A 230,686-nucleotide genomic window follows, 5' to 3' on the forward strand; every position below is an offset into this window, starting at 1 on the left:
CGCGACGGCTGCACTGAGCCTGCAACGCGGCGCGCCGGGCAGCCATGCTCGCAGTGATACGGGACTGAGCTCCAGCGTGAGAGGGCCGCGATAGCTGAGCGCGGCGAGTGTTGTTAGCGCGTCATCGATCGCTAGTATTCCGGATCCCGGCAGTGCGTGATCGCGAAACAATCCGTTCAGCAACCCACCGCGAAATCGGCGCGGGTGCGCGTCGCTGAGATGGACGTTGATGAGTTGAGGACGCGCCGCCTGAATTGCTGATGCAAGATCCAACCCGAAGCTCGCCGCGTGCGCGAGATCGAGGCAAACGCGCATGCCCCATTCGCCAGCGATGGCTGTCAGCCGGCCTATATCGTCCAACCACTGCGCCGGAGTCCCGTCCCAGTTTTCCGCGCGATTCTCAAGCGCAAGATCAAGGCTCGGGCGTTCTCGCTCGCGAGTCTTGACAATCGCATCGAGCCACCACTCGACGGAGCCGGCGCTCCCCGCATGATCGGTCGGCGGGTGAAGCACGATTGCGCGGCAGCCATCGATGGCTGCCGCGGTCCGGATGGATGCGACGTCCGCCGCGAGCTTCTGGTCCAGGGACTCGTGACGAAGTGAGAGGATGGCGTGTGTCGTCAGCACCGCGACACCAGTTCGGGCGGCAATCGCGGAGATGGATTCGCCTCCGATAGAAATAAGCCGGCGCGATAGCAACACCTCGACGTGCGATACGCCTGCGTCCCGGGCGATCGCGAGGGTGCGATCGAACGGGTAGAACGGAAGAGCCCCGACGGCGATTGAGAGTTCCATCTGTGTGGCTGCCTGATCTGGTGCTGGCGGGCGGAGCGACCTCACGTGCCGGCAGTGTAACACCGGCTGAGTTGAGTTACGGGGCTGACTTGAAGAGTCCCACGATTGCACGCTCTACCGCCACCTCGACGGCGCTGGAGATGGCGACTACGCGTTGTGGAGCAACATCGGCACGGGCGGGCGCCGCGACGAAGAACGTATCTCCATCGAAGAGCGTGTGAGCCGGCACCACACACCGAGCAAGCGCATCGTGGGCGGCGATTGCGGACCGGGCGAGCGTCAACTGATCCACCGGCTCGCCGATCAGGATCGCGCCGATCGTCGTGTTTTCGCCCTCGCGGCCGGCCGCTCCACCCGCGATCGCGGCAGCACGGCCGGGACGGGCGCTGACGGCGATCCCGTCGAGCCGGCTCAACAACTCTCCGTTTGTGGGATCAACGATATCGCCGGCTGCATTAAGCACAACGATCGCTACGATCTGTGTTTCGCCAACAGACGCAACACCCACTCCGAGGCCGCCCGCCTGGGTCGGCTGCGCGCCGAGCTTGGCGACCGTCGCCCCCGCTCCGGCCCCGATCTTCCCGGACTCAGGGAGGTCGCTGGATGCCGCAAGACAGGCGGCATACCCATCGTCAGCGGTCGGGCTACGGTGGATTCCATTTGCGAGATCGAAGATGACCGCGCCGGTGACGATCGGGACCGGTCCTGCTGATGTCGGGACGCCCTCTCCGCCTTCCTGGAGATAGCGCATAACGCCGTCGGCCGCGGCCAACCCGAACGCGCTTCCGCCAGTCAGCAAGATTGCATTCGCGCTGCCCACTAGTCGGCCGGGTCCGAGGAGGTCCGTCTCCCGCGTGCCTGGCGCTCCCCCGCGGACATCCGCCCAGGCCGGCGCGAGACGATCCAGGAGGATCACCGTGCAGCCAGTGCGGTCTTCGTTCCAGGTCGTGTGGCCGATTCGGAACCACGCGGCGAAATCTCTAGACATTGATTCTCATCCCTGCCGACGCTGCGATCACTGGGCCATGAAACTGGGTGCTGGCGCGCGCTACGACCGTCGCGGAGTCGCGTTCTGACCAGAGGTGTGTCACAACGAGCGTGCCAACGCTGGCCATTCTGGCAAGCCGGCCGGCATCCTCAGGCGTCAGGTGGCCGCGGTCCTGGCGCGGTGTCTCGCCGTGGTCGTCGAGTGTCGCCTCGACGATGGCGATATCTGCGCCGCGAAAGAGGTCGATCAGCGGTTCGACGACGCCTGCATCGGCCGAGTAAACGATGACACGGCGTGTGTCACGATGGGTTACGCGCGCCGCAAAACACGGGACATAATGTTGAGTCTCGACAAATCGAATGCTGAACGATCCCACATTGATATCACTGCTCGAACCGTACTCGTGGATACGGAAGACACCCTCCCAGAATGCCCTGGGATCGTCATCTGCGTCGATCAGCGCCGCCGCCAGCTCATCGAGGCGTCGGGATATTCCCGGCGGGACATAGAGAGGTATCGGCCTGGGCAGGGAGCCTGGACCGTAAACCAGCCCGTACCGGTACGGAACAATGTCAAGCACATGATCCGAGTGCCAGTGGGACAGGATGATCGCATCGATATCGTGATAGTCCGTTTCCGCTCGGAGTGTCGACATCGTATCTGGGCCGCAGTCCAACAGGAGCGTTGTCTCGCCATCATCGACGAGATAGGACGAGCAACCCTGCCCCGGATTTGGCCATGCTGCCGCACCTCCCAGCACCGTCAGACCCAGGCTCACTGGTCGAGAGTCTCCGATACTTGCTCGACGGTCAGCGATTCGAGATGAACCACATCGTTGACGACGTGAGCGATCGATCCACTGGATGCCAACTCGACATGGGTGATGCTGCAGTTTTCCACCGTGAGCGTCCGCCAGTCATCCGGGGTGCGCCCGAGTAGTTGCGAGACAGCCGACCTGATGACGCCTCCGTGAGCGACGACAACAATGCGCTGCCCCTGATTCGCTGTCGCAATCAGATCAAGTGTCATCCGGATACGTTGGTGGAACACGGCCAGTGACTCCCCGCCGGGAAATACGACGTTGGATTCGTCTGGATTCTGGATCTGGGCGGCGAGCTCTGGCCAGCGTTCGATGATTGTCGCCATCGTGTGATTCTCGGCTATACCGAAATTCATCTCCTGCAGGCCGGGGTCGAGCACTGGCTGGAGGCCGATGCTCCGCGAAATGGCCTGGGCTGTGAAAAGCGCGCGTTGGAGGGGGCTGGAATAGAGGGAAGTCAGATCGGCAAGCTGGCCGATACGCTCGGCAACAAGCTCGGCCTGGCGCAAGCCGCGCCGATTCAGCGGCGTGTCAGTTGCGCCGTCAAAGAGCCGGGCAACATTCGAGTCGGTCTGGCCGTGGCGAACGAGGAAGATTTCGGTGTGTCGAATCGTCATGATGAGATCTCTGCTCCGTTTGTGCTCGTGTCGAATGCGCCGAGAAAAAGCGGCGCCGAAGGACAGCAGTGTACAAGCACGCAATCTGCGCACCGAGGACGACGCGCGGTGCAGGTTTCCCGGCCGTGGCGAATCATCAGCAGATGTGCGTCGTGTGCCATCCCAGGAGGCAATTGCGCTTCGAGTATTGCGTGCGCCCGTTCGGCAGATGTGCCCGGCGGGAGCAGGTGCAGTCGTGCTGCGACCCGATGGACATGGGTGTCGACTGGCATCGCGTCTCGACCCAGGTTGAACATCAGGACGCAGGACGCCGTCTTCGGCCCGACCCCGTTGAGGGCCATCAACCAGTCGCGTGCCTCCTCGATCTCCATTGCGCCGAGGAACGACAGATCGTAGCCGCCGGTGCGGTCACGGATCGCGCGGAGGACTGCCTGAATACGTGGGGCTTTGCGGTCGGCCAGGCCACCACTACGGATTGCGTCGGCGACCTCGCTGACCGGAGCGTCGATCACCGCATCCCAGTCAGGGAAGCGCTGCTTCATTGACCGGAACGAGCGCTCGGTGTTGATATCAGACGTGTTCTGCGACAGGATCGTCGCAATAAGACCGTCGATCGGCGGTTCCGGATCTCCGCGGTCGGGAGTTCCGTAGCAAGCCCGCAACGCTTCGACGACCTCGACGATCGGTGGCCCGTCCCCTGTGGCGTCCTCAGCTGTCCAATTAGCGCTCATCAGAAATATTCTAATCGCGATCCCCCAGCATGGCCAACTCTAACGCGCCTTGACGGACTAGCCAGCGAATCCGTATCATTCTTCGGATACGCTTGTGTCGGTGGCGTACGTACGAAAGAATATGCTGGTTGCACGTGCCTGAACCCGACAACACACGATATCGAACTCGGGGCCTCCGCCTTCAGCGGAGGCTTTTTTCTTATCTGGGAGCCGAATGACTACGATGCTAATTCGAGGTGGAAGAGTAATCGATCCTGCCAACGGGCTTGACTCCAGACTTGATGTCAGGGTCTCCGACGGCAAGATCTTCGCGATTGCCGCCGGCCTCGAGCCGATCGCTCGCGAGGTCGTGATTGACGCAGACGGGTGCCTCGTGACGCCAGGGTGGATCGACGCCCATGTCCATCTACGCGATCCGGGACCGACCTACAAGGAGGATCTCGTCACCGGCGCTGCGGCGGCTGCGGCGGGCGGGTTCACCCGCGTCTGCTGCATGCCGAACACGTCTCCGTCACTCGACACGCCCGAGCGGATCGCAGATATCGTCGAACGCGGCCGGCAGACCGGGATACACATCCATCCGATCGGCGCGATCTCAGTCGGTCGCGAAGGTGGCGTGCTCGCGCCGCTTCGGGAGATGGCTGCCGCCGGCGCTATCGGCTTCTCTGACGACGGCGACAGTGCCGGATCCGAAGATGTCATGCGCGAGGCACTACGGTTGACCTCGGAACTGAACCTACCGATCATGGTCCACTGCGAGGATCCCGAACTGGCTCGCGGCGGCTCGATGCATCGTGGCGCTGTCTCCGAGGAACTGGGTGACCCTGGTATTCCCGCCGAGGCCGAGGAGTCGTATATCGAGCGAGACCTTCGATTGGCGGAGGAGACTGGTGGCTGGCTACACGTCCTGCATGTCTCGACGGTCCGCGGGATAGAGCTTATCCAGGCGGCACGCGCGCGAGGCGTGCGAGTGACCGCAGAAGTGATGCCCCATCACCTGTTGATGACTGACGAATGGGTCGCTGGTCGGCGACGTTTCGCGGGCGAGCTTGAGCCGGTCGGATCCGGGCCGTCGCCCGATTCAAGCGCGAAGGTCAACCCGCCGTTGCGACCGGAGTCGGACGCGCTGGGTCTGATCCAGGCACTCCGCCGAGGGGCCTTCGACTTTGTCGCCACAGACCACGCTCCACACGCCGAGCGCGATAAGCCGGCAAGCTTGTCGAGCGCAGCGTTCGGGATGACAGCGCTGGAGTTAGCCCTGCCAACGATGGCGCGACTGGTCGAACGAGGCGATCTGGATTGGCCACGTGTCGTCGAGCTTCTGACGGCTGCTCCCGCACGGACACTCGGCCTTCCCGGCGGCGCGCTGGGCGTTGGTGATCCGGCGGACATCACCGTTATCGATCCTCGGCGCGAATGGGTCGCGAGCGAGGAGACGTTGCGTTCGCGCAGCAAGAACACGCCGCTGTTGGGAACGATCCTGCGCGGCAGGGCTCTACTCACGATCTGCGATGGGGAGGTGCGCCACGATGCGCGTGCATAAGGGGGATGCCGCGGTCATCCTTGAGGATGGCCGGGTCTTCTGGGGAGAATCCTTCGGCGCCGAGCGGGACGCCGAAGGCGAAGTCGTCTTTACTACCTCGATGACAGGCTATCAGGAGGTTGCCACCGATCCGTCGTTTCGTGGCCAGATCGTTTGCATGACCTATCCCATCATCGGCAACTACGGCGTGACGGCCGCTGACGATCAATCTCGCCAGCCCTGGATCAGCGGCATGATCGTTCGCAACTACACCGACTGGCCCAGTAACTGGCGGTCTGAAGGGACGCTGGCGGAGTATTTCAAGCTCCATGACATACCCGCAATCTCCGGCGTCGACACACGCGCGCTGACCCGCCATATCCGGCGGCAGGGCGCGATGCGAGCGTTGCTGGTAGCGCGAACAGGTGACCGCACACTCGACGAGCTGAAGGCGCGCGCACGGTTGGCCTGGACCCCGGCTGACACTAATGTCGTTGCAGACGTGACCACCCGGGAGCAACGCGACATCGGGCGCGGCGATCTGCACGTCGTGCTGATCGATTGTGGGGTCAAGCAGAACATCCTCGAGTCGCTGGAGCGTCGCGGCGTTCGCGTCACCGTCGTGCCGTTCGACACGCCCTACGATGATATTGCCGCGCTGCAGCCGGACGGAGTTCTTACGTCACCCGGGCCGGGTGACCCGGAACAGGCAACGCCGGCCGCCGACACCGTTCGCGCGCTGATCGAAGCGGGCATCCCCTATCTCGGGGTCTGCCTCGGCCACCAGTTGCTGGCCCACGCAATCGGAGCGACGACGAGCAAGCTGAAGTACGGTCATCACGGCGGTAATCATCCGGTGCTGGATCTTTCCAGCGGCCGGGTGCACATCACCGCGCAGAATCACGGATATCAAGTCGACGCAGACAGCATCCCAACGAGCGAGGGTTGGTCTGTGTCCCAGATCAACCTCAACGATCGCTCAGTCGAGGGACTGGCACACGAGACACTGCCCATATTCAGTATCCAGTACCACCCCGAGGGCGCTCCCGGTCCACAGGATACCCAGTACGTATTCGATCAGTTTGTCACGCTTCTCCGTGCTGGGAAGCGCCAGAGCGAAGGGGTGACTGCGTGACCGACCGGATCAAGCGAGTCCTCGTTATTGGGTCCGGCCCGATCGTCATCGGGCAAGCTGCCGAGTTCGACTACGCCGGCACGCAAGCCTGTCGCGCGCTCCGTGAGGAGGGCATCGAGACGATTCTCGTCAACTCCAATCCGGCGACGATCATGACCGATGAAGACGTTGCCGACGTTGTCTACATCGAGCCACTCATCCCCGAGGTGTTGCGGCGCATCATTATCCGCGAGCGCCCCGATGGGCTCCTTCCGACACTCGGCGGTCAGACCGGATTGAATCTTGCTGTTCAGCTCGCGGATCTCGGCATCCTCGATCAGTACAACGTCAAGCTGCTCGGGACACCACTCTCCGCGATTCAGCAGGCCGAGGATCGCGAGCTCTTCAAACAGTTGCTAGAGGATATCGGTGAGCCGGTGATGGAGAGCGTCATCGTGCACACCGTTCCCGAAGCATGCGCATTCGCCGAGATTGCCGACTTCCCGTTGATCATCCGGCCGGCGTACACCCTGGGCGGCACGGGTGGTGGGATCGCGTACACCATGTCCGAGCTAGAGGAGATCGCGCGGAGCGGCATCGCAGCCAGCCCGATTCACCAGGTGCTCATCGAACGCTCACTGCTCGGCTGGAAAGAGATCGAATACGAGGTGATCCGCGACGGGGCGGACAACGCCATCACCGTCTGCAATATGGAGAATCTCGACCCGATGGGCGTTCACACCGGCGACTCGATCGTCGTTGCGCCGAGCCAGACGCTCTCCGATCGTGAGTTCCAGATGCTTCGTGCGTCCGCCCTCAAGATCATTCGGGCGCTCGGCATCGAGGGCGGCTGTAATGTCCAGTACGCGCTCGACCCAGATTCATTTGCGTACCAGGTGATCGAGGTCAATCCCCGTGTAAGTCGCTCGTCTGCGCTGGCGTCGAAGGCAACCGGTTACCCGATTGCGCGGGTCGCGGCCAAAATTGCGATCGGCAAGCGGCTCGACGAGATCCCGAATACTGTCACGCAACAGACAACAGCGGCGTTCGAGCCTGCGCTCGACTATTGTGTCGTCAAGATCCCGCGCTGGCCATTCGACAAGTTTCGCCGCGCAGATCGCTCACTCGGCACGCAGATGAAGGCGACAGGCGAGGTGATGGCGATCGATCGCTCGTTTGCGGCGGCGCTGCAAAAGGCGGCACGGTCGCTCGAAAGTGATGCCCCAGACCTGCTCTGGGAGAACTCAGCATGGACTGACCACAGCACGCTTCTCGCCGCCATCCAGCAGCCGAATGATGAACGGCTCTGGGCACTGGCGACCGCATTGCGACGAGGAGTCGCCGAAGCGGAGATTGTCGCGCTGTCGTCGATTGACCCATGGTTCGTCCATGAGCTGGCGCGGATCGTTGAGATGGAGCGACGCATCGGACAGGCTCCATTGACCGACGACCTGCTCTGGGAAGCGAAACGCTTCGGGTTCTCAGACGAGCAGATCAGCGCGATCAACGGGACGCCGGAAACGGATATCCGCGATCGACGCTACGCGGCAGGAATCACGCCAGTCTATAAGATGGTCGACACATGCGCCGCGGAGTTCGAGGCCGCGACGCCGTATTACTACAGCACGTACGAGGAAGAGGATGAAGCCCCGCCAATTGCTGCCGCCAAAGCGGTCGTCATTGGCTCAGGGCCGATTCGAATCGGTCAGGGGATCGAGTTCGACTACTGCAGCGTTCAGGCAGCCCAGTCGCTGCGGCACGCCGGCACCGCCGCGATCATGATCAACTCCAATCCTGAGACAGTCTCGACGGATTTCGATACCTCCGACCGGCTGTACTTCGAGTCGTTGGATCGCGAATCGGTTGGTGAAGTGCTACGTCACGAAGGCTGTGAGGATCTGACGACCGTGCCGGTCATCCTCCAGTTCGGTGGGCAGACGGCAATCAACCTGGCGACCCCGCTGACCGACCGGGGCGTGCCAATTCTCGGCTCCAGTGTCGATACGATCGACCTGGCCGAGAATCGAGAGCGGTTCGAGGCGTTCCTGACGCGGATTGGTATTCCCCAACCGCCTGGCACCGCAGTGATGACGCTCGATGCGGCGATCGACGTCGCCGATCGACTCGGCTACCCGGTCCTCGTTCGGCCGTCATACGTGCTCGGCGGACGCGCGATGGAAGTCGTGCATTCGGCCGATTACCTGGCTCGGTACCTTGCGACGAGCGTCGATTTCCAGAGTGGCCACCCGATTCTTATCGACCGCTATCTCGAGGGCAAGGAGGTCGAGGTCGACGCGATCTGTGACGGCGTCGATGTGCTGGTCCCCGGCATCATGGAGCATATCGAGCGCGCTGGCGTCCACTCGGGCGATTCATACGCGGTCTATCCCGGCGTGAATCTCTATCCCAGTGAGGTGGAGCGTCTCGTCGAATACACCACACGGATTGCGCTCGAGCTCGGCGTCATCGGTCTTGTGAACATTCAGTATGTGATTCACGCGGGTCGTCTCTATGTTCTGGAGGTCAACCCTCGTGGAAGCCGGACGGTGCCATTCCTTTCGAAGGCGACCGGCGTCCCGATCATCGAGATTGCGACGCGAGCAATGCTCGGTATTTCATTACGCGAGCAAGGCTATTCCGGTGGACTCTGGCCGCGCCAGCCACTCGTTGCCGTCAAGGCGCCCGTGTTCTCGATGGCGAAGCTTCGCGGCGTCGAGGTCAATCTCGGCCCGGAGATGAAATCGACAGGCGAAGCGATGGGAATTGACCGCGACTTTTCGTCCGCGTTCTACAAGGCGATGCTTGCATCCGGCCTGGCACTTAAGCCACGTGAGGCGGTGTTAGTCAGCGTCGCGGATCGGGACAAGGCCGATACGATCGAGATGCTCGAACGGCTCACCCGGATGGGTTGCCAACTCTATGCGACAGAAGGCACCGCCGTGATGATTGAGCGATATGGGATGCCCGTCCAGATGGTGACGAAGCGTATCGGTCGGGGCCGGCCAGATATGCTCGATGTCATCCTCGACGGCACGGTGCAGGGAGTCATCAATACCCCCGGCCCGGCGAATAGCGAGGTGCTGGACGGGTTCCAGATCCGGCGCGCGGCAGTCGAACGAGGCATCCCGTGTATCACGTCGATCGACACAGCGCGGGCTGTCGTCAACGCAATGGAGCGCGCAACCGGCGCCTACACCATCCAGCCGCTCCCGACGTATCGCCAGCGGGTAACCGTCGGCTATTGAGTGTCGACTCGCGATGAGTGAGATGAGGGCCAGGTGAGTGGTGGGTTTCTTGACCAGCTGCGGGCAATCGGCGCGCTGAAGAGTGGCCACTTTCTGCTGGCGTCTGGACGTCATAGCGGTGAGTATGTCGAGAAGTTCGATCTGTTACGAAACCCTCGGGCGACTGAATCTGCCTGCCACGAGCTTGTCATAAAGCTGGGTGCGGGCGCCGATGTGGATCTCGTCGTCGGCCCGACTACCGGCGGCATCCTCCTCGCGTTCGAGATCGGCCGGCAGTTGGGCCTGCCTGCCGCGTATGCCGAACGCGCAACGGAGGGATCCAACGAGCGGGCGTTCAAGCGTGGAACGACGATCGCGCCCGGAACGCGGGTGCTGCTGGTCGACGATATTCTGACGACTGGTGGTTCGATCCGTGAGACGCTGATCGCGCTGGGACAGGTCGAAGCGGATGTCCGGGCAATTGCGGTCCTCGTGGATCGCTCGGGCGGCGCGGTCTCGTTCAGCGCGCCGCTCGTTCCGCTCGCGTCCTTATCGATCGAGACCTGGCCGGCGGGGGATTGTCCGTTGTGTCAATCAGGCCAGCCGCTGACGAAGCCCGGCTCTACCGCGAGCTCCAGCCAGGACTAGGGTGCCACGTCGTCGCGCGACTCGCGTGCGTGCGCTAGTCTGCGGCGAAGATCCGACAGCTGATCGATACGTCGCTCAATCTGGTCGAGGTCGTCACTCCGATGATGGGCGACATACTCGTCGCGCAATTCGATGATCATCTGAGCGAGGCGAGCGATAACTCTGACTAGTTGGCCCGGATCCTCGTCGGCGTCGTGGGTGCTAAGCTCTGACATCGGCGCATTTCCTCAATCAGCATCGACGGATAATCGCGCCGCGAGCGAGTCGAGACGCTTGACCAGTTCGGCCTCGTCGATGATCTCGACGCCGTACTCGCGGGCCTTGTCCGCCTTACTGCCAGCGTCCTGGCCGGCCACGACCAGGTTCGTCTTACGAGACACCGACGACGAGATCCGCGCGCCCAGCTGTTTCAGCCGTTCCTCTGCCTCAGCTCGCGTCATCGACTCCAATCGACCGGTGAGCACGACCGCCAGCCCCTGCCACTCGGACTCCTGCGGCGGTTCTCTGCCTTCTTGCTCGACGGTCAGGCCTACCGCGGTTAGCGAGGCGATCAGTGCTGCGTTGCGCGGTTCGGCGAACCAGTCGTGGATCGACTGGGCGACGACCGGTCCGACGCCGGGGACGGCGGACAGTTGATCCAGACCAGCACCAGCGATTGACGCCATCGAGCCGAAGTGATCGGCGAGCAGCTGAGCGTTACGCTCTCCGACATGCCGGATGCCGAGCGCGAACAGAACGCGGGAGAGCGACTGGTTCTTGCTTGTCTCGATCGATCGCTGGAGTCGTTCGACGCTCTTCTCACCCATTCCCTCCATGAGGAGGATCGCATCCCAGTCGAGATGGTAGATGTCAGCCAGGTTACGAATAAGGCCAGCATCGACGAAGCGCGCCGCCAGCTTGGCGCCGAGCCCGTCGATATCCATCGCCCCGCGCGACACGAAATGCGCGACGCTTTCCCGGAGCTGGGCGGGGCAGCCGGATGTATTGACACAGTAGGACATCGCCTCACCCTCGACGCGCTCGATTGTTGAGCCACAGACAGGGCAGGTGGTCGGCCAGCTGAATTCGACTTCGTCGCCGTCCCGTGCGGACTCGACGACGCTCAGAATCTTGGGAATGACGTCCCCAGCGCGCTGGACGATGACCGTGTCGCCTATCTTCACTCCCAGCCGGCGAATCTCATCCTCGTTGTGCAACGTGGCGCGGCTGACCGTGACTCCGCCGATCTGGACCGGGCGAAGATGCGCGAGAGGGTTGAGGCTGCCGGTTCTCCCGACGTTGATCTCGATGCCCTCCAGGATAGTCGTTGCTTGCATCGCAGGGAACTTGTAGGCGATCGCCCAGCGCGGTTCCCGTGCGACGGCGCCTATTTCATCGTAGAGGCGGGTGTCATCGACTTTGACGACGACACCGTCGATGTCGAAGTCCAGGTCTGCCCGGCGCTCATGCCACCACCCGCACCGTTGCCAGATCTCGTCGATCGATGCGCAGATGGTGTAGTCGGGGCTTGTCGTCAGTCCGTAGGTTCCCAGGAGCGCGAGGATCTCGGAATGGAGATCTGGCAGCCTGTTCGCGGACGTGACGCCCGAATAGACGAACAGACGTAATGGTCGGGTCGCCGTGACGCGGGGGTCGAGCTGACGGAGCGCGCCCGACGCGGCGTTCCGCGGGTTGGCGAATGGGGCGTCGCCACGCGCGACACGTTCCACATTCATCGCCTCGAACTCGCTACGGCGCATGTAGATCTCGCCCCGAACTTCCAGCACGTCGGGCGCGCCGCCGATGTTCATCAGTTGAGTCGGGATGTCGCGGATCGTGCGCATGTTGGCGGTGACATCTTCACCGACGAACCCATCGCCGCGCGTGGATCCGCGTTGAAGCCGGCCATTTCGGTAGAGCAGACTGCTTGCGACACCGTCGAATTTGGCCTCGACGACGAAGTCGAGACGCTCTCGACCGGAGAGCCGGTATACCTGCTGCACCCAGCGCTCGAGATCCTCTCGATTGAACACGTTGCCCAACGACAGCATCGGTATTTCGTGAGTGACCTGGGAAAACCCGTCGGCTGGGCCTGTGCCGATCTGTTGCGTTGGTGAGTCAGCCGTGACGAGTTCCGGGTGATTCGTTTCCAGAGACCGGAGCTCGTGAAACAGTGCGTCCCATTCCGCGTCGCTGACCGTGGGTTGCTGGAGAGTGTAGTACTCGTGGTTGTAGCGACGGATGAGCTCCCGAAGCTCCTCAACACGTCGCTGAGTCCCGGCGTCGTCCATCGTTGAGGATCCCTCTCCCCGCGAGCGAGAAGGCGTCAGGTCGTGCGTCAAGTCGAACGCCGCCGCAGTATAGCACGGGTTGTCCGTACACTTGTTCTAGTCGTATACTGCGTTGACCGTGACTTTGCGTCATCACGGGGGAGCCGATGATTCCGCACACTGACCCGGTCGAGCCAACCCAGTCGGCAGCCTATCCCCACCTCGTCGATCGAGCCGTCGCCTGTATCGAGGAGCACGGCGGGGTGATCGACGAGATCCTGTTGATCGCTCGTGTGTTCGGCAATGCCACGAACATCACGCTCTGGCGACCGCTCCTGCGAGAGATCCTGGAGGATCATCCCGCGGTTCGGCTTCGCCCGGATGGACACTGGACGACTCGATCGACACAGAAGATGGCAGCGGTTCCAGCTGAGTTTGTCGTCGTCGATGTCGAGACGACCGGGCTGAAGCCGGCCCAGCAGCGGATCATCGAGGTTGGACTCATTCGTGTCTCTCCGCACGGCGCTCCGTTTCGTTGGTCGTCCCTCGTCAATCCCGAACGACGGATACCGGACTACATCCGGTCGCTGACAGGGATCGACGATCAACTGGTCGCAGGCGCGCCCGACTTTCGCTCGATTGCCCCGACGATCGTGGAGATCGTTGGCGACTTGCCCCTGGTTGGACACAACGTTGAGTTCGACATCGGATTCCTCAACGCCGAGTTGGCAAGGGCGGGACTCCCGAAGCTGATCAACCAGAGCATCGATACACTCGCGCTCGCGGCAACGCTCGCTCCTGAAACCCGCCGGCTGAATCTCGGAGATGTCGCCCGGTCCCTGGGGATTCCTGCGAAAGAGTCCCACCGGTCCTCCAACGACGCTACGACCACGCTGGAGGTGTTTGGCGCGTTGCTCGGCCGGGCGCAGAAGCACGGGTTGGTGACGCTGGAGGATCTAACGCGTCTGAACCAGACTCGCCGCGCCCCTGTCCCGGTTCATAACGCGGTTGGTCGGGGCCGCTCGATTCTGGATACTTCCCATCTTGCGTCCATCCCCCATGCTCCAGGTGTCTATATCATGCGCGATGCCGCTGACTCGGTGATCTACATCGGCAAGGCGCGTGACCTGCGCAAGCGAGTGGCGAGCTACTACTCCCAGCCATTGGGGTACACGCGAAAGATGGACGGGTTGCTCCAGACGCTTGCGACGATCGACATCGAAGTCGTTGGATGCGAGCTCGAGGCGCTCCTCCTCGAGTCGCAACTGATCCGACGATATCGGCCGCGGTACAACACGGTCCAGCGTAACGTCGAACAATACGTCTACGTGAAAGTTGATGTCTCAAATCCGTGGCCACGCGTCGTCGTTGCGAAAGACCGGTCAGACGATGGCGCCACGTACTTCGGGCCGTTTCGCGCCGCGTCGAGCGCGCGTAAGGCCGTCGAGCTCGTGAATGATGTGCTCCCGCTGCGAACGTGCCGTCGCTCGTTTGCTGACAAGCGCTCATATGGGTCACCGTGCCTGGAGTTGAGCCTGCATCGTTGTCTCGGCCCGTGCATGGGCATGGCGGATCCCGAACAGTACCGCGAGAGCGTGAATGACGTGCTCGCGTTCTTCCGGGGGGACGAGAGCCGGTTGATCGCGCGTCTCCATGCCCGCCTCGAGGAGACCGTCGAGACGCTGGATTTCGAGCGAGCGGCTCGGCTCCGCGATCGCATACGACAGGTCGATACGCTGGCGCGCGAGCAGCGCGGGCTGGCTGTCGCTACCGCCTGTCCCCGAGCATTGCTCGTTGTTCCTGGTGTAGAAACGGGGACTCGCGGAATCTGGTATCTGTTGAACGGACGACGTTGGGCGCAGTTGACTGTTCCGGACGACATTCCGCTGGACATACTGGTTGAACGACTCAGCCAGGTTCACCGACGCGCGCAACTCGCGGCGAAGAGGTTTCGGCCAGATCATCACGCTGTCGACGAGATGGCGATCCTCGCCCGTTGGCTACGACGCGCTCCAGGCCACCCGGCCTATCTTCCGGTCGACGATGACTCACTCGCCACAGCCTGCCGCCAGGCGATGCAGGTGGATCTGACGGCTCCATTTGGTGAGGGGTTGGTTGCACCAGAGACTGACGACACAGACGGTTCCGAGTACGATAGGACAGACGACGAGTGTACGGACATCCATGTGGTGCGCGAGGGGTGAGATGACGAACGGCTCCGGTAATCGGACGTTGATACTTGATGAAGTGGCCGCGCTGGTGAGGGAATGCACGCTCTGTGAGCTGTGTCGCGGCAGAACGAACGCCGTCCCGGGCCACGGATCGCCAGACGCGGAGATGATGTTTATCGGTGAGGCGCCAGGCTGGAACGAAGACAAGCAGGGCATCCCGTTCATCGGGGCTGCCGGCCAGTTTCTCAACGAGCTCCTTGCCGCGATCAACCTTGACCGCGAGACAGTGTTCATTACCAACGTCGTCAAGTGCCGGCCGCCAGGAAACCGCGACCCACTTCCCGACGAGATTGCCGCGTGCTACCCGTACCTGGAGACGCAGATCCGAGCCATCGACCCGCTTCTGATCGTGACGCTAGGGCGTTACTCGATGGCTCGCTGGTTTCCCAACGAGCGCATATCGCGTATCCATGGCGAACCGCGGCGCGTCGATGATCGGGTGATCGTCCCGATGTACCATCCTGCGGCGGCGCTGCACCAGGGTTCGCTCAGAGCCACGATTCAGGCGGACTTCGAGCGCCTGCCGATCATCCTGGCACAGGCCAGAGAGGATCGCGCCAAGATCGAGAACGTTCCGCCACAGATCAATCAGGCACGGCTATTTTGAAGCACTCCGGGTCGGTTGCTTGACCCGCGTCCCGGCAACTCGTAAAGTGTACGTACACTAGTGCAATGATGAGGGCGAGACGATGGCAGCGCGGGCGAACATGAAAATGAACAAGGCACGTGATGCTGCGTCGGAGGAAACCGCCCGAGGCAAGATCGTCGAGTTTCCACCCGACCGCCCGGCGTCGGCTGCGACGGACGAGCGAGCGCCGAGAATCTCCGTCGCGCCTCGTCTGCGTGATGAGCTTCTCGCGTTTGGCGTGTTCACGGTGGCGGTTGTGGCCGCGTTGCCGATCGTTGGGCTGGCCGGCCACAGCGCGCTGTCGCTGGCAGGCGACTTCTTCGGGCTGGTGCTTGGCAAAGCGGCGATTGCAGTGCCATTCGGGCTATCCATTATCGCCGTCGAGCTGTGGCGGGCTGGTGAAGCTGCCCAACGCACGCGACGAATCGTCGGAGGCGCGACAACACTGCTTGCGATCGTTGGCCTGCTGGGCCTCAACGGACGCAATAACGACGTCGAAGCCGCCGGTGGCTATATCGGGCTCGGTGTCGCGCGTGGGTTGATGGCCGTTGTCGGCGAAGTCGGCGCGGCAGTGGTTCTCCTTGCGGTCGGCGTCGTCGGAGTCTTCCTCGTTACTGGCTATGACACTCGAGAGATCGTTGATTCATGGCGCAGGGTTCGACCGCGCTCTCGCGCCAGCAAGGAGACGCCCGAACCGGAATGGGCGGTTGAGACCGAGTCTCTCGGCGCGCTCGCCACTGAAGCCTACGCTGTCGCGGAGCCGACCGAGGCACTTGATGTAACGCCGCCACGGATCACACCGGTAGCCCCTGCCAAGCCGGTTATTAACCGGCCGAAGTTGGAGCGCGCGCCGAGCGCTTCGTCAGTCCTACCTCCGGCTGACGAAGAGAGCGCGCCGCCGGCGCATCGTGGCGTCTGGAATCTCCCATCGATTGATCTGTTGAAGATCTATGAAAGCATCGAGCCAGACGGGCCGGAGCTTGAGGCTAAGGCGCGTCGTATCGAGAAGACCCTCGCGTCGTTCAAGGTTGATGCGACCGTTCGTGAGATCTTTCCAGGGCCGGCGGTGACGCTGTTTACCCTCGAGCCAGGCTCAGGCGTAAAGGTGCGGCGGATCACGGAACTGCAAAATGACCTTGCATTGGCTCTCGCGGCAATGTCATTGCGCATCGAAGCTCCGGTGCCCGGTATGGCCCGGGTGGGTCTCGAGATCCCGAATGGCAGTATTTCCACTGTCGGACTTCGCGAGGTGCTTGACTCGGCGACATTCGGAAAGAGTAAGGCCAAGATCCCGCTCCCGCTGGGCCGCGACGTCAACGGGCGCTGTGTTATCGGTGACCTGACGCGGATGCCGCACCTGCTGATTGCTGGCGCGACCGGTTCGGGAAAGAGCGTCTGCATCAACAGCATCATCGCGACTTTCCTGCTCACGAAGTCGCCTGATGATCTCAAGATGATCATGATCGATCCGAAGATGGTCGAGCTCTCAGGGTACGAGGGTGTGCCACACCTCAAGGCGCCGGTCATTACGGAGATGGACAAGGTCGTCCCCGCGCTGCGCGCAGTGCTTCGCGAGATGGAGCGCCGTTACCAGACGTTCTCGCGACTCGGCGTTCGCAATATCGACGGCTACGAGCTGCGCCGGTCGACTGACCCGACGATGGAGAAGCTTCCATACCTCGTTGTGATCATCGATGAGCTCGCTGACCTTATGATGACAACGCCCGACGAGGTCGAGACGCTACTTGTGCGGTTGGCTCAAATGGCCAGAGCCACGGGGATCCACCTGTTGATCGCGACCCAGCGGCCTTCAGTGGATGTGCTTACCGGACTCATCAAGGCCAACGTCCCGGCCCGGATCGCATTTGCCGTGTCGTCGCAGATCGATAGTCGCGTCATCCTGGACATGCCCGGAGCCGAACGGCTTCTCGGCCGTGGCGACATGCTTTTCATGCCGGCCGACGCGGCAAAGCCACATCGAGTTCAAGGGTCGTTCGTCGATGACCAGGAGCTGCAGGCGCTCGTGAAGCACTGGAAGCTGCTGTCGCCCGAGATGCAGTACGAGCAAGAGTGGGTGCAGCTTCCGACGGAGGACGACGATGAGGATGCGACCGAGGATCCTCTGTTCGAGCAGGCACTATCGATTGTGAAGCAACAGGGAACGGCGTCTGCGTCAATGCTCCAGCGTCGACTACGCATCGGCTACAACCGCGCCGCGAGGCTGATCGAGGCGATGGAGGACGAGGGCTACATCGGCCCGGCAGACGGTTCCCGTGGTCGGACCGTGCTCATCTCTGATGACTGGGATGAAGCGTAATCGGCGGATGAGCGCGGAATGTATACTTTCTGGTGTCGATTTCAGCTCCCCGGAGGCTAGCATTTGCGCTCGACACGCATCACCGTTGAACCCGTCGCCCGACTGATTGACGAGCTCGGCCGCCTGCCTGGCGTCGGACCCAAGTCAGCATCGAGGATGGCCTACTTCCTGCTTCGCGCACCCCGAGAGCAGGCATTGGCGCTTGCTGAAGCCGTCATCGAGGTAAAGGATCGGATCATCCTCTGCTCGCGGTGCTTCAACATCACGGAAGAAGATCCGTGCGCCGTCTGCCAGGATACAACCCGGGATCAGCGCGTGATCTGTGTTGTCGAGGAGCCACTTGATGTTCTCGCCCTCGATCGAACCGGCGAGTATCGCGGTCTGTATCACGTTCTTCATGGCGCTATCTCGCCAGTCGATGGTATCGGGCCAGACAAGCTTCGAATCCGGGAGCTCGTCGAGCGCGTCGAGCGCGAGCGTCCCGCGGAGGTGATCCTGGCGATGAACCCGAACATCGAGGGCGACGCTACCGCAATGTATATCGCGCGCCAGCTTGTTTCTACTGGTATCACGATCAGCCGGCCGGCAAGCGGGCTCCCGGTCGGCGGTGATCTCGAGTACGCCGATGAGATCACGCTCGGACGCGCTCTGACAGGTCGACGCGTACTCTGAGATCGCCCGAAGCGCCCGTCGATGAATCGAGGGAATTCGGCACCGTGGCAACCCTCGTCGCCCGCCCGCTATTAGCCCGCGATCTGCCCGCATTGCGGCACGCTCGCCAGCGCGTTGCTATCCTCGACTGGGATACGCGGCGTGAGTGCGATGGCCCGCGCGTGGCCCAGCACGCGTTCGCGGCTATCGCGCCAGGCTACACCCGCGAGCGCGTGTACGTCGCGCTGATCGACGGGGAACTGTGTGCGGCATTGTCCATGCGTTCGCAAGAGATCACGCATCACTGGGATGTCGCGATTCTGGCTGCTGGGTCGCCGCGCCTCGATGCCGAGGACACGGTTGTTCTGGAGCTCTGGACAGCGCTCCTGGAGTATGGGATAGCCGCGTCCGGCGCGCTGGGCGGACGGCGGATCTTCGCCGCTGCCGAGGCTGACTCGATCGCGTATCAGAGCCTTCGAGCGGTCGGGTTCGAGCCGTATACCCGCCAGACGATGCTTCGCGCGGTGGATATCGGTGACCATGCCGCGCCACCCGTGGGGATGCGGAGCCAGGAGCCCAGCGATGTGTGGTCGATCCAGCATCTGTATCATCACGTCACTCCCCGACCGGTGCAGTTCGCCGAAGCACTGACGAGCGCCGCATGGGAAATCCACCCGCAGACGATACTTGGTTGGCTCTTGCAGGATCGACAGAGACAATACCAGTCGGTCCTGGAAACGGTGGATGGCATCGTCGCATACTCCAGGATTACCCGGCGTCATCGCTGCGCGCGGATAGAGTTGCTCGTCGATCCGTGCGCGCTGGACGCCGCTCCGGCGTTCGTAGCTGCAACCGTTGCGGAATCCGGGGCGCATGGCTGCTCGGTCGAGATAATCATTCCAGAATACCGCGCGGATCTCGCCTGGAAGGTCGAGGGGATCGGATTCGACGCTGTCGCCGACCGTATCGCGTTGGTCCGTCACACAACCGCCCCAGCCACGGTTCGCGAGCGTTTTGCGGCGCCGGCTGAAGGTGAGCGTGCGCCGAAAGGGGTTCCATCGTACTTCTGTAGCCGGGGTGGCTCGACATGTGGCGCCGTCGTTTCGGCGCGCGATGCCCAGCGAATGGAGCGGTGATGAAAGTGACTTCACCTCAGGCGGTGTCGATGCTTGGCGGGCAGCAAGCCCCCGCGGTGCAAGAAATCGCGATCACCGATAATCTGGATAATTTGCTTGCTGCCCTGCCGGCGCAAATTGCCGAGAGTACACGTGGCGCGATCGCCGAGCGCTCTGATGATGGCCTGATCGAGATCGTCCTCGATCTCGGTCGACGTCCAGAGGCACGGTTTCAGCATAGTAGCGTCTATCTGACCGAAGATGAGACGAGCCGGGACGATCTCTCGCGTGTCGCTGAGCGGATCGGTCGCTTCGGGGAAGACAATCGCGCGGGGATCGAGCGCACGCTGCACCGTATCTCGGCGATCCGAAACCGAAGCGGTGACATCGTTGGTCTGACCTGCCGTGTCGGACGAGCCGTCTACGGCACGATCGGCATCATCAGCGACCTCGTCGAGTCAGGCGAGAGCATCCTGCTCCTTGGCCGGCCCGGGGTCGGGAAAACGACGATGTTGCGCGAGGTTGCCCGCGTGCTGGCAGACGACCTCGAGAAGCGGGTTGTTATCGTCGACACGAGCAATGAGATCGCCGGAGACGGGGACATCCCGCATCCGTCGATCGGCCGGGCCCGACGAATGCAGGTGCCAACCCCAGCGATGCAACACCACGTCATGATCGAGGCGGTAGAGAACCATATGCCCGAGGTTGTCGTCATCGATGAGATTGGAACTGAGCTGGAGGCGGCCGCGGCTCGAACGATCGCCGAGCGGGGAGTCCAGCTGATCGGTACTGCCCACGGCAACACACTCGAGAATCTGATGGTGAACCCGACGCTTTCAGATCTCATTGGCGGTATCCAGTCGGTCACGCTCAGCGACGAAGAGGCTCGCCGGCGAGGAACACAGAAGTCGATCCTGGAGCGTAAGGCTCCGCCGACATTCGCGGTGATGGTCGAGATTCGCGAGCGTGATAAGGTCGCGGTGGTTCGTGACGTTGCAACCGCTGTCGACGCGATGCTTCGCAACCGGCACCAGCGAGTCGAGCTCCGCGAACGTCTGTCGACCGGCGAGATCATCATCACCGATGACAGTTCAGCGCCGGATGACCGGCCTCATCGGACAGACGATCATCGTTCGTCACGACGAAACGACGATGCGCCCAAGGAGGCGCGGCCCGAGTTCGAGGACGTGCTCGAGACAGCGGCGTCCGCCAACCCGTTGGCGCGAGGACGCGGAACCGCGGCGAGGCCGGTTCGAATCTTCCCGTTCGGTGTGAGCCGCAACCGGCTCGAGCAGGCACTGACCGCGATGTCGTTACCTGCTCAGATCGTCCGGGAGGTATACGACGCGGACATGGTGCTGACGCTGAAGAACTACTACCGGCAGCGTCCGCAGCAGCTCCGCGATGCTGAGACGCGGGGAATCGCCATCTATGTCCTGCGGTCGAACACCGTTGTCCAGATGCTCAACGTATTTCGTGACCTCGTTCGTGAAGCCAACCCGGACGTTACGCCTGGCGAAATCGGCCAGCGCGCCATCGCCCCCGGTGATCCGATCGAATCGGCGATGTTCGAGGCGGAGGGCGCTATCAACGCCATCCTGGACGGCGCGCCTCCGATGGAGCTGCGCCCTCAGGCGCCGTATATTCGTCGACTTCAGCATCAGTTGGCCGACCGTTACAACCTCGGGTCGCGCAGTCGCGGGCGCGAACCAAACCGACATGTGGAGATTTTCCGCGATGGGTTCCACGATTGAGCCTGTTCGTGACGTTTGAGGGCACCGAGGGTTCGGGAAAGTCGACACAGGTTCGGCTGCTAAGCCAGAGGCTTCGCGATCTGGGATACGATGTGGTTGCGACACGCGAGCCTGGTGGTACCTCACTCGGCGAGGCGGTTCGTGAGATCGTCCTTGGCTCGAATATCGAGGTTAGCGCGGAGGCCGAAGCGTATCTGATGACTGCGGCGCGCGCAGAGCATGTCAGGCAGGTGATACGGCCGGCGTTGGCGAGGGGCGCGATCGTGCTCTGCGATCGATTTGTCGACTCGACGCTTGCCTATCAGGGCGCCGGCCGAGGTCTGCCGACCGATGAGTTGCGGCGCATTCAGATGCTTGCAGTGGGCGCCAGCTGGCCAGACATGACCGTGCTGCTCGATCTCCATCCGGATGCCGGCCTGGCCAGGCGTCGATCTGGCGGCGACTCCAATCGAATCGACGATGAAGAATTGGAATTCCACCAACGTGTTGCCGACTGGTTTCGGGAAGAGGCAGCACGAAACCCGACGCGCTGGGTTGTCATCGATGGACAGCCCAACACCATCATGGTTCATGAGGCAGTCCTGAATTGTGTGATGTCGAGACTATGTCCGGGCGAACGACCCCGGCTGTGAAGCGAGAAGATATGAAGCTGGTATTCGCCGTAGTCCAGGGTAAGGACGCCGACAACCTGCGGTCGGCGCTACTGGATGGTGGCTACCGCACGACGCAGATCAATAGCGCTGGCGGCTTCCTGCGGGAGAACAATGCCACCTTCCTCGTTGGTGTCGATGATGAATACGTTGGTGACGTTCTGCGCATCATCAAGCGGACGTGTTACACCCGCACACAATACGTCAACCCATTGATGCCGATCATGGAGCCGGGCGAGTTCTATGTGCCGACACCCGTGGAGGTTCAGGTCGGTGGGGCGGCAGTATTCATTTGTGGTGTCGATCGCTTTGAGCGGATCATGCCGTGACGATCGGTTGATAGAGTCAGGAGCTATCCCGTTTGGAAGCGCTGATCGCACGCATTCTTCAGATATTCCTCGCCCTCACCGGCGCCTACTCGCTGGCGCTCTGGTTCGCGTTGGTGGTCTGGACGTATCGGGACATCACGACGCGCAGCGCCAACGCCGTCACCCACATCTTCTCGACGCTCGTTGTCGTGCTGTTCTGGATTCCAGGCGTCGTTATCTACCTGTTGTTGCGTCCGCGGGAGACTCTGGAGGCAGCGTTCCAGCGCACCGTCGAGGAGGAGTACCTTCTCCAGGATCTGGACGATATCCAGACGTGCCCGTTCTGTAACCGGGCCGTGCAGGATGATTTCCTCTATTGCCCCCATTGTCGGAGCCGACTGCGCTCGGAATGCCCCGGCTGTCATCGGCTCGTCGATCTTCGCTGGCAGGCCTGCCCGTATTGCGCCACGGACCTGACAGGTGTCCAGCCGTCGGTAACGCAGATTCGTGTCCACACCGACAGCCGACAATCTGTGGCCGGGGGCGCCCAGCCGGTCGACAATTACCGCTCGGGCCAGCGTCAGCCGGCGAGCGACACCACAGTTGACGCCAGCGAGAGCAACGTCACTCCGCGGATTGTCACTCCTCGTGTCGCACATGACCCAGGCTCGGCACCGCGCCAGGCCGGATCAGATAGTTGAACTTGCTCTGAAATGCCGCGTAGAAGTTCATCTGTTCGGTCATGATCAGCCTGAACCGATGCGGACTGTGCGTCACGCGCACCAGTTCGCCGCAGGCGAGCGGCCGCGTGATCTGGCCGTCGAGGATCAAGTGGGCCTCGCGCTCGCTGCTCATAACCATCTCGATTCGGCTATCCTCCGGGACGACAAGCGTGGAGCGAATCGGGGAGTGTGGTGAGATCGGCGTGATCGCGAACCCGCTGACACCGGCCGTCAGGATCGGCCCGCCAGCAGCCATACAATATGCCGTGCTGCCCTGGGGGGACGCGACAATCATTCCGTCGCCCGGATACGTATTGACATAACGGCCGTCAACGTAGAGCTCGATGTCGACCATCTGGATGCCGCTGCGGACCACGACATCGTTGATAGCCCAACCCACATCGACTACTTCGTCGTTCGATCCGACGCGCGCATCGAGCGTCGGGCCGTCCTGGATATCAAAGTCGCCGTTCACGATTTCGTTCAGTACTTCTGGCCACTGCAATTGCTCGGTCATCGCAAGGAAGCCGACTTTGCCGAAGTTGATGCCGAGAAGCGGCATTCCGGGGTAATTGTGCGCCATCCGCATCATCAGCCCGTCGCCCCCCAGCGCGACGAGCGCATCGGCCGGCTCGCCGCGACGGATCGACGCCTCATCGATAGTCGCGTAGCCACGCGCATGAAGCCAGGCGTGAATCTGCGGCGCCAGCGCGTGTGAGTCAGCTTTGCCGCGGGCGGGGACGATTGCAAAGATCTCTGGTGGTGTGTGCTGTGGCATTACGAGACCGTCGCGACAACTTCGACGCCATTCAGCGCCATCGAATGAAGAAAGACGGCGTGCAACAGGTCACCATCGTGTGGCTCGGCGCCGACCTCCAGCGCGCGATCGACTGGCATGTCGTAGGTCTGGACGCAATCGACCGGAATGATGATCCGTTGCTCACGATGCTCGGAAAGCCCTCGGAGCTTCAGCGCCATGGCTGCCTGATAGACGCAAAGGTCGGTGCAGTCGCCTACGATGATCCATGTGGTGAATGGTCCGTGTGTGCGTTCCCAGTCGATCCACCCCGGCGCGATCGTGCTCGATATGCTGTTCTTCTCGACAATATTGAACGAGTCAGAGAACGGCAGTGCGCGTAATTCCGGCGCGGTTTCGGATTCCTCGGTCCCGGCCACGCAGTGCGGTGGATAGAAGGCAAACTCCTGAGCATCCGACAGGTGAGTGTCCTGAGTGAGCACGATCGCGTTGACTCCCGCATCGTGCGCCGCTGTCATCAGCTTGGCGACTGGCTGGAGTAGTGCTGCCACGCGGGGGCTGGAGAGCGCGCCATGGTGGCAGAACCCGACGATCAAATCGACCGACACGATGGCAACCCGCTCTGGTCCACCCGCGCTGGTGATGATTTCAGTCAGTGCTGCGGATGGCAGCTGATGCAGCCATCCTTCGATGTAGTTCAGATATGGTGTCGCCCGTTCGGCGAGCATCGTGCCCTCAGCCATTGCCATTGGATACTCCGCTTCCAATCATTGTCGACACCTCGTGATTCTCAGACAGAGAGCGCAACGGATTCAACGTGTAGAGTAGATTGGAACAGCGCCAGAACTGGTGCCCGCCACGGCGCCGCTTCGTGGCGGTAAGGCCGATCCGATCCGGGGCTGCTGCGGGTTGGTGTTGTAGCCCGATGTTCACCGACGTTGATCTCTCTCGTACTGTGTTCCGCGCGCAGTATAGGGAATCGGCATTTCCGCCGCCATTCCCGGCTTGCTGAGGATGTCATCAATGGTCGATCCGAGATCACCAATGGAAACACCCGAGCCCGAAGGTCGCCAGAGACTGTATCGCGTGCGGGGCATTGTCCTGCGTCGACGCGACCTGGGGGAGGCGGACAGGATCGTCACTTTGCTCACGGCTGAGCGTGGGAAGTTGCGCCTGGTCGCCAAAGGATCGCGTCGGACGAGCAGCAAGCTTGCCGGCCATCTTGAGCCATTCTGCGCGACACGGCTATTGGTCGCGCGGACGCGAGGGCTCGACATCATCTCCCAGGCAGAAATGCTCGAGTCGTTTTCACGCCTGCGCGAACGCGAGTCGGCCATCGCGATCGCAGGGTATCTCGCCGAGCTAGTCGATGCGTTGGTTCCCGAGGATGAGCGCCACGAGGCGGTCTACGATCTGCTCTTTGCCGCATATCAGCTGATCAACGACGGTGGCGACGAACGGCTCGTGAGTCACATCGGTGAGATGGGGTTGATGCGTGTCCTGGGTTATCGTCCGGAATTAAGTCGATGTATCGTCTGTGGGCGCGATATCGAGGCAGAGATCAACGGGTTCAGCGTCGAGGGTGGTGTCGTCTGCCCGAATTGTCTCGTTGGGCGTCCCGACGCCAGACCAATCTCCGTGAACGCGCTGAAGATGCTGCGCCTGATCGATCGGGGGGAGATTCAGCGCCTGTTGTCATTGCGCATTCCGGCAGACGTAGCGACGGAGGTTGGCGATCACCTGGCGCGGTACATTACCCGGCAGGCTGGCCGCGACTCCGCCGCCCGTCGTGTTGTCGCCGAGTTGCGCTTAGAATAGTTGTCGTCACTGGGGCGTCGTAGCTGGGGTGGATGTCCACCAATCGGAGGCAGTCGGTGTCGTACCTCGATAAGCTACTCGGGCAAGATGAATCGATCCTGTTGGTCGCTCACCGGCATATCAGCTTTCTGATCGTCCACATGCTGCCTACCGCGCTTGTCACGATTCTCCTCTGGGTCGGCGCAGGGCTCGTCCAGTCTCGGGTGGATCGTCTTGAGCCGTGGCTGGCACTGGCGATCGTTGGAGTCTCGATCGTGACGCTCACAATGACCGTCTCCCGCTTCCTCACCTGGCAGCGTGAGGAGTATGTGATCACGAATTACCGCATCCTGCAGATCGAGGGAGTCTTTACAAAACGGACTCTCGATTCGGCGCTCGAGAAGGTGAACGACGTGTTGATGACGCAGTCGGTTCTGGGCCGGTTGTTTGGTTACGGAAACATCGACATTCTCACCGGCGCCGAACGCGGTATCAACAACCTCACCGGAATCTCCGGCCCGTTTGAATTCAAGCGCACGTTGATGAACGCCAAGATGCAGCTCAGCGATATCGGCGAAGGTGACCGGCGACCGGTGGTCAGCGACCACGCCCGGCTGGTGACGGCGCTAACTGACCTGCGCGCTGCGGGCGTCATCTCGCCGGAAGAGTTTGAGGAGCAGCACCAGCGGCTTGTCCAGGAGTAACACACGACCCTCGCGACATTGACACCCCGGCAGTCGATGCGATCAGGCGTGCTGCTCGCCGATCCGGGTCATGAGCCGGTCGCGGTCTTTCTTCGACGGGATAGCGCGCTGGCAACGAATGCTGCGGGAAGAGCGACAATGCGCTCGCGGCGGCCACGCTTCCGGGCCGGCCTTGCGCTCGAGTCTGATGCGTCGGGCAGGTGGTGGATCGGAACAGGCGTGCGTCGTTCGTCGGGGGATGCCGTGATCGCAGGTCCGAACATCGCCTCCAACTGATCGCCCTCAACAGTCTCAACCTCAAGGAGTGTGATTGCGAGACGCTCAAGGTCCGCGCGATGCTCGGTGAGAATATCGAGCGCCAGCGCGTGGGCTGCGTCTACGATCGCTCTCGCTTCGCTTTCGGCGGCAAATGCCGTGCGCTGAGAAAAGCCCCCGGTGCGTGCACCGTCCTCGCCGGCCGAGAGCAGCCCGAAGGTCTGGCCCATGCCGTATCGAGACACCATCGAGATTGTGATTGACGAGATCTGCTCCAGGTCGTTGGACGAGCCGGTCGTCACATCGCCGAAGACAATCTCCTCCGCTGCGTAGCCGCCGAGCAACGCGGCAAGTCGATCGGTCAATTGCTGGCGGGTCCAGAGTCCACGATCCTGGTCGGGGACGATCATCGTATAGCCGCCAGCCCTTCCCCGCGAGACGATCGAGACTTTCCGAACCGGGTCTGCGTCTGGAAGGTAATGTGCTACGAGCGCATGACCGGCCTCGTGATAGGCGATAACCCTGCGCTCATGGTCAGTGAAGCGCGACGACTTTCGCGCCGCCCCTGCGATTGTCCGGTCGACGGCTTCCAGGAGGACATCCATCGCGATTGTGTCCGCGTCTCGCCGCGCACTGAGGATGGCTGCCTCGTTCATGACATTGGCCAGGTCGGCCCCGGACAGGCCAGTTGTTCGGGCGGCTAGCTCGCCCAGATTGACGCCCGTTGCCAACGGCTTTCCACGGCCGTGAACCTCGAGTATTGCGGTCCGAGCAGCACGGTCGGGAAGATCGACGTGGATGCGGCGGTCGAAACGCCCTGGTCGCAACAGAGCCGAATCGAGAATGTCCGCGCGGTTGGTCGCCGCGATGACAACGACCGTTGTCCGCTGGTCGAAGCCATCCATTTCGACCAGGATCTGGTTCAGTGTCTGGTCGTATTCGGTCGAGTTCTCGGCGCGTCCGCGCTTACGTCCGATTGAATCGATTTCGTCGATGAAGATGATCGCCGGCGCGGCTTCGCGGGCTTTGCGGAAGAGATCGCGGACGCGGGAAGCGCCGACACCGACATATAGCTCGACAAACTCCGAGCCGCTCACTGAGAAGAACGACGCTTTCGCTTCGCCCGCGACTGCGCGAGCCAGCAGCGTCTTGCCTGTCCCGGGCGGGCCGACGAGCAGCGCGCCACGCGGTATTCGCGCGCCGAGCTTGTGATATCGCTCTGGTTCGCGGAGGAAGTCGATGATGTCGGCAAGTTCCTCCTTGACCTCCTCAGAGCCGGCCACGTCGGACAATAGCACTGTTCGATCGCCCGGTCGGATCGGGTCGAAGTCGCCCCGCCGTTGGCCCCGCCGACCAATCCCGGACTGTGATCGACGGAGGAGCAGGAAGAGACCGCCGATCACACCAGCGAGCAACAGAAACTTGAGCGCGGGGGCGAAGCGGTCAGCAGCGGACGCGCCCTGAACGTCGATCGTCGGCCACTTCTCAAGAGGGATTCCCGACTGTTCGAAAAGCTGAGTCAAGGATGTGCCGGACGGAATCCGTACTTCCTTCGGGATGATGCTCGAGTCGACGTACTTGACCGTCGCGGTCTGGCCACCGTCGTTTTCCACGATCGACTTGATGCTGCCGGATTTCACATCCTGGAGGAACGTCACAACATCGACTGTCGGTGGAGACGTGCTCTGCAGGCTCACTGTAAGGACGATAGCAACGATCATGACAACGAGCAGGGAGGCTACGACGAACTTCGCGTTGGGGATCTTCATGCACACCTCGCCAGGGACACAGGAGACCTGGATAGAGTCTCCCATCGGGGCGCCGTCGTTACTAGCAACCCGGATGGGAACGATTGCGTTATCCCTATGCTACCGTGACGGGTCGTTCGCTCGCCATACCCACGGCGGAATTCACCATCACGGTTGTGTCTCGGAAGCGAGCGCGTGGGCGGTGCGTCAGTGGAGGACGACTACTTCCCCGTCGGTAAGGCCCGACACTACTTCGACGTTACCCTGACTGCGATATCCGAGAATCACCTCCCGATCAGTATTGCCCTGCGGTGTTCTGACTGTGACAAATGAACGATCGCCGACGGTCTTCAGCGCCCGCTGGGGGATCAGGAGCACGTTCTGGCGCGATGCAGTAACGATCGTTACGTCGGCATTCATTCCGGGCCTGATGTCGAGATCTGGCTGAGCTTCATAGTCGACGGTCGTCGCAAAGACAGTTGCTCCGCCCTGGACGCGCGCCTGTGGAGCGGTTGTGCGCACAACACCTTGCAACTCCCGTTCGGGATAGGCGTCCAGTCGGAACGTGACAGTCGCGCCGATGACGACGTTCGGCAGATCCAGCTCATCGACGTCAGCGACGAGCTGCATGTCCTTCGGCGCGGCGATGCGTGCCAGCGGTTGGGACTGCGAGACGGAGTCTCCGACCTTGATCGGCAGGTCGATCACCGTGCCCGTTGCCGGCGCGACGACGACAGTGTTGTCGAGTCCGCGTTGCGCCCTGTCCAGGGCTCGCTGCGCGCCGTCAACGCGTTGCGCCGCGCTGAGTGTCTCGAGCCGGAGTCCGTTGTCGTCGGGGCTGGCATTCGACCGTCCTTCGGCTATCTGGAGCGCGTATTCGGCCTGTGTCAGCGTTGTCCTCGCTGTGTCGAGCCCGTCCTCGAATGACGTGCGGTCGAGAATCACGAGGATGTCGCCCGACTCAACTCCGTCGCCGGCGGCAACGCCGAGTGTCTGGACTACGCCAGGCACGGTAGATCGCACGACTGTCGCGCCGTTGGCCTGAATCGTTCCGACGGTCTGGATCGTTACATCGATCGATCCGCGACTGACCACAGTCGTCTCGACCGCTGGACTCCGTTCTGTCCACCAGCCGATCCCGGCTGCCACGAGCACGACCACGAGCGCCAGCGCCAGCACGCGTTTACTCATAGCGCAGCACCTGGATCGGACGAATGCGCGACGCGATGATGCCTGGCGCCGTCGAGATTGCGGCGACGGCCAGCAGCGCCACCACGAACGTCAGCCCGATCGTCTGGAATGACAAGTGAAAGGAGAGAGCGAAGAGCTCGCGGCTTGTGAGCGCGACAAGGACCAGCGCAAGCGGATACCCCGCCAGAATGCCGAGCACCAGGCCGAACGTGGCAAGCATGATTCCTTCGCTGACCAGCACTGTCACCACCTGGCGAGTCCCGGCGCCAACGGCGCGGAGGATCCCGAACTCTCGCCGCCGCTCGGCGATGCTGATCAACAATGCGTTAGCAATGCCTGCCATACCAACGATGGCGACGACGATGACCATCGCATTCAGCATCAGTGTCAGGATGCCGATCGCCTGACTTGAGCTGCGCTGGTCGGAATAGGCGGCATAGGTTACCGGGCCGTACTCCCTGGCGCGCTCTTCGATCGCGGACAATGCCTGGTCGATCTCGGCTGGCTCCTTCGTGGTTAGCGTGAACGCGAACATGTCGGCTCGGTTGCCCAGCCCGATTAGACGGTTCAGATCGGCAGTCTGCATGAAGACCTTTCCGGTCGTAGTGCTTCCAAGATATGTGCTGGCGTCGTCGACGATCCCGACGATCTGAACGGTCTCTCGGCGCTTTCCAATGTCGAGCTCTCGCACATCGCCGACACGAGCATCGATTTCGTTCGCCAGATTACTCGACACGACGACTGCCGTCGGGTTGGCCGGGCGGATCCATGCGCCCGAAACCAGCCGGTACGCATACAGAGGATGCCCGGCCGGCATCCCCCAGATATCCGTCCGGACAGCGCCGAACGCGCCTGTTGCACTCGTCCATGCCTCGGCATGAAGAATCCACGGATCCTGCTCCAGGTCGCGAGCGTAACTCAGATTGACAGGATGCTGGAAGCTGATCCATCCGTCGGCGCCATACAGCGAATACAGATCGTCTACCGTCGCCGAGACCGAGCGACTCAGCGCCTGAGTGCCGATGAACGCGGCGACCGCGACGGCGACGACACCAATCGTCGCGCCAGCGCGACCCGGCCGCCGAAGCGCGTTTCTCACGCCGATCGCGACGCTCGTGCTGGCGCGCGCGACCGGCGCGGTGAGGCGGACAACGAGCGGATGGCCGGCCTCACTTCGGACGCCGACGCTACGAAGCAGTGACGCTGGGCGAGTCCTGCTGTATAGCAACGCGGGAACAAGCGTCGCGCTAACCGTCACCAGTGTCCCGACCAGTAACGCAAGCATGATCTCCCGACCGGAGACACGAAACGGCGGCTGCTGGAGGCCGGTCAAATTGGTCAGGTAGGTGGTAATCCACCGGCCAATGATCGATCCAGCTACCCAGCCAACGAGAGTGCCTGCGAAACCGATGCCAGTTGCGTACGCGAGATAGGTGATGATGATCTGGTTGCGTCGCGCTCCGAGGCTCTTGAGGATACCGATCTGATTTCGTTCTTCGCCCATGACCGCTGCGATCGTGTTCGCGACGAGCACGGCAGATAGAGCCGCGCCGAGCCACGAGAAGACACGGAGCAGCAGCAGCAGTGTCCCGAGCTCACGCGAGCCGACAAAATCGTTCGGGTCGCGGACGTTGAATCCGAATGCCTGCGCTCCGCGTTTGGACAGCAGCCGCGACAGATCTTCCGCTGTTTGTGACGCCCGCTGTTGGTCGACGACGCGGACGAGCAGGAAGTTGTCGCCCGTCCGGCCGGTCATCTCGCGGACTGTCGTTGCCTGGGTGTACGCTGTCGCACGATTCAGCAGCCCCGCTCCAAGTTGCGCCGGGGAGCGAGTGAAGCCAACAACAGTCAGATAGATGATCGGCTCGTTCGGGGCGTCGCGGATGGCGACGACATCGCCGATGGCGAGCGCCGAAAGATCGCGGGCACTCTCGTCAAATGCGATCTCGCCTCTCTCAGGCCATCTCCCGCGGACGAGCGTCACGACGTTTAGCTGCATTGCCTCGAATGAGTCGATGCCAACCAATCGGACGTTGACCCAACCCGATCCGGCGTCGAAACGTGTGAACGTCACGGCCCTGGTGTCGGCGGCCGCGACATTCGGCTGACGCTCGATCAAGTGTCGAGTCGTCGGGCTGATGTCGGAGGTAAACGTGGCCAGATCGGCCTGCTGGCTGCCCGCGTAGGTCAGCCGCTGCGCGTCGACCATTGCGTGAGTTGCGACCGAGATCGCGACGACTCCTGCGACGCCAAACACGACACCCAGTACAGTCAGCGAGTTTCGTAATGGGCGACGGCGCAGGTCGCGCCGGATCTTGACCAGTAGCGACCGCACGCTAGCCAGCCTGTCCGGCGGGCGACGAGGCCATGCGCGGCGTGCCGAATTGCGTAGCCCGCCCGTCACGCATGGTGATCGTTCGAGTAGCGCGATCGGCGACGGCTGAGTCGTGCGTGACCATCACAATTGTCGTTCCGGATTGCCAGACATCCTCCAGCAGATCGACAATTCGCGCTCCGGTCGTTGAATCGAGGTTGCCGGTCGGCTCATCGGCGAGGAGCAGGCTCGGTTCGTTCGCGAGCGCCCTCGCAATAGCTGCGCGTTGCTGTTCGCCTCCGGATAGTTCGGAGGGTAGATTCAGCGCCAGTTGTGAGATACCCACTTGCTCGAGCAGAGCCATCGCGCGATCGCGACGCCCTCGCCCCAATCCAGCGAGATCCATTGGCAACATGACGTTTTCGACGACATTGAGTGTTGGCATGAGCTGAAAGAACTGAAAAACGATGCCGACCTCTCGGCCCCGCCAGGATGCGAGCTGATTTTCACTTAACCCGTTTAGCAACCGCCCTGCCACCCAGACGTCACCAGCGTCGGCACTGTCAATTCCCGCGATGATATTGAGCAGCGTCGACTTTCCGGAGCCAGACGGACCGACGATGGCGACCCAGTCGCCGGAGGCGATCTCGATAGAGACGTTGTCCAGCGCGAGGAACTCGCGTCGACCGGAGAAGTATCGTTTGGTGACCCCGTCCAGCCGTGCGACTGGCGCGTCAATTTGGAGGTTGTGCGCTGTCGCGTGATGCATGACCGCCTGTACTTTCGGCTCGGTTCACGACTGAGGCCGGCGTCGGTAGAACGCCGGCCTCAGTATAGGCACGACACAGTCAGAGAGGAGAATCGTACTCTCGGTCAGCGCTGTGTTGGCGTCGGCAGGAGGTTCAGCGTCGCGAGGATCTCCCGAAGTCGGGCTCGACTCTCTGCCGTCAATGGCAGGGCTGGCTGACGGGCGCTCGAGATTGGGGCTACGCCGGCCATTGCCATTGCATCCTTGATGACGGTGTGAAACGAGCCGTTGACTTGATAGACGTCGAGAAGGCCGAGTAGCGCCGGGAGTTGATCCAACGCGGCCTTGTAGTCGCCGGCCTTAAACGCCTCGAAGACGCGGACGTGCCGATCGGGACTGAAATTCGCGGTTGCCGGAACCGAGCCATCCCCGCCCATCTCCAGGAGCGCGAGCAGGTATCCGTCGCTGCCGGTCAGGACAGAGAACTCAGGATTGATCGCCTTGACGACGTCGATTCGTCGACGAAGGTGTTCCAGGCTATCGAGCGAATCCTTGACCCCAGCGATGTTGCCGTGTTCTTTCACCAACTCGGCGAGCGTCTCACTGGCGATGTTGTAGTTGCTGTAGGCGGGGAAGTTGTAGACGATGACCGGAATATCCACTGCGTTGGCTACCGACGACAGGTGGGCAATGACCTCACGTTCCGAGAGCGTCCAGAAATAGGGCGTGATGATCGCGATTGCATCCGCGCCAATTCCCTGTGCGTGGCGGCTGAGCCGGACAGTCTCGCGCGTGGAGGGTGTGCCAGTTCCGAGGATGACCGGCACGCGACCGCGAACGTGTTGCACGACCTCGACGGCATGCTGCTCGCGCTCCTTGAGGGTCATGTGCATGAACTCGCCGGTGGTCCCGAGCACATACAGGCCATGGACGCCAGAATCGATAAGAAAGTCGATGTGCGTTCGGTTCGTCCCGGAATCGAGAGACCCGTCGTCCTTGAAAAAAGTGACCGTCGGCGGATAGATGCCTCGAAACATCACGGCTCCCCAACTCGATGCTCGAATTGTCTACACCTGGTGAAGTGGGAAGAGTGTAGCATGATGTCTCTCAGGATCGTATCGGCGGCTCACCATCACCATAGTGGGTAAGCAGGTCGGGCCGGCGTTTCCGGGTGATCTCGACCGACTGCCGGTGGCGCCAGGCTGCGATCTCGGCATGATGCCCGCTCAGTAGCACGTCTGGCACTTCCCAGCCACGGAATGTGGCGGGGCGAGTGTACTGCGGGTATTCCAGGAGGCCGGCCGAGAATGATTCCTCTTCGAGAGACGCCGCGTCGATGACGCCGGGGATCAGTCGGGCGACGACATCGATGATGACCGCCGCTGCCAGTTCGCCACCAGTAAGAACGTAGTCTCCGATTGATAGTTCGCGGGTGACAAGATGATCCCGGACTCGCTGGTCGACCCCCTCGTATCGGCCACAGATGAGCGCGACCCGGGGCAATTGCGCCAGTTCGCGAGCAATCGACTGGCTGAACTGTTCTCCGGACGGGGACATCAGGATGATCGGCGTTGTCGACAGCGCCGGCCCGAGCGCGGTCTCGATCGCGTCGAACAGCGGGGGCGCGGCCATGACCATCCCTGCGCCGCCGCCGTACGGCGTGTCGTCAACGGAGCGGTGCCGGCCGACACCATGCTCGCGAATGTCGTGCAGGGCGATATCGAGCAGCCCACGATCGATCGCTCGATGAACGATCGACTCATCCAACGGCCCACGAAACATCCCGGTGAAGATGGTGAAAACGTCGAATCTCATCGATCGCCGCTGTCAAATCGTTCGAGGAGCACGGGAGCGAGGCCCTCGATCGTTGTGACGCAGAGGTCCGCTTCGTCGCCGCGACCCTCGTGGTGACCAGTGTCAAACCAGACGGTGTGCATTCCTGCGGCCCGGGCCCCGAGGACGTCGAAGCGGTATGAGTCGCCGACGTGGACGCTTCGGTCTGGCTTGCTGCCGAGCTGCGCGAGCGTGTAGTAGTAGAGTTCCGGGCGTGTCTTGTAGTATCCGGCGCTGGCCGAGGTGACAATGACCTGGAATGCGTCTGCCAGCCCGAACTTCTCCAACGACCAGACCAGGAACGGATGATAGACCGCGCTGGAAATGACCCCGAGCCGCAGCCCCTGGTCCGCCAACCGATGAACGGTCTCGATCGCGCCAGTGACTGGCTCAGATGTGACCAGTGCGCTGCGCATCACCTCCGCAATGCCACGCTCAACCGTTGGTCGGTCGATACTGATCTCAAGCTCTTGAAGCACCTGCATCGCGCAGGTGACGGCATCCTGTTCGTTACCATGGTGAATAATCTCAAGTCGAAGGGCGCGATAACGTTCGATCGCTTTCGCTTCGATTGTGGGATCGTCGATGTTGCCATGCCAGCGCAGGAGCGCCGGCACGAGACGGCGGATCTCAAGCTGAAACCAGTCGTCGCACCAGGCGAGGGTGTTGTGAAAATCGAATGTTACGGTATCGATCGTCAATGGACTGCCGACCTCCTCTGCACGGGTCGCCGGTCTTCGCACGATCATCGTACCGGATCGGCGCGGGGGAAGGGTCACAAGGGCGAATGAATCACGGGACTGTTCGGAGTGTCGTTGTTACCGGCGGCGCGGGCTTCATTGGGAGCACATTCGCGCGGCTATTGCTCACCCTTGGTTATGAGCGAGTGCGCGTCTTCGACAAGCTCACCTATGCCGGGAACCTGGCCAATGTCGCTGACCTCGTCAGCGCGCCGGGATTCTCGTTCGTCGAAGGGGACATCTGCAACCCCGAAGACGTCGATAAAGCCATAGCGGGCTTCGAGGCCATCGTCAATTTCGCGGCAGAGACACACGTCGATCGATCACTCCTCGATCCCGGTGGGTTCATCCGGACGGACGTGCACGGAGTCTGGGTCCTGCTGGAGGGAGTCCGCCGGCATGGGCTGACGCGCATGGTTCACGTGAGCACAGACGAGGTCTACGGTGTGAGGGACAGTGGATCGTTCTGCGAAGACGACCCACTCAACCCGCGCAACCCATACTCCGCGAGCAAAGCTGGCGGCGAGATGATGGTGAAGGCATACGCTGCCACCTACGGTGTCCCGGCTGTCATTTCGCGAGGCTCCAACACGTATGGCCCGTATCAGTATCCCGAGAAGTTCATCTCACTGGCGACGACAAATGTCTTGCTTGGCGAGCCGATCCCCGTCTATGGCGATGGCCGGCAGGTGCGCGACTGGATCCATGCCCAGGATCACGCAGCCGGGATCGAGGTACTGCTTCGCCACGGCCAACCGGGCGAGGCATACAATCTGGGCGGAGGCAACGAGCGCGAGAATATACGGATCGCGGAGATCATCCTCGATGAGCTCGATGCCCCGAGCGAGCTGCTCCACTTCGTCACCGACCGGCAGGGCCACGATCGGCGATATTCGCTGGACTCCTCGAAGGCCCGTTCGCTCGGATGGCAACCGGAGGTCGACTTCGAATCCGGATTGCGGGAGACAATTCGCTGGTACCGTGACAACCGGGCGTGGTGGGAGCAGCTTCGCTCGGATGAGTTCGACGAGTACTATCAGGCAAATTACGCTGCGCGACAGAGGCTGGGGTAGAGCGTGCTCACTGTCGATGTCGGTATTGCAAAGACGCACAAGTACGCCTCGCGTGATAGCGGGGATACGGTGGAGACGGTCGAGCGGCCCACTGGGGGTCTGTCGGTCGTCATCGCCGACGGTCAGGGTTCCGGGTTCGCCGCGAAGACGCTGAGCATGATGGTGTCGAGCAAAGCCGTCGCGTTGCTGAAGGACGGCATCCGAGATGGCGCCGTCGCGCGGGGAGTACATGATTCCTTGCTCGCCTATCGGCACGGAAAGGTGTCGGCGACACTCGACCTCCTGTCGGTGGATCTGGCGTCACGGACTGTGTTGCTGACGCGCAACAGTCACGTGCCGTACATCGTCGTTGATAGCGACGGGGCAGTTCTTCGGCAGAGTGAGACGACTCCGATTGGCGTCTATCGCCACACCCGGCCGACCGTCCATCAGCATCCGATTAGCGCGGGGCTTTACGTGGTCGTGTTCACCGATGGTGTTTCCAATGCTGGCCGGCGAGCTGGTTGCCCGTTGGAGCCGCTCGAGGCGCTAACCATGGGCGGATCGGCAAGCGACATCGCCGAGGGTTTGCTGGCGGCCGCGATCGACGCAGATCAGGGCCGGCCCGGCGATGACATGGCCGTCGTTGCGCTCGCCATCAACGCTGCCGAAGATGTCCAGCCGATTCGGACGATGCGTGTCACCTGGCCGATTCCGGAGTGACGAGATGAATACGCAGCGGATAGCAGTCGTCGGGCATTGCGCATCGGGCAAGAGCACTCTCGCCAGCGGCCTTCGCGGCCGGGGATTTGACGCATGGGCTGTCGCACAGGAGCACTCTGCGATCGCCAATCTGTGGCGCCACCAGTCCCCCGACACACTGATCTATCTCGATGTCAGCCTGGAATCGATCCGGGAACGTCGCGATGATCCAAACTGGCCCGGATGGCTCTACGACCTTCAGTCCGGGCGGCTCGCCAGCGCCCGCGAGCATGCCAACCTCATCGTTCCGACGGATTCTCTGTCTGCGGGTGGCGTGCTCTCACGCGTTCTGGCGAAATTCGCTGTCTGACCGAGCGCAGACATCGTGGTTGTTACACTGTACCGTGAGCGTAGGAAACAGGAAGACGGGGTCGAGACTGGCGCGGACGATGCGACACCACATCAGACTGGTCTTGCTCGCGGCCATGATCCTGCTGGTCGCCGGCTGTGGCGCGTCCGCTGATCTGGCAGCTCCCGCGCCGACAGCATCTGGCGCGAACGAGCAATCAGCCCTGACCCAGTCGCTGACGATCGTCGGTGGGGGGGCGTTTCCGATCACGCTCGATCCGGCGATCCTGCGCGATGCCGAATCATCATTCCTGTCGCGACAGATCTTTCGTGGCCTGATGCGGCTCGACAATGACCTGATTGTGGCGCCGGGCATCGCGGCGGCAGTCGAGGCGCGACCGGACGGTTTGCTCTACACGTTCACGCTGCGCGAAGACGCCACGTTCCATGACGGCTCGGCGATCGACGCGAACTCCATCAAGCGGTCATTCGAGCGTGCTGCCGACCCGGCACTGGCCGGCGGGGACGATAGCGCGCTTCCGGCGAGGATCTACTTCAGCGATATAGCGGGCATTGACGACTATTTTGCTGGCCGGTCCAATTCGATTTCCGGTATCCGCGTCGTCGATCCCCGGACGGTTGAGTTCACGCTTTCACGACCGGCCGCGAACTTCCTCTACAAGCTCACCGGTAGCCCCGCCGCGATCATCGACGTGGACCACGCCGTTGGATCGGACTGGTGGAAGACGGCGAACGGAAGCGGACCGTTCAGAATCTCCGAGGTCTCGGCACAGCGGATCGTGCTGACTGGATTCGACGGATTCTATGCCGGCGCGCCCCAGTTGAGACGCATCACCGTTCTCTTCGGAAGCGCCGCTGCCCAGCCCCTCAACCTCTACGAAGCTGGCGAGATTGATATGACGGATGTGCCATTGGGCGCACTGGACCGTGTACTGTCACCGGCAGATCCGCTCTACCCGGAGCTGCAGTCGGAACCGCAATTGTCCACGTCGTTCATTGTGCTGAACCCGGCAGTTGAGCCGTTCGACGACCCGATGCTCCGAAAGGCCGTTGCGCAAGCGTTCGACCGAACGAAGGTGACGCGCGTCATGTTGGAGGATCGTGTTCGTGTCGCGGATGGCCTCGTGCCGCCGGGCATTCTCGATCGTCAGTGGCCGGCCACACCTGTGCCATATGACCTCGCAGCTGCGCATGTTGATCTTGAGTCCGCGTCGCCCCACGAGATCCGCCCGGCGTTTTATGGGAGTGGCGTGTCTGTCGCACTCGCCGAGGTGCTTGGCCGTGACCTGAGCCTGGAGAGCGAGGCGATTGCGCTGGAATGGAGCGACTTCTCTAACGCTCTGATCGGACGGAGGCTGCCGGCGTTTTCGCTATCCTGGATCGCGGATTACCCGGATCCGGCGAATTTTCTCGAGGCGTTGTTCCACTCGCGTAGCCCCGACAACTACTCGGGTTACTCGAACCCGGAGGTCGACAGCCTGCTCGACAAGGCGGCGGTGGAGCAGGATCCCGATCGTCGCGCCCAACTCTATTTGCAGGCGCAACAACAGATCATCGACGACGGCGTCCTGATTCCGCTATTCCACGACATCGCCTACACCCTCGTGAAGCCGTATGTCCACGGACTGACGTTGACTCCGCTTGGGATCATTAGCCTGGAGAGCGTCTGGATCGGTGAGCACTGAGTGACACATCATCTCGGGGAGCCGCAGATCGTTCTGGGGGATGAGATTGCCGTATTGACCCCCGACGTTGTCGGCCGCCTGCGACTCCCGTGGGACGCGCGGTTCACGCTCCGGGAGTTGGCTGATATTGCGAACGCCCGCCCCAGCCTCTCGGTCTGGAATCAGAGGACGGGCGAGTTCCTCATTGGCAGCCAGTGGCGACGGCGTCGGGAGATTGCCGGTATCGTCGAGCTGTATGCGAGTGGTGGCGCCGTCGACCTCATCGACGGGTTCTGTGCGCTTGCCGGCCGTCAGGGAATGACGCTTGCAGTCGCTTCGGAACAGCTGGAGCGTCGGCACGGTGGCTTCTACGTACAGGCGCGACTTGAGCCGATCGAGGACATCGTTATCTACGAGCTCACGCACATCCGGTCGAAGGCGCAAAGGAGCGGTGGGCTGACATTTATGTCGGTCGACATGAACGATGCGGCGCGAGTCGAGGAGCTGATCCAACTGGACCACGCGGCGTTTCCGTGGCTCTGGTGGAACAGCGACGAGGAGTTCGCAGAGTACGCGGCCGCGCCCGGTGTTCGTATCGATGTCGCGCTTGACGAGGGTGGTCGCGCCATTGCCTATGTTGGCATCACGCGGTTTCGCAGTTGGGGCCACCTCGATCGAATCGCCGTCGACCCATCGATACAGGGGCAAGGTCTGGGACGCAAGGCGCTGGATTACGCTGTGTCGTCGCTGGCGGCGGCCGGCGCGAGCCGCGTCGGGCTGAGCACGCAGGCGCGCAACACGCGGAGCCGCTCACTCTACGAATCATACGGATTTCGCAGGAGCGCCTCGCGCGACTATCGGATCTATGGCCGGCTGCTGGACAATACGCACCGGCTCGAAGAGCTTGTGAGATAGGGAGCCATTGATGGGTAGCAGATACGGGAGAGTGTTTCAGATCACGACGTGGGGTGAGTCACATGGGCCGGCGCTCGGCGCCGTGATTGATGGCTGCCCGGCTGGACTCAAGATCACCGAAGATCTGATCCAGCACGACCTCGATCGGAGGCGGGTTGGCCAGTCCAAGGTGACCTCACCGCGCAACGAGCGTGACCGGGTCCAGATTCTCTCCGGCGTCTTCGAGGGGCGGACAACCGGCGCGCCGATCTCTCTGATCACGTTTAACAAGGATTCCGATTCAACCAAGTACGACATCATTCGCGACAGATATCGACCAGGGCATGCCGACTACACATACACGATGAAATACGGGCTTCGTGACCACCGCGGCGGCGGTCGTTCGAGCGCCCGCGAGACGTGGGGCCGCGTGGCGTCTGGAGCGATCGCGCGGGAACTCCTACGGCTCTCGGGAATCGATGTCTATGCGCACACACTCCAGATTGGTGATGTTGTGACGTCATCGTTCGACCGCGCGCAGATTGACCGCAATCTCGTTCGCGCCGCGGATGCAGAGGCCGCCGAGCGCATGGTCGCCGCAATCGATCAGATCAAGCTGGAGAAGGATAGCCTCGGCGGTATCGTCGAGGTGCGAGCCGACAACGTTCCTCCGGGCCTGGGCGAACCGACGGCCGAGAAGCTCGACGCGCTACTGGGCCAGGCGATGCTCGGCATCCCAGCGACGAAAGGCGTCGAGATCGGCAGCGGGTTTGCCGCTGCCAGCATGCGCGGATCCCAGCACAACGATGCGTTCGTCGTCGACGAACATGGCCGCATTCGCACACGGACGAATAATCACGGCGGCACCCTCGGCGGTATCTCATCTGGCGAACAGATCGTGGTGCGGGTTGCGATCAAGCCCACCTCGTCGATCAGCCGGGATCAGGACACTGTCGACCTCAACGGCCGGCCGCAGACGATCCTCGTTGAAGGTCGCCACGATCCGTGCGTTGTCCCGCGTGCTGTGCCGGTGGTCGAGGCGATGATGTGCCTGGTGCTGGCTGACCTGCTGCTGCTCAACCGGATGAGCCGCTCGTCGTGGGAGGCGTCGTAGCGCCTCAGTGTATTCCTGCTCCAAGGAGCGGGAACAACAGCCGCCAATAGCCAGGGACGGTCTTCGCCACGCACCCCGGATCGGCGATCGACATCCCTGGCGTCCTGGTGGCCATGATTGCGAAGCTCATCGCCATCCGGTGATCGTCGTATGTCTGGATCGTGGCCGGCCTCGGCTTGCCTGGGTATATCGTCAATCCGTCGGCTCGTTCCTCCACCTGGATTCCCGCGCGCGAGAGCTCCGTGGCGATGGCTGCGATTCGATCTGTTTCCTTCAGGCGGATGTGGGCCACGTTGCGTATCGTCGTTGGCTCGTTGGCGAATGGCGCAACCGCGGCGAGTGTCTGAACAGTGTCCGAGATCGCATTCATGTCGACATCGATGCCCCGCAGACTCGACGGGCCGAAAACGGTGATGGAGTCCGCATTTCGTTCGACCCGGCAACCCATCGTCTCCAGCACATCGACGAACTTGAGGTCGCCCTGGGCCGATGTCGGTGGAAGATGCTCGACAGTCATTTCACCGCCGGTAACTGCTGCCAGCGCAAAGAAATAGCTGGCGGCGGAGGCATCCGGCTCGATGTCGTAGACTCGCCCGACATAACGCTGGCCCGGCTCAACCGAGAGACGGTGGTAGTTCTCGTGGCGCAGCTCCACGCCGAACGCCCGCATCGTGTCCGCTGTCATGTCGATATATGGCTTTGAGACCAGGTCACCGGTCACGATGACGTCGAGCGGGGCGTTGGCGTAGGGAAGCACCATCGCCAACGCGCTGAAATACTGGCTGGAAAGATCTCCGCGCATCGCGATGGCGCCGCCCGGTAGTCCGTTGGCGTCGATCTCAACTGGCGGGCAGCCGTCGCCTGCCTCAGACTGAATCGCGACACCGAGCGTGGCTAGCCCGTCGATCAACGGCGCCAGCGGGCGCTTGCGCATCCGTGCGGTTCCATCGAGCCGAATGCGTGCATGAGCTAACGCGGCGATCGTGGTCAGGAAGCGCATCGACGTGCCAGAGTTCCCGAGGAACAGATTCGCCTCCGTTGCGGGCACATGACCATCAGTCCCGATGACCTCGATCTCGCCTGCCTCCCAGTCGGTCGTGATCGTGATGCCGAGCGCGCGGAGTGCGTCGACCATGTAGTGCGTGTCGTCGGACTCGAGCGCGCCGCGGAGCAACGATGTCCCCTCGGCGAGCGCGGCGATCGGAAGGGCACGGTTGGTGTAGCTCTTCGATCCAGGCAGGACGACAGACCCTTGAATCGTGCGGGCCGTCGGGATCGGGAGCGGATCGGGCAGCGCGCTTGTCGTCTCCATCGTCAGGTGAACTTCAGGTCCCACGAGTATGGAATCTCCGGGGAATCCCAGTCGACGCGATATTCGTCGGGGTCGGCGGGATCGTATTGCGTTGTCGGGAAGTTGACCAGGTAGCACGGCGTCACCCCGACGTTCTTGAAGCCGTGCAGGACGCCAATCGGGATCTTGACCACGATCCGATTGTCGTCCCCGATGAAGAACTCGTTCACGACCCCGTAGGTCGGCGACCCATCGCGCATGTCGTAGAGTGGCACCTTGATCATGCCCGAGATGCAGGTGAAGTAGTCAGTCTGCTTCTTGTGATAGTGCCAGCCACGGATTACGCCCGGATAGGAGACGGAGAAATAGCACTGGCCGAACCCTTCGAAAAAGGGGTCGTCGCGTCGGATAAGCTCGGTCAGCTGCCCACGTTCGTCAGCGTGCGTGACGAGCCGCTTGATCTCGACTCCATCGATCAACTGCGTCGCCATCGGCTGGCGTGTCCTTTCACCCTGGTGTCAGCGGACCGTCGTTCCAGGTCGCCAACGCGATCATGCGTTCCGATTCCGAACGGTATGGCTCCAGATCATACGATCCGTAGAGTCCAATCATCTCCCAACCGGCGCGATGGAGGAGATGCTCCAGCTCCCAGCGATAAATGTAGCGAGTCGCGTATTCATCGACTACTCGGGTTAGCGCGCCACTCCCAGGTTCGACGGTGTCGAACAGGACCGTCGTAGTGATCGTCTGACTGGCGAAATCATGTGTTCTCGTCACCCATTTGTCGAGGCGTCGGCCATCGGATAGCGTGCCGCTAAACTCCAGAAGAACGCGTCCATCCAGACTGGACAGATAGTGTGGGTCGGGCGCCATGAGGTCGAGCAGCAGGAGCCCGCCATCGATGACGATCGAACGAACAGCGCGGAGCGCAGCAATCTGAGCGTCGGCATCGGCGAGGTGCAGGAACGTGTTGATTGCACAGAATGCTAGCCAGTACTTTGGAACAGGTAGAAGGCCGGGCTTCAGATCCTCCATGCTGGCTTCGACCAGCGCCGTGCTGGAAGAGAGCCGACGTCGGGCACGCGCGAGCATGGCCGGGGAGGGATCGATGCCGGCCAGCGGTAACCCAAGCTCCTCCAATGAGCGCAGCACTCGACCGCTTCCGCACCCCAGCTCCAGCACAGGGCCGTTTGCTTCGGTGGCGAACTGTCGATAGAGATCGAAGTCGTCCTCATACCGATCGTATTCGAGATCGTAGTACTCAGCGAATCTGGCATATGCATCGTTCGTTCGCGACATGCGACCGATTGTACGTCGGATTCACCGCCGGTTGCCCGGATGCCATATGCTGGCGCATGCTATAACCAGCGCCGCCGGATCTCCGGCCTGCCGTTGATGACTGGAGCTGTGACGCCATGTGCGCGAAGACGAAAGCGAAGCCTGCCTCGACGCCTTCGGGTGGGGAGAAGGTCGTGACCGTCAATCGTAAGGCGTTTCACGACTACTTCATCGAAGAGGACATGGAAACAGGGATTCAGCTGACTGGCACGGAGATCAAGTCGATCCGCGATGGACGGGTCAATCTCCGCGACGGCTATGCGCGAATCCAGAACGGCGAGGTCTGGTTGCACGGGATGCACATCTCACCGTACGAGCACTCCGGAGCATATTTCCAGCACGATCCGCTGCGCCCCAAGAAGCTGCTGTTGCACCGTAAGCAGATTGACTACCTGCAGAAGCAGACTGAGACGGCCGGCTACACGCTCATTCCGCTGCGGCTCGTGTTGCGCCGCGGACGGGCCAAGATCGACCTCGGGCTTGCGCGCGGCAAGCGCGACTTCGACAAGCGCCAGGCGTTGGCCGAGCGCGACGCGAAGCGGCAGATCGATCAGGCCTTGCGTCGGCGCGACTAAAGGTGTAAGATGCGATCCGCACGTTACGGGGATGTCTGGTTTCGACAGGGTCGTAAGTGCGGAGATTGCAGGTCGAGGTTGCCCGAGGCCTCGTTAAAACGGGCAAAAACATTAAATGGCGAGCATCAGCTTGCTTTCGCTGCCTAGTTAACTAGGACGCGACGTTCGCCCGAACCGCAGCCTGGCCGGTTCGGAGCCGAGCGCCACTAAGCCGGGCTGCCGCGGTTCCGATCGCTGGATGAGACCGCGAAAGACTTTCTGGCAAGCCCGGTGTGACGCTGTCGGCGGTGGCTCACCTGGGCGAACAAATCACCGACTAAACCTGTAGGATATCTTCGGCTGAAAGCTCTGGACGGGGGTTCGATTCCCCCCATCTCCACGAGTGCGTGAAGGCCCCGACCTCATTGGTCGGGGCCTTCGCTATTCTTCCAGAGACACGATCCTGGACGATCATCATCGGGAATGAGAAACGACACACTGCGCCGCCGCAAGATAGCCGGCTGGAGGTGACGAATCAATGAGTACTGGACGCCTCGAAGCATTCAGTGATGGCGTCCTCGCCATCATCATCACGATCATGGTGTTGGCCCTGAAAGTCCCGGACGGGCACGATCTTGCCGCGCTTCGGGACACGACCGGGACCGCGCTTCTGTCCTACATTCTGAGCTTCACCTATGTCGGGATTTACTGGAACAACCATCACCACCTGTTCCAGGCGACGGATCGGATCACCGGCGGCGTGCTCTGGGCGAACCTGCATCTCTTGTTCTGGCTGTCGCTCCTCCCGTTCACCACCGAGTGGATGGCAGAGAGTGGCTTCGAGCGAACTCCGGTGATGATCTACGGGGTGAACCTGATGCTGGCCGCCATCGCATATGCCGTGCTGCAGTCGGGGATCACACGAGGAGAGGGATCGGATTCTCGACTCCAGCGAGCGCTGGGTCGCGATTTCAAGGGCACGGCGTCGCGGGTTCTGTACATCCTCGGGCTGGCGGCTGCCGCGCTGAATCCAGATGGCTCTCGCGTCGGTGTTGGGCTGGCCATCGGATGCTTCGTTCTCGTTGCGGCGATGTGGCTGGTCCCCGATCGCCGCCTCGAGCGAGTGTTCGACTGAGTCGAGATAACCGGCCGGTCGGCGTCGATCCTGATTCAGTCGAGGGTCGGATCAGTCAATATCGCCGCCAGGAGGTCGGCGTTGATGCTGCCGCCGGAGACGATGCAGACAGCGCGGCCGCGTTTCGCGGGGTCGGCGGCGAGCGCAGCCGCGACCGTTAGACCGCCGGCCGGCTCGGCAACCAGCTTGTTTCGTAACGCCAGGCGCTTGACGGCTGCTTTCGCGTCGCGATCGGAGACGAGCACCGTCTCATCGACGACTTCTCTCAGAGTCTCGAACACATCAGGTAGCACGAGCGGCACGGCCACGCCGTCGCAGATCGTCTGACACTCAACAGTCATCGGCTTCCCGGCCTCCAGGCTCCGAGTGAATGCGCAGCAGCCTTCCGGCTCAACTCCGACGACCCGGATCTCCGGTCGCAGCGCCTTGATTGCCGAGCCGACACCGCCGATCAACCCGCCGCCACCGATCGGAACATAGACGCTATCGACGTCCGGCATATCTTCGACGATCTCTAGCCCGATCGTTGCCGAGCCTGCCATCTCGCGCCATGGGTGAATGAAGGTGTACGGTTCGTCGTGCCAGCCTTCTTCGGCCATGAACCGGAATACCTCGGCGCCAGGCACAAGCACCGGGTCTCCGCCGTACGCTTCCATTGCTCGCACCTTCGACTCTGGCGCGGTTTCTGGCATCAGGCTGCGGGCGGTAACGCCGAAGTAGCGCGCTACCCAGGCAAGTGCCTGGGCGGTATTCCCCGCGCTGGTCGTCGACAATCCACGGGAACGTTCCTCGGCGGTCTTTGCGGCGACGGCATTGAACACCGTCCGCAACTTGAATGAGCCAACTGGTTGCAAGATCTCTGGCTTGAGGAAGATGCCGGACGGCTCGCCGTAGGAATGCAACGGAACGAGTGGCGTGCGGACAATGACGCCATCCAGCCGCGCCGCAGCGGCGCGGATTTCGTCGAGAGTGGGACGGATGCTCACGATCGACCTCCCTGAATTCCGCGAACTAGTTGGCGACGGCCGTCGCTGCGTGATCAAGCGCCAACCGGATGATCTCAAAATCGTCATCGCCGATTTTGTGGATGTTGCCCTGGAACGCGAGCGTCCAGTTCGCCTCTGGCCACTTGGCGACATGAGCCATTTGCCGGGCGATCGGTTCGGCTTCCACGAATTCCTGCTTGTCGAGCACGACGACAGGCTCGATGTGGAACCGCCAGGGGTAGTCCTCGGCGTCGCGCTTCGGATCCTTGCTCTTCCAGATGAGCGTATGATCCTCAAAGTACTCGGACGTGACGGTTGCGTAACCGGCGAACGCCTTGAGGCCGGTGATGTACCAGATGATTCGATCGCCGGGCTTCATCGTTTCGGCCTTCTTTCGGTGGCGACTCTTGAGTCCCTGGACGCTGAAGCCGAGTGCGCGGGTGGCCTCGAAATTGTCGGGGGATCCGACGACGATCCAGTTCGTATGGGTTGACATATTCGTATTCCTGACCCTATATCTACCGCGAAGCCGATGGTTCGGCTGTAGCACGCCTGATCGGTGTACGTTCATTCTAACGACTTGTAACCCGAAGTGGGAGGTTTCGTGATCACGGCTGAGGAACGAGCGGAGCTCATTCGGGCGCTCTCCGGCGTTGTCGGCGACGCGCACGTCGTGTCTGACCCTGCCGGCCTGTCGGTTTACCAGTACGACGCCTCGGATGAGGCGATCGCCGGAATCCATCAGCCGCTGGTAGCGGTTCTTCCGGCGACCGCCGAAGAGGTGCGCGACGTGGCCAGGGTCGCTGTCGCTTGTGGTTTGCCGATCGTCGCCCGAGGAGCGGGGACGGGGCTGGCCGGCGGCGCCATCGCCTCTCGTGGCGGCGTGATGATCGTCTTGACGCGGATGACGGACATCATCGAGGTGAATGAGACCGATCGCTACGCGATTGTCGAGCCCGGGCTGATCAACCTCGATCTCTCGACCTCGATTGCCGACCGAGGCTACTTCTTCGCGCCAGATCCGGCCAGTCAACGCGCCTGCTCAATTGGTGGCAATGTCGCCAATAACTCGGGCGGACCACATTGTTTGAAGTACGGCGTCACCAGTAACCATATCCTCGGCCTCGAGGTCGTGCTCCCCGACGGAAGTCTTACCTGGGTTGGCGGCCCATCGGCCGAGACATCCGGCTACGATTTGACCGGGGCGCTTGTCGGCTCGGAGGGGACGCTCGGCGTCATCACCAAAGCAATGGTTCGTCTCACGCGCACGCCGGAAACGGTGTCGGTCCTGCTGGCGTCGTTCCCTTCGATGGAGTCCGCCTCGCGGGCGGTCACAGCGATCATTGCTGACGGTATCCTGCCGGCCTCGCTTGAGATGATGGATGCCCTGACGATCACTGCCGTCGAGGCAGCGTTCAGCTGCGGCTATCCTCTTGATGCGGCGGCAGTCCTGCTCATTGAGCTTGATGGGTTGACCGAGACGGTTGCAGAGCATCGCGACGCGGTAGCCCGTTTGTGTAGTCAGCACGACGCCCAGCAGGTGCGTGTCGCAACAACGAAAGCAGAGCAGGATCTGCTCTGGCTGGGCCGGAAGGCAGCCTTTGGCACATTGGGCCGCCTCGCGCCGAACTACTATCTGCAGGATACGGTTGTGCCCAGGACGAAGCTGCCGGCGGCGCTCGATTTCATCGGCTATCTCAGCCGAAATTTTGACATCCAGATCGCCAATGTCTTCCATGCAGGAGATGGCAATCTGCACCCGCTGATGCTCTTCGATCGGTATCGACCGGGACAGATCCAACGTGTGCTGGAGGCGGGCGACGCCTTGCTGGCGCATTGCATCGACGCAGGTGGGTCCGTGAGTGGCGAGCATGGGATCGGGATGGAGAAGAAGGACGCACTCTCGCTGGTCTTTACGACCAACGACCTGGCAGCAATGGCCGGCCTCAAACGATCGTTCGATCCTCGCGAGCTGTTCAATCCCGACAAGGTTTTCCCGACCGCGTTTTCCTGTGGTGAGCTGACCAACCTGAAGCAACAGGCGCTGGAAGTGGACGGCATGTATGTCGTCTGATGGTGTGGCCGACTCGGTCACGATTGATGGGGTGCTGGTAGGCGATGTCCGGATCCCGGAATCGACCGCTGAGCTCAGTGACGTTCTTCGTGAGGTGACAGCCGACGGATTGCACTCGGCGATCGTTGGGGGCGGCACCCGACTCGCCTTCGGCAATCTCGGTGGGCCATTCGATGTCGCAATTTCGATGAGGAAGCTCAATCGCGTCATCGCTTACGAGCCGGATAACATGACGATGGCAGTTGAGCCGGGTTGCACGATCGCTCAGATCCACGATGTGCTGGCGGCGGAGCGTCAGTCGATGGCGCTCGATGCCGCGCGTCCCGAACGCTCGACGATCGGTGGAGCGTATTGCGCCGGGATGAGCGGGCCGCGCCGACTCGGGGGCGGATCGCTGAAAGATTGGGTGATTGGTGTCGAGGTGGCCGGGCCGGACGGAACCGTCGCGAAGGCCGGCGGGATGGTCGTCAAGAATGTCACCGGCTTCGACATGATGCACCTGCACTACGGTGCGCTCGGCGCGTTCGGAGTCGTCACCCGCCTCAACCTGAAGGTATTCCCGGCAGCTTCCGCGAGTCGCTCGATCGAGTTGCGCTATGCATCTGCGGCGACGGCGCATAGCGCCGCGGTCGCGCTGCTGAGGTCACAGCTCCTGCCAGCGTCGGTCCTGTGCTGGAACGATGGCGATAGCTGGTGTGTCAGCGTTCGGTGCGACGCTCCCGAAGGGGCGATTGATCGACTCGCGAATCGAATGCTGGGGCTTGCTACTGATGCAGCGACAGCCGAGACTGCTGTCGCGGTGTCAGACGGTTCGGTTGCGTTGCAGCCGTTCACCTCCCTCGTCGAGCTGACGAGTGGCGATATCATCGTCCGACTTCCGCTGGTTGCCTCGCGGCAGACACCGGTGATTCACGAGCTTGCTGACGCGGGCTGGAGAGTGTGCGCGGACCTCGGCTCGGGGCTCGTGTACGCGCGGCGGCCCGCGGGCGCTGGGGTTGAGGATATGCGCCCCGAGCTCGCCGGAGCGGCGACCTGGCTGGCGCTGCCGGCCAGCCTCAAGACGGGGAGAGACGTCTTTGGCCCGACACCCGAAGCAGTCGGGCCGATCTTGCAGCGACTGAAGAACAGCTTTGATCCCGATCGGCGGATCAACTCCGGCCGGTTCGTGCTTGGTCTCTAAGGTGATGGGGTGGTGCTCCTGTGGTGAGTGAGGCAATTGGCGGCCAGTTCGCGCGCGCTGCGGCTGAGCCTGAACGGCTTTCGGGATTCTCGGGTCCCGATGCGCCGCCAGTGGATGTAATGCGCGCGTGCGTTCATTGCGGCTTCTGCCTCCCGGCTTGCCCTACCTACCGGCTGACGCTTCGGGAGCGTTCATCACCGCGCGGGCGGATTGCGCTGATCAAGTCAGTCCACGAGGGCCGTCTCAGCATCACGGATGAGACGTTTCTGGAGGAGATGTCGTTCTGCTTGAACTGTCGCGCCTGTGAGGCGGCCTGCCCATCAGGGGTGAGGTATGGTGAGTTGGTCGAGACAGCCAGGGCACAGATCGAACAGGTCACGCGGCACTCGCCGCAGATCTCGCTGGCACGAACCGCAGCATTCCGCGGCGCATTCGGCAGCACACGGCGGTTCCGCGCGCTGTCCTCCACCCTGCGGCTCTACCAGCGGAGCGGCGCACAGAATGTAGCCCGCAAGTCCGGTGTTCTGAAGCTGATGGGCCTCCAGGAACAGGAGGCGCTACTTCCGCAGATGGCGGATCGTTTTGTCGTGCCTGGGCAGGAGTACTGGCCGGCCCACGGTACTCGTCGTGGAACCGTGGCGCTATTGGCCGGCTGTGTCATGAGCACCGCCTATGCCGAGGTGGATCGTGCGACGGCGCGGGTGCTTGCGCGAAACGGCTACGACGTTGTCGTTCCAGTCGGACAGGGATGTTGTGGCGCGTTGTCGGTTCACTCTGGCGATATGGACGGTGGCCGGCGGCTGGCGCGGGCAAACATCGAGGCGTTTGACAATCCGCAATTTGACGCAGTCATCGTCAACGCTGCTGGCTGTGGGGCGGCGATGAAGGAGTACGGTTTCCTGTTGCGCAACGACCCTGCCTACGCCGAGCGCGCGAAGCGCTTCAGCGAACGAGTCAAGGACGCAACCGAGTTCCTCGCTCAGTCTGGCCTGTCGGCCGAACCGGGGCCACTCAAGATGACCGTAACCTACCAGGATCCGTGCCATCTTGCCCATGCCCAGCGCATTACCCGTGAACCTCGTCAGCTTCTTGCCTCAATACCGGGCCTGACTCTCGTGGAGATGCCGGAGTCGACGATGTGCTGTGGCAGCGCGGGCATCTACAACCTGCTTCAGCCGGAGACGTCGGCAACCCTGCTGGCGCGCAAGCTCGACAATGCCGGGAAGACCGGCGCTGCGACGATCGTATCGGCGAACCCTGGCTGCATGATGCAGATCGCGGCCGGCCTGCGCCAGCAGGGTGTCGACGTCGAGGTGATCCACATCATGTCTTTGCTCGACCGCGCCTACGCCGCGAATGACGGCCCGATCAGCGCGTGATCGGGATATCCTGGCCTGCGGCTGGAAAGCGAATCGTCGCGACCGCGCCGCCTTCCGGACGGTTGCCGATGGCGAACGTCCCCTTGAGATCAGCCGTCGTCAGCGTGCGCGTAATCCGCAGGCCGAGGCTACTATCGCGTTCGAGGTTGAAGCCCTCCGCCAGTCCGCAGCCATCGTCTTCGATTCGGAGCTCGACCAGGTCGCCGTCGCGGCGCGGGACGACGCGGATCCGTCCGACCTGACAGTCGCTCATCCCGTGCTCGATCGCGTTCGTCACGCATTCGTTCACGAGCAACGCCAGGATAGTTGCTTGTCGTGAAGTCGCCGCGACATCGCTCGGCACAATCTCGAACTCGACGCGCTTGCCCGGCGGCACGACGTTGATCGATGCCTCATCGACGACGTGCTTCACAATCGACGTCACCGTTGCCGACGTGAGGTTCTCGGCCGAAAGCAGATTGTGGACGGCGGCGATCGACTGGACCCGAGCGACTGCTTCCTGAAGCGTTGCGCGATGCGCAGGATGCGAGGCGTGGCGCGCCTGCATTGAGAGGAGCGCTGCGACGGTCTGCAAGTTGTTACGCACACGATGGTGCATCTCCTGGAGCAGAGTTGAGGCCCGCGCGAACCCGCTGTTCGCCTCCTCGTAGAGTTCTGCGTTCTCCAGCGCCAACGCCGCGGCATCGGCAAACGCCTGGAACAGGCTCAACTTCTCCTCTACGTGATTTTCGTCGAGGCGCGTTCGGACGAGCACGGTGCCCAGCAGACGATGTGCCGTCATCAGCGGCGCGCCGAGCACGATGGAGTCCGGACCGGTTGTGACAGCCATGGCGCTACGATTGGTCTCCACCCGCTCGCGAATGGCTGGTGGGAACACCTCGTCGGGATCATCAACTCCGGTTGCAGCGAGGCGTCCCCCATCCGAACTGCCGGACGATGGGGCATCGAAGATCGCCGCTGCATCACCTCGCGCGATGGACGCTGCGTGAGCGGCAATCAGCGGATGGAGCTCGTCCGGGCGTCGCGCGACCGCCAGGCTTCGGCTGACTGCCTGCAACGCATTGAGCTCTGAGATTCGACGATGCAGCGCGTCGTCGGTCTGGCTGTAGAGGCGAGCATTCTCGATCGCAATCGCGAGCTCACCGCCGGCCGTTTCGAGGAACGTCAGCTCGTCCTGGTCGAACGTGCGCTGGTCCACCGACTGGATGTTCATCACGCCAATGAGCCGCTCTGGTTCCCGTAGAAACAGGGGAATGGAGACTTGCGTTGTGTATCGCTCCTCTCCGACTAGCGGGTAGGTGAAGAAGGCGGGATGTGACGGCGCGTCCTCGACCATCTGAGTGACCCGGGTGCTTGCGGCAAGTCCGGTGATCCCTGCATCGGAGCGAATCGCGATCCGACCGATGGCGTCGGGGTTCAGCCCTTTCGTCGCCCGCAGAATCAGCGCCTGTGTGTGCTCGTCGTAGAGGAAGACCGAGCAGGCTTCACCGTCGATCGTTTCCGCAACGGCCTCGACTATTGTCGCGAGAACATCATCGAGCCGCAGGCTCGACGTGGCTGCGCGATTGATACGGTGCAGGGCCGCGAGCCGCGCGACATGGCTCGAGAGCCGGCCGGGCTTGCGTTGAGTCAAACCACGGGTGCGGACGATCTGGTCGACATACCCTCGGACGATCGACCCCAGCGCTTCGGCGCTCAGCACCGCCAACACATCGGGGGCATTCTGCTCGAGGAGCTCGAAGGTCTCCTCGATCGTCAGATCGGAGGTAGCGCACGACTCGCCAAGCCGGTAGGCCGTGCGCTTGGAGGTCGATCCGTTTGCTGCGGGATCGAGATGGACATCGTCCAGAAACTGCTGTAGCGCCTCAAGTGGCGGGACTTCGATATCGGCCATGGCCGCCATTCCTGCTCGGTCACGGATACCGTCAAACCCAATGATACAATTCGGCGCGTACGGACACTGTGTCGGGCCGGAGGAGCCATGGATTCTGGCAGCCGCGACGACCTCGGCGTCGTGACCGAGGGTAGTTTCAGTGCGGGCCTGACTGTCCGGCTGAACGGCGGTTCGGCTGAAGATCTGCAGGTTGGCAGTTTCGTCGTTCTCGAAGGAGAGCGCGATCGCTATTTCAGCCTCGTAAATGATCTGCAGTTGCGAATGACTGACCCTGGTGTTGCTGCCGACCCGCCCGTTGAAAGCGAGTTCATCCGCGAATCGCTCCGCGGTATCCACACGTTTACTGCCGCAACGGTCCGACCCAGCCTCGTTGTCGAAGGCAAGGATGACGTACTGGGAGCAGGGCCTCGCGCGGTCCGGACCATTCCGTCGCACTTCGCCCGAATGCGCCGCGCCCGCGCGGAAGACTTCGATGTTGTCTTCGGGCAGGAGGGGGACGAACGATTCTCGGTCGGTTCGCCGATCGCGATGGATGACGCGAAAGTCACAATCGACCTCCGAAAGCTAATTGAGCGACCGAGCGGCATCTTCGGCCAGACTGGCACCGGCAAGAGCGTCCTGACGCGCCTGATCCTCTTCGGCCTGATCCGGGCCAATATCTCGTCTGCTCTGATCTTCGACATGCATGATGAGTACGCAGATGAGCGCCGGGACAAGCCCGGCATACCCGGCCTGCGCGATCTCTTCGACTCGACGCAGGTGAAGGTCTACAGCCTCGATCGCAGTAGCCCACGAGTCGATTACCACATCCAGATCGGCATGAATCACATCGAGCCAGAGGATATCGAGCTATTGCGCGACGAGCTCGACCTCACTGATACCTTCAGCGCCACGACGTTCCTGTTGAAAAAGGCGTTCGGGAAGCGATGGCTCTCCACCCTCCTCGGGATGGACGGAGAGGGAGCGAAGGCGTTTGTCGCACAGACTGGAGCCCACGAAGGCGCGGTAGATGCGCTACGACGAAAGCTGCTGTATCTCCCGGAACGGGACTACATCGTCAATGACGCAACCGCCGATCCAGTTCGCGACATTGTCCAGCATCTTCGGGCTGGCCGGCACGTCGTGATCCAGTTTGGTGGCTACGACAGCCTGCGGGACTACATGCTCGTAACGAATCTGCTGACGCGTCGGATACACAGCGAGTACCGCGAGGATGCCAACCGGTCCCGAGCGATGCAAACTCCCGATTCCTCTCGTCCGCTCGTCGTTGTGCTGGAAGAAGCCCACAAGTTTCTGAGCCCGTCGGCGGCTCGGCAGTCGATCTTCGGCACGATTGCTCGCGAGATGCGCAAGTTCAATGTGTCGCTCATGGTCGTCGATCAGCGCCCGAGTCAGATCGACTCCGAGGTGATGTCGCAACTTGCGACTCGTGTCAGTGGATTGTTGACCGACGAGCAGGACATCGCCGCTGTCCTGAGTGGCACTGGCGATCGGGCCGGCTTGCGCTCGATGCTCGCCAGTCTCGAGCCGTCTCAACAGTGCCTCGTCGTCGGCCATGCGATTCCGATGCCAATGATCGTTCGCACGAGAGAATATGGACGCGCGCTGCGCGATGATTCCATCCGCAGGACGCGGCCAGACCCGCGGCTGGGGATGGAAGTATTGACGGGTGGGCGACCGAGGAGGTCTGAATAATTCGTGCGATTGATTCATTTCTCCGACCTCCATCTGGGCGTCGACAACCACGGCGCGCTCGACCCCGAGACCGGCCTCTCGACCCGAGTTCTTGATTTCCTGCGGGTATTCGATCTGATCCTGGATCGAGCGATTGCCGATCGAGTCGACGCGGTGCTGTTCACGGGTGATGCGTTCAAGAATCGCGACCCTAGTCCGACCTTGCAGCGCGAGTTCGCCCGCCGAGTCCTGCGACTTTCGCAGGCTGATATCCCGATCGTGATCCTGGTCGGCAACCACGATCTGCCCAATGTTGCGAGTCGAGCGACCCCGGTCGAGATCTACGGCGTGCTCGAGATTCAGGGTGTCTACGTCAGCCGATCGATCGAACGGCTCAACGTAGCCACTCGCTCCGGGCCACTGCAGATCGTCACGCTCCCCTGGATTCCTCGATCGGGCCTGCTGGGTGTGCGGGAGTATCGGGAGTTGGATGATCTGGCGCTGGATCGAGAGACCCAGCAACTCGTGTCCGAGGCGATCGCGGATAAGCTCCGCGGGATCGACCCGACGCAACCCTCGGTCCTGATGGCGCATGTCAGCATACAAGGCGCGTCGCTGGGGCAGGAGCAGTCGATCATGCTCGGCAAGGACATTACGGTTGGACGTGACGACGTCCATGCCCGCTCGTTCGACTACGTCGCATTGGGGCATATCCATAAGCACCAGGTGATTGGCACGCATCCGCCGGTGGTCTATGCGGGGAGTCCGGAGAGGATTGACTTCGGCGAGGAACGCGAGCCGAAAGGGTATGTCATCGTCGATATTGAAAACGGCTCGGACGGGCGAGAGACGCAGTTCGAGTTTGTGGAGCTGCCGGCCCGCCGGTTTCGCACGCTCCGCATCGAGGCGCGCGGTGACACGCCGGACGCTCAAGTCACCCGTGAGATCGAAAGGGCCGGCCGTGATATCCGGGATGCGATCGTCCGTTGCCTCATCGAGGTCGACACTGGACGCGAGCGCGGGGTCGTCGTCGCAGATGTCCGCAAGGCGTTGCTCGCGGCTGGGGCATCGCACGTTGCCCACGTCGTGGTCGAGAGTGAGACCACTGCGCGCGCGCGTGTCGCTGTGAGCGACGAGGTGGCTCGTGACGCCGCGCAGATGCTCGAACGGTGGGTCGAGCAGAAGCAGTATGATGCGCGACTGACAGAACGAGTGTTGGCCAGGGGTCGCGAGATGATCGCGCGACGGCGACAAGATGAATCAGGGGAGGCTGACTAACGTGGTTGACGTGAGCAAGGTCGAGGGCCGGCTATCGAACCGGCGAAAGCTCGAGGAGATGTCCTGGCCGCAGGTGAGGGCTGCAATCGACGCCGGTCAGCGGACGCTTGTTGCGGCGGCCGGCTCGATGGAGCAGCATGGCCCGCACCTGCCGATGCAGACCGACACGCTGCTGGGCTCGTTCCTGGCGGAGGCGGTTGTCGAACGACTGCCCGGTGCGCTTCAGGGGCCGACGATTCCGTTCGGTGTCTCGGAACATCACATGCCCTTTGCTGGAACGATCACACTCGATAAGGAGCTATTCAAGAGCGTCGTTCGGCAGTATGTCGCGAGCCTCGCGTCGCACGGTTTCGAGACGATCGTGATCGTTCCGAGCCATGGTGGCAATTTCGCGCCCCTGAACGAGCTGCTTGCGGAGACGGGTGGTGTCGTGAATGGCGCGCGCTTCCTCGCCTATACCGATCTGAACGAGTTCATCCGACCGATGTTCGAGGTGGCAGCGAAGGATGGCGTCACCGCCGCCGAGGCAGGGGCGCATGCCGGCGAGGCGGAGACGTCGATGGTGCTCGCGGCAAACGGCGCTCTGGTCGAGATGGATTACGCCGAGGAAGGGTATGTCGGCGACTTCGGCCCTGCGGCGCAGAAGGTGATTTTCGAGCAGGGAATGGTTGCGCTGACGAGCAATGGCATCCTCGGCGACGCGCGGCCGGCGACCGCCGAGCGAGGATTCGCCTATCGCGAGCGGATGGCTGACATGCTGGCAGACTGGATCCGCGAGCGGTTGCCGTAACTACCGTGAACGACGACGGCCGGGCGCAGCACGCGCCCGGCCGTTTGCGTCCTGCCGATCCTAGAGGTGTCGGTCGAACCAGCCGACGATGTGCTCGAGTCGCTCGATCCGGTGCTTCGGCTTACCTGTCCGTGAGAGGTTGTGGTTTTCGTTCGGGAATCGGACGAACTCCACCTCACGACCGAGCTTCTTCAGCGAGATGAAGACCTGCTCGCCTTGCTCGATCGGGCAACGATAGTCCTCTTCGGAGTGCACGATCAGCAGCGGCGTCGTCATATCCTTGACGTAGGTGATCGGCGAGTACTTCATAAGCCGCTCGCGCTCTTCCCACGGCGTCCCGCCGAACTCGTACTCACCGAAAGTGAAGCCGATGTCGCTGGTGCCGTAGAACGAGTACAGGTTCGACACACAACGTTGAGTTACGGCTGCCTTGAACCGATCGCTGTGCCCGATAACCCAGAGTGTCATGTAGCCGCCGTATGAACCACCGGTGACGCCCAGCCGATTCTCGTCGACATAACCCTGCGCAATCGCCCAGTCGACGGCCGCCATCACGTCGGGCATGTCCTTCTCGCCCCACGCCATGTGGGTATAGGTCGTGAAGTCCTCCCCGTAGCCGGAGGAGCCGCGCGGGTTTGTGTAGACAACAACGTAGCCGCGTGCCGCCATCAGCTGGAACTCGTGCATCATCGCGTTCGCGTACATGCCATGAGGCCCGCCGTGGATCTGAAGGATCATCGGATACTTCCGGCCCGGCTCAAATCCCACGGGCTTCATGATCCAGCCGTGAATATCGGCGCCGTCCGGTGATTTGACCCAGAACTCTTCGGGCGTCGAGAGAGTTACGCCGCCGAGGAAGTCGCTGTTCAGATCGGTGAGTTGCCGCTCGTTCTTGCCATCCGAATCTGCCACAAACAGATCGCCCGGGTTCGTCGCTGCACCGGAGACATACGCAATCTGGCCACCGTCGGACGAGAGCGAAAATCCCGATACCCGGCGGTCTCCGCTCGTCAGTTGCTTCGGCGTTCCGCCGCCGGCCGCCACGCTGTAGATATGGGTCGAGCCGTTGCGGCTGATCAGCACGTAAATGCTCGCGCCGTCGGGGGACCAGAGTGGCCTGGTTGCTGACGAGGCATAGACGTCGCTCATCGCCGAGTCGCCAATCGAGCGATCGTGCGTCTCGGTCAGCGGCGCCGGGTCGCCACCCGCGGCGCCGACGACCCATAGATCATTGTCCAACGCACCGCCGGCGGTGGCGTGCCAGTTGCCCACGAACGCGAGTTGCGACCCATCGGGCGACCAGCTCGGCGAGCCAAACGAAGAGCTGTCCCCGCCGATGATGCAGCGTTCCTCCTTGCCGTGAGCATGGATTGCCCACAACTCGGAGGCGGTATTCATCTCCCGATCGTCCGTCCTGTTGGTGACGAAGGCGATCTCCTGACCGTTCGGTGACCAGATCGGGTCGGTGTCGTCGATGTCAGCGTCGGTCAGTCGGTGAGGGTCGCCGCCGAAGGCCGGCACGAGCCACAGGTGCCTGGGCTTGAAATCGAGAAAGCCCTCTCCATCCGCCTTGTAGCGGATCTTCTTGATGTGCTTGACGTCGGACTTCTCGGCGTCGTCCTTCTTGTCCGCATCCTCCGAGGGGAGATCGGTCGTCTTCGACACCGCAACGAAGCTCTGCCCATCCGGCGACCAGGCAAAACCGCCGATGCCGTCGCTCAGCGTCGAAACCTGCCAGGCTTCGCCGCCATCGACGCGCAACAACCACAGCTGCGGCTTCTCGCTGCGATTGGACAGGAACGCGATGTGCTTCCCGTCCGGGGACCAACGTGGCGTGCCATCCTTGGCATCTGCGTGAGTCAGCCGCCGCGTTCGAGAGCCGTCGACCGAGGCCACATAGATCGACGAGCGATAGTCGTTCTTCTCGCGCTCGATCGTCGTAACGGCGTATGCGACCTGTTTATTGTCCGGTGAGAACTGCGCCTCCGAAATCAGCTTGAAATGATAGATGTCATCCGATGTGATTCTGTGAGACCCGGTGTCCGCCATGCGTTGCGACTCCTCCCTCCGTGTTATCAACCGGGGGGTATCGTAGCACGCCTCGTCCGACTACTCGTCGTCACCGATCCCGCGCATCGCTCGGGATATCCGGCGCAGGTCTTCGAGGATCAACCGTCGGGAGCGCTGATACTCCGGGCTGTCTACGAGCCCAGCCGTGTGCGCAGCTTCTAGCCCGCGCAATTCCTCGGTGAGGGCTGCGCGGCGCGCTTCGAGCGTGTCTGCGAGAGCAGGCGCGACGGTGACGATTCGCGGCGCTGAAAGCCGGCGACTCCTGACGACCCACCCGGCTACGCCAGTTGCCAGGAGCAAGGCGACGATAGCAATCAAGGCCGGCTCGATCGTGCTGAGAGCTCGATTGGCGGAGGTTGCGGTGGGCAGGTCGAGAAAGCGCAGTGAGAGCACATTCCCTTTCTGAAGCATCCCGGTGGACCAGACGTGGTATTGCTGGCTGCCGATCGAGATGATGCCTCCGTCGAGCAGGGGTTTTGTGTCACTTACGACACGCGCGCCTTTCCCGTCCTCGCCGGCCGGCACGAGGATGCGGACATCCTGGGTCGGGTAGTCGGTGGTGACTGAGAATTCGAACGTCGATCCGGAATATGGAAGGACATAGCCCAGCGACGCCGGGTTGGCCGCCCCTGGGCGAAGTGGCGACGTCGCGTAGACGGTCGAGCCTTCGAGGCTCGGAGTGCCGAAGTCGAAACCGGCTCGCGGTCCAACTTCCGCCGCATTCGGTGGAACACTGAATCGAAGTGTCCTCCCTTCGTCGCCAGCGATGACGGTCTTGTTGCCGGCGTTGTCGAACGAGAACACATCGACGATCGAGGCCGCGCCTGTCTCGCGATCGACTGCATTCAGGATGAGGCCGCGCGACGACAGAGAGACTGCCGATTGGTCCGGCGTGGTCTCATAAACGGAGATATCCGCCGTTTGTTCCGGCGACGAGCTGATCTGAACCATTCCCGAAGAATAGAGAACACCCTGAAAGGTCACTGATACCGCGTAGACCAGCCCGGTGCTGGTGTCGAGACCGTCGAAGCTGTAGCGGCCATCGCCTGTGGTGATTGTTGTCAGGTCGACGCTCTGTGGCATCACACCACCTTCGGGCTTCTTATCAAAGCGAGATACGGTGACGGTTGAGCCAGATACCGGTTGGCCGCTCGTGCCGTTGGTGACCGTCCCGCTGATACGCCCATTGGTGTCTGCCGCGACAGAGAACGGGAGCAGCGCGCTGATGATCGCAAGCAGCGCAAGCGCAAAGAGAGCTCGTTTCACTGGGGAATCGCCTCTGGTGTCTATTCGTCGGTTCATCGGTCTGATTGTACCGCCCGGACCGCGGGCAGATCTGTCTGCCCGAACCGGATCGGATGCTATACTTCCGGCGGTCGTGCTAGGTGGGGAACTAGCGGTGCCCTGTACCCGCAATCCGCTCTAGCGGGACGGAAGTCCCTCTCGAGGCCCGACCCTGTAGGACTGCTCGAGTAAGTGGTGATGAAGGCCGGGTCCCGCGCGGCGCGGACCCGCGAACCGGGTCAGGTCCGGAAGGAAGCAGCCCTAAGTGGTTTCCCGTGGGTGACGCGGGGACGCCCTGCCGGAGCTAACTACTTGTAGCAAGCTGGAGGATCGCGGTCGGAAGAGGGTGCACGGCCATTCTTCTGACCCAGACGCGAACGCCGCCGGACGAAAGTCCGGCAGCGTCTCGTGTGTTCGTGTCCAAGCGTGGGTTGTCAGCGCGCGGATTTCCCCCGGGACCGGTCTCGGCTTGAGCCGTGGGCCGGAATGTACTGCTTCTTCGCCTGATGCTGAGAGTGGGCGGCGAGTTGTGCTGGCATGACCTGGCGGACATAATACGCAAAATAGGCGAGCACACCGATCAACAGGAGCATCGATAGATACAACCAGATGCGGCGCTCGAGGCTGAGAAACTGGAACTGCATAACTCGAACCCCGAAGAAGAACAGCCCCACCCCAGTCACCCACATGAGGATCTCGGATCCTTTGCGGATTGCTTCGCGCCGGATACGATCGGAGCGAAAGCGACGAGGCGCATCATAGTAGGCGAATGCGCTGAGCAGAAACAGGCCGGCGAAAACGATGAGATAGGTGATTGACAGCGGCCCGAACACCGGCGTATCGCGGGTCGATGCAGTCAGATAATCCCAATCAAGCGGATTGGTCATCGGTTGATCCTCCAGGGCGATAACGGGTCACGCGCGGGAGTATACACAGCGCCCGGGACGGCGGACCGTCCCGGGCGTGTAAAGGTCGGGTTATTCCCCGGTCAGCAGCGTGCGCTTGACCTGCTCAATCGCTTGCGTCACCTTGATCCCTCGTGGGCAGGCATCAGTGCAATTGAAGATCGTCCGGCAGCGCCAGACACCGGAGCGTTCATTTAGCATCTTGAGTCGCTCCGGGCCGCCCTGGTCGCGGCTGTCGTAAATGAAGCGATGGCCCTGAACGATCGTCGCCGGCCCCACGTATTCCTCGTTCGTCCAGACAATCGGACACGATGTCGTGCAACAGGCACAGAGAATGCACTTTGTCGTGTCGTCAAAGCGTTCGCGATCCTCGGCCGATTGGAGTCGCTCTCGCCCGACCGGGGGAGCGTCGTGGTTGATGAGAAACGGCTTGATGCGCTTGTAGCTATCGAAGAACGGCTCCATATCCACGACGAGATCTTTGATGACATCGAAGCCAATGATCGGCTCGACCGTGATCGTTGATCCGACATCCTTGATCAGAAGCTTGCAGGCAAGCCGATTTCGACCGTTGATCCTCATCGCGTCCGAGCCGCAAACGCCGTGCGCGCACGATCTCCGATAAGTGAGAGTGCCGTCGATGTGCCACTTGATCGTGTTGAGGGCATCAAGAACCCGGTCGGATGGCTCTTGCTCGACTGTATACGATTCGTAGTGCGGCTTGGTGTCCATTTCCGGGTTGAACCGGAGCACCTTGACCGTGACCTGCATTAGTACTTCCGTTCCTTCGGCTCGAAGCGGGTCAGGACGACCGGCTTGTACCGCAGTTGCAACCCGCCGGACGTCCGGTAGGCGAGCGTGTGCTTCAGCCAGTTGGTGTCGTCCCGATCGGGAAAATCTTCGCGCATATGGGCTCCGCGACTCTCCTCGCGTGTGACGGCGCCAGCGACGAGCGCTTCGGAGCAGTCCAGTAGGTACCCAAGCTCGAGCGCCTCGAGAAGATCCATATTGAAGACGCTGCCCTTGTCGTTGATCGCGACATGGTGGTAGCGATCCTTCAGGTCATGCACGATCTGCTGGATCTCGCGAAGTCCCTCACCGGTGCGGAACACGCTGGCTTTGTCCATCATCTCAGTTTGAAGTGTCTGACGGATGTCGGCTACATTCTCGCCGGTTGTTCGTTCCATCAGGTTGGATACTTCGGCCCGGCCCCGGTACTCGGGTTCCGGCGGAAGTGGCGCCAGGTCGTTCTCGGCAATGTACTGGAGCGCGTGCTTCCCCGCCCGCCGGCCAAACACAACGAGATCGACCAGTGAATTGGTGCCCAGTCGGTTTGCGCCGTGAACCGAGACACACGCCACCTCACCGGCAGCGTAAAGCCCGGGGAGAGCCGTGCCGGTATCGTCGATCGTCACCCGACCTTCGACATCGGTGGGCAGGCCACCCATCGCATAGTGCGCGGTAGGCTGAATCGGAATCGGCACGTTGTGCGGGTCAAGCCCCAGATAGGTCTCGACAAAATCCGTGATGTCCGGCAGCTTCTCCTCGAGCGCGCCGGGCGGGAGATGTGTCAAGTCGAGCGTGACATAGTCCTTGTTCGGGCCGCCGCCGCGGCCCTCGCGGATCTCCTGCCAGATGAAGCGTGACACCATGTCCCGTGGGGCCAGGTCCTTGAGCGTTGGGGCGTAGCGTTCCATGAAGCGTTCGCCATTGACATTGCGAAGGATTCCGCCCTCACCGCGGGCCCCCTCGGTGAGCAGGATCCCCTTCCGGTAAATACCGGTCGGATGGAATTGATAGAACTCCATGTCCTCAAGAGGGATGCCCCGGCGGAACGCGATCGCCATGCCGTCCCCGGTCGCGGCCATTGCGTTCGACGTTACCTGAAATGCCCGGCCGTATCCGCCCGTCGCCATGATAATCGTCTTGGCGTGGAAGACGTGAATCTCGCCAGTCAGAACCTCAAGCGCGATGATCCCGTTGCAGATCCCGTCGTCGGTCATGATGAGATCCAGCATGTGGAACTCGTCGAAGAACTCGACGTCGTGCTTGATGCAGTTCTGATAGAGCGTGTACAGAATCATGTGGCCTGTGCGGTCCGCCGAGTAGCAGGCGCGCCGAACCGGGCCCTCGCCGAAGTTTCGGGTGTGACCGCCGAACCGTCGCTGGTCGATCTTGCCTTCCGGGGTGCGGTTAAACGGCAACCCCATATGTTCCATCTCGATGACCGCGTCGATTGCCTCGCGGGAGAGGACCTCGGCCGCATCCTGGTCGACGAGGTAATCGCCACCCTTGACCGTGTCGAACATGTGCCAGACCCAGTGGTCTTCCTCGACATTGCCGAGCGCCGCCGCGATCCCGCCCTGCGCGGCTCCTGTGTGGGATCGCGGTGGGTAGAGCTTCGAAATCACGGCCGACTTGCATTTTCCCGCGAGTTGGACAGCAGCCATCAGACCGGCGCCGCCAGCGCCGATGATCAGCGCGTCGTAACGGTGGTACATCACCTATCTCCCTGCCTGGGCCGCCTGGAAAGCCTGCGGATTGAACGTCACAATTGCGAGACCGCCGAGGATGAGGAACACCACCGCGATCACTGCCAACGTCGTATGCGCGGCGATCCGCCACCCTGGCGTACGGATATAGTCCTCGATGCTGACCCGACCGCCGTTGATCCCGTGTAACAACGCCAACGCCAACAGAAGAAAGTCGAACACTCGCCAGAACGGCGAACCCCAGCGATCTGCAACGAACTCGAAGTCAATTTTGTCGACCGTGTTCACGACATGCATGATCACGACATGCAAAATCGCCAGAATGACCAGCAGCAGGCCACTGACGCGGAAGAAGAACCAGGAGAACAGCTCAATACCGTTCGCCTCGACCGGTTTCGCCCGGCCACCACCACGACTGAGCATCGCTCGTCTGTCCTCTCCAGAATCAGCTGAACAGCGGCCGGGTCATCAGGATGGCGGTAGGGATGAACGTGACCAGGAAGACAACGATCGTTCCATACCAGAGTTGGTGCTGGATGAGTGATGCGCGATCCCAGAAGTCGATCAGGATAATACGGATGCCATTGAATGCGTGGTAGTACAGGGCGCCGACCAGCAACACTTCCATAAGCCTGAAGCCGAGCGAATGATAGATGAACAGCAAAGAATTGAACTCGGCCGGCCCGTAGCTGATGACGAAGATGTCGGCAATATGGACAAGGAGAAAGAGGAGTACGCCAAGCCCGGTTAGTCGATGAAGCGCCCACGCGATCATGCCTCGGTCGCCACGGTAGATCCGCTGCATCTGCCACCTTCCTCAGCATCGCTACTTCCGACGCGAGCGCACGAGTCGAGCTGCATGGATGTTGAGGCGATTGCCCGGCTGTATGCTCACCTGCGGGTGTCACTGTACGGACCCTGTCGCGTGCTGTCAAGGATACCGCAGACGGTCGGAATTTTTCGCGCGCCAGCGCGTAATGTTTTCGGATCGTGCTATACTGCCGTCACACTTGGATAACCGCAAGCCGGTTTCCATCGCGCCCCCTGCCCCGGATTTTCGTCCGATTCAACCACCTCAGGAAGCCAGGGAGGATCATTGCCGCCGAGTCAGCGTCAGGTGGATCAGGCGCGTTCCGCTGCTGCGAAACAGGCCCTGTTCGTCGCCGACCTCACGATGCGAATCTGTGCGATTCCAGCGCCAACGGGTCAGGAGCTGGAACGCGGTCGGTTCGTGGCGGGGCTGCTGCACGATATTGGATACCCAGCCGAGATTGACGAGATCGGGAATGTCTACGCCCGACGGGGAACTCGGGGTGGACCGGTATTGATGCTCGTGGCGCATACCGACACTGTGTTCCCGGCTGGAGTGCCGATCACGGTCTCGCAAGAACCCGGGCGGCTTCGCGGTCCTGGAATTGGCGACAACAGCCTCGGCGTCGCCGCGGTGGTTGGAGCGTTGAAGGCGCTCGATGATCTCCGGGTCGAAACCGAGCACGACATCCTGGCGGTCGCGACCGTTGGCGAGGAGGGGCTCGGCAACCTTCGTGGTGTGCGCGAGGCGGTTCGGAGATACCAGGATCAGTTGGCCGGCGTGATCGCAGTGGAAGGTCACAACGTCGGGCGTATCACGCACGGCGCTGTCGGCTCGGTGCGCTGGAAGGTAACGGTTCGCGGTCCCGGCGGGCATTCCTGGGGCGCGTTCGGAAAGCCCAGCGCGATCCATGGCCTGGGTCGGATTATCGCGGCCATCGATGAGCTCGAGGTTTCGTCGTCACCGAAGACGACCTACAATGTTGGCGTCATCGAGGGCGGAACGTCGGTCAACACGATTGCGGCGAGTGCGTCGGCGGTGATTGACATGCGATCGGTGGATTCCGTGGCGCTGCGTCATCTTGTCGATCGGATCGGAAACATCGCAACATCGGCTGCTGGCGATGGCCTCGGAGTCGACATCGAGGTGCTTGGGGAACGGCCGGCCGGCGAGATTCCAATCGAGCACCCGTTTGTTCAGCGCTCGGGCGACGTGCTCAGCGCCCTCGGCATGGAGCCGATCTTCGAGGCGTCAAGCACGGATGCCAATATCCCGATCAGCCTCGGGATTCCGGCGGTTTGCGTCGGCATCTCGCGCGGAACTGGCGGGCATACGGTCAACGAGACTATCGACGTTGAGCCAATCGCGACCGGGCTCGCACAGCTCGTCCTCCTCGCAGCCGGCTCTGGCGCTACGACGAAATCTGGGTAACGTATTGATGAGGGATGTCTGCGTCGCGCTCGATATTGAGGCGACGGGCATGGACCCGAGCCGCGATGAGGTCATCGAGATCGGCGCGATCAAGTTCCGTGGCGCTAGAGTGATCGACCGCTTCGAGACACTCGTTCGACCATCCAGACCGGTTTCGTTGAGCATTCAGTCACTGACCGGGCTAGCAAACGACGATCTTCGAGCGGCCCCGCTATTCCCGCTTATCGCTCCTCGTCTTCGGGATTTTGTCAGCCAGGCGCCGATCGTTGGCCAGTCGGTTGGCATGGATCTCGACATGCTGACAGCCAGCGGGCTGCGCTTTGACAACACCCGGTACGACACATTCGAGCTGGCTACGATCATGTTGCCCGAGCTCCCTGCCTACAACCTCGCGACGGTCGCCGCCGCGCTCGGGGTTGATGTGCCGAACACACATCGCGCTGTGGCCGACGCTGAAACGACGATGGCGGTCTTCAATCGTCTCGCAGAGCGGGCGGATCTGTTCGACGACGCGACACTCGAGCGCTTGATCTCGGTCACTACATCGACTGGGACGCACGTCGGTCGCTTCTTTGCCTCGATCCTTCGCGAACGACGGCAGGAGGTTGTCGATCTGGGTGGCTCGTCGATCGGCGCGCAACTCATGGCGCAATTGGCCGGCGCAGGAACCGCGAGCTCCGAGGCGATGTTCCTTATGCCGCGTGAACGCCCGGAACGGCTCGAGCCAACTGGCAGTGATGTGCCCATTTCCCCGGACGTGCTCGACGCCGCCATGGCCATCGACGGGCCGGTGGCGCGAACTATCTCCGGATATGAGCTTCGTCCGCAGCAGACGCAGATGATGCATGCCGTAGCAACAAACCTCAACCAAGGGGGCGCGTTGCTCGTCGAGGCTGGCACTGGCACCGGGAAGTCGCTTGGCTACCTCCTCCCGGCAGCGCTCCATGCGGTCGAGCGGGGCGACCGAGTCGTGATCTCGACGGCCACCATCGCGCTGCAGGATCAGCTCATGAAGAAGGATCTCCCAGCGCTACTCGCGGCCGCAGAACAATCTGGTCCGGGCGACGATGAACTGGGCAAGCTACGAGATCTCCGGGTGGCAGTGCTCAAGGGGCGCGCGAATTATCTCTGTCTCCGGCGCTGGTTTCTGGCTCAGCGTGAGGCGCCGACATCGGAGCCGCAAGCCCAACTCTATGCCAAAGTCATTGCCTGGCTCCAGCAGACCGACACTGGTGACTCTGCTGAGCTGCACCTGTCACCGGACCAGCGTCCATACTGGAAGCGGCTGGCCGAGGAGGAAGGCTCCTGCATTCCGGGGCAGTGCGTGTTCCATCGGCGAAACCAGTGCTTCCTCTTCCGCGCCCGTCAGTCCGCCGAAGCGGCGCACGTTGTCATCGTCAACCACTCCCTGCTGCTCTCCGATATGTTGGCACGGCACTCGGTGATTCCGCCGTTTCGGAACCTCATTATTGACGAAGCCCATCACCTCGAGGCTGAAGCGACGTCCCAGGTCGGCCACTCGCTTTCGCGATCTAACGCGCTCGATCTGATTCACCGTGTTGTCACCGAATCGGAGCCGGTTGGCGTCGGTGGGACGCTGGGCCTTGCGTTTCGCGCAATCGCGGGAAGTCCTCTCGAACAAGCGCGAGCACAGGCCGGCCCGCTACAGGAACAGCTGGCGGCCGGCCTCGCTGCCGCGAAGGAATGTCTCTCTCGTGTCGATGGCTTTTTCGGCGCGCTCGGTGAGTTCATGGACCGATCTGAGCACGAGGCTACCGGCTACGATCGACAGACTCGAATTACCGGGTCGGCTCGTCGCGATCCCGGCTGGTCGCAACTGGAGATCGAATGGGACGATCTCGGCGCGCCACTCGGCCGTCTGTTTGAGGCCATGCGGCACTTTGACCGCGTGCTCGATCTCATCCCTGATGAGGATATGACGACACGCCCGGAGATTCGAACTGAGCTCGAACTCCTTCAGGAGGAACTGGATCTCTTTCGGATGCGAATGGCCGAGTTCGTTTCCAGCCCGAATCCAGACACGATCTACTGGCTTAGCCGACGCCCAGCTACTGATGAGACAACTGCCCACACCGCGCCGCTGCATGTCGGTGAGATCCTCAATGATCAGTTGTTTCATCGCTGCGACAGTGTGACACTGACCTCCGCGACTCTGACGACCGATGGCTCATTCGACTACATCCGCGACCGCCTCTCGCTCGATCACGCGGATGAGCTTCGTGTCCCGTCGCCATTCGACTACGAACGATCTGTGCTACTGGCGCTTGTCGAAGATGTGCCGGAGCCGGGTGAGGCTGGCCACCAGAAGCGCCTCCAGGAAGCGGTCGTGCGCCTGACTCAGGCAACCGAGGGACGAGCGATGGTGCTGTTCACCTCGCATAGCGCGCTGCAGACGACCTATCGGGCGATCAAGCGCCAGCTGGAAGCGCAGAATATTCTGGTTCTCGGCCAGCGCATCGACGGTTCACCGCGGCAGTTGATCGAACGGTTGAGGGCGAACCCCCGCACCGTGCTTCTGGGCACCAACTCATTTTGGGAAGGGGTCGATATCGTCGGGAGTGCGCTGAGCCTGCTCGTGATCAGCAAGCTGCCATTTCCGGTGCCGTCGGACCCCGTCTTCGCGGCTCGCAGCGAACTGCTTGACGATCCGTTTGGCCACTACGCTGTTCCGCAGTCGATCTTAAGGTTCAAGCAAGGATTCGGGCGACTGATCCGCAGCGCCGATGACCGGGGCGTGTGTGTTGTTCTCGATCGCCGCATCGTTACCCGCCGTTACGGAGACGCGTTTGTAAACTCACTGCCCACTTGCAGGATCGAGCACGGGTCAACCGATGACGTCGTGCAGGCCATTAGTGCGTTTCTCGAGGACACGGACGCGGAGGCGCGACGTGCGTTTCCGTTCTGACGAAGGGAGATACTCGGGATGAGCGAGTCACTCGTGATGCAGCCGGATCGAAACCTGGCTCTCGAGCTGGCGAGAGCGACCGAATCAGCCGCGCTCGCTGCCGCACGCTGGATGGGGCGCGGCAGCAAGGAGTCCGCCGATCAGGCTGCGGTTGATGCATTGAGGACAACCCTCCACCGGATCGAGATGGATGGCATCGTCGTGATCGGTGAAGGCGAGAAGGACGAAGCGCCGATGCTCTTCATCGGCGAGAATGTCGGATCGGGGAGCGAGCCGCGGGTCGATATCGCTGTTGACCCGATTGACGGGACCCGACTGCTTTCGAACGGAATGCCGAACGCGCTAGCGGTCGTCGCGTTGTCGGAGCGCGGGACGATGCATTACCCGCCTCAGATCGCCTATATGGAAAAGATCGCCACTGGGCCAGAGGCGGCCCATGTGATCGATATCGAGGTCTCGGTTACTGAGAACTTGCGCCGGGTTGCCGAAGCGAAGCAAATGGCAGTTCGGGACCTGACAGTCGTGATTCTCGATCGTCCGCGTCATGCATCCATTATTGACGAGGTTCGCGCGGCCGGCGCTCGAATCAAGCTGATCATGGATGGGGATGTCGCTGGAGCGATCATGGCTGCCTTGCCGGGAACTGGTGTCGATCTTCTGGTGGGAATCGGTGGCGCGTCAGAGGGGACGATCTCGGTTTGCGCCCTCAAGTGCATCGGTGGCAACATGCAGTGCCGTATCTGGCCGCGCAACGAAGACGAATGGCGAATCGTCCGCGAGCAGAACCTGGACACGACGAAGGTCTTCGGAATGGATGATCTCGTATCTTCGGATAATGTCTTCTTTTCGGCGACCGGAATCACCGATGGTGAGCTGCTCCAGGGCGTCCACTACACGGGACGCGGCGCGACGACAGAGTCACTCGTAATGCGTTCGCGATCAGGCACGATCCGACGCATTGCGGCATCGCATCGGCTCGACAAGCTTGAGCAGATCTCGGTCACTGAGTATTAGGGTTCTGGGAATTCGCATATTTGACGTGGCGCTGAAGTATTGATATAGTGCGGTATGGTACGCTACGCGTCGTGCCTGCCTCGGGCTTGTTTCAGCGCCACAATCCCATCACAATGCAGCAGTCATCACAAACGAGCCCTTCCGCACGTCTATCCTGACTCTCTCGTCTCGAATATCGCCGAGACGCCTCCCGTTGAGATTGGTTTGATGATTTGCCCGTCTCAGGGCCGCATGCGCCGCGATGGCGCGAACGTAAACGGTGAATCATGTCCCAGGAAACCAGCACTGACGTCGTCGACGAAGCGATTGAGGACGTCGAAAAGCCGAAGCCGCGTCGCGCGCCAAGGCGAAAACCAGCCAAGGTCGAAGTTGAAGCCGAGACTCCGGTCGATGAGGCTACGACGGCAGAGATATCTGTCGAAGTCGCGCCTCAACCTCCTACGGAGGTCGTGGAGGCGCCAAGTCCAGATGTGCCGGCGGCGCCGGCCGTGGTTGCCGGCACGGACACGGCGGTTACGGTGTCTGTTGAGCCCCCTGCCGAAGCGGATACTTCCACCGTGGTCGAGCAACAGGATAGCCAGATCCAGGATCGCGGGCGTCAGCCTGCGCCAGTCCGCCAGCAGCGTCCGGTGCGGCGCGAGCGCTTCGATGGCCGGCGAGGAGCGCCGGACGGCTCCGATGGGGATCGTGCGCCGCATGACGGTCAGCGAAATAACGGTCGCAATCGCGGGCAATATCGCGAACGTGATGCCGATCTCGTTCAGCGTGACAGCTTGACGATCAACATCATCGAACTGATGCAGAAGGAGCTCCCCGAGCTTCAGGAGATGGCCCGGTCGATGGAGGTGCAGAACCCCCAGCGATACAAGAAGGCCGACCTGATGAATCGCATCCTTCAGGCGCAGACCGAGACGGCTGGCTTTAAATGGGGCGAAGGCGTCCTTGATGTCATCGAAGATGGCTTCGGGTTTCTGCGTGGTGAGCGCTACCTGCCGGGTCCCGATGATATCTACGTTTCCCAGTCGCAGATTCGTCGATTTGGCTTGCGCACCGGTGACAAGGTCGCGGGTCAGATCCGGCCACCGAAGGACAACGAGAAGTTTCACTCGTTGCTACGTGTCGAAGCAGTCAATGGGCTCGATCCCGAGACGGCGCGACGTCGGCCAAACTTCGACGGATTGACGCCGATTTTTCCGTTGGAGCTCATCGATCTCGAAACACAACCCCACATCCTTTCGACGCGACTCGTAAACCTCGTCGCACCCATCGGCCGTGGCCAACGCGGTCTGATTGTCTCCCCGCCGAAGGCAGGAAAGACGATCATTCTGAAGGCGATCGCCAATGGAATTACGACAAATTGCGAGGATATGCACCTGATCGTCTGCCTGATCGGCGAGCGACCAGAAGAAGTCACCGACATGAAACGGTCGGTGGATGGCGAGGTCGTCTCGTCGACGTTCGACGAGCCGGTCGAGGATCACACCAAGGTCGCCGAGATGGTTCTGGAGCGAGCGAAGCGGTTGGTCGAGGGCGGACGCGATGTCGTAATTCTGCTCGATTCGATTACACGCCTTGCGCGAGCGTATAACCTGGCAGTGCCGCCGAGTGGGCGCACACTGTCCGGCGGCATCGACCCGATCGCGCTCTACCCTCCCAAGCGTTTTTTTGGCGCGGCACGCAATATCGAGGGCGGCGGAAGCCTGACGATCATCGCAACCTGCCTCGTCGACACCGGTTCCCGCATGGATGACGTCATCTATGAAGAGTTCAAGGGCACCGGCAATATGGAGCTTCACCTGGATCGCAAGCTGGCCGAGCGGCGCATCTATCCGGCAATCGATGTCCAACGCTCCGGCACGCGGCGTGAAGACCTGCTGCTCGATGAGAATGCGCTCCGACAGGTCTACACGATGCGCCGGATGGTCTCGATGCTTGGTGGCACCGAGGGCACCGAACTCGTCATCGGGCGGCTGGCAAAGACGGAGAACAACGCGGAGTTTCTCGTCACCCTCACCAAAGACATCTAGCTCGAACACGTGACACAACAACGGGCGGCCGGTCAGGCCGCCCGTTGTTTGCTTGAACGCCTGAGACACTGGGCGTTATCGTGAGCGGTAACCATCCTCGGCAAAGAACCGGGCGATTTCGTCGACCGCGAAGGTCGGAAGAGGCAAGCGTCGCCCCGACGTTGTGAGCCAGTGGCCGGGCGTTGCGGTCAGCGTGCCGATTCTTGCTCCAGGTATCCCTGCGTCGTTGATGGCCTGGACGGCGCGTGCCGCGTCGGAACCGGCGACAACCGCCAGCATCGCGCCGCTCGCGATGAGGCCCAGTGGGTCGATGCCGAGCGCTACGCAGATTTCGCGGGTCTCGGGCAATACATGGATGGCGTCGCCATCGATGTCCACGCCCAGTCCGGTAGCTTCGCCCAGCTCAGCGAGCGCCGTCGCTAACCCACCTTCGGTCGGGTCGTGGAGACCACGGACGGTGACGCCGGCGGATTGCAGCGCTCGCGCGGCGGGAATTACGGAGATTCCGGGGCTAATCAGCAGGCCGGCTGCCGCCGAGATCGTTCTCGCTGTGACCAGTCCGGAGAGCTTTGCGAATGCTTCACGGGCCAGAATCGCGGTGCCTTCGATCGCGATCCCAGAGGCGAGAATGATGGCATCTCCCGACTCCGAACGCGATAGATCGTACAACGCGTCTGGCTCACAGGTCCCGATCATCTGGCCGACAAGGATCAACCGGTCCAGCCCGATCGTGATCTCGGTGTGGCCGCCGACGAGGGTGACACCAATTTCGGAAGCAGCCCGCGAAAGAGACGCGAATGATTGCTCGACTAGCGCCGGGGTGGTGTGCTTCTCGGGAAATAGTGCTGTGACGAGAATCCAGCGAGGAGTCGCGCCCATACAGGTGATGTCGTTTGCATTGACGTTGATCAGATAGCGGCCGGCGTCTTCGGTTGCAAAGGTGATTGGGTCAGTCTTGATGACGAGCGCGGTCTCATCTACCCGAATCGCCGCAGCATCGCGCCCGATCCCAGGTCCGATTATCACTGCCGGGTCAGATGTTGCGTAGCGGTCGAGGAGATCCCGCAGGAGCGGGCCGGGTAGCTTGCCCGGTGGCAGCAGCCTATCGTGAGTTGCCAACGTAGAGTCCCATCGTCTCGGCAGCGCGAATCATCTCGTGGTCGTCGGGGACGCGGCGTGGGCCAATTGCGACGCTCGAAAGCGGTGTCTGCTTGACGCTGCTGCCCTCGATCCCGACCATCACTCCGTCGGCGCCATCGTGGATAGCATGAATCGCCGCCGATCCGAGTTGTGTCGCCAGCAGTCGGTCGAAGACGACTGGTGATCCACCACGCTGGATATGGCCAAGGACGAGCCCGCGAACGTCCCGGCTGGTGTGCTGCTGCAAGGCGTTGGCCAATGACGCGCAGACTCCACCGAGCTTCCAGTGGTGCGCGCCGCCATGTTGCTCACGATAGACAGTTTCACCGGACGGAGCCGCGGAACCCTCGGCGATGACACCGATCGTGAAGTGGCTGCCTCGTGCTTCGCGCTGGCGAACCTTGTCCAGAATCTGCTCGATCGAATAGGCGCGCTCAGGAATGAGGATGATATCAGCGCCACCAGCGATGCCGGCAAATAGCGCTACCCATCCGGCGCTGCGCCCCATCACCTCAAGTAGCACGATCCGGTGATGCGACTCGGCCGTTGTGTGGAGTTTGTCAAGCGCATCGGTAACTGTTGTGATGCAGGTCTGGAACCCGATCGCGTAGTCAGTGCCATGGACATCGTTGTCAATCGTCTTGGGGATGCCGACGACAGGGATGCGACCTTTCGCGAACTGGTGGGTCAGGAGCATCGTGCCGTCGCCGCCGACGACGATCAGCGCCTCGGCGCCGACCTTCTCCAGCGTCGCGAACGCCTCGCTACTGCGATCCCGTGGCTCTGTCTCACCGGGGCCGGTATAGTCAGTCGGGTCGGTTCGGTTGGAGGAGCCGAGGATAGTCCCTCCGATGCGCAGAATGCCGCGCGTGTCGTTGATGTCCAACTCACGATAGCGGCCCTCAATCAGCCCCTCGTAGCCGTCCTCAATGCCAATGACACGGTCGCCGTATTCATGCCGGGCGATCCTCACAACGGTGCGGATGGCGGCATTGAGCCCGGGGCAGTCCCCACCGCCGGTCATCAATGCGATCGTTTTCCTCATGCGTTCCTGATACCTTCGCGTGGCTGCGACCGGGTTCTCTGGCAGATCGTGGTTGCTATACTGATGCGCTGGCGTGACTGCGAGACCGGCATCCGAATGTCAATAGTACATGACGGAAACGGACACTTTTCCCGGCAAAGGCCGGCCAACACGATGAGGCAGAGAATGCAGGAAAGCGGAGCGTCCCAGAATCGCGGTTTCGTTGAGGAGCTGATCGACCAGGAGGATGATTTCGACCGCTGGTACGTCGATGTCGTCAAGCGTTCGGAGTTGGCCGACGATGCCCCCGTTCGGGGATGCAAGGTTGTGCGACCGTATGGTTTCGCCCTCTGGGAGAATTTTCAGGCCGCGCTGGACCGACGCTTCAAGGCGACGGGGGTGCAGAACGCCTATTTCCCGATGCTTATCCCCCAACACATGATGGAACGCGAGGCCGATCATGTCGAAGGATTTGCGCCAGAGGTCGCCTGGGTCACGCGAGGTGGCAAGAACGAGCTCGAGGAGCCGTTGGCGATTCGGCCGACCTCCGAGGCGATGATCTGCACGAAGCTCGGTGAGTGGATTCAGTCGTATCGCGACCTGCCGATGTTGGTCAATCAGTGGTGTTCGGTTCTACGCTGGGAGAATCGCCCGCGGGCGTTCCTCCGAACCAGCGAATTTCTCTGGCAGGAGGGACATACCGCTCACGCCACCGCAACCGAGGCGGAGAATCGGGCGATGATGATGCTCGACATCTACCGCGAATTCATCGAGACGGAGCTTGCGATACCGGTCATCCCCGGCGTGAAGAGCGAGAGCGAGAAGTTCGCCGGGGCTGTCCGCACCTACACTGTCGAGGCGATGATGGGTGGCAAGCATTGGGCGTTGCAATCCGGCACCTCACACTATCTCGGTGACAACTTCTCGAAAGCGTTCGGTATCGAGTTCCTTGATTCCGACGGCGAGCGCAAGTTCGCTCACGGCACCAGCTGGGGTCTCAGTCAGCGAACGATCGGCGCAGTGGTGATGGTCCATGGCGACGATGCCGGCCTGAAGCTGCCACCACGTGTTGCGCCGATCCAGGCCGTGATCGTGCCGATCTGGCGCAAGGATGCGGAACGTGATGCCGTCGAGGAACATGTGACTCGTGTCGTGGCTGCGCTGGACGGTGTGCGAACATTCGTCGATCGGCGTGACGACAAGACGCCGGGGTGGAAGTTCAATGAGTGGGAGCTTCGTGGCGTGCCTCTGCGGGTTGAGGTTGGTCCGCGGGATGTTCAAAACGGCAATGCTGTCGTGGTTCGGCGGGACACGCGCGAAAAGCAGGTCGTCTCCCTCGAATTGCTGGGCGACGTAGTCCCCAGTCTGTTGGAGACAATTCAAGCCGACTTGTACGCGGCGGCGCTCAAGCGTCAGACCGAGCGGACGGTCGAGGTCATGTCACTCAGCGAACTGTATGAACGGGCCGCGACGAATGCCGGTTTTTCGGTTGCTGCCTGGTGTGGCGACGAGGCTTGCGAAGCGACAATCAAGGAAGCGTCGAAGGCCACGATCCGTTGCCTGCCGTTGGACCAGCCGGCCGAGATCGGCCAATGCATTGTCTGCGGCCGGCCGGGCAAAGCCCAAGCCATTTTCGCCCGCGCGTATTGATCAGCTCGAGTTGACAGAATGACAGTGCGTTCGGCGCACTACGACTCTTCGTCCTCGAGAAGATCCATCAGGTCGTCGTCATCGCCAAGCAGCAATCGCGTGTAGGGGTTCGCCTCGGCGCGATAGGTGACGGCTTCTTCGCGCAACCTGCTCGATGAAGCGTCGATGCTGCTGACCCGCAGCTCAGCGGCATCGAGCATCTGGCTACATGAGGCTGCCAGCCGGACCGCCTCCTCGTAGGCGTCAATGGCGTCGGAGAGTGTCAGGTTCTCCTCCTCCAGCCGCCGCACCGCTTGTTGTAGCTGGTCCAGCCGTGCTTCGAACTCGCGCACAGGCGCGATAGCCCGGTCGTCGTCGATCATTCTTGCTCCTGTCGTACCGTCGCTCGAGCTCGGCCATCCTGAAATGCGATCTCAACCTGTGCCGCCTCGATCGCGCCGCTCGCCGTGGTCACCCGCCGTTCCTCGCCCGCTGTGCGCGTCGATACGATCGCGTAGCCGCGGCGCATGATTGAGCGTGGGTCGAGCAGCGCGGCGGTCGTGTCGAGGCTAGCAACCTCTCGGCGGAAGGCGGAGAGCAGGCGAGGCACGATTCTATGTGCGTCGCCGATGGTGTTGTCGACTTGTTGTCTGGCACGGTCGATCGAACGCATCGGACTTCGATGGTGAGTTGCGGTCAACCCGCGTTGGACCTGCTCTCGATCGGCGCGGATCACTTCACGAACAGACGATTGCGCCTGGGTGAGGGCGAACCCGAGTCGTACCACGATCTCCGCCGAGTCTGGCACGCATAGTTCAGCGGCGGCGCTCGGAGTCGGAGCCCGCAGGTCAGCGACAAGGTCCGTGATGCACGTGTCGGTTTCGTGGCCAACGGCGCTGACAACCGGCGCACGAGTGGTAAAGATTGCGCGCGCCAGTCCCTCGTCGTTGAATGCCGCGAGATCCTCGGCTGAACCTCCGCCTCGCCCGATGATGATGACGTCGCAGCGATTCGTATCATCGAGCGCGCGAAGGCTCCGCGTGAGCTCGGCCGGAGCATCAGGCCCCTGGACGATGCTGGGCGCGAGAATCAGCTCAACAATGGGAAACCGCCGAGTGACAACGTTCTGGATATCGTGCCAGACGGCGCCCTGTGCCGAGGTGACGACACCGATCGTCGCTGGCATCTTCGGAATCGGTCGTTTGCGCTCGACATTGAAGAGGCCTTCTGCCTCGAGTCTGCGCCGGGTCTCCTCGAACTGTAGTTGTAGAACGCCGACGCCGACCGGCGCGACGTTATCCACCATCAGCTGATATTGCCCGCGGGCCTCGTAGATGGTGATGCGACCGTGGGCGAGAACCTCTTCGCCGACTCGCGGCATCGCCAGAACACTGCGCTGGGTTCCGCGGAACAGGACACAGCTGATCTGAATCTCGTCCGCGCTGAGGTTGAAGTAGACATGCCCAGCGGCCGAGCGGGTCATGGTCGTGACCTCACCGCGAATCCACACATCGGTGAGAACCGGGTCGAACTCGATGAGATCCTTCAGGTAGGCAGTAGCTTCGGCAACCGTCAGGATCCGCACGCTGCCCGTCTCAGACGCCGTCGGGACGGATCTTAACGAGAGGACTCCCGTATTCAACTGCCTGCGCGTTGCCCGCTATGACCTCGATGACCGTTCCCGCCCGATCAGCGGCGATCTCATTCATGATCTTCATCGCCTCGATGATCCCGATCGTCTGGCCCTCCTCAACCCTGTCGCCTGACTGGACGAAGGGCGGCTCGTTGGGAGCAGACGCGACGTAGAACGTCCCGATCATCGGCGCGGTGATCGTGTGGTGCTCATCCGGGTTCGGCTGCATGTGTTCAGCGTGGGAGATATCGACAATCTGCTGCGTGAGATTGCCCGGCACTCTCGCGCTTTTCACCTGTCCCGCTCGCAACTTGAGACGCAGGTCTCGGTAATCGAGATCGAGCCGCTGGATATTGCCGGATCGCATCATTCCGATGAGTGACTGGACGAGAGTTGCCAAGTCATCTGAACCCAACGTTTCATCATGGCCGTTGTGTTGAGTCTCGCTGTCATCGTTCATGCAGCTGCTCTCCTACGTGACGCGTTCGAGATACTCGCCGGTGCGGGTGTCAATCTTCAGTGTATCGCCCTCGTTAATAAAGAGTGGAACATTCACAACGACGCCGGTCTCGAGGGTGGCTGGCTTGTTGCCGCCCGTTGCGGTATCCCCACGAAATCCCGGATCGGTCTGAGTGACGACCAGCTCGACGGTGATCGGCATCTCGATGTCGATTGCCTCTTCCTGGTACGTCATAAGATCGATCGTGTCCTGTTCCTTGAGATAGTTGACTGCGTCGCCCAGCGTTTCCTTTGTGAGCGAGAGCTGCTCGAAGCTGTCGAGATCCATGAAGATGTACGTGTCGTCTTCCAGATACAGATATTGCACACGTTGCCGCTCGAGACGGACGAGTGGGAAGCGGCTCCCCGCCTGAAATGTCTGCTGCGTCGTAGAGCCCGTCCGCAGATTCCGCATCGTCAGCCGGACGAACGCGCTGCCACGACCCTGCTTCACGTGTTGGTAATCGATGATTCGCTGCAATGTTCCGTCGTGCTCGATGATGAGTCCCTTGCGGAGGTCACCGGTATCGATCATCGTGGTCGATCTCCTGACTAGCGATCTGGGATCGCCATCTTCGACGCCGAGGTCAGGACCTCGACCCCGTCTTCGGTAAGGAGCACAACGTCCTCGACGCGGACGCCGCCCCATTCGGGCAGATAGACTCCTGGTTCGATGGTGATGACGTTGCCGGCCCGCAGGGTGTCGGTTGAATCGCGGCTGGCCGACGGCGCCTCGTGGACGCGCACTCCGACTCCATGGCCGAGACCATGGCTGAATGCATCGCCGAACCCTCGGCTAGCGATGTAATCGCGAGCTGCCGCATCCATCTCCTTGCCCGTCATCCCGACATGGATGCGTTCGATCACTTCCTCTACCGCACGCGCAACGATCGGGTAGACCTCCCGAAGTCGCTCGTTCGGTTCACCCACCCAGACCGTCCGGGTTAGATCAGCACAGTAACCCATGTACCGTGCTCCCATGTCGATGACAATTGGCTCGCCATCGCGGATGACACGGTTCCCGGGCTCGTGATGTGGACGCGCGGCGTTGGTTCCGGCGGCGACGATAGTAGGGAACGACGGACCTTCGGCACCCAGCTCGACGAACGCAACATGGATCTTCCAGGCGATTTCGTGCTCGGTTTGTCCAGCCTTGATCGTCGACGCAACGCGGTCAAACGCTTCGTTGGTGATCTCGAACGCCTTGCGCAGCAGCTCGATCTCTCCCGCGGACTTCACTGCCCGATACGCCTCGACTAATCCGTCCGCCTCGATCCACTCTACGTCGTGGGTCGCCGCAGAGAGCTGCTCGCTGATTCCGCGAAAAACGCCCTCAAGCATTGCCTGGCTTTCATAACCAATGCGTCTGGCGCCGGAGTTCTGGATGACTTCGGCGTCGGCGCGAGACCAGCCACCCTCACGCTGGACGACCCGGACGTGGGGCGCCTGAGCCTGAGCCTGGGTCACGTTCACCGAGCCGGTGACGAGCACAGCCTCACCAGGGGTCACAAGGAGGTGACCGGAGGACTCATTCGGCGCGGTGTCTTCCCCGGTGAATCCGGTCAGGTAAACCCTGTTTGACGGATGGGTGATCAGTATCCCGTCGAGTCCGCGGTTCGCGAGCTCTTCTCGCACCGCGTCGATCCGATGGCTGGCGTCATTCATCCGTTGGTTCTCCCTCTGCGTCGATAGCATCCATCAGGTAGCGAAGCGATAGCTCGTAGCCAGCGGAGCCCAATCCGGCAATCGTCCCACCCGCGACGGCCGAGATCACTGAATGATGCCGGAACGGCTCGCGCGCGGCGATATTCGACAGATGCACCTCGATAGCCGGGGAGGGAACCGCCGCGATCGCGTCTCGCAGCGCAATACTGTAATGCGTCAGCGCACCCGGGTTGATGATAATACCAGAGGCAACCCATCCATACCGTTGAATCTGATCCACCAGCGCGCCTTCATAATTTGACTGACTGATGACGATCTCGAATCCGCGGGCGCTTGCGAGATCCGTCAGGCGTTGGTCGATCTCATCGAGGGTCGTCGAGCCATAGATTCCCGGTTCGCGCCGGCCAAGGAGATTGAGGTTAGGCCCATGTAGAACCAGGATGAGCCGGCGTCGGACGATCGAGTCGCTCATCGAACCCATCCTCGTTGACGTAACATCTCGTTGCCAAGCAGCCCCAGCAACACTTCGTCCTTTGTGCCGGCGTATTCCGGGTGATACTCGAATCTGGCACGCTCGAAATACTGGACGACATATGTCTTGCCGTCCTCAGGATTTCGCTCGCGCATGGTCTCGCTGATTGGAAAGCCAAACGACATCAGCCCGCCATTACTCCGCCAGTAGGAAACAAACTCGGCGCCCATGTTATGGCCAGTCTCCGGAAAATACGTTAGCCCCGGCTTTGCCACGGTAGCGGACGCCCAGGGGTCGATATCCCGCCGCGCAAGCGCCCAGCGACCCATGTGTCCGAGCAACACCTCGAACTCGGTGCCGGCGAACTCCGGGTGATACTCAAATCGCGCGCGCTCGAAATACTGCACGGAGTAGCGCTTGCCAACAAGCGGATCGTACTCGGTGAATTCTTCCGTCTTTGGATAGCCAAACCGGGCCAGCCCGCCGTTCTCTCGCCAATAGGCGAGGAACCCGTAGGCGAGGCTGTGCCCGGTCTCTGAGAAATAGATGCGATTGGCGGTATCGGGGAATGGCGAGATACGGGCGGCCGGGGTTGCCAGGCTGTTGACGACATACCAACTGGCTGGATCCTCGTGGCCGAGCCGCCATGTTGCAAACCCGGCAATTTCTTTGTCGAGCACGAGATTGATCTTCGCCTCGAAGCTGGCTGCGTTCTCGTACCAGACCATGTGCTCGTCGCCGCTGTCGTCACGATACCGAATCCAGGGTGCTTCCTGCTTGTTGTCGTAGCCACTTTCCGCGCCGTCTCGTAAAGCGATCTGGGAGGCTCGCGGGAAGCTGACTGATTTGGCGGGTGGCCCCTTGGTCGTATTCCAGTCATAGCCGTAGAACGGAATCCCGAGCAGAATCCGATTGTCCGGCATTTGCTTCTTCGCATAGGTCACAACATCTCGAACCCACCAGATCGGCGCGACGGGCGCCGGGTCAGGCCGGCCTGCGTATCCCCAGTCATAGGCCATGATCGCGACGTAGTCATTGACGGCCGCCAGCGCCTTGTAGTCGTAGACACCACCCCACACTGAGGGGGCATCGCTTGTTCTAGCGATGACGGCCTGGCTCACGATCCAGCCGCGTGGTTTGAATGACAAGTTCAGCCGGCGCATGAAATCGGTTAGCGCATCCCGATCAGTCTGATTGAGCGCCTCGAAGTCGATGTGAATGCCGTCGTACCCATTTGTGGCAACGACGTCGGCGAGCGCGGCGACGATCGCGTCACGCTTGCCCGCCGTGTCAATCTGCTTGGAGAACTCGTCCCAACGAGCCTCGTTCTGAATGAGCGGCACGATCTTCTTGCCGTGCGCCTGCACGAACGCGGTCACGGCCGGCTCCGAGAAATCCTTGATCGAGCCGTTGGGAGTCAGATGATAGAAATACGGCGACACGACATCGATCTGCTCGATGTTCTGCTCGAGCGATGCTCGGGATGTCGGGTCGTTTCCGACGTAATATGCCCATTTCGTGACATCGCGCGCTCTCGCGACGTTTTGGTCACGGCTCGTGGCGACCAGACTGGCGGCGATTCCGAGCAGGAGGACAGTCGCGATGACTGCGGCAAGTCGGTCTCTCGTTCGGCGCTTCAGCTTCATCCTGCCGTCGCCGTCTCACCTTGAACGGCCGAGATATATACCCACATCGGGAACGCCGTCCCGTCATCTGACACTGCCGTGCCGTTGAACACCATGATCGGCATCAGGAATTCGCCGTTGTTACCTGCGCCAACCGAATAGGCAATCCCGATGCTTTCGACGGTGAACGTCGCGGTGACAGCGCCCGAGCCGGGAACACCGCTCATGTCAGCTTCAATCGCCCCATGTCCGGCGAGAACCTGGTTCCAGACTTCGGAAAGCGAGCGCATGCCGTATTCGGATGCGATGTAATCCGCGGGCCATTGGATGTTCGCTTCCCGGACTACGCCGTTTCCGGTGACGGTTATCGCCGCGGATGGGGACGCCGCCAGCAGAGGCGCAGGGTTGGATGGCTGTACGAGGACGACCGCCAGGTCCGAGCCGTCGTTTCTTCCGATGATGTGTCCTCCGCCAACACCAGAGCTGACCAATCCACTCGACGATAGCCAGCTTTCCGCTGCCGCGATCAAGGTTGCGTCATTGGCCAGCGCCGCCGAGGCTGTCGAGGAGTCACTGTACTGGATGACGCGCGACCGGACCGACAGCGATTTGCCAGAACCAGATACATGGAATGCGCCGTTCCCGGAGCTTTGAACCTCTCCGGATACGCCGAGCTGCGCGGCCATTGCCGATACGTCATCGACAGTGTAGTCAGGCCAGATGAACTTGAAGACCGTTCCGGTCTCCGGCGCGGAGACGGACGACTTGTCAAGGACGTACGTCAGTGAGAGCCGCCGGGATAGTCCGCCACTGACGATCTGGGCCGGCGGCAATGCGCCAAAGTCGCCGATAAGCGGAACCACCGTTGGTTCGGGCGCCGAAGGCTCCGTTGCCGGTTCCTGAGTCGGTTCGGCGGTTTCTTCGGTCGGGTCAGGTGATGCCGTGTCGGTTGGTTTCGCGCTCTGGTCGTTCGAGGCTGGTGTCCCCACCTTCGCCGTCGACGTGGCGCCAGCGATGGCTACCTGGGGAGTCGTCGGGTTCAGCGACGCGGTCGGGCTGCCGCCGATCTGGCGGAGCGACGCCGACGTCGATGGATCCGATGCCTGAGATGGCGCGTCGTTGCCTCGCCCGGTCAACAACATGACGCCAACGAATGTGAAGGCCGCGACAAAGAAGAGAATAGCGATCAACGCATTACGTTGCGACGCGTCGCGGGTCGCCCGGCCCGGCTCTTGCCGGCGGGCGTCATACGTGCGGCGATCTCGCAACCCGATCTTTCCTTTCCCACCCGCCCTCGCGGGTGCTCTCCCGGCATACATGCCTCGAGAGAGTCAGACTGGACGCGATTCGAAAGCCTACACCACTTCCTGGATGCGGCGCAGATGGACAATCTGATCGCGTAGGAGAGCCGCCCGTTCGTACTCGAGCGCCTTGGCTGCGGTTTTCATCTGTCGTTCGAGATCGCCGATCAGTCGCGCCAGCTCATCTGGCGGAATCATTGCGACTTCACCATCGGGAGCATCGGCGTCGTAAGGTGTCGTGTCTTCCGCCGCCATCCTCACGCGGTCGGTCAGATCGCGAATCTCCTTCACGATCGATCGCGGGGTGATGCCATGCGATTCGTTGTGGGCCATCTGCCTCTCACGTCGACGATACGTCTCCTCAATTGCGCGGCGCATCGACTGCGTGATCGTATCGGCATACATGATTGCCATGCCCTCGACGTGTCGGGCGGCGCGTCCGGTTGTCTGGATGAGCGAGCCGTAGGACCGCAGATACCCTTCCTTGTCCGCATCCAGGATGGCAACGAGGGAGACTTCGGGTAGATCCAGACCCTCGCGAAGCAGGTTGATTCCGACGACGACGTCATAGATGCCTAGCCGCAGGTCGCGGAGAATCTCGATGCGCTCCAGCGTCTCGATTTCCGAATGCAGATAGTGGGTTCGAATGCCCATCTCCTTGAGATAGTCGGACAGGTCCTCCGCCATTTTCTTGGTGAGTGTTGTTACCAGGATGCGCTCGCCGCGGGCGACGCGCTCGTTGATCTCGTGTATCAGGTCGTCGATCTGTCCCTTGGTAGGACGCACGGAGATCTGCGGATCGACGAGCCCAGTAGGACGAATGATCTGCTCGACGATCTGCTCCGAGTGTTCCATCTCGAACGGCCCCGGCGTTGCTGACACATGAACGATCTGGTGGACGTTCTCGAGGAACTCATCGAAGGTCAACGGTCGGTTATCGCGGGCAGAGGGGAGCCGGAAGCCATGCTCGATCAGCACATCCTTCCGCGCCTTATCGCCGTGGTACATACCCCGCACCTGCGGGAGGGAGATATGTGATTCGTCGACAAAGAGCAGGAAGTCGGCGGGGAAGTAGTCCAGCAGCGTCCAGGGCTTCTGGCCCGGCTGTCGCCGGCCGAGGTGCATCGAATAATTCTCGACCCCCGCGCAATAGCCGGCCTGCTGAAGCATCTCGACGTCGTACATCGTCCGCTGGCTGAGGCGCGCGGCCTCAAGGATCTTGCCCTCACGATTGAGCTCGGTGAGCCGATGATGGAGCTCGTCAACGATATCGACGATCGCGACCTTCAGCTTTTCGTCAGTCGTCACGAAATGCTTGGCCGGGTAGATGTCGGCCTCGTCGCGTTCGGCCAGGATTTCGCCGGTCAGTGGATCCAGCTCAACGATACGGTCGATCTCGTCCCCGAAGAACTCAACCCGGACGGCAAGCTCGTCGTAGACCGGATAGATCTCCAGCGTGTCACCGCGGACGCGGAACGTGCCACGGACGAGTGTCATGTCATTGCGGTCGTACTGCACGTCGATGAGGTGGCGCAGAACCCGATCGCGGCGGACCGCCTGGCCGCGTTTGAGGCTGACGACCTGCTCCTCATAGTCCGACGGTGAACCAAGACCGTAGATGCAAGACACCGAGGCGACGATGATCACATCGCTTCGCGACCGCAACGCCCGTGTGGCGGCGTGGCGAAGCTTGTCGATCTCATCGTTGATCTGGGCGTCCTTTTCGATGTAGGTGTCAGATCTCGCGATATACGCCTCTGGTTGATAGTAGTCGTAGTAGGAAACGAAGTATTCGACTGCGTTGTCGGGGAAGAACTCCTTGAACTCGCTGTAGAGCTGGGCTGCGAGGGTCTTGTTATGAGCAAGGACGAGCGTCGGCTTCTGGACGCGCTGGATCACGTTTGCCATCGTGAATGTCTTGCCAGAGCCGGTGACTCCGAGCAGCGTCTGCTGAGCCATTCCCGCCTCAACTCCGCGGGCAAGCTCGTCGATGGCTTGTGGCTGGTCGCCAGTTGGCTGCAGATCGGAGACGATGCGAAATGCTGGCATCAGACGTCGCTCCATTCTGGAGGGATGAAGAAGCCGGCCCCGAGGCTGGCCGGCAGGAACCGTCGAATTATGCCATACCCCGGACGTGTTCCCGTGCGGATGCGGGCATCCGACGCCGGCATGAATCCCGATCTGACGGGTGAATTCAGCGTACGGCTACCTCCGATGCATCTCCACCTCAGCGGCGCACGCGATGGATCCAGTCCCGGAGTCGCCCGCCCATCGAGCTTCCGTCATCCGGTGTGAAGCTGATATCTCGTCCTCTCCAGGTCCTGGGCCCATCGATCGAGCTGGCAGTGGCGCTAGGCCGGCCACGCCTGAAGAACAAGATGATCAGACACCCAAGCGACAGCACAGTCGCGATAACCTGGATGATGCCACTCGACATCAGCGCGACGAACGCGAAGACGACGACGAGACCCAGGTTCATGCTGGGGGATACCCGAGACAGGCTCGGTAGTTGGAATCGCCGACGGGTTGGGCCAGACGACGTCGGATGGACGACCCGCAGGTGGGGATACCTGGGCTTCGGCGCGTCGTTCTCCATCTGGTCGAGGATCTCAATAATCTCTTCCTCGACCCTCGTGTACTTCTTGTCAGGCATGGCGGCCTCCTCCGCGATGCGGTGTGGGCATGGATGGGAGAGCGAGGGCTCCACGCGAATCCGCGAGATTCTGACCGGAACGGCGGGTGGCAGTAGCTCAGAATAGCCTACGCGCGAAAGCACGGCGATGGCTCGTTAGTGTACGACACTCGCGGCATCGCGAATGGCGTGTTTCGCGAACTCCGCGGCTCGGTCTTTGACCGATGGTAGACTTCGACGTTCAGCTCCTGTGCCGGCCGCTCGAAGCGATTGGCCGCCGGCGACTACCTCACGATGCCTTGACACTGGATGAGACGATGATTCGATATACCGTTGCCGATGACAATGGGACCGTGAGCTTCCTCGGCCCCGCCCATGTGATGAAGATGCTTGTGGCTGCATGCGCGCGCGGCGCGGCAACCCTCGACGACTTGCTCGATCTCAGCGTGCGATACGACGATCAGTTTTCTCGGAATGTTCTGGACGGCCTCGCGATCTTCGACGAGCACAATTCTCGAGAAAATACCAGCCAGATCGAGGCGGTCTTTGCTAGCCAGCCGCCGATTGAGTGGCCCCCTTTTCGAGTGTTCAACGATGTGACCCGGCGGGCGAGCACCCAGCCGGGTCATACTGGAACGATCGTGTTCAACCTGCGTTTCAAACGAATCGTGCAGGTACAGAATAGTTATGCCGAAATTCTGCGCCGAGATCGGGGCCGTATTCGGGAGGGTGGCCGGCCCACCCGGATGCTGTACTACTACGATCTACCGTCGGAATGGTCGCTCGTGCCCTGAGCCTCTATTCGCGGTCTTTTCGCGGAGCAGGCTTCTGACGGTCGCCTGGCGAATCTACTCGCGGCTTCCGACGGAACATCCCGCCGAATAGCATCTGGGACATCTGATCGCTCATCGACGCGCGTGTCATCTCGTCCTGCGTCTGTTGCACGAGTTGGCCCTCGCGACGCTCGGTTGTTGCCCAGTCGGCCCTGGCGTCCCGAGCTTCGGTGAAGTGTGCGAGCAGTGTCTCATCGGTCTCGTCCGTTGCCGCTGCAATCAGAGACCGTTCGTGTTCCAGCTCTTCAATAGCAGTGTCAAGCCAGCGCAAGATCGCGCCACGGTTCGTTGCGCAGATATCGCGGTGCATCTCCGGGCTGCCGGCCGCGAGGCGGGACGCATCCCGGAACCCTCCGGCGCTGAGGTGCTTCATGTCCCGCCAGCCGGTGTCGCGGCTGACCGACCGCATGAGCGCGACAGAGAGCAGGAACGGCAGGTGGCTGATCCCCGCGACGTACGCATCGTGCTCGATGGCGTCGATGAAGAGCGGCTCGGCGCCGAGAGCATTGACCATACCGAGGACTGTCTGAACCGCGGTCTCGTCGGCCTGGACACTCGGCACAACACACCAGGTCGCGTCCTTGAACAGAGCAGCGTCTGCGCCCTCGACGCTCTGGGTCTTGCCCGCCATCGGATGGCCCCCGATGAAGCTGACGTTCTCCGGCAGCGTCGTTCTCGCCCAATCCATGACCTCTGCCTTGGTCGAGGTCGTGTCGGTGACGACTGCGCCGTCCTTCAGATGCGGGGCGATCGACTCCATCACTCCCCGAACCGTCAGCGGCGGCACGGCTAGCACAATGAGATCGGCGCCCTGGACGGCGCGCGTCAGGTCCCATTCGGTGTTATCGACGGCCTTGAGCTTCTTACTGTAATTCTGGTGCTCGAGGTCGAGGTCAAAACCCGTGATTGAAAGAACTGCCGAACGGTTACCGTCCTTCGTCGCCCAGCGGCTCAAACCGAGGCCGATCGACGAACCGATTAATCCGAGACCAATAATCGTCACCTTTTGCATGGTGTTCCCTTCAAGCTGTCGATGGGGCGCCGGGTAATTAAGGGCTCACTGTGGCGCGAAAAGTATAGCAAACCACCCCCAATGCTCTGGCGAAACTCATGGTGTCGGTGACGGAGTAGCGGGAACGATCGTCGGGGAGCCAGCCGGAGGGGTGATCGTGCCGGATGTCGTGAAGTCGCTCAGCAACGGGTCGATACGAATGAACAGCACGATGAACGTCACGATCAGAATGACGATGGCGATGGCAAGGGTGGCCGCCACCGCACTTTCGCGTCGTGAAGATCCGCTTCTGGTCATTGCTGCGCCATCGTCTCTGGAGAATAGCTCTGCCAGTTGGCATTCCGCGGCTCGTTCGGGTTCGTGGCCGAAAGGATAGCAGTGACGAGCGAAGCATTCGTGACTCGTTTGCTACACTGGCCTACGTTGCTCGCGCGTAAGCGCGAGGTGCGTCGGCGCGCCGCGCTGCGAGAAAAGGACAAACGAGATGACTGATTTCCGGAACTACATCAATGGCCGGTGGGTCGATGCGAAGGGCGGCGGCGCGATTGAGCGCGCGAACCCGGCGACTGGAGCGATGATCGGCAGCTTTCCGAAGAGCGGGCGCGACGACGTGGTCGCAGCTGTCGAGGCGGCTAACGCTGCGTTCGACACGTGGAGGCGATATCCCGCGCCGAAACGCGGTGAGATCCTGTATCGAGTTGGTCAGCTGATGATGGACCGCAAGGAACAGCTCGGCCGCGAGATGACCGAAGAGATGGGGAAGGTTCTCACCGAGGCCAAGGGTGATGTCCAGGAGGGCATCGACATGGCGTTCTACATGGGCGGCGAAGGACGACGGATGTTCGGTCAGACCGTGCCGGCCGAGCTGCCAAACAAGTGGGCGATGTCTGTCCGGAAGCCGCTCGGGGTCGTCGCTGCGATCACGCCCTGGAACTTCCCAATGGCGATCCCGACCTGGAAGATCATGCCCGCTCTCGTCGCTGGGAACACCGTTGTCCTGAAGCCCGCGTCCTACACGCCCCGGATGGCGGTGCGGCTGGTCGAGATCTTCGAGGAAGCTGGCCTTCCGAAGGGGGTGCTGAACCTCGTGATCGGCAGCGGCCAGGAGGCGGGCGAGGTTCTGCTGGAGCACCCTGATGTCGCTTTGATCTCATTTACCGGGTCGAACGAAACAGGCACGCATATCAACGTCGAGGCGGCAAGGTCGCTCAAGCGCGTGTCGCTCGAGCTGGGTGGCAAGAACGCGATCATCGTCATGGATGACGCCGACGTCGACCTGGCCGTTGAAGGCATCGTCTGGAGCGCGTTTGGCACCTCCGGCCAACGATGCACTGCCGCCAGTCGGGTGATTGCGGACCGCAAGGTTGCGGACGAGGTTACCCAGAAGATCGCGGACCGCGCAGAGGCGATGCGGCTCGGGGACGGTCTGGACGCATCGACCGATATTGGGCCAGTCGTCAGTAAGTCGCAGCTCGAACGGATTCAGTCCTACATCGTCATCGGCAAGGAAGAGGGCGCTGAACTGGCCGTCGGCGGCCGAATCGCCGACTGGGATGACCTCTCGAAGGGTCACTTCCACCAGCCGACTGTCTTCGGTAACGTCAAGCCGGACATGCGGATTGCCCAGGAGGAGATCTTCGGGCCGGTGACGGCAGTGATCCCGGTCGACGGTCTGGACGAGGCCATCCGGGTGGCCAACAACGTGAAGTACGGCCTCTCAGCCTCGATCTACACGCAGGACGTGAACCGCGCGTTCCATGCGATGCAAGAGCTCTACACCGGCATTTGCTACATCAATGCCGGCACGATTGGCGCGGAAATTCAGTTGCCGTTTGGCGGCACCAAGGCGACCGGTAACGGTCATCGTGAGGCCGGCCAGGCAGCGATGGATGTCGTGACCGAATGGCAGGCGATCTACGTCGACTACAGCGGCCGGCTGCAGCGCGCGCAGATCGACGAGGTTCCCAGCGCTGACGCATCCTAGACACAATAGAGATCGACGCGGGGCCGGCTAGCCGGCCCCGTTCTTCATGCCTCGTGCGCGGAAACGTGGACGCCGCCGGGCCAGACCTTCTTCTCAACCATCGCGCAGTGATGATGGATGACCTGCAGGCCGAGCTCCGTCGCATAGGCGATCAGCTCTTCGCTCTCGGCGCCCGGTTGCAGCCAGAAGATCGGGATTCCAAGCTCGGCGGCCTCGATTGCGACTCGTCGTCCAACCCATGACGGGACGACGACATCGACGACATCGGGCTTCTCCGGCAGATCCTTCAGCGTCGGGTAGATTGGGTCGCCATCGACGCTTTCGGCATTGGGGTTCACACCGTACACGGTGTAGCCGGCCTGCTTCAGGTTTCGGTAGATTCGGTTTCCGAACTTCTCGGTGTTCTCAGATGCGCCGACAATAGCCCAGATCTTGTGGTTGATGGCCTCGTCGATGATTCCGCGCATTGGCCGTTGCTCTGCCATGAGTCCTCCCATCGCGCGCCGGTTGCAAACGGCATCGCTCTTCTCTTCGAAACAATAAGAACGGCCGGGCATTCCGCCCGACCGTTTCATCATGCGGGAAGGGAGGGATTCGAACCCTCGGTGGACTTATAAGGCCCACAACCGCTTAGCAGGCGGCCCCATTCGACCACTCTGGCACCTTCCCTTACAGGGCAGTTCAGCGCAGAAAGTGCATCGACATGGGTCAATAACACCATGTGTTCGACGCTGAATGCCGGGCGCAAGTATAGCAGAGGCCGGTCAACCGTTTCCGAGACCCATGCTGCCGATCTGGATCGGATGCGTGTATAACCGAAGATCATAGGGCCGCTCGAAGCAGCGGTGGCTGGCAGGCTGGAGGAACGGCAGTTGAGTGGATCGCCCGCGCGACAGACGGGCTGGGGGGTTGAACGCCGCGCAGCGTTGCTGGGAGGCGTCCGTCCTTTTGACGAACTCTCGGAAGAGACACTCCTGTCGATTGCGGGACGTAGTCGCGTTCGATCGATCGAACGTGGTTCGATCATCTTCGTTGAAGGACAACCCGCCGATGCGGTTCACGTGCTTGCCGAGGGCGAGGTGCGTGTCATTCGCGAAACCGATGATGGACGTGAGGTCATCCTCCGTTTGATCCGGCCGGGCGAGATGTTCGGTGGCGCAGGTGGTTGGGGTGTCGACAACTACCCGGCGACGACGATGGCTGCGGAAACCTCGGTCGTTCTCGTGTTGCCGGCGATTGAATTCCAATCGCTGATTCGAGAATTCCCCGATTTTGCGATCTCGGTAATCAGAGAGCTCGGGTCTCGACTTCGTGACGCTGAATCACGCATCCAGGAATTGCAGACCGAGCGCGTCGAGCGGCGCATTGCCCGGATGTTGCTCCGGCTGGCAAACCGCACGGGGACGCGCACGGCCGTCGGCATCGAGATCGACGTCACTCTCTCGCGTCAGGCGATTGCTGACCTCTGTGGAACAACGCTCAGTACCGCAAGTCGCGTGCTGAGCGCGTGGGATCGACAAGGCATTCTGATCGCCGCGCGTGAGCGTGTCATCATCCTCCGCCCTCATGATCTTGTCGCAATCGCTGAAGATATCGCCGACACCACCAATTGACCCGGCGTCTTTGCGCTGGCGCAAAGACGCGCTCTTCTACGTCTGGCATATGTTGGTGAAGCGTGCCGGACGGCGTCGATGGCAAGGACAAGCCATGATGGTTGAAGAGATCATCTCTACTGACACCAACCTCGATGATCTAGTGACCAGGTATCCACAAACGGTGCCGGTGTTCCTTCGCCACAGGATGTTGTGCTTCGGGTGTGATCTGGCGCGATTCGAGAGTATCGGCGACGCTTGCCGGATTTACGGCGAGCCCGTGGAGAGACTGCTCGAGGAGCTCATCGAGGCGATTCGGACGGATGATCCGTCACCGACCGCGCTTTGACGGGATTGGGTCAGGAGGAGAGCGTGCTGTCCGCGCTGATGGACGAGGACATGATCCTCACGATTCTCAAGGAAGTGTATGACCCCGAGCTCGGGATCAATGTCATCGATCTCGGTCTGGTTTACGGCGTCGAGATCGTCGACAACGGCGTTATTGTCACGATGACGCTGACGACTCCCGGCTGCCCACTTCACGACGTTCTGACCGAGGCGGTCGACTGGGCCGTCCGTACCCACATTCCGGGTGTAGCGACAGTGGATGTAAATCTGGTCTGGTCGCCCCCGTGGTCGCCAGACATGATCACGGAAGACGGCAAGCGCGAATTGGGGTGGTGGTGATGGCGCTCATTCAGCGACGCCGGTCACGCGGCCAGGCCGGGGACGAGACAATCGACGCGGACTGGAAGATCAGCGAGGTGCTTCGCGTCTATCCGCAACTTCTCGAGGTGCTGATCGACACAGCTCCTGCCTTCAGCAAGCTGCGAAACCCGGCCCTACGTCGGGTTCAATCACGCCTGGTCACGGTCGCGCAGGCCGCCCAGATCGCTGGACTCGAGCCAGATGCGCTCGTCCAACGGCTCAATGCCGCAGTCGATAGCGACGCTGTCTCGCCGGCCACGGTCTCGGCTAGCCAGCCGGCTGAACGTGTCCCCGGGGAACGACCGGCCTGGCTTGACGCCGCCGATATGGCGCTCGAGCTGGACGTTCGTTCGTTTCAGGATCGCGGCGAGGAGCCGTTCGGCGCGATTATGGGCGCCGCGCGCGACACGCCAGAGGGTTCTATGTTCTTGCTACGAAACACGTTTGAGCCGGTCCCCTTGTACGACGTGCTGGCTATGCGCGGCTTCGAGCACTGGACGTCGATGGATGCGGCAGATGACTGGCGCATCTGGTTCTTCAACTCGGGTGAATCACGCGCTCCCGTGCCGAAGGAGAAGGCCGCTCCCGCGCAACCTCAACCGGCTGACACGGATTGGTCGCGTCCAGACGCAGTCGTTACGATCGACGTGAGCGAGCTGGTGCCACCCGAGCCGATGATTAAGATCCTCGAGGCGCTTGAGTCACTGCCAGACGGTTCGTCGCTGCTGGTTCAGCATGTTCGCCGGCCGATGCACCTGTACCCGCAACTCGACGCAATGGGATATCGTCACGACACGCACGAGCTGGCGCAAGATCGTATCGAGGTGCTCATCCAGAAGCCGCCATTTGGTGAGGCAGCGGAGTGAAGCCACCGGCCGCGCCGCCACGGATGGGCGGTGGGATCAGTTCGGCGAACGCTCCCGATCTCGACATTCCGGCGCGTTTCATGGTGCTGGCCATGATCGGGATACTGGTGTCCGCGGCGATCGGTCCGTGGGCCTACCCATTACTGCTGAAATCGTTCTATACACCGAAGCTACTCGCATTCGTTCACCTCAACACATTGGGAATCATCGCTCCGCTGATCGTCGGCGCCAGCTACCAGCTCGTCCCGGTTGTGCTCCAGCAGCCGTTGGCCGTCCCGCGGCTGGCGCGATTTTCGTTCTGGGTCTATCTCACAGGGATTTTGCTGTTCCTGCCATCACTCGTTACAACATGGCAGCCCGGTCTCACAGTTGGCGGGGCACTCACGTTTACTGCGCTTGTCATGTACGCAGCGATCGTCTGGGGCACGCTTGCGGAAGCGCCGGAACGTGGAGTCGTCCGCTGGCATGTCGTCGCGGCGCTGACTGGGTTGCCGCTTGGCGTGCTGGCCGGCCTCTTGCTGGCGCTCAACAAAACGACCGGCTTTCTCGAAGGTTCGGGGCTATCGCTGCTAGCGGCCCACGCAACGCTCATGATCGTCTGCTGGATCGCACCTCTTCTGTTTGGCGTCGCATATCGGTTAGTCGGGATGTTCACGCTGACCGAGGATCGGCTTTGGCACCGGGTTGCATGGGCCGAGCTTGGCTGCACCGTGGCTGGCGGGTGGCTTCTGGCAGGCGCGTTGCTGCTCTACCGAGAACGCGCAATTCTGGTGGTTGCAGCTGCGATTATTCTTGCCGGCCAGATTCTCTTCACCGTTCAACTCGCCCATCTGTACCAATCCCGCCGGCGCAAGGTGATCGATGTCCATATCCCGTTCGCGCTGACCGCCGCGTCGATGGGTGTCGTGGCGGCGACAGCGCTCACGATCGGGATGGTCCGGGAGGCTGGACCGACGTCCGGACTCTGGGTCGCCTCCGTATGGCTTGCCCTGGCCGGATTGGCGATCAGCGCCATCCAGGGCTTCTTCTATAAGATCGCAACGTTCCTTGTCTGGCTTAATCGGTATGCGCCGGTCGCCGGCCGAATGAGAGTGCCACGGCTGGAGGAGCTCTATAGCCTCAGGCTCGCCCGTATCGGGTGGGTCGCCTGGCTCTCGGCGCTGCTGGCGACGATTGCCAGTCTGCTCTGGCAGGAACCAGCGATGGCCACTATCGGTGGCGTGCTTGCCACCGTCGGACTTGGCTGTTTCCTGGGGAACGTTGTGCGGATCGCCAGCCACTGGCAATCCGGAATGTCGACGCGCGTATTGGGGCGATTTCGCCGGGCTCGGCGGGACGCTGTAGGAGAAAGGGCTGTGCATGTCGGCACAGGCGAGTGAGACCGTTACGATCGATGTCCGTGGCATGGTGCCACGTGAGCGTCATCCGCTGATCTTCTCGAAGATCGATGGCCTTGCCGCGGGAGAAACGCTGCGGCTGATCAATGACCACGATCCCAAGCCGCTCTACTATCAGTTGATGGCCGAGCGTCCTGGCGCGATTGGCTGGGAGTACCTCGAAGAGGGTCCTGAAGTCTGGCAGGTCAGGATGACGAAGCAGTAGCGAACATCGGTGCTGCAGCACAACGCCCCGGCCACAATGGCCGGGGCGTTGTTGTATCGGCGGAGAGGGAGGGATTCGAACCCCCGGGGCTCATCACCCAACTGTTTTCAAGACAGCCGCCTTAAACCACTCGGCCACCTCTCCAGATGGCGCCAGCGCAATCAGTGTCGCGCGTGCGCCATGGTGATTCTACACCGGCCCGATCTGCTGCTGGCCACCGAGATAGGGTCGTAGCACCGTCGGGATGGTGATCGAGCCATCCTCGTTCTGGTAGTTCTCGATGACTGCGATCATGGTGCGCGGCATACCGAGCCCCGAGCCGTTCAGAGTATGGACGAACTGCGGGCGTTGACCCTCGTCGGGCCGGAACCGAATGTTCGATCGCCGCGCCTGGAAGTCGCGGAAGTTCGAGCACGACGACACCTCGAGCCATTCATCGACTCCCGGCGCCCAGGCCTCAAGATCAATCTTTCGCGAGGCCACGAATGAGAGGTCGCCGGTGCAGATCTCCAGCGTGCGATACGGGAGTTCCAGCCGCTCGAGCGTCTCGGCGGCGTCGTGGATGAGGCGCATGTGCTCCTCGGACGAGTCCTCCGGTCGGACGAACTTCACCAGCTCGACCTTGTCGAACTGGAAGAGCCGCTTGATGCCACGGACGTCGCGGCCGGCGCTCGCCTTCTCGTTACGGAAGCAGGCCGAGTAGGCGGTGTGATTGATCGGCAGTTGCGAGCCGTCGAGAATCTCGTCCCGGTACATGTTCGTCACCGGGACCTCGGCGGTCGGGATCATCCAGAGATCCTCGGCCTCGTCGCGGAAGAGGGTATCGGCGAACTTCGGCAGGTTGCCGGTGCCGACCATCGCCTCGCGCCGGACGAGGTAGGGCGGGTAGACCTCCTCGTAGCCTTGCTCGCGGTGCAGGTCGAGCATCCAGGTGATCAGTGCCCGCTGGAGGCGCGCGCCATCACCGCGGAGGAAGTTGAAGCGCGATCCTGATACCTTCACTCCTCGCTCGAAGTCGATGATCCCCAACTGCTCACCGATTTCCCAGTGCGGTCGCGGCTGGAAGTCGAACGTGCGGGGTGTTCCCCAGGTGCTGGTGATGACGTTATCTGTCTCATCCTTGCCAACTGGCACCTCTGGGCCGGGTAGATTTGGGACCAGTAACTGGAGGTGCTGCTGCTCAGCGTCGAGGGCGTTGACCTTGTTGTTCAACTCGGCGATCTCGTCACCCAGCCGGCGCATTTCGGCGATATGCGCGTCGCGCTCTGCGCCGGCCGGCACCTTGCCGGTCTTGCGCGAGCCCTCGTTGAGTTGCGCTCGCATGCCCTCGACCTCGGTGAGGGTTGCGCGGCGCTGTTCGTCGATCGCCAGAATCTCGTCAATCGGCGCAGTCGTCTGCAGCTTCGCGATCTGTTCCTTAACGTAGTCGGGCCTCTCCCGGATCAGCCGTATGTCCAACATCTGTTGTCTCCGTTTCGCGTGGCGTCGAAAGTCATCGTGTTCTGCGCCTCGCGCGACTGCAGGCCAGCCCGCCACGAGTGCCAGATCGCGGGTATGCGACACGATTGATGAATGCAGCATGGTCACCGGCTGGTTGGCCTGAGACCACTTCGTTCGACCGCTGATGAATCATTGTGACATATCGCCTCTCATCAGTTTCGAGGTGACAACGAAAGACGCCCCACGATGTAGGACGTCCCGAGCAGCCGACCCGAATGGGTTGCTGGCTGCTCAATCGCTTGCACGACTGTGGAGATGGCCGATCGCGATTGATTCAAAGTCCGGAATGAACCTCAGCCACGAATCCGACACTACCGCGCTCATTCGGCGCTGAATCGTGTAGTACCGGCCGGCCTTCGGCTCGAACGGAAGGCGCGACAACCGCATCTTCGAGTCGGTCAGCAACTTCCCCCCCTTGCGGTGGTTGCAACTGCGGCAAGCCGACACCAGATTCTCCCAACTGTGCACGCCGCCACGGGAACGAGGGATGATGTGGTCGATGGTCAGGTCAGCGGTGCGGCTGCCGCAGTACTGGCAGGTGTAGTTGTCACGAATGAAGATTTCCCGCCGAGTTAACTTCACTCGTGGATGTGGCCGGCGAATGAGATGACTCAGCCTGATCACGGACGGCGCTTCGATCGTGCTCGACGCAGTGATGATACGAACCTGGTAGACATCGAGCACCTCAGCCTTGTCGTGGATGATCAGGCCGATTGCGCGGCGCATGTTGCAGACGTTCAAGGGTTCATAGTTCTGATTGAGAACCAGAACCATCTGCCGTGTGGCGATCGGTTGGAGAGGCTCCGTGGGTTGATTCATCAGTCGATGTGCTTCCAGGCCGCTCTCGCACGGAGCGTGCATACAGGCCCAGGGGACGAATTCGCACTCCGTGATCATAGCAACGCCAGCAGCCATCGCGCAAGCGTCTACAGGCTATACGGACGCAGCGTCCGGACACTTCCGGCGGCCCAATTCTTCACACTCCCGGATTCAGTCGGCTGCGAGCGCTGGCTCCGCATGCAGCACCCGTAGCGCCTGGCCAGTGTATGACGCCTCGACCTCGGCGATCGCTTCCGGCGTGCCAGCGGCGATGATCTCTCCACCGCGATGGCCGCCTTCGGGGCCAAGGTCGATGATCCAGTCTGCCGACTTGATGACATCGAGATTGTGCTCGATCACCAGGATCGTGTTTCCCGCGTCAGCAAGGCGCTGGAGCACACCGAGTAGCCGCTCGATGTCAGCAAAGTGGAGGCCGGTCGTTGGTTCGTCGAGGATATAGAGCGTCTTGCCAGTCGCCCGCCGGGATAGCTCGGTTGCAAGCTTCACTCGCTGCGCTTCGCCGCCGGAGAGCTGCGTGGCCGGCTGGCCGAGATGGATATACCCGAGGCCGACATCGAAGAGGGTCTGCATCTTGTTGCGGACCTTTGGGATATTCTCGAAAAACTCCAGCGATTCCTCGACAGTCATGTCGAGCACATCGGCAATGCTCTTGCCCTTGTATTCGATCTCGAGCGCCTCGCGATTGTATCGCTTCCCATGGCAGACCTCGCACGGAACATAGACGTCGGGAAGGAACTGCATCTCGATCTTGACGATTCCATCCCCGGAGCACGCCTCGCAGCGCCCGCCCTTGACGTTGAACGAAAAGCGGCCGGCCTTGTAGCCGCGTGTCTTCGCCTCGGGCATCGCCGCGAACAGCTCGCGAATGTGGGTAAACACGCCAGTGTAGGTGGCCGGGTTGGAGCGTGGCGTGCGACCGATCGGGCTCTGGTCGATGTCGATGACTTTGTCGATGTGCTCAACCCCGTCGAGCCGGTCGAACGCGCCGGGTCGATCGTGCGCGCGATAGAGAATCTGGGCAAGCCGACGATAGAGCGTGTCACTGATCAGTGTGCTCTTGCCAGAACCCGAAACGCCGGTTACGCAGATGAACGTCCCTAGCGGGAACTCAGCGGTGACATTCTTCAGATTGTTCGCTCTCGCCCCGGCCAGCACGAGTCGGGCTCCGTTGCCGGCGCGCCGTGTCGTCGGGACAGGAATCACCCGCCGGCCACTCAGGTAGTCGCCAGTGATCGAGCTCAAGTCGGCGATGATGTCGTCGAACGTACCCTCAGCGACTATGTGCCCACCGTGTTCGCCGGCGCCGGGGCCGATGTCGATGATCCAGTCCGCCGCTCGCATCGTCTCCTCATCGTGCTCGACGACCAGCAGCGTGTTGCCGATATCGCGGAGTTGGGTCAACGTATGGATCAAACGCGCGTTATCACGATGATGCAGACCGATCGACGGCTCGTCCAGCACATACATCACGCCCATGAGCCGGCTGCCGATCTGTGTTGCGAGCCGGATTCGCTGCGCCTCGCCACCGGAGAGACTCGCGGCCGCACGGTCCAGGGTGAGATAGTCGAGGCCAACATCAACCAGAAACCCGAGCCGTTCGCGAATCTCCTTGAGCACCTGTCGGGCGATGAGCATCTCCCGGTCAGAGAGCGCGCCGGACTGCAGGCGCTGGACAAAATCGAGCGATTGCTGGATCGAGTTCCGGGCGATGTCGACGATCGAGTGACCATCCACTGTGACCGCAATGACTTCGGGCCGGAGGCGCGCGCCCTTACAGGTCGGACATGGGCGCGACGCCATGTACTGCTCCATGTCCTGCCGGATGTAATCGGATGTCGTCTGCCGTAACCGCCGCTCGAGGTAGGGGATCACGCCCTCGTACTTGACGGTGTACTGTCTGCGCCGGCCACTGCGTGCCGTGTAACGCACCGTCAGCGTTGGGTGGCCGTCCCCGTGGAGGACGAGCTTGCGCTGTTCGGGGGTGAGGTCGCGGAACGGGATGTCCATCGGGATATCCTGCGTCTCGGCAAGGGCCGCAACCATCGCTTCATACCAGGCGTTCGCATCGCGTCCCGGTCGTGACCAGGGCGAGATGGCGCCATCGGCCAGCGTCAGGTCCGGATCCGAGACTACGAGATCCTCGTCGAATTCCATCGCAATGCCGAGCCCTGTGCAGGTCGGGCAGGCTCCATGTGGGCTGTTGAACGAGAACGAGCGCGGCTCGATGTCACCGATCGAGACACCACAGACCGGGCAGGCGAAATGCTCCGAGAACGGCAGTTCCTGTCCATCGATGATCTGAATCGTGACATTGCCGTTGCCGAGCCGCAGTGCCGTCTCAAGGGAATCGATCAGGCGAATGCGCAGCGCGTGCAGATCCTCATCCGACTCGTGGCGCACGACAAGGCGGTCGACTACCACCTCGATCGTGTGCTTCTTGTACTTGGCCATCGGGATCGTCTCGTCCAGTTCGCGTATCTCGCCATCGACGCGGACGCGAACGAACCCACCCTTCCGGATCTGGTCGAGGACGTTCTGGTGCTCGCCTTTGCGATCGCGGATCACTGGACCAAGGACGAGGATGCGCGAACCTTCTGGAAGAGCGAGGATCGTCTCCGCCATCTGTTGAACAGACTGCTGGCTGATCTCGCGCCCGCACTTCGGACAATGGGGGTGACCGATACGCGCGTACAGTAGCCGCAGGTGGTCGTAGATCTCAGTGACGGTCCCGACGGTCGAGCGAGGATTACGGCTTGCGCCCTTCTGGTCGATCGAGATTGCTGGGGAGAGGCCGTCGATCTGGTCGACATCTGGCTTCTCCATTTGCCCGAGGAACTGCCGGGCATAGGCCGATAGTGACTCGACATATCGACGCTGTCCTTCGGCGTAGATAGTGTCGAACGCGAGCGATGACTTCCCCGAGCCGGAAAGGCCGGTCAGAACGACCAGCTTGTCCCGAGGGATCTCAACGTCTATGTTCTTCAGATTGTGCTCGCGGGCGCCTCGAACGACGATCTTATCTATCGGCATCTGGACTCCGGTGTCGCTGCGCGGGTGGTCGGCTGTTGACTGGCACTATCGATCGTGCGTAGAACATTCATTCGTATTCCCGAATTGTAGCAGCCCCCGAACACGTTCGGAACGCACCGGACGAAACGTTCGTTGACATGCAGTCACGATACACGAAATGGCTGCGGATTCCCTGTCCGCGCTGGTATCCTATGAAGCAACTGAGAACCGCCAAAGGACGGGAGGAGTAGGTCCTCCGCGGCGGCCAGAGAGGCGAGGCCCGAGGCTGCAAGCCTCGCCACGCAGGCGCGGCTGAAGTCGCCCGTTCGGTCGAGCGCTGAGGTGTCGATCGACACGCCAGGCTCTCGCGGGTTCGCCCGTTATCGCGCACGAGCGCGACGGCCCAGCCGTCGAAGCAAGGTGGAACCGCGGGTGAGCCCGTCCTTGGCAGGACGGGTTTTCTGTTTCTGATTGAGCATGAGCGCCACTGCCGGCCGGCTTCTGGCAGATCAAAGGAGAACGAGTATGACGACGCAGCCCGGGGTCGCGTCCGGCGCGGATGAGCTGGGTAAGGCCTACGATCCAGGCGCCACAGAACGCGGCTGGTACGAGTTCTGGCACTCTCGCGGTTACTTCAAGCCAGTCGATCGTGGCCGCGGTCCATACGTCGTTATCATGCCGCCACCCAACGTCACTGGTGAGCTGCATATGGGGCACGCGCTGTTTTCGGCGGTCGAGGATCTGATGATCCGGTATCACCGGATGCTCGGCTTCGCCGCGCTCTGGCTGCCAGGCGCAGACCATGCTGGTATTGCGGGGCAGTGGGTCGTCGAGAAGGAGCTCGCGAAGGAGGGATTGACACGCCATGATCTCGGGCGCGAGCAGTTCCTCAGCCGCGTCTGGGACTGGATGGAGTCGTACCAGGAGCGAATCAAGGGTCAACTCCAGTCGCTCGGCGCGTCGTGCGACTGGTCGCGATATGTCTTCACGATGGATCCTGGCCCCGCCCACGCAGTTCGCGTGGCATTCAAGCATCTGTATGACAAGGGCCTGATTTATCGCGGGGAGCGTCTGATCTCCTGGTGTCCACGTTGCATGACGGCGCTTTCCGACCTCGAGGTCGTTCATGAAGATGTCTCGTCGTTTCTCTGGCATCTGCGCTACCCACTGGCCGATGGGAGTGGCGTTATCGAGGTTGCGACGACCCGGCCCGAGACGATGCTGGGGGACACCGCGGTCGCGGTCCACCCAGACGACGAACGGTATCGCGCGCTGATCGGCCATGAGGTCATCCTTCCGATCCTCAACCGTCGGATTCCCGTCGTCGCCGATGAGGCTGTCGACCGTGCATTTGGCAGCGGCGCAGTCAAAGTGACTCCGGCTCACGATCCGAATGATTTCGAGATTGGCCGGCGACACAACCTGCCGATGGTGAATGTCATGAATCTCGACGGCACGATGAATGACGAGGCCGGGCCGTTTGCAGGGTTGTCAATCGCCGAAGCACGCGAGCAGGTCGTTGCGCGACTGGAACAGGATGGAGCGCTAGCCCGCGTCGAGCCGCACGAGCATTCGGTGGGGCATTGTGACCGTTGTGGGTCAGTTGTCGAGCCGCTCATCTCGAAGCAGTGGTTCGTCCAGATGGCGCCACTGGCGAAGCCGGCGATAGAAGTCGTGAAGGACGGCCAGATCCGATTCTATCCATCGCGATTTTCCACCGTGTATCTGAGCTGGATGGAGAACATCCACGATTGGTGCATCTCGCGGCAACTCTGGTGGGGCCACCGGATTCCGATCTGGTACTGCCGCGACTGTGGAGAAATGACGGCAACCGACCAGGAGCGCCTCGGGAGCTGCGACGCATGCGGGTCGCGCAATATCGAGCAGGATCCTGACGTGCTCGATACCTGGTTTTCGTCCGGCCTCTGGACCTTCTCGACGCTTGGCTGGCCGGAAGAGACGCCGGACCTGCGCATGTACTACCCCGGTCATTTGATGGAGACTGGCTACGACATCATCTTCCACTGGGTGGCGAGGATGATCTTCTTCGGCATCGAGCTCATGGGCGCGCCTCCGTTCAAGGATGTCTATCTTCACGGAACCGTCCGCGATCAGCACGGCCAGCGCATGAGCAAGACCAAAGGCAACGTGCTCGATCCGACGACAATCAGCGCGGAGTATGGGACCGACGCGCTACGGTTCGCGCTTCTCACAGCATCGGGTCCAGGCAGCGACCTGAAGCTGTCCACCGAACGCGTCGAAGCCATGCGTAATTTCGCCAACAAGCTGTTCAACGCGACTCGCTTTTCGTTGCGAGCGATCGAAAGCGCACAGATCGTGCGGGACGACGACGGCGCTCCTGCTCGCCCTGTTGACGAAGCACTCTCGATCCCGGATCGGTGGATTCTCAGCCGGCTCGCCTCCACGATCGAAGATGTCACCCGGTTGATGGACGGGTATCAACTGCACGAGGCCGGCCGGGCGCTGTATGAATTTATCTGGTCGGAGTTCTGCGACTGGTATATCGAGGCAGTGAAAGTGCGGCTCTACGCCGAACCGATGGATCCTGTTGTGCCCCAGACGCTCGCCTATGTGCTCGAGAGGACGCTTCGGCTGCTGCACCCGTTCATGCCGTTTGTGACCGAAGAGCTTTGGCAGCAACTTCCGCATTCCGGGGATGCGCTGATCGTAGCCGCATTCCCGGAGGCGGGGGAGTCGTTTCCAGAGGCCGTCGCCAGCTTCGAGCTGCTTCGTGAAGCCACCCGGGAGATCCGGAATGCTCGCAGCGAACATGGGGTCGATCCGGGTCGTCGGATCAGCGCGGTCATCTATCCTGGCCAGGCGCGGGCGACGTTCGAAGAGCTGGCGGGCGAGCTGCAGTCTCTCGCCCGGATCGATCGCGATACCTGGGAGGTTCGCGACGGCGAGCCGGAGTCTCCTGCGACGAGCACTGTGATCGTCGTCGGCGGGTCGACGATCTACCTACCACTGGCTGGGATGGTTGACCTTGCCGCGGAACAGGCGAGAATCGAACGGGAGATCGCAGAAGTCGAGGCAGAAATCGCTCGAGTTGATGCGATGCTCGCCAATGAGCAGTTCGTAGCCAAGGCGCCGGAGAAGGTCGTCGGAGCTCAGCGCGAGCGTCGAGCGGCGGCAGCGGAACGTCAGGACTTGCTGCGCAGGAGCCTGACTGAGCTTGGTTGATGCATCTGACGCTCTGCCCGCCGACTGGTTCATGGCCGATGTCGTCGGTGTTGCTCGTGGGCTCGTCGGACGATGGTTGATGGTTGACGTAACGACGCGGGCGTTGATTCTTGAGACCGAGGCGTACGGTGGGGCGGAAGACCTTGCCTCGCATGCAGCTTTCCGACCGGGTGGGCGCGCGGCAGTTATGACAGATCATGGCGGGACCGTCTATGTCTATGCGGCGTATGGCATGTATCCCTGCTTCAACATCGTCACCGGCGCTCGGGGGTCGGCGTCGGCGGTGCTGCTTCGCGGCGTGCTCTTGCCAGATCAACAACGACACGTGTCCGGGCCGGGACGAACAGCCCGGGCGCTGGATATCGTGCTGGCCGACCATGGTGAGCGAATTCCTGGCCCTCGCTTTTCGATCAGCACCGAACGCGTGCCTTGTGTCATCCAGCAGACAACGCGAGTGGGAATCCGGCGGGGAGTTGAGACGCCGTGGCGGTTTGCTGGCCGGCCACTCGTGAGGGATCACTGATGGGCATTCAACGGCTGCCGGAAGAGATGATCGGGCGCATCGCCGCCGGCGAGGTGATCGAACGCCCGGCGGCGGCGGTGAAGGAGCTCATCGAGAATGCGCTTGATGCTGGCGCTACCGCAATCGATGTGGCGATCAGCGAGGGTGGAGTCGCGTTCATCGATGTCCGGGACGACGGGGCCGGCATGTCTGACAAGGACTTGCTGCTGGCTGTCGAGCGCCACGCGACATCGAAGATCACCTCGATCGACGATCTGATGTCATTGAAGACGCTAGGCTTTCGTGGCGAGGCGCTCGCGTCGATGGCCGCTGTCAGCGACCTCACCATCCGCACCCTCGATGGCGCCAGCGGCGAGGGATGGTCCAGGCGTGTGAAGTTCGGCGTCGGCGGCCCGGTCGAGCGCATCGCCTGGGCCAGTGGCGCAGCAATTTCCGCGCGGAGCCTGTTCGAGAATGTTCCGGCGCGTCGCAAATTCCTCCGCCAGCCGCAGACAGAGGCGTCCTACGTGACGCGCGTCGTGAGCGCATATGCGCTTGCCTACCCCGGTGTCGCGTTCACGCTGGAGATTGACGGCCGGCGGACGATGACGACCGACGGGCGTGGCGATCAGATCGCGGCAGCCGTCGGTGTCTGGGGTGATGAAGTTGCCGCTGCGCTTGTGCCGCTGCGCACTCCAGATGACATGCCGGAGGGATACGACGTTGGTGGCCTGGTGTCACTCCCGCATCTCGATCGAGCGACCAGACAGGCCCAGCACCTGTTCGCGCAGGGGAGACTCGTGGCGAGCCGTCAACTCGGAACCGCATTCGAGCAGGCGTACCAGACGCTGCTGATGGTTGGCCGCCATCCGGTTGGCTGCATCCGGCTGACCGTGCCGCCCGATCGTATCGACGTCAACGTTCATCCGACGAAGGCAGAGGTTCGGTTTGCCGACGAGCGGCTTGTCTTTTCGCTCGTCCAGCGCGCCGTTCGCGAGGCGATTGTCGCAATGGCGCCTCCGCCGGCCGTCCCCACGGTCGTCGCGTCGCCGCTCAGCGACTGGGCGGTCCAGCGACGCTTCGCGCTGGCGCACCCCGACCGCCACCCATCGCTGGCGTCATTGACCGACACGCTTTCTTCGGGAACCAGCGAGTCGCTCGCGCCGGAGCCAGCGGCGGAACACCGGCTGCCAGTTCTTCGCGTCCTTGGCCAGATCGCGTCGACGTTCATCATCGCCGAGGGACCGGACGGTATGTATATGATCGACCAGCATGCCGCCCACGAGCGGATCATGTATGAGCGGTTGATGGCGGACTACGTCGCCCGTTCGCCAGACCGCCAACTTCTGCTGGAGCCGGCTACGGTCGATCTGGCGGCGCCAGCCTGGGAGATGTATCGCAATTGCCGCGACGACCTGGTGGCGCTTGGCTTCGACCTCGAGGAATTCGGCGGCACGGCGATTCTCGTCCGGGCTGTGCCGGCCAAGCTGCGTGTCCGACACCCGGCTCGAATGATTGAGACGATACTTGAAGAGCTGGTGGCTGGTGGACGAGGGGAGTCACGTCTGGAGTCCCTCGCCATCAGTGCGGCCTGTCACGCTTCGATCCGCGCGAACCAGCCGCTTTCATTGCTGGAGATGCGGGAGCTCGTCGTTCAGCTCGAACGATGCTCCTCGCCGCTTGCGTGCGGCCATGGCCGGCCGACGATGTTGAGGATGACCTCGGAAGAGCTGGAAAAGCAGTTCTCACGCCGATGAACGGAGGAGCGCGTGCTCGGATTGGTGACCATCGGCCAAGCGCCACGGGATGATGTCACAGCGTCAATGTTCGGCGATGCTCGGCCCATGCTGATCGAAGCCGGCGCTCTCGACGGCCTCGACAACGAGACGATCGAGTCGCTGAGACCGACTCGTGGAGACCACGTCCTGGTCACGCGTTTAGTGGATGGACGGGAGGCGGTGGTCGGCAAGGAGCGGCTACTGCCGTATGTGCAGTCTGCGATCGACCGCGTGGTAGACCTTGGCGCGTCGATTGTCTGTGTTCTCTGCACCGGCGCCTTCCCGGAGCTTCGCTGCCCAACGCTGCTTATCTTCCCCGACCGGATCCTGTCCGGTGTGTGTGACGCGTTCCTTACCAATGGCACGCTGGGAGTGTTGATGCCGCATCCCGATCAACACGAGTCAATGGTTGCGAAGTGGTCGACCGATGGTCGGGCGGTCGTGACCGCCAGTGTTTCGCCATACGCAGGAGCCCGCGCGGTAGGCGAGTCGATGCGGCAGCTCGCTGCGGCTGGCGCACATGCGATCGTCATGGATTGCATGGGATTTGATCGTCAGATGCTGGCCGATGCGCGCCGGTCCGTCTCGACGCCGGTGATTCTGGCCAACGGGCTTGTCGGCGCGATTCTCAGCGAGCTCGTCGGGGACCCGACGAGCGATCAGGGTCGTGCGGTCGTGTCGTAGCGCCCGCGAAGCGCATTGACGCGGACACGGACAACGTCGAGAAACATCAGCGCCGAGTCCTGGATCGGTCTTACCTTGCTTCCCGGCACGTGCTCCCAGTAGACGGGAACTGTTGCGATTCGATAGCCCAATCGTCGCGCGATGAACAGCACCTCGACATCGAAACCGCTGACGCGCGGGCCGCGGATCTCACCAGGGTCGTGGAGTTGCGTTCTCGCGAAGATCTTTCGGGCAGCGTCTGCGCGGAAGGCCTTGAAGCCGCATTGCGTGTCGCTGATGCCCGGTACGGCCAGAGCCTGAACGACGAAATTGAAGACACGTCCCATGAAGTGCCGGTAGGCGGGCTCGCCAACGCGGCGCGCCCCGATTCCCTCGCGCGAACCGATCGCGACCCCAGCCCCTCGGCGGAGCTCATCGAGCAGCAGCGGCGCAAACCTCATCGGCGTCGACAAGTCGGCGTCCGTGAACAGGACATAATCGGCAGTCGCGCTGAGGATGCCGTCGCGGACTGCGTACGCCTTGCCGCGATGGGGCAGGGATAAGACAACCAGGTCGGCGGACGAGGGAGTGAAGCGGCGCGCGATCTCGGCAGTTCTGTCGGTGCTGCCGTCGTCGGCGACAATGATTTCGGCCACAATTCGCTCGTCTACGAGGTAGCGATCGATCGCGGCCAGTGTCGCTGGCAGCCGCTGTTCTTCGTTGAAGGCCGGGATCACGATCGTGAGCTCGGGCCGTTGCGCTTCGATCACTGTCTCCCGATGCCCGTCAACCGGCTGTCCCGTCTCGTGTCTGCGAACTCCGGCTGCAAAGTGTAGCAGCGGCCGGCAGCCCCGGGCTCAATCGGCTGTCGGACAGCAGTGCGCGGAGGCGTTGCCGCTCCCCATCGCTCACAAGCGGGCGGCGGCGCCAGTCGCCTGCTGCGAGCGCGAGTCCGGCCAGAGTGCCGCGTAGTGCCGCGCGGGCTGCCGGTTCCCGCGCGTGCCGGAGATCACGGGCGAACCTGCCGAAGTGATACGCGATGACCCGCTGCCGATCGGGCAGCACTCCCCGCGGGATCGAGCGGGCAATGACAAGCCAGAGATTGCGCGCGACGTAGTAGCTTGCCAGCTTGCCACCAGCCGTCGCGGACAGCGCGTGGTAAACGACAGCGTCTGGACAGTACACGCACTCCCACTTCTGTCGCCAAAGACGCCAGGCAAGATCGACATCTTCGCAGTACATGAACAGTCGCTCGTCGAATATCTCGCCGCCGCCCCGATCGACAGTGGCGAGCGCCGCCCTCCGATAGAGCGCGGCGCCACCACAGGCGCTGAAGACATGCTTCTGTTGATCGTACTGGCCGGCATCGAACATCCAGACGCCTCGGTTGCCCGGCATCCCTCGGACGGAATAGTAATCTCCCGCGGAGTGTAATCGAGTGCGATCGCTCATCAACCGCATTTTTGACGCGACGCTGCCGGCTCGGGGATGCTCGTCGGCGCATCGAACGAGCGAGGCGAGCCAGTCCGGCTCGACCTCGGTGTCGTTGTTGAGTAGCACGACATATTCACCAGCGCCGCGGGCAATGGCTGCATTCAGGCCCCGAGTCAGACCAACATTCTGCTCGAACCGGATGATCTGCCCACGCTGCGCTGCCCGAGCGACCACCGGCGCGATCGGCTCGGTCGACCCATCGTCAACGACCCAGAGCTGGTAGTCGGTGAACGTCGACGCGCGGAGGCTCCGTAGACACGCGCGCAGCAGGTCAGTGCCATTGAAAGTAGGCACGATCAGATCGACTCGTGTCATTCGCTGAGGCAGCGTTGTAGCGCGTCGCGCCAATCGGGCAACGTGACACCGAGTGGCGGCAGCGCGAGTGATGCCAGCGCTCCATTCGTAGGGGGATTCGCGGCACGCCGGTAATCTGCGCCGGGTATTGGCCGGATCTCTGTACCCGCTCCAACCAGGCCGGCGATGGCAACGGCCCACTCATGCCACGATGCGACGCCGGCGTTTACTGCGTGGTACGTGCCACCTGGCCCGCGAGTGACAATCGCCTCGATCGCGAGGGCGAGGTCGTCGACGAAGGTCGGGTTGCCTCGTTGATCTTCGACGACGGTCAGATAGTCTCGCTCAGCCATGAGCCTGCGCATCGTCGATACGAAGTTGCGTCCCGTGCGACCGTAGAGCCATGCTGTCCGCACGACGTAGCACTCGGCCGTGGCGCGCGCTTCAATCTCCCCAGCCAGCTTGGACGCGCCGTAGACACTGATCGGCCCGGTGGAGTCGAACTCGTGGTACGAGTCAGGTTTCCGACCATCGAAGACATAGTTTGTTGAGATGTAGGCGAGCGATGCGCCACACGCGGTGGCGGCGCGGGCAACGTGTCGTGTGCCGATCGCGTTGACTCGGTAGGCCCAGTCGGGTTCGACCTCGCACCGGTCGACATCGGTCGCTGCCGCGGCGTGAACGACGATCCGCGGCTGAATCGCGGCGATGGCGTCGCGGACGGCCGGCCATGACGCCAGGTCCAACGACTGTCCGCCGAGCGGCACGACATCCCAACGATCGGCCCAGAGGCGCACGATCGACTCCCCGAGCTGACCGGTGCTGCCGGTGACGGCGACCCTGTCCTTCTTCACAACTGTCCTCCAACTGGCCCGACCGGCCAGGTACCGATGATACAATGCGGGGAAAACTGTACGTACACAGTGGGGAGGCTCAATGACCCTGCGCGCCTACGTCCATCCGACCTGAACGAGCTGCAAGCGAGCCGAGGAGTTCCTCGGCGAAGCGCATCTGGATTTTGATCGGCGTGATTTCTTTCGCGATCGCCTTACCGTTGAGGAGCTCGGCGGGCTGCTCGCTGCTGCCAGCGCTGAACCGATGGACATACTTTCGAGGCGCTCACGTGTCTATCAGGCCAGGCGCGATGAGATCGACGCGATGACCGGCGGAGAGTTGCTCGACGAGATGATCCGCGAACCGACGTTGATCCGCCGCCCGCTCATTCTCGATGGTAACCGGCTGATCATGGGCTTTGACAAGAAGGCGTTGGCGGCGATCGCTGCTAATGAGACAGAAGCAGGATAGGTGACGATGTTGCGACTAGGCGCCCACATGTCGATTGTTGGCGGATTCGACAAGGCGGTCGAACGCGCGAAATCCGTCGATTCTGAAGCGTTGCAGATATTTACCAAGAATCAGAACCAGTGGCGGGCAAGGCCGATCGCCGATGATGAAGTGACCCGTTTCAAGGCAGCACTCCAGGAGCATGACATCCACCCGGTAGTCGCTCATGATTCATATCTCATTAATCTGGCATCCCCGAAGGATGAGCTCTGGGAGAAGTCGATCGCAGCGTTTTGCGTGGAGCTCGAGCGCTGTGAGCTGCTCGGCATTCCATTTCTGGTCACCCACCCCGGATCACACACGGGTAGCGGAACCGATGCGGGCATTCTGCGAGTCATTGAGGCACTCGACCGTGTCCATGCCGATCTTCCGGAACTGACCACCGTGACCCTTCTGGAGACCACGGCAGGCCAGGGGTCGAATCTCGGCTCGACCTTCGAGGAGCTGCAGGCGATGCTCGCCGGTATCAAGCATCCGGAGCGGGTCGCGGTTTGCTTCGACACGTGTCACGTCTACGTCGCCGGATACGACATCGTCTCTCCTGAAGCCTACGCCGCAACGATGGACACCTTCGATCGGCTCATCGGCATCGAAAAGATCGAAGCGTTCCACTTCAACGATGCCAAGCAGTCACTCGGGTCGAAGAAGGATCGACACGACTTGATCGGGCAGGGCAGCATCGGTATCGGCGGGTTCTGGAATTTCATGAACGACGACAGGTTGAGCGGTAAGCCCGCGTTGCTGGAAACCGAGAAGGGCGACGACCTCGCGGAAGACCGCGAGGCCATCACATTGCTGCGCGCGCAGCAGGGCGCGGCATATCCGACCGCGACTACGACAACCGATTGACCACCAGCAGCCGTGTCTCGGTCATATCGTCGATCGCGTATCGGATGCCTTCTCTACTGAGGCCCGAATCCTTGACGCCGCCGTATGGCATGTGGTCGATCCGGTAGACCGGGACATCGTTGAGGATGACGCCTCCAACGTCCAATCGGTCGAATGCCTGAAATGCGTGCTCGATGTTGTTCGTGAAGACGCCGGCCTGTAGCCCGAAGACGGAGTCGTTTGCCGCAGCGAGCGCGGCTTCGAAGCTTTCGACCGGGAACACGGTGACGATCGGCGCGAACGCCTCGCGCGAACACACGAACGAATCCGGGGACGCGTTGACGATCACCGTCGGCTCGTAGAAGCGGCCGCTCGCCTTGCCACCGGTCAGAAGCGTGGCGCCTTCGGCAACCGCCGCGCGGACCCACTCGTCGACCCGGCTTGCCGCCTTCGCGTCGATCATCGGCCCCAGCTCGGTGTCCGGGTCGAGCGGATCGCCGGTCTTGATTGTCCCGACCGCGGCAACAAGCTGCTCGCAGAACGCATCGTAACTGTCGCGATGGACGTAGACGCGCTGGACGGAAATACAGACCTGGCCGGCATAGGCAAACGCTCCAGCGCGCACTCGCTGGGCTGCCAGACCGATATCGGCATCTGCGTCGATGATCACGCCGGCGTTTCCACCCAGCTCGAGCACGACCTTCTTCTTGCCCGCTCGCTGCTTCATCTCCCAGCCAACGTCCGGTGAGCCGGTGAATGACAGCAGCTTGAAACGTTCGTCGGTCACGAGCCGGTCACCCGTCTGGCGATCCATTGGCATGATCGAGACAGCTCCTTTCGGGAGCCCGACTTCATCGATCATCTCGGCGAACGTTAGCATTGTCAGTGGATCGTGCGTGGGTGGCTTGAGGACGACCGAGTTGCCCGACGCGATGGCTGGCGCGACCTTGTGTAGCGCCAGGTTCAACGGAAAGTTAAACGGCGAGATCGCCGCGATAGGGCCGATCGGAACCTTCCTCGTGATGCCGAACCGCCCCTTTGACGACGGCAGTAGATCCAGTGGGATCATCTCACCGCCGATCCGCTTGGCCTCCTCCGCGGCAACCCGGATAGTGAACACTCCTCGCATCACCTCGACCCGAGCGTCGCGCAAAGGCTTGGCTGCCTCCTGTGCGAGGAGACGAGCAACCTCTTCACCACGTTCTTCGAGGGAGTCGGCAAGCTTGTCGAGCGCGGCTGCCCGCTCGTAAAGCGGCATGACGCGCATGATCTCGAACGCGTCCTCGGCGGCACGGATGGCGTCCTCGACGTCATCCTCCGTCGCAAACGATGTTGTGCCGACGATCTCATCGTTCCACGGATTGCGAATCTCGAGCGGACGATCGCTCGACCTCCACTCTCCGGCGCAGTAGTACGGATATTGCTTCGCCACTTCGAGGCTCCTCTCTTCTGTTTGCCAGTCTACACGCCATCGAGGGCGCGTCGGGGAGTACCCGCGCGCCCTCGATTCAACTGTTCGATCCGTGAACTAGTTCTTCGAGAACTTCGGGCTGTCCGCCCCCCACCAGGTCTCGTTCTGCGCGCCGAACGCAGATAGCTCGGTCTTGGTATAGATCAGACCGTCGCGATCCATTACCGACCGCTCGTACGCGCCGCTCATCGTGATCGCGTCGACCGGACATACCTGCGCGCAAAAGCCGCAGAACAGGCAGCGACCCGAACGAAGGATGAATTCGCCCAACTCCCGGTCGCCTTCTTCGGATGGAACGACATGCATTTCAAGACACGAGGTCGGGCAGATCCGCGCGCATAGTCCGCAGGCGACGCAGAGCGCCTCCCCTGTTTCGGGGTCGGCTCGTAACGACGGCAGCCCGCGGAAGCGTGGTGGCATCGGCCGCTTCTCGTCGGGATAGAAGAACGTCACTGACTTACGCGGCAGTCGTCTCAAGGTGACTGCGAAGCCCTTGAACTCGTCAAACATACGCGAAGGCTCTCTTTCTGCCCCGTCCGGGTTCTACCTAGTCAGCGACGATCCGGATGGCGTCTGCTACCAGACCCTGGCCAATAGATAGCCGGACTGTCCCTTCCGCGCCGAAACCTGACACTGGCCACTGCATTCCGTTGCGCTCCAGGCGCGGGAATGAGACACCAGCGTACCCGGGAACGATTGCCGAGATCTCGTCCATGATGACGGCGGTGTTGAGGTATCCGAAGTGATAGCCCAGCCGCTGCGCGATTTCTGACACGTAATAGGTGGTTGGGTGCGAATCGCCAGGCGCCGACACCGCGAAGCGTAGCCGCTGAACGGTTCGGTCGAGGTTTGTGAACGAGCCGTCCTTCTCCAGGAACATTGCCGCCGGCAGGACGATGTCCGCGCGCCGAGTCAGCTCGCTGTCGAAACAGTCCTCGACAATCAGAAGCTCGAGCTTGTCGAGCGCGGCCAGTAGCTCGGCATCGAGTGGCTTGTTCCACTTATGCGATTGCGCTGAGATGTACATCGCGCGCACCTGGCCGGCCTCGATGGCTGCGGCGAGCCCGCCGATTCCGACGCCCGGATCGGACGGGAGGTCTAGCAGTGGAGCGAAGCCATTCTCGGACGCAAGCGAAGTGGCCCATCGGTCGCGCCAGATTTCCGCGAGCGCGTCGCGGGCTGTCGCGTCGCTAACCAGCTCTCCACCCGGCAGAATCGCCGGATGGCAGCCGACATCGAACGAGCCCTGCATATTCGCATTGCCGCGGCCAGCCAACACGCCGCCGCCCGGCCGGCCGACGTTGCCGGTCAGCACAGCGAGGTTATGAGCCGCGATCGCGATAGCGCCTGCATCGCCGGAGTCGCGGCTTGCGGCGGTGTGCCAGATCGTGCTCGAGGGATATTCTGTTCGTCCGTCCCGTTTCCCGACTCCGCCGGTTGCGTAGAGGACGGCGCATGTCCGAAGGAATTCCGTCGAGACGCCGGCCGTCGCGGCAACCTTGTCGATGTCGATGCCATCGACCGCGCCACGCAGCGTTTCCATGTCTGCGCCCGGCGCTGCCAGGCCCTCGGCAATGATGATCTTTGCCATTGCGTTCAGGACATCGGCTTCGCTGCCGGCCGGGGCAGGGATCCAGTGGTCAGACCGATCGCACATGTACGAGTGCTCGGGCCGGACAACGACCATCTTCACTTCGCGATAGCGCAGTGCCCAGAAGAGCCAATACGAAGCAATCGGCTCGGTTACTCCGATATCCGGCCCGACGACCAGCACCATGTTCGAGTCAGTTCGCATCTCCTGCATGCCCGCCGGCGATGCTGCTATGCCAAACGAATCGACCAGGGCCTGCTCGACCGATGCCTGGCTTCGGGTCATCAACCGATCGACATTGTTCGACCCCATCACCGCGCGGCTGAACTGCTGCAGCGAGTAGTTCTCTTCGTTGGTGTTGTCCGGGGAGACAAGCGCCGCGAACGCCGGCCCCTGGTAATGCTTGAGCTTCTCTGCCGCCGTGTTCAGCGCCTCGTCGAGCTCGACCTCAATGTATTCGCCGCTTTCGCGGATCAGCGGGTATCGGAGCCGCAGGGGATCCTGGACGTGCTCGTGCCCCCATTTGCCTCGCTCGCAGGTATAGCCCTCGTTGACGCCGCGGTTCCAGAGATGCGTTACACGTCGCACCAGACCACGGTTGTGCTCGACATTCAGCGTGCAGCCGACGTCGCAGAAGCCGCAGACCGTCTCGACCGCGTCCAACTCCCACGGGTGGTGGCCGAAATGGCGATCGGTGAGCGCGCCAACCGGGCAGACCGCGATGCACATCCCGCAGTTGGTGCAGGCTGTCTCGCGAAGATCAGCGCCATAGGAGGTCGTAACCTCGGCCTCCAGCCCCCGTCCCGCGATGGTAATTGCGGTGACACCGATCATCTCATCGCAAACACGCGTGCAGCGGGAGCAGATGATACAGCGATCCCACTTGTAATCGATCGTCTCGCGAAGATGGCGATAGGGCTGGGCGATCTTCGGACGCAGGTAGGGGCTGTCATGGACGTTATGGAGATACGTGTTGTCCTGGAGATAACACTCTCCCGACTTGTCGCAGGTCGGGCAGTCCAGCGCGTGGTCGATCAGATACATATGGAGGACGAACTGACGCGACTCGATTACCGCGGGTGAATGGGTGGAAACCTCCATGCCATCACGAACGGGAGTCGCGCATGACTGGATCAGCCCGCCCCGGGGACCCAGGATCTCGACCGTGCACAACTGACACGAGCCCCAGGGTCGGAGAAGGGGCTGGTAGCACAGGTTCGGCAACTCAATGCCGGCAGCATCTGCGGCCAACAGGATGTAGGTCCCCGCTGGAACCGTAACCTCCTGCCCATCGATCGTGCAGGTGACGAGCTTCGTGTCGGACTTCACCACCATATCTGGCTGCCCCGTCTCCTCAAGGTCCGGCCAACCGCGCCGTTCTGGCGCTGTCGTTTCGTGATCCGGGCTTTCCGAGTCCGTCGATATGTTTCGGCGCAAGAGAAAATGCTGACGACCCCACACACCAGCCCGGCGCACCCGTCGAACGGGTGCTCTATCCGAGTCGATTCTAGCATGGCTAGCGGGCAGCCTCACAAAATCGACGCTCCGGACTCTGAGAACTCACCCCGCGAATCACATCGTCCGCTGGTGAACAGGGAGTAAACGCCATCATGCTATACTCGACCGGCATTTTCGCTGGCTGAATACCATCGTCTTCGGGGAGGTCGCGTGGAGTTCGAAACGGTCATCGGACTTGAAGTTCACGTCCAGCTATCGACTCGAAGCAAGATGTTTTGCGGATGCTCTGCAGAGTACGCGAGCGCCCCGCCCAACACGCACGTCTGTCCGATTTGCCTGGGGTTGCCCGGTGTGTTGCCGGTCATCAACCGTGACGCGGTCCGCAAGACGGTCATGACCGGTCTGGCACTCGGCGCGGAGATCCCACCGTTCAACAAGTTCGATCGGAAGAATTACATCTACCCGGACCTCATGAAGGGGTATCAGGTCTCACAGTATGATCTCCCGATGGCGGTGGGTGGATACCTGGATATCGCGGTTGATGGATCCACCCGGCGGATTGGCATCACGCGCGTCCATCTTGAAGAAGACACGGCTCGTCTGACACACACCGCCGGCCATGCCGGCGATTACAGCCTCGTCGATGTCAATCGTTCCGGCGTACCGCTCATGGAGATCGTCACCGAGCCGGATCTGCGTTCTCCGCAGGAGGCGCGGGAGCTGCTGATTGAGCTTCGACGCATGCTCCGCTACATCGACGCGTCGACTGCGAACATGGAAGAGGGCCAGTTTCGTTGCGATGCGAACATCTCGCAACGGTCGGTTGATGGTGCCATCGTCGGCGCCAAGGTCGAGATAAAGAACATGAACTCGTTTCGGGCCGTCGAACGGGCGCTGATATTCGAAACCGAACGTCAGCGAGCTGCGCTTCGAGCGGGAGAGACGATTGTCCAGGAGACCCGGGGTTGGTCAGATGCCGACGGAGTGACGCTGGGGCAGCGGTCCAAGGAATTCGCGCACGATTATCGTTATTTCCCCGAGCCGGACCTGCCGCCACTGGAGATTAGCCGGGAGCTGGTCGCGGAGATTACCACCGCGATGCCGGAGTTGCCGTGGACGCGTGTGTCACGGTTCGAGGCAACCTATGGACTGTCTCACCAGGAGAGCGCACTGCTGACCGACGAGGCTGCGGTCGCGAATTATTACGAGCGATCCGTGAGCGCCGCTGGGGGCCACTACCGAGATGTCGCCAACTGGCTGGTTGGAGATGTGTTCGCGATTGCTCGGGCACGCGGAGGATTCGATCTCGTCAGGATCACGCCAGAGCAGCTTGCCGATATCGTCACGATGGTTCGGTCTGGAGATATCAACGCGCAGGCGGGCAAAGAAGTCCTCGGGGTGGTTGACGAGACCGGTCAATCACCGAAGGATGTCGTCGATCAGCGTGGTCTCCGCCAGGTGTCTGATGTGGATCTCGTAGCCAATGCGGTCGCCGAGATCATCGCGGCGAACCCGTCAGCCGTCGAAGATTACCGCTCCGGGAAGCAGGCGGCGCTTGGCTTTCTGATCGGGCAGGTCATGAAGGCAATGCGCGGAACGGGCAACCCGGCGGTCGTCAGGCAAGAGATAAGCAGACGTCTGAACGAGGACGCTCAGTGACCGATGGGGCCAGGCCCGGCTCTCCGGGCATTCTCGGTGAAGTCCGGCAGAACTGGCGCGATAGACCGCCCCTGACGTAGTGAGGAACGGACGGCGGCGCCGCCCGATGGGAAGATCGGTGGTGCGGGTATGGCTTTCACGACTAGCATCCGTTCTCACGAGCCCAGCCTGTTCGAGATGGCGGTCGACCGGTTCTCGGAGGCGGCGGATGTCATCGGTCTTGATGATGATATGCGGCGGATCCTCAGCTACTGTCGTCGCGAGCTTACCGTGCACTTCCCTGTCGAGATGGATGGTGGCTCGGTGCGTGTATTCACCGGCCACCGCGTCCACCACAACCCTGGGCCGGGCCCGACGAAGGGTGGCATTCGCTACCATCCAAACCTGACGCTGGATGAAGTCAAGGCGCTGGCGATGTGGATGACCTGGAAGTGCGCCGTTGTCGGCTTGCCATATGGCGGCGCAACAGGCGGCGTTGCTTGCAACCCCAGGTCGATGTCCCAACATGAGCTTCAGCGTCTGACGCGTCGATTCACCACCGAGATCTCCCTGCTGCTCGGTTCGAATCGAGATATCCCGGCCCCCGACCTCAACACTGGCTCGCAGACGATGGCCTGGATGATGGACACCCTTTCTATGCACCATGGGTATTCGATGCCCGGAGTGACGACGGGGAATCCTCTGAGCCTCGGCGGCATCGAGGCGAGGACCTACGCGACCGCCCTTGGCGTTGCAATGACGATCCGCCAGGCAACGAGTCGACTGGATATGCGCCTCGATGGCTCGTCCGCAATCGTTCAGGGATTCGGCAACGTTGGATCGTCGCTAGCTGTTCTGCTCGACGAGATGGGCGTACGCGTTGCTGGCGTCTCTGATTCGTCGGGGGCCATCTACCAGCCCACCGGCCTGGATATGCTGCGCGTGAAAGCGCACAAGGCACGAACCGGTTCGGTGGTCGGATATGATGGGGCCGAGACACTGACGAATGACGAGCTCCTGACGCAACCATGCGACATTCTGGCGCCTGCGTCGGTCGTGGAAGCAATCACCGAACGGAACGCCGATGACATCAGGACGCGTCTCGTCGTTGAAGCGGCAAATGGATCGACGAATCCAGAAGCCGACCTGATTCTTCATAACCGTGGGATCGTCGTGGTGCCGGATATCCTTGCCACCGCCGGCGGCGTGGTTGCTTCGTACTTCGAGTGGGTTCAGGCAATCCAGGCGTTTCCCTGGACCGAGACGGAGATTCACGAGCGGCTCAACCGAATCATGATGCATGCGTTCGCCGCAGTTGCCGAGACGGCCGAGAACTACAACGTCCAGTTCAGGACGGCCGCGCTCTGCCTGGCCATCCAGCGCGTCAGCGGATTCGCGCGCGATCGTGGGATCTATCCATAGCCGCCTGAGATACGAGCCTGCGCGGCCCGCATCCCCGTCTCCGAGCTGTGGAGGTGGCCACGGCTACTCTCCGACGAGCAGCTCCCGGAGCTCCTGCTCTGACTCGCGTCGGGCAATCGCGATGATCTCGTCGCTCGCCTGAATGCTGGTCGTGCCAGTGGGGATCACGATCTTACCGCCCCGCAGAATCGCGATGATCGAGGTGTTTTCCGGCAGATCGATCTCAGCGAGCGTTCGGTTCGTGATCGGTGAGGATGGGGACACGCTGGCTTCGACAAGCGTTACATGCGCATGTCGAAGCGCGAGAAGGTGCACAAAATGTAGGCCAGGAATTTGCTGCTCGATCAGGCTGAGAATGACGTTCGTCGGGCTCACTGTGACGTCAATGCCGAGCAGCCGGAATAGCTCTTCGTTCTTCGGGTTGTTGACCCGAGCGATAGTGCGCCCAACGTTGAAGCGATGTTTCGCCATCTGACAAATGACGAGGTTGTCTTCGTCGTCTCCAGTCACCGCGATGATCACGTCGGCCCGTCCCGCACCCGCGGCGGCGAGTGTCGCGGCTTCGGCGCCGTCGCCATTCATCACGACTGCCCCAAAACGCTCCGTGTATGTCTCGACCTTGGCCGGATTCTTTTCGATCAGCAAAACCTCATACCCCTCGTGGACGAGTGTCTTGGTGAGGTAATAGCCAACCTTCCCGCCGCCAACAATAATCAGATACACAGAGAACTCTCTTTCGTCCGCTTGTGCAGGAAACGCTAGCTCGTCGACAACGAATCGAGCAGCAATGATGCAATGGTCGTCGTCGGACAGACGGTGTAGATCCCCATCCGCCGATAGGTCTCGGCGCGGACAGGATCATAGACGCGAGCGGCGACCTGAGGTGTCTGGAATCGTTTCTGGGCGAGCTGGGCGGCCATCAGATTCGTGTTGTCGCCATTGGTCACCGCAAAGAAGGCATCAGCCTCCTCGATACCCGCAAGCTTGAGAACATCCTCGTCGACACCCGTCCCAACGACCGCCGTGCCGCTGAACTCCGGGGAGAGTCGTCGAAGCGCGGCGCTCTGGATATCCACGACGGAGACCCGATGGCCGGCCTGGTCGAGCGTCCCGGCCAATCGCGCGCCGACCCGCCCGCAACCAACGATCACGATATTCATAGTCGTTCCCATTCTACCGGTGCGCGCTCACAGATCCGTCGCCTCACGGGTCAGAATGACCTCACACGACGCGGACCGCAGGACATATTGCGCAGTCTCGCCCATCGTTGGCTGCCCACGATAGTCGACAAGCTTGCAGGCCATGACGATCACATCGCAGTTCCGTTCGATCGCCTCATCGACGATGGCTGCGCCAGCGGTGCGCGCCTGAAGCAACTCCGGAAACACTCGGTGGATCTTCGGCTCTGCCTGTCCTCGAGCATATCGTTCGGCTTCGGCCAGACAAGCCTCACCATGGGCAACTTCCTGTGGCATGTCGGCATCGAGCGGAAGCGACTGCTTGACCTCCACAACGTACACGAGCACGACTTCGCTGTTTCGTTTCGCTGCGAGGATGCTCGCCAGGTCGAGAACTCGTCGATCCCCGGGTCCACCCGTAATTGGGACGAGAATGCGTCGGTACTGCACCCAAACCCCCCGCAAAGATGCGCGTTGGTCGAATACCCCCTCGACCGCGCTCTATCATACGCCCGATGACAAGCGCGCAATAAGCGGCGAGGGAAGCCCTGCCGATCGCATTGCCGCCTGAGTCCGCTCAATATCGTAGCGAACGCGACGAAACACCACTCGTTGCTCGATTGGCTCAAAAAGCGCGAACGCCGCCTTCGGATTTCCGTCCCGCGGTTGACCGACGGAGCCGGGGTTCACGATGAATCGTTCCCCGGCTAGATCGAGAGTATCGCCATCCTGAGGCAGTGCCGGAGCAATGCCGTTGCTGGCCATTGCTTCTGTGATGAACAGCTGCAAATGGGTGTGGCCAAGGAAGCAGACGGACTCATCGAACGCTTTGAAACCCGCATTCGCGATTCTCGCTGAGTAGACATATTCCCATAATGGATGACGAGGGCTTCCATGAACGCACAGGCAATCGCGAATAGACACGCTGGAAGGCAAGCCGGCCAGGAATACTCGCTGTTCGCTGGTCAACTGGTCGGCAGTCCAGAGCGTCGCGGCACGCGCGATCGAGTTGAACTCGTCAAGGGAAAGGAGCGCTGTTGCCGCGGCGTCGTGGTTGCCGAGGAGCATGACTTCCGGGCGGAGGCCGACGATCCGGTCGATGCAATCGCCAGGAAACGGTCCATACCCGACGGTGTCTCCGAGGTTCCAGACGGCATCGACCGGGCCGGCCGCGACGAGAACTGCGTCCAGTGCGGCCAGATTCGCGTGAATGTCGGAAACGACTAGTATCGTCATCGAGTCTGTCGCCATCTCAGGATGAGACGATGGACGCATCGCCGGATGAGGGTCTGGGTGCAGACCGAAGATAGATGAGCAGCACGCCGACATCGGCTGGCGTGACCCCTGCGATCCTGCTGGCCTGTCCAATGGTCGACGGTCGCACAAGCTGCAGTCTCTCGCGTGCCTCGTTTCTCAACCCGGGGATGCGCTCGTAGGCACACGTGGCCGGGATGGCCTGATGTTCCATCGACTTTGTGCGCTCGACCTGTTCGCGCTCCTTCTCCACATATGCGCCGTAGCGCAGGTCGGTCTCAATGCGCCGGATCGTCTCGTCTCCAGGCGGCGTGGTTGGTATCAGGTCCGGTCGGAGGCGCGCTATCGCGATGAGGAGCGCCTGCAGATTGGAATCTGGACGCCGCGCGTAGTCGGCTGCGGTCATGCTCCGACTTGCAGGAGGAAGGCCAACCGCCGCCAGCGCTGCCGTGACGATGTCGTTGGGAGTCAGATAGACCTGAGTCAGCGCGGAGATCAGCGCATCACGCTGGAGGCGTTCCTGCTCGATTTCGCGAAGTCGACCATCGTTGATCAGCCCGGCGGTGTGGGCAATTGACCCGAGCCGTTCGTCCGCTGTGTCGGATCTGAGGAGTATTCGATGCTCGGCTCGAGATGTCAGCATCCGGTATGGCTCGACAAAGTCCTGCGTGGAGAGATCGTCGGCCATCACCCCGATATAGGCTTCATCCCGGCCCAGCGTCAACGGTTCGATCCCGCCTACGTAGCGCGCCGCGTTCAGGCCGGCGATCAGCCCCTGGCCGGCTGCCTCCTCGTAGCCCGAGGTTCCGTTCACCTGGCCGGCAAGAAACAGGCCATCCACGCGCTTGGACGCGAACCAGGGTGTTAGCTCCGTCGGCTCGATTGCGTCGTACTCAACGGCATATCCGAAGCGGGTGATTCGCGCGTTGCGGAGCGCCGGGATCGTGCGCAGGAACGCAAGCTGGACATCATGAGGCAGGCTGGTGTTCGCGCCCTGAACGTAGACTTCAGTCGTGCGCCACCCCTCGGGCTCAAGGAACAGCCCATGACTCTGCTTCTCGCGAAAGCGCATGACCTTATCCTCGATCGACGGACAATACCGAGTTCCAACCCCTTGAATCGTTCCGTTGAACATTGGCGATCTGTCGACGTTCCTGGCGACAAGGTCATGACCGTCCATGTTTGTCTGGACGAGGTAGCAGGAGAGCTGCTGGCGCCAGCCATTGGTTCGGCCCGGGTAGATCGGGAGAGGCGGCAGCTCGAGTCGCTCGATTCGCCCAGCGCGACCGGAGCGCGAGAACCAGAGCGGGCTCTCGGCGCCAGCTTGCTCTTCGGTCAGGTTGAAGTCGATCGTTCGCGCGTCTACTCTGGGCGGCGTCCCGGTCTTGAGACGGCGCAAGCGAATTCCGACATCTCCGATTGAGAGCGCCAGGTCGCTGGTTGCGGAGTCGCCGGCCCGTCCGCCCGACGAGCGCCACTCCCCAGCGATCAGATTGCCACGCAGGAACGTGCCAGCAGTAATCACGACCGAACCACAACGGTACTCGTTGCCGAAATCCGTGATCACCGCGCTCACGGATGGCTGCCCACCGTTGGCTTGCAACTCGATTGCGCGAGCCGATTCCTGGCGGAGATCGACTCCCGGCTGCGTCTCGAGGGCTTCCTTCATTGCCATCGAATAGAGCGTCTTGTCGGCCTGCGCTCGAAGTGCCTGAACGGCCGGCCCACGCGATGCGTTGAGCACCCGAACTTGCAGAGCCGTCCGGTCGATCGCTTCTGCCATCGCGCCGCCGAGCGCATCGATTTCGGCGACAATGTGACCTTTCGCAGGCCCGCCGATTGAAGGATTGCAGGGCATGAAGCCGATGCGGTCGAGGTTCGGGGTCAACACCAGAACCGACGCGCCAACCCGTGCGGCCGCTAACGCAGCCTCGCAGCCAGCGTGGCCAGCGCCAATCACCACGACATCGTAGGTTGCGGTACAGGATAGAGTCATTGCAGGTGCCATATCTATGGTGAAGTATAGGATCTGGACACCGTAACCGGCAATGCAGGGGGAGACCCCTGGGGGCTGTGGCGCGCGAAATGGTCAGTTGAGGAGGTACAGGCTCGTGAGCTTTATGCGGGGTGTGGTTGAAAGTGCCATCAAGAACATGTCACCCGAGGAGCGCGACCAGGCGCTCAACGCGGTGATGCAGCAGGTGGTGTCGTCGATGTCGACCGAGGAGCGCAAGGCGGCTCTCGCCGATATCGTAACGCTGCTCGCGAGTGATCTGAGCGCCGAAGATCGGGTCGGGATCATTCGCTCGATAGAGGGTTGATGCTGATTAGGAGGACACAGGATGGATCGATCGACACGAGGAACACTGGAGGTTGTCGGGATCGCCACTGCAGCCGCGGCTGCCATCGGGGGTATCGTCGTGGCGCTGAGTCGAGCGCAGTCAGCGCAGCACGTCGATGGTGAGCCTCCGAACGCAGTGGCGTCGGTCCCGCCTGTGACGTCGAACGGTGGCGATCGAGATTCTGATGCGATGGCGACGGCGATGGGTTCGCTGGCGGAGGTGTATCCGGAGATTCTCGATAGCATCAGAAATCTGTTGACGAATGCCGGAGAAGCTGCCCGGCCAGCGGTGGACCGCGCTGCCACTTCGTTTCCATCGGCGACTGACGTCAGGGCAACAGGCGCATCAGCCATCAGCAAGCTGCAACACGCGGCTCTCGACACGATTGTCCCTGCTATGAGTGAGGTGTTCCAGTCGGCCCGGGGGCGACTGGAGTTGGACCATGAGCCAGCCGAGCCGGCCGAGTCAGCTCGAGCCGGCCGTCGGCGTCGTGAGCGCAACAGACGCGGCCGCGCGACGAGCGATCGATCGAACGTCTCAGTCCGCCCACGCTGCCCTCGCGGCATCGGGGAATGTTGCGAGGGAGTCGGCAGCCGCCGCACTCTGGCTCACGCTCGCCAGCGCATTGGTGTTCTTTCTGATTCTGAGCGATCAGCAACGCGAGAAGGTTACGGCAGCCATCGGGTCGGCGGTTGAACAGGCCCAACTGCTTATTCGTGACTTCAAGGGGTATGAAGACGAATACTAGGCTAACGCCACGGAGAACGTGAGACACCGCGGGAACATCCCCGCGGTGTCTCACGCTGGTGTCAGGTTGATTGTCAGCCGACGCGTTGGGCGGCTGGCGCTCCGTGGCAGTTCTTGAACTTCTTTCCACTGCCACACCAGCACGGGTCGTTGCGGCCGATCTTCTGTCGCTTCTTGGCGGCTGGCGCGTTGCCCTCGATCGGCTGGTTTGTGGTGAGGTTTCGGGGCTGCGCCAGGACCGGCGCACGCTGAATGTTGGCGAAAAGGATCTTGTGTCCTGTGTCGTAGTCGATGTTAGCCAGGAGCTGCTCGAACATCTCGAACCCCTCCGTCTTGTAGGCTACCAGCGGGTCCTTCTGTGCATACGCCTGAAGACCGATGCCTTGGCGCATGTCGTCCATAATCGTGAGATGCTCGCGCCAGAGCTTGTCGATCACTGATAGCATGACCGCTCGCTCCAGATATCGCGTCATCTCTTCGCCGGTCTCGCGCTCTTTCGCGTCGTAGTGCGCGAGCGCGTCGTCGATGAGCTTCTCCTCGATCGCGTCAGTTGACAGCCCGGAGATATCTTGTGACCTGAGCGTTGACATCGGAACGATCGCCCGATAGGCGCGAATGATCTGGTTGTCGTCGATGTCATCGCCAGCGCTGTGGGCTGCTATGGCGACTCCGATCTGGCCCTCAATGATCTCCAGCATCCGCTCGTGGAGATTCTCACCCTCAAGGATGCGTCGACGGATGGCGTAGATTACTTCGCGGTGCTTGTTCATGACGTCGTCGTATTCGACAACGTGCTTCCGAAGGTCGAAGTTGTGACCTTCGACCTTCGTCTGGGCGTTCTCGATCGATTTCGAGATCATGTTGTGCTCGATCGGCTGATCGTCTTCGAGTCCCAGACGATCCATGAGCCCCGAGATGCGGTCAGAACCGAATCGCTTCATCAACTCGTCTTCGAGCGACAGGAAGAAGCGGCTGGATCCCGGATCCCCCTGGCGACCGGCACGTCCGCGGAGCTGGTTGTCGATTCGGCGGGATTCATGGCGCTCCGTGCCGATGATGTGAAGACCCCCGTTATCGGCAACGCCCGTCCCGAGCTTGATGTCGGTGCCGCGGCCGGCCATGTTCGTTGCGATGGTGACCATGCCCGGCAGACCAGCGTCCGTGACGATCTCTGCCTCGCGCTCGTGCTGCTTGGCGTTGAGCACCGAGTGCGGGACACCGTCTCGCATCAACATCTCCGACAACAGCTCCGACTTCTCGATCGAAGTCGTGCCGACCAGAACCGGCCGGCCGTGCTCGTGCATGTCCTTGATCTCGCGGACGACAGCTCCGAACTTGCCCAATTCCGTCTTGAACACCTGATCTGCCTGGTCGTCGCGAACCATTTCCTGGTGCGTCGGGATTACGACGACGTCCAGTCCGTAGATCATGTGGAACTCTTCGTCCTCCGTCTCCGCGGTGCCGGTCATTCCTGCCAGCTTGTCGTAGAGCCGAAAGTAGTTCTGGAAGGTGATGGTCGCCTCAGTGACGTTCTCGCGCTGAACCCGGACGTTTTCCTTGGCCTCGATGGCCTGATGGAGTCCCTCGGAGTAGCGCCGGCCGAGCATCTTTCGCCCGGTGAACTCATCGACGATGACAACCTCGCCATCCTCGATGATGTAGTCCTTGTCGCGATGGAAGAGTGCCTGCGCCTTCAGAGCCTGCTCAAGGTAGTGGGTGAAGTCCTGGTATCGGTCGTCGTAGATGCTTTCGCCCTCGGGGATTTCAAGCAACTGCTCGACCTTGTCGATGCCGTCCTCGTTCAGGGAAACGGTGCGGCGCTTCAGGTCGACCTCGTAGTGGCGTTCGTTGCGAAGTTGTCGGACGATCTGGGAAAACTGGGCGTATCGGTCGACTGACTCGTCGCCTGGCCCCGAAATGATCAATGGCGTCCGCGCCTCGTCGATGAGGATATTGTCAACCTCATCGACGATGGCATAGTGCAGCGCTCGCTGGACACAGTAGCGCAGGTCTGGCGCCATATTGTCGCGCAGATAGTCGAAGCCAAATTCGTTATTGGTGCCATAGGTGATATCGCAGCCATACGCTTCGGTGCGCTCAACTGGCCGAAGGCGCTGCAACCGCTCGTCTTCGTTGACATATTCAGGGTCGTACACGAATGCCTCGTCATGCTGGATGCAACCAACAGACAGCCCGAGCGCGTGGTAGATCTGCCCCATCCATTGCGTGTCGCGCTTGGCCAGGTAGTCGTTCGGCGTGATGAGATGACTACCCTTCCCATCGAGGGCATTCAGCGCTAGCGCGAGAGTCGCGGTGAGCGTCTTGCCTTCGCCTGTGCGCATCTCGGCGATTTTCCCCTGATGGAGCACCGCGCCACCCATCAACTGGACATCGAAATGGCGCTGACCGAGAGTTCGTTGGGCGGCTTCCCGGGTTGCTGCAAACGACTCGGGCAGCAGGTCGTCCAGTGTTGCGCCGTCTGCGAGTTGCTCGCGCAGCCGTGTTGAGACCTCGGCCAGCGCGATGTCGTCCATTGCGCGATACTCATCTTCGAGTGCGTTGACCTCGTCCGCGATGGCGCGAAGAGGGCTGAGTGTCTTCTGACTTGAGGGACCGAAGACCTTCTTGAGCAGGGATTTCATGTGGCTATTCTCCGACGGCTATGGCGGATTCATGGAAGGTGTGCCGGCATCGCTGCCGGCTGTCCGGCGAGGCGCCTGTTCCAGGGGAGCTGGGCAGCGCGCGCCGAGGCAACCTTGTTATTTTACTATAACCATACTGGCCGACAGCGGTTATTGCTCCGATCTGAAGGGAGCCGATGATGTCCGCGAACTACCTCGATCGACCCGAGCTGGCGACGTACCTGCGATACGACGAGCTCGCCGCATTGCTTCGCCAGTGGGAGCGCGACTTTCCGCGATGGATATCCGTGTCGATCATCGGCCAGTCTGCGGAGGGTCGGGACTTGCTGCTGGCCACCGTTGGGGATCGGGACTCCGGTAGATATGGCGGGGTCGATCGGCGGCCAGCGATCTGGGTGGATGCGAACCACCATGCTGGTGAGGTCATCGGTTCTGCGGTGGCGCTTGGGACGATCTGGTCGCTGATTAAGCGCGCGGAGGGTGGCGACGATCTGCTGGCTGAGACGACCTGGTACGTCCAGCCACGCATCGCGCCGGATGGCGTCGAGGTGTATCTGTCGACTCCCTATCGGCTTCGGTCGGCGGCAATCGACTATCCGGCAGGTGACCCTCAACCGGGCCTGCACCTGGCCGACATCGACGGAGACGGCGAGATTGTCCAGATGCGTGTCCAGGATGATTGCGGGGACTGGCGCGTCTCGGATCTGGACCCACGCCTCATGGTTCGCCGTCTGGACAGTGACGATCCGGACATCGTCTACTACCGGCTGTATCCGGAGTCGACGATGGTCGGCACGTCTTCGCCCGCCAAGGTGGCAACGGCGCGTTGGGGTCTTGATTTCAACCGGTCGTATCCGCACAACTGGCAGCCTGACTATCGACAATCTGGAGCAGGGCCGTACCCGCTCTATCCACCGGAGACGCGAGCAAACGTCGACTGGATCGTGAGCCATCCGAATATCGGCCTCATCGTCTCGTACCACACGTTCGGCGGCTTTGCGTTCCGCTTGCCGTCCAGCGCGCCGGCCTCGTCCTACCGGCACGGCGACTTGTCTGGCGACTATGCGGTCCTCTGTTGTCGTTTCACTGAGTTCACCGGAGGCCCAACGATCCAGTCGTATGATGAGGAAACTGCTACGGCTCGTTATGGGTCGCTCATGGACTGGGCCTACAATCAGCATGGGCTCTACGGCTGGGTTCCCGAGCTTTGGGATGTCTGGCTCGCGGCCGGCATCGACCGGCGCGATGACGCCGAGCAGTTTCATGCGTCCCATGGTGAAGAGGAGCAGGCAGCGCTACTTGCCTGGAATGACGCCGAGCTTGACGGGGCAGGGTTCGTCGAGTGGCATCCGTTCGACCATCCCGCGCTGGGCAAGGTCGAGATCGGCGGATGGACGTATAAGTACACGCATCAGAATCCACCCGGTGTCTTTGTTCCGAGGATCGCCGAGTCACACATCCAGTGGACCGATCATCTCGCGACGACGCTTCCTCGGCTCGACATCTCTGATGTAGTCGTCGAACCGATCGGTGACAGCTTCTGGCGAGTGAGTGTCGAGGTGACAAACCGGTCGTTCTTGCCGACCAATATCTCCCAGCAAGCGATCGACGTGAGGCGCGCCGATCCGGTCACGGTCGAGCTCCGGCTGGACGAGGGCGTCCTGGTCGATAGCCCGCGGCGGATCGTCGGTCATCTGGCCGGCCGTGGAGCCGGCGCTCCGCGCCCCTGGGAGGAGCCACGGCCGGCGGCGAATGTTGCGCGCGTGTCGTGGATTGTCCGAGGCGCGCCGGCCGGCCGAGTGATGGCGTGGTCGAACAAGACCGGGACCGTGGAGGAAAAGATCGATGCGCCAGAGCAATCTGTTTGACGAAGCCGCCGAACCGGAACGGGCGAAGCCGCTTGACGCAGATCCGAGCTTCCCGAGCCGGGTCTATCGACTTGCGCTGCTCATCCCACCGGGCAAGGTGACGACATATGGGACGATAGCCGCCGTGCTTGGCGACCGACGCGGAGCACGCATGGTCGGCTGGGCGATGTCAAACTGCCCTCCCGAGGTATCGGATGTGGCCCACCGCGTTGTCAATCGGTACGGTGAGCTTTCGGGCGGTTGGGCCTGGGGACATCCTGACGTGATGAAACAACTGCTCGTCGACGAAGGGGTGACCTTTGTCGACGAGTATCGTGTGAACCTCGACAAACATCTCTGGATCCCGCCGATGGAAGAGGAGATCGAACCGCCAGACTGGTAAGAAGCGAATGCTATACTCGCGCCGACGGAGAGGAGAGCTTCGATGAATGCGCGAGACGGACTCGAGCGCATCCGCGAGCGGCTCATAGCGAACGCCGCCGACCCGGATACGCTTTCCCTGCTCGACACGATGATCAGCCGCGCCTCCGCTCCCGGAGCTGAGCGAGCGCAGGCAACCCAGTCGCAACTCGTCCGGATGCTCGTCCGGTCGCCGGTCGCGACCAACAATTTCCACGTCTATAACGATCTGGTGCGGCTCGAGGCAGAAGTCAACGAAGTGGCTGCGCAGCGTGCTGCCGCCGCGGAGGCCGAGGCGGACAAGCCGGTGCCGAAGAGCAAGAAGTATTACAAGCAGCTCAAGGAGCGCGAGAAGCGCGAGGCGTAACATCCCCTCGCGCGTCAAGGGAAGGTCATGTATGGCTGCAACCCATGGCGACCAGATCGTGGCCGCAGCGACTGCGCGCGTCGATGCCACGCTTGGGTTACTACGCGCGCTCGTCGAGCTGGAATCACCGTCCAATGAGAAAGTTGCGGTCGACCGCCTGATCGATTGGCTCCAGACGGAGATTCAGAACCGTGGCGGTCAGGTGGAACGACTTCCGCAGGAGCAATGGGGAGATCTGCTCGTTGCCCGGTTCGCCGGCACGGGCGATGCGCCGATTCAGGTGATGACCCACATCGACACCGTCTGGCCCCTGGGCGCCATCGAGCGTCTGCCGTGGCGGGAAGACGGAGACAGGATTCACGGGCCCGGGATTTACGACATGAAAGCATCCGTCGCGATGATGCTGACGGCGCTCGACATTCTCGCCGATACAGGGCTGGATCACCGGCAGATCGTCTGGACCGTCAACACGGAGGAGGAGGTTGGTTCGCCGGTCTCACGATCGGTGCTGGAGCGTGTCGCGCGCGAGGCTTGTTGTGTGCTCTGTCTTGAGCCTCCTGTTCCGCCGGATGGCTCACTCAAGACAGAACGCAAAGGCGTCGGCATGTTCGAGATGGAAATCGAAGGACGTGCGTCCCACGCCGGCGCGGATCACCAATCTGGTGTTAGCGCCAACGAAGAGCTTGCGCGCCAGATTCAACGCCTCCACGCGCTCACGGACTATTCGAAGGGAACAACCGTCAACGTCGGCGTCGTCGCTGGCGGATCCAAGCGCAATGTTGTCGCTGCCTCGGCGCGCGCCGAGATCGACCTGCGCGTGACCTCGATGTCCGAAGCCGAACGGATCGTCCCATTGATTCTGGATTCGACGTCGCTCGTTCACGGCACGACGGTCCGTATCACTGGCGAGATCAATCGACCTCCGATGGAGCGTACCCCGTCCATCGTCGCTGCGTTCGAGAGCGCGCGCGAGATCGGTCGTTCGGTGGGCCAGGTGTTGACTGAGGCTTCGACCGGCGGTGCATCCGATGGCAATTTCACCGCCGCGATTGGCGCGACGACGCTCGACGGCCTCGGCTGTCCGGGCGATGGTGGCCATGCGGACAGCGAGCACATCCTCCGCTCAGCCGTCGGGCCGCGGACGGCGCTCATCACTGCGCTTCTCGCCGGCCTCTGAGCGGGGCTGCCGCTTGCCGGCATCGCGAATATTGCCAAGAGAGGAAGAGGACCGTGACAGTAGCACCCGATCAGTATCTGGAGCGCCTCCCGCGAGTGCTCGGTCGTTATTCACCCGTGATTGTCGATCACGGTGAAGGCTCGTACATATGGGGACACGACGGTCGACGATATCTCGACTTCACCACCGGGATTGGCGTGACCAATACGGGGCATTGTCATCCTGCAGTCGTCAAGGCGATTCAGGATCAGGCAGCGAAGATCATTCACGCACAGGCCAATATTCTGATTCATGAGCCGATGATCGAGCTCATGGACGAGTTGACCTCGACGATGCCAGACAAGCTGAACGCTGTCTTCTTCGCCAATAGTGGCGCCGAAGCGATTGAGGCGGCGGTGAAGCTCGCGAAGATCGCGACCGGCCGGCCGGCCATTGTGGCCTTCCGCGGTGCTTTTCATGGACGCACCCACCTTGCGATGTCGCTGACGACCTCGCGCGTCAAGGTTCGCGGTCATTATGAGCCGCTGCTGCCGTCGATCTACCACACGCCGTTCCCGTATCCGTTCCGCAACCCATACGCTACCGACCCGTCGGACGCCTGCATCACCGAGCTTGAGCGCCTGTTCGAGACGGTTGTCATGCCCGACGATGTCGCGGCGATCATCGTCGAGCCGATTCAGGGAGAAGGCGGCTATATCGTTCCTCCGGATGACTTCCTGGGTCGGGTTCGCGAGATCTGCGACCGACACGGCATCCTGTTGATCGCCGACGAAATCCAGACCGGAGTGGGGCGAACCGGGCGCTGGTGGGCGTTTGAGCACTCGAATTTCGTCCCGGACATCGTCGCCGTCGCCAAAGGTATTGCCAGCGGGATGCCGATGAGCGCGATCGTCGCGCCGCAAGAGATCATGGATGCATGGGCGCCGGGATCCCACGGCGGCACCTACGGCGGAAATGCGGTGACGTGTGCTGCTGGCGTCGCGACGTTCCGTGCGATTCGCGACGAAGGAATGATCGCCAACGCGGTGACGATGGGTCAGCGGATGATGGACGGGCTTGATCGGATCGCCGAGCGCAATCCGCTGATTGGCGATGTTCGCGGCAAGGGGCTCATGGTTGCCGCGGAGTTTGTCACACCGTCGGGGAAACCGAACCCCGGCGCTGTCGCCAGCGTTGTTGCGCGAAGCATCGACGATGGCGTGTTGCTGTTGACGGCAGGGACGTGGGATCAGGCGATTCGAATCATCCCGCCGCTCAACGTCAGTGCCGATGAGATCGACGAGTTTCTCACGGTATTCGAGGCAGCGGCTGACGCCGCGCGATAATCAGACCAACCAGGCTAACCGATGCGGCCGGCGTTTATCGCCGGCCGTTCTTGTGCTGCCATCGCTCAGGATGCGTCCGAAACCTCGCCCGGGCAGCAGAGATTCTCCCGCTCTCCCTCGGAAAGCCGCTCGTATAGATTCAGCATCGCCGGGCCAACCGCGTGCCACGAGAAGCGAATGGCAGCCTGACGCGCGCCGACCTGGAGCGATGACCGCAGCCCCGGATCACGAATGACGCGCGACATTGCAGACGCGAACATCCGGGGTTGTTCGGACGGGACGAGGATGCCGCTCCGTCCGTCCTCGACCGTAAACTTCAGCCCGCCAGCGCGTGACGCGACCACTGGCAGCCCGCAGGCCATCGCCTCGACCGCCACTAATCCGAACGACTCGTAGCGTGACGGCACGGCAGCGACTGTTGCCGCGGCGTAATAGTCGGGCAGGATCTCCTGGGGCGCTGAGCCGCGAAACAGCACGTCGTCGCGTATCCCGAGTACTTCCGCCCGGTGGATGACCGCCGAGAGATCGGGGTCAGGTCGCCCGTCGATCAGCGTTCCGCCGATGAAGATGAGCTTGGGGGGCAGATCAGGCCACGGCTCTGCGCGTAGTGATGCAAACGCATCAAGCAGCGTATCAATACCCTTCATCGGGTCAATCCGGCCGACGAAGAGCACGAGTGGATTTGCCGGAAGATCGAGCCGAGCCCGGGCATGGTGTGCATCACCGGGGTGAAAGCGCGTCAGGTCAACACCCGGCGGGATGATGCAGATTCTGGAATTGACCCCACCCATTCGCCAGACCATTTCGGCCCGTTCATCCGGGTTTGGCGCAATGACATAGTCGATCACATCGAGCAATCGGCGCTCCACCTGGCTCCGAACGTCCGATTCAGCGACGCCGTTCTGGTAGACGGCATTCTTCAGCCGGGCGAGAGTGTGAAACGTGTGGACCGTTGGCGCATTCCAGTAGCGTTGCAACAGATGCGATGCCCACCCGGAGAGCCAGTAGTGGCTATGGACGATGTCGTATCGAGTCCCGGCGCGAAGTGAGTACAACGCACACTGCGTCGCAAATTCGGGCAGCACACAGAACACGTCGTCCTTGGTCATTGGCTCTGGCGGGCCGGCGTCGATTGTTACGACTCGAACCCGGTCGGCAATCTGGACGATCTCCGGCGTGACCGGGTCCGACCGTCGGGTGAACAGGTCAACCTCGACGCCTTCGCGACCCAGCTCGTAGGCCAACTCCCTGACGTGCACGTTCATGCCACCAGCGTCCTTGCTGCCGAGCGTCGCCACTGGTGACGTATGAACGCTGAGCATCGCAACCCGTTCGATTGCCGCGTGTTGCCCGATCGTCGTCATTGGCACATGACTCCGCGGGGTAGTGGTGAACCAGCTCATGCGATCCTCATTGCACGATTGAGGCCGCCGGGACGCCGCGATGTGCGCGTTGGAACGCACAAAAAAAGGACAGCCCGGATGGGCCGTCCTGATTGGTGTCTCAGCAGGCTGCTGTGGCCGATTGCGCTCGACGATGCGAAGCGCTGAATCCAGGTACGGAACCAGGCCGGGCGGGAGGCTCCATATCGGGTGGGCATGGTCATGGTCGTTGGCGCCGACGCTGTCATCATTCTCCGATCAGGAACCGCGCATTTACGGATCACTGAAGGACGCCGTTTCGCGCTCCAAGACGTGTAACCATGACCGATCCTGGCATATTCCCGCGCGATCGTCAGGCGAGCTCTGGTTCGAGCACGCCCAACTTGCCATCATGCCGGCGATACAGCACGCTCATCCGGTTTGTGTCAGGGTTGAAGAAGACGAAGAAGGTGTGACCCAGTAGCTCCATTTGCTCGATCGCCTCGGCAGTGTCCATCGGGAGGATGTTGAATCGCTTGGTGCGGACAATCTGGCCAAGCTCCTCATCCTCGTCGCCATCCACTGCTGGTTCAGTCAACAACAGGTCCGGGTTCATCTGGTCGGCGGCGAACTCTCCGAGTCCGATCGCGGCGCGTCGGTCGCGTCGAGTACGACGATCATGGAATCGGCGGATCTGACGAGCCATCTTGTCGGTGACGAGATCAACCGCAGTGGTGATATCGGTGTTTCGTTCCTCGGCGCGAAGGATCGCGTGCTTCGTCGCGATGGTGAACTGCGCGACGAACCGCTGAGTAGGATTGTGGTGAGGCTCTTCGCGCAACTCGAGCTTCGCGTCTGTGATGCGCTCGTTGATCCGATCGAGCTTCCCGACGCGCTTATCGATATATTCGCGCGCGCCGTCAGTCAACGTGATGTTGTGAGTCTTGACCTGAACTTCCACAGTAACTCCTCCTCGTCGCACGGTGGCGGTCCAGCGCTGCGTTGCGCCTGGACGAAACGGCGCCCGCGGAGGGATTCGAACCCCCGGCACAGGGCTTAGGACGCCCCTGCTCTATCCCCTGAGCTACGCGGGCCTGATCGAGCCGGTCCGACCTTCCGTCGGGGATGCCACCTGACGGACTCTACAACGACGGATCTGCGTGTCTCCGGTTGGCCCGGACCTGAATCTTACCGCGTTTAGCGCGCGGACGAGCCGATTCCGACCCGTTAGCATAGCGCTCCCGATTGCCATCAGGAACAGGGATTGATAGGATTGTCCGGTCATCGGGGAGTGGCGCAGCCCGGTTAGCGCGCCGCGTTCGGGACGCGGAGGCCGGAGGTTCAAATCCTCTCTCCCCGACCACGAGGATGCGAGGAGCGGTCGTCCGCTCCTCGTTGCGTATCCGGCGCTCGTGCGCCGGGACATTGGAGGAATCGATGACCGAGCAGCGCGATCGGCTGTTGCGCGGTCTGCCGGCCGTTCACGTCATGATGGACGACGAACGTATCCAACGCGCGTCCGCCGGCGCGAATCCTGCCATTGTCCGCGACGTGATCCGGGAATGTCTCGATGCTGCTCGTGCTCGCATCCTGTCCGACAGCCTAGACCAGCAGCCAGCTCTGGTCGAGCAGATCATTCATCAACTTGACCTTCTGCTCGGTTCTCGACCCACATCGGTGATCAATGGCACGGGTGTGATCGTCCAGACGAATCTGGGCCGAGCGCCCGTGTCTGCGTCGGCGGCGCAGGAGATGGCGAAGGCTGCCGCGTCGTATGTTGCGCTGGAGACGGACCTGGAAAGCGGCCAGCGCGGTGGGCGCGGCCGTGAAGTTGAATCGCTGCTGCGCGCACTCACGGGCGCCGAACGGGCGCTCGTTGTGAACAACAACGCGGCTGCGGTGATGCTCGTGCTGGCTTCGCTATCGGCAGGCCGTGGCGTAATTGTCTCGCGTGGCGAAGCGGTCGAAATTGGTGGCGGGTTCAGGGTTCCCGATGTTCTGCGGCAGAGCGGCGCACGCCTCGTTGAGGTCGGCACAACGAATCGCACCTACGCGCGAGATTACTCGGAGGCGATAGACGACGACACCGCGGCGATCCTTCGGGTCCACGCGAGCAACTTCGAGATCATTGGCTTCACTGCTCGGCCGGAGCTGGATGATCTGGTCGCATTGTGCCGCGAGAGAAATGTGCTCCTGATCGAGGACGTTGGCAGCGGCTGCCTGCTTGATACGCACCCGTTCGGCCTGGCGCACGAGCCGACTCTCGGAGAGAGTATCCGAGCCGGCGTGGATATTGTCTGCGCGTCCGGCGACAAGCTACTCGGCGGGCCTCAGGCGGGGATCATTCTCGGTCGCGCAGCGGTGGTTGATCAGGTTGCGCGCCATCCCCTGGCGCGTGCTCTCCGCGCCGATAAGACCTGCCTGGCGGGACTGGCGGCCACGTTGCGGCACTACATCCGTGATGAGGCGACCGATGAGATCCCGGTCTGGTGGGCTATTTCAAGGACACCCGAATGGCTGGAACGCCGGGCGCGCAGGTGGTCGCAGGCGCTTGGCGATTGCGCAGAGGTCGTGCGCACCGATGCGGTTGTTGGCGGTGGTTCATTGCCTGGAAAGTTGTTGCCGTCATTTGGCATCGCGATCTCGGCGGGCAGCTTGAACGTTCAGCAGCTCGCGCAGCGTCTTAGGATCGGGGATCAACCTGTCGTGCCACGCGTTGTTGACGAGCGGCTGATCATCGACGCACGGACTGTGCTGGCGGATCAGGAGGAGGCACTGATCGACGCCCTCCGAGCCGCGCTCACGATATAGCCGGATCAAGACCGGGGGTTGATTAGCGAATCACTGGCTGGTCGCTTCGAAGATCCCTGAAATAGGGGCTTTCGTCGGGCGCAAGGTTCGGCATTGTTGTGGTGAGATCGGTGATCTGACGTGTGCACGCTTCGACAGCCGCGGTATCCCCTGATCTCTTCGCGTCGGCGAGATCGACCCGGAGTTGCCGGAGTCGGTCGTCATTACGAGCCTTCGCGAGCCGGCGGATCGCGTTCGGAATCTCCTTGGCGGACGGGCGTGGAGGCTCGCCGGTCTCCGTCGTCAACGAGGTTTGCAGGTCACGCGCATAATCCGCGAGCTCATCAGGTAGCGCCTGCATTGCCACATCGAAGTTACCCTGCGCAATCGCCAATTGCTCGAGAATGACGCGGTGGCGAGCATCGATCACGTCCTCGCGGCGAAGGTGCGACAGGCCCTCAACACCTGCCATCGGGTAGTTGAGAATAACCTCGACAACAAAACGCTCGGGATCGACTGCGAGGGGCCGATCGATCGTCAACCCGTCACGCCGCGATGCCTGGGGCTGGTGAACTCGTGTGGCCGGCGGCGACACGTTTCGTCGGAGTGACCGGCGCACCTCCTCTGGCCCATCCGGTCCGTAGCCAAGCAGCCGAGCAGTGAGGTCCACATAGAATGTGAGCACCTCGGCGTCGCCGATCTCCAGCAGAATCGGAACCGCGATATCCCGCAGTGCGTTCGCTCGCGCGTTCGGCGATCGATCGATATCCGCCAGTGCGTGGGTCAGATAGTATTCGACCAGTGGAACCGAGCTCTTCAGCGCCTCGGGCCACGCATCTGGATGAGCCCGGATGAACTCATCTGGGTCCTTACCCTCGGGCAGCACGACGATGCGAATCTCTGCGCCGAGCGTGCGCTCGAAGCGAATCATTCGGTTGGCGCTGACCTCTACCCGGGAATCATCGACGAACGATTCGCGCATGGAATCAATCCCGCGCAGTGTCGCCATCTGACCTGCTGTGTCCGAATCCAGCGCGAGGTAGACGCGATCGAGGTAGCGTCGAATCGAAGCGACCTGGTTCGGCGTTATCGCGGTTCCCATCGACGCGACGACATTCTCGTAGCCGCACTGGTGCGCCGCGATCGCGTCCATGTATCCCTCGACGATCACCATGCTGCGCTCGCGTCTGATCGTGTCGTACGCCTTATCGAGACCGTAGAGGATGGATCGCTTGTCAAAAATCGGAGTCTGTGGCGAATTGAGGTACTTCGGCTTCTCATCTCCGAGCGCCCGCGCGCCGAAGCCGACCACTCGACCATCACGGTTACGGATCGGAAACGTCAGTCGATTACGGAATCGATCGTAAGTCCTGCCCGTATTCTCATTCTTTGTGAGTAGACCAGCAGCAAGCATGTCCTGCTCGTCAATCTCACGGGCCAGGAAGTGCGACTTCAGGGCGTCGAATGAGTCGGGCGCGAAGCCGAGCCCGAATCGATCGGCGGTCGGACGATCGACTCCTCGCTGCTCGAGCACCGCGCGGGCTGATGACCCGGCTGGGGATGTCCACAGGAGGTTCGTGAAGTAGGATGCGGCCCGTTCATTCAGCTCGATCAGGCGCGCTCGTTCCCGGTCGATCTCCGGGTCGCGACGTTGTGGGCGTTGGCTCTCCAGCTCGACTCCCGCACGTGCGGCGAGGAGCTTCAGCGTGTCACTGAAGTCGAGATTCTCGGTATCCATGATGAACGAGAACGCGTCGCCGCTCTTTCCACAGCCGAAGCAGTGATACGACTGGGATTCGGGGTAGACGACGAAGGAGGGCGTTTTCTCCTCGTGAAATGGACACAACCCTTTGAGATTCCGGCCGGCCTGGCGCAGTCGCACCTTTGCGCCGATCAGATCGACGATATCCGTGCGCTCCCGAACAGCCTCGATAGCAACACCAGCCATGGGCTACAACTCCTCGGCTTCTGGGAGTAACAAAGTCATCCAGGCGTGAAGCGCGTAACGGTCGGTCATCCCCGAGATCACGTCAGCGGCACGGCGTTCAGCCGTTTCGTCGCCACGTGACGGCGCGATTCTCGCCGGTATCTCCGGCTCGTTGGCGACATAATACGCGAACAACTCCTCGACCACAGTCTCGGCGTGGCGTGTCGTTGCCTGGAGGTTGACCGGGTGATAGACGCGCTCGAAGAGAAATGCGCGCATGATGTCCGCGGCCTCGAGCACAGGAGCGCTCATGGTGATCACTCGTCTGCCATCCACCGGTGAACTCAGCGCAGGGAGCGAGGCGGCCACGACATCACGGACGAGCGAATCGATGCGTTGACTGTGTGATACGCCGAGTGATTGTGCAACAGAGGAGGGGAGGTCATCGGCGGCGATGAGTCCTGCGCGAACCGCGTCGTCGAAGTCGTGGTTGATATAGGCAATGCCGTCGGCGATCTTGACGACCTGAGCTTCGGCAGTGGCTGGCGTGCCGGCCATTTCCCCGGCAATGCCTTCTTCCGGTTTCGAGTGCCTCAGGATGCCGTCGCGTGTTTCATCGGTGAGATTGAGGCCGAGACCATCCTTTTCCAGCAGATCGACGACTCGAAGGCTCTGCTCATTGTGACGGAACCCTGGATAGACCCGGGCGAGCGCCCGTTCGCCAGCGTGGCCGAATGGAGTATGACCGAGGTCATGGCCGAGCCCGATCGCCTCGGTCAGATCCTCGTTCAGGTCAAGGGCGCGCGCGATCGTCCGCGCGATCTGTGTCACCTCCAGCGTGTGCGTCATTCGCGTCCGGACATGGTCGCCATCAGGCGACAGGAACACCTGTGTCTTGTGCTTCAGGCGGCGGAACGCCTTCGAGTGGAGAATGCGGTCACGGTCGCGCTGGAATGCGGTTCGCAAGTCTGACTCGTCCTCGGGGCTGCGGCGAGTTGCGTGTTTCGCCATCGCCGCAGCCGGCGCGAGCCATTCTCGTTCTCGTTCCTCGATTCGCTGGCGTACGTTCATGGCATGACCGTCCGTTATCATCGTCGGAATCTAGTGTACGTACAGTCATGCCATTCGTCTACGGGACTACTTATCGCGCTCGGTGTCTCCAAGCGCGGCCTGCGCTGCCGCGAGACGGGCGACGGGGACTCGGAACGGGGAGCACGAGACGTAGTTCAGCCCCGCCTGATGGCAGAATCGGACACTCGCTGGGTCTCCTCCGTGTTCTCCGCAAATGCCGAGCTTGATATCAGGCCGAGTCGAGCGGCCTCGCTCCGTGGCGATCTCGATCAACTCTCCAACGCCGACCTGATCCAGCGTAACGAACGGATCGACAGGCAGAATGCCATTCTCGACATACATCGGCAGGAACCGGCCGGCGTCATCACGGCTGAGGCCAAACGTCGTCTGCGTAAGATCATTGGTGCCGAACGAGAAGAATTCCGCCTGTTCCGCAATCTGAGCCGCAGTCAGCGCGGCGCGAGGAAGCTCGATCATCGTGCCAACTGAATAATCGACGACCACGCCATGCTCGGCGAAGACCTGCTTAGCGACCGTGTCAACAACCTCACGCTGGCGACGGAGTTCCTCGACATCAGCCACAAGGGGAATCATGATCTCCGGATGAACGACGACGCCATCCTGGACGCAACGAGCAGCGGCGTTGAAGATCGCTCGCGCTTGCATCGCGGTGATCTCCGGATACGAAATCCCAAGGCGGCACCCGCGATGGCCGAGCATCGGGTTTGCCTCGCGGAGCGCGGCAGTCTTGTTTTGTACCTGCTCGACTGTCATGCCTGTTGCGTGCGCAAGCGTTTCAATGTCGTGTTCGGTATGTGGCAGGAACTCGTGAAGCGGAGGATCGAGCGTTCGGATCGTGACCGGGAAGCCGTCCATGACGCGGAAGATGCCCTCGAAGTCCTCCTGCTGCATTGGCAGCAACCGATCGAGCGCCACGCTTCGCTCGGCGGAATTGGCGGCCATGATCATCTCCCGCATTGCCTGAATGCGGTCGCCTTCGAAGAACATGTGCTCCGTTCGGCACAACCCGATTCCCTCCGCGCCGAGTTCACGCGCCTTCGCGGCGTCGGCGGGAGTATCGGCATTCGCCCGGATCCCGAGGCGCCGGTCATTGTCGGCCCAGCCGAGAAGCGTCGCGACGCTGCCGCCGACGTTCGGTTCGATCGTCGGCACCTCGCCGAGCATCACCCTGCCAGAAGCGCCGTCGATCGTGATGAAGTCGCCCTCGTGAAGCGTCTGACCGCCGACCTTGACCGTGCCCGCCCGATAGTCGATATCGAGCGCGCCACAGCCAGCCACACAGGGCTTGCCCATGCCACGCGCTACGACCGCCGCGTGCGATGTCATACCGCCACGAGCGGTGAGAACCGCCTGTGCCGCAACCATCCCGTGGAAGTCCTCGGGAGATGTCTCGATGCGAACCAGAATCACTCGTTCGCCGTCGTCACCGAGGCGCTTGGCGTCGTCTGCATCGAATACGATCTTACCCGTAGCTGCGCCGGGACTGGCCGGCAGACCGACCGCCAGCACCTCGGGGTGATAGGCCGGGTCGATCATTGGATGCAGCAGCTGGTCGAGCTGTGATGGCTCCACCCGCTGAATCGCTTCCTCTTTCGAGATCAACTCTTCGCCGACCATTGCGACGGCGATGTTGACCGCCGCCTGGCCGGTTCGCTTGCCAGTTCGGGTTTGCAGCATGAAGAGTCGCCCGTTCTGGATCGTGAACTCCACATCCTGCATCTCGCGGTAATGCCGCTCGAGCAAGGCGGTAATGTCCTGAAATGACGACCAGGCGACGGCAAACGCGGGAAGCGCTGCCATTTCGGAGATTGGCTGTGGAGTTCGAACCCCGGCGACGACATCTTCGCCCTGTGCGTTCACCAGAAACTCGCCGAAGATGCCATCCTCGCCTGTGGCCGGATTGCGGGTGAAGGCAACGCCTGTCGCGCTGTCCTGGCCCAGATTGCCAAACACCATCGCTTGTATGTTGACGGCAGTTCCGAGATCATGTGGGATCTGATTCTGGTTGCGATAGTTGATCGCGCGGCGGTTGTTCCACGAGCCGAAGACGGCCTCGATCGACCCGCGCAGTTGATCCCACGGATCCTGCGGGAACTCACGCCCGGTATCGCGGAGCACGATCCTTTTGAACTCAATGACCAGCTCGGATAGCGCAATGGCCGACAGCTCGTAGTCCAGCCGTACCCGTTCTCGACGCTTCAGTGCGTCGATCGCGTCTTCGAAGTGGTCGCTTTCGACGTTCATCACGACTTTGGCATACATCTGAATCAGCCGTCGGTAGCAGTCCCAGGCGAATCGTTCGTCGGCACTGGCCGCCAGGCCGGCCACCGTCTGATCGTTCAGACCCAGATTGAGGATGGTGTCCATCATGCCAGGCATCGAGAACTTGGCGCCCGAACGGACCGAGACCAGGAGTGGATTGGTCAGATCACCCAGCTTTCGATCGAGCTGCGCTTCGATCGACGCCACGCCGTCGACGACCTCGGCCCAGAGCCCATCCGGAAGTGCTCCGTCGGTTGCCAGATAGGCTCGGCAGGCATCGGTGGTGACGGTGAATCCTGGAGGAACGGGCAGCCCCAGGTGGGTCATTTCGGCGAGGTTGGCGCCCTTGCCACCGAGAAGATCCTTGTTCGCGCCATCGCCCTGGTCGAATGCCGATACCCATTGAGCCATCTGCTGCCTCCGTTATTCCTGGTCGATCGTAAGGTTTGCAAGACTCCCGATCAGCCGCTTCTCCCCATACCGCTTGAACTCGACCGTAATCTCCTGGTCGCCACCGCGGTCGGTAGCGCTTGTCACAATCCCGTCGCCGAACTTCACATGGAAGACGCGCTGGCCGGCCACTACGCGGATCGAGGCTGGCGCTGGAATCGCGTCTGGAACCAGCAGCTTGCGCGTCGTCGCCCGCGCAGGCTCGTGGCTCCGACTGCCAGCAGCCAACGAGCTGGCTGGGATTGATGACAGAAATGACGATGGCGCAGAAGGTTCAACGCCACCAAATCGCGACCTCCGAAAGGCGTGGCTGATATAGAGCCTCTCCTTAGCTCGTGTGATGCCGACATAGAACAGCCGACGTTCTTCCTCCAGCATGGCCGGATTCTCGGTAATCGACCGCTGGTGCGGAATCAATCCTTCCTCGACGCCGGTGAGGAAGATGACTGGAAACTCCAACCCCTTGACGGCATGCAAGGTGATCAAAGTCACCTTCTCGCGCACCTCCTCGATGGTGTCGGCGTCGCTGACGAGCGCAACCTCAGTGAGGAAGATGGCAAGCCGTTCTTCTGGCGCCTCGTCATCGAACCGTTCGAGGTTCGCGCGAAGCTGCTGGAGATTTTCCCAGCGAGCCATCGCTTCGTCGTCACCTGCGGTGAAGTATCCCGCGTATCCCGTCTCCTCGATGGCACGATCGAACAGCTCCGACAACGGCATCGTGGGCTCGAGTTCGCGCAACGAACCGACCCTCTCGCGCATCCCGATCAGCAGCTTGACCGCGCGTGAGGCGAGCGCAGGGCCGCCGGCATCGCCAACAGCGTCGAGAGCCGCCCCGGAGCCCAGGTCGTGCGAACGAGCCCACCCCTCAAGATCGCTGAGCGTCTTGGCCCCGATCCCTGCGCCAAGTGGATATTCCGCTACGACGCGCTGGAAGGCCGCGAAGTCGTCCGGGTTAGCGATCAATCTCAAGAGCGCGAGGGCGTCCTTGATCTCCTTTCGCTCGTAGAACCGCACTCCACCGATCAGCTGGTACGGGATTGACGCGCGGATGAGCGCTTCCTCGATCGGCCGGCTCTGCCAGTTGGTGCGATACAGCACAGCGATGTCGCTGCCTGTGTATTGGCCGCGCTCGGTGAGACTCTGAATCTCCTCGACGACATAGCGCGCTTCCTGTGCCTCGTCGAAGCACTCACGCAGGACGATCTTCTCCCCGGCTTGATTCGACGTCCGAAGCTTGCGGTCGATGCGCTGAACGTTTTCGCGAATGACACCGTCGGCGGCGCTCAGAATCTCCGGTGTCGAGCGGTAGTTTTCCTCGAGGTGGATCTCGACAGCGTCAGGGAAGTCCTCTTTGAACGTCAGGATATTGCGGATGTCCGCGGCTCGCCAGCCGTAGATCGACTGGTCGGGATCGCCGACAACGCAGATGTTGCGATGCTCGGCTGCTAACTCTTTGACCAGCAAGTACTGGATACGGTTGGTGTCCTGGTATTCATCGACCAGGACGTAGTGATATCGATTGCGAAGCGCCGCAAGCGCCTCTGGCGACTCGTACAACAGCCGTAAGGCTGTGGTCAGCAGGTCGTCGAAATCCAGCGCCTGTCGCCGCCGCAGTGTCTGCTGGTAGACGGGGTAGACGCGAGCAACAACTTCCTCGAAGTAGCTCTCGACTGAATCTGTGAACTCTGTCGGGCCGATATTGAGGCTCTTCGCGCGCGAGATCATGCTGAGAATTGCGCGCGGGGAGAAGTGCTTCGGGCTGATATCCAGCTGGTCCATCGCCGATTTCACGGCGCCCATCTGATCACCGTCGTCGTAGATGACGAACCGGGGATCGACGCCGATGAGATGGCCGTATTGTCGGAGCACGCGAGCGCAAAAGCCGTGGAACGTGCCGAGCATGACCCAACGAGCGCGGTCGCCCACGAGATGCTCGACGCGCTCTCGCATCTCGCGCGCCGCCTTGTTGGTGAATGTAACAGCAAGGATGTTCCACGGCGCGACGCCGTGACCCTGGATCAGGTTCGCGATCCGGACCGTCAGCACTCGCGTCTTGCCGCTCCCCGGGCCTGCGACGATGAGGACCGGACCGTCGGTCGTTGTTACCGCCGCTCGTTGCTCGGCGTTAAGATCCTGCAACAGCGTCGACCCCGCGGTGTCCTGGGCGCCAAGCATTGAATCCCCGTTCGATCGCATTCTGTTTGGAGCCGTGGCCGGACGATCCCCGGCAACGAGTGCTGATTGTACCCGACTGTCTGTGTGGACCCTGTGGTTGTTGCGATTGAAATTGGGTTGATATGCTTACAGCCGTTGACCGAGCCGGTGTAGCTCAGCGGCAGAGCAGGGGACTCATAAGCCCTTGGTCGCAGGTTCGATTCCCGCCACCGGCACCAACCCACCGATCCCGACAATCGCGCCGAATGGCGCGATTGTCGTTCCCCGCAACCGAGGTGACCGTGAGCGACTACTCGATTGCCAATCTGAACGCGAGTCGTTTTGCCCACGATCTCGCGGTGACGAATCTGCAATGGGACCAGCCCGTAGCGATTGCCTGCTCGGGCGGCGTCGATTCAACCGCGCTATTGCTCCTGTCCGTGTTGGCCCGTCCGGAACACGTTGCTCCGTTCGTCGTGGTTCATGTTAATCATCTGATGCGGTCGGGGTCTGAGGCCGATGCGTTGCTTGTCGCTGGGCTGTGCGCCTCGTTGGAGGCGCCGTTTGTGTACGCCACGGTCGATGCCGACTGGCAGATCGGAGATCATGTCGCGGAGCATCGTCTCCGGAGCGCCCGATTCGAAGCGCTTGGGCGTATCACCAGCGTGCTGGGAATAGACACGATTGTCACTGCGCACACGATGGACGACCAGGTTGAGACGATCCTCATGCGTCTGTTCGGCGGCGCGGCTCCCTCGGGCGCGAGCGGCATGCGGCCCGAGGTGACGATAGGGACCGCGGCCGGCCCGCTGCGCGTGCTTCGACCGCTGCTCGGCGTCACCCGTCGCGAGCTTGTCGAGATCCTCGATCTGGCGCAAATTGTCCCGACGATCGACCCAAGTAATTCGGATATTCGGTATCGACGGAACGCGCTCCGCAGCTCGATCATTCCGTCGCTACGCGACATCTTCCCGGGGTTCCCAGCGACGTTTTTGCGATCGATTGAGCTCGCCAGGCTCGACGCTGAGGTGGTGGACTCGCTCGCGATAGCTGAGCTCGGCCGGTTGATCATCGAGACGGATCATGGGGTGGCGATCGTCCGCGCGTCGTTTCGTGCGTTACCACGCGCCGTAGCGACGCGAATCGTCATCGCAGTGGCCTGCCGTGTTTCCGTGGCGATGGACGGCGACTCGCGTGAGTTGACGACGGAACGCATCACCGCAGTGGTGGAGGCGGCCGGCGGGAGGACCGGATCGTTGATCCAGTTACCCTATGGCGTGGATGTCCGCATCGATCGTGAAGTTCTCGTATTCATGCCGCGAAGCGCAGGAGATGTCGAATGGTAGACGACTCGAATCTCATGGCAGGAATATCCCGCGAGCTGGTGTCCGAGGATCAGATCCGGCAGCGGGTTACCGAGCTTGGCGCGGAGCTCGCCGAGATCTACCGTGGCCGGCGGCCACTGCTCGTCGGCGTCCTTACCGGCGCGTTCGTCTTCATGGCGGATCTCTGTCGCGCGATGCAGATTCCGCTCGACGTTGAGTTCATGGCCGTGTCAAGCTATGGCGAGTCGACACAGACGAGCGGCGTCGTGAAGATCCTGAAGGATCTGGATAGCCCGATCGAAGGTCGGGACCTCCTGATTGTCGAGGACATTATCGATAGCGGGCTGACACTCGCCTATCTTCTCGACGTGCTGGAACGCCGCGGCCCCCGCGATATCAAGGTCGTTGCCTTATTGATGAAGGACCGCGAATATCTGGCGAGCGTGCGAGTGGATTATTGCGGCTTCACGATTCCCGACGAGTTTGTCGTCGGTTACGGACTTGATGTCGCCAACCGGTATCGCAACCTGAGCTTCGTCGGCGTCTACGGCGAATCGGTGAACGCCGAAAAGTAGGGCAATTTCATCCTGCTATAATCCAGTTACGCTGTTTCGCTCGCGCGCTGGCTGTGCTTCAACGGCTCCGGATTATAGAGCGGAACGCTATCAGAGGACACTCCATGACCGACAATAAATGGCTCCGAAACGGCTTTGTCTGGATCATCCTGATCATAGCGGTAATCGCGCTCTGGTTCATGGTGACCAGTGGCGGAGAACGGACTCAATCGCGGGATCTAAGCAGCATTGCGGCGGATATTCGATCGGGCCAGGTGGCACGGTTGGAGCAGTCCGAAGATTCCAGCAAGGTGATGGTCTTTTACAAGGGCTCTGACCAGGTCGAGACGTTCCGCCTGCCCCCGAACGTCAACATCTACGATGCGCTATTGCAGTACGGCGTTGAGCCGAGCGATGTCGACATCAACATCAAAGCGGCCAGCCAATGGGGGAACTGGCTCGGATTGTTGACCTTCATCCTTCCGACAGTAATTCTGATCGGGATCGTCGTTTTCATGATGCGGCAGGCGCAGGGCAGCAATAGCCAGGCTATGTCATTCGGTAAGAGCCGGGCGCGAATGTTCACTGGCAACAAGCCGACGGTGACATTCGCTGACGTCGCCGGCGTCAACGAAGCCAAGGAGGAGCTCGTCGAGGTCGTCGAGTTCCTGAAGTATCCCGAGAAGTTCTCGGCGCTTGGCGCCCGTATTCCACGTGGAGTCTTGCTCGTTGGCCCGCCGGGCACCGGGAAGACACTGCTGTCCCGCGCGGTGGCCGGCGAGGCTGGCGTGCCGTTCTTCAGCATCTCCGGGTCGGAGTTCGTCGAGATGTTCGTCGGCGTTGGCGCATCCCGCGTTCGTGACCTCTTCGATCAGGCGAAGCGCAACGCTCCGTGCATCGTCTTTGTCGACGAGATCGACGCGGTTGGTCGCCAGCGAGGGGCTGGTCTGGGTGGCAGCCACGATGAGCGCGAGCAGACACTGAATCAGATCCTGGTCGAGATGGATGGCTTCGACAGTGCGACCAACGTCATCGTGATCGCGGCAACGAACCGGCCCGATGTCCTCGATCCTGCGCTACTTCGTCCCGGGCGCTTTGACCGTCAGGTGATCCTTGATCGACCCGATATCGCCGGCCGGCTCGCTGTCCTTGAGGTGCATTCCCGCGGGAAGCCGTTCGAGGACGATATCGCGCTGGAGGATCTGGCTCGTCAGACGCCGGGCTTCTCCGGCGCGGATCTGGAGAACCTCGTCAATGAATCGGCGATCCTCGCGGCGCGACGAAACAAGAAAACGATCGGACGCAGTGAGCTGGCCGAGGCGATCGATCGCGTCGTTGCTGGTCCACAGCGGAAGAGTCGTGTGATCAGCGAGCGCGAGAAGCTCATGACTGCCTACCACGAAGCAGGGCATGCGCTCGTGGCGCGGATGCTTCCATATGCGGATCCGGTGCGGAAGGTCTCGATCGTTGCCCGCGGGATGATGGGTGGCTACACGAGCGTTGTCCCTGACGAGGATCGGTTCTTCTGGACCAAACGCCAGTTTGAGGACATGCTGGCCTACATCATGGGCGGTCGTGTTGCCGAGGAGATCATCTTCAACGAAATGTCGACTGGCGCTTCCAACGACATCGAACGCGCGACCGGGCTAGCCCGGAAGATGGTGACTGAGTACGGGATGAGCCCGACACTCGGCCCACTCGCGTTCGGGAAGAAAGAGGAGCTGGTTTTCCTCGGACGTGAGATCAACGAGCAACGCAACTACTCCGATGAGGTCGCGTTTCAGATTGACCAGGAGATCCGCCAACTCATCAATAATGCATATGCACAGGCCCACCAGGTGCTGAGCGACCACCGTGCCAACCTTGAGGCGATTGCGATGTTGCTGATGGAGAACGAGACAGTGGATGCCGAGCAGCTCGAAGCGCTGTTCGACTCACCGAAGCCACAACCGACACTCCACGGACCATCAAATCTGCCGGCGCCAGTCACGGGCGCTGAGTGGACAGAGCGGCGGGAACCGGATCCGGCCCCGCGTCTTCGTCCCCAGCCGGCATCTGGTTAGTCTCGAATCTCAAAAACAGCGACGGCGGCCGAAGTCGGCCGCCGTCGTTGCGTTCATGGGGTGGAGGCGAGGGGATTCGAACCCCTGACCTCTACAGTGCGATTGTAGCGCTCTCCCAGCTGAGCTACGCCCCCACGAGCCGCGCGAGAATCGCGCGACACGGAACTATACCATGCACCCTCACCGGCAACGAAAGCTCTGGGCCGATATCCAGACCGAATTCCAGTCGCGAGATCGTCGATACGTCGACTGAATACCACGCTGCTAAAACCACTCCGGCGCCGGCCGCGGTCTTCAAAGAAAAGCCCACCTCGGGCGGGGCTTCGGGGATGATCGTGATACGAGGGGGAGCGGGTGATGGGATTCGAACCCACGACATTCTGCTTGGGAAGCAGACACTCTGCCAACTGAGTTACACCCGCGTGTCGAAACTGACGGTCATTTTACACAGAGAGCGGAGACGCCACAATCTCGAAATCCTGTCACTCATGCTCAGCGGGTTCGCTCGGCCATGAGCTGGCCGAGCAAGCGGAATCCGTCTGCTACGATAGCCAACGGGCTTCGCGCACTATGAACTGGAGAGATCGAATGAGCATGGGCAACCAGACTGACAGTATCGCGAGCACGCTAATTGGCGTCGTTTGTTCGAACTGCGGGCGGCGATACGACGCGGATACGATTCTGACTGTCTGTGACGATTGCGGCAAGGTTCTGTTGGCCGAGTACGATCTTGAACGTGCGAGCCAGCTGATGACGCCGGACGCGCTTGCAGGGCGTGACTGGAATCTCTGGCGCTACGCTGAGATCATGCCCGTCCGCGATGCCGCTCATCGGCTCACGCTTGCCGAGGGAGGCACGCCGCTCCTCAGGGTTGATCGCTGGGCGCGCGGAATCGGTTTGTCGAATGTGTTGGTCAAGGATGAGGGCCGGAATCCTACTGGCTCGTTCAAGGCGCGCGGGCTTGGCGCTGCGGTGTCGCGGGCGCGGGAGCTTGGAGTGACGGCGATCGCGCTTCCTTCGGCCGGCAACGCGGCTGCCGCCGCGAGCGCGTATGCGTCTCGGGGTGGGATGAGCGTGACCGTTTTCATGCCCCAGGATGCGCCGGAGATCTTCAAGGCGGAGTGCCGCGCGCTCGGCGCGCGCGTCTATCTCGTCGATGGCCTCATCAATGATGCCGGCAAGATCGTGCGTGAGAATGGCGCTGCGCGCGGCTGGTTCGATGTCTCGACCCTCAAGGAGCCATACCGGGCTGAGGGCAAGAAGACGATGGGTATTGAGCTTGCTGAGCAGCTCGGCTGGCAAGTGCCAGACGCGATCATCTACCCGACCGGTGGTGGCACAGGGATCGTTGGCATGTGGAAAGGTTTCGCGGAACTGGAGCGGATGGGACTCATCGGGTCTGCGCGCCCGCGAATGATCGTCGTTCAATCGGAGGGATGTGCCCCGATCGTTCGCGCTTTCGAGCGCGGGGATCGGCACGCGCCGCTCTGGGAGGGCGCTGACACGATCGCGCCAGGTATCCGGGTGCCTGTCGCCATCGGCGACTACCTGATCCTCGATGCTGTGCGGGAGAGCGGCGGGACGGCAATTGCGGTGAGCGACGCTGAGCTGGAGGCCGCGATGCGGTCCGTTTCAGCCAACGAAGGGCTGTTCGTCTCACCAGAGTCTGGCGCGGCCTTCGCGGCCGCTGCACAGCTCCGCGAGACTGGACAGCTGGCCGAATCGGATCGAGTGGTGGTGTATGCCACTGGCTCGGGGTTGCTGCACACCGACCTGATCGGCGGGGACTATCCAGTCCTCGACCCGAATGATCCGGATATCGGACTGGTCATCGATTCAGCATATGGGCAATTGTAGGCTGGCATTCGGGACAGAATGTCGTCGAACGCTGGTCGACGGAGATACGCGCGAGCGGGGCGCCGCATCGTGAGCAAGGGCTGCCGGCCGGCTTTCCGTACACGTGAAGACGATGCTGGTTCGTGCCCGGCTCGCCGAGCCCCGAGCGATAATCGCGCAGCGTGGTGCCGTGGCCGGCGATGGCGGTCGACAGCACATCGACGATTGCGGTCCGCAGTTCTGCCACCTCCGATTCACCAAGGGTGTTGGCCGGACGGAGCGGGTGCAGCCTGGCTGCGAACAGAGCCTCGTCCACATAGATATTGCCAAGGCCTGCGATCAGGTGTTGATCGAGTAGTAGTGACTTGAGACGCCGTTCCCTGCGTAAGATTATGGCGAGCGCGGCGGTTGTGAATCCTGCATCGAGCGGCTCAATCCCGAGTGTCGTGTCAAGGCTCGCACTGGTCTCGCGAGTATAGAGCGAAATCCGCCCGAACTTCCGTGTATCGTAGAAAAGTAGCTCAGCACAGGGCGACAAACCGAATATGGCGCGAAGATACGGTTCCCGTTCGGTGGCGCGTGGCAGAATGCCGGCATCGCGATATAGAAGCTCTCCCGTCATTCGGAGATGAATCGTGATCAGATCTCCAGAATCCAGCTCTAGCACGACGAGCTTTCCGCGCCGGCGCACGCCAGCGATGGTCGTGCCGATCATGGAATGTCGAGCATCGGTTAGCGCGGGAAAAGCCAGTGTCCGAGCCCACAACAGCTCGAACGACTGGATTCGTTTCCCGGTGAGAAGCGGCTCGAGCGTCCGGCGGATTGTCTCGACCTCGGGGAGCTCGGGCATAACGGCATCCCACTTTCGTCAGTTGTCGTTCGGTTCGACGGGTCGGTAATGGAGGCGGTTGTGTTGGTTGATCCAGATTGCATCTTCTGTCGTATCGTTTGCGGCGACATCCCCAGCGCGCAGGTATATGAGGATGAAGAGTTCGTTGCGTTTCGCGACATAGCCCCGGCCGCGCCGGTGCATATTCTGATCGTACCGCGACAGCACGTAGCATCGATCGATGATCTGGGTCCGAGTGATGCCGCGTTCGTTGGCCGGCTTGTACTGGTGGCGGCCCAGATCGCTCGTGACGAGGGCATCGCCGGCGATGGCTATCGCCTGGGGACGAATGTTGGAAAGCTGGGCGGCCAGTCCGTCTTCCATCTCCACTTTCATTTGCTCGGTGGTCGCCAGATGGGACAGTTCTGATTCTCGCGTACGTACGCAGCCAGCCATCGATTGTCGGTTGACGGCGGATGTCTTGAGCCGATATACTGGCCCGATCATTTGCCAACCCGTTGTGCCAGGTGCGTATGTCGCAGTTCGGTAGCGGCGTTGTGGCGAGGGGTATGAGATCCATGAGCCTGGCAGAACAGCTGGTTAGCGACTTGCGGACGGCGATGATCGCGGGTGATACGGTGCGCCGGGATGTTATCCGCTTTCTTCGGGCATCCATTACCAACGCTGAAATTGAACTGCATCGCGCGTTGACCGACGAAGAGATCCTGGGCGTCATCCGCGGTCAGATCAAGCAGCGACGAGACTCAATTGAGTTGTTTCGGAAGGGCGGGCGCGAGGATCTGGCCGAGTCTGAAACCGCCCAGATCGGCATCCTTCAGGATTACCTTCCAAGCCAGATGGACGAAGCCAGCGCGCGCGAAATCGTGGCCCGTGTTGCGAGTGAGCTGGGGGTTCATGGCCCTCGCGACATGGGACGGCTGATGCCAGAGTTGATGAAGGCGACTGCGGGCCGAGTCGAGGGGCGTACCTTGTCGATGCTGGCCCGGGAGGAGCTCGACAGGCGGTCGGCCGGCGCGTAGATAGGTTCCTTCGGGATCGGCGCGAGAGTCGGAGGCACGATGCCCCTTCGCTGGATATATCGGCACGCTAACGCAACCGAGACATCCTGGCGAGACCTGACGCGACTCCTGTTGTTCAGTGTTTCGCTCCTGGCGCTGTCGGTGGTCAGTGTGGCCATTGACTGGCGTCCGAATGACGCGACGCTGCAGACCGGCAGCATCGCCGATCGCACGATCAAAGCCCCTGAGAGCCTGTCGTTCACGAGCGCGCTTCGAACTGCTGAGCGTCGCAAAGAGGCGTATGACGATCAGCGTAACGTCATCACTGTCCATGATGAAAACGTACGCACCGAACAGTTGGCTGCCTTGCGGCAGTTCCTCGATGCCGCCGACGAGTTGCGCGTCAAGCGTGACGTGTCGCGCGAAGAGGCCGCTGCGGATCTTCAGGCGAAGTTGGGAGACCTCCCCGTAGCAGACGCGACCCGCATCCTCGGACTTTCCAGCGCCAGTTGGGAGCGCGTTCGAGCTGAGAGTATCCGCCTTGTTGGCCTGACCCTCGCCGACCCTATTAAGCAGGATGAGGTGCGCCCTCGCAAGGACAGCCTGGCTGATCGGCTGGCGCCGCAACTGTCGTCGGAAGAGCAGTCGCTGGTGCTTGCGATTTCCCGGCCATTCATCCGCGCGAATGTGCACATCGACGACGATCGCACGCACGCGAACCGTGAAGCCGCCGCGTCCGCCGTGGAGCCAGTAACAGTCAATGTCCTTGCCGGCCAGGCCATCGTTCGTGATGGCGACATCGTGTCAGCCTACGACATCGAGAAGCTCGAGAAGTTCGGGCTACTGAACCGAGCGATCGATCTCTCGACTCGGCTCGGGCGCTCAGCCCTCATGGTAATACTGACGATGGTGACAATTGGCTACCTCTTGAGATTCCAGCCGCAACTCTGGCGAGGAAGACAACTGCTCCTCTTATCGATCGTCATGCTGATGCCGATGATGGTTGCCCGGTTGGTGCTCCCGCATGCGAACATCCAGTACATATTTCCGATCGCAGCGTCGGCGATGCTTCTTGCCATGCTGCTGGATTACCAGATCGCGCTGACGATCGGCACTTTGCTGTCGTTCTACGTTGCCATCATCGCTGATATGTCGATGGAACTGATCTTTCTCTATGCTGTCGCGTCGGTTGCGGGGGTGCTGGTCGTCTGGAACGCCGAACGAACCATCAGGTTCGTTTGGGCAGGTGTTGCAGTCTCCGCTTCGATGTTCGTGGTCGCGCTCGCCTTCAATGCGCTCACGATGACAGTGACCTGGAGTATCGTCGGCGAGCGCGCAATTGAGGTGGCTGTTGCTGGCGCGCTCGCCTCCTCAATGACGTTTTTGTCGTTCAGTGTGATTGGATCGGCGCTCGGCATTACGACGCACCTTCAGTTGATGGAATTGGCGCATCCCAGCCGGCCGTTGCTCTACCGGCTTGCCCGGGAGGCCCCCGGGACGTACCACCACTCGATCGTTGTCAGTAATCTGGCCGAGAGCGGAGTCGAGGCGGTCGGTGGGGACCCGTTGTTTGCGCGGGTTGCCGTGCTCTACCACGACATCGGCAAGCTCGAGCGACCGACATTCTTCATCGAAAACCAGGGCCACATCGAAAATCCGCACGATCTGCTCGATCCGCAGACAAGTGCCAGGGTGATTCTGGACCACGTGAGTGATGGCGTTCGTCTCGCCCGTAAGGCGCACCTGCCGGCGGCAATTGTCTCGATTATCGCGCAACATCACGGCACCTCGCTCATCCGTTACTTCTATCAACGCGCGTTGGATATTGATGGCACGGTTTCTGAGGCTGATTTTCGGTATCCCGGCCCGAAGCCGCAGACCAAGGAGGCCGGGGTGATCATGCTCTCCGATGCCGTCGAGGCAACCGTTCGAGCGGCGGCCGGCAGCGGCCGCCTGGTGCGCTCGAAGGAACATGCCGGCGAAGGCAAGGACACGTTGGACGCGATCGTGACCCATGTCATCCGGGAGCGCGTCGACGATGGTCAGCTCGACGAATGTGACCTCACCCTCCGAGAGATCGAGCTCATCCGGCGTACGTTCGTTCAGATGCTCGAAGGTGTCTACCACCCGCGTGTTGAGTACCCCGCCACTGTCGAGCCAACAGCATCCCCGGTTACGCCAGTAACGAGCTCAGCGAGTGAGTGATCGCTGCTTTCTGCTCGATCTCCTCGTCGACCCGGATGTGGCAACGCCACCGATTGAGATGCTTCGGCGCCTGGTGGCGTTTGCCGGCGACGTTGAGCCAACATTGCCCGCCGGTGACTGGACGGTCACGCTGCGTCTCACCAACGACGAGCAAATCGCCGAGATCCACGACCGCTTCTTCGGTGACCCTACCCCGACGGATGTGATCACGTTTCCGTCGGGCGACTCGTTGACATCGGAGGGAGGGTATTTCGGTGACATCGTCATATCGGTCATGACCGCCGCCGAGAACGCGGCTGCGATGCAGCATTCGGCCAATCGGGAGATTGCGTTCTTACTGTTGCACGGATTGCTGCATCTCTCTGGCTACGACGACGCCACAGACGACGATCGCGAAATCATGCTCGCGCGACAATCACTGATCCTTGATCTGTTCGAGCAGGCCGAGGAACCGGATTGGTGAGTCGGCCATTGTCGGTCGCGCTGATCGCGACGGTTCTGAACGAGCAACCACGACTCGCGACATGGTTGGCCGCGCTGGACGCGCAGACACGCGTGCCGGACGAAATCGCCATCATCGACGGCGGGTCGGTTGATGGAACCTGGGAATGCCTTCAGGACTGGGCCAGTCGAAGTGGCGCTGTCGTTTGTCGCTGTCCCGGCGCGGGAATCCCCGAGGGTCGGAACCTGGCCATCTCGCTCGTGACATCAGAGATTGTGGCGGTAACCGATGCTGGGACCAGGGCGGATCCCCGGTGGCTGACGAAACTCGTCGCTGCGTTCGAGGGCGGCGATGTCGATGTGGCCTCGGGCTTCTTTCAGCCTGAGCTGACAGACCGCTGGAGTCGAGCGCTCGCGGCGGCGACCCTGCCAGATGTTGGAGATATTGATCCCGATCGATACCAGCCGTCGAGCCGGTCGCTCGCCTTCCGCCGCTCGTGGTGGGAGGCTGGCCTCCGGTATCCGGAATGGCTGGATTACTGCGAGGATCTGGTTTGGGATTTCGCAATGCGAAGGGCCGGCGCGCGGTTCTGTTTCGTTCCCACCGCGACGGTTGAGTTCACGGTTCGGCCGTCACCGCGAGAGTTTGCCGTTCAGTACTATCGTTATGCGCGCGGCGACGGCAAGGCAGGTCTCTTTCCTCGGCGCCACCTCCTGCGCTATGCGACGTACGGAGGCGCTGCTGCAGTGGTTGCGCTTCGTCACCGAGGCGCGCTATTCGCTGCGGGCGGTCTCGGCGTGGCCTATATCTGGTCGTCGACTCGCCGGCTGTGGCGTCGAGACCGCGCGCGAGGCGTGCCCCGGCGCGAGACGGTCGCGCTGTTTCCTCTTGTCGCGGCGCTTCGGGCGATCGGCGATATCGCGAAAATGATCGGCTATCCGGCCGGGCTTCTCTGGCGAATTCGGCGGTTCGGCGGCCTTGGCTGGCGGACGAGTTGGCAGCGGATCAGCCCGGCCGGTGTCGTGTGGTCTCCCGCAGAGTTGACCAGAGGAAGTCGGCCGCCCACATCGTTGCCCGACGACGGATCTCGTGCGGCACGGCAGTGATTTCATGGCGACGGCTCGTGATGCCACCCGGGTGCGCCAGCGCGATTCCCACCTGGCCGGTCGAGCGGTCGGCATCCGCGCCGGCGGCGAGCTGCACGACCACCGATATCCCGTACGCGACATCCAACTCGTTGGCTGACGCGCGAGCGCACCAGGCGGCGGTCCCCTGCACGTCCGGGTCGTCAGTTCGCTGAAGCGCGAGCGCGAAGCTTGTGGAACGAGCGCCTGCGATAACCTCGTCGGCGAGAATCGACTCTTCGACCAGGCTTGCTAATCTCCCGGCGTTGCCGGCTTCCCAGATTGCGATGTGCTCGCCACTCATCTGTATCGGTCGGAGGAGCGCGTCCGCGAGCTCGTCGCTGAGCTCACCGTAGATGAATGCATCGAGCTCCCCCGGATTGATTCGATTGTCGCGGCGACTGCGCTCTCAGCTTCGTCACGATCGCTGGCCATTGCGGTAATCCGGATGTGGACACCATCGTCCTTCGCGTAGGTCGCGACCGTTGGATATCCGCGCCGAACGAGATCGATCAATCGCTGCTCGACAGCCGACTCGCCGATGCCGATTGTCTTGAGAGTCCGTGAGACGATTGCGGATTGATCGAGTCGATCGACGATGCGTGGCAGCGCCTGTTCTCGCCACATCCTGAACATCTCACGTGGCACGCCTGGCATCGAAACGATGACCTTGTCGTGCCGCCGCACGAACCAGCCTGGCGCCGTTCCCATCGGGTTGGCGAGAAACTCCGATGAGGGGATGCGCCACGCCTGTTTGACGTTCTGCTCCGGCATCGGCGCTCCACGCAGCGCGAAATAATCGCGGATCTGCCGCTCCGCATCCGGGTCGACCGCGACCTGCTCGTTTTGGACAGCGGAAACTGCCTCGCGGGTCAGATCGTCATCAGTCGGGCCGATGCCGCCCGTTGTAATGACGATGTCGGCGTCACCGAGTGCGCGATCCAACGCCGTAACGAGGCGGTCCAGTGAGTCTCCCACCTGGGCCACACCGATGAGCTCGATACCCAGCGCGTTCAGCTCCTGTGCGAGGAACGTCGCGTTCGTGTCGGTCAGGAAGCCCTGCATAAGCTCTGACCCGATCGACAGGACTACCGCCCGCATGTGCCACCCCTTGCTCCCACGACTCGACGCCGCCATTATCGCACGCATGGCGTCCTCGCCCGCTGGATTCGGGAACGTGGATAGGCTGTGATGGCGGAAGAGGTACCCTCGGAGGGATTCGAACCCCCAACCCCTGGTTCCGAAGACCAGTGCTCTGTCCATTGAGCTACGAGGGCGTGAACCCGCAGCGGATTGTACATGGTATCGCCACTGAAGGAGAAGTCGGGTTGATTCTTCGGGGTTGGGAGATCATCGGGCAAGGCGTCACCAGATATCATGAAGCCAGAGGATAGCGCGTTAACTTCCTTTGTTGCGTTAGGAGGGGCCATGACGACAACAACCGCCGTGAATGCGTTTCGCATCCCGTTGGATCACGAGTCCGACACATCCGGGCTTGCTGCCCTGGTTACCGAGGGGAAGCTTGACGCATCGGCCGTTATCGGTGTAACCGGCAAGGTGGAGGGCAACTGGCCGGGCGAGCAGACGCGAATCGCGGCGGACACGGCAGTGCGTCGATATCTCACCGGGGCCGGCGCGACTGCAGAGTCTGTCGCTCGTATTCCGATGATCTTCTCGAGTGGTGGCGTCGGCATCATGACACCTCATATCGTGGTGTATGCGCGAGTCCCCTGGAATGGCGTAATCGATAGCCAGCCCCGGCTTGTTGTTGGCTCAGGACGCACACAGCCACTCGATGCGCGCTGGCTTGGAAGCTCGCGAATGGTTTCCGAGTGCGCCAATGCCGTCAGAAGCGCAATGGAGGATGGCGACATGACGCGCGATGAAGCGCGGTTTGTGATCGCGAAGAGTCCGTCGCCATCCGAAGAACAGCTGGATGAGGCCGATGTGTCGCCTGCTATACGGAGGGCCTTGCTTCCACTCGTGAGTGGCGCGACTGCCCTGGGGATTGGTGTTGCGCTCGGTGAGTTCGAACTGCCAGATGAATCGCGGATTGGCGTTGACCAGTCGCTGTGGACCGGACGCGCGTCGTGTTCGGTTGGGCGGGAGCGCCCCTTCTCCCAGATGCTGGCCCTTGGCAATTCAACGCGCGCGGGTGGCACGCTGATGGTTGGCGCGAGCGTGATGCACGATGTTATCGATGTCACAGCACTCGACCGAGCGCTTACTGACGCCGACCTGGAAGTTGGCGACGGTGGAATCACTGACGAAATACTCCAGCGAATCGTCGCGGTCTATCTGAAGATCGGCGAGCCGGACGGCACGATCCGCGGCCGGCGGCAAGTGCAGGATGCCCGCAACAGTCGCTACGGCAGCGAACTGAAGGCCGCAGTTGGCGGAGCGTTTGCCGGACGCCTGGGAGACACCGCGCTCTACATCTCGTCGGCCGCGGTTCACCAGGGGCCGCCCAACGGCGGCACCGTCGCCGTGGTTGTCGATCATAGTTGATCGACGATGGCGACAAACGAAAACACCCTGCCCGGAGGCAGGGTGTTCGGCCTGAACAATCGCGTAGGGGGATCGTGTCGACGGAGTGATGACTGAGCGGGATGAAGGGGGGTGCCCCACGGGGCTCGAACCCGTAACCACTGGTTCCACAGACCAGTGCTCTGCCTATTGAGCTAGAGGCACCATGACGTTGGTGGCACTGACAATACCGGACTGTAAGCCGAGTTCTGTTTCTGACGGCCATCTATCTCAGCCGTAATGGCTGGACGCGAATCGCGTCTGCTCTCACCTCGGGCCTCGGCGAGCAACCTGGTAACGGCCCAGTCGGAGATTGCTGCGGGGAGGATTGCCCTTTTCACCCGCGAACGACTAGCGCCCGCGGTCTTGTTTCTGTTGCTCTCGCGCCGGCCTGAGCCAACGCGCCTGTCTGGACTGTCAACGCACACCGACATGCGTTTCCCCGACTTTCGCCGGGCACCCGCGCTCTGTGCAGCTCGGACTTTCCTCTGGCAATGCCAGCGACCGTCCGTCCGGTATCGTTCAGTTATTAAGGCACGATCCAGTTTCCTGGGTCATGATCGGTGGTGCCGAAGGGGAGATTTGAACTCCCACGCCCTTACGGGCACTACGCCCTGAACGTAGCGCGTCTGCCGGTTCCGCCACTTCGGCAAGTAACTCTCACGAGCGGGCGACAGTATATCATCACCCTGAAAATCGGCGCAATGTTCTGGATTTGAGAAAGCATCCGATCCAGAGTGTAAGGGCATCAGAGTGTTGACGCAGCTTCGATCGATGTTGATCGGTCGAGAACTTGACGTAACGTTATATAGCAAGCCCGGTTGTGAGCTTTGTCGGGAAGCGGAGCGGGTCATCGATCGTGTCTTTGGCAAGCGGCGTGTCAACGTCGTCAACATTCTCGACGATCGTGTGCTCGAAGATCTGTACGTGTTCCGCATTCCAGTCCTCGTCGTTGACGGGATCGAGGTCGCAGAAGGATTGATCACCGGCGAGCAGGCACGCGGAGCAAGGCAAGCGGCGATTGGGGCGCGAGCAGGTCGATGAACAAGCAATCGCCACGTGGACGCCGTGGCTCACACGTCGCGTTCATCATTCTGGCGGTAGTGGTGGTGACGCTGATGATCGGTGGCACTCTGGTGGCAGTCCTGCCGCTCGGCGACTCATCTGACTCTACGTCTTCAGCCGATCGTCCAGCCGTCCAGGTGACTCCTGGCGCGGAAATCGCCCGACTCCAAACGCAGGTTACGGAAGACCCGATCGACTCTGCTGGGGTGGTGGTTCTCGCCGAGGTACTCGCCAACAGTGGACGACTGAGTGAATCCTACGTCTGGTACCAGAAGGCAACTGCTCTTCGGCCGGACGACGCCTCGTTGCGGCTGGCGTTTGGCCGCGCATTGCTGCGCGGCCAACAATGGTTCGATGCAGAGCTGCAGCTGACTATGGGCAACGACCTCGATGTATCGAGCGCCGCGATCGCATTTTCGCTCGGTCAGCTGGCCGACCAGCGGCCAGGCGGCGACCCGGCCACTGCAAGAGCCTGGTATCAGCAAGCCATCGATCGCGACCCGACGTCTCTATTCGCTCAGCAGGCACGGACGCGACTTGCCGAGCTTGGCGGCAGTCCCGCGACGCCATCAGTCATGACTGGCCCGTAAGGATGCGTCTACTCCACATCAACCATCGGTATGCCCCCTACAGCGGTGGATCGGAAGTAGTCATCCAGCGTATCTCCGAGGCGTTTGCCCGCGATGGCCATGACGTGACAGTCGTCACGTCTGACGCGTTTGACCTTGAATACTTCTGGGATCGCCGCCGGCGGAAGATCGATGCCCCACCGACGGAAGACCTCGGCGGGGTTCGCGTCATTCGGGTTCCAGTTCGACATCTCCCAGCTAGCCCGATCGTCTTCCAGGGTTCGCGGCGGCTGATGGGGGAGCTGTCGCGGGTTCTGCGCCCGGCCTGCCCGTTCGAGTATGTGTCTCGTATCCAGCCGTGGATTCCGGGGCTGCGAGATGCGATGCGATCAGCCGGCCAGGTGGATGTGGTGCTGGCGACGAACCTTGGGCTGGAGAGCCTCGCGGTCGCCGCCCACGAGCATGCCCGTAGAATCGGGGCGGCGTTCGCGCTGATGCCGTTTCTGCACCTCGGTCCTGACGATAGTTCGGTGGCCCGGCGCTACGTCACCATGCCGCACCAGCTGAAGCTGCTCCGAGACGCCGATGTCGTCATGACGATGACGGAGCGCGAGCGTGAGTTCATCACCGGCCTGGGTGTTCCTCCCGGCCGCGTCGTTGTCACTGGCGCGGGCGTGGACGTCGATGCGGTGACTGGTGGCGACGGAGTCGGATTTCGCAACCGCCATCAACTGGACGGCTTCGTAGTTGGATCGCTTGGGCCTCCATCGGCTGAGAAAGGCACGCCGGATCTTGTGCGAGCCATCGCCAGCTTGCGACGGGCCGGCCGCGACGTTAGCCTCGTAATCGCCGGCCCGCCGCTCTCGGGCTTCACGCGCTGGTTCGAGTCGCTGACGCCTGATGAGCGCGCTGGTGTCCGCATGCTTGGCTACATCGATACTGCCGAACGACGCGACTTGCTTGCCGCGATCGACACCTTTGCCCTGACCTCCCGTACGGAGTCCTTTGGTATCGTCTATCTTGAAGCTTGGGTGAATCGGAAGCCTGTTATTGCGGCGAGAGCCGGGGCTGTGCCAGAGCTCGTCCGCGATGGTGAGACTGGCCTGTTGGTCCCGTATGGCAATCCAGATGCTCTTGCCAGAACGATCGGGCTGTTGATGGACGACGAGGGTCTACGGCAGTCGCTCGGGGAACACGGACGGCAGCTCTCTGAGTCGCGATACACGTGGCCAGACGTGTTGCGGCGTGTCGAGCGCGGCTATCTGATCGCCACGGAGCGAATGCCACCATTGCCGGAGGGGGCAGAGTGACGACATTACGCCGGCCGTTGGAGGAGCAGATCGAAGCGATTCGCCATGCCATCGCCGCGCGGCACGGCGTCGAGCCAGGCGGGCGCGCGGACACGACGGCTGCCGCGGCGATCGAGCGCGCCCAACGTCATGCGACCGTCAGCGGACATTGGGGATTGGCATCGTCGGCGCCAGTCGTTGGTCGGTTCATCGTGCTCGGCCAGCGTGTCCTCCGGATTGGGCTCCGCTGGTATATCAACCCGATCGTCGAGCAACAGAACGCGTTCAACGACGCGGCGGTCGCAGCATTGTTCGAGCTTGAGCTCGAGAATCAACGACTTCGTCGCGTTGTGGCCCAGTCATCGCGCGACGATGCTGGAGAGCCAACCCCATCGTGAATATCCTGATTCTTCACAGCCAGGTGCCGTTCGTTCGCGGTGGGGCTGAAGTGCTCGTAGAGGGTCTGCGCGACGCGTTGATCGAGTACGGGCATACCGCAGACATTGTCGCGCTCCCGCTTGGCTGGAATCCTCCTGAGAAGCTGCTTACCACGGCGCTTGCCTGGCGGTTGCTCGATGCCACGTCGTTCAACGCTCGCGCGGTGGACCGTGTCATCTGCACGAAATATCCGACATGGGCCGTCGAGCATCCGAACAAAGCGCTCTGGCTGATCCATCAACACCGTCAGGCATATGATCTCTTCGGCGCTCAATTCAGTGAATTCGGCGTCGACACCCGGTCGCGGGCGCTGCGCGAGAGGGTTGTTGATATCGATCGCGCTGGCATCGGAGAATGTCGACCGCGATACGCGATCAGCCGCAACGTGGCCGGTCGTCTTCGTCGCTACTGTGGCATCGACGCCCAGCCACTCTACCCGCCAGTCCCGCGAAGCGGTTTGCGAGCCGAGCGCTACGATCCGTTTGTACTGAGCGTTGCGCGCCTGGATGCCAGCAAGCGTATCGACCTCGCGATCCAGGCGCTGGCTGAGTCACGATCGGCGTTGCGCCTCGTTGTTGTCGGCGACGGACCGGATGCGGCATCACTGCGAATGCTCGTCGAGAGGACAGGAGTTGCCGACCGCGTCGACTTCCTGGGTCGGATATCGGATGACCGGCTCCGCGAGCTCTACAACACCTGTCGTGCCGTCTACTATGCACCGGTCGATGAGGATTACGGGTACACGACCGTCGAAGCGTTAAGCGCGGCCAAGCCCGTTCTGACGACTGACGACGCTGGTGGGGTCCTCGAATTTGTCGATCATCGCGTCGATGGCTTTGTCACCAACGCCGACCCGACATCTCTAGCCGAATCGATCCGCGCGGTCGGGGACGAGCGCATCGCCCGACAGCTCGGGGGACATGGGCCGGATCGGGTTACGGCACTGTCGTGGGACGCTGTCATCGAGGCGTTAGCAGGATGAGCGGCAGGCCTGGCGACCCGGTGCTCCAGATGGTAACGCCGCTCCCGCCGCTTCAAACCGGCATCGCGCAATACAGCCGCGACCTCCTGGGGCGCTGGATGGACGTTGGCAGGTTCGTGTCGTCGCCGAGCGTGGATCGATGGACCGGGGGCCATGGTCGACAATCGATGTGGCCACGATGCGTCGTGCAGGGCGTCTTGCCGATCTTCCAACGGTGTACCAACTCGGCAACAGCGGCTTTCACCGTATCGCATTCGAGGCTTCCCTTCGCCGGCCGGGCGTCGCTGTTCTCCACGATACCGTCCTGCACCACGGGCGATTGGCGTCGATGTTGCGCGGCCGCGGAGCCGGCGACTATCGGCGGCTGATGCGCATGCTCTATGGAGATGACGGAGAACGCGCCGCGCTTGACGCAGCAGCCGGAAAGATCGTGGATCTGAACGACTTCCCGCTGGTCGAGGATATCGTTGCCGGTTCGCGTCTGGTCGTCGTCCATTCTGACTACGCACGGCACAAGTTGCTGGCGCGATGCCCGGATGCGGCGATCGTTCGTGTCCCGATGGGTATCCCGCTGCCTCACCTGACAGATCAGGCGGCAGCGCGTCGGTTGCTTGAAATTCCCGACAGCGCGTTTGTCGTCGCCTCCGTCACTCATGTGAATCCATTCAAGCGGCTACCGGTGGTGTTGCGCGCGGTTCGGATGCTGCGGCATCGGATTCCGGAGCTGATTCTGGTTATCGCCGGATCATCGGCGCCTGGGATCGATCTTGCGCGACTGGCTCACGCCTATGGCGTCAGCGATCAGGTTCGATTACTGGGTTACGTCGGCGATGACGTCGCGCGATTGGTTGCGCGAGCATCCGACGTCAGTGTCAACCTGAGATTCCCCAGCGCAGGGGAGACATCAGCGAGCCTCTTGCGGCTGATGGGGGCTGGCCGGCCAGTGCTTGTGACCCGGGATGCATCGACAGTTGAGTACCCATCCGACGCTGTGCTGCCTGTCGATGTCGGACCATTCGAAGATGAGCTGGTGGCAGAGCTACTCCTTCTGCTGTTTGGAAACGACGAGTTGCGTCAGTCTGCTGGAAATGCTGCACGGCGATTCATCGAGGCAGAGCACGGCGTCGGCCGAATGGCGGCCGGATACCGCGATGCGATCCATCTCGCGTTCGGGCGCGATTTCGCGCCTGTAGCCGATATCACGTCGTTCGAGCCACCGGTGGTGACTGAGCGTGGCAGTCCCACGACAGCGCGGGCGATCGACCCGCCCTCGGCTGTCGACCGGGATGTTGCGCGGGCGATGACATGGCTGGGGATTGACGATCGCGATGATACGATCCAATCTGTGTCCGCAGCGATGGTGGCGCTGCGGTTAGATCGGCTCCGCGACGAGCGAAAGGTGGATCCGAGGATGACAGACACCTCGCTGATTCGTACCGAACTGCTGGAGATCCTCGCATGCCCCGCCTGCAAGGCGAGAGTGCGCCTGGAGGACGAAGAGTTGACCTGCGAAGGCTGCGGCCGGCGCTATCCAATCGAGGATGGGATCCCGATCATGTTGATCGAGGCAGCAAAATAGAACAAGTGTTCGTCGCCGTTTGCTATACTCTCCATGTGAATGTGGAGCAGCGCAGGACGGGCAGTACTCTATGACGGGCCGTGTCGTTTCGGGGAAGCATCGCGACGAGGACGCGGCTATTGAGACGAGCCTGCGACCCAGGCGTCTGGCGGACTACATCGGCCAGGACAAGGTCAAGGACACGCTCTCGATCTTCATCGAGGCGGCGTTGGCTCGTGGCGAGCCACTGGATCATGTCCTCCTCTACGGCCCACCCGGGCTCGGCAAGACGACCCTGTCGAATATCATCGCCGCCGAGATGGGCGTGGGTGTCAAGATAACCTCCGGGCCGGCCATCGAGCGCGCTGGAGATCTTGTCTCGATCCTCACCAACATCAAGGCCGGTGACGTGTTGTTCATCGACGAGATCCATCGGCTGAACCGTACGGTCGAAGAGGTCCTCTATCCGGCGATGGAAGATTTCGCGGTCGATATCATCATCGGTAAGGGTCCAGGCGCGCGGTCGATGCGACTGAACCTGCCGCGATTCACACTCGTCGGCGCGACGACACGGCTTGCGCTGCTCACCAGTCCGCTGCGCGATCGTTTTGGCAGTGTGTTCCGCCTGGATTTCTACGACGACAGGGCGATGACGCAGATCGTCACGCGTTCTGCCAGGATTCTGGACGTTGAGATTCTCGGAGACGGCGCCACCGAGATCGCCAGGCGATCCCGTGGGACCCCGCGCGTCGCGAACCGACTGCTAAAGCGGGTTCGTGATTTCGCGCAGGTTCGCGCATCCGGCGTGATCACCGAGGAGGTGGCGCGCGACGCGATGTCGTTGCTTGATGTCGACCAACTGGGTCTCGATGACGTCGACCGGCGCATCCTGCTGGCGATCATTGAGAAGTTTGATGGCGGGCCGGTTGGCGTTGACACACTGGCGGCGGCGACAAGCGAAGAGACCGACACAATTATGGATGTCTATGAACCGTACCTGATTCAGCTTGGATTTCTTCAGCGCACGCCACGCGGCCGGGTAGCAACAAGACACGCCTATCTTCACCTGGGCCTGCCTGCTCCGACACTGTCGGATGACGCTCGGCAGGCATTGCTGTTCAGTCGCGAACCGGACAACGAGTGACCGATTCCGCGATCCCGCTCAACTGGTTCGATTACAAGCTTCCACCAGATCTGATTGCCCAGCAGCCGGTTGAGCCGCGTGACGCAGCGCGACTTCTGCTCGTAGATCGTTCTTCCGGCGCGCTCTCCGACCGGACCTTTCGTGATCTTCCCGATCTGCTGAACCCTGGCGATCTGATCGTCGTCAACGACACGCGGGTGTTGCCGGCACGGCTGTTCGCTCGCAGGCTGAGCGGCGGTCGCGTCGAGCTCTTGTTGCTCGACCGCAACGCTGATGGAGTCTGGCGGGCCATGGGTCGCCCGGCACGGCGGCTGCGAGCGGGAGAGCGCCTCGAGTTGCTGGATTCACAAGACGAGGTTACTAACGACGGAGTCGACGTCGTGGGTCGCGATGCGGAGCAGGTGTTGGTGCGGTTCGACGACGAAGAGGCGATCGGGCGCCACGGTCACGTGCCACTGCCGCCGTACATCCACGACCGCGTCGACGACCCGGAACGTTACCAGACGATCTACGCTCGGGATCCGGGTTCGGCGGCGGCGCCGACCGCCGGCATGCACTTCACGGTCGATATTCTGGAGCGTTGTCGGTCACGGGGCGTCCAGGTAGCTCCGATCACTCTCCATGTCGGTCTTGGGACGTTTCAGCCAATCAAGACGGTCGATGCGCGAGATCACCAGATGCATGCGGAGATCTTCTCGGTGTCGGCCGCTACGGTTGAGATGATCCGGGAGACACGGGTATCCGGCGGTCGGGTGCTGGCAGTCGGGACGACATCGGTGCGGACGTTGGAGACAATCGCGAGCTCGGTATTAGCGGGTGGTCCTGCCCGATCTCTGGCGGGAGAGACGCGACTGTTCATCACCCCGGGCACGCCGTTTCAATTGGTCGATCTGATGCTGACGAACTTCCACCTGCCGAGAACGACATTGCTCCTGCTCGTGGCTTCATTCGCCGGGGAAGCGTTGATGCGTCAGGCTTATCAGCATGCGATCGCGGAGCAGTACCGTTTCTACTCCTTCGGCGATGCGATGCTGATCGTGTAGGATGTCGGGTGGCCCGCTCAGCGGGATACGATCCGATCTGCAAAGGAAGGGCGCGGCGGATTGGCCGAGATGGAGCTAACGCGCGACAACGCATGGTCGCTGCTGACCGAATACGTTCACAACGAGCCATTGCTACGGCATTGCCTCGGCGTCGAGGCGTGCATGCGCGAGTATGCCCGTGTCTTCGACGCCGATGAGAATCTTTGGGGATTCGTGGGGCTGATCCACGATTTTGACTTCGAAATGCACCCGACCCTCGACCAGCACCCTCAGGATGGCGCTCCTATTCTCCGTGAGCATGGAGTGCCCGAACATGTGGTTCAGTCGGTTCTGTCGCACGCCGATCACCTCGATGTCCCGCGGGCGACATCGCTGGAACGAACACTGGCGGCGGTAGATGAGATGAGCGGCTTTGTCACCGCGGTTGCGCTCGTCCGGCCGACGAAGTCGATCGACGAGGTGACGCCTCGCGCCGTCCGGAAGAAGATGAAGGACAAGGCCTTCGCGCGGGCAGTGCACCGTGAGACGTTGATCGCGACCGCAGAAGAGCTGGGCGTCGATTTCGACGTTCATATCCAGCACGTCATCGACGGGATCGCGACAATCGCTCCTCAACTTGGCCTGACGCGCACCGAGACAACACAGGTGGTGGACTAGTATGCGCACTGTTCTTGTGATCATGCTGATCCTCGCCAGTGGGGTTTTCGTTGCGTGTGGCAATAGTGGCAATTCCGGGGGTGGCCCGGACGCGGCATCGACGAACGCCAGCGGCAGCTCGTCGTCGGCCAGTGATTCGACCGAAACACCAGGAGGACAAGTGTCCAATCCCAAGCAATGGAGCTCCCCACCAGCTATGCAGCTGGAGGAGGGCAAGGACTATCAGGCGATTCTGCACACCAACAAGGGCGACATGACGGTCGACCTGCTGGAGAGTGATGCGCCGAAGACAGTCAATAATTTCGTCTTCCTTGCCAAGCAGGGATACTACACCAACGTGCCGTTTCATCGGATCATCAAAGGATTCATGATCCAGACCGGTGATCCGACGGGAACCGGGGCTGGCGGCCCTGGCTATCGATTCGCCGACGAGCCGGTCACCCGCGACTACGTGCGCGGAACGGTCGCGATGGCGAACGCGGGACCGAACACAAACGGCTCCCAGTTCTTCATCATGCACCAGGACAACCCGCTGCCAAAGAACTACACCATCTTCGGTGAGTTGATCGACGGGTTCGACACGCTTGACGCGATCGCGAATGCACCGGTCGGGCCGAGCAGAAGCGGCGAAATGTCGACGCCGAAGGAACCACTGACGCTGGAAAGCGTCGAGATCGTTACCAAGTAAACAAACCTCGAACGCTGCGCGGGCAGGGCCGTGACCATCTGCCCGCTCGCGCAGTACACGGGACAGGATGGTCGGGACTTTCATGCGGCTCTGGTTGATTCGTCATGGCGAGACGATGTCGAATGCGCGTGGCGTGTTCCAGGGTCATCTGGACATTGAGCTGAACGAGCGCGGCGTCTCGCAGGCTCGCGCGGTCAGCGCCTATCTCGCGCCGATCGCGTTCGCGGCTGTTTTCTCCAGCGACCTGCAGCGAGCGGCGCGGACAGCCGAGCTTCTTGCGGGCGATCGCGCTGTTGCCTTTGACCCTGACCTGCGGGAAATGAACTACGGTGTCCTGCAGGGAGTCGCCTATCGGGATGCGGCAGAGACGTTGCGACCGCACAGGCTCGAGGAGGCCTGGCTACGTGGAGAGATCCATCGTGGTCGCCAGTCACTGCCGGCGGGCGAGAGCCTCGCGCAGTTCCGCCGCCGGACATCGAGGTTCGTGGACAAGCTGGACGATCGGTTTCTCGATGACGAGTCCGCAAATGTCCTGGTCGTCGGACATGGCGGCCAGTTGGCGGTGCTGTTGACTGTTCTGCTCGGCATGCCGGCGCGAGCTCGATACTCGTTTCGTTTCGCGAACTGCGGAATCTCGGTCCTTACACGCATACCCGGGAACACCACGCTGGATCTGCACAACCTCGTGGTTTGGGATGAAGGGCGCGTATTCAGCGACCGCGGGCTATCCGGCCAACTGCCTCAACGAGCCGAGTAATATCCGAATCATCGGTGAAGTAGGTACAGGAAACGCGCACTGCGCTCGGCTCCTCGACGCGACGCTGGGCGATCCTGTCGCGATCCCAAAGCTCCTGGCTGATATCAATTCCGCTCATCCCGGCGATCGTGAAGGTGACGATTCCTGAGGAGTCGTGCCATTCGACCGGCGTGATGACATCGATGCCAGGGGTTTCGTTCAGCGCTTCTTTCATTCGACTCGACATCGTATTCACGTGACTGAATATCGCGTCCCAACCGAGGGTTGCCTGATACTCGATCGCGTCGGCGAGAGCTTCATAGGTGTGCCAGGCACGTGTGCCGTACTCGAAACGCGAGGCGTCCCCCGCGAAACGAAGCGTGGGAGGTGGATCGGTCTGGTAGTAGCTCCGTGTCCACTGTGGCTCAACCGCTCCGTCGCCGAAATAGGCCGGCGGGACGAGATCGATCTTCCCCGGATCGAACCAGGCAAAGCCGCTTCCCTTCGGGCCGGCCAGCCACTTGTGGCCGTTACCGATGACGAAATCGGCGCGCAACACAGGAATGTCGATCGGGAACTGCCCAACGGACTGCGATGCGTCGACCAGAATGACGACATCTGGCCCGACGAGGTCGCGGATTCGTTCAACTGGCACTCTCGTTCCGGTCTCGCATGAGACGTGGCTGATTGCAACCACCCGGGTTCGGTTGCTGAGGACGGCGTGGATATTGGCAAGGAGTGCGTCCGGGTCGGAGCTCAACTGCGTAAATCGCAACCGGGCCTCGGCACGCTCGCAGGCTGCCAGCCATGGATAGATCATTGCCGGATGCTCTTCGGTGGAGGTAATGACCTCATCACCGGCCACAAGCGGAAAGCGGGCTGCAATCCAGTTGATTCCATCAGTCGCGTTTCGATTAAGAGCGACGTCGGATGGCTCGACACTGAGGAACGACGCGAGCGTTCGACGAGCGCGTTCGTACCCCTCTACTGCTCGTGCCTGCGTGGCGTGCCCACCGCGCTCGTGGTCGACAATGTACGCGAGATGCCGGGCAAGCACTGGCTCGGCCATGATCCCTACAGTGCCGGTGTTGAGGTAGGTCCAGTCATCCAGTATCGGAAGCGCCGACCGGGTTGCCGCGAGATCGTAGCCGGTGGTGTTTGCCGCGTCGTTCATTGCCTCTTTTGCCTGTCGTTCACGACGAATTCACGCGACCGGATGGTAGCAGAACGCTTGGTCGTGGTCGATTGTGGGTCGGATGGCGAACGGACCCGACGCATTGCCGGGTCCGTTGGACAGCACGCCGAAGATAGCCGGGTGATTACGCGACGAGCGCGTCGTAAACACGCTCGTAATCGTTGAGCAGCTTGAGCCAGTGACGTTCCCAACGTGTCACGTCCTGACCTTCTTCGAGACCGCTGTCGATCATCCGATACCCGTCCTCGAGGCGGGCTTCGATCTCACGGAGGTAGGCCAGCAAGTGCTCAGTGTCTTCGTTCGTCTCGATGATCATGGTTGGCATCGCCGACATTTTTCAATCCTTCCTGGCCAGTCCCGGTGAATCAGGAAGCCGCCCGCTCGGCTTGGAGTAGCTCGATCAGTTGCGAGATATCTCGACGGCTCAGCTCGGCAACAACCTGGCCGAATGACTGCTGTGCTCGCTCTTCAAGTCCGTCGCTGGTGATACCAGCCTGGCGCGCAATAGTCTGGAGGTAGTGGAGTTGGCGGTCCGTCGCAGCAAGGCGAGCGCCATTGGTTGATGGGTCACCGTCGCGGGCCGCGCGGATATCGACCGGGGAATCCACGACACGTTGCTGTTCCACGCCAAAGTCGAAGTCCCAGCAGAACTGCGTGCCGAAACCAACTGCCGCGAGTGCCCGACCGAGCGCCTTCGTCTCTGCCTTCTCAAGATAGTCAGCGAAGTCGCCGGCGCGCTCGCTGCCCCATCCGGTGGCAGAAGCGCCCTCTGGCAGGATCACCCGCGCGCGGAAGATAGCGGCGTCATCGCGGTGCTCAACGAGCGCTGTCTCGATCTGTGCTTCTGGATGGGTCGACCGCAGCCAGACGAGTCTCCACTTCACTTCGAGGTAGTCGCGCCCGCTGATCTTCGTCAAATAGCGGGTGGGGTCGAATGCGGACTGCTCGCTCACCGTCTGCTCTCCGTTTCAATCATCAATCTGGCGTCCGCCTAGAACGTATGTTCTGAATGCATGATATACGGAACTTGTCCGAGAGTCAAGTACCCTCGGAACTGGGGATATCAGAAGATGGGTCGGTTCTGACAATCACGGCGAGGCCGGAGCGCTGTGCTATAATGCGGCTCAATTTGAGTGTACGGACACCAAGGAGCGAGTCTCGTGCGGGTAACGTGCTCACAGGGTAGCCTCCACCGCGCGCTGTCGATAGCCGGCCGCGCCGTCGCGTCGAAGAGCACACTCACAGTGCTCGGGAACTATCTCCTCGAGGCCGCTGAGGATGCGTTGACGGTCTCCGCGACGAATCTGGATCTCGCAATAACGTGTCGTATCCCGGCGGAAGTCACCGAGTCGGGGCGAATCACGGTTCAGGCGAGAGTCCTCAGCGAGTTTGTCGCGAGTCTCGACGACGACACGGTGGAGCTGAGCCAGGAGCAGGGGCCACTGACGGTCACTGTTCGGCAGCGTGCTACCCAGGCGCATGTGCGTGGCACCGACCCGGAGGATTTTCCGACAATCGCGCGGGCGATCGAGGGCGGCGCCTCGCTGGCGCTGGAGCCGGGCGCGTTTCGCGACGCGATCTCTCGCGTCGTGTTCGCGGCGGCAACCGACGATAGCCGGCCAGTTCTGGCCGGCGTGCAGCTCACCGCGCGGGATGAACGACTCACCCTCGCTGCGGCCGATGGGTTTCGGATGTCCGTCCAGCAGGTCAATCTCGGCCGACCGGTCGATCAGGATCTGTCGATCATCGTCCCGGCTCGGTCGTTTCAGGAGGTCTCGCGCGTCCTCGCGGATGCCGGGGATGTCGTTACCCTCACCGTTACGCCGAACCAGAGCCAGCTCATGGTGACGCTCGAAGACGTCTGGATCACAACTCGACTTATTGACGGCACATTCCCAGACCTGAGCCAGATCATCCCGAGGGACTGGAACACGCGCACAACAGTCCAGCGGGACGACCTGCTTGATGCAACCAGGCGCGCGACGATCTTCGCTCGTAGCAACAACGACGTTGTCAAGCTGGAGATCGCGCCGTCCAGCGAGTCGCTGGATATCGGCCGGATCACCGTAACCGGGACAGCCGCGGACACCGGCGACAACCGCGACGATATCGACGCGCAAGTGGAAGGCGGCGAAATGCAGATCGCCTTCAACGGTCGCTATCTGAACGACGTGCTGTCGGTTCTCCGAGACGCCCGGGTTGCCTTTGAGCTTCAGGGCCCCAACAGTGCCGGGGTGATCAAGTCGGCTGAGTCCGAGGACTTTGTCCACGTCATCATGCCGATGGTCATCGGCGCGAATTAGCCGCGCTCCTCAAGTGACGGAGATTGAACAAGTCGCCGTTCAGCGCCTGGAGCTCGAGCAGTTCCGCGTGTACGAGTCGTTAAGGCTCGAGGTTCCCGCTGCCGGCCTCCGCATCGTCGGAGCGAATGGCACGGGAAAATCGTCGCTCCTTGAAGCGCTCGAGCTGCTGTCAACAACGCGACCCAGACGCGGCGCAAATGATGGAGACCTGATCGCCCATCGGAGCGGAGTCGAGCTCGGCGTGCCACCGTACACGCGGGTGGAGGCGCATGTGCTTCGAGGCGACGCGTTAGCTGTGCTCGAGGTCTTCATTCAGCAACGTGAGCATCGATCGGGGACGAAGAAGCTACTGAAGGTCGCGAATCGATCCCGACGAGCCGCCGATGTTGTTGGGATCGTGCCGACTGTATCGTTTGCTCCCGATGATCTCGATCTGGTGCTCGGCTCTCCGTCAGTGCGGCGACGTTTCCTCGACATCATGCTGTCACAGACTGATCGTCGATATCTCGGACATCTGTCGCGCTACGCGCGCATCCTGGCGCATCGCAACAGCCTGCTGAAGGATCCGGGATCTTCTGTGCCAGGGGGTGACGACCAGTTCTCGTACTGGGACGAACAACTGGTCGCGCTCGGTGCGTACATCATCGCGGCCCGGGCAGGGGTGATCAGGAGTCTGGATGATCTTGCCCGCCAGCGGTTTCACGAGCTATCACCAGATTCAGGAACACTCCAGATCAGATATACGTCGACGCTGACAGCGGCGGAGTCGTGGTGGGATAGCGTGAACACCGTGAGCGGTGACGCACTTGACGGCGCGCAACGAGTGGGCACGCTCTTCGAGAGTCAGCTCCGGCGAGGGCGACACGCAGATCTGGCGCGGGGCGTGACGTCGATCGGTCCGCATCGCGATGATCTGGAGTTTCTCCTGGATGGACGACCCCTTGCGCGGTTCGGATCACGCGGCCAGCAGCGCCTGGTCGTCCTCGCTCTGAAGCTCGCGGAGCTGGGAGTGGCTGAGACGAGAATCGGGTTCAGGCCGATTCTGTTGCTCGACGATATGCTCTCAGAGCTCGACCCGGCACATCGTGAATCGCTGCTCGCGGCGGTCGCGGCCGGTGGCCAGGTGTTTATCACGGCGACAGAGCCGGGACTGGTCGATCGAGCGGATCTGTCGGCTCTCGGGCACGTGTGGCTGAAGGAACCAGGGCAGATCGGCCTGTAGTAGCACTCGTCGGCGTTGCGTGAAGGAGTTGGCGACCGTATACTTCGTGGTCGTGGTCAGACGATGGGGAGTCGTCTAACGGTAGGACGTGTGACTCTGAATCACAAAGTTGGGGTTCGAATCCCTGCTCCCCAGCCTGTTGAGAGATGAACATCGCCCTCGCACGAACTTGCGAGGGCGATGTTCTTTTTTTCATGTTCGAGGCCTGCTACTCGACATTCCATTCCTGGTAGATGAGCTTGCGCCGGCGAGCGCGAACACGCAGGAGGCGCATTCGCACGCGCCCGGTAACGCCGAAGTAGAACAGCGCCGCGATGAACCATGGCACCGAGAGCGCAACGACAACGGCGACCGCATCAAGAGTCGGAAAGACGATCAGTATCAGAATCGATGTTACGACCTTGAATGCGAACAGCGTCCAGACCGACGCCCAGACGACCGTCCGCATCTCGGAGGGGTCTTCGTGATAGACGTAGCGGGAATCGGCTTCGTCCGGTTCGGGACGTTGCCGCTTAGTGTGGGGAGACATATCCCGCCTGCTCGTTTCTATCCAGACTAGTTCAGCCCGATGATCTCGCCTTCGTCGTTGATGTCGACCTTGAGCCCGCCTGGTGACTTGCCAAGGCCGGGCATCGTTCGCATTTCGCCCGCGATGGGATAGATGAATCCCGCGCCTGCCGAAGCACGCACCTCCCGAATGAGCAGGTCGAACCCTTCTGGCCGGCCGACCAGTTGCGGATCCCCGCTCAGCGAGAGATGTGTCTTGGCCATGCAGATCGGTAGATTGTCATAACCAAGTGCTGTGTAGGTGCGAATCGCCCGGTTGGCCGCCGGCGTGTAACTGACCGATCCTGCGCCATACATCTCCTTCGCGATGGTCTCGATCTTCGACTTGATCGGCGCGTCGAGCGGGTAGAGGTGGTGGAAGTTGCTTCCGTGCTCGGCCGCTCGCAATGTTGCGCGCGCGAGATCCGTGCCACCGGCGCCTCCTTCGGCAAAGACCTTGCTGACTGCAACATCGAATGCGCCAGCCTCCATCGATACCTTCCGAACGAGCTCGATTTCGGCTTCGGTATCATCCGGGAAGTGGTTGATCGCCACAACGACCGGAATGCCGTACTTCTGGACGTTCTCGATCTGCTTGACCAGGTTGCCGATTCCCGCAGCGAGGGCGTCAAGGTTCTCGGTCCGCAGTCCTGGGTCCAACGGTTTCCCTGCGATGATCTTGAACCGGCCGCTGTGCGCCTTGAGCGCCCGAATCGTTGCGACGAGGACAGCGGCATCTGGCTTCAATCCGCTGACGCGGCACTTGATGTTGAAGTTCTTTTCAGCGCCAAGGTCGGCGCCAAATCCCGCCTCGGTGATCAGAATGTCGGCAAGGCGCAGGCCAATCTGATCGGCCAGAACCGACGAATTGCCATGTGCGATGTTGCCGAATGGTCCTGCGTGAACGAGCGCGGGAGTGTTCTCGAGTGTTTGCAGCAGGTTCGGCTTGATCGCGTCCTTCATCAACACGGTCATTGCGCCAGCGATCCCGAGCTGCTCGACGGTGACGGGTTTCTTGGCCTTCGATTGACCGACGATGATGCGCTTGAAGCGCTCGCGGAGATCGTCGAGGCTGGTCGCGAGCGCGAAGATCGCCATCACTTCGGAAGCGGCTGTGATGTCGAATCCGGTCTGGCGCGGGACGCCATTGCCATCACCGAGACCCGTCACGATCTCCCGGAGCGCCCGATCGTTGACGTCCAGAACGCGCCGCCAGGTAATCGTTGATGGATCGATATCCAGCGGATTGCCCTGAAACAGAGAATTGTCGAGGAACGCTGAGCAGAGATTATGGGCTGCAGTGACAGCATGGAAGTCGCCAGTCAGATGGAGATTGAGATCCTCCATCGGAATCACTTGCGCGTGTCCGCCGCCGGCCGCCCCGCCCTTGATACCGAAGACAGGGCCGAGTGATGCCTGTCGGACGGCGATGATGGCGTTGGCCCCGACGTGCGCCATTGCCTGCCCAAGCCCGACTGTCGTCGTTGTCTTGCCCTCGCCAAGTGGAGTCGGGGTGATCGCCGTGCAGACGACGTATTTCCCGAGCGGTCGATCGGTCGGGCGGTCCAGCGCAGTCAGATTGATCTTCGCCTTGTGACGTCCATAGAGCTCGAGGTCGTCATCGTGAATGCCGAGATCGGCCGCGATCTCGGTAATTGGCTTCAGCGTCGCCTGACGCGCGATTTCGATATCGGACAGCATCCTAGCCCCTTTCGCCCGTAACTCGTTCGACCAAGTTGTCGCCAGCACTGTTTCGTTGATATTGAAGCGTGGCTGCCTTGATTGTGTTCCGCAACAAGACCGACGTAGTGACGCGGCCGGTGCCGCCCGGAACCGGTGTCAAGGCTCCTGCAATCTCCGCGACCGCCGGCGCATCGGCGTCACCGACCATCTTGCCATCAACGAAGTTCACACCGAAGTCTATTACGGTTGCGCCGGGACGGATCATATCCGCTCTCAGGCTTCCAGGGCGTCCGACGGCGGAGATGACGATATCTGCTTCGCGAGTGAATCGTTCGGGGGTTGGCGTGCGCGAGTGACAGGTTGTGACGGTTGCGTTCTCGGCGAGGAGCATCGCTGCCATCGGCCGGCCGACTACCGGGCTACGCCCGAGCACGACCGCGAGTCGTCCTGCGATCGGGATCTGATAGTGCTTGAGGAGTGCCATGCCACCGGCGGGTGTCGACGGCGCCAGGACATTGCGATCGTCGTGGAAGAGGCGCCCCGCATTGAACGTGGTCACGCCGTCAATGTCCTTCAGCGGGTCAAGTAAGTCGGCCACCTGGATACGTGAGAGGTGTGGCGGCAACGGCTGGAGGATGAGAACCCCGTTGATCTCGGGGCGATCGTTGAGCTCAAGCACGTGACGATTCAAGGCTTTCTGGCTAACCGTGCTCTCCAGCTCGACGATGGTTGTGGGCATGGAAATACCATCCGCCGCTTTGACGATTGCGTTCAGGTAAGCGCGCGCGCTGGGGTCGGCGCCGACCAGCATGATGGCCAGCCTGGGGGTGGTCGCGTAACTGTTGTGGAATCGCCGTAACTCGTCAACGGCTCGCTCCCGTAGCGCACGTGACACGGGGCGACCGTCAAGCACATGTGCAGTCAACTGACTCCACCCTTCCTCTGTCCTCCGATTACCGCCTCCCGAGTAGCTTGTTCGATCTCGGCCGCGTGCGCCACCACGCGTGCATGGATGTCATCCCATTGCTGGCGCAGTTGCTCGGAGCGTTCTGCCGACTCGGGATTCTCGGCAAGGAGCACGATGTTTACCTCCGCGGTAAGAAGCGCGCCTCGCGCCGCGCCTTCCGCGATCGTCGCCGCCGCGCCGAGATCGCTGACCGTGAAGCGCGTCGCGATGGGCAGGTGTGGGGTGATGATGCTCAGAAGCTTCCCAACCTGCTCGGCAATATGAATGGGCGCCAGCGCGGCGCGCTCGAGCGCGGAGTAATAGGTGGTCCAGTCGCCGGTTGCTTTGGCGTTGCGCTGTGCGGCAAGCAGTTTCTGAAGCGACGCGATGTCATCGTCGGCGGCAGCGTAGAAGCTGTCGATCAACATTTCGAGGTCGTTGATCGACGCTGCGATATCGTCGCGTCGCGGCGCGTTTGACTTCCGGCGATGGCTGAGGCGAAACACGAGCAACGCGCTGGCTGCCGCGCCCGCGCAGGCGAGCGCGGCAACGCTCCCGCCACCACAGAAGACATCCGGGTCGGCGATTCCTCGATTGAACTCGCGCGCCGAGAGATCGGCGACATCGTCGGATCGGTCGTTCGTCGTCATGGCGTTCCCTTCTGAATCGGTGAAACAGCCAGGGTATCTCCGCGAAGTTATAGCAGCCCGCTCGACACAGAGCCTCCGAACAACGCGCCACGACAACGGCGCGATACTGTGTCATTGATGGCGCGATGTTGACACCTGTGGATTCTCACCTCACCACTTGACCACCTGTCACTTGCGTGTTAGTCTATGCAACACGAACGGACGATGTGTTCGTTCGCAGGCAACGGTCCTCGGGCGAGGCGGGGCCACCGTGCGAAATGGATGAGCGAGGAGCACGAAATGGATGACCTCCAAGGGGCACGCGGTCACGAACCTTCGATCCTTGGTTTCGCGTTGCTGCTGCGTGAATTGCGCGACCGACGAAAGCTCTCACAGAGTCGCCTGGCAGGGGCCGCCGGCTTCGATCATTCCTATGTCAGTCGTCTCGAGAGTGGCAATCGCATGCCGACGCGCGACGCCGTTCAGAAGTTGGCTGAGGCGATGGCGCTTGGCGAAAGCGAGCGCGACGCGCTACTCGCCGCAGCGGGATTCATGCCGGGCCGAATTGAGAGCCTCTTCGCCGACGAGCCTGTCCTCTCCGAGGTTCTCGGGCTGCTGCAGGACGGCACGGTGCCCGATGAAGTTCGCGATGATGTGCGGCGAATGATCTCGCTGCTTGTCCGACAGGCCCAGCGGGCGTCGTACCCCGCTGCGGTTGGCGCTGGACATGCCTCGGTGATTGCTGCCGCATGAGCGGCCCTCGAGCCTGGCGCGGAGGCGTCGCTGTCGGTTGTCGACGGGCGACGCCTGGCGTATCCTGACCCCGTTGTACGTACAGCGCGTGAGCATGGCCGGCCGTAGGCGCGGACGCTACAGCGCGAGCCCTGCTGGAGGGACTGATGTCGTCGTTTGCCCACCTTCATCTACATACCGAATTTTCGTTGCTCGATGGGTTGGGGCGGATCGACGACTACATGGCCAAAGCGGTCGAGTTCGGTATGCGACACGTCGCGCTGACCGATCACGGCGTCATGTATGGGGCTCTCGACTGGTATCGAGCCGCGAAACGCCACGATCTCGCCCCAATTGTCGGTGTCGAGGCGTACCTCGCCCCGAAGAGGATGAGCGATCGAGACAGCCGTTCTAACTATCACCTGCTGCTCCTTGCTGAGAATGAGCGCGGATACCGCAATCTATTGAAGCTATCCAGCAAGGCCAGCATTGACGGGTTCTACTACCGACCGAGAATCGATCTCGAGCTGCTCAACGAGCTGCGGGATGGGTTGATCTGTACCTCCGCCTGCCTGGGCGGTCCGATTGCCAACAACTACCTCGAGGGCCGTGACACTGAAGCCGAGAGGCTCGCGGGGTCCCTCGCGGAGATATTCGGGCGAGATCACTTCTATCTGGAAGTGCAGGATCATGACATGCCGGAGCAGCAGCGGGTCAATCGCCAACTCGTTGATCTGGCGCGGAAAATGAACCTGCCGCTGGTCGCTACCAACGATGTTCACTACGTCAACCGCGAAGACGCAGCTACCCAGGATCTACTGGTCTGCATCCAGACGAACACCACTCTCGACGATCCCAAACGAATGAAGATGGACTCGGATCAGCTGTACTTCAAATCGCCACAGGAGATGGAACAGCTGTTCGGTGACCTTCCGGAAGCCCTCGAAAACACGATCCGCATCGCGGAACGCTGTAACTTGTCGTTGGACTTCGACCGGCTTCTGCTGCCCGATCCTGGAATTCCCGAAGGGCTCACGCCGCAACAACACCTGGCCGAGCTGTGCTGGGGCGGTCTGGCGGCGCGCTACCCGGTTCTCACTGACGAGGTTCGCCAGCGCCTCGAATATGAGCTGTGGGTGATCGAGCAGACCGGGTTTGCCAGCTATATGCTGATCGTCCGCGACTTCGCACAATTCGCCCGTGATCGCCGGATCCCCTTCGGGGTACGCGGATCGGCGGCGGCGAGCATCGTCCTCTTCACCCTGGGGATCACTGATATCGATCCGATCGCCAATCGGTTGGTCTTCGAGCGTTTCCTGAATATCGAGCGACGCGAGATGCCGGACATCGATATGGACTTCGCCGACAACCGGCGCCAGGAAGTCATCGACTACGTGGCCCAGAAGTACGGTCACGATCGGGTTGCGCAGATCATCACCTTCGGCACCATGGGCGCGAAGGCCTCAGTTCGCGACGTTGGCCGCGCGCTCGGCTGGGCTCCCGTGGATGTCGATCGAGTCGCGCGGCTGATCCCCACCACATTGGGAATGACACTCGAGCGGGCATTGATCGAGAGTAGCGAGCTCCGTTCGCTCTTCGATGATGACGAGCGTGTTCGCCGGATGATTGAGGTCGCCCAGAAGCTGGAAGGGATCTCGCGACACGCTGGCACACATGCGGCAGGCGTCGTGATCAGCGCCGAGCCATTGGTGGAGCACGTCCCTCTGCAGCGGCCGGCGCGCGGCGACGAGAACGCGCTGCCGACGACGCAGTTCTCGATGGAGAACGTCGCGGCGATCGGTCTGCTGAAGATGGATTTCCTCGGGCTCGCCAACCTGACGATTCTCGGCGATGCCGTCGATATCATCAAGCAGACGCGTGGTGAGTTGCTTGAGCCGAACGATCTACCCGATGGCGATCGCGTTACCTATGAACTGCTCGCGCAAGGCGAGACGTTCGGGGTCTTCCAGCTGGAGAGCGCCGGCATGCGGCGGGCCATTCGGGAATTGCGGCCGGGCTCTGTCGCCGAGCTTGCAGCCCTGGTCGCGCTCTACCGGCCGGGCCCGATGCAACATATTTCGACATTCTGTCAGGCCAAGCACGGCGCCCAGGAGATCCGCTACCCACACCCCGACCTGGCGGAGATCCTCGACGAGACGTATGGGGTCATTGTCTATCAGGATCAGGTCTTGCTGATTGCTCAGCGCTTCGCTGGATATACCCTTGGCGAGGCCGACATCATGCGGAAGGCGATGGGCAAGAAGATCCCGGAGAAGATGCGCGCGGAGCGCGAGCGCTTTCGTTCTGGGGCGGTCGAGAAAGGCTACACGCCGGCCGATGCCGACAAGATCTTCGACCTCATCGAGCCATTCGCTGGCTACGCGTTCAACAAGGCGCATGCCGTGTGTTATGGGACGATCGCCTATCAGACGGCGTACCTGAAGGCGAACTACCCAGCCGAGTACATGACGGCCGTCCTGAGGCTAGCGCCGAGCCATCCCTCTGGCACTGCCGTCCGGGTGGCGGCAGCGGTGGCAGAGTGCGCGAAGCTGGGGATTCAGATCCTTGGACCCGACATAAATCACAGCGATGTGAACTTCAACATCGAGTCACTCGACGATGGGCGACTGGCAATTCGATTCGGCCTTGCGGTCATCAAGAACGTCGGCGAGGGCGCGGTCGAGGAGATCTGCCGGGTTCGTAACGAACAAGCTGGTGGATTCGCATCGCTCGAGGCGCTTTGCGAGGCCGTTGATCACAGCTCGCTCAACAAGCGAGTGTTCGAGAGCCTCATCCGTGGTGGAGCCCTTGACACCCTCGGCGGCCGCGCGTCAGCGCTCGCGCGGCTTGACACAGCGATAGCGTCGGCGCAGCGTTCGCAACGAGCCCGCGACCGTGGACAGATGGATCTCTTCGGCGGATTCCTGGATGATGCTGCCCCGACGGCAACGACGGAGATCGACGTGAATCCGCTACCGAAAAAGCAGTTGCTTGCCTGGGAGAAGGAATACCTCGGCACGTATCTGAGCGAGCACCCGTTGACTGACATAACAGCTGACGCCCGGGCACATGGTCGGCAATATCAGCCGATCGCCGATCTCGATCCGGAGACTGCCGGCCAGAACATCCGCATGCTCGGCATTGTTGCAGCGATTCGAAAGCTATCGACGAGAACGAATCGGACGATGGCAGTGCTCCAGTTCGAAGACCTCACCGGAGCGGTCGAGGTTGTGCTCTTTCCTGAAGCATTCGATCGCTTCGGCGCGCTCTGTGTCGAAGATCAGATCCTTGTCGTGCGCGGGCGCGCTGATTCACGGAATGATAGCGTCCAGGTTATCGCCGAAGATATCAGCCCCTACGAAGTGACGGATGAGCCTCCGCCAGCGATGGCGACAGTTGTCTGGTTGCGCCTCGCGGGCAGCGATAACCTGGATGAGGACGTGCGGCGAATGGAGCAGCTCGCGCGATTGCTCCGTGACTTTCCGGGAGACGACGAGGTGCTGCTGGAGATCGAGACCGCGCGAGAAGTTACCCATCTGCGCTCGAACCTCCGCGTCGATTGGTGCCCAGATCTCGACCGCGCTGTGAGCGACATCCTCGGGCGGGACTGCGCGCGTGTCATCTCCGTCGCTGTACGCGAGAGACGATAAGCACGACGCGACTGCTGGCCGCTCGCACATACGACATATCCCAGTAGCGCTAATACCCGTCAGGCTGCCCCGACCATCGGTCAATGATTCTCTGTCACCGGACGCGGCGTAGCGTCCCGGCGCACGGCATGCGTCTGGACGTTATGAGTTGTGGGCGCCTTCGGGATTGCCGTGGCTGCTCCCCCGTCGTCGCGAGCTGAGATTGATTGCCGGAGCCGGCCAGAGGTGCGAAAGCGCCACCTCGGCGTCATCGACAAGGACAAGCGCGAGATCGTCGGTACCGATTGTATTGAGCAGTTGATCGACGGCCATCTCCTCATTCGCGACATTGATCACGATCGGTGGCACGGCGACTGTGGCTATTCCTGCCTTGATTGCCGCTATTCGTGCCTCATCGTCCGTTTCACCGTGCAGGAGGATGATTCCACCGATGCCACCGATAACGCGACCTGCCTCGTGGATCTCCGTGTCGGACAATCGAGGCAGACGCCCGCAGACGACAAGCGACCGGCGGTGGGGGATGTGACGAATGCCTCGCGCCAGTTGCTTGAGTGTCGCGACGAGCTCGGGCGCATCGGCAATGACGGTGGCTTCGTTGTACGCGAAGACATTTGCCGCAGCAGGCTGCAGATCGGGTTCTGTGGTGAACGAGAGCAGTGCAGCCTCAATGATGAGCGGGTCGATCCCGATCGCGACAGCAGCCGCTGTCGCGGCGAGGAGATTCTGAACCTGGAAGAGCATCGTGCCGCCCAATGTAGCAGGGACCGAGGCGACATCGATGACATGAGAGGACTCGTGTCGGTCACCGACGACTACTTGCCCGTCCTGGATCCAGCACCCGATCCCTCCCGCATTGAGGCGGGCCTGCAGGACGGGGTTGTCGTTGTGGAGCGCATAGGGGAACACCAGGCAGTGTGCCTTCGATGCAACCTCGTTGACATCGTAATCGTCGGCGTTGACAACAAGCATGCCGTCGGGTCGCATCGATTCCACGACGATATGCATAGCCTGCCGTTCCCGACTCGCATCCTCAGATAACAGGCAAGCCTCATTGTTGCCGCAGAGCGTTGTCATGATACCGACGGGGTATGTGTCCTTCGGAAGGCCTGCGGCGACAACAGTCGCGGCGGCCATCTCCTGAACGACGACCCGCAACTCCCCATAACGGGCGGCAAGGAGAACGCGAGCCCATGGCCCGAGCTCGCCATCCTGCTGTTCTCCCTCGACGTAGACGCCGGACGAGAGCCAGGCGGCGTCGGGCCATCCGGCCTTGTTGAAGATGCTGTTCAGCATCCAGGCGATCGTCGTCTTGCCAGACGTCCCAGCGATGGAGATGAGCGGGAGTGTCTCAGATTGTCCGCGATCGACGACCCGGCTTCTGAAACCGGGCGGTCGTGTGATGGTGTCGGTCACCAGCCTCTACTCCTGTACTTCGTCAGCCGCGAGATGAGCCAGTAGCCCATGCGCGCGAAGACCGACGACGAGCGCTCGAATTGCCCGTCCCCGGTGCGAGATCGCGTTTTTTTCCTCTATCGACAGTTCGGCCATCGTTCGGCCGGCGAACGCGGGCGCGTCTGAATCGTGAATCTCGAAGAGTGGGTCGAAGCCGAAGCCATTCGAACCGCGCGGATGTTCCAGCACGATCCCGCGAATCGCCCCTTCGGTAACGCGCTCCTCACCGTCACGAGTGACAAACGCCGCCGCCGACACGAACCGTGCGCCTCGTTGGGCGCGGGGAACCCCGGCGAGTCGTCGGAGGAGCTCGCGATTGTTCGACTCGTCAGTTGCGCCGGGGCCGGAGAACCGCGCCGAGCGGATTCCAGGCTCTCCCTGAAGCGCATCGACCACGATCCCGGAGTCGTCGGCAATCGCGGCGTCGGCTCCCCCGGCCGCGTGCCGGGCCTTCAGAAGCGCGTTCTCTACAAAGGTCTCGCCATTCTCTTCGGGTGACTGAAGCCCCATCTCACCAAGCGTGAGTAACGTGACGTTCGCGGGTAACAGATGCTGGAGCTCCGCGATTTTTCCGGCGTTGTTGGTCGCGACAACTATTCGCATGCGCGCCTCCGCGTTCCCGCCTTAATGGCGTCGGCAAGCGAATCGCCAAAGAGCTCGATGGCATTGTCTGTCGTTGCCTTGGCCAACTCCGCGAGATCCATTCCATGAATGCTGGCGAGCGTCTCGGCTGCGCGAACAATCATCGCTGGCTCATTTCGTGAACCGCGATGCCCCTGTGGCGCTAGATAGGGTGCGTCGGTCTCCAGTATCACTCGATTGAGGGGCGCAAACGCGAGCGCATCCCGGACCGAATCGGATGACTTATACGTCGCGACTCCGCCGACGCCAAGATACAGCCCGAGCTCGAGGCAACGCGACGCGAATTCCCGGTCGCCTGAGAAGCAATGCAGCACTCCCCGGATGGGGCCTTCCTGCTTGAGGAGGGCGATGACATCGTCCTCGGCGTTGCGCTGGTGAATTACAATCGGCGCATCAAGCCGCCGGGCGAGTCGCAGTTGCTCTTCGAACACAGCCCTCTGGATCGCTGGCTCGGCATGATCACGGTAGTAATCCAGCCCTATCTCCCCGATGGCGACAACGCGTTGGTCGGCGGTTTCGCGTTCCAGGAGTGCCGGGAAGTCGTCAGTCCAGTCCTCGGCATGATTCGGATGCAGACCGACAGTCCGGACGATCATGGGGTAGTGCTCGACCAGTGCCGCCGTCGTCGCCCAGCGTTCCTGGCTGAACCCGATTGCGATCATGGCGCTGACTCCGGCGGCGATGGCGCGCTCGATGGCCGCCTCCCGATCATCGTCAAACACCGGCAGATCCAGGTGCGCATGCGTGTCGACGAGCGTGATCATTTCACGGTCACACTCTTCGCGAGGTTTCGTGGCTTGTCCGGGTCGAACCCACGACGCAGCGCGAGCTGATAGCCGAGCATCTGGGCAGGAGGCGCCATCACCAATGGTGAGGCATCGGCGACGTCAGCGATCGGCAGGTGAATATCGAAGACCTCGTCGTTCTCGGGCGAGATACCGATGATCAACCCTCCACGGGCTTTCAGCTCCATCGCCCCAGAGATGATGTCCGTCCGCGTCTCGTCGAGCGGCGAGTATACGATGCACGGAGTTCCGGGCTCGATCAACGCGATGACGCCATGTTTGAGCTCTCCCCCGCGAAACCCTCCGCGTGGAGATACGAGACCTCCTTGATCTTGAGCGCGGCTTCAAGGGCGGTCGGGTAGGAGAGTCCGCGGCCAATGATGAACAGGTTCTGGCTTGCGTTGACGGTCTCGGCAACGCCGTGAACGCGGTCGATGAACCCGGGTGTCAACGCCGCGCTGACGCCATCCACCGCGCGCCAGAGCAGATCACGTCCGACATGTTCCGAGCCGTTGAGGATATGCGCGGTGAGCAGCAGCGTCGCGACTTTTGCTGTGTAGGCTTTGGTTGACAGAACACACTGTTCTGGGCCGGCATCGAGATGCACGGAGAAATCGGCGATTCGGTCGAGAGTCGAACCTTTGACGTTCACGAGCGCCACGATCTTCGCGCCGCGCTCGCGGGCTGCCAGCACCGGCTCGATGACATCCACCGTCTCGCCCGATTGCGACAACGCGACCACCAGCGAGCGATCGGTGAGGAAATGTTCCTGGTATTCGAACTCGCTGCCCACCACGAAGTTGACGTGCCGTCGGGCGATCCGCGAGAACAGGTAGCTTCCCGTGAGGGCGGCGTATGACGCGGTTCCACAGCCGACCAGGAACGTGCCATACGACCTCTGGATCAGCCGGGCGAGCTCCCGCGTCTCATCAAGCTTGTCCCGCGCGATTCGCTCGAGGACGGCCGGCTGCTCGTGCATCTCCTTGAGCATGTAGTGTGGATAGCCGCCGAGCTCGGCCGAACCCTCCTCAACGGGAATGTCGGCCCAGACGAGCGGCCATGCCTGACCGTCACGAGCATCGATCGAGGTGATGCCGTCATGCTCGAGCTGGACGAGCTGATAGTCCTCCAGATAGGACACGCGCTCGGTATGCCCTGCGAGAGCGAGTGTGTCTGACGCGATGAACGATCCGGATTCGCGTTGCCCGATGACCAGCGGAGAGACGTGTTTGATCGCAGTCAGTGTTCGCGTTGAACGATCGAGCACGATGATTGCGTTCAGGCCCCGCAACTGCATGAACGCCCGTGCGACGGCGGAGCGCACAGCCTCGGGGGTATCACCCTGGCCCAGCAGATCGCTGACGAGGTGTGCCACGACCTCCGTGTCGGTTTCGCTGTGAAATGCGTACCCGCGCTCTGTCAGTGACGTGCGTAGCGAGCGGAAGTTCTCGATGATGCCATTGTGAATGACGGCCAGCCGGCCAGATGCGTCCGGTATTGGATGTGCGTTCGCTTCGCAGACGCCACCGTGGGTGGCCCAGCGCGTGTGGCCGAAGCCGATATCGGAGGCCGGCAAGTCGACCATGGCAGACCCGATCTTGCCGACGTGCTTCTCTATCTCGATGTGGTTGTTGATTCCGACTGCGACACCCCAGGAGTCATACCCCCGGTATTCGAGTCGTTTCAATGCCTGAAGGACCATCCCGCCGGTGTCAGTGTACGCTCCGACATAGCCGAATATTCCACACATGCGCGCAACCTTCCGGCCCGCGCGGTAACGCGGGCGAGTGCGATGTCAACATCACGAGCTTGTTGGAAGCGCGGCGGGCGGTTTGAACCCCGTCGGGATCCTCTATCTGCACATGGGATCCGATTGTGCGGTGAATTGCTCCACCGGTTTCCGAAAACCCTGCGAGCGTGCTACCCGGAAGGCCATCCGCCGAATCGTTCGATCAGGCCTTCTCCTCGTCACCTCACGCCTCCACGTGAGGCCAGGCGCTACAGTGCCGGAACCTTCATCCCAGCGCGCATTCCATCGTCACTATACCCGCCTGCCATGCGCCGGACAAGACGGCGCGCCATCGGTCGCGAACGTTCGGTATACTCATGCGGACTGGCCGTTCGGGCGCGGCGGAGATGCATGAACGATCGACCAAGACGCGAACCGATCCTCAGCAGGTCGGCATCCTGGGCCGGCCCGGTCTCAGCGCACACCCGCCATTTTGAACTCACCACCACAGTGAAGCAACGAGAGAGCGACGCGCACGCGTGATCGAACGCTACACGCTGCCCGAGATGGGCATCATCTGGAGTGAGCAACACAAGATCGACCAGTGGCTCGCCGTTGAGAAGGCGGTCTGCGAAGCCTGGGCCGCACGAGGCGTGATTCCGGCAGACGCGATGCCGGCCATTCGCCAGGCCACCTGCAGCGTCGATCGAATGAAGGAGATTGAGCGCGAAACCGACCACGATGTCATCGCGTTTCTGCGCGCCACCGGGGAGACAGTCGGGGAAGCGGCGCGGTTCATCCACCTCGGATTGACAAGCTCCGATGTCATCGACACTGCTCTGGCCATGCAGACAGTCAATGCGGTCGATCAGCTGCTTTCGCGGCTCGACATTGCCATTGATGTCGTCGGGCGGCAGGCGCTCGCGCATCGGAAGACGCTGATGATCGGTCGGACCCACGGAGTGCACGCCGAACCAATCACGTTCGGCTTCAAGCTCGCAGTCTGGTACGACGAGCTCCGCCGTAATCGCGTCCGCTTGCAGGCTGCACGGGAGACGATACGGGTCGGCAAGATCTCCGGCGCCGTGGGCACTCATGCAAACGTGCCACCGGATATCGAAGAGGATGTCTGCGTGGCCCTGGGTCTGGCTGTCGCGCCTGTCTCAACTCAGATCATTCAGCGCGACCGTCATGCGGAAGTTGTTGCAGCGCTCGCAGTTCTGGCGTCGTCGCTGGACAAGTTCGCTGTCGAGATCCGCCACCTCGCGCGCACTGAAGTGCGCGAGCTCGAGGAAGCGTTTGACCCGGGCAATCAAGGCTCGTCCGCGATGCCACATAAGCGCAATCCGCACGAGAGCGAGCGTCTCAGTGGACTGGCCCGACTTGTTCGCGGCTACGCGGTGACGGCGCTTGAGAATGTCGCGCTGTGGCATGAGCGGGATATCTCCAACTCATCAGCCGAGCGTGTCATCTTCCCGGATGCGTTCATCATCGTCGATTACATGCTGCACCTGTTCGCCGATCTCGTTGACAACTGGGTGGTATATCCGGAGCGGATGCGCCAGAACCTCGATATGACCGGCGGCGCGATCTTCTCGCAACGCGCAATGCTCAAGCTCATCGAAGGCGGCCTCGATCGACAGGTCGCCTACAAGCTCATTCAACGCAATGCGATGCTGGCGTGGGACAAGGGCGGTCACCTTCGCGATTACTTGCGGAGCGAGCCGGACGTTACCGCCTTGCTGACCGACGATCAGATCGACGATCTGTTCGACTACGGCTATCACCTCCAGCATATTGACCGCGCATTCGAACGCGTTGGCCTGTTGGATCCAGCGCAATCCGGACCAGGAGGTCGAGCATGACGATGCCACTCCGCAGCATCGACATTCCCACGCTGCGCCGCTTCCGGCAGGGGAAGGTGCGTGACTCGTTCGACCTGGGCGATCGTTTGCTAATGGTTGCGTCGGATCGTGCTTCGGCCTTCGACGTGATTCTTCCGGACGCCATTCCGGATAAGGGCCGCGTTCTGACGATGCTCGCGTCCTGGTGGTTCCGTCAAACGGACGCGATCGTGCCGAACCACCTGCTCTCTACCGACGTAGAGGACCTGCCAGACGAAGTTCAGCCGGTCCGGGAGGTGCTGAGGGACCGCTTCATGCTGGTGCGGAAGGCTGAGCGCATTGATATTGAGTGCGTCGTCCGTGGCTATCTGGCCGGCTCGGGATGGGCGGAGTACCAGAAGTCAGGGTCCGTTTGTGGTGAGCGGCTGCCCAAGGGACTACGGGAGAGCGATAAGCTGCCAGCGCCGATCTTTACTCCCGCGGCCAAGGTCGATGATGGACACGATCAGAACATCTCGTTTGCCGAAGTCGAACGACGGGTTGGCGTCGATACAGCTCGCCGGCTTCGCGAAGCATCCTTCGCGCTCTATACGTTCGCCGAGCGCAAGGCACGCGAGCGTGGAATCCTGATCGCCGACACCAAGTTCGAGTTCGGGATGATCGATCGCCAGCTCATCGTCATTGATGAGATGCTGACGCCGGATTCGTCGCGGTTCTGGGATGCCGCTCTCTATGAGCCCGGCCGCGCTCAGGACAGTCTCGATAAGCAACCGATTCGTGATTGGTTGCAGCTGTCTGGTTGGGATAAGACTCCCCCCGGACCGCCACTCCCTGCGGAGGTGATCGAGGCTACAACACGGCGTTACCGAACAGCCTTCGAGCGACTGACCGGGATGGAGTTTCCTGAGGCGTGAACCTGAAGAAGGATGGGGTGGGTCTAGCGGTGAAGCAGTCGTACCTGGCCGAGGTGTTCATTTCGTTGAAGCCGATTGTGAACGATCCTGAAGGGCTGTCGATTCGCGATGGACTCCGGTCTCTCGGCTACGCCGACACCGAGAGCGTCCGCGCGGGCAAGTATCTGCGAGTTACGCTGAGCGCGAGTTCGACGGCGGACGCCGAAGAGTCGGTGGCGCGAATGTGCGACCAGTTGCTAGCGAATCCGGTGATGGAGACGTATCGGATTCAGATGACGGCGTTGGCCGACAATTAGGGGGAGTGCGATGCGTTTCGGGGTCGTGATCTTTCCCGGATCAAACGGTGACCATGACGCTCTGTCGTCGATTGAGCATGGGCTGGGCGAGGAGGTCGTGCCAGTCTGGCACAAGGACCGCGCAGTGGATCACTGTGATGCGCTGCTGATACCTGGAGGCTTTTCGTATGGTGACTACTTGCGGGCCGGCGCGATCGCGCGATTCTCGCCGATCATGGACGCAGTCATCGAGTTTGCGAACCAGGGCGGGCCGGTGCTTGGCATTTGCAATGGATTCCAGATCCTGACTGAGGCGCACCTGCTGCCTGGCGCTCTCCTTCGAAACGGCAGCCTGCACTTCGTCTGTACCTGGGTCCACGTGCGCGTCGAGACCGATAAGACCCCGTTCACCGCGGAGATCGACCCGGGCTCGGTGCTGCGGCTTCCGATCGCCCATGGCCAGGGTCGGTATTTCGTGACGCCCGAGCAATACGCGGAGCTGGAGGCCAACGATCAGGTCGTCTTCCGGTACTCGGACGCTCGTGGCGAAGTTCATGACGATCACAACCCGAATGCGTCGATCGGGCATGTTGCGGGTGTCTCGAACCGGCGTGGCAACGTCGTTGGGCTGATGCCGCACCCAGAGCGTGCCTACGATGGCGCGCTAGGCGGCGATGATGGTCTACGAATTCTCGGGTCCGTCAGTCGGGCCATGTTGCGGACGGTGGGCGCGTGAGTACCGATATCGTCACTGACGCCGTGCTTCGGGAGGTCGCGCTGACGCGGGCTGAGTACGATCAGGTGGTTGAGCTGCTCGGCCGGCCGCCGAGCCCCGTCGAGCTTGGGATGTTCGGGGCGATGTGGAGTGAGCACTGCGGCTACAAGAACTCACGGCCACTGCTCAAGCACTTTCCAACGTCCGGCGACCGTGTGCTTCAAGGTCCGGGCGAAAACGCCGGGGCGGTTGATATCGGCGATGGACTCGCGGTCGTGTTCAAGATCGAATCGCACAACCACCCATCGGCGGTTGAGCCATACGAGGGTGCGGCGACCGGGGTCGGAGGCATTGTCCGCGACATCTTTACGATGGGCGCGCGGCCGATCGCGTTGCTGAATTCGTTGCGGTTCGGCTCGCTCGATCGCCCACGGAACCGCTACCTGTTCGATGGGATCGTAGGTGGCATCGGCGGGTACGGCAATTGCCTGGGAATCCCGACCGTGGCCGGTGACATCTTCTTCGACGACCGCTACAACGGGAATCCGCTCGTCAACGCCATGTGCGTCGGAATCGTCCCGCACGACAAGATCATGCGCGCGACCGCCTCCGGTGTCGGCAACCTCGTCGTGCTCGTGGGGGCTGATACTGGACGCGACGGTATCCATGGCGCGACGTTCGCCTCGGTCGAGAATCCGGAAGAGTCCCATCGCGGCGTGGTCCAGGTTGGCAACCCATTCCTTGAGAAGCTGCTGCTCGAGGCATGCCTCGAAACGCTGGAGGTTTCCGGCGTTGTCGCGATGCAGGATCTCGGCGCTGCCGGGCTGACCTCTTCCGCCGTTGAGGTCGCCAGCAAGGGCGGGCTTGGGATCGAGATCGATGTGCAGAAGGTGGCGCGCCGCGAAGTCGGCATGACGGCGTATGAGGTGATGCTCTCCGAGAGCCAGGAGCGCATGCTGATTATCGTCGAACCTCCGTCGCTCGATGAATTGGTCACGATCTTCGATCGCTGGGATCTGCATTCGGATGTGATCGGCGTTGTGACCGACGATGGGCGAGTCCGCATTCTCGATGGCGAGGATGTGGTTGCCGATGTCCCTGCAACCTTCTACACGGATGATTGCCCCGTCTATATTCGCGATGGAGTTGAGTCGGCCGCTATTGTGGCGCTGCGAGATACCGACATCTCCAGCTGGGATGCGCTGGAGGCTACCGATGTGTTGCCGGCGCTGGGCCGGCTTCTGGCGAGCCCGAACATTTGCTCGCGGCGGCCGGTCGTCAGCACCTACGACCACACGATTCTCTCGAACACTGTCGTAGCCCCGCTCGAAGGTGACGCGGCCGTTGTTCGTATCAAGGGCACTCGCCGCGGACTGGCGCTGAAGACCGACTGCAATCCGCGCTACGTCTATCTGGATCCGCGTCTCGGCGGGATGCATGCTGTCGCTGAGGCGGCGCGCAATGTCTCCTGCGCTGGCGCCACACCGATCGCGCTGACGAACTGCCTCAACTTCGGCTCGCCGGAGAAGCCAGAAGGCTACTTCCAGCTCGAACAGTCAATCCTCGGTATGGCGCAAGCTGCGGAGGCGTTCGGCACGCCAGTTGTTAGCGGCAACGTCAGCCTCTATAACGAATCAGAGGGTGAGGCGATCCTGCCGACGCCGACGATCGGTGTCGTCGGTGTTCTCGATGATGTGACGAAGCACTCCGGGTCTACCGCCCCGTCGGGGACGGAACTCTGGCTCATCGGCAACCTTGAGGCGACGCTTGGCGGGTCAGAGTATCTCGCCGAGATTCACGGCATTACTGCGGGCCGGCCGCCCGCGCTCGACCTGAACCTGGAGCGGCTGGTCCAGGCAGCAACGAGGGCGCTGGTCGGTGAGGGGATCGCGCGCGCTACCCACGACACGTCAGAGGGTGGCCTGCTGGTTGCGGTCGCCGAGATGCTGGCGCCCAGCGGCACGGGAGCATCCATCGATATCAGTGCGGTGGTCACGGCCAACGACAACAGCCTGGCGCGCGCGTGCTTCGGTGAGGCCGCATCGCGAGTCATTGTCGCGATCGAGCCGGCGGATCGCGATCTGTTCGTTCGCCGATGCGCCGAGCTTGGAGTCCCTGCGACGGCGCTCGGCACGGTTACTGGTCGCTCGCTGGAGGTCGCAACCGTTGGTAGCGTCGCGATAAGCGACCTTGCCGCACAGTGGACGAGTGGGCTAGGCACGAGCGATGCGATTGTATAGCGCGGACACGTGGAATTGAACGCAGAGGACACGGACGGGTGAGCGACTGATGTACCTGGACGATAACGATAAGCCGGCGGAGGAGTGTGGGATCTTCGGTGTCTACGCTCCGGGCGCCGATGTCGCTCGTATGACCTTCTTTGGCCTGTTCGCGCTTCAACATCGCGGGCAGGAAAGCGCTGGAATCGCCGTTTCCCACGTCGGCGAGATCCGCTTGCGCAAGCGGCTGGGGCTTGTGGCAAACGCATTCTCAGAGTCCGACCTGCGACATCTGCCGGGACAGATCGCCGTTGGCCACACCAGATACTCGACAACCGGCTCGACGATGCCGGAAAATGCCGGGCCAATGGCGGCTGAAAGCGACCTCGGCACCATCGTGGTTGCACATAACGGCAACATCATCAATGCTCCCGCGCTGCACGATGAGCTTGTTGAGGCGGGCGTCCGTCTGCAGACCACCACCGACTCCGAAGTGATGACTCATCTCATCGCCCGCGCGCCCGGAGCGACGATTACCGACAAGCTGGCGGTTGCGCTGCCACGCCTCGTCGGCGCCTACAGTCTCGCGATCCTGACTCCGACACGCCTCATCGCCGTTCGCGACCCGAATGGCATTCGGCCGCTCTGCCTGGGTCGGCTTGACGATGGCTGGGTCGTGGCATCTGAAACGTGCGCCCTGGCGACTGTCGGCGCTCGATTCGAGCGCGAGATCGAGCCGGGCGAGATCGTCTCGATCGGCCCGGGTGGGATCGAGACGACCACGATCGACCAGCTCCGACGGAGCAAGCTCTGTGTTTTCGAGCTGATCTACTTTGCCCGACCCGACTCCCTGATGCAGGGCGAGCGCCTGTACCTGGTCCGTCAGCGTATGGGCGCGGAGTTGGCACGGGAACATCCGGTCGATGCCGATATCGTCGTTGGCATCCCCGATTCTGCGACCCCGGCAGCCATCGGTTATGCGCGCGAGGCGGGCATCCCGTATTCCGAAGGGCTGATCAAGAACCGCTACATCGGGCGGACATTCATCCAGCCCGACCAGCGGCTCCGTGAGGTTGGCGTTCGACTCAAGTTCAACGCCCTGCCCGAGGTTGTCGAGGGCAAGCGCGTCGTTCTCGTCGACGACACGATCGTGCGCGGGACGACGAGCAGGCCGCTCGTGAACTTGATCCGCGACGCGGGCGCGCGGGAGGTACACATGCGCGTCCACGCGCCACCGGTGATGTGGCCATGCTATCTCGGTGTGGACATGGCAACTCGCGAGGAGTTGATCGCCGCCAACTTGACCTTGGCCGAGATCACGCGCGAGATCAACGCCGACTCACTGGGCTATCTCTCGCTGGACGGGCTGTTCCGCGCGATCGGGCAGGAGAGCGGACGATTCTGCTCGGCGTGCCTGACTGGCACATATCCCGTTGAGGTGAATGGTGTGGTCGGGAAGATGGCGCTTGAGCGAACGGTCTCACACAGCTGACACGCGGGCGTTAGAATACTGCGTCGAATGGCATGATAGAGTGTCCCGGCGCGATATCGTCGCGTTGTGAATGGGGAGGGCTTGATGAAGAAGACAGCGCTCGCTGAAAAGCACGAGCAGCTTGGCGCGCGGATGGTCGATTTCGCCGGCTGGTATATGCCGGTCCAGTATTCGGGCATCATCGAAGAGCACCGCACCGTTCGCACCGCCGCCGGCCTGTTCGACCTTGGTCATATGGGGCAGGTCGGAGTTACTGGCGCGGACGCCCTCACGTTCCTGAACTACATCGGATCAAATGACGCCAGTGTTCTCGCGCCGGGGCAGGCAATCTATTCATTGATGCTCAACCCGACCGGCGGCGTGATCGACGATATCATCATCTACCGCAATCCCAGCGGTGTTGGCTACTTCGTCGTGATCAATGCATCGAACACCGATAAGGACGTCTCCTGGCTGCAAGAGCAAGCCGGGAAGCGCAACGATCTCGCGGTGCAGGTCGATCACCTGTCGGACACGATGGGAATGATCGCGATCCAGGGCCCGAACGCAGCGTCGATCGTCGCAAAGCTATCGTCGGTCGATCTGTCCGACATGGAGTCGTTCTCCATGCGCGAGACGCAGATCGCCGATGTGACCTGCATGGCTGGACGCACCGGCTATACCGGTGAGGACGGCTGGGAGTTCTACTGCCCGGTTGATGATTCCGCGCAGGTCTGGGATGCGCTGATGGCGGCCGGCCAGGATGAGGGCTTGCGACCGATCGGCCTTGGCGCTCGTGACACGCTACGTCTTGAAGCACGGATGCCACTCTATGGCAACGAGATGAACGACGAGATCAACCCCTACGATGCAGGGCTCGGCTGGGCGGTCAAGCTCGATCGAGATGACTTTGTCGGGCGCGATGCGTTGTTGGCAGTGCGCGAACGCGGCGTCAACAAGCGCACCGTCGGATTCAAGATGGTCGAACGAGGTGGCGTGCCTCGGTCGCATTACGAGGTGCAGGTCGATGGCAAGGTCGTCGGCTTCGTGACAAGTGGCACCGCGTCGCCGACGCTGGGCGAAAACATCGGCCTTGCGATGATTGACAAGGCCTATGCAGGCGTTGGCAAGCCGCTGGACATTATGGTCCGGGGTAAGGCCGTGCGGGCCGAGCAAATCAAGACGCCGTTCTACAAGCGCGGCGCATAGTGTGGGGAAGCGCGCGTCACTGGACGCGGCACATTGACGTTGGGAGGTTGGACTGTGGAGATTCCTCAGGGCTACAAATTCACCAAGACGCATGAGTGGGTCAAGGTCGACGGTGACATCGTGACGATTGGCATCAGCGACTTCGCACAGGGCGAGCTGGGCGATATCACGTATCTCGAGCTTCCAGCGGTCGGACAGTCAATCACGAAGTCAGATCCGCTCGGCGTCGTTGAGTCCGTCAAGGCTGCGACCGATGTCTACTCCCCGGTCAGCGGTGAGGTCGTTGAAGAGAACGAGAGCGTGATCGACGCTCCTGAGCTCGTCAACTCATCTCCCTACGGCGATGCATGGCTGGTCAAGATCCGCTTGAGTGATCCAAGCCAACTCGACGAGTTGATGGATTCCGGCGAGTACGCGAAGCATGTCGCGGAGTCGGGCGGCCATTAGGAAGCTGGCATGCCGGTAGCCGTCTGCGGCGCCGGCCGGAGGTCGTAATGACGTTTAACCCACACACTGAGGAGGACCGCGCAGCGATGCTCGCGGCGGTCGGGGCTGCAGGGGTGGAGTCGCTCTTCGACGCAATCCCCGACGCGGTCCGCTTTCCGACGCTCGACCTGCCGCCGACGTTGTCGGAACAGGAGGCGTATTCTCGCCTGTCCGAGCTTGCGGCGAAGAACCTGAATACGATCGAGCATCCGAGCTTCCTTGGCGCTGGACTCTACTCCCATTACGTTCCGGCTGCTGTCCAGCAGATTCTGTTCAGGGGCGAGTTCTACACTGCCTACACTCCGTACCAGCCCGAGGTGGCTCAGGGGACGCTGCAGGCGATCTACGAGTACCAGACGATGATCGCCAACCTGACGGGAATGGACGTATCCAACGCGTCGCTTTACGATGGCGCGACCGCGCTCGCTGAGGGCGCCTTGCTGACGGTCTCGCTGCCGCGAAAGCGCACGCGCGTTGTGTTGTCCGGAACCGTCCATCCCAACTACCGCGAGGTGGTCCGGACCTACACCAGCGGTCTGGGCCTCGATATTGTCGAGCTGCCGGTCCCGACCGACGGTCTGGCCACTGATCCGTCGGCCTTCGATGACTACCTCGACGATAACCTGGCTTGCCTCGTCGTCCAGTACCCGAACTTCTTCGGGACGATCGAGGACATCGCCGCGGTAGCCGAAAAGGCGCACTCCGTTGGCGCCAACCTTGTTGTCTCGACATATCCGACATCGCTGGGGTTGCTCAAGCCTCCCGGCCAGCTCGGAGCTGATGTTGTCACCGGCGAAGGCCAGTCACTTGGCAATGGCCAATCATTTGGCGGTCCGGTCGTCGGACTGCTGGCGACCCGAGAGAAGCTGGTGCGACAGATGCCGGGCCGGCTTGCCGGCATTGCATACGACAGTGAGGGCAAACGCGGGTTTGTGCTCGCGCTGCAAACGCGGGAGCAACATATCCGGCGTGAGAAGGCCACCAGCAACATCTGCACGAACCAGGGCTTGATGGCGCTGGCAGCGGCGGTTTACCTGGCAACGCTCGGGTCACAGGGCCTGAAGCAGGTGGCAACGCTCTGTTATCAGAATGCTCACTATCTGGCTGCGCAGCTGGAGGCGACCGGCAAGTTCACGATTGAGAACGATGGGCCGTTTTTCAACGAGTTCACCGTTCGGACGTCCGAATCTCCGGCCTCACTGAACGCCCGCCTGCGGGACGCCGGGATCATCGGCGGATACGAGCTATCCAAGGTGGATCCATCGTTGGATGGGCGGATGCTTCTGGCGGCAACCGAGATGACCGGCCGCGACGCAATCGACCGCTTCGTCGCCGTCGCGTCATCCTAGGCTCGCGATCGAGTTCCGAGGCCCGCGGGTTGTACGCCCGCGGGCTTTCGTGTCCGTCGTTCGTGGCATGACTATCATTGTTAGAATTGGCTGGACGGATCTTCGTCTACTCGTCTGGAAGTGTTTCTCATCGTGAAACCGATCGTTGCAATTGTCGGCCGGCCGAATACCGGAAAATCGACGCTGTTCAATCGTCTCGTCGGTGAGCGACGCGCGATTGTGTCGGATGTGCCTGGAACAACGCGTGACCGCATCTACGGTGACGCGGAGTGGATGGGTGTCGAGTTCTCCGTCATCGACACGGGTGGTCTGCAGGATGACGACGAGCTGGGGCGACTCACCACCCGCCAGATCGGGGAGCGCACTCAAGCGCAGGCGCGGGTTGCGATCGAGGAAGCGGATGTCGTTCTCTTCCTTGTCGACGGCAAAGGCGGCCTGACTGCCGCCGATCTCGACGTTGCGGGAGTTGTTCGTGAGTCAGGCAAGCCGGCCGTGCTTGGCGTGAACAAGACCGAGACCGAATCGCGTCGCGAGGCTGCCTGGGAGTTCTTCGAGCTTGGGCTCGGCGAACCCGTCCCCTTTTCGGCGTTGCATGGGATTGGAACCGGCGACCTTCTTGATGAGGTCGTTCGTCAATTGCCACGCGCCGATGAGACTGAGGAAGAAGAGGATCTCCCCGCAATTGCCATTGTCGGCCGGCCAAACGTGGGAAAATCTGCGCTGCTGAATTCGCTGCTGGGATCCGAGCGATCGATTGTCGCCGATCTGCCTGGCACGACTCGAGACACGATCGACAGCATTGTGGACTGGGCCGGGAATCGTGTCCTGCTGATCGACACGGCCGGTATCCGGCGACGGGGCAGGATCGAGTCGGGTATCGAGAAGTACAGCGTTCTTCGCTCGGAGCGCGCGGTCGATCGCGCCGATGTCGCGCTGGTCGTCATTGATGCTGACGAGGGGTTTACTGCCCAGGATCAGCACATCGCAGGCTACGTTGTCGAGCAGGGCAAGGGCCTCGTGCTGGTTGTCAACAAGTGGGACCTTGTCACAAAGGATCACCGGACGATGGATGCATTTCGGGCGAAGGCGGCCGAGGCATTCAATTTCGCGTCGTGGGCGCCCCTCATCTTCGTGTCCGCATTGAGCGGTCAGCGCGTCAACCAGATCATCGAAGTGGCGCTTCATGTCATCGGGGAGCGCCATAAGCGGATCGGCACCGGCGAGCTCAACCGCCTTCTTCGTGATGCTGTAGCCCATCATCCGCCACCTTCGCGATCGGGCAAGTGGGTCAAGTTCTACTATGCGACACAGATCGACATTTCGCCGCCGCGTTTTGTCTTCTTTTGTAACGATCCGAAATCGGTTCACTTCTCCTACGAACGCTACCTCGAGAATCAGCTCCGCGATCAGTATCGGTTCGACGGAACACCGATCGTGTTGCACTTCCGTGGTCGGCGTCGTGATGATGAGTAGAGGCCGAGGGTGAGCGAGCTTGCCGCACTGCTGATCGCCTATCTGCTGGGAACCCTCCCAACCGGCTATCTGCTGACTCGCTTTATCGCAGGGGTCGATCTTCGCAGTATTGGCAGTGGCGGCACCGGGGCGACAAATGCGCAACGCGCGCTCGGGACACGTTGGGGGATTATCGTCCTGGTCGTCGATTTGCTAAAAGGCGTCGCAGCGATCCTGCTGGCTCGCTGGCTGGGCGTCGCGGAGCTGTGGGTCTCGTTGGCGGGTGTTGCTGTCGTTGCCGGCCATTGCTGGCCCGTCTGGCTGCGATTTCGCGGTGGCAAGGGCGTTGCCACTGGCGCGGGCGCCGCATTCGCCCTGTCTCCATGGATGCTTCTGCTGATCCCGATCATGGTCATTCCGATCGCGACATCACGCTACGTCTCCCTCGGCTCCGTCGTGGCGGCGCTATCGACGCCGGTGCTGTTTGCGGTGCTGGCCTGGGTGGGCGCTGTGTCGTGGGAGACCGTGGTGTTTGGTCTGGCAGCCGGTGCGATCATCATCTATCGGCATCGGTCGAATATTGATCGTCTTCGCGCGGGCACCGAGCGCAAGCTTGGCAGAACCCCGGCGGAGGCGCATTGACCCTCGTGAGCGCCCTGGGGCGTGCGCGTATTGAATGAATCGGAGCGCAGGTGAGCGAGCTTGAGAAGGTAGACCCGAACATCGCCGAGATCATCCGGTTGGAGGAGCGCCGGCAACAGAGCACGATTGAGCTCATCGCATCGGAGAACTTCACCAGTGCCGCGGTGATGGAGGCTGTCGGCAGCGTCCTCACGAACAAGTACGCCGAAGGGTTGCCCGGCAAGCGCTACTACGGCGGTTGTGAGTTCGTGGACCAGGCCGAGAATCTGGCGATCGACCGAGCCAGACAACTGTTCGGCGCATTCCACGCGAACGTTCAACCTCATTCGGGCGCGTCAGCGAATCTGGCCGCCTACCTCTCGGTGTTGAAGCCAGGAGATCGCATTCTCGGGATGAACCTGTCAGAAGGCGGCCATCTGACGCACGGATCACCGGTCAACTTCTCCGGGCAGATCTTCGAGGCACACTTCTACGGCGTGTCGAAAGACAACGAAACGATCGATTACGACGTTGTGCGTGACGTGGCGAGGCGTGTTCAGCCGAAGATGATCGTCTGCGGCGCGAGCGCGTATTCGCGAACGATCGACTTCTCCAGATTCCGGGAGATCGCCGATGAGGTCGGTGCATTCGTCATGGCCGACATCGCGCATATTGCCGGGATCGTCGCGGCTGGGAAGCACCCAACGCCGATTGGCAGCGCCCACCTCACCACGACGACGACGCACAAGACGCTCCGCGGCCCACGTGGTGGAATGATCATGGCCGATGAGGAGCGAGCCGCGGCGGTGAACAAGACGCTTTTCCCCGGGCTTCAGGGAGGGCCGCTGATGCACGTGATCGCTGGCAAAGCGGTTGCGTTTGGCGAGGCGCTACAGCCGGCATTCAGTGACTACATCGATCTTGTCCTGGAGAACGCCCGCGTGCTCAGTGAGACCGTACAGGAGCACGGCTTGCGCGTCGTTTCCGGCGGCACCGACAACCACCTGCTGCTCGTCGACCTGACCACGGCAGGCATCAGTGGCCGCAAGGCGGAGCGCGCACTCGAAGCGGCCGGCATTACGGTCAACAAGAATGCGATCCCGAATGATTCGCGGCCACCGATGCAAACCAGTGGCATTCGACTCGGCACCCCAGCCGTTTCGACTCGTGGGTTCAGCCCCGATGACATGCGGCGAATCGGCTCCTGGATCGCCGACATTGTCCACGCTCCGGACGATGAAGCGCTCATCGGACGGATTGGCGCAGAAGTTCATGAGTTGGCCGCGGGATATCCGCTGCCAGGCGTCGGCGTTGATGCCTGAGCCGTGCGCGCGCCATCGGAGGCGCTGACCGATGCCGCATTGGCTCGTCGCTGCTATCGTCGGCATTGTCGCGTTCGCCGTCTCCTATACGGTGGTTCCCCGGCTCCGCTCGCTCGCGGTGCAGGCGAACCTGTTCGACATGCCGGAAGCCCGGCGAGTTCATACGAAACCGGTGCCTCGCATCGGTGGGCTCGGGATCTACCTGGCTTTCGTCGTCGCGGTGGGCGTTTCGTTTGCGCTGCCGGTCGATCGTTTCCAGATCGAAGTCGAGCGGATCATCCTGCTTCTTGTTGGGGCGACACTCGTGGTCGGAGTGATGGCGTTCGATGATATCGTCGGCATCCCGCCGATACCGAAGCTAGCGCTGCAGATCATTGCGGCGGCGCTCGTCGTCGTCCCGCGATGGCGCGGCAGTGACTACGGGATCATCGTTGATCAGTTCAACGCTCCCTGGGTGGGGACGGTTCGGCTACCGGTTGTCATCGCGGCGGCGTTCACCATCTTCTGGATCGTCGGCATGATGAACGCCGTTAACTGGTCGGATGGGCTCGATGGGCTGGCCGGCACGATTGCGCTCGTCGCTAGCGTCGTGCTCTTCCTGCACACGTTCTTCCGCCCGCCCGGCGACCCCCAGTTTACGATCTCACTCCTCGCGATTGCGTTGGCCGGCGCAATCATCGGGTTCTTGCCATTCAACTGGTATCCGTCGCGGATCATCATGGGTGATTCTGGCGCTATGTTTCTCGGGTTCGCGCTAGCAACAATCAGTGTCATCGGTGGCGCGAAGATCGCCACGACACTGCTTACGATGGGTATTCCGATCCTCGACACCGCCTGGGTAATCGTCTATCGGTTGATGCACGGCCGGTCGCCGGTGGTTGCTGACCGAGGACATCTGCACCACCGGCTGCTCGACGCAGGACTTACGCAGCCGCAGGTCGTCGGTTGCTTTGCCGCACTGACGGCCGGATTTGGCGCGCTGTCGTTGTTGTTGCCGACTCGCGAATCCAAGCTCTATGTGTTGATGCTGATGGCGATCGGGCTACTGGGCGTGATTACCTGGCTGGCGCGCCGACGGCCAGTTCACCGCAACGCGACGGAGTAGCTTCCACCAGTCCGCCGGTTCGCGATGACTACTGTGCGAGCAGCTCTCGGCGCGGATGCCTTGGTTCAGATCGTCGGATCGTCGTTGTGAGCAGTTCGCGTCTGGATGATTCGCGCATAAGCGCCGCAACGCCGGCTGCCAGTGCGAGCGTTACAAGCACAATCACCCCGGCTACAAAGGACTCCGAGCGTTCCATCCCCTTGCCATCCCCTCTGGCTGCGTCCCCGACCTCTACTGAATAACGAGTAGTCTTGGCGCTTCCGACCAGAGATCCTCGAGTCGGTAGAACTGTCGTTGATCCTCGGTGAAGAGGTGCACGACGACATCACCATAATCCAGCAGGATCCATCCGGTTTCGGAGGTGCCCTCGACGCGGAGCGGCCTGATCCCGTGTTCCAGCAACCCCTCGGTCACATCCTCTTGAACGGCTCGCAACTGACGAGAGTTGTCGGCCGAGCAGACGACGAACATATCGGCGATGACCGAAAGCTTGCCGATATCCAGCACCGTGATATTGGTCGCCAGGGCATCGGATGCTAACTCCGCGATACTACGAGCAACGTCGATTGGCTCAGGCATTGTCCTCCGAGTATGTACGTACACACATAATACCGATGTTCGGCTACAACATCAATGCGTGGGCCTGGCAGGAATCGAACCTGCGACCATGAGGTTATGAGCCCCTTGCTCTGCCGCTGAGCTACAGGCCCGCTGCCGGCCGACGGTTCACGTCGGTGCGGCCATCAGTATACCGATGACAGCCGCGACAGGACGTGAACGAAACCGACACAGAACCCCACTGAATCATTCGCAGCGTTCTGTGCCGGTCGATGGTGTCCACCTCCGCACGACATATCCCATTGAATCAACGAACCCGATGCGCCAGCCCACTACCTCCGCGCGTCCGCCGGTGACCATTCAAGGTTCGGATCCAGTGGGTAGATCGGGCGGCGCAATGCCTTGTAGTCGAACGAATCAAGCTTGGGGCTGCTGATACCCGGCGCGTCCACCTCGATGACCTTTGTGGCGATCGGCTCGAACGCTGCTCGGAAGTGGGCGGCGCTCTTGAGCACGAGGATTCGGCGTTCGGTGGGCTCAATCCCGAATGCGCGAAAGAAATTCAGGTCATTCGGGTGACCGCGTAGATCGGTCAGTTGCAGCTCGATTCCTCCAGGTCCGTCGATCTCCAGAACGACAGTCCGGCCGCGGCTAGCAGTCCCGCCACGACCCATGACGCCGCCCATCGGGAAGCGACCCTCGTGGATCAGTCGTACCATGCCGGTCACCTCGACGGGCTCGCCATGGCGCCTGTCATGCTTCCCGCCAACCGAGAGTGTCACTGTTGCGCCAACGCCCGCGTCAATGCACGCTTGAACCGCGTCGCGATCCATAATCTGGGCCACCGCTGCAGACTTGGCGTTTGCCTCTAGCAGCCCTCTCAGCACCTCGGCGCCGTCGCCTGCCGTGCCGCTGGCGCCCGAATCGGAGATATCGGCCAGCACGTAGACGCTACCAGGCTCGCCGGCCAGCGCGTCGTCGATTGCTGCCGCAATCGGTGTTGGATGGATCGTGAACTTCTCGCGCCGATCCCAACACATCTGAGCGAGCTCGTCCGCGTAGCGTTGGGCAAGCTCCCGATCTCCATCGGCAACGACGATCGTCGCGACCCCGGTGAATGGCACATCGGCAAAGGGGAATCCGCCGAGAACTGTTGCGGCGAGGATTCCGGGTTCCTGCTCCATGTCTCGTGCGCGGTCGATCGCATCCTTCAGCGGTGATTGCCATGTGGTGACCATCGACTGGTTCGGCGCGATCAATGGCACTCTGACGTAAGCCATCTCGGGGCGAACGTTGCCATTGATTGTGTCGATCAGAATCTGCATCGCCTGCCGGCCTGTCTCCGGCATGTCGATGTGTGGGTACTCCTTGTAGCCGACGAACGCGGTTGCCTCACCCATCATTTCGTCGGAAAGGTTCGTGTGCAAGTCAAGCGGCGCAACGATCGGCACGTCGGGACCGACCAGCTCGCGAACGGCGGTGATCAGGGGTCCTTCGCCGTCATCTGAGTGCTCCAGCGCCATCGCGCCGTGGATGCCAAGCAGCACACCATCCACCGGCATGGCCGCGCGAATTCCGGCGAGAATCTCATCTCTCAGCGATTCGAACGCCTCGCGCGAGACTCTGCCGCCGGGCACCGCTTGTCCGTACGTCGTCGGGATCAACTCGACTCCCTGACGACGTGCTTCGGCGACGATGCCGCCGTAGATGCCGCCAGTTCCATCGAGGTCGAGGATCTCCTGACCGCGAGCGATGCTGCTGGAGCCTTTCGTGAAATCACTCAGGCTCGTCGGTTCCCATTGAAAGGTGTTCGTTTCCTGCGCAATGCCGCCGGTCACGATCTTCATGCTGGGTATCTCCCTCCGTCATCAAGCCATTGGTGGCAGTATCGCCGTGATGCAGGGAGAGAACAACACCCGCTAGAGCGAGTCCACTGGCCGGCGATACTCGTCGATCACCTGCCGATAGAGATCGATCGTCTTCTCAGCAATGGCGTCCCACGAGAAATGCGCCTCGACCCTTGCTCGCCCACGTTCACCGAATGTACGTTGGAGCGCCGGATCCATCCCGACCCGGTTGATGGCTGCCGCGAGCGACGCGGAGAACCCTTCTGGGTCGATCGGGTCGAACGTGCCCGGACGAAGCACAAGGTCGACAAGCAACCCCGTCTCACCCGGCACGACAACCTCAGGGATGCCACCAACATTGGATGCAACGACGGGTGTCCGGCAGGCCATCGCCTCGAGATTGATGATCCCGAACGGCTCGTAGACCGACGGACAGCAGAATACTGCGGCGTGCGAATAGAACTGGATAACCTCCGGCCGAGGCAGCATTTCATCAATCCAGATGACATCTGGCCGGCCGGCGCTAACCTCAGCGACCCGCTCGGCCATCTCTCTGCCGATCTCAGGCGTATCAGGGGCGCCCGCCAACAACACGATCTGCAATGAAGGGTCGATCGATGGTATTGCATTGACGAGGTGCAGGATCCCCTTCTGGCGAGTGATCCGCCCGACAAAGAGCACATATGGGCGCGTTGGATCGACCCCGCGCGCGACGATCGCGTCGGTGGCCGGGTCGCGCTGATACTCATCCAGATCAATGCCGTTGTGAATGACATGAACTCGCTCAGGCGCGACGGCGAAGTTCGCTAGGATATCGTTCCGTGTTTCTTGCGAAACGGCGATGACCGCGTCGGCCGATTCGATCGCGCTGCGCTCCATCCACGCGCTCATGTGATAGGCAGCGCCAAGCTGCTCGACCTTCCAGGGCCGGAGTGGTTCCAGTGAATGCGTCGTCAGCACGAATGGCACGTCCCACAGCATCCGAGCGAGGAAGCCGGCCATATCCGTGTACCAGGTGTGACAATGGACTACCTGTGCCTCGAGCGTATCCTTCGCCATCGCGAGGCTCCGGGAGAGGGCGTCGAGTGCGCCGCGATAGCGTGGGTCGGTGCCATGTTGAAGCTCCGACCAACCTTCATACCCGCGAACCCGCAGTTGACCTGCGATGACATTCTGTTTCCCGAAGGAGCGAACCTCAACGGAGAGGTGCCTCGCCAATGCACGGCTGAGATACTCGACGTGGACACCGGCGCCGCCATAGACGTTCGGCGGGTATTCGTTCGTAAAGAGAGCAACGCGCTCGAGATCTGCCACGAAACCTCCAGGTGATCGGTGGATCGCATAGGTTCGGCGCGCTGGCGCCTGAACACCACGACGATGATCGTATCACCGATATGTCTCATGACCGGACACCGGGATCTGTGGTCTCAATAGAATGACATAATAGGCCGTGGCGAGATAGGGCGATGGACATCTGTCTGGGGGACTACCGGGAAAGATGCTGAAGGGAGCGGGGGACGGGATTCGAACCCGCGACATTCTGCTTGGAAGGCAGACACTCTACCAGCTGAGTTACCCCCGCGAAGTGGGATCGGTCGGGGTGAGAGGACTCGAACCTCCGACCTCAGCGTCCCAAACGCCGCGCGCTGCCAACTGCGCCACACCCCGTTCGCGGAATCAAGTATACCGCGCCGGCACGCCTCGAACGATGCTGAATCTCAGATGCCAGCGAGAATCTCTCGAGCGGAACGTTCGTCGTCCGCCATCTGCGCTGAAAGCGCCTCGGCGCTCGGGAATGTCTGGTCACCGCGAACGAACGCAACGAACTCGACCTCAAGCTCCCGAGTATACAGATCGCCGTTGAAGTCGAGAATATACGCTTCGACCAACCGTTCGCCGCTGTCGAATGTCGGGCGGGTCCCAACGTAGACGAGCGCCTTACGCGCGGACATCTGTGCGTCTGGCAGATGGGCGAGTGCGGCATAGATACCATCGCCAGGAACACAAACGGCGGCATCGGCTGTGAGATTCGCGGTCGGAAACCCAAGCTCACGACCGCGAGCGGCGCCGTGCTCAACGGTGCCCAGTAGTCGATACCGTCGTCCAAGCCAGCGAGACGCGTCCTCCACGTTGCCAGCCTTGAGTGCCGCGCGGATATTGGAGCTGCTGATCATATGCTCATCGTCGCGCAACCTGGTGACGATGGTCGTATCAAAACCATGCCGATCGCCGAATTGCTGGATAGTGGCGCCGTCGCCAGCGCGACCATGCCCGAAGCGGAATCCCTCTCCAACAAACACCTCGACTGGCGCGACCGTGGAGAGCACGAGATCCAGGAATGCCACCGGCTCGAGGTTGGCAAACTCGCGGGAAAACTCCAGCGTCACGACGTTGTCCAACCCGGTCGCGCGCAGGAGTCTCAGCTTCTCGTCGGCCGTCGCGAGTCGTTCCGGCGAATGGTCGGGACGCAACACAGCGCCGGGATGTGGCTCGAATGTGATCGCCAACGACCGAACGCTGCGGTGTTGAGCGGCATCGACCACCTGCTGGATGAGGTACTGGTGTCCGCGGTGGACGCCGTCGAAGTTGCCAATCGTAACGACATGCGGCTGGCCGCCGGCCCCTGCCAGTTTCGCTTTCGCTGCCTCTGCTGCCGTCGTCACACCTGGCCTTTCTCGATCGCCGAAAACACAAACGACGGGCGCAACGTGGCATTTGCCTCGATCCGGCCAATACCCGCGAAAGCACCGTCAACGGTGTACACGCGCACCAGGGCCGGCTCTGACCGACTTCCTGGAACGCTTATCTCGACCGGTCGGCCATGATACCACGCCTCAGTCGCTTGGCCGCCCAGAATGATCGTCTCGAGGTCGGCGACAGCTCGGTCGGGATGGATCGCAACATCTGGCCATTGCTCTCGCAAGTCCAACTCTGCCAACTCGTCGAGCGTCCATGCGTCAGCAATGGAAAACGGGCCGTTGCGCACCCGTCGTAGCCCGTGGCAATACGCATAGCAGCCGAGCGACACGCCCAGGTCGTGGACGAGCGAGCGAATATACGTTCCCTTGCCGCAAGAGACATCGAGGAGCAGGTCGGGCTGATCGTAATCGAGAACATCGATCGCGTCGATGCGAACGGTTCGCGTCGGCGGCTCGACAACCTCGCCCGCCCGCGCCCGCTCATACAGTCTCCGTCCCTGGACCTTGATGGCCGAATAGGCTGGCGGAACCTGTTCGATGTTTCCGACAACGTTGGCGAGCGCCGACTCGATGTCTGTTCGGTTTGGGAGATCCGGGCCGGCGTGGCGGCCCACGACATCGCCATCGACATCCCGCGTGTCGGTTGCGACACCCATGACCGCGTGAACGAGATAGCGTTTGTCGCTATTCTGGACGTATTGCAGCAGCCGCGTCGCGCGACCAACCGCGACGACAACGACGCCGGTCGCGAACGGATCGAGCGTGCCCCCGTGGCCGACGCGCTTCATTCCCGCCAGCCGGCGGATTCTCGCCACCACGTCGTGGGAAGTCCATCCAGGAGGCTTGTCCACGACGATCAGTCCGTGGATATCGGGAAGATCAGACCGAGGCGTCACTGTCACAGTCGGTATCTGCGGGCTCGAGCGCACGAGCTACGTGGACGAGGAAGCTATCCCGGGCATCATCGCCCGGCGCAAGGCGGGCGCCAGCCGCCCGCGGATGTCCGCCGCCACTGAAACGACGCAAAATGTCGGCGACGTTGATATCATCGGCGATCGTTCGCATGCTCACTCGCCAGCCCCACGACTCCCGATACAGGAGCGCGGACGCGCGCGAGCCGATCGTTCCGGCCAGAAAGTTCACAAGTCCCTCGGCCTCGCTGCGACTGGCGCCACATCGCTCCAACATATCCGGCTCGATCTGCGTCCAGATCAACGAACCCTGCCATTGGGCCCGCTGCAGCGCCTCGCCCCAAAGGCGGACCGACGAGTAGGGCTTGAGCCGGAAGAGCTGATCAACGATCTGATCGAGGCTTGCCCCGCGCTCCAGCAATGTCGCTGCGGCTCGGACCGTCGCCGGAGTTGTGCTCGGGGTACACAGTGCGAGTGTGTCGCCATAGATGCCAGCGAGTAGCGTCGTCGCGTCTGTCGCGCAGAGAGGAATCTCCAGCGCATCGCAGATGCCCGCGATGATCTCCGCCGTCGCCGCCGCTTCTGGAATGACGATGTTGAAGCTGCCGAAGCGTGTGTTCGTCACATGATGATCGATGTTGACGATCGATCGCTGCCGCTCCAGATCGCTGGCTATCTCATCGTAGAGCGGACCCAGCCGCCGCTCATCGGAGCAATCGACCAGGATCAGGAGATCGGCCTCAGAGACAGCGCGCACGTCGGCCAGCCGCAATCGATCGGATCCAGTGATGAATGTCAAGTTTGGTGGAAGCTGGCCATCACCGGTCGAGATTATCTGTGGTTCGACCCCGAGGCTGCCGCAGATTGTCGCTATGCCAAGCGCCGACGCCACTGCGTCCGCGTCTGCATTGGCGTGTGTCAGAATGACGAGCCGCTCGACGCCGCTGAGCTGCTCCCGTAGCTGGCAGGCAAGCGCTGGCAGTTGCGCGAGCAACTCGTGGCTGGCATCCGGAGCCGCGCTGTTGTCGAGCGAGACATCCGACGTCACACCGAACCGGCCTCGTCTGTTCCCGGCTTTTCATCCCCTTCGGACGACGCCGCGAGCTCGGGCTCAAGCTCGCGAAGGATCCGGGCAATCGACTCGGCGTGGGCCATCGATCCGTCGAGTCGGAATGACAATTCCGGAACCGTGCGCATTCGCACACGCTGAGCCAGCGTGTGCCGAATAAAGCCCGATGCGTTGTTGAGCGCGACCAACGCGTCACGTTGCTCGGGCTCGGGAGCGTAGACGCTCACAAACAACCGTGCGTACTTGAGGTCAGGACTCATCTCGACCTGGGTGACACTGACCATGCCGAGACGTGGGTCACCCATCTCTTGTTGAATAATCAGGCTGACCTCATCGCGAATCAGGTCGGCCACTCGTTCCTGCCGCCGGTCACTCATCGTCTCGCTCCGGCATACGATCGAACGTCAGGCATGTGTTGCAGCAGCCTGACCCTCGATCGTTGACGCCCGACCCGATCAGGTTCGGGCGATTTCTTCGATGTGATAGAACTCGAGCTGGTCGCCAACTTCGATATCGTTGAATCCGTCGAGCGTCGAGCCACACTCGTAGCCAGCGGCGACTTCCCGCACATCATCCTTGAATCGCTTGAGTGAGCTCACCGTTGTGTCGGTCAGCACCGCCCCATTTCGCAATACCCGCACGCGCGAGTTGCGATTGATCTTGCCGTCAAGCACGTACAGGCCGGCAACAACATCGCGGCTCGGAAGGCGGAATGTGTTCCGCACCTCGGCATACCCGTCGGTCGCCTCACGCTTCTCCGGATCGAGCAAGCCCGACATCGCAGCCCGGATGTCCTCGATCAGATGATAGATGACATCGTAGTAGCGGATATCGATATTGGCGGCGTCCGCGCTACGCTTGGCGGCCGCATCCGGCCGGACATTGAAGCCGATGATTACGGCGCCCGACGCTGTGGCGAGGTTGACATCGGAGTCGTTGATCGCGCCAGTGCCGCTGAGCACGGTCGTCAGCTTGACGGAACCGGACTCCTCGTTCAGCTTGACGAGCGAACCGAGCAGTGCCTCCAGCGAGCCTTGCAGGTCCGCCTTGACGATAATCGGCAGCTCCTTGGTGCCGCCTTCCTGCATCTGATCGTAGATGTCATCGAGCTTGACAACCCGCGTCTGATGGAACGCCTCTGCGCGACGCTGACGGGCTCGCTCCTCGGCGAGGGAGCGAGCAGTGCGCTCGTCCTCCACGGTCTGGAACAGATCGCCAGCGTCGGGAAGATCGAACAGCCCGAGCACCTCGACCGGAGTCGCTGGCTCGGCCTTGCGCATCTTCCGACCGTGATCATCGGTCATTGCCCGAATCCGACCCCAGGTTGCGCCGGCCACGACGATGTCGCGAGGCTTGAGCGTGCCGGACTGAACAAGCAGTGTCGCCGTCACGCCGCGGCTGCGATCGATCTTGGCTTCAATCACAACCCCGACTGCCGGCTTGAGCGGGTTCGCCTTGAGCTCGGCGATGTCGGCGACAAGCAACACCACCTCGAGCAGGTCGTCGATGCCGAGCTTCTCTCGCGCGGACACCTCAACGATAGGCACATCGCCGCCGTATTCCTCGGGCATGACGCCCGCGTCGGACAGCTGCTGCTTGACTCGATCCGGGTTCGCGGCGGGAAGGTCGATCTTGTTCATCGCGACAATCATCGGGACGCCGGCTGCCTTGACGTGCGAGATCGCCTCGCGCGTCTGGGGCATCACCCCGTCATCCGCCGCGACGACAAGGATCGCGATGTCGGTGACCTGTGCGCCACGGGCTCGCATGGCGGTGAACGCTTCGTGGCCGGGGGTATCGAGGAAGGTGATCTTCCGACCCTGAATCTCGATCTGATACGCGCCGATTCGCTGAGTGATCCCGCCAGCCTCGCCTTCGGCGACCTTCGTTTCGCGGATCGCGTCGAGCAGCTTTGTCTTCCCATGGTCGACATGACCCATGATCGTGACGACTGGCGGGCGTGTCGTGGCTTCGGGGTCGCTTTGGCCCTCTGCGCGACGGCTTTCGATTTCCTCGGTTGCGGCCTGGATAACGTCAGGGACGTGCTCTTCGGTCTCGACGCCGAATGCAGTAGCAACGCCGGTGGCAGTGTCGAAGTCGACCTGCTGGTTGATCGTCGCCATGATGCCCTGGTTCATCAGCTCTTTGATGACGTCATTCGGTGTGACAAAGAGCGCCTCAGCCAGCTCGGCGACACTCATTACTGAGCCCAGCGTGGCCGGCCCCTCCGGCCGAACCGGAGCGATCGTCGCAACGCCGCCTCGTCCTCGGCCGCCCGCGTCGTTACGCTGGGGACCACGTCGGCCGCGCGGCCTTCCGCGGTTTGCGCCACCACCCGGGCGCCTGTTCGCTCCACTCATGTTGCGTTCCTCTCCTCATGCAGTTCTTCATCCACCGGGGCAACGATGCTGATCAGGCGGCCGGGGCCGCGTCATCTGGTGGAAAGTGAGACCGTGCGTAATCGAGCAATTTGTCGCGAGTCTCGTCATCGACCTGGACCTTGAGGGCCCGGTCAATCGCTCGCGAATCGACCGCGCGTTGCCAGCACGATCGTCGGCGACATAGATAAGCGCCCCGTCCGTTACGCTTCCCGGTTGGGTCCACCTCGACCGTCCCTTCCGGTGTCCGAACGAGGCGGACGTAGGTTCGTTTGGCATCGTGCTCGCGACAGGCGATGCACAGACGTTGCGGAACATGGCGAGGCCGTGGCCCTTTGCGTGATCGAGTTGAAAGTGAGGGATTCGCCATGACTCGCTCCCGCCGCTATCCCGTAGCTACATCGTCGTACAGTGGAAGCTCGCTGCCATTGTCGTAATCGTATTTTGCCCGGATCTCCCGGCTGTAGTAGACGTTCAGGATATTGCCGACGACCTCCACATCGACGCTCATGCCAACGAGATCGGGGGAAAGTGGCCCAAACTCACGGTCGCGCACCGAAATAGTGCCGTCGGGCCGCACGAGCCGCGGCTGTCGACCGAGCATCATGAAGTCTTCTGGCCCGGCGGAAAATCCCGCGCGTGCTTCGCGGAACAGCTCGTCATTCTGTTCGCGTAGCGACTCCGGATCCTTGACGTCGATCTTCCAGCCGGTCAGCTTGTAGGCCAGGCGGGCGTTCTGGCCGTCCTTGCCAATCGCGAGGGACATCTGGTCGGTGGGAACAATCACCCTCGCGACCTTGTCCGCGTCGTTCAGTGCGACGTTGATCGGCTTGGCCGGCGAAAGCGCATTGGCGATGAAGGTGTTGATGTCGGGGGAATACTCGATGACGTCGATCTTCTCGCCCATGAGTTCGTTGACAATGTTCTGAATTCGAACGCCCCGAATGCCGACGCACGACCCCACCGGGTCGACCTTCTCCTGCCGCGCAGCGACAGCGACCTTGCTGCGGAGCCCCGGTTCGCGGGCGATGTTCATGATCTCGACCGCGCCGGAATAGATCTCCGGCACCTCCAGCTCGAACAATCGCTTGACCAGGCTCACGTTGGCGCGGCTGACAATCAGCTGTGGGCCGCGCGGATCTTTGTTTACATCAAGGAGATACACCTTCAGCCGCTGACCGGGCCGGTAGCGCTCGTTTGCGACCTGCTCGCGAACGGGCATTACCGCCTCAGCCTTACCGAGCTCGACGATCACGGCTCGGGCATCGGCTCGCTGGATGACACCGTTGAGCACCTCGCCAACCCGGTCGGCGAACTCCTCGTAGACGCTGTCGCGCTCGTAGTCGCGAATGCGCTGGAGGACAACCTGCTTGGCTGTCTGAGCGGCGATGCGCCCGAAATCCTTCGGGGTGCGATCCCAACGGTAGATCTTGCCGATGTAGGCGTCGGGGTCCATTGCCCGGGCTTCCTCCAGCGAGATCTCCGAGGTCGGGTCTTCAATCTCTTCGGCGACGGTCTTCACAACGAAAATCCGGACGCCGCCCGTAGCTGGATCGATTTCGACATCGACGTTATCTTCGGTGTTTTCCATCTTTCGATAGACGGTCTTGAGCGCATGCTCGACTGAGGCCATGACGGCCTCTCTCGGAATCCCACGCTCGGCAGCGATCTGGGTGATCGCCATATAGAAGTCGCTCTTCATCTTCGCCACTACCTCCTTGGGACGTGCGCATATTGGAGGCGCGCGCCTCGGCGACGGAGTGCAAGGCCGGCATCCGGCTTGGATCTGGCGACATCGTCGGTCACTCGGCGGCGCGCTGACGGATCCTGAACACAAAACAAAGTGGGCAATGCCCACTTCGACTCAGGGCCAGTCAGTTCCACCCGAAAAGTATACCAGCCGGGGTCAGAAACTCGAACCTTTCGCGGCTCCGCCCAAGAGGGAAGCGGGGAACGACGTGCTATACTTGTCGGGCCGTGGAGCAGAGCGTGGGAGGCGGGTTGTCCAGGCAATGAAGCTTCGAACGTGGCTCAGGCCTGGGATGCTGATCAAGCGATGGATCCTGCTTCTCCTGGTCGGCTTAATCATGACGAGCCTGGCCCTTGCGATGGGGCTCGCCTGGATCTATCGTAATTACGAGTTCCCGGCGTCGGCTACCGTCCTTGTTCAGGCAGTTACCCTCCAGTTCATCCCGCACCCTTTCCGCGAGATCCTCGTCGTCAGCGCGGGGGTCGGCTTCACAATATTCGGATTTCTCCAACTCTCCCGATCGTTGCTCAGCCCATTCCTCGACGCCCGGCCGAATGGTCCGGCGCTCGCCGAGATTATTGCGACGCATCGCTTTGGGGTAAGTGAGCCAGATCTCCGGATCGTCACGATCGGCGGCGGCACCGGTCTCTCGACGTTGCTGCGTGGCCTCAAGCAACACAGCGTCTTCGATCACTGCGATCGTGACAGTCGGCGATGATGGAGGCTCGTCAGGCCGGCTACGGAGCGAGTTCAATATGCCCTCCCCGGGTGATATTCGTAACTGTCTCGTCGCGCTGGCCGACTCCGAGATGCTTCTGAGCGACCTCTTTCAGTATCGATTCGAAGTCGCGGACTCGGCGCTCGATGGCCATTCATTCGGCAACTTGTTCATTACCGCGATGACCCAGGTTACTGGAAGCTTCGAGCAAGCCGTGATCGAGTCGTCTCGCGTGCTCAACATTCGAGGGACGGTTCTGCCATCCTCGCTCGACGACATCGTCGTGTCAGCCGAGATGGACGACGGCACGCAAGTCGTTGGCGAGTCGAATATCCCGCTGGCGAGAAAGCGAATATCCCAGCTCTCGATCGCACCGTCGCACGCGGAAGCGTACGATCCCGCCATCGTCTCGATCCTGGCCGCGGACCTGATCGTTCTCGGACCCGGCAGCCTGTACACATCCGTGCTGCCGAACCTGCTGGTCGAGGGCATCGCGCACGCGCTCCGCTTCGCCCCGGCCGAGAAAGTCTACGTCTGCAACGTCGCGACTCAGCCCGGCGAAACCGATGGATATCGGGTGATCGACCATCTGCGAGCGATCGCCAGTCATGCCCCGGGCGTTGGGATTGATCGCGTGCTGATCAACTCGAATCTGGCGCCCGCCGAGACGCGCATCAAGCCGGAATGGCACGTCAGTGCGGTGGAATTTGACGGGCTTCATGAGTTTCAGGGGCGAATGACGGTAGATCAGCGCGATATCGTCAACCCCGAGTTTCCGCTCCGGCACGATCCGGAGAAGCTCGCCGATGCCCTGATGGCAATCGGGCGCGAGCACCTGACTGATGTGGCGCAACGTCCCGCCGAATTACGGCGCGGCTATGCGATAGCGGAGTCCGAACGCGCGCGGGTGGGAGCGGCCTGAGCATCCGAGGGATGATCCGGTCGGGAGATCCGCACGTGGCTGGCAATTGGTGAGACACGGATAATCAGGAGGGTCTGAATGGCGACACGTATCGCGATCAACGGATTTGGGCGGATCGGACGCCAGGTATTCAAAGCACTCCATGAGGAGTACGACGATATCGAGGTCGTCGCAATCAACGACCTGGTCGATCCGCACACCAACGCGCATCTTCTGAAGTACGACTCAACCTACGGAATCTACGACGCCGACGTCGAGTACGATGGTGACTCGTTGTTGGTCAATGGCCGCGAGATCAAGGTCTTCGCCGAGCGAGTGCCAGCGAATCTGCCGTGGGGCAACCTTGGCATTGATATCGTTATCGAGTCCACCGGATTCTTCACCGACGCCACCAAGGCGCAGGGACACCGGGACGCGGGCGCCAAGAAGGTCATCATCACCGCGCCAGCCAAGAACGAAGACGTGACGCTGGTAATCGGCGTCAATGATGATCAGTATGATCCTGCCAAGCATCACATCATCTCGAACGCGTCCTGCACAACCAACTGCCTGGCCCCGGTCGCGAAGGTTCTTCACGAGCGATTTGGAATCGGCCATGCGCTCATGACGACGGTTCATGCTTACACCAACGATCAGGTCATCCTCGACTCCCCGCACTCGGATCTGCGCCGAGCCCGCAGCGCCGCCCTCAGCATCATCCCGACGACTACCGGCGCAGCCCGCGCTGTTGCGCTGGTTTTGCCGGAGCTGAAGGGTAAGTTCGACGGATACGCGCTGCGCGTTCCGACGCCAACCGTCTCGATCGTCGATCTGACGGTCGAGCTGGAGAGCGATGCCACTGCCGACTCGATCAACGCCGCCTTTGAAGAAGAAGCTAACGGCGCACTTGAGGGCATTCTCAGCTACAGCGACGAGCCGCTGGTCTCGAGTGATTACCGCGGCGATAGCCACTCGGCGATCGTCGACGGGCTACTCACCACGGTGACTGGCTCACGGCTCGCGAAGGTTGTCGCCTGGTACGACAACGAGTGGGGCTACTCCTGCCGCGTGGCGGACCTGACAGACCTGATTGCGTCGCAGGGTCTGTAGAGTCACGAGCCCGCAAGCCATGACGGTTCGGGCGGGCGGCTATTTGCCGCCCGCCTGTCACGTCCGGTAGCCAAAGGAATGGAGTGATGCCGATGGCATTTCGCACAGTCGAACAGCTTGATGTCACCGGGAAGCGCGTACTCGTCCGAGTCGATTTCAATGTCCCGCTCGATGGTGAGCAAATCACCGATGACACACGCATCCGCGCTGCGCTGCCGACGATTCACGCATTGCTGGATCGGGACGCGTCCGTGATCCTGGTGTCACATCTTGGCCGGCCAAAAGGGAAGGTCGACCGAAAGTATTCTCTCCGACCGGTTGCAGATCGACTTGAGGGACTGCTCGGCGCTCCGGTCACGTTCGCCGACGATGTCGTTGGCCCATCGGCGCAACAGATCGCCAGGGAGATCCAGCCGGGCCAGGTGGCGCTGCTTGAGAATGTGCGGTTCGAGCCGGGCGAAGAGCAGAACGACGACGCCTTATCTAGCGAGCTTGCTGCGCTGGCGGACGTGTACGTGAACGATGCCTTCGGCGCGGCGCACCGCGCTCATGCCTCCACCGCCGGAGTAGCGGGGAAGCTGCCCTGCGCAGCGGGCCTGCTCATGGAGCGTGAGCTATCGGCGCTCGCCCGCGCGCTCGACAATCCAGCCCGCCCGCTGGTCGTTCTCCTGGGCGGAGCGAAGATCTCCGACAAGATCGGCGTCATCCGGAAATTCCTCAGCGCCGCCGATGCGATCCTCGTCGGGGGCGGCATCGCTAACACACTGCTCGCAGCGCAAGGCCATGAGATGGGACGCTCGCTTGTCGAACAGGGCAGCCTGGACGTAGCGAGAGAGATCCTGCGCGACGCGGAACACTCCTCCTGCGCGCTCATCATCCCGACAGACTACGTCGTTGCAACGTCGCCAGCCGACGCCGCGAACGCGCGAACCGTCACGGACGTTGGAGGGGACGACGCGGTCTTCGACATCGGGCCGGCCTCGGTCGCAGCATTCGACGCCTGGATTCGCCGGGCGGCAACGATCGTCTGGAACGGCCCGATGGGCCTGTTCGAGGTCGCTCCGTTCGATGCCGGTACGCGGGCAGTCGCAGAAGCTGTTGCTTCGTCGCCTGGCTATTCGATCGTTGGCGGCGGCGACTCGGTCGCCGCGATCCACCAGACCGGCCTTGCCGACAAAATCGATCACATCTCGACCGGCGGCGGCGCGTCGCTCGAATACCTTGAGGGACGAACGCTTCCTGGGGTGGCGGTGTTGGAGGTGACTACATGACACGCACGAAGATCGTCGCTGGCAACTGGAAGATGAACACGAATCTGGACGAGGCGCGTGCGCTCGCCGTCGCGATTGCGGGTGGCGCCGGCGCAGCTCGCGGGGTTGACCTCGCCGTGTTCCCGCCGTTCCCGTGGATCGCATCGGTCCGCGACGAGCTCGGCGGCAGTGGCGTTCAGGTGGGCGCCCAGAACTGTTACATCCAGAAATCGGGCGCGTTCACCGGTGAGATTTCGCCATGGTCATTGGTCGGGGTCTGTCAGATGATCCTTGCCGGACACAGTGAGCGACGTCATGTTATGGGAGAGAGTGACGAGTTTGTCGGTCAGAAGGTTGACGCAACGCTCACCGCAGGGCTGACGTCGGTCCTTTGTGTCGGCGAGCTCCTGGGCGAGCGACAATCGGGCGCTGCCCTGGATGTTGTGACTCGTCAGCTGGGAGCAGGGTTAGCCGGCGTCGACATCGGTCATCTCGATCGACTGGTCATCGCGTACGAGCCGGTCTGGGCAATTGGGACGGGCGTTGCCGCGACACCGGATGATGCTCAGGAGATGTGTGAGGCAATTCGTCGCTGGATGACGGATCGCTTCGGCGAGGCCGGCCAAGCGGTCCGGGTGCTCTATGGCGGCAGTGTGACTCCGGACAACGCCGACGAGCTATTTCGCCGACCCGATGTCGACGGCGGACTCATCGGCGGGGCGAGCCTCAAAGCCGATGCGTTCCTTGCAATCGCGGTGGCTGCTGGCGCTGTCGGCGTGTAGTATCCTTCGGCGGTTGTTGACCGGTCGTCTGGAAGGCTCGTTGCTTGAAGTTCGCACTTGACCTCGCGATCATCATCGTTTCGCTCCTGCTGATGGCTGTCATTCTGATGCAGTCAAAGGGATCGGGCTTCAGCGGGGCATTTGGCGGCGACACGTCGTCGATCTATCGGACGCGACGCGGGTTTGAGCGAACGCTGTACAACTTCACGATTGGAATCGGCGTCGTCTTCGTCATCCTGTCGATCATCGCTGCCATATTCCGGTAGCGCCGAATCGGGCTTGGAAGACGTATACAGAACTGCGGTATACTGCCGCACAAGCGCGAACACAGTTGGCGAATAGGAGGACCTACCAATGCCTCTCGGGTGGCCGGAACTCGCAATCATCCTGGTGGTCGTTGTCATCATCTTCGGCGTGGGCAAGCTCCCGGAGATCGGCGGCGCGCTGGGTAAAGGCATCAAGGAATTCAAGACCAACGTCGACGAGGAAGCCGACGCGAAGGTGGTTGAGACAAAGGAAGTAGCAACCAAGCCAACGACGCCGGCCAAGGAAGAACTCTAGATTTCAGCACGCGATACCACGCGTTCACGGCGATGCCCGGGTTAACCCCGGGCATCGCCGTCTCCGACGCCTGCCCCATTAGTAGCTCGCCACAATCCCGCCAGCATTCTGGCTCGGGACGATATACTCCGGGCCGGCTATTCTGATCGCGATGGCCGGTAATCAAAGGACGAACGATCATGTTCGAAGGCTCCCGAACCGAGCCAACTCCCGGCGATCTGGCGCCCCGTCGTGAATCGACAATCGCCGGACCCGAAGATACCCAGAATCTCCCCGTCGTGGAACCGACGCCAAAGACCGAACGCGGAATGCTGTGGGACATCGTAGAGACTCTCCTCCTCGCGCTGTTGGTATTTGTCGCCGTCCGCGCGATCGTCCTCAACTTCAGAGTCGACGGTGAATCGATGTCCCCGAACCTGGATTCTGGCGAGATGCTGCTGGTGAACCGGGCCATCTATTGGCATTTCGACGTGAACGGGATTCTCGACGCGCTACCCTTCGTCGATCGATCCGGCTCGCAGATCGTCTACCCACTCCATCCACCGCAGCGAGGCGACATCGTCGTGCTGCACCCTCCCGTCGACCGAGGCAAGCCGTATATCAAGCGAGTGATTGGGCTGCCCGGAGAACGTCTCTCAATCCACGACGGCGCGGTCTATATCAATGGACAGCGTCTCGAGGAACCGTATCTCCACGGCGTATCGACCTCATGGGCGGGAACACTCGGTCAGCAGGAGATTACGATTCCCGATGGACAGGTCTACGTGTTGGGCGATAATCGAGCGAACTCGTCCGATTCTCGGGCATTCGGGCCAATCGCGATCGACCAGATCATTGGGCGGGCCTGGATCGCATACTGGCCAGGAGATGATATAGGTATCCTGTCCACGCCGTCATATCCTCGATAGGCGGCCAGATCGTCGAACGTGGCTGAACGTACTCCATCGTGCAGGACGCCCGACGCGGAAGGGCATCGAAGAACATGATCGAGACTACCGTCGACAGCATCAGGGTCAGCCTGGTCACCCAGGCACGAGTCGTCATTCTCAAAGAGGTCGAAGGTGATCGGCACCTCCCGATCTGGATTGGCGCGTTCGAGGCCGAGGCAATCGCCATGGAGCTCCAGGGCATCGCCGCGTCACGCCCTTTGCCGTATGACTTGTTGCGATCGGTGATTGGCGAGCTCGGAGCGAACGTCAATCGCATCGTCATCACCGAGATTAACAACGATGTCTTTTACGCTCGCATTGTCATTCAGCAAAATGGGATGGGCGTTGAGATCGACTCGCGACCTTCTGACGCGATTGCGCTCGCGGTACGCGCCAAAGCGCCGATCTTCGTCGAGGATGCCGTGATGGATCGCGCCGGCGTTCAGCTTGATGATGACGCCGAAGAAGAGACCGATCATGCTGGCGAAGGCGACGGTGAGTCGCCAATCCCTGAGGAGAGGCTCTCGGCGTTCCGTGATTTCATTGATACGCTGGATCTCGACGATTTCGGCCAGAAAAAGGACAACTAGTGGAGACTCGTGACGCGTTACCGGGCGCGACAACAGCCTGTCGTGTGGAATAGCTGGACATGAGTTCGTGTTGTGCTTGTCAGGTTGAAGGTGAGTCGCCTGTCGCGGCCGGAGGGTCTCCGGTGAGCGGGCCGGTGAGAGAACGGCTCGAGCAGGGTGCGCTTGAACACATCGACGCGCTATACAGGACTGCGCTCCGTATGACACGGAATGCGGCCGACGCCGAGGATCTCGTTCAGGAGACATACCTTCGGGCGTTTCGCTCGTTACACCAGTTCACCGAGGGGACGAACCTCCGTGCGTGGCTGTTCCGCATTCTCACGAACACCTACATCAACGAATACCGTCGCCGGCAGCGTCGACCAACGAACTCCTCGCTCGACGACATCGAAGAGTTCTACCTCTACGATCACCTCATCGAGTCTGGCGTCCAACCGAGCGTCGAGCGACCAGAGGATATTGTGCTCAGCAGACTCTCGGTCGATCGAGTGATCAGCGCGATCGATGAGCTCCCTGAGGAGTTCAGACAGGTCGTCCTGCTTGCCGATGTTGAAGGGTTCAGCTACCGCGACATCGCATCGATCGTCGAGATTCCGATCGGGACGGTGATGTCTCGTCTCTATCGCGCTCGCCGCCGTCTTCAGCGCCAACTGTACGACGCGGCAGTCGAGTCCGGAGTCCTTGGGAAAGTCGACGCTGATGGGCACGTGTAAGCAGACAATCGAACACCTGTACCAATTCATCGACCGTGAGCTGTCAGACGAAGAACGGCGCGAGGTGCAAGCGCACCTGGACCGATGCCCTCCGTGCAGGGAGCATTTCCGATTCGAGGAAAACGTCCTCAGCCTGATCGGTCAGCGTTGTCGACAAGTGAGCGCCCCAGATGAGTTGAAGGAACGCGTGAGAAAGATGTGTCAGTCCGCTTAGCCGAGCCTGTTCGGCGTCACATCTTCTCGAAACCGCGCCAACTCGAACATGATCCCCGGACAGCGGATATTGTGCAGGTCGATCCTGGCATTGATCTCAGCGGCTCGCTTCCGGTAGTTCTCACCCGCGCGTACGCAGAGCGCATGTGTGGGTGACCCTGTCCGCCGTATCTGGTCTTCCCATTCGCGGAGCGCTGCGAGCACGGCCGGCCGCTCGTAATAGATCTGTTTGCGCAACTCGAGCCACTCTGGAAGAAATCCCGCGTTGTGCAGGATGTGGATGCCCATCCAGTCATCGCCGGCATAGTCATCATCCATCGACGAGAGACGCTTGCCAGCCGACTGCAGATTATCGAAGTCGCCCCGTTCGATTGCCTCGCGAATCTTCTCGTCGGCGAGTTGTTCGAACAACTAAGCATCACCTCTCATGGGCCGGTGTTGTTGTGGGGCATATCGGTCATTGCTATACTCGCGGCAGCGCCCGTGAAGCATCTCACAGGCCCATCGCAGCGACAATACACGTCCAACGACACGCGGTGGTAGCGGAAGGGTCGCAGGATTGGCTCAGGAGGTTCACGTCAGCGAGTCGGATCTCGAACGCGTTCGCGAACTACTGCGGACGAATTACAAGCCGCGAGACTACGAGGAGGCGCAAGAACTCATCCTCGGCGCTTGCCAGGATGTTCAGCACCTGATCGGTTGGGTATCGCCGGAGGCCGCCAAAATCATCGGCGAACATCTCGGCGTCACCGAAAACCGTATCTTCGGGTTGCTCACGTTCTACGCCGACTTCCGAACACAGCCCCCCGGCAACCACTTCATGCTGCTGTGCCATGGCACTGCCTGTTTCGTTGCTGGTAGCCAGAAGCTGATCGACGAGTTGCAGGATCGCTACGGCATCGCCGGAGACGAAACGACTGCCGACGGCGAGCTCACTGTCCAGGTTGTCAATGGCTGCCTCGGCGTCTGCGAGCTTGCGCCGGTCGTGCAGGTGGATCATCACGACTATTTCGGCAACCTGGATATCGCCAGGTTCAACGAGGCGATCGCCGAAATCATCCGGCGGGGACCGGCGGAGGGTCATCATGAAGCTCACTGATCGGCAGGCGTTCGAACAGTACGCCGAAAGGGTTTCATCCGATTGGGCGAAGCTTCACGACGGCAGCAGCTGGGTCTTCCGAGTGCCGATTGGCGAGTGGTCCAAATCAAAGGGCGCGCTGGCGACCTTCGACTACCTCCGGCTGTTGCTCGAGGAGTCGGGGCTGACCTACACGCTGAAGCGAGTCGGATCTGGCGGATGGAACTGGGCAGATCCATCGGTCGTGGTTCAGGGGCCAAACCATCCCTCGATTTTGTACGCGAATGTGACCGCCGACCGCGTGCCAGACCTCATCGCATCACTGAAGTCCGGCAAACCGCACGAAGAGCTCGCTGTCGGCACGTTCGCTGATACTCCGGTCGGCAATATCCAGCCAATCGCGCAGCACCCGTTCTTCGCCGGGCAGAAAAAATTCCTCACCGCCGACTGGGGCGTTATCGACCCTGAATCGATTGAGGACTACATCGCGCGTGGCGGGTACGGTGCGCTGAAAAAGGCGCTCTTCGAGATGACCCCGGATGAGGTTATCGAGGAGATGAAGACGGCGAGCGTCCGCGGACGTGGTGGCGCCGGGTTCCCGGCCGGCATCAAGTGGGAGAGCGCACGGCGATCGCGCGCCGAGCCCAAGTTCATCGCGATCAACTCCCACGAGGGCGAACCGAATGTCTATAAGGACCGTCAACTCATCGAGAGCAACCCGCATCTCGTCCTCGAAGGCATCCTGATCGCCTGTTACGCAGTCGGATCAAACCGCGGCTACAACTACGTCGGCGGCGAGCATGTCCTCGCATTGGAGCGGTTCCGCAAAGCGGTCGCCCAGGCTGAGGAATGGGGGCTGATCGGCGAGAACGTGCTGGGCTCCGGGTTCGATGTCGAAGTTCGCGCTCGCGCCGGCGGCGGCGCGTACATCTGCGGTGAGGGCTCCGCGCTGATGTACTCCGTTATGGGCGAACGGGGACAACCTCGCACGAAGCCGCCACGCAGCGTCGAAGAAGGCCTCTGGCGACGCCCGACGATGCTCAACAATACGGAGTCGATCGCCAATGCGCCGCTCGTCATCAAAAACGGCGGCGAGTGGTATGCCAGTCTGGGAACAGAGAAGAGCAAAGGCACGAAGCTCTTCACGTTCCAGGGCCCGCTGAAGCGGCTCGGCGTCGTCGAGATGGAGATGGGTGTCAACCTGCGCCATCTGATCTTCGACGTATACGGCGGGATGAAGGACGGCTACGCGTTCAAGGGTGTTCAGACAGGCGGCGTTTCTGCCGGCGCGCTTCGGGAAGATCAGATCGACCACCCGGTGGACTTCGATTCGTTGACATCGCTCGGGGCGATGCTCGGCTCGGGAGGATTCGTCGTCTTCGATGACACGGTCTGTTCTGTTGGCTTCGCGCGTTACCTGATGGCATTCAATCGCTACGAGTCATGCAGTAAGTGCACGCCGTGCCGGCTGGGGAATCCTGCGCTCACCGAGATTCTCGATCGTATCCGCCACGGCAGTGCTCGATCGGCCGATCTGCAGTTGATCGAGCGCACAAGCAAGCACGTCATCGAGCTATCACTGTGTGGTCTGGGCCAGGTTGCGCCGATGCCGGTTCTCGGTATGATGCGCGCGTTTCCTGAAGAGTGGCGCCAGCATGTCGAGGATGGCGTCTGTGCCGCCGGCGACTGCCCGATGCACGCGCGCGCGCTGATGGCGACCGCCGCAGACGGCTAGCCCGACCCTCTTGCCAACCCACCGATCATGACACAGGCCGGCGGTGCTCATGTGAGCGCCGCCGGCCTGTGTCAGTGTCACTCGCTCCCCGAACGCAAGCAGCGTGGCGACCGCGAGGCTGCTGCCGTGAGCGAGTGTCGTCGTTGATGTCGAGCTAGGAGAGGTCGACAGACTGCCCGACACCCTGGCTTATCGCCGCTTCAAGCGCCGCCCCACAGACGATCATGTCCTGGATTGCGTTGCCGACGGACTTGAAAAATGTGATCTGGCCGGCCGATTCACGACCGACCGCGCTGCCGGCAGCGACGTCACCAAGCTCGACCTTGATTGCGTCGCGTGAAATCGCCCCTCGCTGAATCGACTGAATCAGGTCACCGGCCTCGTGTAACGCAGCCTCGACCGAATCGACAACGATCCGGGATCGTGCAATCGTCGCGTCCGGGATTTCCTGCATTTCGGGTGTGTAGGCGCCGATCCCATTGATATGCGCGCCGGGCGCGAGCCACGCATCCTCGAAGACCGGACTCGTCGACGTCGTCGCTGTGCAGATGACATCTGCTCCAACGACTGCCTGTCGCGCCGACTCCGCAACGATAATCTGCGGCATCCCACTGGGTAGCCACGTTGCGAGGCGCTCGGCGAACGATTCGCGCGACTGCGGAAACAGATCGTAGACCCGTATCTCCGCGATCGGCCGAATCGCGCAGACCGCTGCCGCTTGCGTCACGCCCTGCGCGCCCGCGCCGATGATGGCCAGCGTCCGCGCGTCCTGGCGAGCCATGAGATCGGTCGCCGCCCCAGAGACCGCGCCGGTCCGCAGGGCGGTGACCATCGCGCCGTCGAGCAATCCGGTCGGCACACCTGTCGCAGGATCGACCGTCACGACAATCGCGTTGATCGTTGGCAGTCCGAGTTCGCGGTTACCGCCGAAGACAGAGACCACCTTCACCCCGACCGACGCTGGCGCGTCGTCGCCTCCCGGAACGTACGCAGGCATAAACAGAACAACTCCACTACCGTCCGGCAGATTCACAGGTGTCCGAAGGGGGCTGATCGTCTCGCCACGGCTATGGGCTGCAAACGCCTGCTTCATCAGCTCGATCGCCTGCCGCATCGGCACAAGGCGTCTGATCTCGTCAGCCCGTAATGCCCGCATCGCGTGTCCCCTTTCGTCGCCAGCCATTGCGAAGTGACAGGAGTCTAGCATGGATGCGAATCATGGCCCGGAACGATTTCGCCGGGCTGGATACCGTATCCTTACCGTGTATGTTGACACGTAAGCCCGGATCATCATCCATTCCAGATCCAGACCAGCGTCAGATCGGAAACACGAGCGCGCATGGTGACATCGTGCTTGAAACGCTCCGGTCAGTATGGGGCTATGATTCGTTCCGCCCACTTCAAGAGGACATTGTCCGAACGATCCTTGATGGACACGATGCATTCGTGCTCCTGCCAACCGGCGGTGGCAAGTCGCTGTGTTATCAGCTTCCGGCTCTCCTGCTCGAAGGTTTGACGGTCGTCATATCGCCGTTGATTGCTCTGATGAAGGATCAGGTCGACGCGTTGACCGAGCTCGACGTGCCGGCGACGTTCATCAACAGCTCACTTGATTCGCGTGAGATCCACGATCGGCTTGCCGCCATTTCCCGTGGCGAGATCAAGCTGCTCTACGTTGCGCCGGAACGGTTCGCAACGGCTGGGTTCATTCAGCGGCTCCAGGCACGCGGTGTGTCCCTGGTCGCCATCGATGAGGCGCATTGCGTCTCAGAGTGGGGGCACGACTTTCGTCCGGAGTATCGCGATCTACTCCGACTTCGAGATGCATTTCCGAACGCTGTCTTCGCCGCGTTCACTGCGACGGCGACGAGCCACGTGCAGAGCGATATCCGCCAGCAACTAGGGCTCGCGGGCGCTCAGCAGTTTCAGGGAAGCTTCAATCGTCCAAATCTCTTTTATGACGTGAGACCCAAGCGCGACGCGTATCACCAGATCGCGTCTTATATACGTAGCCATCCCGGCAAAAGCGGCATCATCTACTGCCTATCGCGTGCTGGAACAGAGTCCACGTCCGAGCGTTTGCGTCGAGATGGCTTCTCTGCTCTCGCATATCACGGCGGGATGGATTCGCACGCGCGTCACCGGGCACAGGAAGCATTTGTCCGCGACGATATTCAGGTCGTAGTTGCGACGATTGCGTTCGGCATGGGGATCGACAAACCAGACGTGCGCTTCGTTATCCATCAGGATCTGCCGCGCAACCTGGAAAGCTACTATCAAGAGAGCGGCCGCGCCGGCCGGGACGGCGAGCCCGCCGATTGCATCCTGTTCTACAGTTACGGGGACGTGGTCCGGCAGACGGTCTTCGTCGACGACAAGCCGACTCCACATCTGCGCGAGATTGCGCAGACCCAGCTCAAACAGATGGCGGCCTGGGCGGAGGGTTCTTGCTGTCGCCGAGAGGCGTTGCTGAGTTACTTCGATGAGCCATTCGCCGGCCAGCCTCCGCCATGCTGTGATATCTGCGGCGACCCACCCGAGATGATCGATATGACGATCGCCGCGCAGATGCTGATGTCCTGCGTCAAGCGCACTGGGGAACGATTTGGTCTGGCCTACGTTATCGACGTGCTGCGTGGATCGAAGGATCAACGCATCGTTCGCGCAGGGCATGACAAGCTCTCGACGTGGGGGATCGGCAAGGATCGTCCTAAGGCTGAGTGGCAACATCTCGGACGAGCGCTGATCCGCGATGGCTACTTGCATCAAGACACCACGAACTTCAATATCCTTTCGGTCACCCAGGCAGGAGGGGATGTTCTGTTTCGCGAGAAGCGTGTGAGCTTCGCGAAGCTGCCGGCCGTAGCGAAGGCCGACTCCCAGGATCAGGCGAGTGAGGCGTACCCCGAGCTCTTCGAGCGTCTTCGTCGGTTACGAAAGCAGATCGCCGACACACGTGGAGTGCCACCGTATGTCGTTTTTCCGGATTCGACATTGCGCCAGATCGCAACGCAACTTCCATCGACGCCGCAGGCACTACTGCAAGTCATCGGTGTCGGAGCGCGCAAGGCCGAGGCGTATGGCGCGGTGTTTCTTGCCGAGGTCGACATGTTCATTCGGGATACTGGCGCTACTCCGAAGTCGTTGCCAACACGCGATGCAGCGCCGCTACGTCGTCAGACAATGTCGAAGACAGCGCGAGAATCACTGGCGATCTTCAATCAGGGGCAATCTGTTGAAGATGTCGCGCACCAGCGCGGTCTTGCTGCCACGACTGTAGAGGCTCACCTTGTCGAGGCAATCGAGAGCGGCGCGGAGGTTGACGTTCGACACATGCTCACCGACCAGATGATCCACGACGTTACGAAGGTCATCGCGAGGACTGGTGATGACTTGTTGCGACCGATCATGGACGAGCTTGGGGAGGATGCTGACTACACCTGGGGCGAGCTGCGACTCATTCGAGCAATCCTGAGACAGCAGCGCACGAAAATGCCGCCGGGCTAACCTGGCGGCGAAGGGCTCTCCGACTTGGATTCGAACCAAGAACCTTGCGGTTAACAGCCGCCTGCTCTACCGTTGAGCTATCGGAGAATACGGGCTCCCGAGAAGCCATGGGAATGCTAACACGCACCCGTAGCACCTGCAACCAGTACCCGTGCTTGTGAATTCCGATACAATCAAGTTATGGTCGCTGATTGGCGGCCGGCATAGCCGTGGAGGTAATCAGGTGCCCCAACCCCGCGGTCGAAGCGAAGCCAGCGATCGACCGCCAGTCGTCGGGGTGGAGATCGGTGGCCGGGGCCTGCGAGTCGTCCTTGCCAGGGCAGATGCCAGAATCCTTGACACCGAACGCGCCGTTGACATGGGCGCAACCGCGCACGTCACTATCGATACGATTTGCACTCTGATCGATCAGCTCCTCGCTCGCCACCAACTCACCGCCTCCAACATCTCTGGTATTGGTATCGCGTTCGGCGGGCCGGTTGACGTGCACCGCGGAATCACCTTGCGGTCGCACCGCGTTGATGGATTCGAGCAATTTCCCCTCGTCGGCGTGATGGAGGAGCGGTTTGGCGTGCCGACGGTGCTGGAGAACGATGCCAGGGCGGCCGCGTTTGGAGAGTACACGCACGGCGCCGGGCGCGGCGCTCGTGACATGGTGTATCTGCACTTGGGAAATGGCGTCGGAGGCGCGGTCATCATTCGCGGCACGCTCCTTCACGGGGCCGCGATGACGGCCGGCGAGATCGGTCACATGGTAGTGTCGACGAACGGACCACGTTGTTCCTGCGGCAAGACCGGACACCTGGAAGCGTACGCCTCTGAACCTGCGATCATCTCAAGGATGATGACACAGCTCGCCACGGCCGAACCACACGCCCGCACTCGCTGGCTATCGAGCCCGGGTATCACCCTCCAGTTGATCTTCGCGCGTTACGACAGCGACCCGATCGCCCAGTCGATTATCGATGAGACGATCCAGGTGATCGGTCTGGCGGGAGCGAATCTCGTCACTGCCCTTAATCCCGACGCATTCGTCATCGGCGGCTACGTCGCCCTCGCAGGGCCACGCCTTATCGCGGGCGTCCGCGCAAAGATCCGACAATACGCGGTCGAGCCGGCGGCGCAACGAGTCGTAGTCGCGCCGAGCCACCTCGGAGTGGATGCTGGTGTTATCGGGGCAGTTGTCCTGGCGGGACGAACATGATTCAACCCGATTTCCTCGCGTGTGTATAATTGCAGGCTGCAGAACGAACGTAAGGGCGGAAATCACAATGCTGACCTTGAGTGAATCCGATCTGATGTACTTGCTGACACTGCTGCGATCGAACGATCAGCCGATGACGACCAGTGACCTCGTTCATGCGTTACAGGAACGCGCGCGCAAGTAGCCGTGTAGCCGATCGTCGCGAAGACAGACCACCCATGGATCAACAGGAGAGGGACAACCAACGATGCAGGCTGAACAGATTCTGACAGCACCCGCATTCGGCGGCACTGACGAGGAGCAGGCGCTTGCTGCGGAACTGTTCCAGATTTACCAGGCTCAGGGCCGCTTCTTCAGTGATGGTGCTCCAATTCGCCTGTCCTTGCTTCAGTTGGTCGAGGCAATGGGGAAGAGTCAACCCCGTGTGAGAACCTGGCCAAGGCGAATCGAGGAGGCGTTGTCGGCAAGTCCGGACGTATTTGCCCAAGAGGGTTCCGGAGACGACCTCTCGTTCGTCACGACGCGCCGCGGCGTATCCCCGGGTGGTTCCAGCGGGCGCCGCGAGCAGGTGCTCACTGCCAGATTCGCAACCCCGCAGCCGAAGCGAGAACGGCCCGTTCGTAAGGCGCCTGTCCTTGCGCCAGCCGAATCGATTGTTATTGCTACTGAGACCCAGACGCCGATTGCGCCGCCGATCGACACCACGCCATTCGAGGTCGTCTCAGTGCTGCCAGAACCTGCGCCAGCGGTAACGCCCGTCACCGCGCAGCAGATCGATGCCCTGACTGCCACCGAAAGCGAGATTGCCCAAGCCATCCAGGAAGCACTGGGCAGCGAAGCGGCGGTTGCGCGATGGGGCGATCAGTGGATCGGTGAGGAGCGCCTTCAGCGGCTTTCGCGCGGCGATCTCCGTCGAATCGAGGACTTCATCCGCGAACAGCCAGAGCGGATCGCCACCGATGTGGAGATCGCCCAGGACGTGCTCGGCATCCGACCAAATGCTGCCGACTATGCGTCGATGCTGTTCGCGGTCAACTACCGCCTGTCGCGAGAACCTCGGGAGTTTGAATACCTCGGCTCGGCGACACATGGCGTCTGGTCACTGGCAAATGCGTCCGCCATCGGCACAGCGAAGCGTAAGGCCAGTGAGATCGGGCAGGATTATCGAGTCCTCCTCGAATACGATTACTCTGCTGAGCCGGCCGAAGAGGGACTCGTCGAGCATATTCTCAGCTACTACGAGTACACCTATGGTGTGCTGCCGTTCGACGCCAATCTGCGCTCGATCATGCCCATGCCCGGGTTTAAGGATCAGCGCGCGGTGCGGATCACGTTTGAGTCACCTCAGACGGGAGAGACGGTACAGGCGGAGCTCCGTTTCCCGACCGGGAACCGCGGCGGATATATCGCCGGCCTCGAGACCTTCTACGCCGAGAATCTGATACCCGGCGCAGTGCTGACCATCGAAAAAACGGATCAGCCACAGCACTACCTGCTTGAGTACTTCCGGGTCTCTGGTGAAGATCGCAAACTCCTGGCTCTCGACGAGAAAAAGGGCAAGTACGTCTTCCGACCGACAACGTTCTACTGCGCGACACAGGATGAGTTTGTGCTCAGCGAAAATCGTGTCCCGCGCTTCGCCGATCAGAAACCGCTCGACGAGCGCAGCAAGCGTCATCCGGAGCAGGTCATCGCGGCCGCGTTTGAACGCGCTGGAGAGAACGTGCAGACGAGCGACGATCCGAAGTACTACGCGCTCATTGCCGACCTGCAAGCAGCGGCGAATGTCGAGCGGCCAATCCCGGCAGAGCTACTCCGCGACATTCTGGTCAGTGACACCTACCCAGAATTCAGCGTAGACGAATCGACCGAGGATGCATTCTTCTACACCCCCACCGCCTGATCGAAGCGACTCGGACGGGACAGTCGATGGCGTCGAGGCCTTCCTCGACGCCATCGTAGCGGCCCCGGACGAACGTCCGCCGACATCGCCACTCTCGGACCTCGATCGGCCTGCGACAACGCTCCTGCGAGATCGCTGGGATGAGATTCCAATGACGACGCGAATCCGCATTGTGCGTGATATGGCGCAAGACGCGGAAGACCACGTGGAGCGACACTACCAGCGAGCCCTCCTGGTTGCCTGCAGGGATTCCGACCCCGATGTCCGACTGGCGGCGTTTGACGGGCTCTGGGAGTTCGACTCTCCGGAGCTACTGAGGATTCTCCTCAGCGAGATTGCGGAGGAGCCCGACGCGCGCGTGCGAGAGGCGATGGCAACCGGCCTGGGCCGATTCGCGGCGGACAGCGACGACGACCTGGCGTTGAATGAAGTCCTCGAAGCGCTGTTTGAGCGCTGGGAGGGTGACTCGGCGATCGACGTGCGTCGTCGGGCGTTGGAGTCGCTCGGGTTTCTCAGCGGAGACGATATTGTCGAGGCAATCGAGGATGCCTACAACAACCACTCGATCGAAATCCGCGCCAGCGCGCTCCAGGCTATGGGCCGGCAGGGCGACAACCGCTGGCTTGATGCGTGCCTGCGGGAGTTGCGATCGGACGATCCTGAGCTTCGCTTCGAGGCGGTCACAGCGCTCGGATCAATCGGTGATCAGCGCACAGTTTCAGCGATCGTCGACATGACCGATGATGAGGATGTCGAGGTGGCGTTGGCTGCGATAGCGGCGCTCGGGGAAGTTGGCGGACCCATGGCCGTGAACCGGCTTCGCCAACTCAGCGAGGATCAAAGCCGGGCGGTGGCCGAGGCCGCTGCCGATGCCTTGCAGGAAGCGTCGATCATGGCGAACCCTCTTCGCCCATTGATGTAACCTCCTGGCTGACATCGGGCTTCCTGAGAGCATGAACCGGGCTGAGCGCTGGAGACGAAACATCGACAGCATGGCAAACCAGACTATCGACGAGCTATTTGCCTACGTTTCCGACGTTACGATATCAGGGGATCGTCAGACGGTCATTAGCTCAATCGAATACGACTCGCGACGTGTCGAGCCCGGGGCGCTATTCGTCGCGCTTCGCGGCGGCTACGCGGACGGACATGCGTTCCTGGCCCAGGCACGCAAACGGGGAGCTGTCGCCGCGCTCATTGAGCGTGGGAGCGCCCCAGCCAACGCAGCCGGCTGGCCGACGCTCATCGAAGTGAACGACACCCGCGCCGCGCTCGCCCTTCTGGCGGTCGAGTTCTACCACCACCCGGGCAACGCCATGACGATGATCGGGGTCACTGGCACCGACGGCAAGACGACGACCAGTCACCTGATCGAGGCGCTCCTGCGGCACAACGGGCGACAGACCGGGTTGATCGGAACCGTCGAGGTGAGAATCGCCGGTGAAGTCGAGGCACACGAGACACGGCAGACGACACCGGAGTCGCTAGTTATCCAGCGACTGCTCGGCACGATGCGCGATCAGGGTGTCGACACCGCCATCCTTGAGGCAACGTCTCACGGGTTGGCGCTGCATCGTCTGGACGGATGCGAGTTTGACATCGGTGTGGTGACGAACATCACCCACGAACATCTTGACTTCCATGGCTCGGTTGAAGCGTATCGGGCGGCGAAAGCCATCTTGCTGAATCGCGTCTGTGATGGCCACGCGCGTGGGCGTCGAGGCATCATCGTGTTGAATGCCGAAGATCCTGGCGCCAGGGCAATCGCTCCAGCAGCTGCGGATTGCTCGACACTCTGGTACTCCCTGGATGCGAGCATGGGCACTGACATCTACGCGACGCACATCGAGCCATACCCGGGCGGGACTCGCTTCGAGCTCCATACTCCGGCCGGAGACGCAATGGTCAACCTGTCGCTACCCGGACGGTACAACGTGGCGAACGCGCTCGCGGCGGCGGGCGCCGGCCACGCTCTCGGGCTCACCCCAATTGAAATCGCGGACGGACTCATGTCACTTACCTCGGTAGCGGGACGGATGCAGTCGATTGACGAAGGGCAGCCATTCTCAATCGTTGTTGACTATGCCCACACTCCGGACGCGATTCGCTCGGTCCTGCGCGAGCTACGACCGTCCACGACCGGGCGATTGATGGTGTTGTTCGGTTCGGCTGGCGAGAGAGACACCGAGAAACGCGCCATTCAGGGCCGTGTCGCAATCGAGGCGGCGGATTACGCTGTCTTCACGAGCGAAGACCCACGATACGAGGACCCGGAGGCGATCATCGCAGCAATCGCCGCTGGCGCGGAAGAGGCATCCGGACACCCCAGTGTAGACTTCGACTGCATCGAAGATCGGCGTCAGGCGATCGTTGAGATTCTGCTGCGCGCAAGACCCGGAGACACCATCGTGCTGGCCGGAAAAGGACATGAAAAAAGCATGATTTATGGATCGGAAAAGCGTCCGTGGGACGAGGCCGCCGTTGCGGCTAGCGTTCTCCGGTCAATGGGATACCACCGAGTCAGCGAGGGCGACGAGAGTACATGACCATCCATCGTCGGCACTGGTGGTTCGTCGCCCTCATTATCTCGACGATCGTGCTTGCGGCCTGCGGTGCGCCCGATTCGAGTTTCGTGTCGCCGGAGCCCGAGCATCCATCACGCACCGGAGTTGACCCGTCCGGCAAGATTCTGTTCGTCTCCGATCGACATATCTCGATGTGGGATGGATCAGTGCGCACGATCATCGATTCGGTGACGGGCGGCTCGCCAACATGGTCGCCGGCAGGTGATCGCTTCGCCTACGTCGAGATGCACGATGGGTGGTCCGATATTATTCTTGCCACCGCCGATGGCTCGACGCTCAAGCGATTGACGGTCAATGAACCGGATGCGCCGCTCTTCAGTCTGGAATATGCGTGCCAGGCATACTGGGCGCTGGATCCAGTCTGGTCACGCGCGGGTGATCAACTCATCTGGGTGAGTGACCGAGGAACTGGCTCATCATCGTGTGAAAGCCGCTTCGCGGATCCACTGACGCTCTGGTACTCGGAGAACCTCGGCGGTGATCAGAGCATCTTCAGCTACATGCTGCCGGCCGCAGCGAGCGTTGACGCGCCGCAGGAGAATCCGACGCTCTCTCCCGATGGAAAACGCGTCGCGTTTACCGCCCGTATCGGCGCAGAATCACCGCGCAACACCGAGGTCTGGCTGCTGGACCTCGATACTGCAAAGGTCTCCACGCTGGTATCCGCGTCGGACGGCGCTTTTGACCCGTCATGGTCACCAACAACTCCCAATATCGCCTACGTTCAACGCACCGGCTCGGCCAGTGATATCTGGATCGCGCCAGTCGATGGCAGCACCCCGTACCAGCTAACGAACGTTGGCGCGGTCGTTTCGCCAGCCTGGTCTCCGGACGGTCAATTCCTCGCATTTTTCCGGGAACGCGATAGCGCCTTCGAGGCATGGTATGTCGAGGTGACAGACCAGGGCGGCAAGCTCACTGCGTCCGAACCGAGGAAGCTCTTCGACGCGCCGAACATTGACGCGCCGTCGGGTATGTCCTGGATTCGCTAGCGCGCTACGAGCCCGATCCGGCAGACTCC

The 230,686-nt window shown here is 61.7% G+C and carries 205 protein-coding genes, 15 tRNA genes, 3 other RNA genes and 1 pseudogene (1 of these 224 only partly in view); 118 read left to right on the forward strand and 106 right to left on the reverse strand.

Going from position 1 to position 230,686, the window contains the following annotated elements; genetic code table 11:
• The 5 genes from V9F06_05560 to nth form a co-directional block, all read right to left on the reverse strand.
• On the reverse strand, nucleotides 1–795 hold the 5' portion of the coding sequence (locus tag V9F06_05560) for a sugar phosphate isomerase/epimerase (protein ID MEI2617103.1). The gene continues 75 nt to the left of window position 1, outside the view; the window shows 795 of its 870 coding nt (coding positions 1–795); the start codon lies at nucleotides 793–795; its stop codon lies off the left edge, out of view.
• A 76-nt stretch (nucleotides 796–871) separates the two neighbouring features.
• Entirely contained in the window at nucleotides 872–1,783 is a 912-nt protein-coding gene (locus V9F06_05565) for a P1 family peptidase (GenBank protein MEI2617104.1), read from the reverse strand.
• Nucleotides 1,776–2,561 carry an MBL fold metallo-hydrolase gene (locus V9F06_05570; GenBank protein ID MEI2617105.1) on the reverse strand — a complete coding sequence of 262 codons (786 nt, stop codon included), beginning with the start codon at nucleotides 2,559–2,561 and terminating at the stop codon, nucleotides 1,776–1,778. The genes V9F06_05565 and V9F06_05570 overlap by 8 nt, the downstream gene beginning before the upstream one ends.
• Nucleotides 2,558–3,220, reverse strand: a complete 663-nt coding sequence (locus V9F06_05575) for a histidine phosphatase family protein (GenBank protein ID MEI2617106.1) — start codon at nucleotides 3,218–3,220, stop codon at nucleotides 2,558–2,560. Before V9F06_05575 ends, V9F06_05570 begins: the two co-directional genes overlap by 4 nt.
• The gene (nth, locus tag V9F06_05580; GenBank protein MEI2617107.1) at nucleotides 3,217–3,951 is read right to left on the reverse strand and encodes an endonuclease III; all 735 of its coding nucleotides are present in this window, start codon (nucleotides 3,949–3,951) and stop codon (nucleotides 3,217–3,219) included. The genes V9F06_05575 and nth overlap by 4 nt, the downstream gene beginning before the upstream one ends.
• Before the next feature lie 214 nt (nucleotides 3,952–4,165).
• Between nth and V9F06_05585 the strand changes: the two genes are divergently transcribed.
• From V9F06_05585 to pyrE, 4 genes are read left to right on the forward strand one after another with little or no spacing between them, the layout of a single operon-like run.
• Nucleotides 4,166–5,494: a dihydroorotase gene (locus V9F06_05585; GenBank protein MEI2617108.1), complete on the forward strand. Its 1,329-nt coding sequence runs from the start codon at nucleotides 4,166–4,168 to the stop codon at nucleotides 5,492–5,494.
• On the forward strand, nucleotides 5,481–6,608 hold the full coding sequence (gene carA / locus V9F06_05590) for a glutamine-hydrolyzing carbamoyl-phosphate synthase small subunit (protein ID MEI2617109.1): 1,128 nt from the start codon (nucleotides 5,481–5,483) through the stop codon (nucleotides 6,606–6,608). The genes V9F06_05585 and carA overlap by 14 nt, the downstream gene beginning before the upstream one ends.
• Nucleotides 6,605–9,832: a carbamoyl-phosphate synthase large subunit gene (carB, locus tag V9F06_05595; protein MEI2617110.1), complete on the forward strand. Its 3,228-nt coding sequence runs from the start codon at nucleotides 6,605–6,607 to the stop codon at nucleotides 9,830–9,832. Before carA ends, carB begins: the two co-directional genes overlap by 4 nt.
• Nucleotides 9,833–9,865: 33 nt before the next feature.
• Nucleotides 9,866–10,459 carry an orotate phosphoribosyltransferase gene (gene pyrE, locus V9F06_05600; GenBank protein ID MEI2617111.1) on the forward strand — a complete coding sequence of 198 codons (594 nt, stop codon included), beginning with the start codon at nucleotides 9,866–9,868 and terminating at the stop codon, nucleotides 10,457–10,459.
• Here the strand turns inward: pyrE and V9F06_05605 are convergent.
• Complete coding sequence (locus V9F06_05605) at nucleotides 10,456–10,674, reverse strand: hypothetical protein (GenBank protein ID MEI2617112.1); 219 nt, start codon at nucleotides 10,672–10,674, stop codon at nucleotides 10,456–10,458. The two genes, pyrE and V9F06_05605, sit on opposite strands and share 4 nt — an antisense overlap.
• A 12-nt stretch (nucleotides 10,675–10,686) precedes the next feature.
• The gene (ligA, locus tag V9F06_05610; protein MEI2617113.1) at nucleotides 10,687–12,729 is read right to left on the reverse strand and encodes an NAD-dependent DNA ligase LigA; all 2,043 of its coding nucleotides are present in this window, start codon (nucleotides 12,727–12,729) and stop codon (nucleotides 10,687–10,689) included.
• A gap of 146 nt (nucleotides 12,730–12,875) precedes the next feature.
• On the opposite strand from ligA, the gene V9F06_05615 reads away from it, so the two are divergent.
• The 9 genes from V9F06_05615 (at nucleotide 12,876) to V9F06_05655 (ending at nucleotide 23,063) form a co-directional block, all read left to right on the forward strand.
• A complete protein-coding gene (locus tag V9F06_05615) occupies nucleotides 12,876–14,912 on the forward strand; it encodes an exonuclease domain-containing protein (GenBank protein MEI2617114.1) in 2,037 nt (678 codons plus the stop codon).
• Nucleotide 14,913: 1 nt separating this feature from the next.
• Nucleotides 14,914–15,546, forward strand: a complete 633-nt coding sequence (locus tag V9F06_05620; protein MEI2617115.1) for a uracil-DNA glycosylase — start codon at nucleotides 14,914–14,916, stop codon at nucleotides 15,544–15,546.
• 82 nt (nucleotides 15,547–15,628) lie between these two features.
• On the forward strand, nucleotides 15,629–17,884 hold the full coding sequence (locus tag V9F06_05625; GenBank protein MEI2617116.1) for a DNA translocase FtsK 4TM domain-containing protein: 2,256 nt from the start codon (nucleotides 15,629–15,631) through the stop codon (nucleotides 17,882–17,884).
• A gap of 63 nt (nucleotides 17,885–17,947) precedes the next feature.
• On the forward strand, nucleotides 17,948–18,556 hold the full coding sequence (gene recR / locus V9F06_05630) for a recombination mediator RecR (protein ID MEI2617117.1): 609 nt from the start codon (nucleotides 17,948–17,950) through the stop codon (nucleotides 18,554–18,556).
• Between the two features lie 44 nt (nucleotides 18,557–18,600).
• A complete protein-coding gene (locus V9F06_05635; protein MEI2617118.1) occupies nucleotides 18,601–19,671 on the forward strand; it encodes a hypothetical protein in 1,071 nt (356 codons plus the stop codon).
• Nucleotides 19,671–21,404: a R3H domain-containing nucleic acid-binding protein gene (locus tag V9F06_05640; protein ID MEI2617119.1), complete on the forward strand. Its 1,734-nt coding sequence runs from the start codon at nucleotides 19,671–19,673 to the stop codon at nucleotides 21,402–21,404. The genes V9F06_05635 and V9F06_05640 overlap by 1 nt, the downstream gene beginning before the upstream one ends.
• Complete coding sequence (gene tmk / locus V9F06_05645; protein MEI2617120.1) at nucleotides 21,401–22,036, forward strand: dTMP kinase; 636 nt, start codon at nucleotides 21,401–21,403, stop codon at nucleotides 22,034–22,036. Before V9F06_05640 ends, tmk begins: the two co-directional genes overlap by 4 nt.
• An 11-nt stretch (nucleotides 22,037–22,047) precedes the next feature.
• The gene (locus V9F06_05650) at nucleotides 22,048–22,383 is read left to right on the forward strand and encodes a cyclic-di-AMP receptor (protein ID MEI2617121.1); all 336 of its coding nucleotides are present in this window, start codon (nucleotides 22,048–22,050) and stop codon (nucleotides 22,381–22,383) included.
• Between the two features lie 32 nt (nucleotides 22,384–22,415).
• Entirely contained in the window at nucleotides 22,416–23,063 is a 648-nt protein-coding gene (locus V9F06_05655; GenBank protein ID MEI2617122.1) for a zinc ribbon domain-containing protein, read from the forward strand.
• On the opposite strand, the gene V9F06_05660 is transcribed toward V9F06_05655, so the two are convergent.
• Nucleotides 23,002–23,862: an NAD(+)/NADH kinase gene (locus V9F06_05660; GenBank protein MEI2617123.1), complete on the reverse strand. Its 861-nt coding sequence runs from the start codon at nucleotides 23,860–23,862 to the stop codon at nucleotides 23,002–23,004. The genes V9F06_05655 and V9F06_05660 overlap by 62 nt on opposite strands.
• Entirely contained in the window at nucleotides 23,862–24,590 is a 729-nt protein-coding gene (locus V9F06_05665) for an isochorismatase family cysteine hydrolase (GenBank protein ID MEI2617124.1), read from the reverse strand. The genes V9F06_05660 and V9F06_05665 overlap by 1 nt, the downstream gene beginning before the upstream one ends.
• Before the next feature lie 274 nt (nucleotides 24,591–24,864).
• Between V9F06_05665 and recO the strand changes: the two genes are divergently transcribed.
• Entirely contained in the window at nucleotides 24,865–25,659 is a 795-nt protein-coding gene (recO, locus tag V9F06_05670) for a DNA repair protein RecO (protein ID MEI2617125.1), read from the forward strand.
• Between the two features lie 56 nt (nucleotides 25,660–25,715).
• Nucleotides 25,716–26,342 carry a PH domain-containing protein gene (locus V9F06_05675; GenBank protein ID MEI2617126.1) on the forward strand — a complete coding sequence of 209 codons (627 nt, stop codon included), beginning with the start codon at nucleotides 25,716–25,718 and terminating at the stop codon, nucleotides 26,340–26,342.
• A 68-nt stretch (nucleotides 26,343–26,410) separates the two neighbouring features.
• Here V9F06_05675 and ftsH (V9F06_05680) read toward each other — a convergent pair whose 3' ends face one another.
• From ftsH (V9F06_05680) to V9F06_05710, 7 genes are all read right to left on the reverse strand, one after another.
• Entirely contained in the window at nucleotides 26,411–28,366 is a 1,956-nt protein-coding gene (gene ftsH, locus V9F06_05680) for an ATP-dependent zinc metalloprotease FtsH (protein MEI2617127.1), read from the reverse strand.
• 186 nt (nucleotides 28,367–28,552) lie between these two features.
• Nucleotides 28,553–29,536, reverse strand: coding sequence for an efflux RND transporter periplasmic adaptor subunit (locus V9F06_05685; GenBank protein ID MEI2617128.1), 984 nt, complete (start codon nucleotides 29,534–29,536; stop codon nucleotides 28,553–28,555).
• Nucleotides 29,529–31,871, reverse strand: coding sequence for an FtsX-like permease family protein (locus V9F06_05690; GenBank protein MEI2617129.1), 2,343 nt, complete (start codon nucleotides 31,869–31,871; stop codon nucleotides 29,529–29,531). The genes V9F06_05685 and V9F06_05690 overlap by 8 nt, the downstream gene beginning before the upstream one ends.
• Nucleotide 31,872: 1 nt before the next feature.
• Nucleotides 31,873–32,619: an ABC transporter ATP-binding protein gene (locus V9F06_05695; GenBank protein ID MEI2617130.1), complete on the reverse strand. Its 747-nt coding sequence runs from the start codon at nucleotides 32,617–32,619 to the stop codon at nucleotides 31,873–31,875.
• 104 nt (nucleotides 32,620–32,723) lie between these two features.
• A complete protein-coding gene (locus V9F06_05700; GenBank protein MEI2617131.1) occupies nucleotides 32,724–33,635 on the reverse strand; it encodes a dihydrodipicolinate synthase family protein in 912 nt (303 codons plus the stop codon).
• A 70-nt stretch (nucleotides 33,636–33,705) separates the two neighbouring features.
• Complete coding sequence (trmD, locus tag V9F06_05705; GenBank protein MEI2617132.1) at nucleotides 33,706–34,413, reverse strand: tRNA (guanosine(37)-N1)-methyltransferase TrmD; 708 nt, start codon at nucleotides 34,411–34,413, stop codon at nucleotides 33,706–33,708.
• Nucleotides 34,410–35,132 carry an HAD family hydrolase gene (locus tag V9F06_05710; GenBank protein ID MEI2617133.1) on the reverse strand — a complete coding sequence of 241 codons (723 nt, stop codon included), beginning with the start codon at nucleotides 35,130–35,132 and terminating at the stop codon, nucleotides 34,410–34,412. The genes trmD and V9F06_05710 overlap by 4 nt, the downstream gene beginning before the upstream one ends.
• Before the next feature lie 86 nt (nucleotides 35,133–35,218).
• On the opposite strand from V9F06_05710, the gene rfbB reads away from it, so the two are divergent.
• The 6 genes from rfbB to aroC all read left to right on the forward strand — a co-directional run bounded on the left by rfbB (nucleotide 35,219) and on the right by aroC (nucleotide 40,966).
• A complete protein-coding gene (rfbB, locus tag V9F06_05715) occupies nucleotides 35,219–36,244 on the forward strand; it encodes a dTDP-glucose 4,6-dehydratase (GenBank protein MEI2617134.1) in 1,026 nt (341 codons plus the stop codon).
• 3 nt (nucleotides 36,245–36,247) lie between these two features.
• Nucleotides 36,248–36,946, forward strand: a complete 699-nt coding sequence (locus tag V9F06_05720) for a PP2C family protein-serine/threonine phosphatase (protein MEI2617135.1) — start codon at nucleotides 36,248–36,250, stop codon at nucleotides 36,944–36,946.
• A gap of 4 nt (nucleotides 36,947–36,950) precedes the next feature.
• A complete protein-coding gene (locus V9F06_05725) occupies nucleotides 36,951–37,295 on the forward strand; it encodes a hypothetical protein (GenBank protein MEI2617136.1) in 345 nt (114 codons plus the stop codon).
• A gap of 79 nt (nucleotides 37,296–37,374) precedes the next feature.
• Nucleotides 37,375–38,979, forward strand: a complete 1,605-nt coding sequence (locus V9F06_05730; protein MEI2617137.1) for a peptide ABC transporter substrate-binding protein — start codon at nucleotides 37,375–37,377, stop codon at nucleotides 38,977–38,979.
• Nucleotides 38,980–39,873: a GNAT family N-acetyltransferase gene (locus V9F06_05735; GenBank protein ID MEI2617138.1), complete on the forward strand. Its 894-nt coding sequence runs from the start codon at nucleotides 38,980–38,982 to the stop codon at nucleotides 39,871–39,873.
• 10 nt (nucleotides 39,874–39,883) lie between these two features.
• A complete protein-coding gene (gene aroC, locus V9F06_05740) occupies nucleotides 39,884–40,966 on the forward strand; it encodes a chorismate synthase (GenBank protein MEI2617139.1) in 1,083 nt (360 codons plus the stop codon).
• Nucleotides 40,967–40,970: 4 nt separating this feature from the next.
• Here aroC and aroA read toward each other — a convergent pair whose 3' ends face one another.
• From aroA to V9F06_05755, 3 genes are read right to left on the reverse strand one after another with little or no spacing between them, the layout of a single operon-like run.
• Nucleotides 40,971–42,302 (reverse strand): 3-phosphoshikimate 1-carboxyvinyltransferase, encoded by a 1,332-nt coding sequence (aroA, locus tag V9F06_05745; GenBank protein MEI2617140.1) that lies wholly within the window; start codon nucleotides 42,300–42,302, stop codon nucleotides 40,971–40,973.
• Complete coding sequence (locus tag V9F06_05750; protein MEI2617141.1) at nucleotides 42,281–42,748, reverse strand: dTDP-4-dehydrorhamnose 3,5-epimerase family protein; 468 nt, start codon at nucleotides 42,746–42,748, stop codon at nucleotides 42,281–42,283. The genes aroA and V9F06_05750 overlap by 22 nt, the downstream gene beginning before the upstream one ends.
• Nucleotides 42,749–42,764: 16 nt before the next feature.
• Nucleotides 42,765–43,556, reverse strand: a complete 792-nt coding sequence (locus tag V9F06_05755) for a class I SAM-dependent methyltransferase (protein MEI2617142.1) — start codon at nucleotides 43,554–43,556, stop codon at nucleotides 42,765–42,767.
• Between the two features lie 116 nt (nucleotides 43,557–43,672).
• Here V9F06_05755 and smpB point away from each other — a divergent pair, with 116 nt between their 5' ends.
• The 3 genes from smpB (at nucleotide 43,673) to V9F06_05770 (ending at nucleotide 45,284) form a co-directional block, all read left to right on the forward strand.
• Nucleotides 43,673–44,170 carry an SsrA-binding protein SmpB gene (gene smpB / locus V9F06_05760; protein ID MEI2617143.1) on the forward strand — a complete coding sequence of 166 codons (498 nt, stop codon included), beginning with the start codon at nucleotides 43,673–43,675 and terminating at the stop codon, nucleotides 44,168–44,170.
• Between the two features lie 27 nt (nucleotides 44,171–44,197).
• Nucleotides 44,198–44,552, forward strand: a transfer-messenger RNA (tmRNA) gene (gene ssrA / locus V9F06_05765).
• A gap of 135 nt (nucleotides 44,553–44,687) precedes the next feature.
• A complete protein-coding gene (locus tag V9F06_05770; protein MEI2617144.1) occupies nucleotides 44,688–45,284 on the forward strand; it encodes a TMEM175 family protein in 597 nt (198 codons plus the stop codon).
• Between the two features lie 35 nt (nucleotides 45,285–45,319).
• Here the strand turns inward: V9F06_05770 and V9F06_05775 are convergent, their stop codons facing one another.
• Both V9F06_05775 and V9F06_05780 read right to left on the reverse strand, forming a co-directional pair.
• Entirely contained in the window at nucleotides 45,320–46,270 is a 951-nt protein-coding gene (locus V9F06_05775; protein MEI2617145.1) for a pyridoxal-phosphate dependent enzyme, read from the reverse strand.
• A 25-nt stretch (nucleotides 46,271–46,295) separates the two neighbouring features.
• Nucleotides 46,296–46,766: an EVE domain-containing protein gene (locus V9F06_05780; GenBank protein MEI2617146.1), complete on the reverse strand. Its 471-nt coding sequence runs from the start codon at nucleotides 46,764–46,766 to the stop codon at nucleotides 46,296–46,298.
• 108 nt (nucleotides 46,767–46,874) lie between these two features.
• Here V9F06_05780 and V9F06_05785 point away from each other — a divergent pair, with 108 nt between their 5' ends.
• From V9F06_05785 to V9F06_05795, 3 genes are read left to right on the forward strand one after another with little or no spacing between them, the layout of a single operon-like run.
• Complete coding sequence (locus tag V9F06_05785; protein ID MEI2617147.1) at nucleotides 46,875–48,344, forward strand: FAD-linked oxidase C-terminal domain-containing protein; 1,470 nt, start codon at nucleotides 46,875–46,877, stop codon at nucleotides 48,342–48,344.
• The gene (locus V9F06_05790; protein MEI2617148.1) at nucleotides 48,334–49,524 is read left to right on the forward strand and encodes an FAD-binding oxidoreductase; all 1,191 of its coding nucleotides are present in this window, start codon (nucleotides 48,334–48,336) and stop codon (nucleotides 49,522–49,524) included. Before V9F06_05785 ends, V9F06_05790 begins: the two co-directional genes overlap by 11 nt.
• Before the next feature lie 23 nt (nucleotides 49,525–49,547).
• Nucleotides 49,548–50,903 carry a (Fe-S)-binding protein gene (locus V9F06_05795; protein MEI2617149.1) on the forward strand — a complete coding sequence of 452 codons (1,356 nt, stop codon included), beginning with the start codon at nucleotides 49,548–49,550 and terminating at the stop codon, nucleotides 50,901–50,903.
• Here the strand turns inward: V9F06_05795 and V9F06_05800 are convergent.
• On the reverse strand, nucleotides 50,893–52,797 hold the full coding sequence (locus V9F06_05800) for a GAF domain-containing protein (GenBank protein ID MEI2617150.1): 1,905 nt from the start codon (nucleotides 52,795–52,797) through the stop codon (nucleotides 50,893–50,895). The genes V9F06_05795 and V9F06_05800 overlap by 11 nt on opposite strands.
• An 87-nt stretch (nucleotides 52,798–52,884) precedes the next feature.
• Here V9F06_05800 and V9F06_05805 point away from each other — a divergent pair, with 87 nt between their 5' ends.
• From V9F06_05805 to V9F06_05815, 3 genes are read left to right on the forward strand one after another with little or no spacing between them, the layout of a single operon-like run.
• The gene (locus V9F06_05805; GenBank protein ID MEI2617151.1) at nucleotides 52,885–54,492 is read left to right on the forward strand and encodes an ATP-binding protein; all 1,608 of its coding nucleotides are present in this window, start codon (nucleotides 52,885–52,887) and stop codon (nucleotides 54,490–54,492) included.
• Nucleotides 54,493–54,495: 3 nt separating this feature from the next.
• Entirely contained in the window at nucleotides 54,496–55,749 is a 1,254-nt protein-coding gene (locus V9F06_05810) for an exonuclease SbcCD subunit D (GenBank protein ID MEI2617152.1), read from the forward strand.
• Between the two features lies 1 nt (nucleotide 55,750).
• Nucleotides 55,751–56,539, forward strand: coding sequence for a creatininase family protein (locus tag V9F06_05815; protein ID MEI2617153.1), 789 nt, complete (start codon nucleotides 55,751–55,753; stop codon nucleotides 56,537–56,539).
• A 60-nt stretch (nucleotides 56,540–56,599) separates the two neighbouring features.
• On the opposite strand, the gene V9F06_05820 is transcribed toward V9F06_05815, so the two are convergent.
• Together V9F06_05820 and V9F06_05825 are read right to left on the reverse strand one after the other, a co-directional pair.
• Nucleotides 56,600–58,588, reverse strand: coding sequence for a S9 family peptidase (locus V9F06_05820; GenBank protein ID MEI2617154.1), 1,989 nt, complete (start codon nucleotides 58,586–58,588; stop codon nucleotides 56,600–56,602).
• Between the two features lie 60 nt (nucleotides 58,589–58,648).
• Nucleotides 58,649–59,875 (reverse strand): carboxypeptidase-like regulatory domain-containing protein, encoded by a 1,227-nt coding sequence (locus V9F06_05825; protein ID MEI2617155.1) that lies wholly within the window; start codon nucleotides 59,873–59,875, stop codon nucleotides 58,649–58,651.
• Nucleotides 59,876–59,985: 110 nt separating this feature from the next.
• Here V9F06_05825 and ffs point away from each other — a divergent pair.
• Nucleotides 59,986–60,247, forward strand: an RNA gene (gene ffs / locus V9F06_05830) — signal recognition particle sRNA large type.
• A gap of 80 nt (nucleotides 60,248–60,327) precedes the next feature.
• Here the strand turns inward: ffs and V9F06_05835 are convergent.
• From V9F06_05835 to sdhC, 5 genes are all read right to left on the reverse strand, one after another.
• A complete protein-coding gene (locus tag V9F06_05835; GenBank protein MEI2617156.1) occupies nucleotides 60,328–60,780 on the reverse strand; it encodes a hypothetical protein in 453 nt (150 codons plus the stop codon).
• 90 nt (nucleotides 60,781–60,870) lie between these two features.
• Nucleotides 60,871–61,569 carry a succinate dehydrogenase iron-sulfur subunit gene (locus V9F06_05840; GenBank protein MEI2617157.1) on the reverse strand — a complete coding sequence of 233 codons (699 nt, stop codon included), beginning with the start codon at nucleotides 61,567–61,569 and terminating at the stop codon, nucleotides 60,871–60,873.
• Nucleotides 61,569–63,299, reverse strand: coding sequence for a succinate dehydrogenase flavoprotein subunit (gene sdhA / locus V9F06_05845; GenBank protein ID MEI2617158.1), 1,731 nt, complete (start codon nucleotides 63,297–63,299; stop codon nucleotides 61,569–61,571). The genes V9F06_05840 and sdhA overlap by 1 nt, the downstream gene beginning before the upstream one ends.
• Nucleotides 63,300–63,302: 3 nt before the next feature.
• A complete protein-coding gene (gene sdhD / locus V9F06_05850) occupies nucleotides 63,303–63,713 on the reverse strand; it encodes a succinate dehydrogenase, hydrophobic membrane anchor protein (protein ID MEI2617159.1) in 411 nt (136 codons plus the stop codon).
• Nucleotides 63,714–63,735: 22 nt separating this feature from the next.
• The gene (gene sdhC, locus V9F06_05855; GenBank protein MEI2617160.1) at nucleotides 63,736–64,095 is read right to left on the reverse strand and encodes a succinate dehydrogenase, cytochrome b556 subunit; all 360 of its coding nucleotides are present in this window, start codon (nucleotides 64,093–64,095) and stop codon (nucleotides 63,736–63,738) included.
• Nucleotides 64,096–64,386: 291 nt separating this feature from the next.
• Here sdhC and V9F06_05860 point away from each other — a divergent pair, with 291 nt between their 5' ends.
• From V9F06_05860 to rho, 4 genes are all read left to right on the forward strand, one after another.
• Nucleotides 64,387–65,532: a M20/M25/M40 family metallo-hydrolase gene (locus tag V9F06_05860; GenBank protein MEI2617161.1), complete on the forward strand. Its 1,146-nt coding sequence runs from the start codon at nucleotides 64,387–64,389 to the stop codon at nucleotides 65,530–65,532.
• Between the two features lie 7 nt (nucleotides 65,533–65,539).
• Nucleotides 65,540–68,458 (forward strand): helicase C-terminal domain-containing protein, encoded by a 2,919-nt coding sequence (locus V9F06_05865; GenBank protein MEI2617162.1) that lies wholly within the window; start codon nucleotides 65,540–65,542, stop codon nucleotides 68,456–68,458.
• 18 nt (nucleotides 68,459–68,476) lie between these two features.
• Nucleotides 68,477–69,472: a class II fructose-bisphosphatase gene (gene glpX, locus V9F06_05870; protein MEI2617163.1), complete on the forward strand. Its 996-nt coding sequence runs from the start codon at nucleotides 68,477–68,479 to the stop codon at nucleotides 69,470–69,472.
• Between the two features lie 779 nt (nucleotides 69,473–70,251).
• Nucleotides 70,252–71,499, forward strand: coding sequence for a transcription termination factor Rho (gene rho / locus V9F06_05875; protein MEI2617164.1), 1,248 nt, complete (start codon nucleotides 70,252–70,254; stop codon nucleotides 71,497–71,499).
• Between the two features lie 75 nt (nucleotides 71,500–71,574).
• On the opposite strand, the gene V9F06_05880 is transcribed toward rho, so the two are convergent.
• Entirely contained in the window at nucleotides 71,575–72,618 is a 1,044-nt protein-coding gene (locus tag V9F06_05880; GenBank protein ID MEI2617165.1) for an AIR synthase related protein, read from the reverse strand.
• The gene (locus V9F06_05885) at nucleotides 72,602–73,684 is read right to left on the reverse strand and encodes an ATP-dependent 6-phosphofructokinase (protein ID MEI2617166.1); all 1,083 of its coding nucleotides are present in this window, start codon (nucleotides 73,682–73,684) and stop codon (nucleotides 72,602–72,604) included. Before V9F06_05885 ends, V9F06_05880 begins: the two co-directional genes overlap by 17 nt.
• 165 nt (nucleotides 73,685–73,849) lie before the next feature.
• Here V9F06_05885 and proS point away from each other — a divergent pair, with 165 nt between their 5' ends.
• Entirely contained in the window at nucleotides 73,850–75,313 is a 1,464-nt protein-coding gene (gene proS, locus V9F06_05890) for a proline--tRNA ligase (protein MEI2617167.1), read from the forward strand.
• A gap of 38 nt (nucleotides 75,314–75,351) precedes the next feature.
• Here proS and xseB read toward each other — a convergent pair whose 3' ends face one another.
• The 10 genes from xseB to V9F06_05940 form a co-directional block, all read right to left on the reverse strand.
• The gene (xseB, locus tag V9F06_05895) at nucleotides 75,352–75,675 is read right to left on the reverse strand and encodes an exodeoxyribonuclease VII small subunit (GenBank protein ID MEI2617168.1); all 324 of its coding nucleotides are present in this window, start codon (nucleotides 75,673–75,675) and stop codon (nucleotides 75,352–75,354) included.
• A complete protein-coding gene (xseA, locus tag V9F06_05900) occupies nucleotides 75,672–76,877 on the reverse strand; it encodes an exodeoxyribonuclease VII large subunit (GenBank protein MEI2617169.1) in 1,206 nt (401 codons plus the stop codon). Before xseA ends, xseB begins: the two co-directional genes overlap by 4 nt.
• 10 nt (nucleotides 76,878–76,887) lie before the next feature.
• Entirely contained in the window at nucleotides 76,888–77,385 is a 498-nt protein-coding gene (gene accB / locus V9F06_05905; GenBank protein MEI2617170.1) for an acetyl-CoA carboxylase biotin carboxyl carrier protein, read from the reverse strand.
• Between the two features lie 12 nt (nucleotides 77,386–77,397).
• Nucleotides 77,398–77,958, reverse strand: coding sequence for an elongation factor P (efp, locus tag V9F06_05910; protein MEI2617171.1), 561 nt, complete (start codon nucleotides 77,956–77,958; stop codon nucleotides 77,398–77,400).
• Nucleotides 77,959–77,975: 17 nt separating this feature from the next.
• Nucleotides 77,976–79,088, reverse strand: coding sequence for a Xaa-Pro peptidase family protein (locus tag V9F06_05915; GenBank protein MEI2617172.1), 1,113 nt, complete (start codon nucleotides 79,086–79,088; stop codon nucleotides 77,976–77,978).
• Nucleotides 79,081–79,560 (reverse strand): type II 3-dehydroquinate dehydratase, encoded by a 480-nt coding sequence (gene aroQ, locus V9F06_05920; protein ID MEI2617173.1) that lies wholly within the window; start codon nucleotides 79,558–79,560, stop codon nucleotides 79,081–79,083. The genes V9F06_05915 and aroQ overlap by 8 nt, the downstream gene beginning before the upstream one ends.
• Nucleotides 79,557–81,206 carry a glycosyl hydrolase family 18 protein gene (locus V9F06_05925; GenBank protein ID MEI2617174.1) on the reverse strand — a complete coding sequence of 550 codons (1,650 nt, stop codon included), beginning with the start codon at nucleotides 81,204–81,206 and terminating at the stop codon, nucleotides 79,557–79,559. Before V9F06_05925 ends, aroQ begins: the two co-directional genes overlap by 4 nt.
• Nucleotides 81,203–82,453 (reverse strand): hypothetical protein, encoded by a 1,251-nt coding sequence (locus V9F06_05930; protein MEI2617175.1) that lies wholly within the window; start codon nucleotides 82,451–82,453, stop codon nucleotides 81,203–81,205. The genes V9F06_05925 and V9F06_05930 overlap by 4 nt, the downstream gene beginning before the upstream one ends.
• An 87-nt stretch (nucleotides 82,454–82,540) precedes the next feature.
• Entirely contained in the window at nucleotides 82,541–84,535 is a 1,995-nt protein-coding gene (gene uvrB, locus V9F06_05935; GenBank protein MEI2617176.1) for an excinuclease ABC subunit UvrB, read from the reverse strand.
• A gap of 178 nt (nucleotides 84,536–84,713) precedes the next feature.
• The gene (locus V9F06_05940; GenBank protein MEI2617177.1) at nucleotides 84,714–85,139 is read right to left on the reverse strand and encodes a hypothetical protein; all 426 of its coding nucleotides are present in this window, start codon (nucleotides 85,137–85,139) and stop codon (nucleotides 84,714–84,716) included.
• Between the two features lie 203 nt (nucleotides 85,140–85,342).
• Between V9F06_05940 and V9F06_05945 the strand changes: the two genes are divergently transcribed.
• Complete coding sequence (locus tag V9F06_05945; GenBank protein MEI2617178.1) at nucleotides 85,343–85,912, forward strand: hypothetical protein; 570 nt, start codon at nucleotides 85,343–85,345, stop codon at nucleotides 85,910–85,912.
• A gap of 4 nt (nucleotides 85,913–85,916) precedes the next feature.
• Here V9F06_05945 and V9F06_05950 read toward each other — a convergent pair whose 3' ends face one another.
• Nucleotides 85,917–86,963: a prephenate dehydrogenase gene (locus V9F06_05950; GenBank protein ID MEI2617179.1), complete on the reverse strand. Its 1,047-nt coding sequence runs from the start codon at nucleotides 86,961–86,963 to the stop codon at nucleotides 85,917–85,919.
• A gap of 96 nt (nucleotides 86,964–87,059) precedes the next feature.
• The gene (locus V9F06_05955; GenBank protein ID MEI2617180.1) at nucleotides 87,060–87,224 is read right to left on the reverse strand and encodes a hypothetical protein; all 165 of its coding nucleotides are present in this window, start codon (nucleotides 87,222–87,224) and stop codon (nucleotides 87,060–87,062) included.
• A gap of 223 nt (nucleotides 87,225–87,447) precedes the next feature.
• On the opposite strand from V9F06_05955, the gene V9F06_05960 reads away from it, so the two are divergent.
• Nucleotides 87,448–88,947, forward strand: coding sequence for an aldehyde dehydrogenase family protein (locus tag V9F06_05960; GenBank protein MEI2617181.1), 1,500 nt, complete (start codon nucleotides 87,448–87,450; stop codon nucleotides 88,945–88,947).
• A gap of 44 nt (nucleotides 88,948–88,991) precedes the next feature.
• On the opposite strand, the gene V9F06_05965 is transcribed toward V9F06_05960, so the two are convergent.
• Both V9F06_05965 and V9F06_05970 read right to left on the reverse strand, forming a co-directional pair.
• Nucleotides 88,992–89,432: a CoA-binding protein gene (locus tag V9F06_05965; protein MEI2617182.1), complete on the reverse strand. Its 441-nt coding sequence runs from the start codon at nucleotides 89,430–89,432 to the stop codon at nucleotides 88,992–88,994.
• 94 nt (nucleotides 89,433–89,526) lie between these two features.
• Nucleotides 89,527–89,616: transfer RNA gene (locus tag V9F06_05970), tRNA-Ser, on the reverse strand.
• 203 nt (nucleotides 89,617–89,819) lie between these two features.
• Between V9F06_05970 and V9F06_05975 the strand changes: the two genes are divergently transcribed.
• The 6 genes from V9F06_05975 (at nucleotide 89,820) to V9F06_06000 (ending at nucleotide 93,715) form a co-directional block, all read left to right on the forward strand.
• Nucleotides 89,820–90,560 carry a Crp/Fnr family transcriptional regulator gene (locus tag V9F06_05975; GenBank protein MEI2617183.1) on the forward strand — a complete coding sequence of 247 codons (741 nt, stop codon included), beginning with the start codon at nucleotides 89,820–89,822 and terminating at the stop codon, nucleotides 90,558–90,560.
• A gap of 94 nt (nucleotides 90,561–90,654) precedes the next feature.
• On the forward strand, nucleotides 90,655–90,888 hold the full coding sequence (locus V9F06_05980) for a DUF1858 domain-containing protein (protein ID MEI2617184.1): 234 nt from the start codon (nucleotides 90,655–90,657) through the stop codon (nucleotides 90,886–90,888).
• Between the two features lie 23 nt (nucleotides 90,889–90,911).
• Entirely contained in the window at nucleotides 90,912–91,226 is a 315-nt protein-coding gene (locus V9F06_05985; GenBank protein ID MEI2617185.1) for a metal-sulfur cluster assembly factor, read from the forward strand.
• Nucleotides 91,226–92,113 carry a DUF2249 domain-containing protein gene (locus V9F06_05990; GenBank protein MEI2617186.1) on the forward strand — a complete coding sequence of 296 codons (888 nt, stop codon included), beginning with the start codon at nucleotides 91,226–91,228 and terminating at the stop codon, nucleotides 92,111–92,113. Before V9F06_05985 ends, V9F06_05990 begins: the two co-directional genes overlap by 1 nt.
• Nucleotides 92,110–93,492: a hypothetical protein gene (locus tag V9F06_05995; protein ID MEI2617187.1), complete on the forward strand. Its 1,383-nt coding sequence runs from the start codon at nucleotides 92,110–92,112 to the stop codon at nucleotides 93,490–93,492. The genes V9F06_05990 and V9F06_05995 overlap by 4 nt, the downstream gene beginning before the upstream one ends.
• Nucleotides 93,473–93,715 carry a DUF2249 domain-containing protein gene (locus tag V9F06_06000; protein MEI2617188.1) on the forward strand — a complete coding sequence of 81 codons (243 nt, stop codon included), beginning with the start codon at nucleotides 93,473–93,475 and terminating at the stop codon, nucleotides 93,713–93,715. The genes V9F06_05995 and V9F06_06000 overlap by 20 nt, the downstream gene beginning before the upstream one ends.
• Before the next feature lie 60 nt (nucleotides 93,716–93,775).
• On the opposite strand, the gene V9F06_06005 is transcribed toward V9F06_06000, so the two are convergent.
• The 4 genes from V9F06_06005 to uvrA all read right to left on the reverse strand — a co-directional run bounded on the left by V9F06_06005 (nucleotide 93,776) and on the right by uvrA (nucleotide 99,085).
• Nucleotides 93,776–93,859 (reverse strand) — tRNA-Ser (locus V9F06_06005).
• A gap of 45 nt (nucleotides 93,860–93,904) precedes the next feature.
• Nucleotides 93,905–95,176 (reverse strand): serine--tRNA ligase, encoded by a 1,272-nt coding sequence (gene serS, locus V9F06_06010; protein MEI2617189.1) that lies wholly within the window; start codon nucleotides 95,174–95,176, stop codon nucleotides 93,905–93,907.
• Nucleotides 95,177–95,446: 270 nt separating this feature from the next.
• Nucleotides 95,447–96,034, reverse strand: coding sequence for an HNH endonuclease (locus tag V9F06_06015; GenBank protein ID MEI2617190.1), 588 nt, complete (start codon nucleotides 96,032–96,034; stop codon nucleotides 95,447–95,449).
• Between the two features lie 171 nt (nucleotides 96,035–96,205).
• Nucleotides 96,206–99,085 carry an excinuclease ABC subunit UvrA gene (gene uvrA, locus V9F06_06020; GenBank protein ID MEI2617191.1) on the reverse strand — a complete coding sequence of 960 codons (2,880 nt, stop codon included), beginning with the start codon at nucleotides 99,083–99,085 and terminating at the stop codon, nucleotides 96,206–96,208.
• 504 nt (nucleotides 99,086–99,589) lie between these two features.
• Between uvrA and V9F06_06025 the strand changes: the two genes are divergently transcribed.
• The 4 genes from V9F06_06025 to V9F06_06040 are packed head-to-tail and all read left to right on the forward strand — an operon-like array spanning nucleotide 99,590 to nucleotide 105,232.
• Nucleotides 99,590–102,268, forward strand: a complete 2,679-nt coding sequence (locus V9F06_06025) for a valine--tRNA ligase (protein MEI2617192.1) — start codon at nucleotides 99,590–99,592, stop codon at nucleotides 102,266–102,268.
• The gene (locus tag V9F06_06030) at nucleotides 102,261–102,791 is read left to right on the forward strand and encodes a DNA-3-methyladenine glycosylase (protein MEI2617193.1); all 531 of its coding nucleotides are present in this window, start codon (nucleotides 102,261–102,263) and stop codon (nucleotides 102,789–102,791) included. Before V9F06_06025 ends, V9F06_06030 begins: the two co-directional genes overlap by 8 nt.
• Entirely contained in the window at nucleotides 102,791–104,527 is a 1,737-nt protein-coding gene (mutL, locus tag V9F06_06035) for a DNA mismatch repair endonuclease MutL (protein ID MEI2617194.1), read from the forward strand. The genes V9F06_06030 and mutL overlap by 1 nt, the downstream gene beginning before the upstream one ends.
• A gap of 24 nt (nucleotides 104,528–104,551) precedes the next feature.
• Nucleotides 104,552–105,232, forward strand: a complete 681-nt coding sequence (locus V9F06_06040; GenBank protein ID MEI2617195.1) for an AroM family protein — start codon at nucleotides 104,552–104,554, stop codon at nucleotides 105,230–105,232.
• Here V9F06_06040 and V9F06_06045 read toward each other — a convergent pair.
• Genes V9F06_06045 through rfbD form a run of 3 tightly spaced genes read right to left on the reverse strand, consistent with a single transcriptional unit; the run spans nucleotide 105,208 to nucleotide 107,853 of the window.
• Nucleotides 105,208–105,981 (reverse strand): dolichyl-phosphate beta-glucosyltransferase, encoded by a 774-nt coding sequence (locus V9F06_06045; protein MEI2617196.1) that lies wholly within the window; start codon nucleotides 105,979–105,981, stop codon nucleotides 105,208–105,210. The genes V9F06_06040 and V9F06_06045 overlap by 25 nt on opposite strands.
• A 16-nt stretch (nucleotides 105,982–105,997) precedes the next feature.
• Nucleotides 105,998–107,020, reverse strand: a complete 1,023-nt coding sequence (locus V9F06_06050; GenBank protein MEI2617197.1) for a glycosyltransferase family 2 protein — start codon at nucleotides 107,018–107,020, stop codon at nucleotides 105,998–106,000.
• Nucleotides 107,017–107,853 carry a dTDP-4-dehydrorhamnose reductase gene (rfbD, locus tag V9F06_06055; GenBank protein ID MEI2617198.1) on the reverse strand — a complete coding sequence of 279 codons (837 nt, stop codon included), beginning with the start codon at nucleotides 107,851–107,853 and terminating at the stop codon, nucleotides 107,017–107,019. The genes V9F06_06050 and rfbD overlap by 4 nt, the downstream gene beginning before the upstream one ends.
• 127 nt (nucleotides 107,854–107,980) lie before the next feature.
• On the opposite strand from rfbD, the pseudogene V9F06_06060 reads away from it, so the two are divergent.
• Both V9F06_06060 and V9F06_06065 read left to right on the forward strand, forming a co-directional pair.
• Nucleotides 107,981–108,304, forward strand: a pseudogene (locus V9F06_06060) (ArsC/Spx/MgsR family protein).
• Between the two features lie 6 nt (nucleotides 108,305–108,310).
• On the forward strand, nucleotides 108,311–109,192 hold the full coding sequence (locus tag V9F06_06065) for a deoxyribonuclease IV (protein ID MEI2617199.1): 882 nt from the start codon (nucleotides 108,311–108,313) through the stop codon (nucleotides 109,190–109,192).
• Here the strand turns inward: V9F06_06065 and V9F06_06070 are convergent.
• The 3 genes from V9F06_06070 to V9F06_06080 form a co-directional block, all read right to left on the reverse strand.
• Nucleotides 109,176–110,603 carry an aldehyde dehydrogenase family protein gene (locus V9F06_06070; GenBank protein ID MEI2617200.1) on the reverse strand — a complete coding sequence of 476 codons (1,428 nt, stop codon included), beginning with the start codon at nucleotides 110,601–110,603 and terminating at the stop codon, nucleotides 109,176–109,178. The genes V9F06_06065 and V9F06_06070 overlap by 17 nt on opposite strands.
• Nucleotides 110,604–110,699: 96 nt before the next feature.
• Entirely contained in the window at nucleotides 110,700–111,152 is a 453-nt protein-coding gene (locus V9F06_06075; GenBank protein MEI2617201.1) for an NADH-quinone oxidoreductase subunit I, read from the reverse strand.
• A 37-nt stretch (nucleotides 111,153–111,189) separates the two neighbouring features.
• A complete protein-coding gene (locus tag V9F06_06080) occupies nucleotides 111,190–113,568 on the reverse strand; it encodes a molybdopterin-dependent oxidoreductase (protein MEI2617202.1) in 2,379 nt (792 codons plus the stop codon).
• A 333-nt stretch (nucleotides 113,569–113,901) separates the two neighbouring features.
• Between V9F06_06080 and gatB the strand changes: the two genes are divergently transcribed.
• Both gatB and V9F06_06090 read left to right on the forward strand, forming a co-directional pair.
• A complete protein-coding gene (gatB, locus tag V9F06_06085) occupies nucleotides 113,902–115,350 on the forward strand; it encodes an Asp-tRNA(Asn)/Glu-tRNA(Gln) amidotransferase subunit GatB (GenBank protein MEI2617203.1) in 1,449 nt (482 codons plus the stop codon).
• A gap of 129 nt (nucleotides 115,351–115,479) precedes the next feature.
• Nucleotides 115,480–116,751, forward strand: a complete 1,272-nt coding sequence (locus V9F06_06090; protein ID MEI2617204.1) for a Glu/Leu/Phe/Val dehydrogenase — start codon at nucleotides 115,480–115,482, stop codon at nucleotides 116,749–116,751.
• A 63-nt stretch (nucleotides 116,752–116,814) separates the two neighbouring features.
• On the opposite strand, the gene V9F06_06095 is transcribed toward V9F06_06090, so the two are convergent.
• From V9F06_06095 to mnmG, 5 genes are read right to left on the reverse strand one after another with little or no spacing between them, the layout of a single operon-like run.
• A complete protein-coding gene (locus V9F06_06095; GenBank protein ID MEI2617205.1) occupies nucleotides 116,815–117,474 on the reverse strand; it encodes a TrkA family potassium uptake protein in 660 nt (219 codons plus the stop codon).
• Nucleotides 117,475–117,509: 35 nt separating this feature from the next.
• Complete coding sequence (locus V9F06_06100) at nucleotides 117,510–117,911, reverse strand: TrkA family potassium uptake protein (protein ID MEI2617206.1); 402 nt, start codon at nucleotides 117,909–117,911, stop codon at nucleotides 117,510–117,512.
• 27 nt (nucleotides 117,912–117,938) lie between these two features.
• Nucleotides 117,939–118,379 (reverse strand): universal stress protein, encoded by a 441-nt coding sequence (locus tag V9F06_06105; protein MEI2617207.1) that lies wholly within the window; start codon nucleotides 118,377–118,379, stop codon nucleotides 117,939–117,941.
• A gap of 54 nt (nucleotides 118,380–118,433) precedes the next feature.
• Nucleotides 118,434–119,165, reverse strand: coding sequence for a metallophosphoesterase family protein (locus V9F06_06110; GenBank protein ID MEI2617208.1), 732 nt, complete (start codon nucleotides 119,163–119,165; stop codon nucleotides 118,434–118,436).
• Between the two features lie 16 nt (nucleotides 119,166–119,181).
• Nucleotides 119,182–121,179: a tRNA uridine-5-carboxymethylaminomethyl(34) synthesis enzyme MnmG gene (gene mnmG / locus V9F06_06115; GenBank protein ID MEI2617209.1), complete on the reverse strand. Its 1,998-nt coding sequence runs from the start codon at nucleotides 121,177–121,179 to the stop codon at nucleotides 119,182–119,184.
• Nucleotides 121,180–121,294: 115 nt separating this feature from the next.
• On the opposite strand from mnmG, the gene V9F06_06120 reads away from it, so the two are divergent.
• A complete protein-coding gene (locus tag V9F06_06120; protein ID MEI2617210.1) occupies nucleotides 121,295–121,504 on the forward strand; it encodes a hypothetical protein in 210 nt (69 codons plus the stop codon).
• 463 nt (nucleotides 121,505–121,967) lie between these two features.
• Entirely contained in the window at nucleotides 121,968–122,273 is a 306-nt protein-coding gene (locus tag V9F06_06125) for a hypothetical protein (GenBank protein ID MEI2617211.1), read from the forward strand.
• Between the two features lie 73 nt (nucleotides 122,274–122,346).
• Here V9F06_06125 and secA read toward each other — a convergent pair whose 3' ends face one another.
• Nucleotides 122,347–124,914, reverse strand: a complete 2,568-nt coding sequence (secA, locus tag V9F06_06130; GenBank protein ID MEI2617212.1) for a preprotein translocase subunit SecA — start codon at nucleotides 124,912–124,914, stop codon at nucleotides 122,347–122,349.
• 179 nt (nucleotides 124,915–125,093) lie between these two features.
• Here secA and V9F06_06135 point away from each other — a divergent pair, with 179 nt between their 5' ends.
• The 5 genes from V9F06_06135 to V9F06_06155 are packed head-to-tail and all read left to right on the forward strand — an operon-like array spanning nucleotide 125,094 to nucleotide 130,050.
• Nucleotides 125,094–126,782: a M14 family metallopeptidase gene (locus V9F06_06135; protein ID MEI2617213.1), complete on the forward strand. Its 1,689-nt coding sequence runs from the start codon at nucleotides 125,094–125,096 to the stop codon at nucleotides 126,780–126,782.
• Nucleotides 126,760–127,164: an MGMT family protein gene (locus tag V9F06_06140; protein ID MEI2617214.1), complete on the forward strand. Its 405-nt coding sequence runs from the start codon at nucleotides 126,760–126,762 to the stop codon at nucleotides 127,162–127,164. Before V9F06_06135 ends, V9F06_06140 begins: the two co-directional genes overlap by 23 nt.
• 42 nt (nucleotides 127,165–127,206) lie before the next feature.
• A complete protein-coding gene (locus V9F06_06145) occupies nucleotides 127,207–127,548 on the forward strand; it encodes a hypothetical protein (protein MEI2617215.1) in 342 nt (113 codons plus the stop codon).
• Between the two features lie 31 nt (nucleotides 127,549–127,579).
• Nucleotides 127,580–128,725: a M20 family metallopeptidase gene (locus V9F06_06150; protein MEI2617216.1), complete on the forward strand. Its 1,146-nt coding sequence runs from the start codon at nucleotides 127,580–127,582 to the stop codon at nucleotides 128,723–128,725.
• A 53-nt stretch (nucleotides 128,726–128,778) separates the two neighbouring features.
• The gene (locus V9F06_06155) at nucleotides 128,779–130,050 is read left to right on the forward strand and encodes an aminotransferase class III-fold pyridoxal phosphate-dependent enzyme (protein MEI2617217.1); all 1,272 of its coding nucleotides are present in this window, start codon (nucleotides 128,779–128,781) and stop codon (nucleotides 130,048–130,050) included.
• A gap of 65 nt (nucleotides 130,051–130,115) precedes the next feature.
• Here V9F06_06155 and V9F06_06160 read toward each other — a convergent pair whose 3' ends face one another.
• From V9F06_06160 to V9F06_06170, 3 genes are all read right to left on the reverse strand, one after another.
• Nucleotides 130,116–131,453: a glycosyltransferase gene (locus tag V9F06_06160; GenBank protein ID MEI2617218.1), complete on the reverse strand. Its 1,338-nt coding sequence runs from the start codon at nucleotides 131,451–131,453 to the stop codon at nucleotides 130,116–130,118.
• 331 nt (nucleotides 131,454–131,784) lie between these two features.
• On the reverse strand, nucleotides 131,785–132,372 hold the full coding sequence (gene raiA, locus V9F06_06165; protein ID MEI2617219.1) for a ribosome-associated translation inhibitor RaiA: 588 nt from the start codon (nucleotides 132,370–132,372) through the stop codon (nucleotides 131,785–131,787).
• 60 nt (nucleotides 132,373–132,432) lie between these two features.
• Nucleotides 132,433–132,505: transfer RNA gene (locus V9F06_06170), tRNA-Arg, on the reverse strand.
• Between the two features lie 191 nt (nucleotides 132,506–132,696).
• On the opposite strand from V9F06_06170, the gene V9F06_06175 reads away from it, so the two are divergent.
• Nucleotides 132,697–132,774: transfer RNA gene (locus V9F06_06175), tRNA-Pro, on the forward strand.
• A 74-nt stretch (nucleotides 132,775–132,848) separates the two neighbouring features.
• On the forward strand, nucleotides 132,849–134,222 hold the full coding sequence (gene selA, locus V9F06_06180) for an L-seryl-tRNA(Sec) selenium transferase (GenBank protein ID MEI2617220.1): 1,374 nt from the start codon (nucleotides 132,849–132,851) through the stop codon (nucleotides 134,220–134,222).
• 22 nt (nucleotides 134,223–134,244) lie between these two features.
• On the opposite strand, the gene dnaG is transcribed toward selA, so the two are convergent.
• The 4 genes from dnaG to V9F06_06200 form a co-directional block, all read right to left on the reverse strand.
• Nucleotides 134,245–136,149 (reverse strand): DNA primase, encoded by a 1,905-nt coding sequence (dnaG, locus tag V9F06_06185; protein MEI2617221.1) that lies wholly within the window; start codon nucleotides 136,147–136,149, stop codon nucleotides 134,245–134,247.
• 3 nt (nucleotides 136,150–136,152) lie between these two features.
• The gene (locus V9F06_06190) at nucleotides 136,153–137,199 is read right to left on the reverse strand and encodes a deoxyguanosinetriphosphate triphosphohydrolase (GenBank protein MEI2617222.1); all 1,047 of its coding nucleotides are present in this window, start codon (nucleotides 137,197–137,199) and stop codon (nucleotides 136,153–136,155) included.
• A gap of 66 nt (nucleotides 137,200–137,265) precedes the next feature.
• The gene (ppdK, locus tag V9F06_06195; GenBank protein ID MEI2617223.1) at nucleotides 137,266–139,893 is read right to left on the reverse strand and encodes a pyruvate, phosphate dikinase; all 2,628 of its coding nucleotides are present in this window, start codon (nucleotides 139,891–139,893) and stop codon (nucleotides 137,266–137,268) included.
• A gap of 12 nt (nucleotides 139,894–139,905) precedes the next feature.
• Nucleotides 139,906–142,107, reverse strand: a complete 2,202-nt coding sequence (locus tag V9F06_06200) for a UvrD-helicase domain-containing protein (protein MEI2617224.1) — start codon at nucleotides 142,105–142,107, stop codon at nucleotides 139,906–139,908.
• A 143-nt stretch (nucleotides 142,108–142,250) separates the two neighbouring features.
• Between V9F06_06200 and V9F06_06205 the strand changes: the two genes are divergently transcribed.
• The 4 genes from V9F06_06205 (at nucleotide 142,251) to ftsH (V9F06_06220) (ending at nucleotide 146,028) form a co-directional block, all read left to right on the forward strand.
• Nucleotides 142,251–142,325 (forward strand) — tRNA-Met (locus tag V9F06_06205).
• A gap of 63 nt (nucleotides 142,326–142,388) precedes the next feature.
• Entirely contained in the window at nucleotides 142,389–143,432 is a 1,044-nt protein-coding gene (tilS, locus tag V9F06_06210) for a tRNA lysidine(34) synthetase TilS (GenBank protein ID MEI2617225.1), read from the forward strand.
• Complete coding sequence (gene hpt, locus V9F06_06215) at nucleotides 143,426–143,986, forward strand: hypoxanthine phosphoribosyltransferase (GenBank protein ID MEI2617226.1); 561 nt, start codon at nucleotides 143,426–143,428, stop codon at nucleotides 143,984–143,986. The genes tilS and hpt overlap by 7 nt, the downstream gene beginning before the upstream one ends.
• Nucleotides 143,987–144,090: 104 nt before the next feature.
• Nucleotides 144,091–146,028: an ATP-dependent zinc metalloprotease FtsH gene (ftsH, locus tag V9F06_06220; protein MEI2617227.1), complete on the forward strand. Its 1,938-nt coding sequence runs from the start codon at nucleotides 144,091–144,093 to the stop codon at nucleotides 146,026–146,028.
• Nucleotides 146,029–146,089: 61 nt separating this feature from the next.
• Here ftsH (V9F06_06220) and V9F06_06225 read toward each other — a convergent pair.
• Together V9F06_06225 and V9F06_06230 are read right to left on the reverse strand one after the other, a co-directional pair.
• Nucleotides 146,090–146,162 (reverse strand) — tRNA-Ala (locus V9F06_06225).
• Nucleotides 146,163–146,377: 215 nt separating this feature from the next.
• Nucleotides 146,378–146,450: transfer RNA gene (locus V9F06_06230), tRNA-Gly, on the reverse strand.
• Between the two features lie 166 nt (nucleotides 146,451–146,616).
• On the opposite strand from V9F06_06230, the gene V9F06_06235 reads away from it, so the two are divergent.
• Entirely contained in the window at nucleotides 146,617–147,885 is a 1,269-nt protein-coding gene (locus V9F06_06235) for a threonine synthase (protein ID MEI2617228.1), read from the forward strand.
• On the opposite strand, the gene mutM is transcribed toward V9F06_06235, so the two are convergent.
• Complete coding sequence (gene mutM, locus V9F06_06240) at nucleotides 147,857–148,714, reverse strand: bifunctional DNA-formamidopyrimidine glycosylase/DNA-(apurinic or apyrimidinic site) lyase (GenBank protein ID MEI2617229.1); 858 nt, start codon at nucleotides 148,712–148,714, stop codon at nucleotides 147,857–147,859. The two genes, V9F06_06235 and mutM, sit on opposite strands and share 29 nt — an antisense overlap.
• 18 nt (nucleotides 148,715–148,732) lie before the next feature.
• Nucleotides 148,733–149,149 (reverse strand): hypothetical protein, encoded by a 417-nt coding sequence (locus V9F06_06245; GenBank protein ID MEI2617230.1) that lies wholly within the window; start codon nucleotides 149,147–149,149, stop codon nucleotides 148,733–148,735.
• A 122-nt stretch (nucleotides 149,150–149,271) separates the two neighbouring features.
• Between V9F06_06245 and V9F06_06250 the strand changes: the two genes are divergently transcribed.
• Genes V9F06_06250 through V9F06_06265 form a run of 4 tightly spaced genes read left to right on the forward strand, consistent with a single transcriptional unit; the run spans nucleotide 149,272 to nucleotide 153,465 of the window.
• Entirely contained in the window at nucleotides 149,272–149,733 is a 462-nt protein-coding gene (locus tag V9F06_06250) for a GatB/YqeY domain-containing protein (GenBank protein ID MEI2617231.1), read from the forward strand.
• 39 nt (nucleotides 149,734–149,772) lie between these two features.
• Entirely contained in the window at nucleotides 149,773–151,917 is a 2,145-nt protein-coding gene (locus V9F06_06255; GenBank protein MEI2617232.1) for an HDIG domain-containing metalloprotein, read from the forward strand.
• Nucleotides 151,910–152,380, forward strand: a complete 471-nt coding sequence (gene ybeY, locus V9F06_06260) for an rRNA maturation RNase YbeY (protein ID MEI2617233.1) — start codon at nucleotides 151,910–151,912, stop codon at nucleotides 152,378–152,380. The genes V9F06_06255 and ybeY overlap by 8 nt, the downstream gene beginning before the upstream one ends.
• Nucleotides 152,377–153,465, forward strand: coding sequence for a glycosyltransferase (locus V9F06_06265; GenBank protein ID MEI2617234.1), 1,089 nt, complete (start codon nucleotides 152,377–152,379; stop codon nucleotides 153,463–153,465). Before ybeY ends, V9F06_06265 begins: the two co-directional genes overlap by 4 nt.
• On the opposite strand, the gene V9F06_06270 is transcribed toward V9F06_06265, so the two are convergent.
• The 3 genes from V9F06_06270 to V9F06_06280 form a co-directional block, all read right to left on the reverse strand.
• The gene (locus V9F06_06270) at nucleotides 153,365–153,787 is read right to left on the reverse strand and encodes a hypothetical protein (protein ID MEI2617235.1); all 423 of its coding nucleotides are present in this window, start codon (nucleotides 153,785–153,787) and stop codon (nucleotides 153,365–153,367) included. The two genes, V9F06_06265 and V9F06_06270, sit on opposite strands and share 101 nt — an antisense overlap.
• Entirely contained in the window at nucleotides 153,784–154,584 is an 801-nt protein-coding gene (locus V9F06_06275) for a competence/damage-inducible protein A (GenBank protein ID MEI2617236.1), read from the reverse strand. The genes V9F06_06270 and V9F06_06275 overlap by 4 nt, the downstream gene beginning before the upstream one ends.
• A gap of 103 nt (nucleotides 154,585–154,687) precedes the next feature.
• Nucleotides 154,688–154,760, reverse strand: a tRNA-Arg gene (locus V9F06_06280).
• Nucleotides 154,761–154,911: 151 nt separating this feature from the next.
• Between V9F06_06280 and V9F06_06285 the strand changes: the two genes are divergently transcribed.
• Nucleotides 154,912–155,991 carry a ring-opening amidohydrolase gene (locus tag V9F06_06285; GenBank protein ID MEI2617237.1) on the forward strand — a complete coding sequence of 360 codons (1,080 nt, stop codon included), beginning with the start codon at nucleotides 154,912–154,914 and terminating at the stop codon, nucleotides 155,989–155,991.
• 110 nt (nucleotides 155,992–156,101) lie between these two features.
• On the opposite strand, the gene V9F06_06290 is transcribed toward V9F06_06285, so the two are convergent.
• The 3 genes from V9F06_06290 to V9F06_06300 all read right to left on the reverse strand — a co-directional run bounded on the left by V9F06_06290 (nucleotide 156,102) and on the right by V9F06_06300 (nucleotide 156,660).
• A tRNA-His gene (locus V9F06_06290) sits at nucleotides 156,102–156,174 on the reverse strand.
• Between the two features lie 17 nt (nucleotides 156,175–156,191).
• Nucleotides 156,192–156,529: RNase P RNA component class A (rnpB, locus tag V9F06_06295), an RNA gene on the reverse strand.
• 44 nt (nucleotides 156,530–156,573) lie between these two features.
• A tRNA-Leu gene (locus V9F06_06300) sits at nucleotides 156,574–156,660 on the reverse strand.
• Between the two features lie 105 nt (nucleotides 156,661–156,765).
• On the opposite strand from V9F06_06300, the gene V9F06_06305 reads away from it, so the two are divergent.
• The 11 genes from V9F06_06305 (at nucleotide 156,766) to V9F06_06355 (ending at nucleotide 166,199) form a co-directional block, all read left to right on the forward strand.
• Entirely contained in the window at nucleotides 156,766–157,053 is a 288-nt protein-coding gene (locus V9F06_06305; protein ID MEI2617238.1) for a glutaredoxin family protein, read from the forward strand.
• Nucleotides 157,050–157,664 (forward strand): hypothetical protein, encoded by a 615-nt coding sequence (locus tag V9F06_06310; GenBank protein ID MEI2617239.1) that lies wholly within the window; start codon nucleotides 157,050–157,052, stop codon nucleotides 157,662–157,664. The genes V9F06_06305 and V9F06_06310 overlap by 4 nt, the downstream gene beginning before the upstream one ends.
• Before the next feature lie 2 nt (nucleotides 157,665–157,666).
• Entirely contained in the window at nucleotides 157,667–158,953 is a 1,287-nt protein-coding gene (locus V9F06_06315; protein MEI2617240.1) for a glycosyltransferase family 4 protein, read from the forward strand.
• Nucleotides 158,950–159,330 carry a hypothetical protein gene (locus tag V9F06_06320; GenBank protein MEI2617241.1) on the forward strand — a complete coding sequence of 127 codons (381 nt, stop codon included), beginning with the start codon at nucleotides 158,950–158,952 and terminating at the stop codon, nucleotides 159,328–159,330. The genes V9F06_06315 and V9F06_06320 overlap by 4 nt, the downstream gene beginning before the upstream one ends.
• Nucleotides 159,327–160,352 (forward strand): glycosyltransferase family 4 protein, encoded by a 1,026-nt coding sequence (locus V9F06_06325; GenBank protein MEI2617242.1) that lies wholly within the window; start codon nucleotides 159,327–159,329, stop codon nucleotides 160,350–160,352. The genes V9F06_06320 and V9F06_06325 overlap by 4 nt, the downstream gene beginning before the upstream one ends.
• Nucleotides 160,353–160,530: 178 nt before the next feature.
• Complete coding sequence (locus V9F06_06330) at nucleotides 160,531–161,931, forward strand: Trm112 family protein (protein ID MEI2617243.1); 1,401 nt, start codon at nucleotides 160,531–160,533, stop codon at nucleotides 161,929–161,931.
• Nucleotides 161,932–162,001: 70 nt separating this feature from the next.
• Complete coding sequence (gene ruvB, locus V9F06_06335) at nucleotides 162,002–163,054, forward strand: Holliday junction branch migration DNA helicase RuvB (protein MEI2617244.1); 1,053 nt, start codon at nucleotides 162,002–162,004, stop codon at nucleotides 163,052–163,054.
• Entirely contained in the window at nucleotides 163,051–164,097 is a 1,047-nt protein-coding gene (gene queA / locus V9F06_06340) for a tRNA preQ1(34) S-adenosylmethionine ribosyltransferase-isomerase QueA (GenBank protein MEI2617245.1), read from the forward strand. Before ruvB ends, queA begins: the two co-directional genes overlap by 4 nt.
• 69 nt (nucleotides 164,098–164,166) lie before the next feature.
• Complete coding sequence (locus V9F06_06345; GenBank protein MEI2617246.1) at nucleotides 164,167–164,754, forward strand: HDIG domain-containing metalloprotein; 588 nt, start codon at nucleotides 164,167–164,169, stop codon at nucleotides 164,752–164,754.
• A gap of 1 nt (nucleotide 164,755) precedes the next feature.
• Nucleotides 164,756–165,442: a peptidylprolyl isomerase gene (locus tag V9F06_06350; protein MEI2617247.1), complete on the forward strand. Its 687-nt coding sequence runs from the start codon at nucleotides 164,756–164,758 to the stop codon at nucleotides 165,440–165,442.
• 82 nt (nucleotides 165,443–165,524) lie between these two features.
• Entirely contained in the window at nucleotides 165,525–166,199 is a 675-nt protein-coding gene (locus tag V9F06_06355) for a histidine phosphatase family protein (protein MEI2617248.1), read from the forward strand.
• On the opposite strand, the gene V9F06_06360 is transcribed toward V9F06_06355, so the two are convergent.
• The 3 genes from V9F06_06360 to V9F06_06370 all read right to left on the reverse strand — a co-directional run bounded on the left by V9F06_06360 (nucleotide 166,153) and on the right by V9F06_06370 (nucleotide 168,326).
• Entirely contained in the window at nucleotides 166,153–167,352 is a 1,200-nt protein-coding gene (locus V9F06_06360; GenBank protein ID MEI2617249.1) for an aminotransferase class V-fold PLP-dependent enzyme, read from the reverse strand. The two genes, V9F06_06355 and V9F06_06360, sit on opposite strands and share 47 nt — an antisense overlap.
• A 145-nt stretch (nucleotides 167,353–167,497) precedes the next feature.
• Nucleotides 167,498–167,707 (reverse strand): hypothetical protein, encoded by a 210-nt coding sequence (locus V9F06_06365; GenBank protein MEI2617250.1) that lies wholly within the window; start codon nucleotides 167,705–167,707, stop codon nucleotides 167,498–167,500.
• A gap of 31 nt (nucleotides 167,708–167,738) precedes the next feature.
• Complete coding sequence (locus V9F06_06370) at nucleotides 167,739–168,326, reverse strand: hypothetical protein (protein MEI2617251.1); 588 nt, start codon at nucleotides 168,324–168,326, stop codon at nucleotides 167,739–167,741.
• 207 nt (nucleotides 168,327–168,533) lie between these two features.
• Here V9F06_06370 and dnaN point away from each other — a divergent pair, with 207 nt between their 5' ends.
• The 3 genes from dnaN to V9F06_06385 all read left to right on the forward strand — a co-directional run bounded on the left by dnaN (nucleotide 168,534) and on the right by V9F06_06385 (nucleotide 171,033).
• The gene (gene dnaN, locus V9F06_06375; protein MEI2617252.1) at nucleotides 168,534–169,676 is read left to right on the forward strand and encodes a DNA polymerase III subunit beta; all 1,143 of its coding nucleotides are present in this window, start codon (nucleotides 168,534–168,536) and stop codon (nucleotides 169,674–169,676) included.
• A 13-nt stretch (nucleotides 169,677–169,689) separates the two neighbouring features.
• Nucleotides 169,690–170,898 (forward strand): DNA replication and repair protein RecF, encoded by a 1,209-nt coding sequence (gene recF / locus V9F06_06380; protein ID MEI2617253.1) that lies wholly within the window; start codon nucleotides 169,690–169,692, stop codon nucleotides 170,896–170,898.
• 64 nt (nucleotides 170,899–170,962) lie between these two features.
• Nucleotides 170,963–171,033, forward strand: a tRNA-Gln gene (locus V9F06_06385).
• Nucleotides 171,034–171,106: 73 nt separating this feature from the next.
• On the opposite strand, the gene V9F06_06390 is transcribed toward V9F06_06385, so the two are convergent.
• The 4 genes from V9F06_06390 to V9F06_06405 are packed head-to-tail and all read right to left on the reverse strand — an operon-like array spanning nucleotide 171,107 to nucleotide 174,723.
• Nucleotides 171,107–171,427 carry a hypothetical protein gene (locus tag V9F06_06390; GenBank protein MEI2617254.1) on the reverse strand — a complete coding sequence of 107 codons (321 nt, stop codon included), beginning with the start codon at nucleotides 171,425–171,427 and terminating at the stop codon, nucleotides 171,107–171,109.
• Nucleotides 171,428–171,453: 26 nt separating this feature from the next.
• Nucleotides 171,454–173,145 carry a formate--tetrahydrofolate ligase gene (locus V9F06_06395; GenBank protein MEI2617255.1) on the reverse strand — a complete coding sequence of 564 codons (1,692 nt, stop codon included), beginning with the start codon at nucleotides 173,143–173,145 and terminating at the stop codon, nucleotides 171,454–171,456.
• A gap of 1 nt (nucleotide 173,146) precedes the next feature.
• Nucleotides 173,147–174,040 (reverse strand): bifunctional 5,10-methylenetetrahydrofolate dehydrogenase/5,10-methenyltetrahydrofolate cyclohydrolase, encoded by an 894-nt coding sequence (locus V9F06_06400; GenBank protein ID MEI2617256.1) that lies wholly within the window; start codon nucleotides 174,038–174,040, stop codon nucleotides 173,147–173,149.
• Nucleotides 174,041–174,048: 8 nt separating this feature from the next.
• Nucleotides 174,049–174,723: a cyclodeaminase/cyclohydrolase family protein gene (locus V9F06_06405; GenBank protein ID MEI2617257.1), complete on the reverse strand. Its 675-nt coding sequence runs from the start codon at nucleotides 174,721–174,723 to the stop codon at nucleotides 174,049–174,051.
• Between the two features lie 279 nt (nucleotides 174,724–175,002).
• On the opposite strand from V9F06_06405, the gene V9F06_06410 reads away from it, so the two are divergent.
• Nucleotides 175,003–175,455: a helix-turn-helix domain-containing protein gene (locus V9F06_06410; GenBank protein MEI2617258.1), complete on the forward strand. Its 453-nt coding sequence runs from the start codon at nucleotides 175,003–175,005 to the stop codon at nucleotides 175,453–175,455.
• A 146-nt stretch (nucleotides 175,456–175,601) separates the two neighbouring features.
• Complete coding sequence (locus tag V9F06_06415; protein ID MEI2617259.1) at nucleotides 175,602–179,084, forward strand: DNA polymerase III subunit alpha; 3,483 nt, start codon at nucleotides 175,602–175,604, stop codon at nucleotides 179,082–179,084.
• Between the two features lie 141 nt (nucleotides 179,085–179,225).
• Here the strand turns inward: V9F06_06415 and V9F06_06420 are convergent, their stop codons facing one another.
• From V9F06_06420 to glmS, 5 genes are read right to left on the reverse strand one after another with little or no spacing between them, the layout of a single operon-like run.
• Nucleotides 179,226–180,497: a Mur ligase family protein gene (locus V9F06_06420; GenBank protein MEI2617260.1), complete on the reverse strand. Its 1,272-nt coding sequence runs from the start codon at nucleotides 180,495–180,497 to the stop codon at nucleotides 179,226–179,228.
• A 6-nt stretch (nucleotides 180,498–180,503) separates the two neighbouring features.
• Entirely contained in the window at nucleotides 180,504–181,139 is a 636-nt protein-coding gene (gene rdgB, locus V9F06_06425) for an RdgB/HAM1 family non-canonical purine NTP pyrophosphatase (protein ID MEI2617261.1), read from the reverse strand.
• A complete protein-coding gene (locus tag V9F06_06430; protein ID MEI2617262.1) occupies nucleotides 181,130–181,942 on the reverse strand; it encodes a TatD family hydrolase in 813 nt (270 codons plus the stop codon). Before V9F06_06430 ends, rdgB begins: the two co-directional genes overlap by 10 nt.
• A complete protein-coding gene (locus V9F06_06435; protein MEI2617263.1) occupies nucleotides 181,939–182,226 on the reverse strand; it encodes a hypothetical protein in 288 nt (95 codons plus the stop codon). The genes V9F06_06430 and V9F06_06435 overlap by 4 nt, the downstream gene beginning before the upstream one ends.
• Complete coding sequence (gene glmS, locus V9F06_06440; GenBank protein ID MEI2617264.1) at nucleotides 182,223–183,713, reverse strand: glutamine--fructose-6-phosphate transaminase (isomerizing); 1,491 nt, start codon at nucleotides 183,711–183,713, stop codon at nucleotides 182,223–182,225. The genes V9F06_06435 and glmS overlap by 4 nt, the downstream gene beginning before the upstream one ends.
• Before the next feature lie 518 nt (nucleotides 183,714–184,231).
• On the opposite strand from glmS, the gene purB reads away from it, so the two are divergent.
• The 13 genes from purB (at nucleotide 184,232) to V9F06_06505 (ending at nucleotide 198,674) form a co-directional block, all read left to right on the forward strand.
• Entirely contained in the window at nucleotides 184,232–185,557 is a 1,326-nt protein-coding gene (purB, locus tag V9F06_06445; GenBank protein MEI2617265.1) for an adenylosuccinate lyase, read from the forward strand.
• Complete coding sequence (locus tag V9F06_06450; GenBank protein ID MEI2617266.1) at nucleotides 185,554–186,450, forward strand: phosphoribosylaminoimidazolesuccinocarboxamide synthase; 897 nt, start codon at nucleotides 185,554–185,556, stop codon at nucleotides 186,448–186,450. The genes purB and V9F06_06450 overlap by 4 nt, the downstream gene beginning before the upstream one ends.
• A complete protein-coding gene (gene purS / locus V9F06_06455) occupies nucleotides 186,447–186,746 on the forward strand; it encodes a phosphoribosylformylglycinamidine synthase subunit PurS (GenBank protein MEI2617267.1) in 300 nt (99 codons plus the stop codon). The genes V9F06_06450 and purS overlap by 4 nt, the downstream gene beginning before the upstream one ends.
• Before the next feature lie 10 nt (nucleotides 186,747–186,756).
• A complete protein-coding gene (gene purQ, locus V9F06_06460; protein MEI2617268.1) occupies nucleotides 186,757–187,461 on the forward strand; it encodes a phosphoribosylformylglycinamidine synthase subunit PurQ in 705 nt (234 codons plus the stop codon).
• Nucleotides 187,458–189,680, forward strand: coding sequence for a phosphoribosylformylglycinamidine synthase subunit PurL (purL, locus tag V9F06_06465; protein ID MEI2617269.1), 2,223 nt, complete (start codon nucleotides 187,458–187,460; stop codon nucleotides 189,678–189,680). Before purQ ends, purL begins: the two co-directional genes overlap by 4 nt.
• 49 nt (nucleotides 189,681–189,729) lie before the next feature.
• Nucleotides 189,730–191,151 (forward strand): amidophosphoribosyltransferase, encoded by a 1,422-nt coding sequence (gene purF, locus V9F06_06470; protein MEI2617270.1) that lies wholly within the window; start codon nucleotides 189,730–189,732, stop codon nucleotides 191,149–191,151.
• Nucleotides 191,152–191,235: 84 nt separating this feature from the next.
• Nucleotides 191,236–192,339, forward strand: coding sequence for a glycine cleavage system aminomethyltransferase GcvT (gene gcvT / locus V9F06_06475; protein MEI2617271.1), 1,104 nt, complete (start codon nucleotides 191,236–191,238; stop codon nucleotides 192,337–192,339).
• A gap of 54 nt (nucleotides 192,340–192,393) precedes the next feature.
• Nucleotides 192,394–192,786, forward strand: a complete 393-nt coding sequence (gcvH, locus tag V9F06_06480) for a glycine cleavage system protein GcvH (protein MEI2617272.1) — start codon at nucleotides 192,394–192,396, stop codon at nucleotides 192,784–192,786.
• Between the two features lie 47 nt (nucleotides 192,787–192,833).
• Nucleotides 192,834–194,174, forward strand: a complete 1,341-nt coding sequence (gene gcvPA / locus V9F06_06485; protein MEI2617273.1) for an aminomethyl-transferring glycine dehydrogenase subunit GcvPA — start codon at nucleotides 192,834–192,836, stop codon at nucleotides 194,172–194,174.
• A 132-nt stretch (nucleotides 194,175–194,306) separates the two neighbouring features.
• Nucleotides 194,307–195,647 carry a ribosome biogenesis GTPase Der gene (der, locus tag V9F06_06490; protein ID MEI2617274.1) on the forward strand — a complete coding sequence of 447 codons (1,341 nt, stop codon included), beginning with the start codon at nucleotides 194,307–194,309 and terminating at the stop codon, nucleotides 195,645–195,647.
• A gap of 9 nt (nucleotides 195,648–195,656) precedes the next feature.
• Complete coding sequence (gene plsY / locus V9F06_06495) at nucleotides 195,657–196,268, forward strand: glycerol-3-phosphate 1-O-acyltransferase PlsY (protein ID MEI2617275.1); 612 nt, start codon at nucleotides 195,657–195,659, stop codon at nucleotides 196,266–196,268.
• A 50-nt stretch (nucleotides 196,269–196,318) separates the two neighbouring features.
• A complete protein-coding gene (glyA, locus tag V9F06_06500) occupies nucleotides 196,319–197,569 on the forward strand; it encodes a serine hydroxymethyltransferase (protein ID MEI2617276.1) in 1,251 nt (416 codons plus the stop codon).
• A gap of 31 nt (nucleotides 197,570–197,600) precedes the next feature.
• Nucleotides 197,601–198,674 carry an MraY family glycosyltransferase gene (locus tag V9F06_06505; protein ID MEI2617277.1) on the forward strand — a complete coding sequence of 358 codons (1,074 nt, stop codon included), beginning with the start codon at nucleotides 197,601–197,603 and terminating at the stop codon, nucleotides 198,672–198,674.
• 231 nt (nucleotides 198,675–198,905) lie between these two features.
• Here the strand turns inward: V9F06_06505 and rsfS are convergent, their stop codons facing one another.
• From rsfS to nusA, 13 genes are all read right to left on the reverse strand, one after another.
• Nucleotides 198,906–199,253: a ribosome silencing factor gene (gene rsfS / locus V9F06_06510; GenBank protein MEI2617278.1), complete on the reverse strand. Its 348-nt coding sequence runs from the start codon at nucleotides 199,251–199,253 to the stop codon at nucleotides 198,906–198,908.
• Between the two features lie 59 nt (nucleotides 199,254–199,312).
• Nucleotides 199,313–199,384: transfer RNA gene (locus tag V9F06_06515), tRNA-Ile, on the reverse strand.
• Between the two features lie 180 nt (nucleotides 199,385–199,564).
• Complete coding sequence (locus V9F06_06520) at nucleotides 199,565–201,079, reverse strand: M81 family metallopeptidase (GenBank protein MEI2617279.1); 1,515 nt, start codon at nucleotides 201,077–201,079, stop codon at nucleotides 199,565–199,567.
• Nucleotides 201,080–201,151: 72 nt separating this feature from the next.
• A complete protein-coding gene (gene glgA, locus V9F06_06525) occupies nucleotides 201,152–202,393 on the reverse strand; it encodes a glycogen synthase (protein MEI2617280.1) in 1,242 nt (413 codons plus the stop codon).
• A 195-nt stretch (nucleotides 202,394–202,588) separates the two neighbouring features.
• Nucleotides 202,589–202,661: transfer RNA gene (locus V9F06_06530), tRNA-Gly, on the reverse strand.
• A 13-nt stretch (nucleotides 202,662–202,674) separates the two neighbouring features.
• Nucleotides 202,675–202,747, reverse strand: a tRNA-Pro gene (locus V9F06_06535).
• 50 nt (nucleotides 202,748–202,797) lie between these two features.
• Nucleotides 202,798–203,742 carry a bifunctional riboflavin kinase/FAD synthetase gene (locus V9F06_06540; GenBank protein MEI2617281.1) on the reverse strand — a complete coding sequence of 315 codons (945 nt, stop codon included), beginning with the start codon at nucleotides 203,740–203,742 and terminating at the stop codon, nucleotides 202,798–202,800.
• Entirely contained in the window at nucleotides 203,739–204,707 is a 969-nt protein-coding gene (gene truB, locus V9F06_06545) for a tRNA pseudouridine(55) synthase TruB (protein MEI2617282.1), read from the reverse strand. Before truB ends, V9F06_06540 begins: the two co-directional genes overlap by 4 nt.
• On the reverse strand, nucleotides 204,658–205,737 hold the full coding sequence (locus tag V9F06_06550; protein MEI2617283.1) for a bifunctional oligoribonuclease/PAP phosphatase NrnA: 1,080 nt from the start codon (nucleotides 205,735–205,737) through the stop codon (nucleotides 204,658–204,660). The genes truB and V9F06_06550 overlap by 50 nt, the downstream gene beginning before the upstream one ends.
• Entirely contained in the window at nucleotides 205,734–206,135 is a 402-nt protein-coding gene (gene rbfA, locus V9F06_06555; GenBank protein MEI2617284.1) for a 30S ribosome-binding factor RbfA, read from the reverse strand. The genes V9F06_06550 and rbfA overlap by 4 nt, the downstream gene beginning before the upstream one ends.
• A 78-nt stretch (nucleotides 206,136–206,213) precedes the next feature.
• Nucleotides 206,214–208,118 carry a translation initiation factor IF-2 gene (gene infB, locus V9F06_06560; GenBank protein MEI2617285.1) on the reverse strand — a complete coding sequence of 635 codons (1,905 nt, stop codon included), beginning with the start codon at nucleotides 208,116–208,118 and terminating at the stop codon, nucleotides 206,214–206,216.
• Nucleotides 208,119–208,170: 52 nt separating this feature from the next.
• Complete coding sequence (locus tag V9F06_06565) at nucleotides 208,171–208,506, reverse strand: YlxR family protein (protein MEI2617286.1); 336 nt, start codon at nucleotides 208,504–208,506, stop codon at nucleotides 208,171–208,173.
• A gap of 15 nt (nucleotides 208,507–208,521) precedes the next feature.
• A complete protein-coding gene (nusA, locus tag V9F06_06570) occupies nucleotides 208,522–209,838 on the reverse strand; it encodes a transcription termination factor NusA (GenBank protein ID MEI2617287.1) in 1,317 nt (438 codons plus the stop codon).
• A gap of 340 nt (nucleotides 209,839–210,178) precedes the next feature.
• Between nusA and V9F06_06575 the strand changes: the two genes are divergently transcribed.
• From V9F06_06575 to V9F06_06620, 10 genes are all read left to right on the forward strand, one after another.
• Nucleotides 210,179–210,604, forward strand: a complete 426-nt coding sequence (locus V9F06_06575; protein ID MEI2617288.1) for a hypothetical protein — start codon at nucleotides 210,179–210,181, stop codon at nucleotides 210,602–210,604.
• Nucleotides 210,588–211,526: a uridine diphosphate-N-acetylglucosamine-binding protein YvcK gene (gene yvcK / locus V9F06_06580; GenBank protein MEI2617289.1), complete on the forward strand. Its 939-nt coding sequence runs from the start codon at nucleotides 210,588–210,590 to the stop codon at nucleotides 211,524–211,526. Before V9F06_06575 ends, yvcK begins: the two co-directional genes overlap by 17 nt.
• A gap of 78 nt (nucleotides 211,527–211,604) precedes the next feature.
• Nucleotides 211,605–212,615, forward strand: a complete 1,011-nt coding sequence (gene gap / locus V9F06_06585; protein MEI2617290.1) for a type I glyceraldehyde-3-phosphate dehydrogenase — start codon at nucleotides 211,605–211,607, stop codon at nucleotides 212,613–212,615.
• Nucleotides 212,616–212,707: 92 nt separating this feature from the next.
• Nucleotides 212,708–213,886 (forward strand): phosphoglycerate kinase, encoded by a 1,179-nt coding sequence (locus V9F06_06590; GenBank protein ID MEI2617291.1) that lies wholly within the window; start codon nucleotides 212,708–212,710, stop codon nucleotides 213,884–213,886.
• The gene (gene tpiA, locus V9F06_06595) at nucleotides 213,883–214,647 is read left to right on the forward strand and encodes a triose-phosphate isomerase (GenBank protein ID MEI2617292.1); all 765 of its coding nucleotides are present in this window, start codon (nucleotides 213,883–213,885) and stop codon (nucleotides 214,645–214,647) included. The genes V9F06_06590 and tpiA overlap by 4 nt, the downstream gene beginning before the upstream one ends.
• Nucleotides 214,648–214,691: 44 nt before the next feature.
• Complete coding sequence (gene secG / locus V9F06_06600; protein MEI2617293.1) at nucleotides 214,692–214,913, forward strand: preprotein translocase subunit SecG; 222 nt, start codon at nucleotides 214,692–214,694, stop codon at nucleotides 214,911–214,913.
• A gap of 88 nt (nucleotides 214,914–215,001) precedes the next feature.
• A complete protein-coding gene (tatA, locus tag V9F06_06605; protein ID MEI2617294.1) occupies nucleotides 215,002–215,208 on the forward strand; it encodes a twin-arginine translocase TatA/TatE family subunit in 207 nt (68 codons plus the stop codon).
• A gap of 179 nt (nucleotides 215,209–215,387) precedes the next feature.
• Nucleotides 215,388–216,116 carry a signal peptidase I gene (gene lepB, locus V9F06_06610; GenBank protein ID MEI2617295.1) on the forward strand — a complete coding sequence of 243 codons (729 nt, stop codon included), beginning with the start codon at nucleotides 215,388–215,390 and terminating at the stop codon, nucleotides 216,114–216,116.
• 74 nt (nucleotides 216,117–216,190) lie between these two features.
• The gene (locus tag V9F06_06615) at nucleotides 216,191–216,727 is read left to right on the forward strand and encodes a bifunctional nuclease family protein (protein MEI2617296.1); all 537 of its coding nucleotides are present in this window, start codon (nucleotides 216,191–216,193) and stop codon (nucleotides 216,725–216,727) included.
• Between the two features lie 59 nt (nucleotides 216,728–216,786).
• Entirely contained in the window at nucleotides 216,787–217,440 is a 654-nt protein-coding gene (locus tag V9F06_06620) for a sigma-70 family RNA polymerase sigma factor (protein ID MEI2617297.1), read from the forward strand.
• Nucleotides 217,441–217,650: 210 nt separating this feature from the next.
• Here the strand turns inward: V9F06_06620 and V9F06_06625 are convergent, their stop codons facing one another.
• Nucleotides 217,651–218,064, reverse strand: a complete 414-nt coding sequence (locus V9F06_06625; GenBank protein ID MEI2617298.1) for a DUF1992 domain-containing protein — start codon at nucleotides 218,062–218,064, stop codon at nucleotides 217,651–217,653.
• Nucleotides 218,065–218,212: 148 nt separating this feature from the next.
• On the opposite strand from V9F06_06625, the gene V9F06_06630 reads away from it, so the two are divergent.
• Together V9F06_06630 and V9F06_06635 are read left to right on the forward strand one after the other, a co-directional pair.
• Entirely contained in the window at nucleotides 218,213–218,752 is a 540-nt protein-coding gene (locus tag V9F06_06630) for an NAD(P)H-dependent oxidoreductase subunit E (protein MEI2617299.1), read from the forward strand.
• Complete coding sequence (locus tag V9F06_06635; protein ID MEI2617300.1) at nucleotides 218,739–220,466, forward strand: NADH-ubiquinone oxidoreductase-F iron-sulfur binding region domain-containing protein; 1,728 nt, start codon at nucleotides 218,739–218,741, stop codon at nucleotides 220,464–220,466. The genes V9F06_06630 and V9F06_06635 overlap by 14 nt, the downstream gene beginning before the upstream one ends.
• A 154-nt stretch (nucleotides 220,467–220,620) precedes the next feature.
• Here V9F06_06635 and V9F06_06640 read toward each other — a convergent pair whose 3' ends face one another.
• Nucleotides 220,621–221,622: an ornithine cyclodeaminase gene (locus tag V9F06_06640; protein MEI2617301.1), complete on the reverse strand. Its 1,002-nt coding sequence runs from the start codon at nucleotides 221,620–221,622 to the stop codon at nucleotides 220,621–220,623.
• 194 nt (nucleotides 221,623–221,816) lie between these two features.
• Here V9F06_06640 and recQ point away from each other — a divergent pair, with 194 nt between their 5' ends.
• A complete protein-coding gene (gene recQ, locus V9F06_06645; protein MEI2617302.1) occupies nucleotides 221,817–223,973 on the forward strand; it encodes a DNA helicase RecQ in 2,157 nt (718 codons plus the stop codon).
• Nucleotides 223,974–223,988: 15 nt separating this feature from the next.
• Here recQ and V9F06_06650 read toward each other — a convergent pair.
• Nucleotides 223,989–224,060, reverse strand: a tRNA-Asn gene (locus V9F06_06650).
• A gap of 136 nt (nucleotides 224,061–224,196) precedes the next feature.
• Here V9F06_06650 and V9F06_06655 point away from each other — a divergent pair.
• The 5 genes from V9F06_06655 (at nucleotide 224,197) to V9F06_06675 (ending at nucleotide 230,657) form a co-directional block, all read left to right on the forward strand.
• Complete coding sequence (locus tag V9F06_06655) at nucleotides 224,197–225,177, forward strand: ROK family protein (GenBank protein ID MEI2617303.1); 981 nt, start codon at nucleotides 224,197–224,199, stop codon at nucleotides 225,175–225,177.
• A gap of 247 nt (nucleotides 225,178–225,424) precedes the next feature.
• Nucleotides 225,425–227,080 (forward strand): hypothetical protein, encoded by a 1,656-nt coding sequence (locus V9F06_06660; protein MEI2617304.1) that lies wholly within the window; start codon nucleotides 225,425–225,427, stop codon nucleotides 227,078–227,080.
• A 151-nt stretch (nucleotides 227,081–227,231) separates the two neighbouring features.
• Nucleotides 227,232–228,002 (forward strand): HEAT repeat domain-containing protein, encoded by a 771-nt coding sequence (locus tag V9F06_06665; GenBank protein MEI2617305.1) that lies wholly within the window; start codon nucleotides 227,232–227,234, stop codon nucleotides 228,000–228,002.
• A gap of 70 nt (nucleotides 228,003–228,072) precedes the next feature.
• On the forward strand, nucleotides 228,073–229,626 hold the full coding sequence (locus tag V9F06_06670) for a UDP-N-acetylmuramoyl-L-alanyl-D-glutamate--2,6-diaminopimelate ligase (protein ID MEI2617306.1): 1,554 nt from the start codon (nucleotides 228,073–228,075) through the stop codon (nucleotides 229,624–229,626).
• Nucleotides 229,623–230,657, forward strand: coding sequence for a hypothetical protein (locus tag V9F06_06675; GenBank protein MEI2617307.1), 1,035 nt, complete (start codon nucleotides 229,623–229,625; stop codon nucleotides 230,655–230,657). Before V9F06_06670 ends, V9F06_06675 begins: the two co-directional genes overlap by 4 nt.
• Nucleotides 230,658–230,686: the final 29 nt, after the last annotated feature.

It is taken from the genome of Thermomicrobiales bacterium (assembly GCA_037045155.1).
GTDB lineage: Bacteria > Chloroflexota > Chloroflexia > Thermomicrobiales > CFX8 > JAMLIA01.

Bases quoted from the DNA above. Each gene is read 5' to 3' on its own strand.
- V9F06_06275 (MEI2617236.1), bottom strand. From the start codon at position 154,584: ATGCGGGCGGTAGTCCTGTCGATCGGGTCAGAGCTTATGCAGGGCTTC.
- V9F06_06590 (MEI2617291.1), top strand. From the start codon at position 212,708: ATGGCATTTCGCACAGTCGAACAGCTTGATGTCACCGGGAAGCGCGTA.
- rfbB (MEI2617134.1), top strand. From the start codon at position 35,219: ATGAATCACGGGACTGTTCGGAGTGTCGTTGTTACCGGCGGCGCGGGC.
- purQ (MEI2617268.1), top strand. From the start codon at position 186,757: ATGCGTTTCGGGGTCGTGATCTTTCCCGGATCAAACGGTGACCATGAC.
- V9F06_05770 (MEI2617144.1), top strand. From the start codon at position 44,688: ATGAGTACTGGACGCCTCGAAGCATTCAGTGATGGCGTCCTCGCCATC.
- V9F06_06100 (MEI2617206.1), bottom strand. From the start codon at position 117,911: ATGAATATCGTGATCGTTGGTTGCGGGCGGGTCGGCGCGCGATTGGCC.
- V9F06_06200 (MEI2617224.1), bottom strand. From the start codon at position 142,107: ATGCTTGGCGCCCAGGACACCGCGGGGTCGACGCTGTTGCAGGATCTT.
- V9F06_06135 (MEI2617213.1), top strand. From the start codon at position 125,094: ATGTCCGCGAACTACCTCGATCGACCCGAGCTGGCGACGTACCTGCGA.
- V9F06_06015 (MEI2617190.1), bottom strand. From the start codon at position 96,034: ATGAATCAACCCACGGAGCCTCTCCAACCGATCGCCACACGGCAGATG.
- ftsH (MEI2617127.1), bottom strand. From the start codon at position 28,366: ATGAAGATCCCCAACGCGAAGTTCGTCGTAGCCTCCCTGCTCGTTGTC.
- V9F06_06670 (MEI2617306.1), top strand. From the start codon at position 228,073: ATGGCAAACCAGACTATCGACGAGCTATTTGCCTACGTTTCCGACGTT.
- ppdK (MEI2617223.1), bottom strand. From the start codon at position 139,893: ATGGCTCAATGGGTATCGGCATTCGACCAGGGCGATGGCGCGAACAAG.
- V9F06_05685 (MEI2617128.1), bottom strand. From the start codon at position 29,536: ATGAGTAAACGCGTGCTGGCGCTGGCGCTCGTGGTCGTGCTCGTGGCA.
- V9F06_06235 (MEI2617228.1), top strand. From the start codon at position 146,617: ATGAGCATGGGCAACCAGACTGACAGTATCGCGAGCACGCTAATTGGC.
- V9F06_06405 (MEI2617257.1), bottom strand. From the start codon at position 174,723: ATGACGACGAACGACCGATCCGACGATGTCGCCGATCTCTCGGCGCGC.
- selA (MEI2617220.1), top strand. From the start codon at position 132,849: ATGACCGAGCAGCGCGATCGGCTGTTGCGCGGTCTGCCGGCCGTTCAC.
- ftsH (MEI2617227.1), top strand. From the start codon at position 144,091: ATGACCGACAATAAATGGCTCCGAAACGGCTTTGTCTGGATCATCCTG.
- V9F06_06065 (MEI2617199.1), top strand. From the start codon at position 108,311: ATGTTGCGACTAGGCGCCCACATGTCGATTGTTGGCGGATTCGACAAG.
- V9F06_05915 (MEI2617172.1), bottom strand. From the start codon at position 79,088: ATGAATGACGCCAGCCATCGGATCGACGCGGTGCGAGAAGAGCTCGCG.
- uvrA (MEI2617191.1), bottom strand. From the start codon at position 99,085: ATGCCGATAGATAAGATCGTCGTTCGAGGCGCCCGCGAGCACAATCTG.
- V9F06_06145 (MEI2617215.1), top strand. From the start codon at position 127,207: ATGAATGCGCGAGACGGACTCGAGCGCATCCGCGAGCGGCTCATAGCG.
- V9F06_06160 (MEI2617218.1), bottom strand. From the start codon at position 131,453: ATGAGCTGGTTCACCACTACCCCGCGGAGTCATGTGCCAATGACGACG.
- V9F06_05695 (MEI2617130.1), bottom strand. From the start codon at position 32,619: ATGCATCACGCGACAGCGCACAACCTCCAAATTGACGCGCCAGTCGCA.
- V9F06_06395 (MEI2617255.1), bottom strand. From the start codon at position 173,145: ATGCTGTCCGATATCGAAATCGCGCGTCAGGCGACGCTGAAGCCAATT.
- V9F06_05940 (MEI2617177.1), bottom strand. From the start codon at position 85,139: ATGCCTGACAAGAAGTACACGAGGGTCGAGGAAGAGATTATTGAGATC.
- V9F06_06110 (MEI2617208.1), bottom strand. From the start codon at position 119,165: ATGACGATACTAGTCGTTTCCGACATTCACGCGAATCTGGCCGCACTG.
- V9F06_06190 (MEI2617222.1), bottom strand. From the start codon at position 137,199: ATGAACGTACGCCAGCGAATCGAGGAACGAGAACGAGAATGGCTCGCG.
- V9F06_05950 (MEI2617179.1), bottom strand. From the start codon at position 86,963: ATGCAAAAGGTGACGATTATTGGTCTCGGATTAATCGGTTCGTCGATC.
- nth (MEI2617107.1), bottom strand. From the start codon at position 3,951: ATGAGCGCTAATTGGACAGCTGAGGACGCCACAGGGGACGGGCCACCG.
- V9F06_06270 (MEI2617235.1), bottom strand. From the start codon at position 153,787: ATGAGTGGCGAGCACATCGCAATCTGGGAAGCCGGCAACGCCGGGAGA.
- smpB (MEI2617143.1), top strand. From the start codon at position 43,673: ATGTGCGCGAAGACGAAAGCGAAGCCTGCCTCGACGCCTTCGGGTGGG.
- nusA (MEI2617287.1), bottom strand. From the start codon at position 209,838: ATGAAGAGCGACTTCTATATGGCGATCACCCAGATCGCTGCCGAGCGT.
- proS (MEI2617167.1), top strand. From the start codon at position 73,850: ATGCAGGAAAGCGGAGCGTCCCAGAATCGCGGTTTCGTTGAGGAGCTG.
- V9F06_05650 (MEI2617121.1), top strand. From the start codon at position 22,048: ATGAAGCTGGTATTCGCCGTAGTCCAGGGTAAGGACGCCGACAACCTG.
- gap (MEI2617290.1), top strand. From the start codon at position 211,605: ATGGCGACACGTATCGCGATCAACGGATTTGGGCGGATCGGACGCCAG.
- V9F06_06150 (MEI2617216.1), top strand. From the start codon at position 127,580: ATGGCTGCAACCCATGGCGACCAGATCGTGGCCGCAGCGACTGCGCGC.
- V9F06_05840 (MEI2617157.1), bottom strand. From the start codon at position 61,569: ATGCAGGTCACGGTCAAGGTGCTCCGGTTCAACCCGGAAATGGACACC.
- V9F06_06415 (MEI2617259.1), top strand. From the start codon at position 175,602: ATGTCGTCGTTTGCCCACCTTCATCTACATACCGAATTTTCGTTGCTC.
- V9F06_06635 (MEI2617300.1), top strand. From the start codon at position 218,739: ATGAAGCTCACTGATCGGCAGGCGTTCGAACAGTACGCCGAAAGGGTT.
- V9F06_05805 (MEI2617151.1), top strand. From the start codon at position 52,885: ATGGATTCTGGCAGCCGCGACGACCTCGGCGTCGTGACCGAGGGTAGT.
- V9F06_05980 (MEI2617184.1), top strand. From the start codon at position 90,655: ATGATGGTTGAAGAGATCATCTCTACTGACACCAACCTCGATGATCTA.
- V9F06_06255 (MEI2617232.1), top strand. From the start codon at position 149,773: ATGCCCCTTCGCTGGATATATCGGCACGCTAACGCAACCGAGACATCC.
- efp (MEI2617171.1), bottom strand. From the start codon at position 77,958: ATGATCGATACCGGTGACCTCCGCAAGGGACTCATCATCGAGCACGAC.
- V9F06_05990 (MEI2617186.1), top strand. From the start codon at position 91,226: ATGGCGCTCATTCAGCGACGCCGGTCACGCGGCCAGGCCGGGGACGAG.
- V9F06_06125 (MEI2617211.1), top strand. From the start codon at position 121,968: ATGAGCCAGCCGAGCCGGCCGAGTCAGCTCGAGCCGGCCGTCGGCGTC.
- V9F06_05640 (MEI2617119.1), top strand. From the start codon at position 19,671: ATGAAAGTGACTTCACCTCAGGCGGTGTCGATGCTTGGCGGGCAGCAA.
- V9F06_05565 (MEI2617104.1), bottom strand. From the start codon at position 1,783: ATGTCTAGAGATTTCGCCGCGTGGTTCCGAATCGGCCACACGACCTGG.
- V9F06_05750 (MEI2617141.1), bottom strand. From the start codon at position 42,748: ATGGCGACGCAGTTGATCGATGGAGTCGAGATCAAGCGGCTCGTCACG.
- V9F06_05575 (MEI2617106.1), bottom strand. From the start codon at position 3,220: ATGACGATTCGACACACCGAAATCTTCCTCGTTCGCCACGGCCAGACC.
- V9F06_06330 (MEI2617243.1), top strand. From the start codon at position 160,531: ATGCGTCGTGCAGGGCGTCTTGCCGATCTTCCAACGGTGTACCAACTC.
- V9F06_06390 (MEI2617254.1), bottom strand. From the start codon at position 171,427: ATGTCTCCCCACACTAAGCGGCAACGTCCCGAACCGGACGAAGCCGAT.
- V9F06_05780 (MEI2617146.1), bottom strand. From the start codon at position 46,766: ATGTCAACCCATACGAACTGGATCGTCGTCGGATCCCCCGACAATTTC.
- carA (MEI2617109.1), top strand. From the start codon at position 5,481: ATGCGCGTGCATAAGGGGGATGCCGCGGTCATCCTTGAGGATGGCCGG.
- V9F06_06575 (MEI2617288.1), top strand. From the start codon at position 210,179: ATGCTGATCAAGCGATGGATCCTGCTTCTCCTGGTCGGCTTAATCATG.
- V9F06_05730 (MEI2617137.1), top strand. From the start codon at position 37,375: ATGCGACACCACATCAGACTGGTCTTGCTCGCGGCCATGATCCTGCTG.
- V9F06_05620 (MEI2617115.1), top strand. From the start codon at position 14,914: ATGACGAACGGCTCCGGTAATCGGACGTTGATACTTGATGAAGTGGCC.
- lepB (MEI2617295.1), top strand. From the start codon at position 215,388: ATGTTCGAAGGCTCCCGAACCGAGCCAACTCCCGGCGATCTGGCGCCC.
- V9F06_06245 (MEI2617230.1), bottom strand. From the start codon at position 149,149: ATGGCTGGCTGCGTACGTACGCGAGAATCAGAACTGTCCCATCTGGCG.
- V9F06_06640 (MEI2617301.1), bottom strand. From the start codon at position 221,622: ATGCGGGCATTACGGGCTGACGAGATCAGACGCCTTGTGCCGATGCGG.
- gcvPA (MEI2617273.1), top strand. From the start codon at position 192,834: ATGACGTTTAACCCACACACTGAGGAGGACCGCGCAGCGATGCTCGCG.
- rdgB (MEI2617261.1), bottom strand. From the start codon at position 181,139: ATGCGAATAGTTGTCGCGACCAACAACGCCGGAAAAATCGCGGAGCTC.
- V9F06_06080 (MEI2617202.1), bottom strand. From the start codon at position 113,568: ATGGTGGTGAAGTCCGACACGAAGCTCGTCACCTGCACGATCGATGGG.
- V9F06_06025 (MEI2617192.1), top strand. From the start codon at position 99,590: ATGACGACGCAGCCCGGGGTCGCGTCCGGCGCGGATGAGCTGGGTAAG.
- uvrB (MEI2617176.1), bottom strand. From the start codon at position 84,535: ATGCCAGCATTTCGCATCGTCTCCGATCTGCAGCCAACTGGCGACCAG.
- V9F06_06660 (MEI2617304.1), top strand. From the start codon at position 225,425: ATGCAGGCTGAACAGATTCTGACAGCACCCGCATTCGGCGGCACTGAC.
- V9F06_06365 (MEI2617250.1), bottom strand. From the start codon at position 167,707: ATGTCGGCGATGCCAACCATGATCATCGAGACGAACGAAGACACTGAG.
- V9F06_06000 (MEI2617188.1), top strand. From the start codon at position 93,473: ATGTCGGCACAGGCGAGTGAGACCGTTACGATCGATGTCCGTGGCATG.
- serS (MEI2617189.1), bottom strand. From the start codon at position 95,176: ATGTTGGACATACGGCTGATCCGGGAGAGGCCCGACTACGTTAAGGAA.
- V9F06_05885 (MEI2617166.1), bottom strand. From the start codon at position 73,684: ATGAGGAAAACGATCGCATTGATGACCGGCGGTGGGGACTGCCCCGGG.
- V9F06_06450 (MEI2617266.1), top strand. From the start codon at position 185,554: ATGACGATGCCACTCCGCAGCATCGACATTCCCACGCTGCGCCGCTTC.
- V9F06_06250 (MEI2617231.1), top strand. From the start codon at position 149,272: ATGAGCCTGGCAGAACAGCTGGTTAGCGACTTGCGGACGGCGATGATC.
- V9F06_05820 (MEI2617154.1), bottom strand. From the start codon at position 58,588: ATGGCGGACACCGGGTCTCACAGAATCACATCGGATGACATCTATCAT.
- V9F06_05945 (MEI2617178.1), top strand. From the start codon at position 85,343: ATGGTAGACTTCGACGTTCAGCTCCTGTGCCGGCCGCTCGAAGCGATT.
- V9F06_05800 (MEI2617150.1), bottom strand. From the start codon at position 52,797: ATGGCCGATATCGAAGTCCCGCCACTTGAGGCGCTACAGCAGTTTCTG.
- purF (MEI2617270.1), top strand. From the start codon at position 189,730: ATGTACCTGGACGATAACGATAAGCCGGCGGAGGAGTGTGGGATCTTC.
- rbfA (MEI2617284.1), bottom strand. From the start codon at position 206,135: ATGAGTGACCGGCGGCAGGAACGAGTGGCCGACCTGATTCGCGATGAG.
- ligA (MEI2617113.1), bottom strand. From the start codon at position 12,729: ATGGACGACGCCGGGACTCAGCGACGTGTTGAGGAGCTTCGGGAGCTC.
- rsfS (MEI2617278.1), bottom strand. From the start codon at position 199,253: ATGCCTGAGCCAATCGACGTTGCTCGTAGTATCGCGGAGTTAGCATCC.
- V9F06_06090 (MEI2617204.1), top strand. From the start codon at position 115,480: ATGGCTTTCACGACTAGCATCCGTTCTCACGAGCCCAGCCTGTTCGAG.
- V9F06_05665 (MEI2617124.1), bottom strand. From the start codon at position 24,590: ATGGCAATGGCTGAGGGCACGATGCTCGCCGAACGGGCGACACCATAT.
- V9F06_05790 (MEI2617148.1), top strand. From the start codon at position 48,334: ATGTCGTCTGATGGTGTGGCCGACTCGGTCACGATTGATGGGGTGCTG.
- V9F06_05865 (MEI2617162.1), top strand. From the start codon at position 65,540: ATGAGGGATGTCTGCGTCGCGCTCGATATTGAGGCGACGGGCATGGAC.
- V9F06_05585 (MEI2617108.1), top strand. From the start codon at position 4,166: ATGACTACGATGCTAATTCGAGGTGGAAGAGTAATCGATCCTGCCAAC.
- V9F06_06050 (MEI2617197.1), bottom strand. From the start codon at position 107,020: ATGACACGAGTCGATCTGATCGTGCCTACTTTCAATGGCACTGACCTG.
- V9F06_05625 (MEI2617116.1), top strand. From the start codon at position 15,629: ATGGCAGCGCGGGCGAACATGAAAATGAACAAGGCACGTGATGCTGCG.
- mutL (MEI2617194.1), top strand. From the start codon at position 102,791: ATGGGCATTCAACGGCTGCCGGAAGAGATGATCGGGCGCATCGCCGCC.
- xseB (MEI2617168.1), bottom strand. From the start codon at position 75,675: ATGATCGACGACGACCGGGCTATCGCGCCTGTGCGCGAGTTCGAAGCA.
- glpX (MEI2617163.1), top strand. From the start codon at position 68,477: ATGAGCGAGTCACTCGTGATGCAGCCGGATCGAAACCTGGCTCTCGAG.
- V9F06_05605 (MEI2617112.1), bottom strand. From the start codon at position 10,674: ATGTCAGAGCTTAGCACCCACGACGCCGACGAGGATCCGGGCCAACTA.
- dnaG (MEI2617221.1), bottom strand. From the start codon at position 136,149: ATGGCTGGTGTTGCTATCGAGGCTGTTCGGGAGCGCACGGATATCGTC.
- tpiA (MEI2617292.1), top strand. From the start codon at position 213,883: ATGACACGCACGAAGATCGTCGCTGGCAACTGGAAGATGAACACGAAT.
- V9F06_06360 (MEI2617249.1), bottom strand. From the start codon at position 167,352: ATGAACGACGCGGCAAACACCACCGGCTACGATCTCGCGGCAACCCGG.
- V9F06_06620 (MEI2617297.1), top strand. From the start codon at position 216,787: ATGAGTTCGTGTTGTGCTTGTCAGGTTGAAGGTGAGTCGCCTGTCGCG.
- V9F06_05615 (MEI2617114.1), top strand. From the start codon at position 12,876: ATGATTCCGCACACTGACCCGGTCGAGCCAACCCAGTCGGCAGCCTAT.
- aroQ (MEI2617173.1), bottom strand. From the start codon at position 79,560: ATGAGCGACTCGATCGTCCGACGCCGGCTCATCCTGGTTCTACATGGG.
- sdhD (MEI2617159.1), bottom strand. From the start codon at position 63,713: ATGCTCAGTCGTGGTGGTGGCCGGGCGAAACCGGTCGAGGCGAACGGT.
- V9F06_05755 (MEI2617142.1), bottom strand. From the start codon at position 43,556: ATGTCGCGAACGAACGATGCATATGCCAGATTCGCTGAGTACTACGAT.
- gcvT (MEI2617271.1), top strand. From the start codon at position 191,236: ATGAAGAAGACAGCGCTCGCTGAAAAGCACGAGCAGCTTGGCGCGCGG.
- glmS (MEI2617264.1), bottom strand. From the start codon at position 183,713: ATGTGTGGAATATTCGGCTATGTCGGAGCGTACACTGACACCGGCGGG.
- recO (MEI2617125.1), top strand. From the start codon at position 24,865: ATGGTCGATCCGAGATCACCAATGGAAACACCCGAGCCCGAAGGTCGC.
- V9F06_06505 (MEI2617277.1), top strand. From the start codon at position 197,601: ATGCCGCATTGGCTCGTCGCTGCTATCGTCGGCATTGTCGCGTTCGCC.
- V9F06_06675 (MEI2617307.1), top strand. From the start codon at position 229,623: ATGACCATCCATCGTCGGCACTGGTGGTTCGTCGCCCTCATTATCTCG.
- V9F06_05660 (MEI2617123.1), bottom strand. From the start codon at position 23,862: ATGCCACAGCACACACCACCAGAGATCTTTGCAATCGTCCCCGCCCGC.
- V9F06_06345 (MEI2617246.1), top strand. From the start codon at position 164,167: ATGGAGCTAACGCGCGACAACGCATGGTCGCTGCTGACCGAATACGTT.
- mnmG (MEI2617209.1), bottom strand. From the start codon at position 121,179: ATGACTCTATCCTGTACCGCAACCTACGATGTCGTGGTGATTGGCGCT.
- tatA (MEI2617294.1), top strand. From the start codon at position 215,002: ATGCCTCTCGGGTGGCCGGAACTCGCAATCATCCTGGTGGTCGTTGTC.
- V9F06_06315 (MEI2617240.1), top strand. From the start codon at position 157,667: ATGCGTCTACTCCACATCAACCATCGGTATGCCCCCTACAGCGGTGGA.
- V9F06_05960 (MEI2617181.1), top strand. From the start codon at position 87,448: ATGACTGATTTCCGGAACTACATCAATGGCCGGTGGGTCGATGCGAAG.
- V9F06_05700 (MEI2617131.1), bottom strand. From the start codon at position 33,635: ATGTTTCGAGGCATCTATCCGCCGACGGTCACTTTTTTCAAGGACGAC.
- infB (MEI2617285.1), bottom strand. From the start codon at position 208,118: ATGAGTGGAGCGAACAGGCGCCCGGGTGGTGGCGCAAACCGCGGAAGG.
- V9F06_06410 (MEI2617258.1), top strand. From the start codon at position 175,003: ATGGATGACCTCCAAGGGGCACGCGGTCACGAACCTTCGATCCTTGGT.
- V9F06_06350 (MEI2617247.1), top strand. From the start codon at position 164,756: ATGCGCACTGTTCTTGTGATCATGCTGATCCTCGCCAGTGGGGTTTTC.
- trmD (MEI2617132.1), bottom strand. From the start codon at position 34,413: ATGAGATTCGACGTTTTCACCATCTTCACCGGGATGTTTCGTGGGCCG.
- V9F06_05965 (MEI2617182.1), bottom strand. From the start codon at position 89,432: ATGGCAGAGCAACGGCCAATGCGCGGAATCATCGACGAGGCCATCAAC.
- accB (MEI2617170.1), bottom strand. From the start codon at position 77,385: ATGAACGATGACAGCGAGACTCAACACAACGGCCATGATGAAACGTTG.
- hpt (MEI2617226.1), top strand. From the start codon at position 143,426: ATGGTAGACGACTCGAATCTCATGGCAGGAATATCCCGCGAGCTGGTG.
- sdhA (MEI2617158.1), bottom strand. From the start codon at position 63,299: ATGTACCACCGTTACGACGCGCTGATCATCGGCGCTGGCGGCGCCGGT.
- V9F06_06140 (MEI2617214.1), top strand. From the start codon at position 126,760: ATGCGCCAGAGCAATCTGTTTGACGAAGCCGCCGAACCGGAACGGGCG.
- V9F06_05725 (MEI2617136.1), top strand. From the start codon at position 36,951: ATGAATACGCAGCGGATAGCAGTCGTCGGGCATTGCGCATCGGGCAAG.
- V9F06_06565 (MEI2617286.1), bottom strand. From the start codon at position 208,506: ATGGCGAATCCCTCACTTTCAACTCGATCACGCAAAGGGCCACGGCCT.
- ruvB (MEI2617244.1), top strand. From the start codon at position 162,002: ATGACGGGCCGTGTCGTTTCGGGGAAGCATCGCGACGAGGACGCGGCT.
- V9F06_06430 (MEI2617262.1), bottom strand. From the start codon at position 181,942: ATGATCACGCTCGTCGACACGCATGCGCACCTGGATCTGCCGGTGTTT.
- sdhC (MEI2617160.1), bottom strand. From the start codon at position 64,095: ATGCAGCGGATCTACCGTGGCGACCGAGGCATGATCGCGTGGGCGCTT.
- V9F06_06520 (MEI2617279.1), bottom strand. From the start codon at position 201,079: ATGAAGATCGTGACCGGCGGCATTGCGCAGGAAACGAACACCTTTCAA.
- V9F06_06665 (MEI2617305.1), top strand. From the start codon at position 227,232: ATGACGACGCGAATCCGCATTGTGCGTGATATGGCGCAAGACGCGGAA.
- V9F06_05925 (MEI2617174.1), bottom strand. From the start codon at position 81,206: ATGAAGCTGAAGCGCCGAACGAGAGACCGACTTGCCGCAGTCATCGCG.
- V9F06_06310 (MEI2617239.1), top strand. From the start codon at position 157,050: ATGAACAAGCAATCGCCACGTGGACGCCGTGGCTCACACGTCGCGTTC.
- V9F06_06355 (MEI2617248.1), top strand. From the start codon at position 165,525: ATGCGGCTCTGGTTGATTCGTCATGGCGAGACGATGTCGAATGCGCGT.
- V9F06_06075 (MEI2617201.1), bottom strand. From the start codon at position 111,152: ATGTTTGACGAGTTCAAGGGCTTCGCAGTCACCTTGAGACGACTGCCG.
- V9F06_05835 (MEI2617156.1), bottom strand. From the start codon at position 60,780: ATGACCAATCCGCTTGATTGGGATTATCTGACTGCATCGACCCGCGAT.
- V9F06_06285 (MEI2617237.1), top strand. From the start codon at position 154,912: ATGACGACAACAACCGCCGTGAATGCGTTTCGCATCCCGTTGGATCAC.
- mutM (MEI2617229.1), bottom strand. From the start codon at position 148,714: ATGCCCGAGCTCCCCGAGGTCGAGACAATCCGCCGGACGCTCGAGCCG.
- aroC (MEI2617139.1), top strand. From the start codon at position 39,884: ATGGGTAGCAGATACGGGAGAGTGTTTCAGATCACGACGTGGGGTGAG.
- secA (MEI2617212.1), bottom strand. From the start codon at position 124,914: ATGAAATCCCTGCTCAAGAAGGTCTTCGGTCCCTCAAGTCAGAAGACA.
- V9F06_06615 (MEI2617296.1), top strand. From the start codon at position 216,191: ATGATCGAGACTACCGTCGACAGCATCAGGGTCAGCCTGGTCACCCAG.